This window comes from Pseudarthrobacter xylosi (assembly GCF_055412765.1).
Genome location: NZ_JBVAYT010000005.1, coordinates 110,918 through 337,943, shown reverse-complemented (window position 1 = coordinate 337,943; position 227,026 = coordinate 110,918). Strand labels below are relative to the sequence as shown.

The 227,026-nt window shown below is 65.7% G+C and carries 208 protein-coding genes, 4 tRNA genes, 1 other RNA gene and 2 pseudogenes (2 of these 215 cut by a window edge); 97 read left to right on the top strand and 118 right to left on the bottom strand.

Features of this window, described 5'->3' with window-relative positions:
* Nucleotides 1-161: the 3' end of a DUF4232 domain-containing protein gene (locus tag ACZY1F_RS13635; RefSeq protein WP_463942200.1), read on the top strand. 469 nt of this gene lie to the left of the window's left edge; 161 of the gene's 630 nt are visible here — the last part of the coding sequence; its start codon lies off the left edge, out of view; the stop codon is at nt 159-161.
* 30 nt (nt 162-191) lie between these two features.
* On the opposite strand, the gene ACZY1F_RS13630 is transcribed toward ACZY1F_RS13635, so the two are convergent.
* From ACZY1F_RS13630 to ACZY1F_RS13610, 5 genes are all read right to left on the bottom strand, one after another.
* Nucleotides 192-1,703 carry a glycoside hydrolase family 32 protein gene (locus tag ACZY1F_RS13630; RefSeq protein WP_463942199.1) on the bottom strand — a complete coding sequence of 504 codons (1,512 nt, stop codon included), beginning with the start codon at nt 1,701-1,703 and terminating at the stop codon, nt 192-194.
* Nucleotides 1,704-1,803: 100 nt separating this feature from the next.
* Complete coding sequence (locus tag ACZY1F_RS13625; RefSeq protein ID WP_463942197.1) at nt 1,804-3,411, bottom strand: ABC transporter substrate-binding protein; 1,608 nt, start codon at nt 3,409-3,411, stop codon at nt 1,804-1,806.
* An 87-nt stretch (nt 3,412-3,498) separates the two neighbouring features.
* The gene (locus ACZY1F_RS13620) at nt 3,499-4,458 is read right to left on the bottom strand and encodes a carbohydrate ABC transporter permease (RefSeq protein ID WP_463917731.1); all 960 of its coding nucleotides are present in this window, start codon (nt 4,456-4,458) and stop codon (nt 3,499-3,501) included.
* Between the two features lie 7 nt (nt 4,459-4,465).
* Entirely contained in the window at nt 4,466-5,440 is a 975-nt protein-coding gene (locus ACZY1F_RS13615) for an ABC transporter permease (RefSeq protein WP_463942195.1), read from the bottom strand.
* Nucleotides 5,437-6,480 carry a LacI family DNA-binding transcriptional regulator gene (locus ACZY1F_RS13610; protein WP_463942194.1) on the bottom strand — a complete coding sequence of 348 codons (1,044 nt, stop codon included), beginning with the start codon at nt 6,478-6,480 and terminating at the stop codon, nt 5,437-5,439. The genes ACZY1F_RS13615 and ACZY1F_RS13610 overlap by 4 nt, the downstream gene beginning before the upstream one ends.
* 146 nt (nt 6,481-6,626) lie before the next feature.
* Here ACZY1F_RS13610 and ACZY1F_RS13605 point away from each other — a divergent pair, with 146 nt between their 5' ends.
* From ACZY1F_RS13605 to ACZY1F_RS13595, 3 genes are read left to right on the top strand one after another with little or no spacing between them, the layout of a single operon-like run.
* Nucleotides 6,627-8,195 carry an FAD-dependent oxidoreductase gene (locus tag ACZY1F_RS13605; RefSeq protein ID WP_463942193.1) on the top strand — a complete coding sequence of 523 codons (1,569 nt, stop codon included), beginning with the start codon at nt 6,627-6,629 and terminating at the stop codon, nt 8,193-8,195.
* Between the two features lie 56 nt (nt 8,196-8,251).
* Nucleotides 8,252-13,405, top strand: coding sequence for an Lhr family helicase (locus ACZY1F_RS13600; protein WP_463942191.1), 5,154 nt, complete (start codon nt 8,252-8,254; stop codon nt 13,403-13,405).
* Complete coding sequence (locus ACZY1F_RS13595; protein ID WP_463942190.1) at nt 13,398-14,243, top strand: Fpg/Nei family DNA glycosylase; 846 nt, start codon at nt 13,398-13,400, stop codon at nt 14,241-14,243. Before ACZY1F_RS13600 ends, ACZY1F_RS13595 begins: the two co-directional genes overlap by 8 nt.
* A gap of 20 nt (nt 14,244-14,263) precedes the next feature.
* Here ACZY1F_RS13595 and yczE read toward each other — a convergent pair whose 3' ends face one another.
* Complete coding sequence (gene yczE, locus ACZY1F_RS13590) at nt 14,264-14,980, bottom strand: membrane protein YczE (RefSeq protein WP_463942188.1); 717 nt, start codon at nt 14,978-14,980, stop codon at nt 14,264-14,266.
* Between the two features lie 61 nt (nt 14,981-15,041).
* Between yczE and yczR the strand changes: the two genes are divergently transcribed.
* On the top strand, nt 15,042-16,580 hold the full coding sequence (gene yczR, locus ACZY1F_RS13585; RefSeq protein ID WP_463942187.1) for a MocR-like transcription factor YczR: 1,539 nt from the start codon (nt 15,042-15,044) through the stop codon (nt 16,578-16,580).
* Nucleotides 16,581-16,599: 19 nt separating this feature from the next.
* Here the strand turns inward: yczR and ACZY1F_RS13580 are convergent, their stop codons facing one another.
* The gene (locus ACZY1F_RS13580) at nt 16,600-17,103 is read right to left on the bottom strand and encodes a DUF4188 domain-containing protein (protein ID WP_463942185.1); all 504 of its coding nucleotides are present in this window, start codon (nt 17,101-17,103) and stop codon (nt 16,600-16,602) included.
* Nucleotides 17,104-17,182: 79 nt separating this feature from the next.
* Between ACZY1F_RS13580 and ACZY1F_RS13575 the strand changes: the two genes are divergently transcribed.
* Nucleotides 17,183-17,758, top strand: coding sequence for a TetR-like C-terminal domain-containing protein (locus tag ACZY1F_RS13575; protein WP_463942184.1), 576 nt, complete (start codon nt 17,183-17,185; stop codon nt 17,756-17,758).
* A 555-nt stretch (nt 17,759-18,313) separates the two neighbouring features.
* A complete protein-coding gene (locus tag ACZY1F_RS13570) occupies nt 18,314-19,297 on the top strand; it encodes an IS3 family transposase (protein ID WP_463942182.1) in 984 nt (327 codons plus the stop codon).
* Nucleotides 19,298-19,382: 85 nt separating this feature from the next.
* On the opposite strand, the gene ACZY1F_RS13565 is transcribed toward ACZY1F_RS13570, so the two are convergent.
* Nucleotides 19,383-20,075 carry an SRPBCC family protein gene (locus ACZY1F_RS13565; protein ID WP_463942180.1) on the bottom strand — a complete coding sequence of 231 codons (693 nt, stop codon included), beginning with the start codon at nt 20,073-20,075 and terminating at the stop codon, nt 19,383-19,385.
* Complete coding sequence (locus ACZY1F_RS13560) at nt 20,068-20,715, bottom strand: helix-turn-helix domain-containing protein (RefSeq protein ID WP_463942178.1); 648 nt, start codon at nt 20,713-20,715, stop codon at nt 20,068-20,070. The genes ACZY1F_RS13565 and ACZY1F_RS13560 overlap by 8 nt, the downstream gene beginning before the upstream one ends.
* 231 nt (nt 20,716-20,946) lie before the next feature.
* On the opposite strand from ACZY1F_RS13560, the gene ACZY1F_RS13555 reads away from it, so the two are divergent.
* Nucleotides 20,947-21,957, top strand: a complete 1,011-nt coding sequence (locus tag ACZY1F_RS13555; RefSeq protein ID WP_463942271.1) for an RluA family pseudouridine synthase — start codon at nt 20,947-20,949, stop codon at nt 21,955-21,957.
* Here ACZY1F_RS13555 and ACZY1F_RS13550 read toward each other — a convergent pair.
* Complete coding sequence (locus tag ACZY1F_RS13550) at nt 21,942-22,475, bottom strand: O-acetyl-ADP-ribose deacetylase (protein ID WP_463942176.1); 534 nt, start codon at nt 22,473-22,475, stop codon at nt 21,942-21,944. The genes ACZY1F_RS13555 and ACZY1F_RS13550 overlap by 16 nt on opposite strands.
* An 88-nt stretch (nt 22,476-22,563) precedes the next feature.
* On the opposite strand from ACZY1F_RS13550, the gene ACZY1F_RS13545 reads away from it, so the two are divergent.
* Complete coding sequence (locus tag ACZY1F_RS13545; RefSeq protein WP_463942175.1) at nt 22,564-23,253, top strand: hypothetical protein; 690 nt, start codon at nt 22,564-22,566, stop codon at nt 23,251-23,253.
* 89 nt (nt 23,254-23,342) lie between these two features.
* Nucleotides 23,343-23,960 (top strand): DedA family protein, encoded by a 618-nt coding sequence (locus ACZY1F_RS13540; RefSeq protein WP_463942173.1) that lies wholly within the window; start codon nt 23,343-23,345, stop codon nt 23,958-23,960.
* Nucleotides 23,961-24,018: 58 nt separating this feature from the next.
* Here the strand turns inward: ACZY1F_RS13540 and ACZY1F_RS13535 are convergent, their stop codons facing one another.
* A complete protein-coding gene (locus ACZY1F_RS13535; RefSeq protein WP_463942171.1) occupies nt 24,019-24,324 on the bottom strand; it encodes a hypothetical protein in 306 nt (101 codons plus the stop codon).
* A gap of 92 nt (nt 24,325-24,416) precedes the next feature.
* Nucleotides 24,417-25,643 (bottom strand): HoxN/HupN/NixA family nickel/cobalt transporter, encoded by a 1,227-nt coding sequence (locus ACZY1F_RS13530; RefSeq protein ID WP_463942169.1) that lies wholly within the window; start codon nt 25,641-25,643, stop codon nt 24,417-24,419.
* 139 nt (nt 25,644-25,782) lie between these two features.
* On the opposite strand from ACZY1F_RS13530, the gene ACZY1F_RS13525 reads away from it, so the two are divergent.
* Genes ACZY1F_RS13525 through ACZY1F_RS13470 form a run of 12 tightly spaced genes read left to right on the top strand, consistent with a single transcriptional unit; the run spans nt 25,783 to nt 35,065 of the window.
* A complete protein-coding gene (locus tag ACZY1F_RS13525) occupies nt 25,783-26,112 on the top strand; it encodes a hydrogenase maturation nickel metallochaperone HypA/HybF (protein WP_463942167.1) in 330 nt (109 codons plus the stop codon).
* Between the two features lie 4 nt (nt 26,113-26,116).
* Entirely contained in the window at nt 26,117-27,085 is a 969-nt protein-coding gene (gene hypB / locus ACZY1F_RS13520) for a hydrogenase nickel incorporation protein HypB (RefSeq protein ID WP_463942166.1), read from the top strand.
* Nucleotides 27,086-27,117: 32 nt separating this feature from the next.
* Nucleotides 27,118-28,176, top strand: a complete 1,059-nt coding sequence (locus tag ACZY1F_RS13515) for an NADH-quinone oxidoreductase subunit B family protein (protein ID WP_463942164.1) — start codon at nt 27,118-27,120, stop codon at nt 28,174-28,176.
* Between the two features lie 28 nt (nt 28,177-28,204).
* Nucleotides 28,205-29,998, top strand: coding sequence for a nickel-dependent hydrogenase large subunit (locus tag ACZY1F_RS13510; RefSeq protein WP_463942162.1), 1,794 nt, complete (start codon nt 28,205-28,207; stop codon nt 29,996-29,998).
* A 6-nt stretch (nt 29,999-30,004) separates the two neighbouring features.
* Nucleotides 30,005-30,970 (top strand): NifU family protein, encoded by a 966-nt coding sequence (locus tag ACZY1F_RS13505; protein WP_463942160.1) that lies wholly within the window; start codon nt 30,005-30,007, stop codon nt 30,968-30,970.
* 1 nt (nt 30,971) lies between these two features.
* Entirely contained in the window at nt 30,972-31,643 is a 672-nt protein-coding gene (locus ACZY1F_RS13500) for a DUF5947 family protein (RefSeq protein WP_463942159.1), read from the top strand.
* Nucleotides 31,640-32,338 (top strand): DUF6084 family protein, encoded by a 699-nt coding sequence (locus tag ACZY1F_RS13495; RefSeq protein ID WP_463942157.1) that lies wholly within the window; start codon nt 31,640-31,642, stop codon nt 32,336-32,338. The genes ACZY1F_RS13500 and ACZY1F_RS13495 overlap by 4 nt, the downstream gene beginning before the upstream one ends.
* Entirely contained in the window at nt 32,335-33,777 is a 1,443-nt protein-coding gene (locus ACZY1F_RS13490; protein ID WP_463942155.1) for a hypothetical protein, read from the top strand. Before ACZY1F_RS13495 ends, ACZY1F_RS13490 begins: the two co-directional genes overlap by 4 nt.
* Nucleotides 33,774-33,893, top strand: a complete 120-nt coding sequence (locus ACZY1F_RS13485; protein WP_463942154.1) for a DUF6893 family small protein — start codon at nt 33,774-33,776, stop codon at nt 33,891-33,893. Before ACZY1F_RS13490 ends, ACZY1F_RS13485 begins: the two co-directional genes overlap by 4 nt.
* Before the next feature lie 7 nt (nt 33,894-33,900).
* A complete protein-coding gene (locus tag ACZY1F_RS13480; RefSeq protein ID WP_463942152.1) occupies nt 33,901-34,392 on the top strand; it encodes a hydrogenase maturation protease in 492 nt (163 codons plus the stop codon).
* A 12-nt stretch (nt 34,393-34,404) separates the two neighbouring features.
* Complete coding sequence (locus ACZY1F_RS13475; protein WP_463942151.1) at nt 34,405-34,728, top strand: HypC/HybG/HupF family hydrogenase formation chaperone; 324 nt, start codon at nt 34,405-34,407, stop codon at nt 34,726-34,728.
* Nucleotides 34,697-35,065 carry a hypothetical protein gene (locus ACZY1F_RS13470; protein ID WP_185262507.1) on the top strand — a complete coding sequence of 123 codons (369 nt, stop codon included), beginning with the start codon at nt 34,697-34,699 and terminating at the stop codon, nt 35,063-35,065. Before ACZY1F_RS13475 ends, ACZY1F_RS13470 begins: the two co-directional genes overlap by 32 nt.
* 75 nt (nt 35,066-35,140) lie before the next feature.
* Here the strand turns inward: ACZY1F_RS13470 and ACZY1F_RS13465 are convergent, their stop codons facing one another.
* Nucleotides 35,141-35,914 (bottom strand): DUF6390 family protein, encoded by a 774-nt coding sequence (locus ACZY1F_RS13465; RefSeq protein WP_463942150.1) that lies wholly within the window; start codon nt 35,912-35,914, stop codon nt 35,141-35,143.
* Between the two features lie 150 nt (nt 35,915-36,064).
* Here ACZY1F_RS13465 and ACZY1F_RS13460 point away from each other — a divergent pair, with 150 nt between their 5' ends.
* Genes ACZY1F_RS13460 through ACZY1F_RS13450 form a run of 3 tightly spaced genes read left to right on the top strand, consistent with a single transcriptional unit; the run spans nt 36,065 to nt 39,084 of the window.
* Nucleotides 36,065-37,219: an ABC transporter substrate-binding protein gene (locus ACZY1F_RS13460; RefSeq protein WP_463942149.1), complete on the top strand. Its 1,155-nt coding sequence runs from the start codon at nt 36,065-36,067 to the stop codon at nt 37,217-37,219.
* Nucleotides 37,209-38,348: a FecCD family ABC transporter permease gene (locus ACZY1F_RS13455; RefSeq protein ID WP_463942148.1), complete on the top strand. Its 1,140-nt coding sequence runs from the start codon at nt 37,209-37,211 to the stop codon at nt 38,346-38,348. Before ACZY1F_RS13460 ends, ACZY1F_RS13455 begins: the two co-directional genes overlap by 11 nt.
* A complete protein-coding gene (locus ACZY1F_RS13450; protein ID WP_463942147.1) occupies nt 38,341-39,084 on the top strand; it encodes an ABC transporter ATP-binding protein in 744 nt (247 codons plus the stop codon). Before ACZY1F_RS13455 ends, ACZY1F_RS13450 begins: the two co-directional genes overlap by 8 nt.
* A gap of 137 nt (nt 39,085-39,221) precedes the next feature.
* Here ACZY1F_RS13450 and ppc read toward each other — a convergent pair whose 3' ends face one another.
* On the bottom strand, nt 39,222-42,047 hold the full coding sequence (ppc, locus tag ACZY1F_RS13445) for a phosphoenolpyruvate carboxylase (protein ID WP_463942146.1): 2,826 nt from the start codon (nt 42,045-42,047) through the stop codon (nt 39,222-39,224).
* A 133-nt stretch (nt 42,048-42,180) separates the two neighbouring features.
* Nucleotides 42,181-42,861, bottom strand: a complete 681-nt coding sequence (locus ACZY1F_RS13440; protein WP_463942145.1) for an NADPH-dependent F420 reductase — start codon at nt 42,859-42,861, stop codon at nt 42,181-42,183.
* A gap of 125 nt (nt 42,862-42,986) precedes the next feature.
* Here ACZY1F_RS13440 and ACZY1F_RS13435 point away from each other — a divergent pair, with 125 nt between their 5' ends.
* Nucleotides 42,987-43,823: a DUF1684 domain-containing protein gene (locus ACZY1F_RS13435; RefSeq protein WP_463942144.1), complete on the top strand. Its 837-nt coding sequence runs from the start codon at nt 42,987-42,989 to the stop codon at nt 43,821-43,823.
* A 65-nt stretch (nt 43,824-43,888) separates the two neighbouring features.
* Here the strand turns inward: ACZY1F_RS13435 and ACZY1F_RS13430 are convergent, their stop codons facing one another.
* Complete coding sequence (locus ACZY1F_RS13430; protein WP_463942143.1) at nt 43,889-45,139, bottom strand: acyl-CoA dehydrogenase family protein; 1,251 nt, start codon at nt 45,137-45,139, stop codon at nt 43,889-43,891.
* Complete coding sequence (locus ACZY1F_RS13425; protein WP_463942142.1) at nt 45,136-45,960, bottom strand: SDR family NAD(P)-dependent oxidoreductase; 825 nt, start codon at nt 45,958-45,960, stop codon at nt 45,136-45,138. Before ACZY1F_RS13425 ends, ACZY1F_RS13430 begins: the two co-directional genes overlap by 4 nt.
* A gap of 102 nt (nt 45,961-46,062) precedes the next feature.
* Between ACZY1F_RS13425 and ACZY1F_RS13420 the strand changes: the two genes are divergently transcribed.
* The 4 genes from ACZY1F_RS13420 (at nt 46,063) to ACZY1F_RS13405 (ending at nt 51,234) form a co-directional block, all read left to right on the top strand.
* Nucleotides 46,063-47,265 (top strand): glycoside hydrolase family 76 protein, encoded by a 1,203-nt coding sequence (locus ACZY1F_RS13420; RefSeq protein WP_463942141.1) that lies wholly within the window; start codon nt 46,063-46,065, stop codon nt 47,263-47,265.
* A 162-nt stretch (nt 47,266-47,427) separates the two neighbouring features.
* The gene (locus ACZY1F_RS13415; RefSeq protein WP_463942140.1) at nt 47,428-48,483 is read left to right on the top strand and encodes an iron ABC transporter substrate-binding protein; all 1,056 of its coding nucleotides are present in this window, start codon (nt 47,428-47,430) and stop codon (nt 48,481-48,483) included.
* A gap of 4 nt (nt 48,484-48,487) precedes the next feature.
* Nucleotides 48,488-50,080 (top strand): ABC transporter permease, encoded by a 1,593-nt coding sequence (locus ACZY1F_RS13410; protein ID WP_463942139.1) that lies wholly within the window; start codon nt 48,488-48,490, stop codon nt 50,078-50,080.
* Nucleotides 50,077-51,234 carry an ABC transporter ATP-binding protein gene (locus tag ACZY1F_RS13405; protein WP_463942138.1) on the top strand — a complete coding sequence of 386 codons (1,158 nt, stop codon included), beginning with the start codon at nt 50,077-50,079 and terminating at the stop codon, nt 51,232-51,234. The genes ACZY1F_RS13410 and ACZY1F_RS13405 overlap by 4 nt, the downstream gene beginning before the upstream one ends.
* 54 nt (nt 51,235-51,288) lie before the next feature.
* Here ACZY1F_RS13405 and ACZY1F_RS13400 read toward each other — a convergent pair whose 3' ends face one another.
* On the bottom strand, nt 51,289-51,903 hold the full coding sequence (locus ACZY1F_RS13400; RefSeq protein ID WP_463942137.1) for a YdeI/OmpD-associated family protein: 615 nt from the start codon (nt 51,901-51,903) through the stop codon (nt 51,289-51,291).
* 78 nt (nt 51,904-51,981) lie between these two features.
* Here ACZY1F_RS13400 and ACZY1F_RS13395 point away from each other — a divergent pair, with 78 nt between their 5' ends.
* The 6 genes from ACZY1F_RS13395 (at nt 51,982) to ACZY1F_RS13370 (ending at nt 57,455) form a co-directional block, all read left to right on the top strand.
* The gene (locus ACZY1F_RS13395) at nt 51,982-52,731 is read left to right on the top strand and encodes a VOC family protein (RefSeq protein ID WP_463942136.1); all 750 of its coding nucleotides are present in this window, start codon (nt 51,982-51,984) and stop codon (nt 52,729-52,731) included.
* 99 nt (nt 52,732-52,830) lie between these two features.
* On the top strand, nt 52,831-53,370 hold the full coding sequence (locus ACZY1F_RS13390; protein ID WP_463917773.1) for an NUDIX hydrolase family protein: 540 nt from the start codon (nt 52,831-52,833) through the stop codon (nt 53,368-53,370).
* An 86-nt stretch (nt 53,371-53,456) separates the two neighbouring features.
* Complete coding sequence (locus ACZY1F_RS13385) at nt 53,457-54,494, top strand: DUF6707 family protein (protein ID WP_463942135.1); 1,038 nt, start codon at nt 53,457-53,459, stop codon at nt 54,492-54,494.
* 61 nt (nt 54,495-54,555) lie between these two features.
* Complete coding sequence (locus tag ACZY1F_RS13380) at nt 54,556-55,281, top strand: SRPBCC family protein (RefSeq protein WP_463942134.1); 726 nt, start codon at nt 54,556-54,558, stop codon at nt 55,279-55,281.
* A gap of 33 nt (nt 55,282-55,314) precedes the next feature.
* Complete coding sequence (gene tgt / locus ACZY1F_RS13375; RefSeq protein WP_463942133.1) at nt 55,315-56,625, top strand: tRNA guanosine(34) transglycosylase Tgt; 1,311 nt, start codon at nt 55,315-55,317, stop codon at nt 56,623-56,625.
* An 80-nt stretch (nt 56,626-56,705) separates the two neighbouring features.
* Entirely contained in the window at nt 56,706-57,455 is a 750-nt protein-coding gene (locus ACZY1F_RS13370; RefSeq protein ID WP_463942132.1) for a dienelactone hydrolase family protein, read from the top strand.
* Between the two features lie 2 nt (nt 57,456-57,457).
* Here the strand turns inward: ACZY1F_RS13370 and ACZY1F_RS13365 are convergent, their stop codons facing one another.
* Nucleotides 57,458-58,174, bottom strand: a complete 717-nt coding sequence (locus ACZY1F_RS13365; protein ID WP_463942131.1) for a queuosine precursor transporter — start codon at nt 58,172-58,174, stop codon at nt 57,458-57,460.
* A gap of 182 nt (nt 58,175-58,356) precedes the next feature.
* On the opposite strand from ACZY1F_RS13365, the gene ACZY1F_RS13360 reads away from it, so the two are divergent.
* Genes ACZY1F_RS13360 through ACZY1F_RS13345 form a run of 4 tightly spaced genes read left to right on the top strand, consistent with a single transcriptional unit; the run spans nt 58,357 to nt 61,257 of the window.
* Complete coding sequence (locus ACZY1F_RS13360) at nt 58,357-59,013, top strand: TetR/AcrR family transcriptional regulator (RefSeq protein ID WP_463942130.1); 657 nt, start codon at nt 58,357-58,359, stop codon at nt 59,011-59,013.
* A gap of 29 nt (nt 59,014-59,042) precedes the next feature.
* A complete protein-coding gene (locus ACZY1F_RS13355; RefSeq protein ID WP_463942129.1) occupies nt 59,043-59,957 on the top strand; it encodes a TIGR01777 family oxidoreductase in 915 nt (304 codons plus the stop codon).
* The gene (locus ACZY1F_RS13350; protein WP_463942128.1) at nt 59,954-60,364 is read left to right on the top strand and encodes a hypothetical protein; all 411 of its coding nucleotides are present in this window, start codon (nt 59,954-59,956) and stop codon (nt 60,362-60,364) included. The genes ACZY1F_RS13355 and ACZY1F_RS13350 overlap by 4 nt, the downstream gene beginning before the upstream one ends.
* Complete coding sequence (locus ACZY1F_RS13345; protein WP_463942127.1) at nt 60,361-61,257, top strand: hydroxymethylpyrimidine/phosphomethylpyrimidine kinase; 897 nt, start codon at nt 60,361-60,363, stop codon at nt 61,255-61,257. The genes ACZY1F_RS13350 and ACZY1F_RS13345 overlap by 4 nt, the downstream gene beginning before the upstream one ends.
* A gap of 88 nt (nt 61,258-61,345) precedes the next feature.
* Here the strand turns inward: ACZY1F_RS13345 and ACZY1F_RS13340 are convergent, their stop codons facing one another.
* From ACZY1F_RS13340 to ACZY1F_RS13330, 3 genes are all read right to left on the bottom strand, one after another.
* Nucleotides 61,346-62,590, bottom strand: coding sequence for a serpin family protein (locus ACZY1F_RS13340; protein WP_463942269.1), 1,245 nt, complete (start codon nt 62,588-62,590; stop codon nt 61,346-61,348).
* A 146-nt stretch (nt 62,591-62,736) separates the two neighbouring features.
* A complete protein-coding gene (locus tag ACZY1F_RS13335; protein ID WP_463942126.1) occupies nt 62,737-64,485 on the bottom strand; it encodes a pyruvate dehydrogenase in 1,749 nt (582 codons plus the stop codon).
* A gap of 207 nt (nt 64,486-64,692) precedes the next feature.
* The gene (locus ACZY1F_RS13330; protein ID WP_463942125.1) at nt 64,693-66,087 is read right to left on the bottom strand and encodes an MFS transporter; all 1,395 of its coding nucleotides are present in this window, start codon (nt 66,085-66,087) and stop codon (nt 64,693-64,695) included.
* Nucleotides 66,088-66,337: 250 nt separating this feature from the next.
* Here ACZY1F_RS13330 and ACZY1F_RS13325 point away from each other — a divergent pair, with 250 nt between their 5' ends.
* The 3 genes from ACZY1F_RS13325 to ACZY1F_RS13315 are packed head-to-tail and all read left to right on the top strand — an operon-like array spanning nt 66,338 to nt 69,418.
* Nucleotides 66,338-67,006, top strand: coding sequence for a response regulator transcription factor (locus tag ACZY1F_RS13325; protein WP_463942124.1), 669 nt, complete (start codon nt 66,338-66,340; stop codon nt 67,004-67,006).
* The gene (locus tag ACZY1F_RS13320; RefSeq protein ID WP_463942123.1) at nt 67,003-68,433 is read left to right on the top strand and encodes a sensor histidine kinase; all 1,431 of its coding nucleotides are present in this window, start codon (nt 67,003-67,005) and stop codon (nt 68,431-68,433) included. Before ACZY1F_RS13325 ends, ACZY1F_RS13320 begins: the two co-directional genes overlap by 4 nt.
* Nucleotides 68,426-69,418: a TAXI family TRAP transporter solute-binding subunit gene (locus ACZY1F_RS13315; protein WP_463942122.1), complete on the top strand. Its 993-nt coding sequence runs from the start codon at nt 68,426-68,428 to the stop codon at nt 69,416-69,418. Before ACZY1F_RS13320 ends, ACZY1F_RS13315 begins: the two co-directional genes overlap by 8 nt.
* A gap of 54 nt (nt 69,419-69,472) precedes the next feature.
* Here the strand turns inward: ACZY1F_RS13315 and ACZY1F_RS13310 are convergent, their stop codons facing one another.
* On the bottom strand, nt 69,473-70,987 hold the full coding sequence (locus tag ACZY1F_RS13310) for a helix-turn-helix domain-containing protein (protein ID WP_463942121.1): 1,515 nt from the start codon (nt 70,985-70,987) through the stop codon (nt 69,473-69,475).
* A gap of 152 nt (nt 70,988-71,139) precedes the next feature.
* On the opposite strand from ACZY1F_RS13310, the gene aceA reads away from it, so the two are divergent.
* Both aceA and aceB read left to right on the top strand, forming a co-directional pair.
* Entirely contained in the window at nt 71,140-72,456 is a 1,317-nt protein-coding gene (aceA, locus tag ACZY1F_RS13305) for an isocitrate lyase (protein ID WP_463942120.1), read from the top strand.
* Between the two features lie 251 nt (nt 72,457-72,707).
* Nucleotides 72,708-74,360: a malate synthase A gene (aceB, locus tag ACZY1F_RS13300; RefSeq protein WP_463942119.1), complete on the top strand. Its 1,653-nt coding sequence runs from the start codon at nt 72,708-72,710 to the stop codon at nt 74,358-74,360.
* 226 nt (nt 74,361-74,586) lie between these two features.
* Here aceB and ACZY1F_RS13295 read toward each other — a convergent pair whose 3' ends face one another.
* Complete coding sequence (locus ACZY1F_RS13295; RefSeq protein ID WP_463942118.1) at nt 74,587-75,783, bottom strand: MFS transporter; 1,197 nt, start codon at nt 75,781-75,783, stop codon at nt 74,587-74,589.
* A 188-nt stretch (nt 75,784-75,971) separates the two neighbouring features.
* Between ACZY1F_RS13295 and ACZY1F_RS13290 the strand changes: the two genes are divergently transcribed.
* The gene (locus tag ACZY1F_RS13290; RefSeq protein ID WP_463942117.1) at nt 75,972-76,931 is read left to right on the top strand and encodes a D-2-hydroxyacid dehydrogenase family protein; all 960 of its coding nucleotides are present in this window, start codon (nt 75,972-75,974) and stop codon (nt 76,929-76,931) included.
* Between the two features lie 3 nt (nt 76,932-76,934).
* On the opposite strand, the gene ACZY1F_RS13285 is transcribed toward ACZY1F_RS13290, so the two are convergent.
* Nucleotides 76,935-78,146, bottom strand: coding sequence for an ROK family transcriptional regulator (locus ACZY1F_RS13285; protein WP_463942116.1), 1,212 nt, complete (start codon nt 78,144-78,146; stop codon nt 76,935-76,937).
* 176 nt (nt 78,147-78,322) lie between these two features.
* Between ACZY1F_RS13285 and ACZY1F_RS13280 the strand changes: the two genes are divergently transcribed.
* The 5 genes from ACZY1F_RS13280 to ACZY1F_RS13260 are packed head-to-tail and all read left to right on the top strand — an operon-like array spanning nt 78,323 to nt 82,930.
* The gene (locus ACZY1F_RS13280; RefSeq protein WP_463942115.1) at nt 78,323-79,081 is read left to right on the top strand and encodes a sugar phosphate isomerase/epimerase family protein; all 759 of its coding nucleotides are present in this window, start codon (nt 78,323-78,325) and stop codon (nt 79,079-79,081) included.
* Entirely contained in the window at nt 79,078-80,199 is a 1,122-nt protein-coding gene (locus tag ACZY1F_RS13275) for a Gfo/Idh/MocA family protein (protein ID WP_463942114.1), read from the top strand. Before ACZY1F_RS13280 ends, ACZY1F_RS13275 begins: the two co-directional genes overlap by 4 nt.
* Before the next feature lie 8 nt (nt 80,200-80,207).
* On the top strand, nt 80,208-81,371 hold the full coding sequence (locus ACZY1F_RS13270; RefSeq protein ID WP_463942113.1) for a Gfo/Idh/MocA family protein: 1,164 nt from the start codon (nt 80,208-80,210) through the stop codon (nt 81,369-81,371).
* A 1-nt stretch (nt 81,372) separates the two neighbouring features.
* Entirely contained in the window at nt 81,373-82,374 is a 1,002-nt protein-coding gene (locus ACZY1F_RS13265) for a sugar phosphate isomerase/epimerase family protein (protein ID WP_463942112.1), read from the top strand.
* A gap of 22 nt (nt 82,375-82,396) precedes the next feature.
* Entirely contained in the window at nt 82,397-82,930 is a 534-nt protein-coding gene (locus ACZY1F_RS13260; protein ID WP_463942111.1) for a GNAT family N-acetyltransferase, read from the top strand.
* Here the strand turns inward: ACZY1F_RS13260 and ACZY1F_RS13255 are convergent.
* Together ACZY1F_RS13255 and ACZY1F_RS13250 are read right to left on the bottom strand one after the other, a co-directional pair.
* Nucleotides 82,927-85,074, bottom strand: a complete 2,148-nt coding sequence (locus ACZY1F_RS13255) for an amylo-alpha-1,6-glucosidase (protein WP_463942110.1) — start codon at nt 85,072-85,074, stop codon at nt 82,927-82,929. The two genes, ACZY1F_RS13260 and ACZY1F_RS13255, sit on opposite strands and share 4 nt — an antisense overlap.
* Before the next feature lie 15 nt (nt 85,075-85,089).
* Nucleotides 85,090-86,202 carry a glycosyltransferase family 4 protein gene (locus ACZY1F_RS13250; RefSeq protein ID WP_463942109.1) on the bottom strand — a complete coding sequence of 371 codons (1,113 nt, stop codon included), beginning with the start codon at nt 86,200-86,202 and terminating at the stop codon, nt 85,090-85,092.
* Nucleotides 86,203-86,387: 185 nt separating this feature from the next.
* Between ACZY1F_RS13250 and ACZY1F_RS13245 the strand changes: the two genes are divergently transcribed.
* Nucleotides 86,388-87,095 (top strand): DsbA family oxidoreductase, encoded by a 708-nt coding sequence (locus tag ACZY1F_RS13245; RefSeq protein ID WP_463942108.1) that lies wholly within the window; start codon nt 86,388-86,390, stop codon nt 87,093-87,095.
* 65 nt (nt 87,096-87,160) lie between these two features.
* The gene (locus ACZY1F_RS13240; RefSeq protein ID WP_463942107.1) at nt 87,161-87,790 is read left to right on the top strand and encodes a TetR/AcrR family transcriptional regulator; all 630 of its coding nucleotides are present in this window, start codon (nt 87,161-87,163) and stop codon (nt 87,788-87,790) included.
* 26 nt (nt 87,791-87,816) lie between these two features.
* Here the strand turns inward: ACZY1F_RS13240 and ACZY1F_RS13235 are convergent, their stop codons facing one another.
* Entirely contained in the window at nt 87,817-88,488 is a 672-nt protein-coding gene (locus ACZY1F_RS13235) for a LytR C-terminal domain-containing protein (protein WP_463942106.1), read from the bottom strand.
* Complete coding sequence (locus ACZY1F_RS13230; protein WP_058930154.1) at nt 88,481-88,780, bottom strand: type II toxin-antitoxin system VapB family antitoxin; 300 nt, start codon at nt 88,778-88,780, stop codon at nt 88,481-88,483. Before ACZY1F_RS13230 ends, ACZY1F_RS13235 begins: the two co-directional genes overlap by 8 nt.
* Before the next feature lie 149 nt (nt 88,781-88,929).
* On the opposite strand from ACZY1F_RS13230, the gene ACZY1F_RS13225 reads away from it, so the two are divergent.
* Nucleotides 88,930-89,859, top strand: coding sequence for a Cof-type HAD-IIB family hydrolase (locus tag ACZY1F_RS13225; protein ID WP_463942105.1), 930 nt, complete (start codon nt 88,930-88,932; stop codon nt 89,857-89,859).
* A gap of 283 nt (nt 89,860-90,142) precedes the next feature.
* Nucleotides 90,143-91,558: a stealth family protein gene (locus tag ACZY1F_RS13220; RefSeq protein ID WP_463942267.1), complete on the top strand. Its 1,416-nt coding sequence runs from the start codon at nt 90,143-90,145 to the stop codon at nt 91,556-91,558.
* Nucleotides 91,559-91,611: 53 nt separating this feature from the next.
* On the opposite strand, the gene ACZY1F_RS13215 is transcribed toward ACZY1F_RS13220, so the two are convergent.
* The 3 genes from ACZY1F_RS13215 to ACZY1F_RS13205 all read right to left on the bottom strand — a co-directional run bounded on the left by ACZY1F_RS13215 (nt 91,612) and on the right by ACZY1F_RS13205 (nt 94,688).
* Nucleotides 91,612-92,538, bottom strand: a complete 927-nt coding sequence (locus tag ACZY1F_RS13215; protein WP_463942104.1) for a phosphodiesterase — start codon at nt 92,536-92,538, stop codon at nt 91,612-91,614.
* 122 nt (nt 92,539-92,660) lie between these two features.
* Nucleotides 92,661-93,188, bottom strand: coding sequence for a glutathione peroxidase (locus ACZY1F_RS13210; protein ID WP_463942103.1), 528 nt, complete (start codon nt 93,186-93,188; stop codon nt 92,661-92,663).
* A gap of 81 nt (nt 93,189-93,269) precedes the next feature.
* Complete coding sequence (locus ACZY1F_RS13205; protein ID WP_463942102.1) at nt 93,270-94,688, bottom strand: M23 family metallopeptidase; 1,419 nt, start codon at nt 94,686-94,688, stop codon at nt 93,270-93,272.
* A gap of 164 nt (nt 94,689-94,852) precedes the next feature.
* Here ACZY1F_RS13205 and ACZY1F_RS13200 point away from each other — a divergent pair, with 164 nt between their 5' ends.
* Nucleotides 94,853-95,770: an oxygenase MpaB family protein gene (locus tag ACZY1F_RS13200; RefSeq protein WP_463942101.1), complete on the top strand. Its 918-nt coding sequence runs from the start codon at nt 94,853-94,855 to the stop codon at nt 95,768-95,770.
* 118 nt (nt 95,771-95,888) lie between these two features.
* Here the strand turns inward: ACZY1F_RS13200 and ACZY1F_RS13195 are convergent.
* A tRNA-Ser gene (locus ACZY1F_RS13195) sits at nt 95,889-95,976 on the bottom strand.
* A 312-nt stretch (nt 95,977-96,288) separates the two neighbouring features.
* On the opposite strand from ACZY1F_RS13195, the gene ACZY1F_RS13190 reads away from it, so the two are divergent.
* From ACZY1F_RS13190 to recR, 4 genes are all read left to right on the top strand, one after another.
* Nucleotides 96,289-96,615: a YqfO family protein gene (locus ACZY1F_RS13190; RefSeq protein WP_463942100.1), complete on the top strand. Its 327-nt coding sequence runs from the start codon at nt 96,289-96,291 to the stop codon at nt 96,613-96,615.
* Between the two features lie 118 nt (nt 96,616-96,733).
* Nucleotides 96,734-96,830: signal recognition particle sRNA small type (gene ffs / locus ACZY1F_RS13185), an RNA gene on the top strand.
* A 110-nt stretch (nt 96,831-96,940) separates the two neighbouring features.
* Complete coding sequence (locus ACZY1F_RS13180) at nt 96,941-100,216, top strand: DNA polymerase III subunit gamma and tau (RefSeq protein WP_463942265.1); 3,276 nt, start codon at nt 96,941-96,943, stop codon at nt 100,214-100,216.
* Between the two features lie 63 nt (nt 100,217-100,279).
* The gene (gene recR / locus ACZY1F_RS13175) at nt 100,280-100,879 is read left to right on the top strand and encodes a recombination mediator RecR (protein ID WP_056348564.1); all 600 of its coding nucleotides are present in this window, start codon (nt 100,280-100,282) and stop codon (nt 100,877-100,879) included.
* 34 nt (nt 100,880-100,913) lie between these two features.
* On the opposite strand, the gene ACZY1F_RS13170 is transcribed toward recR, so the two are convergent.
* The 3 genes from ACZY1F_RS13170 to ACZY1F_RS13160 form a co-directional block, all read right to left on the bottom strand.
* Nucleotides 100,914-101,999 (bottom strand): hypothetical protein, encoded by a 1,086-nt coding sequence (locus ACZY1F_RS13170; protein WP_463942099.1) that lies wholly within the window; start codon nt 101,997-101,999, stop codon nt 100,914-100,916.
* A gap of 185 nt (nt 102,000-102,184) precedes the next feature.
* Entirely contained in the window at nt 102,185-103,336 is a 1,152-nt protein-coding gene (locus tag ACZY1F_RS13165; protein WP_463942098.1) for an ABC transporter permease, read from the bottom strand.
* Nucleotides 103,333-104,304, bottom strand: a complete 972-nt coding sequence (locus tag ACZY1F_RS13160) for an ABC transporter ATP-binding protein (RefSeq protein ID WP_463942097.1) — start codon at nt 104,302-104,304, stop codon at nt 103,333-103,335. The genes ACZY1F_RS13165 and ACZY1F_RS13160 overlap by 4 nt, the downstream gene beginning before the upstream one ends.
* 215 nt (nt 104,305-104,519) lie before the next feature.
* Between ACZY1F_RS13160 and ACZY1F_RS13155 the strand changes: the two genes are divergently transcribed.
* Nucleotides 104,520-105,878 (top strand): aspartate kinase, encoded by a 1,359-nt coding sequence (locus tag ACZY1F_RS13155; protein ID WP_463942096.1) that lies wholly within the window; start codon nt 104,520-104,522, stop codon nt 105,876-105,878.
* Between the two features lie 92 nt (nt 105,879-105,970).
* Here the strand turns inward: ACZY1F_RS13155 and ACZY1F_RS13150 are convergent, their stop codons facing one another.
* A complete protein-coding gene (locus tag ACZY1F_RS13150) occupies nt 105,971-106,186 on the bottom strand; it encodes a hypothetical protein (protein ID WP_463942095.1) in 216 nt (71 codons plus the stop codon).
* A gap of 132 nt (nt 106,187-106,318) precedes the next feature.
* Nucleotides 106,319-106,561, bottom strand: coding sequence for a hypothetical protein (locus ACZY1F_RS13145; protein ID WP_463942094.1), 243 nt, complete (start codon nt 106,559-106,561; stop codon nt 106,319-106,321).
* Nucleotides 106,562-106,641: 80 nt separating this feature from the next.
* On the opposite strand from ACZY1F_RS13145, the gene ACZY1F_RS13140 reads away from it, so the two are divergent.
* Genes ACZY1F_RS13140 through ACZY1F_RS13125 form a run of 4 tightly spaced genes read left to right on the top strand, consistent with a single transcriptional unit; the run spans nt 106,642 to nt 109,017 of the window.
* Entirely contained in the window at nt 106,642-107,154 is a 513-nt protein-coding gene (locus ACZY1F_RS13140) for a MarR family winged helix-turn-helix transcriptional regulator (RefSeq protein WP_463942093.1), read from the top strand.
* 24 nt (nt 107,155-107,178) lie between these two features.
* Complete coding sequence (locus tag ACZY1F_RS13135) at nt 107,179-107,754, top strand: SSI family serine proteinase inhibitor (protein ID WP_463942092.1); 576 nt, start codon at nt 107,179-107,181, stop codon at nt 107,752-107,754.
* Entirely contained in the window at nt 107,741-108,667 is a 927-nt protein-coding gene (locus tag ACZY1F_RS13130) for a 3-methyladenine DNA glycosylase (RefSeq protein ID WP_463942091.1), read from the top strand. The genes ACZY1F_RS13135 and ACZY1F_RS13130 overlap by 14 nt, the downstream gene beginning before the upstream one ends.
* Nucleotides 108,664-109,017 carry a serine protease inhibitor gene (locus tag ACZY1F_RS13125; RefSeq protein WP_463942090.1) on the top strand — a complete coding sequence of 118 codons (354 nt, stop codon included), beginning with the start codon at nt 108,664-108,666 and terminating at the stop codon, nt 109,015-109,017. Before ACZY1F_RS13130 ends, ACZY1F_RS13125 begins: the two co-directional genes overlap by 4 nt.
* 83 nt (nt 109,018-109,100) lie before the next feature.
* Here ACZY1F_RS13125 and ACZY1F_RS13120 read toward each other — a convergent pair whose 3' ends face one another.
* The 3 genes from ACZY1F_RS13120 to ACZY1F_RS13110 form a co-directional block, all read right to left on the bottom strand.
* Nucleotides 109,101-112,274: a S8 family peptidase gene (locus ACZY1F_RS13120; RefSeq protein WP_463942263.1), complete on the bottom strand. Its 3,174-nt coding sequence runs from the start codon at nt 112,272-112,274 to the stop codon at nt 109,101-109,103.
* A 307-nt stretch (nt 112,275-112,581) separates the two neighbouring features.
* Nucleotides 112,582-115,548 (bottom strand): exo-alpha-sialidase, encoded by a 2,967-nt coding sequence (locus ACZY1F_RS13115; protein WP_463942261.1) that lies wholly within the window; start codon nt 115,546-115,548, stop codon nt 112,582-112,584.
* Nucleotides 115,549-115,862: 314 nt separating this feature from the next.
* Nucleotides 115,863-116,048 (bottom strand): hypothetical protein, encoded by a 186-nt coding sequence (locus tag ACZY1F_RS13110; protein WP_463942089.1) that lies wholly within the window; start codon nt 116,046-116,048, stop codon nt 115,863-115,865.
* 276 nt (nt 116,049-116,324) lie between these two features.
* Between ACZY1F_RS13110 and purS the strand changes: the two genes are divergently transcribed.
* Genes purS through purL form a run of 3 tightly spaced genes read left to right on the top strand, consistent with a single transcriptional unit; the run spans nt 116,325 to nt 119,708 of the window.
* Nucleotides 116,325-116,576, top strand: coding sequence for a phosphoribosylformylglycinamidine synthase subunit PurS (gene purS / locus ACZY1F_RS13105; RefSeq protein ID WP_056631212.1), 252 nt, complete (start codon nt 116,325-116,327; stop codon nt 116,574-116,576).
* Between the two features lies 1 nt (nt 116,577).
* Complete coding sequence (purQ, locus tag ACZY1F_RS13100) at nt 116,578-117,375, top strand: phosphoribosylformylglycinamidine synthase subunit PurQ (protein WP_463942088.1); 798 nt, start codon at nt 116,578-116,580, stop codon at nt 117,373-117,375.
* Entirely contained in the window at nt 117,372-119,708 is a 2,337-nt protein-coding gene (gene purL, locus ACZY1F_RS13095) for a phosphoribosylformylglycinamidine synthase subunit PurL (protein WP_463942087.1), read from the top strand. Before purQ ends, purL begins: the two co-directional genes overlap by 4 nt.
* A gap of 80 nt (nt 119,709-119,788) precedes the next feature.
* On the opposite strand, the gene ACZY1F_RS13090 is transcribed toward purL, so the two are convergent.
* Genes ACZY1F_RS13090 through ACZY1F_RS13075 form a run of 4 tightly spaced genes read right to left on the bottom strand, consistent with a single transcriptional unit; the run spans nt 119,789 to nt 121,415 of the window.
* Nucleotides 119,789-120,082 (bottom strand): DUF503 domain-containing protein, encoded by a 294-nt coding sequence (locus tag ACZY1F_RS13090; RefSeq protein WP_463942086.1) that lies wholly within the window; start codon nt 120,080-120,082, stop codon nt 119,789-119,791.
* A 31-nt stretch (nt 120,083-120,113) separates the two neighbouring features.
* Nucleotides 120,114-120,431, bottom strand: coding sequence for a putative quinol monooxygenase (locus ACZY1F_RS13085; protein WP_463942085.1), 318 nt, complete (start codon nt 120,429-120,431; stop codon nt 120,114-120,116).
* A 28-nt stretch (nt 120,432-120,459) separates the two neighbouring features.
* Nucleotides 120,460-121,038 carry a DUF1990 domain-containing protein gene (locus ACZY1F_RS13080; protein ID WP_463942084.1) on the bottom strand — a complete coding sequence of 193 codons (579 nt, stop codon included), beginning with the start codon at nt 121,036-121,038 and terminating at the stop codon, nt 120,460-120,462.
* A complete protein-coding gene (locus tag ACZY1F_RS13075; RefSeq protein ID WP_463942083.1) occupies nt 120,999-121,415 on the bottom strand; it encodes an MmcQ/YjbR family DNA-binding protein in 417 nt (138 codons plus the stop codon). The genes ACZY1F_RS13080 and ACZY1F_RS13075 overlap by 40 nt, the downstream gene beginning before the upstream one ends.
* 45 nt (nt 121,416-121,460) lie before the next feature.
* Here ACZY1F_RS13075 and ACZY1F_RS13070 point away from each other — a divergent pair, with 45 nt between their 5' ends.
* On the top strand, nt 121,461-122,489 hold the full coding sequence (locus ACZY1F_RS13070; protein ID WP_463942082.1) for an isopenicillin N synthase family dioxygenase: 1,029 nt from the start codon (nt 121,461-121,463) through the stop codon (nt 122,487-122,489).
* On the opposite strand, the gene ACZY1F_RS13065 is transcribed toward ACZY1F_RS13070, so the two are convergent.
* From ACZY1F_RS13065 to ACZY1F_RS13050, 4 genes and pseudogenes are all read right to left on the bottom strand, one after another.
* Nucleotides 122,490-122,915, bottom strand: a complete 426-nt coding sequence (locus ACZY1F_RS13065) for a CoA-binding protein (RefSeq protein WP_463942081.1) — start codon at nt 122,913-122,915, stop codon at nt 122,490-122,492.
* 148 nt (nt 122,916-123,063) lie between these two features.
* Nucleotides 123,064-123,393 (bottom strand): YegP family protein, encoded by a 330-nt coding sequence (locus ACZY1F_RS13060; protein WP_463942080.1) that lies wholly within the window; start codon nt 123,391-123,393, stop codon nt 123,064-123,066.
* A 155-nt stretch (nt 123,394-123,548) separates the two neighbouring features.
* Nucleotides 123,549-124,001: pseudogene (locus ACZY1F_RS13055) on the bottom strand (hypothetical protein); the annotation flags it as partial.
* 154 nt (nt 124,002-124,155) lie between these two features.
* On the bottom strand, nt 124,156-125,445 hold the full coding sequence (locus tag ACZY1F_RS13050; protein ID WP_058932815.1) for an adenylosuccinate synthase: 1,290 nt from the start codon (nt 125,443-125,445) through the stop codon (nt 124,156-124,158).
* A gap of 440 nt (nt 125,446-125,885) precedes the next feature.
* Here ACZY1F_RS13050 and ACZY1F_RS13045 point away from each other — a divergent pair, with 440 nt between their 5' ends.
* Nucleotides 125,886-126,515, top strand: coding sequence for a uracil-DNA glycosylase family protein (locus ACZY1F_RS13045; RefSeq protein WP_354154780.1), 630 nt, complete (start codon nt 125,886-125,888; stop codon nt 126,513-126,515).
* A gap of 104 nt (nt 126,516-126,619) precedes the next feature.
* Here ACZY1F_RS13045 and ACZY1F_RS13040 read toward each other — a convergent pair whose 3' ends face one another.
* From ACZY1F_RS13040 to ACZY1F_RS13025, 4 genes are all read right to left on the bottom strand, one after another.
* Nucleotides 126,620-127,042: a DUF3151 domain-containing protein gene (locus ACZY1F_RS13040; RefSeq protein WP_463942079.1), complete on the bottom strand. Its 423-nt coding sequence runs from the start codon at nt 127,040-127,042 to the stop codon at nt 126,620-126,622.
* A gap of 2 nt (nt 127,043-127,044) precedes the next feature.
* Nucleotides 127,045-128,064, bottom strand: coding sequence for a class II fructose-bisphosphate aldolase (fbaA, locus tag ACZY1F_RS13035; RefSeq protein WP_463942078.1), 1,020 nt, complete (start codon nt 128,062-128,064; stop codon nt 127,045-127,047).
* A gap of 157 nt (nt 128,065-128,221) precedes the next feature.
* Nucleotides 128,222-128,896: a TrmH family RNA methyltransferase gene (locus ACZY1F_RS13030; protein WP_463942077.1), complete on the bottom strand. Its 675-nt coding sequence runs from the start codon at nt 128,894-128,896 to the stop codon at nt 128,222-128,224.
* Between the two features lie 19 nt (nt 128,897-128,915).
* Nucleotides 128,916-130,055 carry a hypothetical protein gene (locus tag ACZY1F_RS13025; RefSeq protein ID WP_463942076.1) on the bottom strand — a complete coding sequence of 380 codons (1,140 nt, stop codon included), beginning with the start codon at nt 130,053-130,055 and terminating at the stop codon, nt 128,916-128,918.
* A gap of 175 nt (nt 130,056-130,230) precedes the next feature.
* Here ACZY1F_RS13025 and ACZY1F_RS13020 point away from each other — a divergent pair, with 175 nt between their 5' ends.
* On the top strand, nt 130,231-131,061 hold the full coding sequence (locus tag ACZY1F_RS13020; RefSeq protein WP_463942075.1) for an HAD-IIA family hydrolase: 831 nt from the start codon (nt 130,231-130,233) through the stop codon (nt 131,059-131,061).
* An 11-nt stretch (nt 131,062-131,072) separates the two neighbouring features.
* Here ACZY1F_RS13020 and ACZY1F_RS13015 read toward each other — a convergent pair whose 3' ends face one another.
* The 16 genes from ACZY1F_RS13015 to ACZY1F_RS12940 all read right to left on the bottom strand — a co-directional run bounded on the left by ACZY1F_RS13015 (nt 131,073) and on the right by ACZY1F_RS12940 (nt 152,063).
* Nucleotides 131,073-132,113 (bottom strand): alpha/beta fold hydrolase, encoded by a 1,041-nt coding sequence (locus tag ACZY1F_RS13015; protein ID WP_463942074.1) that lies wholly within the window; start codon nt 132,111-132,113, stop codon nt 131,073-131,075.
* Between the two features lie 129 nt (nt 132,114-132,242).
* The gene (pyrE, locus tag ACZY1F_RS13010) at nt 132,243-132,824 is read right to left on the bottom strand and encodes an orotate phosphoribosyltransferase (RefSeq protein WP_463942073.1); all 582 of its coding nucleotides are present in this window, start codon (nt 132,822-132,824) and stop codon (nt 132,243-132,245) included.
* Nucleotides 132,825-132,962: 138 nt separating this feature from the next.
* On the bottom strand, nt 132,963-135,266 hold the full coding sequence (locus ACZY1F_RS13005) for a gluconokinase, GntK/IdnK-type (RefSeq protein WP_463942259.1): 2,304 nt from the start codon (nt 135,264-135,266) through the stop codon (nt 132,963-132,965).
* 56 nt (nt 135,267-135,322) lie between these two features.
* Entirely contained in the window at nt 135,323-136,552 is a 1,230-nt protein-coding gene (gene manD / locus ACZY1F_RS13000; protein WP_463942072.1) for a D-mannonate dehydratase ManD, read from the bottom strand.
* Between the two features lie 45 nt (nt 136,553-136,597).
* A complete protein-coding gene (uidB, locus tag ACZY1F_RS12995; RefSeq protein WP_463942071.1) occupies nt 136,598-138,067 on the bottom strand; it encodes a glucuronide transporter in 1,470 nt (489 codons plus the stop codon).
* Between the two features lie 300 nt (nt 138,068-138,367).
* Nucleotides 138,368-139,807 (bottom strand): mannitol dehydrogenase family protein, encoded by a 1,440-nt coding sequence (locus ACZY1F_RS12990; protein WP_463942070.1) that lies wholly within the window; start codon nt 139,805-139,807, stop codon nt 138,368-138,370.
* Nucleotides 139,804-141,210 (bottom strand): glucuronate isomerase, encoded by a 1,407-nt coding sequence (uxaC, locus tag ACZY1F_RS12985; RefSeq protein ID WP_463942069.1) that lies wholly within the window; start codon nt 141,208-141,210, stop codon nt 139,804-139,806. Before uxaC ends, ACZY1F_RS12990 begins: the two co-directional genes overlap by 4 nt.
* Before the next feature lie 81 nt (nt 141,211-141,291).
* Nucleotides 141,292-142,353 carry a LacI family DNA-binding transcriptional regulator gene (locus ACZY1F_RS12980; protein ID WP_463942068.1) on the bottom strand — a complete coding sequence of 354 codons (1,062 nt, stop codon included), beginning with the start codon at nt 142,351-142,353 and terminating at the stop codon, nt 141,292-141,294.
* 106 nt (nt 142,354-142,459) lie between these two features.
* Nucleotides 142,460-143,626 carry a Gfo/Idh/MocA family protein gene (locus tag ACZY1F_RS12975; protein ID WP_463942067.1) on the bottom strand — a complete coding sequence of 389 codons (1,167 nt, stop codon included), beginning with the start codon at nt 143,624-143,626 and terminating at the stop codon, nt 142,460-142,462.
* Between the two features lie 73 nt (nt 143,627-143,699).
* Nucleotides 143,700-144,560, bottom strand: coding sequence for a sugar phosphate isomerase/epimerase family protein (locus ACZY1F_RS12970; protein ID WP_463942066.1), 861 nt, complete (start codon nt 144,558-144,560; stop codon nt 143,700-143,702).
* Between the two features lie 44 nt (nt 144,561-144,604).
* Complete coding sequence (locus ACZY1F_RS12965) at nt 144,605-145,510, bottom strand: ATP-binding cassette domain-containing protein (protein WP_463942065.1); 906 nt, start codon at nt 145,508-145,510, stop codon at nt 144,605-144,607.
* Nucleotides 145,507-147,414, bottom strand: coding sequence for a dipeptide/oligopeptide/nickel ABC transporter permease/ATP-binding protein (locus tag ACZY1F_RS12960; protein ID WP_463942064.1), 1,908 nt, complete (start codon nt 147,412-147,414; stop codon nt 145,507-145,509). The genes ACZY1F_RS12965 and ACZY1F_RS12960 overlap by 4 nt, the downstream gene beginning before the upstream one ends.
* Nucleotides 147,411-148,352, bottom strand: a complete 942-nt coding sequence (locus ACZY1F_RS12955) for an ABC transporter permease (protein WP_463942063.1) — start codon at nt 148,350-148,352, stop codon at nt 147,411-147,413. Before ACZY1F_RS12955 ends, ACZY1F_RS12960 begins: the two co-directional genes overlap by 4 nt.
* A 119-nt stretch (nt 148,353-148,471) precedes the next feature.
* A complete protein-coding gene (locus tag ACZY1F_RS12950) occupies nt 148,472-150,001 on the bottom strand; it encodes an ABC transporter substrate-binding protein (protein ID WP_463942062.1) in 1,530 nt (509 codons plus the stop codon).
* A gap of 191 nt (nt 150,002-150,192) precedes the next feature.
* On the bottom strand, nt 150,193-151,206 hold the full coding sequence (locus ACZY1F_RS12945) for a Gfo/Idh/MocA family protein (protein ID WP_463942061.1): 1,014 nt from the start codon (nt 151,204-151,206) through the stop codon (nt 150,193-150,195).
* Entirely contained in the window at nt 151,203-152,063 is an 861-nt protein-coding gene (locus tag ACZY1F_RS12940; RefSeq protein WP_463942060.1) for a sugar phosphate isomerase/epimerase family protein, read from the bottom strand. Before ACZY1F_RS12940 ends, ACZY1F_RS12945 begins: the two co-directional genes overlap by 4 nt.
* A 221-nt stretch (nt 152,064-152,284) precedes the next feature.
* Between ACZY1F_RS12940 and ACZY1F_RS12935 the strand changes: the two genes are divergently transcribed.
* Together ACZY1F_RS12935 and nadE are read left to right on the top strand one after the other, a co-directional pair.
* Nucleotides 152,285-153,301: a LacI family DNA-binding transcriptional regulator gene (locus ACZY1F_RS12935; protein WP_463942257.1), complete on the top strand. Its 1,017-nt coding sequence runs from the start codon at nt 152,285-152,287 to the stop codon at nt 153,299-153,301.
* 117 nt (nt 153,302-153,418) lie between these two features.
* Entirely contained in the window at nt 153,419-154,240 is an 822-nt protein-coding gene (gene nadE, locus ACZY1F_RS12930) for an NAD(+) synthase (protein WP_463942059.1), read from the top strand.
* Nucleotides 154,241-154,316: 76 nt separating this feature from the next.
* Here the strand turns inward: nadE and ACZY1F_RS12925 are convergent, their stop codons facing one another.
* Nucleotides 154,317-155,099 (bottom strand): IclR family transcriptional regulator, encoded by a 783-nt coding sequence (locus ACZY1F_RS12925; protein WP_463942058.1) that lies wholly within the window; start codon nt 155,097-155,099, stop codon nt 154,317-154,319.
* 199 nt (nt 155,100-155,298) lie between these two features.
* Between ACZY1F_RS12925 and ACZY1F_RS12920 the strand changes: the two genes are divergently transcribed.
* The 3 genes from ACZY1F_RS12920 (at nt 155,299) to ACZY1F_RS12910 (ending at nt 157,995) form a co-directional block, all read left to right on the top strand.
* On the top strand, nt 155,299-156,018 hold the full coding sequence (locus tag ACZY1F_RS12920; RefSeq protein ID WP_463942057.1) for a CoA transferase subunit A: 720 nt from the start codon (nt 155,299-155,301) through the stop codon (nt 156,016-156,018).
* 97 nt (nt 156,019-156,115) lie between these two features.
* The gene (locus ACZY1F_RS12915; RefSeq protein ID WP_463942056.1) at nt 156,116-156,802 is read left to right on the top strand and encodes a CoA transferase subunit B; all 687 of its coding nucleotides are present in this window, start codon (nt 156,116-156,118) and stop codon (nt 156,800-156,802) included.
* Nucleotides 156,799-157,995, top strand: coding sequence for an acetyl-CoA acetyltransferase (locus ACZY1F_RS12910; RefSeq protein ID WP_463942055.1), 1,197 nt, complete (start codon nt 156,799-156,801; stop codon nt 157,993-157,995). The genes ACZY1F_RS12915 and ACZY1F_RS12910 overlap by 4 nt, the downstream gene beginning before the upstream one ends.
* Before the next feature lie 83 nt (nt 157,996-158,078).
* Here the strand turns inward: ACZY1F_RS12910 and ACZY1F_RS12905 are convergent, their stop codons facing one another.
* Entirely contained in the window at nt 158,079-158,861 is a 783-nt protein-coding gene (locus ACZY1F_RS12905) for an ankyrin repeat domain-containing protein (RefSeq protein WP_463942054.1), read from the bottom strand.
* Between the two features lie 10 nt (nt 158,862-158,871).
* The gene (locus ACZY1F_RS12900) at nt 158,872-159,453 is read right to left on the bottom strand and encodes a GlcG/HbpS family heme-binding protein (protein WP_463942053.1); all 582 of its coding nucleotides are present in this window, start codon (nt 159,451-159,453) and stop codon (nt 158,872-158,874) included.
* A gap of 262 nt (nt 159,454-159,715) precedes the next feature.
* Between ACZY1F_RS12900 and ACZY1F_RS12895 the strand changes: the two genes are divergently transcribed.
* The 3 genes and pseudogenes from ACZY1F_RS12895 to ACZY1F_RS12885 all read left to right on the top strand — a co-directional run bounded on the left by ACZY1F_RS12895 (nt 159,716) and on the right by ACZY1F_RS12885 (nt 162,029).
* Nucleotides 159,716-160,978: a sensor histidine kinase gene (locus ACZY1F_RS12895; RefSeq protein WP_463942052.1), complete on the top strand. Its 1,263-nt coding sequence runs from the start codon at nt 159,716-159,718 to the stop codon at nt 160,976-160,978.
* Nucleotides 160,975-161,600 (top strand): annotated as a pseudogene (locus ACZY1F_RS12890) (response regulator). Before ACZY1F_RS12895 ends, ACZY1F_RS12890 begins: the two are co-directional and overlap by 4 nt.
* 225 nt (nt 161,601-161,825) lie before the next feature.
* Nucleotides 161,826-162,029, top strand: a complete 204-nt coding sequence (locus ACZY1F_RS12885) for a cold-shock protein (protein ID WP_069950491.1) — start codon at nt 161,826-161,828, stop codon at nt 162,027-162,029.
* An 81-nt stretch (nt 162,030-162,110) separates the two neighbouring features.
* On the opposite strand, the gene ACZY1F_RS12880 is transcribed toward ACZY1F_RS12885, so the two are convergent.
* Nucleotides 162,111-163,244 carry an acyl-CoA dehydrogenase family protein gene (locus tag ACZY1F_RS12880; protein WP_463942255.1) on the bottom strand — a complete coding sequence of 378 codons (1,134 nt, stop codon included), beginning with the start codon at nt 163,242-163,244 and terminating at the stop codon, nt 162,111-162,113.
* Between the two features lie 161 nt (nt 163,245-163,405).
* Here ACZY1F_RS12880 and ACZY1F_RS12875 point away from each other — a divergent pair, with 161 nt between their 5' ends.
* Both ACZY1F_RS12875 and ACZY1F_RS12870 read left to right on the top strand, forming a co-directional pair.
* Nucleotides 163,406-165,133 carry an AMP-binding protein gene (locus ACZY1F_RS12875; RefSeq protein WP_463942051.1) on the top strand — a complete coding sequence of 576 codons (1,728 nt, stop codon included), beginning with the start codon at nt 163,406-163,408 and terminating at the stop codon, nt 165,131-165,133.
* Nucleotides 165,134-165,135: 2 nt separating this feature from the next.
* Entirely contained in the window at nt 165,136-165,642 is a 507-nt protein-coding gene (locus ACZY1F_RS12870) for a MarR family winged helix-turn-helix transcriptional regulator (RefSeq protein WP_463942050.1), read from the top strand.
* A gap of 10 nt (nt 165,643-165,652) precedes the next feature.
* Here the strand turns inward: ACZY1F_RS12870 and ACZY1F_RS12865 are convergent, their stop codons facing one another.
* The 5 genes from ACZY1F_RS12865 to ACZY1F_RS12845 form a co-directional block, all read right to left on the bottom strand.
* Entirely contained in the window at nt 165,653-166,309 is a 657-nt protein-coding gene (locus ACZY1F_RS12865; RefSeq protein WP_463942049.1) for a DedA family protein, read from the bottom strand.
* Nucleotides 166,310-166,415: 106 nt separating this feature from the next.
* Complete coding sequence (locus ACZY1F_RS12860; protein WP_463942048.1) at nt 166,416-167,192, bottom strand: enoyl-CoA hydratase; 777 nt, start codon at nt 167,190-167,192, stop codon at nt 166,416-166,418.
* Nucleotides 167,193-167,256: 64 nt separating this feature from the next.
* Complete coding sequence (gene mmsB / locus ACZY1F_RS12855) at nt 167,257-168,171, bottom strand: 3-hydroxyisobutyrate dehydrogenase (protein WP_463942047.1); 915 nt, start codon at nt 168,169-168,171, stop codon at nt 167,257-167,259.
* Nucleotides 168,164-169,246 carry an enoyl-CoA hydratase/isomerase family protein gene (locus tag ACZY1F_RS12850; RefSeq protein WP_463942046.1) on the bottom strand — a complete coding sequence of 361 codons (1,083 nt, stop codon included), beginning with the start codon at nt 169,244-169,246 and terminating at the stop codon, nt 168,164-168,166. Before ACZY1F_RS12850 ends, mmsB begins: the two co-directional genes overlap by 8 nt.
* On the bottom strand, nt 169,246-170,745 hold the full coding sequence (locus tag ACZY1F_RS12845; protein ID WP_463942045.1) for a CoA-acylating methylmalonate-semialdehyde dehydrogenase: 1,500 nt from the start codon (nt 170,743-170,745) through the stop codon (nt 169,246-169,248). The genes ACZY1F_RS12850 and ACZY1F_RS12845 overlap by 1 nt, the downstream gene beginning before the upstream one ends.
* A gap of 304 nt (nt 170,746-171,049) precedes the next feature.
* On the opposite strand from ACZY1F_RS12845, the gene ACZY1F_RS12840 reads away from it, so the two are divergent.
* Together ACZY1F_RS12840 and ACZY1F_RS12835 are read left to right on the top strand one after the other, a co-directional pair.
* Nucleotides 171,050-171,856: an exodeoxyribonuclease III gene (locus ACZY1F_RS12840; RefSeq protein ID WP_463942044.1), complete on the top strand. Its 807-nt coding sequence runs from the start codon at nt 171,050-171,052 to the stop codon at nt 171,854-171,856.
* A gap of 34 nt (nt 171,857-171,890) precedes the next feature.
* The gene (locus tag ACZY1F_RS12835; protein ID WP_463942043.1) at nt 171,891-172,889 is read left to right on the top strand and encodes a DUF8083 family protein; all 999 of its coding nucleotides are present in this window, start codon (nt 171,891-171,893) and stop codon (nt 172,887-172,889) included.
* A 37-nt stretch (nt 172,890-172,926) separates the two neighbouring features.
* On the opposite strand, the gene ACZY1F_RS12830 is transcribed toward ACZY1F_RS12835, so the two are convergent.
* The 21 genes from ACZY1F_RS12830 to ACZY1F_RS12730 form a co-directional block, all read right to left on the bottom strand.
* Nucleotides 172,927-173,979 carry a LacI family DNA-binding transcriptional regulator gene (locus ACZY1F_RS12830; protein ID WP_463942253.1) on the bottom strand — a complete coding sequence of 351 codons (1,053 nt, stop codon included), beginning with the start codon at nt 173,977-173,979 and terminating at the stop codon, nt 172,927-172,929.
* Nucleotides 173,980-174,092: 113 nt separating this feature from the next.
* Nucleotides 174,093-175,070, bottom strand: a complete 978-nt coding sequence (locus ACZY1F_RS12825) for a carbohydrate ABC transporter permease (RefSeq protein ID WP_463917936.1) — start codon at nt 175,068-175,070, stop codon at nt 174,093-174,095.
* Nucleotides 175,067-176,032: a carbohydrate ABC transporter permease gene (locus tag ACZY1F_RS12820; RefSeq protein WP_463942252.1), complete on the bottom strand. Its 966-nt coding sequence runs from the start codon at nt 176,030-176,032 to the stop codon at nt 175,067-175,069. The genes ACZY1F_RS12825 and ACZY1F_RS12820 overlap by 4 nt, the downstream gene beginning before the upstream one ends.
* Nucleotides 176,033-176,124: 92 nt before the next feature.
* Nucleotides 176,125-177,462: an ABC transporter substrate-binding protein gene (locus ACZY1F_RS12815; protein WP_463942042.1), complete on the bottom strand. Its 1,338-nt coding sequence runs from the start codon at nt 177,460-177,462 to the stop codon at nt 176,125-176,127.
* A 308-nt stretch (nt 177,463-177,770) separates the two neighbouring features.
* Nucleotides 177,771-178,148, bottom strand: coding sequence for a hypothetical protein (locus tag ACZY1F_RS12810; RefSeq protein ID WP_463942041.1), 378 nt, complete (start codon nt 178,146-178,148; stop codon nt 177,771-177,773).
* A 144-nt stretch (nt 178,149-178,292) separates the two neighbouring features.
* On the bottom strand, nt 178,293-179,120 hold the full coding sequence (locus ACZY1F_RS12805) for a sulfurtransferase (RefSeq protein ID WP_463942040.1): 828 nt from the start codon (nt 179,118-179,120) through the stop codon (nt 178,293-178,295).
* 91 nt (nt 179,121-179,211) lie between these two features.
* Nucleotides 179,212-179,823 carry a hypothetical protein gene (locus tag ACZY1F_RS12800; protein WP_463942039.1) on the bottom strand — a complete coding sequence of 204 codons (612 nt, stop codon included), beginning with the start codon at nt 179,821-179,823 and terminating at the stop codon, nt 179,212-179,214.
* Nucleotides 179,820-180,389, bottom strand: coding sequence for a hypothetical protein (locus ACZY1F_RS12795; protein ID WP_463942251.1), 570 nt, complete (start codon nt 180,387-180,389; stop codon nt 179,820-179,822). The genes ACZY1F_RS12800 and ACZY1F_RS12795 overlap by 4 nt, the downstream gene beginning before the upstream one ends.
* A gap of 74 nt (nt 180,390-180,463) precedes the next feature.
* Nucleotides 180,464-180,844, bottom strand: a complete 381-nt coding sequence (locus tag ACZY1F_RS12790; RefSeq protein WP_463942038.1) for a hypothetical protein — start codon at nt 180,842-180,844, stop codon at nt 180,464-180,466.
* Nucleotides 180,841-181,032 (bottom strand): hypothetical protein, encoded by a 192-nt coding sequence (locus tag ACZY1F_RS12785; protein WP_111907359.1) that lies wholly within the window; start codon nt 181,030-181,032, stop codon nt 180,841-180,843. Before ACZY1F_RS12785 ends, ACZY1F_RS12790 begins: the two co-directional genes overlap by 4 nt.
* Nucleotides 181,029-181,520 carry an Asp23/Gls24 family envelope stress response protein gene (locus ACZY1F_RS12780; protein WP_463942037.1) on the bottom strand — a complete coding sequence of 164 codons (492 nt, stop codon included), beginning with the start codon at nt 181,518-181,520 and terminating at the stop codon, nt 181,029-181,031. The genes ACZY1F_RS12785 and ACZY1F_RS12780 overlap by 4 nt, the downstream gene beginning before the upstream one ends.
* Before the next feature lie 91 nt (nt 181,521-181,611).
* Nucleotides 181,612-182,304: a glycoside hydrolase family protein gene (locus ACZY1F_RS12775; RefSeq protein WP_463942036.1), complete on the bottom strand. Its 693-nt coding sequence runs from the start codon at nt 182,302-182,304 to the stop codon at nt 181,612-181,614.
* 257 nt (nt 182,305-182,561) lie between these two features.
* Complete coding sequence (locus tag ACZY1F_RS12770; protein ID WP_463942035.1) at nt 182,562-184,157, bottom strand: glycoside hydrolase family 68 protein; 1,596 nt, start codon at nt 184,155-184,157, stop codon at nt 182,562-182,564.
* 402 nt (nt 184,158-184,559) lie between these two features.
* The gene (locus tag ACZY1F_RS12765; protein WP_463942034.1) at nt 184,560-184,685 is read right to left on the bottom strand and encodes a hypothetical protein; all 126 of its coding nucleotides are present in this window, start codon (nt 184,683-184,685) and stop codon (nt 184,560-184,562) included.
* A 69-nt stretch (nt 184,686-184,754) separates the two neighbouring features.
* Entirely contained in the window at nt 184,755-186,335 is a 1,581-nt protein-coding gene (locus tag ACZY1F_RS12760) for a glycoside hydrolase family 32 protein (RefSeq protein ID WP_463942033.1), read from the bottom strand.
* Complete coding sequence (locus tag ACZY1F_RS12755; RefSeq protein ID WP_463942032.1) at nt 186,332-187,384, bottom strand: ATP-binding cassette domain-containing protein; 1,053 nt, start codon at nt 187,382-187,384, stop codon at nt 186,332-186,334. The genes ACZY1F_RS12760 and ACZY1F_RS12755 overlap by 4 nt, the downstream gene beginning before the upstream one ends.
* Nucleotides 187,381-188,343, bottom strand: a complete 963-nt coding sequence (locus tag ACZY1F_RS12750) for an ABC transporter ATP-binding protein (RefSeq protein ID WP_463942031.1) — start codon at nt 188,341-188,343, stop codon at nt 187,381-187,383. Before ACZY1F_RS12750 ends, ACZY1F_RS12755 begins: the two co-directional genes overlap by 4 nt.
* On the bottom strand, nt 188,340-189,350 hold the full coding sequence (locus tag ACZY1F_RS12745; protein ID WP_463942030.1) for an ABC transporter permease: 1,011 nt from the start codon (nt 189,348-189,350) through the stop codon (nt 188,340-188,342). Before ACZY1F_RS12745 ends, ACZY1F_RS12750 begins: the two co-directional genes overlap by 4 nt.
* 8 nt (nt 189,351-189,358) lie before the next feature.
* Nucleotides 189,359-190,336: an ABC transporter permease gene (locus ACZY1F_RS12740; RefSeq protein WP_463942029.1), complete on the bottom strand. Its 978-nt coding sequence runs from the start codon at nt 190,334-190,336 to the stop codon at nt 189,359-189,361.
* A gap of 100 nt (nt 190,337-190,436) precedes the next feature.
* Nucleotides 190,437-192,110: an ABC transporter substrate-binding protein gene (locus ACZY1F_RS12735; RefSeq protein ID WP_463942028.1), complete on the bottom strand. Its 1,674-nt coding sequence runs from the start codon at nt 192,108-192,110 to the stop codon at nt 190,437-190,439.
* A gap of 77 nt (nt 192,111-192,187) precedes the next feature.
* Nucleotides 192,188-193,291 carry a LacI family DNA-binding transcriptional regulator gene (locus ACZY1F_RS12730; protein WP_498049654.1) on the bottom strand — a complete coding sequence of 368 codons (1,104 nt, stop codon included), beginning with the start codon at nt 193,289-193,291 and terminating at the stop codon, nt 192,188-192,190.
* A gap of 366 nt (nt 193,292-193,657) precedes the next feature.
* On the opposite strand from ACZY1F_RS12730, the gene ACZY1F_RS12725 reads away from it, so the two are divergent.
* The gene (locus ACZY1F_RS12725; protein ID WP_463942247.1) at nt 193,658-194,800 is read left to right on the top strand and encodes an IS1249 family transposase; all 1,143 of its coding nucleotides are present in this window, start codon (nt 193,658-193,660) and stop codon (nt 194,798-194,800) included.
* A 124-nt stretch (nt 194,801-194,924) separates the two neighbouring features.
* Here ACZY1F_RS12725 and ACZY1F_RS12720 read toward each other — a convergent pair.
* The 3 genes from ACZY1F_RS12720 to ACZY1F_RS12710 form a co-directional block, all read right to left on the bottom strand.
* Nucleotides 194,925-195,000: transfer RNA gene (locus tag ACZY1F_RS12720), tRNA-Phe, on the bottom strand.
* A gap of 48 nt (nt 195,001-195,048) precedes the next feature.
* A tRNA-Asp gene (locus ACZY1F_RS12715) sits at nt 195,049-195,122 on the bottom strand.
* A 90-nt stretch (nt 195,123-195,212) separates the two neighbouring features.
* Nucleotides 195,213-195,285, bottom strand: a tRNA-Glu gene (locus tag ACZY1F_RS12710).
* Between the two features lie 167 nt (nt 195,286-195,452).
* On the opposite strand from ACZY1F_RS12710, the gene ACZY1F_RS12705 reads away from it, so the two are divergent.
* Together ACZY1F_RS12705 and ACZY1F_RS12700 are read left to right on the top strand one after the other, a co-directional pair.
* On the top strand, nt 195,453-196,544 hold the full coding sequence (locus ACZY1F_RS12705) for a PHP domain-containing protein (RefSeq protein ID WP_463942027.1): 1,092 nt from the start codon (nt 195,453-195,455) through the stop codon (nt 196,542-196,544).
* Nucleotides 196,545-196,597: 53 nt separating this feature from the next.
* Nucleotides 196,598-197,542 carry a DMT family transporter gene (locus ACZY1F_RS12700; protein WP_463942026.1) on the top strand — a complete coding sequence of 315 codons (945 nt, stop codon included), beginning with the start codon at nt 196,598-196,600 and terminating at the stop codon, nt 197,540-197,542.
* 9 nt (nt 197,543-197,551) lie between these two features.
* On the opposite strand, the gene ACZY1F_RS12695 is transcribed toward ACZY1F_RS12700, so the two are convergent.
* Nucleotides 197,552-198,181: a class I SAM-dependent methyltransferase gene (locus tag ACZY1F_RS12695; protein WP_463942025.1), complete on the bottom strand. Its 630-nt coding sequence runs from the start codon at nt 198,179-198,181 to the stop codon at nt 197,552-197,554.
* Nucleotides 198,182-198,254: 73 nt separating this feature from the next.
* Here ACZY1F_RS12695 and ACZY1F_RS12690 point away from each other — a divergent pair, with 73 nt between their 5' ends.
* Together ACZY1F_RS12690 and ACZY1F_RS12685 are read left to right on the top strand one after the other, a co-directional pair.
* Complete coding sequence (locus ACZY1F_RS12690) at nt 198,255-198,683, top strand: metallopeptidase family protein (RefSeq protein ID WP_160677193.1); 429 nt, start codon at nt 198,255-198,257, stop codon at nt 198,681-198,683.
* A gap of 10 nt (nt 198,684-198,693) precedes the next feature.
* Entirely contained in the window at nt 198,694-199,614 is a 921-nt protein-coding gene (locus ACZY1F_RS12685) for a cation diffusion facilitator family transporter (protein WP_463942024.1), read from the top strand.
* A gap of 43 nt (nt 199,615-199,657) precedes the next feature.
* On the opposite strand, the gene ACZY1F_RS12680 is transcribed toward ACZY1F_RS12685, so the two are convergent.
* The 3 genes from ACZY1F_RS12680 to ACZY1F_RS12670 are packed head-to-tail and all read right to left on the bottom strand — an operon-like array spanning nt 199,658 to nt 201,964.
* Nucleotides 199,658-200,149 carry an SCO6045 C-terminal-like domain-containing protein gene (locus ACZY1F_RS12680; RefSeq protein ID WP_463942023.1) on the bottom strand — a complete coding sequence of 164 codons (492 nt, stop codon included), beginning with the start codon at nt 200,147-200,149 and terminating at the stop codon, nt 199,658-199,660.
* A complete protein-coding gene (locus ACZY1F_RS12675; protein WP_463942022.1) occupies nt 200,149-201,066 on the bottom strand; it encodes an MbnB/TglH/ChrH family RiPP precursor modification enzyme in 918 nt (305 codons plus the stop codon). The genes ACZY1F_RS12680 and ACZY1F_RS12675 overlap by 1 nt, the downstream gene beginning before the upstream one ends.
* On the bottom strand, nt 201,041-201,964 hold the full coding sequence (locus ACZY1F_RS12670; RefSeq protein ID WP_463942021.1) for a TIGR04222 domain-containing membrane protein: 924 nt from the start codon (nt 201,962-201,964) through the stop codon (nt 201,041-201,043). The genes ACZY1F_RS12675 and ACZY1F_RS12670 overlap by 26 nt, the downstream gene beginning before the upstream one ends.
* Before the next feature lie 262 nt (nt 201,965-202,226).
* On the opposite strand from ACZY1F_RS12670, the gene ACZY1F_RS12665 reads away from it, so the two are divergent.
* Nucleotides 202,227-203,588: a C40 family peptidase gene (locus ACZY1F_RS12665; RefSeq protein WP_463942020.1), complete on the top strand. Its 1,362-nt coding sequence runs from the start codon at nt 202,227-202,229 to the stop codon at nt 203,586-203,588.
* Between the two features lie 90 nt (nt 203,589-203,678).
* Here ACZY1F_RS12665 and ACZY1F_RS12660 read toward each other — a convergent pair whose 3' ends face one another.
* The 5 genes from ACZY1F_RS12660 to ACZY1F_RS12640 all read right to left on the bottom strand — a co-directional run bounded on the left by ACZY1F_RS12660 (nt 203,679) and on the right by ACZY1F_RS12640 (nt 210,850).
* Entirely contained in the window at nt 203,679-204,485 is an 807-nt protein-coding gene (locus ACZY1F_RS12660; protein ID WP_463918665.1) for an ABC transporter permease, read from the bottom strand.
* A 112-nt stretch (nt 204,486-204,597) separates the two neighbouring features.
* Nucleotides 204,598-205,542 carry an ABC transporter ATP-binding protein gene (locus tag ACZY1F_RS12655; protein WP_463942246.1) on the bottom strand — a complete coding sequence of 315 codons (945 nt, stop codon included), beginning with the start codon at nt 205,540-205,542 and terminating at the stop codon, nt 204,598-204,600.
* Nucleotides 205,543-205,610: 68 nt separating this feature from the next.
* Nucleotides 205,611-206,966, bottom strand: coding sequence for a LolA family protein (locus tag ACZY1F_RS12650; protein WP_463942019.1), 1,356 nt, complete (start codon nt 206,964-206,966; stop codon nt 205,611-205,613).
* 97 nt (nt 206,967-207,063) lie between these two features.
* Nucleotides 207,064-209,775 (bottom strand): PEP/pyruvate-binding domain-containing protein, encoded by a 2,712-nt coding sequence (locus ACZY1F_RS12645; protein ID WP_463942018.1) that lies wholly within the window; start codon nt 209,773-209,775, stop codon nt 207,064-207,066.
* A gap of 37 nt (nt 209,776-209,812) precedes the next feature.
* Nucleotides 209,813-210,850, bottom strand: a complete 1,038-nt coding sequence (locus tag ACZY1F_RS12640; RefSeq protein WP_463942017.1) for a universal stress protein — start codon at nt 210,848-210,850, stop codon at nt 209,813-209,815.
* Nucleotides 210,851-211,269: 419 nt separating this feature from the next.
* On the opposite strand from ACZY1F_RS12640, the gene ACZY1F_RS12635 reads away from it, so the two are divergent.
* Nucleotides 211,270-211,902 carry an FAD-binding protein gene (locus ACZY1F_RS12635; RefSeq protein WP_463942245.1) on the top strand — a complete coding sequence of 211 codons (633 nt, stop codon included), beginning with the start codon at nt 211,270-211,272 and terminating at the stop codon, nt 211,900-211,902.
* Here the strand turns inward: ACZY1F_RS12635 and ACZY1F_RS12630 are convergent.
* Nucleotides 211,899-212,549: a copper resistance CopC family protein gene (locus ACZY1F_RS12630; protein WP_463942016.1), complete on the bottom strand. Its 651-nt coding sequence runs from the start codon at nt 212,547-212,549 to the stop codon at nt 211,899-211,901. The two genes, ACZY1F_RS12635 and ACZY1F_RS12630, sit on opposite strands and share 4 nt — an antisense overlap.
* Nucleotides 212,550-212,687: 138 nt before the next feature.
* Nucleotides 212,688-215,081: an ATP-binding cassette domain-containing protein gene (locus ACZY1F_RS12625; RefSeq protein WP_463942015.1), complete on the bottom strand. Its 2,394-nt coding sequence runs from the start codon at nt 215,079-215,081 to the stop codon at nt 212,688-212,690.
* Nucleotides 215,082-215,188: 107 nt separating this feature from the next.
* Between ACZY1F_RS12625 and ACZY1F_RS12620 the strand changes: the two genes are divergently transcribed.
* Nucleotides 215,189-216,631, top strand: coding sequence for an NCS2 family permease (locus ACZY1F_RS12620; RefSeq protein WP_463942014.1), 1,443 nt, complete (start codon nt 215,189-215,191; stop codon nt 216,629-216,631).
* Nucleotides 216,632-216,708: 77 nt separating this feature from the next.
* Nucleotides 216,709-217,692 carry a formimidoylglutamase gene (gene hutG / locus ACZY1F_RS12615; protein WP_463942013.1) on the top strand — a complete coding sequence of 328 codons (984 nt, stop codon included), beginning with the start codon at nt 216,709-216,711 and terminating at the stop codon, nt 217,690-217,692.
* On the opposite strand, the gene ACZY1F_RS12610 is transcribed toward hutG, so the two are convergent.
* Both ACZY1F_RS12610 and ACZY1F_RS12605 read right to left on the bottom strand, forming a co-directional pair.
* Nucleotides 217,693-218,358, bottom strand: a complete 666-nt coding sequence (locus ACZY1F_RS12610; RefSeq protein WP_463942012.1) for a response regulator — start codon at nt 218,356-218,358, stop codon at nt 217,693-217,695.
* A complete protein-coding gene (locus ACZY1F_RS12605) occupies nt 218,355-219,992 on the bottom strand; it encodes a sensor histidine kinase (RefSeq protein ID WP_463942243.1) in 1,638 nt (545 codons plus the stop codon). The genes ACZY1F_RS12610 and ACZY1F_RS12605 overlap by 4 nt, the downstream gene beginning before the upstream one ends.
* A gap of 252 nt (nt 219,993-220,244) precedes the next feature.
* Here ACZY1F_RS12605 and ACZY1F_RS12600 point away from each other — a divergent pair, with 252 nt between their 5' ends.
* From ACZY1F_RS12600 to ACZY1F_RS12580, 5 genes are all read left to right on the top strand, one after another.
* A complete protein-coding gene (locus ACZY1F_RS12600) occupies nt 220,245-221,255 on the top strand; it encodes a Bug family tripartite tricarboxylate transporter substrate binding protein (protein WP_463942011.1) in 1,011 nt (336 codons plus the stop codon).
* Complete coding sequence (locus ACZY1F_RS12595) at nt 221,252-221,764, top strand: tripartite tricarboxylate transporter TctB family protein (protein ID WP_463942010.1); 513 nt, start codon at nt 221,252-221,254, stop codon at nt 221,762-221,764. The genes ACZY1F_RS12600 and ACZY1F_RS12595 overlap by 4 nt, the downstream gene beginning before the upstream one ends.
* Entirely contained in the window at nt 221,764-223,386 is a 1,623-nt protein-coding gene (locus ACZY1F_RS12590) for a tripartite tricarboxylate transporter permease (RefSeq protein WP_463942009.1), read from the top strand. The genes ACZY1F_RS12595 and ACZY1F_RS12590 overlap by 1 nt, the downstream gene beginning before the upstream one ends.
* 68 nt (nt 223,387-223,454) lie before the next feature.
* On the top strand, nt 223,455-223,856 hold the full coding sequence (locus ACZY1F_RS12585; RefSeq protein ID WP_463942008.1) for a universal stress protein: 402 nt from the start codon (nt 223,455-223,457) through the stop codon (nt 223,854-223,856).
* A 181-nt stretch (nt 223,857-224,037) separates the two neighbouring features.
* On the top strand, nt 224,038-224,295 hold the full coding sequence (locus ACZY1F_RS12580) for a hypothetical protein (RefSeq protein WP_463942007.1): 258 nt from the start codon (nt 224,038-224,040) through the stop codon (nt 224,293-224,295).
* A gap of 119 nt (nt 224,296-224,414) precedes the next feature.
* Here ACZY1F_RS12580 and ACZY1F_RS12575 read toward each other — a convergent pair whose 3' ends face one another.
* The 3 genes from ACZY1F_RS12575 to hutU form a co-directional block, all read right to left on the bottom strand.
* On the bottom strand, nt 224,415-224,651 hold the full coding sequence (locus ACZY1F_RS12575) for a hypothetical protein (protein WP_056348863.1): 237 nt from the start codon (nt 224,649-224,651) through the stop codon (nt 224,415-224,417).
* Between the two features lie 161 nt (nt 224,652-224,812).
* A complete protein-coding gene (gene hutH, locus ACZY1F_RS12570; protein WP_463942006.1) occupies nt 224,813-226,417 on the bottom strand; it encodes a histidine ammonia-lyase in 1,605 nt (534 codons plus the stop codon).
* A gap of 72 nt (nt 226,418-226,489) precedes the next feature.
* A protein-coding gene (hutU, locus tag ACZY1F_RS12565) for a urocanate hydratase (protein ID WP_463942005.1) crosses the window boundary here: on the bottom strand, nt 226,490-227,026 show its final stretch. 1,161 nt of this gene lie beyond the right edge of the window; the window shows 537 of its 1,698 coding nt (coding positions 1,162-1,698); its start codon lies off the right edge, out of view; it ends in the stop codon at nt 226,490-226,492.

The following is a 227,026-nucleotide window of genomic DNA, read 5'->3' as shown; positions in this document are numbered from 1 at the left end:
CCCAAGCCGCGAACTACAGCGACTGCAACCTGACGGACGCGGCCGGTTACCGCATCTACCCGCCGGAAGACACCGCATCCTTGTTCCTGCCGCAGCCCACCAGTGCGTGCAGCAACGCCAACATCACCCTCCTGAGCATCGGAGCCTTCCAGCCCGCCTGAAAATGTGGGATGGATTCGGTCCGCTGCCAGTCAGTCGACGAACTGGGTGACGTTCAGGCTGTGGACAGTGGCTGTGCCACCGATGGCATAGAGCGCGAGGTTGGTACTGGCGGCTGCCGGGAAGATCAATTCGGTCATGGTGACCTGGCCGTCCTGGGCGAAGACCTCAACGGAGCAGCGGTCTACAAAGATGGTGAGCTGGTAGTCGCCGTCGATAGCCCGGATTGGGGCGGCGTCGATGGAGGCGAAAGTTTCGTGGAAACCTGTCTGCCCGGAACCGCGCCGGTCAACAACGAGGGTGCCTTCAACGGGCCTGATGCCGATGCGGGTTCCCTGGTCGCCGTCACCGCGGACCACAAGCCCGAATTCGGTGGCGCTTCCAGGCGTCAACGTGATGTCGATGCGTTGGGCGCTCCCCGCTGCACCGTCCAGGATGTGGGTACCGTCGGCGATTTCCGTTGTGTTGAGGGTGAAGGTTCGGGCCGGGTCGGACATTGAGGCGAAGTCTCCGGCGGCCTCCTGAACCAGTCGCACTTTTCCGTCAACAGTGCGGAGGGATACTTCGCGGGCCAGCGTCATGGGGCTCCGCCAGGGCGACGTGGGGATCTGGTTCGCGTATTCCCAGTTGTTCATCCAGGCGATCATGAGGCGGCGGTTGTCGGGAGCATCGCTGAAGGAGACTGCGGCGTAGTAGTCCCGGCCCCAGTCCAGCCACTGGTACTCGCCCAGCCGGTCCGGGTCCTGGAGGCCTTCGGTCACGATGCTGGCCGAGATGAACGTGGTCCCGTCGAAGTCCCCTACGAAGTACTGTCCGGCAGAGCCGTTGTTGGGCCCACCCGGGTTGAGGTTCACGGTGAGGACCCACTGAAGGTTCTGCGGGTCGCCGTCGACGGGGAGCGGGAAGAGGTCCGGGCATTCCCACACGCCACCGGTGGCGTTGGCCGGACCGAACGTGCTCAGCAGCTCCCAGCTCTTCAGGTCCTCGGACTTGTAGAGCACCACCTGGAAGTCCGTCGCTTCCACGGCGACCATGACCCAGTAGCTGCCGGCGGCGCCGTCGTACCTGATGACCTTCGGGTCGCGGAACTCGGCGGATCCGCGGTTCAGGACAGGGTTGGCCGTGTGCTTGGTCCAGGTGTAGCCGCCGTCGCGGCTGTAGGCGAGGGACTGGGCCTGAAGCCCGGCGTGTGCGGACCCGGATTTGAAGGCGCTGGTGTAGACGGCCACCAGGGGTGGGGCCGAGTCGGTCCCGAATCCGCTGGTGTTGTCCCGGTCGAAGACGATGCTGCCGGAGAAGATGTCTTCTTCCTCATCACAGGAGATGGCCACGGCGTGTTCGGTCCAGGTTGTCAGGTCCGGGGAGGTGGCGTGTCCCCAGGACATGTTGCCCCAGACGTTATCCAGTGGGTTGTTCTGGTAAAAGAGGTGGTAGACGCCTTCGTGAAAAATCAGGCCGTTCGGGTCATTGAGCCAGGTGTTCCGGGCGGCGTAGTGCAGGGCCGGCCGGAAGGTGTCGGCCGTGGTGGCGGTCGCGGCAGTCATGAAAGTGAGGTCTCGTTTCTGTGCAAGCGTGGGGAGCTCCTGAACGGGGCTCCCTGAGGGTGGGGTGGGCCGGTTGCGCCGGCCCACCCCGGTTGTGGAGCTAGGAGTTCTTCTTGTAGCGGTCGTAGGCCTGCTGGTAGACCTCGATCATCTTCTCGACGCCGACGTTCTTGAGCTGGGAGACGTAGCCGTCCCATTCCTGCTCGATGCCGCCGGAGACAATCCATTTGGCCATGTTCTGCTTCACCAGGGAGGTGATGTCCGTCTGGATGGTGCTGATCTGTTGCAGTTCTTCGTTGGAGAGGGCCACCGGGGGGTAGCCGTCGTTGCCGGCGAAGGGCTTGTAGTTCTCGTTGACGGTTTTCTGGCGTGCGGCGGCGCGCGGTTCGGGAGCGACAACGGTGGTGAAGTTCTCGGCGGTATTGGCCTTCGGGCCACCCGGGGCGACCTTCTGGCGTCGTTCGCCCTCGCTGGTCCCGGCCGCGGCCGGGATCTGGGTCAGGAGGCCGCTGGCATCCTTTTGCAGCGTTTCACCGATGGGCCCCCAGTTGGCCTGGGCGGACTGGATGGGGTCGTAGAGGTTGTCGGCCCAGCGCATGGTTGCGGCCGGGTATTTGTTGGTCCGGGTGATGGCGAAGGCGCCGCGGGCGATCTCCTGGTTGTTGGACTGGCTGGCGATCCGCTTGCCGTTCACGCCTTCAAGGACCGGGACCAGGGAGTAGTTGTTGGCGCGGTCAGCGCCGACCATTTCAGGGACTTCCCACCAGACAAAGGAGCCGAGGTTTTCGGTGGCCGCCTTGCCCTTGGCCAGGTAGGCCTTGTCATCCTGGGAGAAGGATTCGGGGTCGATCAGGCCTTCCTGGTACCACTGGTGCAGGGTCTGGATGGCCTTTTTGTAACCGTCCTGGGTGGGGGTGAAGATGACCTTGTCGTCCTGGACGATGCGGTGGTCCATGTTGTCCGGTACTCCGCCGAGGGCGGCGATCAGGTCAACGATGTCCCCGCACCAGGAGCCCGGCATAAAGCTCAGCGGAATGGTCTTTCCGGTCCCGGAGGCGTCCTGGGTCTTGAAGGCCAGGAGTGCGTCGTGGAACTCATCGATGGTTTTCGGCATCGGGATGTTGAGCTTCTTCAGCCAGGAGGTGTTGATGGCAAGTTCGTTGGGGAACTGGACCAGGCCGAGTTCCTCGATCGACGGCAGGGAGTAGATGTGCCCGTCCGAGGAAGTGATGGCTGCCTTGATGTCGGCCCGGTCCGAGAGCAGCTTGGAGAGGTTGGGCGCGTTCTTCTCGATGAGTCCCTCAAGCGGGATGAGCGTGCCGCTGGCGGAGTAGGTGGCGATCTCGGCGTCGGTCAATCCGGTGTTGAAGAAAGCGTCGGGCAGGTCACCACTGGCGAGGATGAGGTTCTTCTTTTCCTGGAAGACCGTTTCGGGCAGGTTCTCCCAGTTGATGTGGACGTTGGTGGCCTTTTCCCATTCCTTCACCACGGTCATGGTGTTGTAGTCCGGAGCAAGTGCTGCCTTGGTGCCGGAGAACGTCAGGTCAAGTTGCTTGCTGACGATCGGGAAGCCTTTTTCCTGGAAGCCGAAGTCCGCGGAGGCGTCTTTGATTTCCGCGGTGCCTGAGCCGCCGCCGGAGCAGGCGGTGAACATCAATGTTCCGGCCAGGACGGCGCCGAGGGCGGCGTATTTACGGCTGAGTGCCATGGGTCGTTCCTATTCTGAGGTGGGTTCTTGCGATGGGTACGCTGCCGTCCGATGGCGGTTGCCCGGGCGGTCTGTGTGCGGGAGGAGCTATTTGACGGCGCCGATCATGGCGCCTTTGGTGAAGTGCTTCTGCATGAATGGCAGGGCAATCATCAGTGGCAGGCTCGAGACGACGATCATGGCGTACTTGGTGAGCTCTGCTATCCGTTGCGCGGCGGCATAGGATTCGATGTCTCCCCCGGTGGTTCCGGTGGATGAGACGTCTGACTGGATGAGGATGTTGCGCAGGACGAGCTGCAGCGGGTATTTGGAGTCGTCGTTGAGGAAGATCAGTGCGTCAAAGAACGAGTTCCACTGAGCCACGACGTGGACCATGATCATGAGCATGATCAGCGGCTTGGACAGTGGGAGCACCATCTTGAAGAAGAATTTGAAGTCGGTTGCCCCGTCCATCTGGGCGGCTTCGCGTAGCTCGTTGGGGATGGTGTGCTCGAAGAAGGACCTGGCGATGATGAGGTTCCATACGCCCACCGCTCCCGGCAGGACCACGGCCCAGACGGTGTCCAGCATGCCCAGGTCGCGGACCACCAGGTACTTGGTGATGAGTCCGCCGTCGAAAAACATGGTGATCACGAACAGGAGCATGAGGATTTTCCGGCCCGGCATGTCCTTGCGTGACAGGGCGTAGGCGCCGCAGAGGATGGTGCTGACGCTGATGGCGGTGCCGAGCACGGTGTAGATGACGGTGTTGCCCAGGCCGTTCCAGATGCGGCTGTCGGCGAAGATCCGTTCGTAGCCCTCGGTAGTCACACCGGACGGGAACAGCCAGACCTTACCTTCGTAGACGGCATTCGGGTCGCTGATGGAGGCGATGACAATGAAGTACAGCGGGTACACCACGGCCAGAATGGAGAGCAGAAGGACAGCGGTGGCGGCGATGTTGAAGGCACGGTCGCCGTATTTGTCGCGCAGGGTCTGCTTGGGCCGGACCTGGCTGAGTGGCCGGATCGGGTTCTCGGTAGTGCGGGGGTTGGTTGTCAGAGACATTTCGGCATCACCACAGGGTCGCTTGGTTGGCCCGGCGCGCGATCGTGTTGAAGACGAGCAGCAGCGCCAGGTTGAGGAGGGAGTTGAACAGGCCGATGGCGGCCGAATAGCTGAACTGCGCCTGCTGCAGGCCCGCGTGGTAGACGTAGGTCTGGATGATCTCCGAGGTCGAGATATTCAGGGGCGTCTGCATCAGCAAGGCCTTCTCGAAGCCGACGTTGAGCAGGTTGCCGATGGCCAGGATGAACAGGATGGTCACCACCGGCATGATGCCGGGCAGGTCAATGTGCCGGATGCGCTGCAGCTTGGAAGCACCGTCCACCTTGGCCGCGTCGTGGAGCGCCGGGTCAATGGCCGCCAGAGCCGCGAGGTACACGATCATGGAGAAGCCGGCGTTCTGCCATACGTCCGAGATCACGTAGATGGGGCGGAACCACTCCGCCGAACCCATAAAGAAGATCGGCTCACCGCCGCCCAGCTGGATGGCGTTGTTCACCAGCCCCGACCGCGGGGAAAGAACCACGAACATGATGCCCACCACCACCACGGTGGAGATGAACGCGGGTGAATACAGCACAGTCTGGGTGAACTTCTTGAACCTCTCGCTCTGGAGCTGGTTGACCAGCAAAGCCAGGATGATCGGAATAGGGAAGGCCAGCAACAGCCCGAGTACGGCGATCCACAAGGTGTTACCAACCACCTGGCCGAACTGGTACGAGTTCACGAACCTGATGAAGTGCGTCAGGCCCACCCAGGGGCTGTCGGTGAAACCGTCCGCCGGGTTGTAGTTCTTGAACGCGATCTGCACTCCATACATGGGCCAGTACTTGAAGACCAGGATGTAGATGATCGCGGGGGCTAGTAATACGTATAACTGCCAAGCACGGGAAATCCTCTTCAGGCGGAGCGAAAGAGAATTTTTTTGTTGCGGCAACGGCGCCGCAACAGGACGCCCGCGTCGGGCCGGGATGGTGCGGCTCATGGCATCTCCTTAGGGTGGGTCACTGAGTTCCGTTCGATCAAAGGGCAGTCCATGAGCTCGACCCGGCCATCGGGTTCCGCGTCCTGGAGGATCAGGTCAACCGCGCGCCGGCCCATGGCGACGAACGGCAATTCAAAAGTGGTCAATCCCGGGCGAAGAAACGGCGCCAGAGTCGCCTGATTATCAAATCCCACGATCGACACGTCCCCGGGGATGGAGAGACGCAGGTCCGAGACTGCCTGATAGGCACCCCAGGCGCCACGATCGTTGGCGCAGAAGATCGCGGTGGGCGGGTTCTTGGAGGTCATAAGCTCCATCGCGTACTTGTAGCCATGCTCCTCACCGCCTTGACCGAAGCGGACCAGCGACGGATCAACGTCCAGCCCCGCCTCTTCAAGTGCAGCGCAATAGCCCTCATAGCGGCCGACGGCGGCAGGAAGACCGCTCTCCAGGGTTTCGATATTGATCATCCCCACCCTGGTGTGGCCTGCCTCGAGCAATCGGCTGGTGGCCGCGTACCCGCCCTTGACCTCGTCCGGGGCGACGCTCGCGACCCGGCCGGCACGGTCCTGCGAATTCAGCACCACGGACCTGACGCCCGCCAGGGCCTCCGGAACGTCCAGCCGCCGGTGATACATGGCGGCGTAGACCACGCCGGCAACCTTGTAGGAGAGCATGGTGTCCAAGGATGCGGCCTCGAGCTGCTTATCACCACCGGTGTTTACCGAGAGCAGGAGGAGTCCGTCCTCCCACGCCCGCTGCTGCGCGCCTTCGATGATGGCGCCCGCAAAAGGAGTGGTGGCCACGGAATCGCCAATGAACCCGATCATGCCGGCTACGCCTTCGCGGAGGACTTTGGCGTGGGCGTTCGTGCGGTAGCCGAGCCGGTTCACGGCGTCCCGAACGCGCTTACGGGTATCCTCGGAGAACCGGGACCCGGAGGCTGAATTCAGCACCAGCGAAACGGTGGCCTGCGAAACGCCGGCAGCAGCAGCGACGTCGTGCATTGTCGGTCCTGACTTGGGCCGTGATCCAGCCATGATGGGCACCTCCTCGGGCCAATTGCTTTGATGGGTTATTCGTATAACTTCGTAAACTGTAGCGTGCATCACATCGGGCGTCAATAGTGTGCTGCGTCTCCCCAGGCTCTGGGCCTCAACACCAACGATAAGTACACTTAGCTTCCATGACGTCGCTCTGGTTGGACCGCGGGCAATCATTCAGCACTGACACGTTCGAGACTGACACGTTCGAAGCCGGCAACAGCTACGACACAGTGGTTGCGGGGGCCGGGCTGACGGGGCTGGTCACCGCGCTGCTGCTGGCCCGGTCCGGGCAGCGGGTCCTGGTTCTGGAGGCCCGGTTTCCCGGGGCTGTGACCACGGGAAACACCACGGCGAAAGTGAGTCTGCTGCAGGGGACCGTCCTGGCTGCCCTGGCCAGGCAGTATGCGCAGAAACAGGTTGGGGCCTATGTGGAGGCCAACCGGGAGGGGCAGTCGTGGCTGCTCCGCTATCTCGACGAACACCAGGTGCCGTATCAGCGCCGGGACGCCTACACCTACGCCACCACCGCCCAGGGGACCGAGCGGCTGCTTGAGGAACTCGGCGCCGCGACAACCGCCGGCCTGGACGTCGAGTATGTCCGCGATGCACGCCTCACCTTTCCCGTCCAAGGCGCCCTGCTGCTGCCCGATCAGGCCCAGGTCAATCCCATGGACGTCCTGGATGCCCTACTCAGGGACGTCCGGGCCCGCGGCGGGAGCGTAGTGGGCGGGACCCGGCTGCGGAATGTCTCAGGGAGCGGGCCGTTAACCGTCCACACGGACCAGGGCACGGTGACCGCAAGCAACGTTGTTCTGGCCACCGGAATCCCCGTCCTGGACCGCGGGCTCTACTTCACCAAACTCAAGCCCCTGCGCTCCTACGCCGCAGCCCTTGAACTGCCGGCAGGAGTCACCGCGCCGCCCGGAATGTACCTCTCCGCCGAGGAACCCACCCACTCGCTGCGGGACTATGAAGCGGGCGGCCGTCAGTTCCTGCTGGTGGGCGGGCACGGGCACCAGGTGGGGCGGACCGAATCGGAAAAGTCCCATCTGTCGGGTCTGCTGGATTGGGCTACCGGGCACTTCCCGGGCGCGGCAGCCACCCACACGTGGTCGGCCCAGGACTACCAGGCCACCAACCTCATGCCCTTCTTTGGCAAACTGCCGCGGGGCCGGGGCCACATCTTCTTCGGCACCGGTTACAACAAGTGGGGCATGACCAACGCGGTGGCCGCCGCCCTGGGCATCTCCGCAGACATCCTCGGCGGCAGCCTTCGCTGGGCAAACACCATCCATCACCGCGTGACGTCGCCTGGCGGGGCGCTGACCGCCGTCGCCGTCAACGCGGGAGTGGCTGCGCGGCTCGCTACTGACTGGGGAAAACTGGCGGTTGGGAATGCTGGTGGTGGCAAGCCGGTAGTTGAACCTGTCGAAACCCCGGTATCGGAAGGCTCAACCAACGGAGGTCCCCTGCCGGCCGACGACGGCGGAAGAGTCTACCGCGACGGCGCCCGGCCGGCCGCGGTTTCCACAGTGGACGGCCGCACGTGCAGGCTCTCCGCCGTCTGCACGCATCTGGGCGGCATTGTCCACTGGAACGACAGTGAACTGTCCTGGGACTGCCCGCTCCACGGATCGCGTTTTAGCGCCGACGGCAAGCTCCTGGAAGGACCCGCCACCAAGGACCTCCCCAGGCTCGAGCAGGGTTGATCCACGCTTCCAGCGGGGCCGGCAACACTGTCGGTGGGTTAGGGCATGATGGAGGAATGCAGGAGCAGCAACCGCCGGGAGCGGAGCCGGACGCCCTTCCCGGCACTCCCATGGGCCGTTTCAGCCGGCCCACACGGGAGTGGTTCTTGGGCGCCTTTGCGGAGCCCACCCCTGCCCAGACCGGCGCGTGGGGCGCCATCTCGTCCGGCTCGCACGCGCTGGTGGTGGCGCCCACCGGGTCAGGTAAGACGCTCGCGGCATTCCTCTGGGCGCTGGACAGGCTGCTCGTCTCGGCGCCGGCCCCCGATCCGGAACTGCCTGGACTCGAGGCTGCTCCGGCCAAGGGGGCTAAGGGAAGACGCCCCCGCCCGCCCAAACGCAAGACCCGGGTCCTGTACATCTCGCCGCTGAAGGCCCTCGGCGTGGACGTGGAACGCAACCTCCGCTCGCCCCTGATCGGGATCACCCAGACGGCCAAGCGGCTTGGACTTCCCGCCCCGCTGATCACAGTGGGGGTCAGGTCCGGTGACACCACGACGGCGGACCGTCGCGCGCTGCTCAGCAACCCACCGGACATCCTCATCACCACCCCGGAATCACTGTTCCTGATGCTCACGTCCAAGGCGCGCGAGACCCTCACCGAGGTGGACACCATCATCGTTGACGAGGTCCATGCCGTCGCTGGAACCAAACGTGGCGCGCATCTGGCGGTCTCCCTGGAACGGCTGGATGCGCTGCTGCCCAAGCCCGCCCAACGGATCGGGCTCTCCGCCACGGTGGAGCCGCGCGAGCTGGTGGCCCAGTTCCTGGCCGGTTCCGCGCCGGTGGAAATCGTGGCCCCGCCGTCGCGGAAAAACTGGGACCTGACCGTCTCCGTGCCTGTGGAGGACATGTCAGATCTCCAGGGTGCCGCGGGCGCCTTCGACTCCGGTCCCGCGTCAGGCCTGCAGCCCCAAGCATCGATCTGGCCCCATGTGGAGGAGAAGATCGTGGACCTGGTGCTGGCCAACCAGTCCACCATCGTTTTCGCCAACTCGCGCCGGCTTGCCGAGCGGCTCACCGCCCGCCTTAACGAGATCTACGCCGAACGGCAGCTGATCGCCGTGGGCGGCGGCTGGGACCCGGCTGACGCAGGTGCCGCAGACTCCGGGTTTCCGCCCGGCGCCCCTGCGTTCACACCTGCCTCGACTCCTGCTTCCACCGCCACGCCGGCCCACATGATGGCGCAGGCCGGCAGCACGGCGGGAGCCGATCCGTTGCTGGCCCGCGCCCACCACGGTTCCGTGTCCAAGGACCAGCGGGCACTCATTGAGGACGACCTCAAGTCCGGCCGCCTGCGCTGCGTCGTGGCCACTTCGTCCCTGGAGCTCGGCATCGACATGGGCGCCGTGGACCTCGTGGTCCAGGTGGAATCACCGCCGTCGGTGGCCAGCGGGCTCCAACGCGTGGGCCGTGCCGGCCACCAGGTGGGCGAAATTTCACAGGGTGTGTTGTTTCCCAAGCACCGCGCAGACCTGGTGCACACGGCCATCACCGTGGAGCGGATGCTCGAAGGAAAGATCGAGCGGCTCTTTGTTCCGGCCAATCCGCTGGACATCCTGGCCCAGCAGACCGTCGCGGCCACCGCCCTGGGCAGCATCGATGTGGAGGAATGGTTCGCCACTGTCCGGCGGTCCGCCCCGTTCGCGTCCCTCCCCCGGTCCGCCTACGAGGCAACCCTTGACCTGCTGGCCGGCCGGTACCCGTCCGATGAATTCGCCGAACTGCGGCCCCGGATCATCTGGGACCGGAACGCCGGCACCATCGAAGGCAGGCCCGGGGCCCAACGGCTGGCCGTGACGTCCGGCGGCACCATCCCGGACCGCGGCCTCTTCGGTGTCTACATCATCGGCACCGAGCTGGAAGGCTCCGGTGCACCGGGCGCTGACGGCAAACCCGCCGCGTCCCCCGCGAAGGGCGGCCGCCGCGTGGGTGAGCTGGATGAGGAGATGGTCTACGAGTCCCGGGTGGGCGACATTTTTGCGCTCGGGGCCACCAGCTGGAAAATCGAAGACATCACCCACGACCGCGTCCTGGTCTCCCCCGCGTTCGGCCAGCCGGGCAAACTCCCCTTCTGGAAAGGGGACTCGCTGGGGCGGCCCGTTGACCTGGGCCGGGCGTTGGGCGCCTTTGTGCGTGAGCTGTCCGCGTCCGACGTCGGCCCTGCCACCGAGCGCTGCAAGGCCAGCGGGCTGGATGAATTCGCCGCGAACAACCTGATCCAGTACCTCAGTGAACAGAAGCTCGCCACCGAGGTGGTCCCCTGCGATACAACACTGGTGGTGGAGCGTTTCCATGACGAGCTGGGCGATTGGCGGGTGATCCTGCACAGCCCGTTCGGGATGCCGGTGCACGCCCCCTGGGCACTCGCCGTCGGGCAGCGCCTGCACCAGCGGTACGGCCTGGACGGGTCGGCCATGGCGGCGGACGACGGCATCGTACTGCGGGTCCCCATGATGGAGGACGAGCCTCCCGGCGCCGAACTCTTCCTGTTTGATCCCGATGAGCTCGAGCAGATTGTCACCGCCGAAGTGGGCGGCAGTGCTCTCTTCGCCTCGCGCTTCCGGGAGTGTGCCGCGCGCGCCCTGCTGCTGCCCCGCCAAACCCCCGGCAAGCGGCAGCCGCTGTGGCAGCAGCGCCAGCGGTCCGCGCAGCTGCTTGATGTCGCGCGGAAGTACCCCACATTTCCCATCGTGCTGGAGACTGTCCGCGAATGCCTCCAGGATGTGTACGACCTTCCGGCTTTGAAGGACATTGCGGCGTCGGTGGAACGCCGCGAACTCAGGATCGTGCAGACCACAACACAGCAGCCATCGCCGTTCGCCAAGTCCCTGCTGTTCGGCTACGTGGCCCAGTTCCTGTACGAAGGGGACTCGCCCCTGGCCGAGCGCCGGGCCGCAGCCCTGGCCCTGGATTCAACGCTCCTGAACGAGCTGCTGGGCCGGGTTGAACTCCGCGAATTGCTCGACGCGAAGGTCATCGACGCCACCGAGCTTGAACTCCAGCGCCTCGCGCCGGACCGCCGGGCCCGCGGCATGGAAGGCGTTGCCGATCTGCTCAGGTTGCTGGGTCCGCTGACCCCGGAAGAAGTCGCCGCACGCCTGGAACCGGTGGTTGAGCCTGTCGAAACCCCGGTGGCGGAGCCCGACCCGCTGGTTGAGGCAGCGCCGGTGATTGAGCCTGCCGAAACCGCGGCGGAGGTCCCGGCGGTTGAACCCGCCGAAACCCCGCATGCCGACACTCCTCTGGCCACGACGCACCTGGCCGCACTGCTGCGGGCCAACCGGGCCATCAAAGTGAACATCGGCGGGGCCGAGCGCTACGCCGCCGTGGAGGATGCCGCCCGGCTCCGTGATGCCATCGGTGTTCCGCTGCCCATGGGCGTTCCCCTGGCCTTCATCGAACCGGTGGCCGATCCCCTGGGTGACCTCGTCTCCCGGTACGCCCGCACGCACGGACCTTTCACCTCGGCGGAAGCCGCGGCCCGCTTGGGGCTTGGCGTCGCCGTGGTCAGCACCGCACTGAAACGGCTCGCCGCGGACGGCCGGGTGGTGGAAGGCGAGTTCCGGCCGCACGCCATCCCACCGGAACAGGTGGCCAGTGACGGGCAACCGGACGAAACAGCGGTTGAGGGAGTCCAAACGGCTCAGCCTCTGCCGGCAGAATCAACGCGGACACACCTTCCCGCCCCCACCACCAGCGAATGGTGCGACGCCGAAGTGCTACGGAAGCTCCGACGTCGTTCGCTCGCAGCATTGCGCGCCGAAGTGGAACCGGTGGACGCCGCCGCGTATGGGCGTTTCCTGCCGGCCTGGCAGCACGTCCGAACGCCCGGGGCCGGGCGCGGGCAGCCGTCCCTGCGGGGGCTGGACGGTATTGTCACCGCTATCGACCAGCTTTCCGGCGTGCCGGTACCTGCTTCGGCGTGGGAGCCGCTGGTCCTGGCCAGCCGGGTTTCCAACTACCAGCCCGCCATGCTCGACGAGCTTATGGCCGCTGGCGAGCTCCTCTGGTCCGGGGTCGGATCACTGCCTGGAAACGACGGCTGGGTCAGCCTCCACTTGGCCGATTCCGCCGAACTGACACTGAACCCCGCCGTCGAATATGAACCCGGGGACGCGCAGCAGCGCCTGCTCGACCACCTGAGGAACAACGGCGGCGGTTATTTCTTCCGCCAGCTGAAGGACGTGGCCGGGGGCATGGACTCAGTGCTCAGCGACCAGGAAGTGGTGTCCGCACTGTGGGATCTGGCCTGGGCGGGCCGCATCACCGGCGACACCTTCGCCCCGGTCCGCGCCCTCATCGCCGGCGGCCATACGGCGCACCGCCAAGTGGCCCGCTCGCCCCGCGCCCGTGCCCCCAGGCTGAGCAGGCTGGGCCGTTCGCACGGCACCGGCCTGCTGGGCTCTCCCGGGGTGGGCTCCCCTGGATTGGGCTCCCCTGCGCTGGGTGCTGGACGGTACGGCTCGTTGTCAGGCACGGCGGCAACGCCCCCGCTGGCCGCAGGGCGTTGGTCGGCCCTGCCCTCGCCCGAACTCGACGCCACCATCCATGCCCGTGCCACGGCTGAACTGTTGCTGGACCGGTATGGCGTAGTGACCCGGGGATCGGTCATGGCGGAGCAGATCCTGGGCGGGTTCGGCCTGATGTACAAGGTCCTGGCCCGGCTGGAAGAGGCCGGACGCTGCCGCCGCGGGTACTTCATCGAGCACCTTGGGGCCGCACAGTTCGCCGTCCCCGCAACAGTGGACCGGCTGCGCTCCTATTCCGAGGACACCCAGCTGGCCAAGCCCGAGCCAATGGCACTGGCCCTTGCAGCCACGGATCCCGCCAACCCCTATGGCGCGGCGCTGCCCTGGCCGGCACTCAACGTGGAGGCCGGGACGGGGCACCGGCCTGGGCGGAAAGCCGGCGCACTGGTGGTTATGGTGGACGGCGCCCTGGTCCTCTACGTGGAACGGGGAGGAAAAACACTGCTGGCCTTCAGCGAGGACGCGGCCGTGCTGTCCGCCGCCGGCGCGGCGTTGGTGGGTGTGGTCACCCGGGGCGCGGTGGACAAGCTGATCATGGAGAAAGTCAACGGCCACGGCATCCTGGACACACCGGTTGCAGCGGCTCTCGCCGCCGCCGGGGCCTACTCCACACCCAAGGGATTGAGGATCCGTGCCTGAGGGTGACTCCGTCTGGCGGGCCGCCCGCCAGCTGCACGAGGCCTTGGCGGGGCAGACGCTCACGGCGTCGGACTTCCGCGTGCCAAGATTCGCCACGCTTAACCTGGCCGGCTGGACCGTGGCGGAGGTGGTCCCGCGCGGCAAGCACCTCCTGATGCGCGTGGTGGGACCGGACGGGAATGGACCGGAGGAGCGGAAACTCACTATCCACTCACACCTGAAAATGGAAGGCACCTGGCAGGTCTATCCGCCCGGCGGACGCTGGCGGAAGCCGGGATTCACCGCCCGGTGCGTCCTGCGCACACCGGTGGCAGACGCCGTCGGATTTTCCCTGGGCATCGTGGAAGTGGTTCGCACCGCGGACGAGGACACCATCGTGGGTCACTTGGGCCCGGACCTGCTGGGTCCGGACTGGGACCTGGCCGAAGCCGAGCAGCGGATCCGCGCGGCGCCTGACGTACCCATCGGCGTCGCCCTGCTGGACCAGCGCAACCTGGCGGGCATCGGCAACATCTACCGCTGCGAGGCCTGCTTCCTGTCCGGTGTGCACCCAGCGAGTCCCGTCTCAGCCGTCCCCGATCTCAGGACCCTGATGACGGATGCCAAGCAGCTGCTCGAAGCCAACCTTGGCCCGGGACGCCGGGTGACCATCCTTAATCCGCGAGGCATGCCCGTCGGGCGGATGGCGGGCCGTCCGGGCTACTGGGTTTACCGGCGGGAACACCAGCCGTGCCTAAAATGCCGGACCCCCATCCGCCGCGGCGTGCTGGGCAAACCCAACGGCGAAGAGGAACGGGACGTCTACTTCTGCCCGCAGTGCCAGCCGGTCCTGCCGTAGGGGTCGTGTCCTGGGAGGTCCTAGGAAGTCCTGGCCCCGGGTTCGACGGCGACCGGCTCTCCAGCGTCCGAGTCCCCACCGTCCAAGTCGGCATCATCCAGCCCTGCACCATCTGAGTCGGCAGTGCCCGGTTCGAGGACGGCAGGTTCGGACGGAAGCGCTGCGGGCACCATGAAGCGCGGGAGCAGCAGCTGCACCAGCGGCCCGATGGCTAGTGCGTAGACCACCGTGCCCACGCCCACGGAACCGCCCAGCAGCCAGCCCACTCCCAACACCACAACTTCGATCAGGGTGCGCGAGACCCGCACGGACCAGCCGGTGCGCCGAGCCAGCCCGGTCATCAGGCCGTCCCTGGCACCCGGACCGAACCGCGCGCCGATGTAGCACGCGGACGCGATGCCGTTCAGCAGCACGGCGCCTGCAAGCATGCCGATCTGGCCGCCCAGATGCGAGAACGCCGGGATTAAAGCCAGCCCGATGTCTGCGAAGACGCCCACCAGTATGGCGTTGCAGAGCGTGCCGAACCCTGGCCACTGCCGGAGCGGGATCCAGAGCAGCAGCACCAGGAAACTCACAATGATGACCACCACGCCGATGCTCAGCCCGGTCCTCCCGGCCACTCCCTGATGGAACACATCCCACGGATCCAGTCCGAGTCCGGCACGGATGAACATGGCCAGGGAGATGCCGTACATGGCGAGGCCGATAAAGAGCTGGAGGAGTCTGCGGGTCAACATAACGACAACCCTGCCAGATAACTGGCATTGAATTACATAGCCAGTCTGAGATACTGGCCTCATGTCCCCTTCGCTGAACCCATCCGCGCTGGCCCGTCTCCTGGGCGAGTGGAACCTCGGTGTCGCGCCCGCGTACCGCGAACTGGCCGACGTCGTCCGCCTCCTGGTCCTGGACGGACGGGTGGCCCTGGACACGGCACTGCCCAGCGAGCGGGCACTTGCTGAGGCACTGGGCGTCAGCCGCACCACCGTGACAGCTGCCTACGGGCACCTTCGCGGGCAGGGTTTCCTCAGCAGCGGGCAAGGCAGCCGGGGCCGGACCCGGATTCCGCGCCTGACGCCGTTGGGTACCACTGCGCCCACGGGCCCGGTCCTTACAACCGCGGGGCAAACGCCCGGAACCACATCTCCCGGGCTCGCGGCACCGGAGGGGCTGATCGACCTCGCCTACGCATCGCTGCCGGCCAGCGGCGAGGTGGTCCATCGTGCGTTCGCGGCCGCCCTCACCGAACTTCCCGCGCTCCTGCCGGGCTTCGGCTACGACGCCATCGGCCTGCTCCCCCTGCGCGAGGCGGTGGCGGCACGCTATACGGCCGCCGGCGTGTCCACCACTGCCGAACAGATCCTGGTGACCTCGGGCGCCCAGCACGCCCTGAACATCATCATCCGAGCCGTCGCGGGGCGCCAGGACAAGGTGCTCGTGGAACACCCCAGCTACCCGAACGCCCTCGATGCCATCCGCGCGGCCGGTTGCCGGCCCATCCCGGTGGCATTCACCACAGCCCGCGACGCCACCACGGACACGGCCGACGGCGGTCTGCCCCCCTTGGCCTGGGACATGCACGCACTGCAGTCCGCCTTGACACAACAGCGTCCCCGGATGGCCTACATGGTGCCGGACTTCCACAACCCCACAGGGCAACTGATGCCCGACGTCCAGCGCCGCCAGCTGGTCCGGGCGGCCGCAGCGGCCGGGACGGTCCTGGTGGTGGATGAGACCCTCCGCGAGCTGAACCTCGACGGCGCCGAAACCAGTCCCGTGGCAGCCTTCAGTCCCGCCGTGGTCACCATCGGCTCGCTCAGCAAATCCCACTGGGCCGGCCTTCGGACGGGCTGGATCCGCGCGTCCGAAGCCATGATCCAGCGGTTCGCGGCGGCCCGGACGTCCCTGGATCTGGGCGGACCACTTATGGAACAGCTGGCGGCAGCCCACCTGGTCCGCGCCCTCGACGAGCCGCTTCCCGCACGGCTCAGCGCCCTCCGGGACAACCGCGCCGCACTTCTGGAGCTCCTTGCCGGACACCTCCCGGAATGGGAAACAGGACATCCGGCCGGCGGCCTGTCCGTCTGGTGCAGGCTGCCCGCACCGGTAAGCACTGCACTGACCGTCATCGCTCCGGATTTTGGCATCCGGCTGGCTGCAGGTCCGCGGTTCGGCATCGGCGGCGCCTTCGAACGCTACCTCCGGGTGCCCTTCACTCTGCCGCCGGACCAACTCGAAACCGCTGTCCTCGCACTGCGGTCGGCCCAGGACAGGCTCGACGCCGCCCCGCAGCTACGCCGGACCCTGAAGGACGCGCCTGCCCTGGCCATCGCGTGAAGCGCGGGCGCTTTCGGGATCAAACGCCGCCGGCTTCCCGGCCGGCGGCCCGGCCCATCCGCTGCTTGGCCGTATTGGTCCCGGCCCCGACCGGAACATGCGCCGTCGCCTTGGCCAGCCCGAACTCCGGCATCCCGTTGTAGACAACCTCGATCCCGTCGGCCGGCACCTGGTACGTCTCGTGCCAGACGCCGACGTCGCCAGTCCCGGAGAGTTCCTTCATAAATCGACGCCACGGCTCCAGGTGAGGGGACTCCCGGTCCGCGGCGAACTTCCGCAGGTGCTCGGGGCTCTCCCAGTAGCTGAGCAGGATAGTGGTGCGCCCGAACCACTGCTCAAATCCGAGCATTCCTGCTTCGGGGTCGGCGGCCAAGTGCTGGAGCATCCGCGGCATGGCGGCAGCCACCTTGCCGACGGTCCCGACCTTCCACCACCGGTTCGCCCGCATGCCGATCAGGAAGACCGTCACTGATTCGCGGCCCGGGTCAGCGGTGTATCGGCCCGGAAATACCTTCTGCGCCATGGGAACTCCTCAGGTTGCCAGCTTCATAACCTTGTTTCATAACACTGTTACGAAACAAGGTTATGAAACAATGGGCTCCATGGCAAGACCCGTAGTGCATAACGATTCCCTCAGGCAGGACCTGCTGGCCGTCACGGCTGACCTGGTGGACCGCGACGGCCCCGCCCGCGTGAACCTGCGCGATGTGGCAGCGGCAGCCCGAACGTCCACCACGGCCGTCTACTCACTGTTCGGCGGAAAATCCCAGCTCCTGACCGCCGTCGTGGACGACGGGTTCCGGTCATTCCGCGACTCACAGATGGCCGCAGCCCCGGGCGGCCTTCGGGAACTCGGCGTGGCCTACCGCACCTGGGCGCTGGAACATCGAGCGCTCTACCGGCTAATGTTCGGTGGCGCGCTGGCTGCCTACATCGATTGCCAGCCCAGCCCGGACGTTGCGGCCGATGCCATGGTGCCCCTGATTGAAACAGTGGCTTCCGCCCAGTCCGCGGGCACTGTTCTGCAGGCGCCCGCCGAAATGGTCGCCGTTGCAATCTGGGGCCAGGTCCACGGCCTGGTGAGCCTGGAACTGGCGCAGGTTGGCCCGCCGGACGCGGACTGGGCCGGGGTTTACGGCTCAGCCCTGGACGCCGTCGCCCGCGGCTGGGCCGCCTGAGGCCGCCACACGTCCCCCTGCGCGCAGACCTTTCGAGGCGCTAATCCGCCCGTGACACGCAAAATACCTGACGCGGGCGAAATTCCCTCTCTGTCAGCCTGTTGTGAGACACATTGTCTTGACGATAGGTGGGTAGGAATGACGAAGTCGACGGGGAAGGTCCCGCTGCGCACACTCGAGGAGAAGCTTGCGATTCTTGAGAGGTATGAGGCTGCCGCGCGTGGCCAAAAAGGTGCGGTGTTGCGTGAGTCTGGGGTTTCGGCGAATGCGATCGGGAACTGGGCATATGCTCGGGATCATGATGAGTTTGCCGCGACTCCCACTGGTAAGAAGTCCTCGCGGTCTGGAGCAATGACGCCGAAGCGCCGAGATCGTGCGGTTGCGCCGGGAGTTGGCCAAGGCCCAAGCGGACCAGGAAATCCTCAAGGCTGCATTGGAGTCTGCGGGAAAAGCGCACGCGCTCTTGGAGAAGCTTGCCGAGAGCGCGGAGCCGGTCCCGTTGCAGACGCTATCCGAGAAAGAGCAGTCGAAGGACTCGTCTCCGACGGATTGACCGTGGTGGCCGCGTGCCGGCTGATGGGAATCTCCAGGGCCACGCGATACCGCCACTGCGCTCCGCCACCGTTGAGGAAAGCGCCGGTCCCGCAGAAGGAACGCCCTCAGCCGGCGACCCTCACGGATCAGGAGCGTACTCGTATCGAGGCGTTCCTGATCGATGAGGAGTACGCCGATCTGAGCGTGTCCCAAGTGTTCTACCGCGCCCTGGACCAGGGCGTCTATATTGCCTCGGAGTCGTCCTGGCACCGTCTGGCAAGGGCAAGGAAACTCAACGGTGACCGCCGGGCCTTGGCCACCCACAAGCCATCGACGATCCCGGAGCTGTGCGCATCCCGTCCGAACCAGGTGTGGTCATGGGACATCACCGTGTTGCGCTCCGTTGACCGCGGCCGCAACTTCCGCCTGTACGTCATCTTGGATGTGTTCAGCCGCTACGTCGTGGGATGGAGACTTGAGCCCAGCGAAGGGACGCTCGAAGCCATCGATATGATCACCGATGCCCTCGCCCGCGAACAAGCCAAACCTGAGGTCCTGCACGCTGATCGGGGTTCGGCCATGACCAGCACGGACATGAACAGGTTCCTGACCAAAGTAGGGATAATCCAGTCACATTCCAGGCCCCGGGTCTCGAACGACAATCCGTTCTCGGAAGCACAGTTCAAGACGATGAAGTACGTCCTTGACTACCCGCGGCAGTTCGCCGACATAGAGCACGCCCGGGACTGGACCGCCGGCTTCATCAACAGCTACAACAACGAACACCGGCACTCCGGGATCGGCTACTACACCCCAGAATCAGTGCACGACGGAACCTGGCCGGTGCTGCAAAAGCGGCGCCAAGCAGCCCTGGACGCGGCTTGGGCCGCACACCCACACCGGCATCACCAACGCCCCCAGGCCCACACAATCCACACCGAAAGCTGGATCAACAACCCGCAGAAACGAGCCAACAGAATCGCGAGACTGTCTCAAGGAGGTTGACAAGTTCCGAATTTCCACCGCGTCAGGTATTTTGCGAGTCGATTAGTGTTTTGCCAGTTGAGAACGCAGCCGGCCCCAGGAACCTCTACGCGTAGACCTTTTCGAGGAAGCCACCCCAGGCCTCGGCGGTCGCTGAAGAGTCCCCCGTGCCGCTGAAATCGTGGACCGTCATACCCACCGGAGCACCAAAGGCATTGCGGCCGAAGAACCGGTACAGCGCATCCGAGGTCCGCAGACCCAGGAAATGCTCGTTGGAGAAGTCCACTTCCCCGGACAGCCGCCCCACGCCGTCGAGCTCCAGCTCAACAGCGGAACCCTGCGCGGCGGAGTCCACGCCCATCGCCTTCTTCAGGCGTTCAAAACCGTCCGGGGTCTGCGAGGCCGCGGGTGACTGGATGTCCGTGAACACCACCGGCTTGCCATCGAAATGCTGCAGGTACTGGCCCAGGGTGTGCAGGTAGAACTCGGTGTGCTTGCTGGCGCCGTCGTACTGCTCGTCCCAGTTGTCGGCGAATATCCCGCTGTGCACGTAGTGCAGCCGGGCGCGGCCGCCGTCGAGGGGTTCCAGGACGTGTTCCAGCTGGTTGAACCAGCCATCGGGGCCGTCCATCCGGGAGACGAGATGGGTTGGGCGCTCCTGCACGGTCTTGACGTCCGGCCACTGGTCCGTGGGGAACATCCACGCCGGCGTTCCACTGGTCACGGCTTCCCAGACGCGCTCGGGCGTGCCGGGCAGTTCGGTGTCGTAGACGATCTCAAATTCACGGTTGTCAGTCATTGTCCTGTTCCTTCGCTGAAAGGGTTTTGATGGGGGTTTTGAAAACGGGATGAAGGGCGACGACGAGCCGGTGCTTCCGCGCGCCACTCGCGGGAGTGCCGCTCGGCCCGGCGACCGTGCCGCCGTCGTGATATTTGTCCACCAGGCGGGTCACGGCAACGCCGAGCTCCTCGGCAAACGCGGCCCTGTCCGCTGCGCTGCGGAAGGTGATTTCGCCGTCGATCGCGAATGTGGCCAGCTTCTGCTTGGCCGCTGCGGCACCGGCGATCAGCTTGCCCACCTCCTGAACCATTCGACCGGCGAGCGCCAGCAGCCAGAAGGCCGAGAAGCGGTCCGAGAACCGGTGCGGATCCGGCGCCACAGACGCGAGGGCCACCGGCGAAATCAGGTATGAGGCCGCCGTTGCCTGGAGGACGCGCTCGGTGACGTTCCCCTTGCGCCGCTCCTCCACGAGTTCCACCAGCCCGTGCCGCTCAAGGGCCTTGAGGTGGTAGTTGACCTTCTGCCGCGGCAGGCCCACCTTTGCGGCAAGCTGCGTGGCCGACCCCGGTTCGGAGAGCTCCTGGAGAATGCGCGTCCGGATCGGGTCCAGCGACGCTTCCGCCGCGGCCGGGTCCTCGATCACTTCGATGTCCAACATGTGTCCATCATGCCAACCGACAACTTTTATTGTCAAGAACTTTTTATCCGTCGGTCGCGGGACCGTTCCGGCGACATGTCCGCCCGGACACTGGCGCTCCGATACGACGGTTCCCTGCAGACCAGGTGGCGCTGAACGTCGAGTGGGCAGGGAACCGTCTAAACGGGCGCACGCGATAGACCCGGGCGCAGGGCGGAGCCGCAGGAGCCGGCAAAGTAGAATGGACCCGTGATGCAATCCCCCCTCCCCGTGCGCGACGGCGTCAATGCCACCCGCCTGCGCCTTCCGGACGAGGGGCCGTGGACCACCGCGATGGACTACATGATGCACCGCTGGGGCCACATCGATCCGCAGGGCATCGAGGACAGGTTCGACGCCGGCGAGATCGTGGGCGAGGGCGGCGTCGCCTTGGACCGGGCCACTCGGCTCGAGGACCACACCTTCATCTGGTACTACCGCTCATTGCCGCCGGAGACCCGCATCCCGGTGGAAATCAGCATCCTGCACCAGGACGACCACCTCCTCGTGGTGGACAAGCCGCACTTCCTGCCCACCACCCCCGGCGGCACCTACATCCAGGAATCGGCCCTGGTCCGGCTCCGGAACCAACTCAACCTCCCGGACCTGATCCCCATGCACCGCCTGGACCGGATGACCGCCGGCGTGCTGCTGCTGTCCACTAACCCGGAAACCCGCGGAAATTACCAGGTGCTCTTCGAGAAGCGGCAGGTGCAGAAGGAATACGAGTGCGTGTCCGCCGCGGAACCCGCCGCCGGCCACTCCGCCGTCAACTTCCCCGTGGTGGTCCGGAACCGGATGACCAAATCCCGCAGCTACCTGCTGGCCGAAGTCATCGAGGGCGAGCCGAACGCTGAGACCCGGATCGAACGGTTGGAAACGTTCGACGGCGGCACTTCCGCGGGTGCCGCCGGCACCGGCGGAGCTGGTACCCGAGCCCGGGGCACCGACCCGGGCCAAGGTAGTACGCCGCGCCTGGCACGGTACCGGCTGGAGCCCCACTCCGGAAAGACGCACCAGCTGAGGGTGCACATGGCCTCGCTGGGGCTGGGCATCGTGAATGACGCATTTTACCCGGATCTCCTGGACAAGGCCCCGGACGACTACTCCAAGCCGCTGCAGCTTCTGGCCCGCGGCATCCGTTTTGTGGACCCCATCAGCAAAAAGCCGGTGGAGTACCGCAGCGGGCTGCACCTCAGCGAGGCCGCTCAAACACCGCGCTGATCAAACACGGTCCTGAAGGCCTGCTCCATCTCGGGGCCGAACAGCACCATTTCCACCAACTCGAGCGCGCTGGCCGGATGCGAGGCACCAAACCCCGTGACGGCGTCGTGCGCGGCGTCCGCCACCTGGCGCCCGTTCCAGCCGTAGACGCCCCCGCCCACCGCGGGGAGGGCGATGGAAGCCGCGCCCAGCGAATCCGCGAGCCGCAGGCTTTCGCTGAAGCAGGAGACCAGCAGTGCCGGGTTGGTCTGTCCGGCGTGCCGGTTGGGACCTACGGTGTGGATGACCCAGCGCGCCGGGAGCCGGAATCCGGGAGTGGCGACGGCGGCCCCCTGCGCCAGTCCGTGCGGCAAGACCGTTTCGCGGAGTTCGCGGCAGGCCGCCAGCAGTTCCGGCCCGGCAGCGCGATGGATGGCCCCGTCCACGCCGCCGCCGCCCAGAAGCGAGGAGTTGGCCGCGTTCACGATCGCGTCAACGGTGCGGGTGGTGATATCGCCTTGGAGGATGGTGATCCGCATGCCGCCAGTTTCCCACCGGGACCTTCTGGATGACAGGCCGGAGCAGGAATATCCTGTGAGAGGGGCTCGCGCAAAGGTGAGGACCATCGTGGACACATTCATCGAAATCCCCGGAGACCGTACAGCGGCCAAGTTTGCCTACGCGGCCGCGGGCATAGGCGCAGTGGGCGTGGCCACACTGGGCGCCATGTTCGCCATCGAGGTGCCAAAGAACGGCCCCTATGTCTTCGGCACCATCAACGATGCCACCGGCGGCGTCTTCCAGCTGGTGATCATCCCGGTGATCGTCCAGGTCCACCGGCGCGTGCGCCGCACACCCGGCTCCGAGGCAGCCAAATGGCTGGTGATCGCGGCCAGCGCCGCAGGTTCGGCAAGCTCGTTCCTCCTCGTTGCGAAGAAGCTCGATTTCAATGTGTCTACCGGCATCTCGGTGGGGGCAATGGTGGTCCAGGCCGGCTGGTTCCTGCTCGCCCACCGGGCGCTGCTCAAGTCGGGCGGCTATCCACAGGATCTCGCGAAGCTGGGACAGTTCATCGGAGGCGCCTTGGTGGTGGCGCTGCCCTTGGCGGCACTAACGGCTCTGGAACCGGCGCCGGCCTGGATCCGCTGGGGCATCGGCGGGGCCGGAATCGCCGTGGGCGCCACCGCGTGGGTCGCGTGGCCGTACTGGTACTTCCTCGCGGCGCGGCACCTCAGCCACGTTTCCAGGAAAGTTACCGGGGAGGATCGCGGAGGAGCCCCGCGGCCGCGCCGCCGGAAGATCGGCGCCGGCTACTGAGGCACTCACTGAAAACCACCGCCTGGTAAGTCTGTGCCGCCGGCCAGCCCTGGCCGTGCTGCCGCGCAAAAGTGCGGTACTTTGTGGCCATGGACTTTGGCGACGCCGACAGCTGGGGGGCGGCGATCTACTTCTGGATCATCCCCGTGGTCCTCGGCGATGCCATCTTCCCGCCCATCCCGTCAGAGATGGTGGTGATCACCGGCGGCGCACTCTCGGCCGACGGCCGGGCCAACGTCTTCCTGGTGGGGGCACTGTCCGCGGTGGCGTCCTGGGTCGGCGACATGGTGGTGTTCCAGCTCTTCAAACGCCGGCTGAGCCACATTCTGGACCGGTGGCGCTGGGGCCGGAAGGTCCATACCGGCATCCATGCGGCCATCGCCAAGGCCGGCCGCTCCTCCACCTACGGGACCATCATCGGCGCCCGCTTCATCCCCGGCGGGCGGCTGGCGACGTCGGCCGCTTCCGGCGTCGCCGACGTCTCCGCCCGGGGTTTCAGCCTGTGCGCCGGCCTCGGCGCGGTCCTCTGGGCCAGCTGGCTGGTGGGCCTGGGCTACTTCACGGGATCGGCAACCAAGCTGCCGTTCTGGGCCAGTTCGCTGATCGGTGTGGTGCTGGGCCTGGTGATCGGCGTCGTCGTCGGCATCATTGTCACCCGCCGGCGTGGCACCCGCTCACCCGTGGACGAGCCCGCCCCCGGCGAGTGAGCGTGTCGCCGGTGGGTGAGCCTGTCGAAATCGGGTCCCGACAAGCTCGACCACCAGCTTAGACAGGCGCCCAACGGCCGCGGTTGCGGCGGAGCACCATCAGTGAGCCGGTGAGCGCAACGCGTTCGACGGCGTCGCGCATCATCGCTGCCGATTCGCGCGCCTGCTGGTTCTCATCGTTGTATTCGGTCGCCTCCACGAGGAAGCGGAGGTTCAGTTGGGGGACGCCGGCAGCTAGTTCGATCTGGTTGGATTCCACATGGTGACGGGTCTCCAAGGCCTCCACGGCGGCGGCCATCACTGCTTCCGGCGGGTTGCCAGGTTTCAGGCCGGTGATTTTCAGGCGGGTCTGGAACGAAGGCATGCCTTCAACCCTATCCCGGCCCCCGGTGGCTTGGTTGGTCCTCCGCTGGTCCCGCCGCCGGTCCTACTGCCGGTCCGGCAACCCAGCTTGCGCTACTCGCGGCCGCTCTCCCGGACGGGCACTGACCAGCGCTCTTCGATATGGCCGAAACGCCACACGCCCAAGGCAAGGAGCCAGGTGAAGATGAACAACGCCGCGGTTGTATAGCCGACGGCGGCCAGGTCGAGTCCGCCGATCACAGCCAGCGGCCCGGACCGGATCCCGGCGCTGTCCACCAGGAGGGAAATCAACTGCACGGAGCCGACACCCAGCGCAACGGCCACGGACAGCCCGGTGACCACCACGTTGTAGTAGATCCTGCGGACGGGCCGGGAAAGCGCCCAGCGGTAGGCGAAAGTCATAAAGCAGCCGTCCAGTGAGTCCAGCAGGCTCATGCCCGCCGCGAAGAGGACCGGCAGCGTAAGGATCGCGTACCACGGCAGCGCCGAGGTGGCAGCCCCGGCAGCCAGGATCAGGAGGCTCACCTCCGTCGCGGTATCAAAGCCCAAGCCGAACAACAGTCCCACGCCATACATCTGCCGGGGCTTGGTGATCAGTCCGGTCAACCGGCCGAAGAGCCGCGTCATCAGGCCACCGGGGGCCGGCTCGTTACCCAGTCCGGCGCCGTTGTCCTGGCTGGACCGCAGCCGCCGCGCCGACCGGAGCACCTCCAGGAGGATCACCAGGTTCAGGACGCCGATGAGGTACAGGAAGACGCCCGAGACTGCCGTTCCGAAGATCTGCAGGCCCGCCTCGGTTTCGCCCGTAACCACCCCGCCCTGGTCCGTCAGGCTACGGATTCCGGCCGCCAGCAAAGCGCACAGGCCAAAAACGACGCTTGAGTGGCCCAGGGAGAACCAGAAGCCCACAGTCACGGGCCTGTGCGCCAGGCGGGCTTGCCCGTTGCCGGCTTCCCCGTTGCCCGGCTGCCTGTCGCCTGGGTGGCCGTCGCCTGTGTGGCCCCTACCAGCGTGGCCGCCGCCTGAGAGTTTCCGGGTGGTGTTGTCGATGGCGGCGATGTGGTCCGCGTCGAATGCGTGGCGCAGCCCCAGCGTGTAGGCGGCAACGCCGAGGCCAATGCCGAAAACGCCGGAGGAGCCCGCCGGGAGGTTTTCTGCTGCCACAACGGCCAGCAGCACGCCCCAGCCCACAGCATGCAGGAGCAACACAACGGCCGCCATGCCACCGATCGATGCCCGTTCCCGGCCGGTCAGTGCGTACCCGGACCGTACGGTCGTGGGCTGCGGCGGCGTGTTGCCGCCCGCTTCCGGTTGCTGCATTGCCGAGCCTCCGGCTTCCGCGTCACTGCAGAATACTGGGATGACTATACGCCTCTACCCGACGAATGCGCAGCTGTCAAATTTTGAGGTTGATTTATAGCCTGGACCAGCCTATCTTGGCAGAGAGGGGGCAGTACCCATGCACGAACTCTCAATCGCACAAAGCCTGATTGACGCGGTTTTGGACAAGACCGGCGGCCGGGCAGTCACGGGTGTCAACCTTCGGATCGGACCGTTATCGGGTGTGCTGCCGGACGCCCTCCGTTTTTGTTTTGATGTGGCTTCAGCGGGTACCACCCTGGCAGGGGCGCGGCTGCTGATCGACGAGCCGCAGGCCCGTGGGCATTGCCGCGAGTGCGGAACTGACTTCGCGATGACGGACATGTTCCTTTTGTGTCCCTGTGGCAGTGCCGACGTCGCAGTAGTCAGCGGGCGGGAACTCAACCTCGTTTCGGTGGAGGTGGCATAGCGAAATGTGCGCGACGTGCGGCTGCGGCGATGAAGCTGCCCCCCGGGTGTACTCCCTGGAAGTGCCGGGCCAGGAAGCGCCGGACCAGGACGTGCCGGGCCAGGAAGCGCCGGGGGCCCAGGCACATGAGCATTCCCACGAACCTGGGCATTCGCACACGCATAACGGGCACACCCACAACGGGCACACGCACAGCCACCCTCACGACCACGGCCACGTGCACCCCCACACCGACGGTCACAGCCACACCCAAGCCAATACCCCGGAACTCATCCCGCTGGAACAGAACCTGCTGGCCAAGAACGACGTCCTCGCGGAACGGAACCGCGGTTGGCTCGCCGGGCGGAAGGTCAGGGCGCTGAACATGATGAGCTCCCCCGGCTCCGGCAAGACCACGCTCCTGGTGCGCACGCTCACGGAACTGGGCGCCCGGCTGCAGGCCGGCGTTATTGAAGGGGACCAGGAAACCTCCCTCGACGCCGAGCGCATCCGCAAAGCCGGCCGGCCCGTGGTGCAGATCAATACAGGAGCGGGCTGCCACCTGGATGCCGATATGCTCCGCCGCGGACTCGACGCGCTCGATCCGGAAATGGGATCAACCGTTTTCATCGAGAACGTGGGAAACCTCGTCTGCCCCGCACTGTTTGACCTGGGCGAAGCAGCGAAAGTAGTAGTCGTCTCAGTGACGGAAGGTGATGACAAACCGCAGAAGTACCCGCATATGTTCATGGCGGCTGACTTGGTGATCATCAACAAGTCGGACCTGCTCCCCTACGTCGAGTTCGACGTCGACGAATGCGTTCGCCGCATCCGTCGCCTGAACGCGCACGCACAATTCCTGGTCCTCTCGGCCACTACCGGCGACGGCATCACCGCCTGGTATGACTGGCTGGACGGCCGCTCCTCCCGGACAGAGACCCGCGCAGGGTCTTTGACAGGGTCTCTGGAAGAGTCCCTGACAGACGCACACTGAGCCCCCCGTACGGGCCGCGGAAAGAGGCACCAATGCCTACCGAAACTTCCCTCAGGGCCGAAGAAACCCTGATTCACGTGCTCTGGATCAACGCAGGGCTGAGCTGCGACGGCGATTCCGTCGCCCTGACAGCGGCTACCCAGCCCAGCGTGGAGGAGATCGCGCTCGGTGCCCTGCCTGGCCTGCCCCGCATCGCCATGCACTGGCCCCTGATCGATTTCGAATGCGGCCCGCAGGAGGGAGCCGACGATTTCCTGGAGTGGTTCCGCAAGGCGGACCGCGGCGAGCTCGAGCCGTTCGTCCTGGTGGTTGAAGGGTCCATCCCGAACGAGAAGCTCCACGACCCAGGCGGCTACTGGTGCGGGTTCGGCAACGACCTTGCCACCGGCCAGCCCATCACCACCAGCGAGTGGCTGGACCGGCTGGCGCCCAAAGCCACGGCCATCATCGCCGCTGGCACCTGTGCCACGTACGGCGGCATCCATGCGATGGCGGGAAACCCCACAGGCGCCATGGGCGTCCCCGACTACCTGGGCTATGACTGGAAGTCCAAGGCCGGCATCCCGATCGTCTGCGTGCCCGGATGCCCCATCCAACCGGACAACCTCTCTGAAACCATGACCTACCTGCTGTACCAGGCCACCGGACAGGCCCCGATGATCCCGCTGGATGATGCGCTGCGGCCCACGTGGCTGTTCGGCAAGACAGTGCACGAAGGCTGTGACCGGGCGGGCTACTACGAGCAGGGCGACTTCGCCACCGAGTACGGCTCCCCCAAGTGCATCGTCAAGCTTGGCTGCTGGGGTCCGGTGGTCAAGTGCAACGTGCCCAAGCGCGGGTGGATGAACGGGATCGGCGGCTGCCCCAACGTTGGCGGCATCTGCATCGGCTGCACCATGCCGGGCTTCCCGGACAAGTTCATGCCGTTTATGGACGAGCCACCCGGCGGCAAGCTCTCAACCAGCACCATCCGCCCTTACGGCGCGGCCATCAGGGCGCTGCGCGGCATCACCACCCACACGCTGAACCAGGAGCCCAAGTGGCGCCGGCCCGGCACTGAACTGCTGACCGGCGCAAAGCGCACCTGGTAAGTCCCCCTTTTCCAGACAGGTGAAGAACATGACCTCAACGATTCCTATGCCGTCCGGGAGCGGAACGGACAACAGCAACCTGGTGGAGATGGCCTGGGATCCCATCACCAGGATTGTGGGCAGCCTGGGCATCTACACCAAGATCGATTTCGCGAACAACCAGGTGGTGGAGTGCAAGAGCACGTCCTCGATTTTCCGCGGCTACTCCATCTTCATGAAGGGCAAGGACCCCAGGGACGCCCACTTCATCACCAGCCGCATCTGCGGGATCTGCGGCGACAACCACGCCACGTGTTCCTGCTATGCGCAGAACATGGCCTACGGCGTGAAGCCACCGAACCTCGGTGAGTGGATCGTCAACCTGGGCGAGGCCGCCGAGTACATGTTTGACCACAACATCTTCCAGGAAAACCTGGTGGGCGTTGACTACTGCGAAAAGATGGTCTCCGAGACCAATCCCGGAGTCCTGGCCAAGGCAGAAAATACCCGCGCTCCACACGAGGGCGACCACGGCTACCGGACCATCGCGGACATCATGCGCTCGCTGAATCCGTTCACCGGGGAGTTCTACCGCGAGGCGCTGCAGGTCAGCCGGTCAACCCGCGAGATGTTCTGCCTGATGGAAGGCCGCCACGTCCACCCGTCCACGCTCTACCCCGGCGGGGTGGGGACCGTGGCCACCATCCAGCTCATGACCGACTACATCACCCGGCTCATGCGGTACGTGGAATTCATGAAAAAGGTCGTGCCGATGCACGACGACCTTTTCGATTTCTTTTACGAGGCCCTCCCCGGCTACGAGCAGGTGGGCCTGCGCCGGACGCTGCTGGGCTGCTGGGGCTCCCTCCAGGATCCGGACCACTGCAACTTCGAATACAAGGACATGACCCAGTGGGGCCGGAAGATGTTCGTCACGCCGGGCGTGGTGGTGGACGGCAAGCTGGTCACCACGGATCTGGTGCGGATCAACCTGGGCATCCGGATCATGCTGGGCTCCTCGTATTACGAGGACTGGGAAGACCAGGAGATGTTCGTGACCCACGATCCACTGGGCAACCCGGTGGACCGCCGCCACCCCTGGAACCAGCACACCAATCCGCGGCCGCAGAAGAGGGACCTGAAGGAGAAGTACAGCTGGGTTATGTCCCCGCGCTGGTTCGACGGCCAGGACAACCTGGCGCTGGACACCGGCGGCGGCCCGCTGGCTCGGCTCTGGGCCACGGCACTCGCCGGGCTGGTGGACATCGGCTACATCAAGGCGACCGGCAGTAGCGTGCAGATCAACCTCCCCAAGACCGCGCTGAAAGGTCCTGTCTCTTTTGAATGGAACATCCCGCAGTGGAGCAACACCCTGGAACGCAACCGCGCCCGCACCTACTTCCAGGCCTACGCGGCCGCGGCGGCGCTGCACTTCGCCGAGAAGGCGCTGGAGGAAATCCGGGCCGGCCGGACCAAGACCTGGGAGACCTTCACCGTTCCTGACGAGGCCATCAGCTGCGGCTTCACCGAAGCGGTCCGCGGCGTCCTCTCACACCACATGGTGATCCGGGACGGCAAGATCGCCAACTACCACCCGTACCCGCCCACTCCGTGGAACGCCAGCCCCACAGACTCGTCCGGGACCCCCGGCCCCTACGAGGATGCGGTGCAGGGCCAGCCGATCTTCGAGGAGAACGACCGCGAGCATTTCAAGGGGATCGACATCATGCGGACCGTCCGGAGCTTCGACCCGTGCCTCCCGTGTGGCGTCCACATGTACCTCGGCAACGGCCAGACCCTGGAAATGCTGCACTCGCCCACCCAGACCCTGACCGGCGAGTAACCTGCCATGCCCGGCGCGGACCGGCAGCTGCAGACCAGCGAACTGAGGCCCGGAGAACGCATAGGTACGCTCCTCGACGCCCTCGGCGCCGGCGGGGCGGTGGCCCGCGGCCGCGCCGAAGACCTGGTCCGCCAGGTCACCGACATGTACGGTTCAGGGCTGGAACGCATACTGGAAATCCTCGATGAGCAGGGAAAGCTCGACGACGGGACGCTGGCAGCGCTCGCCTCGGACGAGCTGGTGTCCGGTCTGCTGATCATCCACGGCCTGCATCCCGAATCGATGGAGACGAGGGTGGCTGGCGCCCTGGACAGCGTCCGGCCGTACCTGGGCTCCCATGGCGGGGACGTGGAGCTGCTGGACATCAGCCCGGAGGGCGTCGTGCGGTTGAAGCTGCTCGGCACCTGCCAGGGGTGCCCGTCGTCGTCCGTCACGTTGAAGTTCGCCGTCGAAGAGGCGATTGAAACGGCAGCCCCGGAGGTCACGGCCATCGAAGTGGTGGAGGCGGAAAAGCACGCCGCCACCCCCGCCTTTATCCCCCTGGACTCCCTGCTGGTCCGGATGAACCACGCGGACTCCAAGACCAGCACAGGCGCAGGCTGGCAGGACCAGCCGGACGGGTCCTGGGAGCCAGTGCCTGGCGTCGCAGACCTGGAACCCGGCGACGTGGCCGGGTTCCAGGTGGGCGGCTATTCGCTCCTGGCCTGCCGCACCGGGCAGGACGTCTACGCCTACCGGGACCACTGCCCGCGCTGCGACGGGTCAATGGCGGGTGCCGCCTTGCAGCGCGCCCTGGCCGCCCCCGCCGGCGGCGGCTTGCTCCGCTGCCCCGTGTGCCGTTCCCACTTCGATGTCCGCCAGGCCGGCTCCTGCCTTGAGGACCGCAGCCTGCACCTGGACCCGCTGCCGCTGCTTGTGCGCAGCGGCGTGATGTCCGTGGCCGTGCCCGTTGCCGCGGGGAAGGGCGGCTGACGTGGAGGGGCCCGGCCTGCCCATTGCGCTGCTACGGCGGATTGCTGCCGCGCCGCCGGCAGCGCCCGCCGGCGAGCGCTGTGAAATGTGCGGGGAGCCCATCGCGGCCGAACACCAGCACGTGGTTGACCTGGACAGCCACGCCATGATGTGCACGTGCCGGCCGTGCTACCTGCTCTTTACGGACAGCAGCGCCCATCTCAGGTATCGGTCGGTGCCGGACCGGTACCTGTCCTTCCCCGATTTCGAGCTTGGCCCCGGCCAGTGGGACGAGCTGGAGATCCCCGTGGGACTGGCATTCTTCTTCCGCAGTTCCAGGATGGAGCGCACGGTGGCGTTCTATCCGGGCCCTGCCGGCGCCACCGAATCCGAGCTGCCCCTGGACGCCTGGGATGCCGTGATGGCGCGGAATTCCGCCTTGTCCATAGCCGCCCCCGACACCGAAGCCCTCCTGATCCGGGGCCCCGGCGTGGACCGTCCCCTGGCCGATTGCCACCTGGTGCCCGTGGACTCCTGCTATGAACTGGTGGGCCACCTGCGGCGGCTTTGGCGGGGGTTCGACGGCGGCCAGGAGGCACGCGACCAGCTCACCGCTTTCTTCGAAAAAGTCAGCAGCCGGAGCAGGCCGGTCCACGAAGCCACCCGGGAATCAGCCCCCGGAGGCCCCCAGTGATTGCCCTGGCATTCGAGGTCCTGGACATCCAGCCGGAGCCCTACGCGGCGGCACCCCAGCTCACGGCGACGCTGCGGGTGACCGAATCCACCGGCGCCGCAGTTCACGCCATCGCCCTGCGCAGCCAGGTCCGGATCCTGCCCCAGCGCCGCGGCTACACCCCTGGGGAAGAAGCCGGCCTGCTGGACCTGTTCGGCGAGCGCAGCCGGTGGCCCACCACGCTGAAGTCCTTCCTCTGGCTGCAGTGCAGCACCATGGTCCAGGGATTCACCGGGGAAACCGAGGTCCGGCTGCCGCTGCCCTGCACCTTTGACTTCGACGTGTCCGCCGCCAAGTACCTGCACTCCCTGCGGGACGGAATCGTCCCACTGGAACTGCTGTTCTCCGGCACGGTCTTTACCCGGGGCGAGGCCGGCTTCGGCGTGGAGCAGGTGCCCTGGGACCTCGAAGCCTCCTACCGCCTTCCCGTGGACGCCTGGCGCCGGCTGATGGACCAGTACTTCCCCAACACCGGCTGGCTCCGCCTGGACCGGGAGGTACTCGCCGCACTGTCGCATTACAAGGCCGCCCGCGGCCTGACCTCGTGGGACGCCACCCTGGAGAGCCTGCTGGCGGACGCCGCAGTATTGTCCCCAGCAGCGGCATCCCCCGCAGCAGCTTCCCCGGCAGCACTGTCAGGAGAGGCACTGCTATGAATATGAGCCTGAGCCTGGCCCGCGCCGTCGCGGATGCCGTCCTCTACGAGGGCTACCTGCTCTACCCATACCGCGCGTCGTCGCAGAAGAACCAGGCCCGGTGGCAGTTCGGCATCCTCGGCCCGCCGGGCGCCGCCGCGGCCGGGACCGGCGAAGAGCCGGACATGTTCGCGGACTGCCTGCTCACCCCCGGCCCGCAGGCCGCCATCGAAATCCATGTGCGCTTCCTGCAGCTCCAGAGCCGGACCGCCGAGAAAACGGACGACGACGGCGGGTTCACGGCGGTTGATGAGCTTACGGTCGGTGCCGCCCGCTGGCTGAGCTGGGACGAGGCAGTGGAGCGGGAAGTCACGCTCGGGCCGTTCGCCGTCGCCGGGCTTGTAGGGCGGGAAACGGTCCTGCCCGTGGCGGTTCCCGGCGGGGAGGACACCGAGGAACTCCGTGACGCCTCGGGGCGGCTGGCTGGACGGCTGGTCCGCCGTCGTCGTTCGCTGCAGGGCGAGGTAAGGCTGGCAGCTTCGCCTGCCGGCGGGCCACTGGTCAGGCTGCGCGCCGGCGTTGCCAATAGGGCCGCGAACACGGCGGCGGCCCCTGCGTCAGGTGTGGCGGATGGCTGGACGGATGCCTGGACACGACAGGATGCCATCGCGGAGTCCTTCATTGGCACGCACCTGCTCCTGAACCTCCAGGACGGCGATTTTGTCTCCCTGCTGGATCCGCCACCGAGCGCCCAGGCCGCTGCGGCCGCCTGTCGGCAGCACCGATGCTGGCCCGTCCTGGCCGGTCCGGAAGGGCAGTGTGACGTGCTGCTGGCATCCCCGATCATCCTCTACGACCACCCCGCCGTCGCGCCGGAAAGCTCGGTGGCGCTGTACGACTCCACAGAAATCGACGAGATCCTCACCCTTCGCGTACTGACCCTCACCGAGGAGGAGAAGGCCGAAGCCCGGGCCACGGATCCACGGGCGGCGGCCATCATCGACCGATGCGAGGCCATGTCCCCGGCGGACCTGCAGCAGCTGCACGGCATCCTGCGCAATCCGCATGCCCTGGACGGTGCTGCCATGGACGTCGCCCTGGACGGCCCGGAACCCTCACCCGGACGCAGCGGCGAGGAAGCCGCGTGGTGGACACCCGAAGCCGAAGCCCTGGTCCAGCCGCATTTGGATGCCGTCCTCATTAACGGGGTTCCCGTGGCCCGGGGCAGCCGGGTCCGGGTGAATCCGAGCAGGCGGGCCGACGCCCAGGACCTGTTCTTCGCCGGTCAAACGGGCCGCGTCACCAACGTCCACTTCGATGTTGACGGCAGCACCCACGTGGGCCTGGTCCTCGACCAGGACCCCGCCGCAGACCTCCACGAGGGCTACGGCCGCTCCTTCTACTACTCACCGGAAGAGCTCGAGCCCCTGGGGCAGGATGGAAAGGAAAGCCCGCCATGAGAATCATAGGAAGGGCCACCGTGGCGTTTCTGGCGGCGTTGGCACTCGGCGCCGTCTACGTGGGGATCCGGTCGGTTCCCGACGTCCAGCGCTACCTGAAGGCTCGGCGGATGTGAGCCCGGCATGACTGTGCTGGTGGCAGGCGTGGGCAACATGTTCCTGCGGGACGACGGCTTCGGCCCGGAAGTCGCCCGCCGGCTGGCCTCGGAGGGGGACCTGCCGCCCGGCGTCGAGGTGGCTGACTACGGTATCCGCGGCATGCACCTGGCCTATGATCTCCTGGCCGGAGTGGACGTGCTGGTGCTTGTGGATGCCGTGCCGCCGGAGCGCGGGACGGAACACAACGAAGCCCCCGGCAGCCTCCGCGTACTCCGGATCCGCAGCGAGGATCTCGACGCCGGCGCCACCTTGGACCCGCACGGCATGGACCCTGCCGCCGTCCTGGGCAAGCTCCGGTCGCTGGGCGGCGAGGCCCCCGTGACCTATGTGGTGGGCTGCGTTCCGGCCGACGTCACCGACGGCATCGGGCTGACACCGCCCGTGTCCGCCGCCATCCCGGCGGCGATGGCCGCCGTCGTCGATCTCCTGAGCCAGTACACCACCAAACAGACTTAAGGCGGACCAACCATGTGCCTCGGAATCCCCGGCCAGGTCATCGGCCCGATCGATGGCTACGGCAACCAGCTCGCCCTGGTGGACGTGGCCGGGGTGCAGCGCAAGATCAACATCGGGCTCCTGGACGACGGCCCGCTGCCCCCGGGCAGTTGGGTTCTGATCCACATGGGCTTCGCGCTTGAGCGGGTGGATCCTGCGGGCGCCGAACAGGCGATGAGCGGCCTGGAACTGATGGGCCGGCCACGGCTACCCGGCGACGACAACATGCCGCCTCCGACTGATAACCAGCAAGAAGGAGAACACCATGACACCGATGAATCCGTCCGAACCACGTGACTCCGAACCACGCGGCTCCGAAGGAACTGGCGAGGAGCAAGGGACCTCGCCCGGGACAGCGCGGGCCTGGGGCAGCGAGCCGCCCTTGAAGGAGCCCGCGCAGCCGGGTTCTGATGAAACCCCCGAGGACGCGGCCATGGCGCCGGAAGGGGTGGGCGAGAGCACCACGAGGCGTGGTGAAGACGTGATCAAGGAAGAAGGCAAAGAGGCTGGCCGCGAAGATACCGGCACGGACGCGGGCCCGGTGGAGCGTCCCACCGGCGAATCCTCACCCCGCGATTCGACCGGCGTCGAACCTCCGGAGGACCCCGACACCGCGGCACCGCAGGCGCCCTAGGCCCGGGTACCAAGGCTGTTGGTCGAGGTCGCAGTGCTTGAGGGCTTAGCGTTCCACCCTTTATCGTTTGAGTCTTTAGCGTTCGAGGGCGATAGCTGCGCCGCGATGCTCCACGCCGCTGTTGGCGATCTTGAGGTGCCTGCCGGTGAAGAGCTTCAGTTGCTGCAGCTGGTGCGGCATCAGCCGGTCACAGACCCAGTCCCAATGGAGCGAGACCACATCTCCGGCCGCGAGCCCGGCAATAAAGCCGGTTCCGTTCACGGCATACTTCGCGGTCTCCACCACGGGTTCGCCGACAGCCAGGGATGTGCCGTCCCACGTCAGGGGACTCGACTTCACCACGGCTTCGTCGCCCGTGATGGCCAGCACCTCGCCCCACCGGATCCGACAGCGGTCCAGGACGTTCAGCGCAGTGGCATACCGGCGGTCATCGCGCAGCAGACCCAACCAGGGATAGATCTCGAAGACGTGGAAGCTGTGGTGCGGGACACCGCCGGCCAGGACGCCTTCCACGAGGTGCGGGAACTGGCGGCCGGTCCGTGCCCGGAACCGGTCTTCCATCGAGTTGCCCATGGTGCTGACGCCCACGGTATCCAGGAGGCTGTTTCCCACCCAGTACGCTTCCACCACACGGGCGTCGAGCGGATCGTGGATGCCATGGGCCCCGGCAATCAGTTCCAGGTATGGAAAAGCACCGGCAAAGCCCTTCGCGAGTTCCCGCAGGCCCTGGTCCGTGACTCCGGACTGGCCGTAATGGAGCAGGGCATCGCTGTCCGGAGGCCCGCAGCTGCCTCGGGAATTGGGCGGGTAGGCATACCGCACAAACATCTGGGCACCGTCGATAACCATCGCGTGGCCACCTTCTCCGAGGGTCTTTCGAACGTAGCACCGCAGCCGGTCCCGGACAAGGGCGCGTTAGCCGCCGGGGCACCATAAAATCGTTGACAGCCTCGGCACGCGAGCGGATGCTGTGAAGACCGAAGCACAGGGGTCACACACATGGCAACCACTGATCTGAACCGCCGCACCGCCCTTCAACTTCTCGTGGCGGGAGGCTCTGCAGCCCTCCTGGCCGGATGCGCCGGCACCCCTGGTTCCCCGCCGTCGTCGGGCCCTGCAACGAACGGTGGCAACAGCGGCAGTGGCGCGATCAGCATCACCGACCAGCGCGGCAAATCCCTCACGTTTACCCGGCCGGTGACCCGGGTGGTGACCATACCCATGCCGGCTGCATCGCTGCTCGTGGCGGTGGACCGCACGGCGGACCACCTCGCCGCCATGCACAACGCCTCCTGGGTGGCGATGCGCGACGGCATCATGGGCACCATCTTTCCCAAGGCACTGGAGTTGCCGCACGAGATCGCCACCCAGGACTTCACGGCCAATGTGGAGAGCGTGCGCGCCCTGGACCCGGACGTGGTGATCCAGTGGTCCGACGCGCAGCTGATCGACCCGCTGGAAAAAGCCGGCCTGAACGTCATCGGGCTGACCAACACCGGCAAACAGGAAGACGTGGACGCGTGGGTAGCCATGTTCGCCACGATGCTGGGGAAGCCCGAACGCGCCGTGGATATCAAGAGCCGCAGCGACCTGGAACTTGCCGCCATCAAGAAACTGGCGGCTGGCCGGAACTCCACCCGGCCCAGCATCCTGTACTTCAACCGGTTCACCGGCGGCCTGAAGGTGGCCGCCGCCAACAGCTACAACGATTTCTACATCAAGCTGGTGGGCGGCACGAATCCCGCTACCGGAAACGATCCGCTGCAGGGCTCGGGCATGGTTGGCCTGGACGTGGAGCAGGTCCTGCGGTGGGATCCGGAGATCATCCTGCTGGGGAATTTTGACGCCGCCATGCCCCGGGATCTCTACTCTGACCCCGTCTGGCAGACCGTGTCCGCGGTCAAGAACCGGCGTGTGTACAAGGTGCCGCTGGGTGGGTACCGGTGGGATCCCCCCGGGCAGGAATCGCCTCTGATGTGGCACTGGCTCAGCGACATTGCCTTCCCGCAGCAGCGCTCCGTCCTCCGGAACAAGGTCACCGAGTACTTCGATTTCCTGTACAACCACAAGCCCACGGCCGCGGAGCTGGACAAAGTCCTGTGGACTGCGGCCAACGCCGACTCCGACCACTACCGGCAGTTCAATGCTGCATGACGCCAGCGACGAACGGCTTGAACTCGACGGCGACGGGCAGCCCGGTGAGCGGGCAGGTGGCGTGGCCCGGGACCGTGGCTCGAAGCCGGACACGGCGGGTGACAGGCGGCCTGAACCATCGGTACTGAAACCCATCGCCATCAGCACCACCTTCCTGATCGCTGTTACCCTGGTGGCTTTGGCCGTGGGCCGCTACAACGTACCGCTCTGGCACGTGGTGCAGATCCTGGTGGGGCAGGCCGTCCCGATCCCCTCCGACGCCACCGCCACGGAGCAGAATGTGGTGCTCCTGGTCAGGCTCCCCCGCGTGCTGCTGGCGCTGCTGGTGGGCGGCGGCCTGGCGATCGGCGGCGCCGCGCTGCAGGCCATCTTCCACAATCCGCTGGTCAGCCCGGACATCATCGGTGTCTCCGCGGGCGCGTCCTTCGGCGGCGCGCTGGCGATACTCCTGGGGCTGGGGACCTTCGCGCTCATCACCAGTTCCTTCGCATTCGGACTGATTGCCCTGGCCATGCTCTTCGTCATCACGTCCGGGCGCGGCGGGACTCCCCTGCTCATGATCGTGCTGGGCGGCGTGGTCACGGGATCGTTCTTCTCGGCCCTGGTAGCCCTGGTCACCTACATCGCCGATCCCAACACCACCCTGCCGGCCATCGTTTTCTGGCTTCTGGGGAGCGTAGCCACCGCCACCTTCGCCAAGGTGGCGGTGGCGCTGGTTCCTGTCGTCGGTGGGGCGTTGGTGCTCCTGGCCCTGCGCTGGCGCATCAACGTGCTCTCGCTGGGCGACGACGAGGCCACCGCGTTGGGGATCCGGCCCCGCCCGCTGCGCTGGGTGGTCCTGGTTTCGGTGGCGTTGATCGTGGCCGGGGCAGTGGCCGTCAGCGGCGCGGTCAGCTGGGTGGGCCTGGTGGTCCCGCACCTGGCACGGATGTGGGTGGGGCCGGACCATCGGGTCCTGTTGCCGGTGTCCTTCCTTCTGGGCGGCGCCTACATCATGTTGGTGGACACAGTGGCACGTACCGCAACGGCGGGCGAAATCCCTCTCGGTGTGCTGACGGCACTGATCGGTGCGCCCGTGTTTTTCGTCCTGCTGCGCCGTAACCGGGACAGGATCTGGGAAAGTGCTTGAGCTCCACGGCTTGGGCTACGGCTACGGCCGGACGGACTGGGTCTTCCGGGACGTCAGCTTCCAAGTTCTGCCAGGAACCGCCACCGCGGTCCTGGGACCGAACGGCAGCGGCAAAACCACGCTGGTGCGCTGCGCCGCCGGGCTGCTGAAACCGGTCGAGGGAAGCGTCACGCGGGCGGCCAGGGCGGGCTATGTACCGCAAGCCCACGGCAGTACTTTCGCTTACCGGGCCCTGGACATGGTGCTGATGGGACGTGCCCGGCAGATCGGCCTCTTCCGTTCGCCAGGTGCGGCGGACCGGGCTGCTTCCCTGGAGGCCATGGACAGGGTAGGCATCGCCGGCCTTCACGGCAGGTTTTTCCCCACCCTCAGCGGCGGCGAGCAGCAGCTGGTCCTGATTGCCCGGGCCATCGCGGCCGGCTGCCCCGTCCTGGTGCTGGACGAGCCCGCCACCGGTCTGGACCTGAAAAACCAGGTCCGCGTCCTGCGGCTACTGCGCGACCTGATGACGGACGGCATGGCGGTACTCCTCAGCACCCACCACCCGGACCACGCCCTCTACCTCGCGGACCGGGCCGTGCTGCTCACTCCCAGCGGACCCCGGACCGGCGATGCCCTGGAGCTCCTGAGCGAAAAGGAACTCACGGCCCTGTACGGCGTGGGCGTCAGCACCATGGCGTACACCGACGGTCGGAGCACCCGCCGGACCGTGGTGGTGCGCTATGGCGGCCGGTGAGAGAGTGTTTGGTTCACGCAAACGCTCTCTCACTTAACGCAGGAAAAACCCAAACGATATCTCACTTTCCCTAAGAAAGTGAGAGATCGTTTGGGAAGCACCCGCATTAAGTGAGAGAGCGTCCGAGGGGTGGGGGGTTAGCCCGTGTTGCGCAGGCCGGCCGCTACGCCGTTGACGGTGATCAGCATGGCCCGCTGGAGCCGTTCGTCGATCTCGGCACCGCTGATGCTTTCGCCTTCGGCGCCCTGGGCAGCCCGCACGCGGCGGAGAAGCTCCACCTGCAGGTAGCTGATGGGGTCCAGGTACTGGTCCCGGATCTCCAGCGAACGCTTCAGCGTGGGCTGGGCATCCAGAAGGACGTTCTCACCGGTCAGGTTCTGGATCTCGGTGACCGTGAGGTCGAACTCTTCACGGATGGCCGCGAAAATGTGGTGCAATTCCTTGGGAACGAGGGTGGCCACGTAATACCCGGCGATGTCCAGGTCCGTTTTGGCCAGCGTCATCTCCACGTTGGAGACGACCGACCGGAAGAAGTGCCAGTTTTGCATCATCTCCACCAGCTGAGCGGAGTTTCCGGCCTCGCGGGCAGCCTTCAGGCCCGAACCAACACCGAACCAGCCCGGCACGATCTGCCGCGACTGCGTCCAGCCGAAGACCCACGGGATGGCGCGTAGGCCGCCAAGGCCCGCCCCGGAATCCGGGCGTTTGGACGGGCGGGAGCCGATGTTCAGCGAGCCCAGCTGCTCCACCGGAGTGGAGGCCAGGAAGTACGCGGGCAGGTCCGGATGGTCAATCAGCTTCCGGTACCGGTCGAAGGCACCATCGGAGACGATTTCCATAACGTGCCCGTACCGTTCGCGCTGGTCGTCCGACGTGCGCGGGTCCCGGTGCAGGGCCGAGCCCTGCAGCACTGCCGCGAGGGACAGCTCCAGGTTTTCCCGTGCCAGTTCGGGCAGCGAGTACTTGTCCGAAATGACTTCGCCCTGTTCGGTGAACTTGATCTCACCTTCGAGCACGCCGTTGGGCTGGGCCATGATGGCGTCGTAGGTGGGTCCGCCGCCGCGGCCCACGGACCCGCCGCGGCCGTGGAACAACCGGACGCGGACACCATGCTTGGCCGCCACGTCGCGCAGGTTGCGCTGGGTCTTGTGGATCTCCCACTGGCTGGTCATCACGCCGGATTCCTTGTTGGAGTCCGAGTAGCCCAGCATGATTTCCTGGACGTCGCCGCGCAGCCGGACCAAGTCACGGTAGGACGGGACGGACAGCAGCTGGTCCACGATCTCCGCCGAGGCACGCAGTTCCTCCACCGTCTCCAGCAGGGGCGCAAACCCGATCTTGGCGTAGGGAGATTCGCCGAACAGGTTGATCAGGCCTGCCTCCCGGGCCAGGACGGCCGCGGCCAGGACATCGTCCGCGCCTCGGGTCATGGAAATGATGTAGGTCTCGATGACGTCCGGCCCATATGTGCGCAGGGCGCGGCGGACCTCACGGAAGACGTCGTACGTGCCGTCAGCGACGCCGTCGAGCTTGATCGGGTGGCCGGACAGCGGCCGGCGTGACGCCAGCTCCGAACCGAGGACCTCAAAGCGTTCCACGCGGCTCAGTTCCGCGTAGCGGATGCCGGGGCCGCCCAGCCGGTCCATCAGCTGGCCAACGGCGTCGTGGTGGTAGTCGGCGTGTTCGCGAATGTCCAGGGTGGCCAGGTGCAGGCCGAAGGACGCGACCGCGCGGCGGACGCGGGCCAGCGCGCCATCGGCAGCGAGTGACGCCGAGTGGTTGCGGAGGGACAGCTCCAGCAGTTCGAGGTCGTTGAGGAGTTCCTCTGTGGAGCTGTAGTCACGGCCGTGCTCATGGGTGGAGTCGGCGACTACCCGCTTGCCCGTGTTGATGAGCTTGGCCTTGATGCACGTGAGCTTGAGGCGGTAGGGCTCCTGGGCGTTGAGCTCCAGGACGCGCCGGTCCAGGCCCGGCAGCTTCTTCAGGTCCGCGTCGATGGAGTCCAGCAGGGTCTGGTCCGCGCCGGACAATGCGGTGGAGTTGGACAGGATGGAGATCAGCTCGTCCATCATGGCGATGCTGATGCGGACGGCGTGCTGGTTCTGGATCTGCAGGATTTCCCTGGTGACCGCTGCCGTGACGTTGGGATTGCCGTCCCTGTCGCCGCCGATCCAGGACCCAAACCGGATGGGTGCGTCCTGGGAGGACAGGCTGACGCCGTGCTCGCCGAGCAGTTCAGAGAAGTCGGAGAGCATCTCGGGCATGGCGTCGGTCAGGATGCCGCCGAGGTAGTAGATCGCGTTGCGGGCCTCGTCCACAGGGGTGGGGCGTACCTGGCGCAGTTCGTCGGTCTGCCACATCTGGTCGATGACTTCCGAGAGCTGGCGGTCCTGCCGGCGGCGCGCGGTGGTGCCTTCCTTGGTGGGCTCGGCCAGGACGTCAGAGAGCTTGCGGATCTTATCCAGCACGGAACGGCGCGAAGCCTCGGTGGGGTGGGCGGTGAAGATGGGGCGGACGTCAAGCCCGTTGACCACTTCCTGCAAAACTTCGGGCCCCGCCTTGGCGGCGATTTCGGTGACAGCCTTGGCCAGCCACCCGTCCTTCTCCGTCCGCGTCCGCAGGCCGCGGACGCGGTGGACCTGCTCCGCGGCGTTGGCCAGGTGGAAGTAGAACGCGAACGCACGCACCAGGTCAGTGGCCTGCTCGATCGGCAGGGAGCCGAGCAGTTCGCGGACCTGTTCGACGACGTCGTGCGCGCTCCAGGGGCCGGTGGCATCGGCACCGCCGCGGGCGGCTTCCTTGGACTCCTTGGTGAGGAGGCGGACCTGCTCCACCAGATCCAGGAGTTCGGGGCCGTGCTGGCGGACCAGGGATTCGCCCAGCAGGGTGGAGACACGCCGGACATCGGCCCTCAGCTCAGAGGCGAGGTCGGTTGATGAATTCATTGCAGCAGTGTTAGCCATGGAAACTGTCTTTCGAGGGTTCGGACTTGGCTCGTACACTGCGCTGGATACTGTGAGCCACGTTACTAGCTATCGATGCTACCCGCACGCGATGGCGAAGGCGGAATCCGTCTCACTTCGTGTCACGCCATCCTCAGCGGGCTACTTTGAAGTTGAACTCGCCGGTGCCCAGCGCACCCCAGACCCGCAGCCAGAGCGGCAACACCATTTCCGCGCCGCGGGCAGTGGTGATGTCGCCGAGGTCAAGCACGTCCGTGTGGCCAAGGGCGGTCAGGATTTCAGTTACTGCCGCCTTGGCCCCGGCATCGTTGCCGGAGACAAACACCGTGTGGTCTCCGCCGGCTACGCGCCCCGGATCAACCATCACACTGTTGGTCATGGTGTTCAGTGTTTTCACTACCCGGGCATCCGGGAAGGCACGCTGGATCTGTTCGCCGAGGCTGTCAGTATTTACGGGATTCAGTGCCGGCGGGAACCCTTGGGTGAAATCGAGCGGATTCGCCACATCCATCACGATCTTTCCAGCCAGGTTCGCTGCGCCTGCCTCGGCGAGCGCTGCGAGAGAGGCCGTGCCATTGGTGGCATTGACCACTAGTTCGCTGGCTGCGGCCGCACCGGCAAGTGTGGCGACGCCTATCTCCTGATGGGATGCGTGCCACTGGGAAAACGGCGGGCCTCCGGTGGCGCCAGGTTCGGTGCGTGCCAGCGTGGCCTGCGGGTCACGGGTTCCCATCACCACATCGTGCCCGAGCCGGGACAAGGCTTCGGCGAGAGCGGGCCCCACGCTTCCGGTTCCAAGTACTGCAATCTTCATGTCACTCCCGTTCGGCTTGCGGTGGTCCATACCAAACGTTACTCGCCCACTGGTATGGACGCCGTGGAATGAACGGTGTCTGCCCGGAGTTGTAGCCGGGGAATCAGACCCGCTTTGGAGGAACCATGAACACCACCGCAGCCGCGCAGCTGGAACGCTGGCAGCGTTTCCGCACCAACCGGAACAAAGCCCTCGCCACCCGGCACGGCTGGCTGACCCTCACCTCCTTCCAGTGGCTGGAATCCCGGCCCGCCGGCGTCGACCTGTCCCCCGGCCTCTGGTCAACGGACGGCACGACGGCGACGCTCACCGCCGCCGCGCAGGACGGGCTGACGCTGGTGGAAACCGGCGAGCCCGTCGACGGGACCATTACGGCTTCCCTCGCCAACGAGGAATCCCTGATGTGGGTGCAGTCCGGCGGCGTGGACGGGCAGCAGGTGGTGGTGGAACTGGCGATGCGCGCGAACAAATATGCCATCCGGACCCGAGACTCCGGCTCTCCCGTCTTTATGGAGTTCGACGGCGTGCCCACCTTCGATTTCAACCCGGACCTGGTGATTGAAGCAGGCTACGAAGCGTATCCAGAACCGGTTGCCATCCCGATCGGAACAGCCAATCCGCTGGTGGACGGCGTGCATTATTCGGTGGGCGAGGTGGTTTTCCGGTTACCGGGCATTGACCATGAGTACCGGCTGCACGCGGAGGAGGAAAAACTGGGGGCACTGACCATCACGTTCCACGACGAGACCAACGGCGACTCGACGGATGACTGGCGGAAAGTCTCCACCCCCAGGCCCCGGGTTGATGCGGCCGGGAACGCCACGGTGGTCCTGGATTTCAACCGGGCAATCAACTACCCCAGCGCCTTTACCCCGTACGGCACCTGCCCCATGCCCGTGAAAGGCAACAGCCTGGATGCGAAGATCGAAGCCGGCGAGAAGGACCCGATGCTCACCGACTGAACGCGAACGTACACTTGGGGCCCACATCGCCGGGCCCCAAGTGTACGTTCGCGCTGGTGCCGGGGTCAGGCGATGGCGGAGACACCCGTGACAGCCCTGCCCACAATGAGCGTGTTGATTTCGAACGAGCCCTCGTAGGTGTAGATGGCCTCGGCGTCGGCGAAGATCTTCGCCATCCGGTAGTCAGTCACGATGCCGTTGCCGCCGAGGATGGACCGGCCCAGCGCCACGGTCTCCCGCATCCGGGCGCTCGTGTACGACTTGGCGAGGGCCACCTGCGGCATCTCCGCGGCGCCGTCGTCCTGCAGCTGGGCGATACGCGCCATCATGGCCATGCTGGCTACGGCGTTGCCCAGCATGGTCACCAGCTGCTGCTGGATGAGCTGGAATTTCGCCAGCGGCCGGCCGAACTGGTGGCGTTCGACGGCGTACTGCCGGGCGACGTCGAACGCCGCCAGCTGCTGCCCCACGGCCTGCCACGCCACCATGATCCGCGAGCCCCGCAGGAGCTGGTTGGTGTCTTCGAAGCTGCTGATGCCGGCGAACCGGTCGGACTCGGCGATTTGGACATCTTTGAACACAATGTCCGCGTTCTGCACGGTCCGGAGCGCAATCTTGTTTTCGATCCGGCTCCGGCCCACGCCCGGCAGGGAAGCGTCAACGATGAACCCGCGCACCGCGCCATGCCCGTCGGCAGCCACGGCCTCGTCCCTGGCCCACACCAGCATGTAGTCGCAGAACGTCCCGTTCCCGATCCAGCGCTTGGCGCCGTTGAGCACCCAGGAGTCGCCGTCGTCGTCGGGCTCTCCCGTTGCGCTGGAGACGCGCCGGACACGGGTCTCCATGCCGCCGGCCACGTCGGAACCGTGGCCGGGCTCCGTCAGCGCGAATGCCCCGGTGACGCGCAGGCTTGAAGCGTCCGCAAGCAGCCGCGCCCGCTGGTCGGGTGAGCCGAATCCGTAGAGCGACTCCACAAAGAGGTCGTGGTGGACCAGGAAAAATGTGGCAATCGAGGTATCAACGCGCGTCATCTCGGCGATGACCAGTCCCGCGAAGAGGTTGCTGTAGCCGCGCTGCGCCGGCGTGCTCAGCTCCAGCGCGGCGAGTTTGGGCAGGATGTGCGCCGGGAACTCCGCTTTGTTCCACCAGTCCGACGCGTACGGGGCGATCTCCGCGGCCAGGAACTCCCGCAGCTCGGCCAGCTTGGCCCGCTCCTTCGAGTTAAGGAAGGACTCGAACGCGAAAAAATCGGCGGTGGGCAGGTCGTCAATCGACGGTTCGGAGATCGCCGGATCCGCGGCGCCCGGCAGGCTCATTTCGGGCCCATTCGGATGGCGCCGTCGAGCCGGATGGTTTCGCCGTTGATCATTGCATTTTCCACAATGTGTGCCACCAGGTTGGCGTATTCGGCGGGCTTGCCCAGGCGGGACGGGTGCGGGACCTGCTGGCCCAGGGAAGCTTGGGCTTCATCAGACAGGCTCGCCATCATAGGTGTTTCGAAGATGCCCGGGGCGATGGTCACCACGCGCACCAGCGAGCGGGCCAGCTCACGGGCCAGCGGCAGTGTCATGGCGGCGACGGCGCCCTTGGAAGCGGCGTAGGCCGGCTGGCCGATCTGCCCGTCGAAGGCCGCCACGGAGGCCGTGTTGATGATGACGCCGCGCTCGGGCCCGCCCAGCTCGGTGCTCACCGGTTCCGTTGAAACCATGGCAGCGGCCGCCAGTCGCAGCACGTTGAAAGTCCCGATCAGGTTGACCTGGATGACGCGGGTGAACGTGTCCAGCGGAAGGACGCCTTCCCGGCCCAGGACCTTGCCCGGTGTGGCGATGCCGGCGCAGTTCACAACAACACGGAGCGGTCCAAGCGCCACCGCGGCGTCGACGGCGGCCTGCACCTCAGCTTCGTTGGTGACGTCAGCGGGGACAAAGACCGCGCGCGCCCCGTAACCGTCCCCCGAACCGCTGCCGGCGACGTTCAGCGTTGCCGCATTGAGCTCGGCGGCGTAGGCCGCACCGGCGGAGGACGGCAGGTCGATCAGCACCACCGAGGCGCCGGCGTCGAACAGGCGCTTCGCCGTGGCAGCCCCAAGCCCGGAGGCCCCACCCGTAACCAGCGCGACAGTACCCAAGACGTCCATACATCCTCCTTGATGCGGCTCCGACACCGGTGACCGGCGCGAAACATAAGTTAGTGAATGTTAACTGAATTTCGGGCGGGCCGCACCCGCTAGGCTAAACGGATGACCATGCCGGAAGCCGAACCCGCCGACTGGCAGGCCGTCGACTGGCAGGACCGGGCCAACGTGGCAGCCCGCTCCGTCACGGATCTCTTCGGCAGGCGCCTGCTGTTCCTGCCGGGAACCCACCTCGCTGCCGTGCAATGGCCGTCGAAACGCCTTAGGAACGTCCTCCACCCGTGGCACTACTGGTGGCAAGCGCACTACGTGGACTGCCTGGTGGATGCCGGGCGCCGCGAACTGGGCAATGGGGGCACCCCCGCGGCAAGGTTCAACGGCCCACACCTCCCCAGCGCCGGCAGGCTCGCGTCCAGGCTTGTCACGGGCATCCGGCTGCGCAACGCTTTCACCTTCGTCAACAACTACTACGACGACATGGCCTGGTTGGCGCTAGCAACGCACCGCCTGCAAAGCCTTGCCGAGAAGACGCGCAAACCCGGCCGCCGCCGCAACGCCAGGGTCCAGAAGACCCTCACGCTGCAGTTCGATTCGGCCTCCACCGACGACCTGGGCGGCGGGACTTTCTGGAGTAAAAAGCGCGACTTCAAGAACACCCCGGCTACCGCCCCCGTGGCGCTCTACTACGCCCGGACAGGCCAGCAAGCCAAGGCGCAGCGGCTGGTGGACTGGCTCAACGCTGTGCTGTTCGACGAGCACCAGAGCCTCTATATCGACGGGGCGCGGCTCAGCGCGGCCGGCGAAGTGCTGGTGGAGGACACCATCTATACCTACAACCAAGGCCCTGTGCTGGGAGCCCTGCTGGAGCTCGGTGGCGACGCCAACCTCGCCCGTGCCTCGGCGGTCATTGACGGCGTGGCTCAACACCTGACGGTGCACCCTGCAGCGCCGGACAGCTCCCCGCGCGTCCTCCGCTGCGATGGAACGGGCGACGGCGGACTCTTCACCGGGATTCTCTGCCGGTACCTGGCACTCGCCGCCGCCGACGCCCGGCTTCCGGAGTCCGCCCGGAACACCGCTACGGAGCTCGTGACTGCTACCGCCGACGCCTTCTGGGCGGGCCGCCGGCCGGCGGGAGCAGGGGCGACAACCGGAAGCTACGGCAGGTGCGTCTTTTCCGTCCACGCGGCCCAGCCGGCGGACACCACCTACCCGCCAGGTGCCGCCGTCGAACTGTCCACCCAGCTGCAGGCCTGGATAGCGCTGGAGGCCGCGGCGGCCATCCGCCGAGAGCCGCAGGCGAATTAGGTCACGCAACAGTTCCGTAATGCATGTGATCCTGCTCACTTAAGGGCCGTGCTGCTTGGTACCTTAGGTTTGGCTAACCTACAGTTTCTCGGGTGAGCCATCCCCTTTCCCCGGCTCACCAGGACAGTAGGTCCGCACACTTTTCCCCAGAAAGTAGCCCCAATGAAGATCCGCAACAGCGCACTGGCCGGCATCGCACTCGCCGCCACCGCAGCCCTGGGACTGACCGCCTGTGGCGGCGGCACCACGCCGGCAGCCACCAACTCCCCGTCCGCCGAAGCTAAAGTCTCCGGCGAAATCACGGTCTACAACGCGCAGCACGAGAGCCTGACGAAGGAATGGATCGAGGCCTTCACCGCCGAGACCGGCGTCAAGGTGACCATGCGCCAGGGTTCGGACACCGAGCTGTCCAACCAGATCGTCCAGGAAGGCGCGGCTTCCCCGGCCGACGTCTTCCTCACCGAAAACTCCCCTGCAATGGCGCAGGTTGAGAACGCCGGCCTCTTTGCCGACGTCGACAAGGCCACCGTTGACCAGGTTCCGGCCGCGTTCCGCCCGAGCACCAACAAGTGGACGGGCATTGCCGCCCGCTCCACCGTCCTGGTGTACGACAAGGCCAAGCTGAGCGAAGACAAGCTGCCCAAGTCCATGCTGGACCTGGCCAACCCGGAGTGGAAGGGCAAGTGGGCCGCCTCACCGTCCGGCGCCGACTTCCAGGCCATCGTCGCCGCGCTGCTGGAGCTCAAGGGCGAGTCAGCCACCGAGGAATGGCTCAAGGGCATGAAGGAAAACTTCAAGGCCTACAAGGGCAACAGCACCGCCATGAAGGCCGTCAACGCCGGCGAAGTCGACGCCGCGCTGATCTACCACTACTACTACTACGGTGACCAGGCCAAGACCGGCGAGAACTCCAAGAACGTCACCCCGTACTTCTTCAAGAACCAGGATCCGGGCGCGTTTGTGTCCGTGTCCGGCGGCGGCGTGCTGAAGTCCGCCAAGAACGCTGCGGCTGCCCAGGCGTTCCTGAAGTTCATCACCGGCAAGAAGGGCCAGGAAGTCCTCAAGAACGGCACCTCGTTCGAGTACGCCATCGCTTCCGAGGTTCCGGCCAACGACAAGCTGGTTCCCCTCACGGAACTCCAGGCGCCCACCGTGGACCCGGCCAAGCTGAACTCCACGAAGGTCACCGAGCTGATGACCAAGGCAGGACTCCTGTAATTCAGTGACCACTGATCTATCGGCTCCCCCGTCCGTGGGGAGCACGACGACGGCGGGCCGGGGCACCAGCCCCCGCCCGCCTTTCGGCGTTTCCGCGGTGTCCATCCTGGCAGTGCTGATCGCCCTGTTTTCCCTGGTACCACTGGGCTACGTCGTGTACATGACGGCGGCAACCGGGTGGGACACCGCCGTCGAACTGATCTTCCGGCCGCGCGTGGGCGAGCTGCTGCTCAACACGGTGCTCCTGGTGGTGTTCACTGTCCCGCTCAGCATCATCCTGGGCGTGGGCGGTGCCTGGCTGGTGGAGCGGACCAAACTCGGCGGCCACAAAATCTGGGCCGTGCTGCTGGCCGCGCCGCTGGCCATTCCCGCGTTTGTGAACAGCTACGCGTGGGTATCGGCGGTCCCGTCCCTGGCCGGGCTGGGCTCCGGGGTCCTGATCGCCACGCTTTCGTATTTCCCGCTGGTGTACATCCCCGCCGCGGCCACCCTCGGCCGCCTGGACCCGGCCATCGAACAGTCCGCCGCCTCACTGGGCCTCGGCAACTGGCGCGTCTTTTTCCGGGTGGTACTCCCCCAGCTCAGGATCGCCATGACCGGCGGCGCCCTGCTGGTGTCCCTGCATCTGCTCGCCGAATACGGGGCGTTCGCGATGATCCGTTTCGATACGTTCACCACCGCGATCATGGTCCAGTACCAGTCCACGTTCAACGGGACCGCCGGCAACATGCTCGCCAGCGTCCTGGTGTTTTTCTGCCTGATCCTGCTGGTGGTGGAAGTCCGCGGCCGGGGCACCGCCCGCTACGCCCGCATAGGGTCCGGCGCGCAGGCCAGAGCAATGCGCCTGCCGCTGCACGCCTACCAGGTTCCGGCGCAGCTGTCCTTGCTGGCGCTGACGGGACTGGCCGTCGGATTGCCGGTGTTCTTCGTCCTGCGCTGGATCGTCGCAGGCGGTTCCGCAATCTGGGCGGCCGATGAGTTCGCGCCGGCCCTCCTGACCACGCTCGGCTACGGCCTGGCCGGCGCGGTGGTGACCACCGCCGTCGCGTTCCCCATGGCGTTCCTTGCCGTGCGGCACCCCAGCTGGTTCAGCAAGTCCCTGGAGCTCTCCAACTACGTCACGAGTTCCCTGCCCGGGATTGTGGTGGGCCTGGCGTTCGTCACCGTCAGCATCCGGCTGGTCCCCGGCGTCTACCAAACGGCCGGAGTCCTGGTGGCCGCCTATGTCCTGCTGTTCCTGCCGCGGGCGCTGGTCACGCTTCGCGCCGGCCTGTCCCAGGCACCCAAGGAACTGGACGAGGCCGCCCAGTCCCTGGGCAAACCGCCGCTGCTGGCCTTCATCCGGGTGACGTTGCGGCTGACTGCTCCGGCGGCCGCTGGCGGCGCGGCCCTGGTGTTCCTGGCCATTGCCAACGAGCTGACCGCCACGCTCCTGCTCTCCCCGAACGGGACCCGCACGCTCGCCACCGAGTTCTGGAGCAAAAGCAGCGAGATCGATTACGCCGGCGCCGCCCCCTACGCCCTGCTGATGATCCTGCTCTCGGCGCCGATGACCTACCTTCTCTTCCAGCAGTCCAAGAAAGTGGCCGGACAGTGACCGAACAATCCCCCTCCAGGCTTCCGGAACCGCGGATCGCGCCGTCCGTGGCACCCTCCACCAACAGCCACCTGCAGATCACGGACGTCACCAAGAATTTTGCGTCCCAGGCCGTCCTCAAAGGCGTCAACCTCTCTGTGGCCAAGGGCGGCACCACCGCCATCGTGGGGCCCTCCGGCTCGGGCAAGACCACCCTGCTGCGGCTGATCGCCGGCTTTGAGCACCCCGCCACCGGCAGCATCTCGCTCAACGGCGCCAAGGTGGCGGGCGACGGCGTGTGGTTGCCTGCGCACAAGCGCCAGGTGGGGTACGTGGCCCAGGACGGGGCGCTTTTCCCGCACCTGACGGTGGGCCAGAACATCGCCTTCGGCCTGGACGCCGGGAAGCTCGACGGCGGGCGGCGCGCCGTGGCAGGCCGGATCACAGAGCTGTTGGACATGGTCTCGCTGGACGCCTCCATGGCCAAGCGGCGCCCACACCAGCTCTCCGGCGGGCAACAGCAGCGGGTGGCCTTGGCCCGCGCGCTGGCCCGCGAACCCGAACTGATGCTGCTGGACGAACCCTTTTCAGCCCTCGACGCCGGCCTGCGCGTCGCGACCCGGCGGGCCGTGGCCAATGTCCTCAACAAAGCCGGCGTCACCACCATCCTGGTCACCCACGACCAGGCCGAGGCCCTGTCCTTCGCGGACCAGGTGGCGGTGATGCGCGGCGGCAAGCTGGCCCAGATCGGCAACCCGTTTGTGGTCTATACCCGCCCCGCAGACCGCGCCACCGCGGAGTTCCTGGGCGACGCCGTCATCCTGGACGCTTGGATGGAAGGCTCGCTGGCCACGTGCTCACTGGGCGGAATTCCCGTGCGCCGCCCGCCTGCCCAGGGCCGGGTGCAGCTGATGCTGCGTCCGGAGCAGATCCGCATCGCAGAGGACGGCCCCATCCGTGGCGTAGTGGTGGACACCGACTACTTCGGCCCGGAAACCACCGTGCGCCTCAAGCTCTCTGTGCCGCCTGAACTGGCTGGCCGCACCGACCACCGCTACCCCGGCGGCGGCGAAGTCATCACCATCCGGCACTGGAACGCCTCCATCGCCCGGCCCGGAATGGAACTCTGCCTGCGGGTGGTGGGCGAAGCCGTCGCTTTCCCCCACGACGACTAATCCCAACTAGGTAGCAGCAGATGTCGTAATGAGCCCTCAAACCGACATGTGCTGCTACCTAGTTGGGCGGGGTGGGGCGGCGGGCTTTTTCTTCTGCGGATACGGCGCCTCGCCCCGTGCCAGCATCTCCACAAAGCCGGCGATTTTCCGTTCCCGCGTGGACGCCTGCTTCACGGAATTCGTCCGGTAGATCAGGGCATACCGGTTCACAGAGGTGAGGACGTCGAACATGGCCTGGGCCGCGGGGACCGCAGCGATCGCTGCGGCCAGGTCCGGCGGGACTTCCGCCGTCGCCTGCCCCACGTAGGCTGCCTCCCAGCGCCCGTCCGCTTTGGCGGCGTCGACGGCCGCGCGGCCCGCCGCAGTCATCCTGCCGGCAGCCTCGAGCTTCCCGATGCGGTCCACATTCCGCGCCGACCAAACGCTCTTCGAGCCGCGGCGGGTCATCCGCTGGAAGGAGCTGTCGTCGTCGCGCCGTTTGCCCTGACCGTCGATCCAGCCAAAGCACAGCGCCTCCTGCAGCGCGGCTTCGTAGTCCAGCTCAGTGGTGTGGCCGCCCTTCTTGTGCAGCACCAGCCACACGCCGGGGCTGTCGTTATGGTTGGCTTCCAGCCACAGCCGCCACTCCGCCGCGTCCGCTACCAGCAGTTCCTCGAGTTCAATGGCCATGACCCTATTCTGCCTGCCTGACGTAGGAAGTGGCATGATGGCCGTAGCCCACCCGTCCCGGTTTCGAGGAGGAACCCAATGCTGCGTGTCCGTCCCGTCCATTTCACCTCCCGGCCGGACAGCTGGGAGCAACTCCTCACGGCCCTGGGCCTGGCCAAGACCGTTGATGACGGCCCCTGGCGGGAGTTTGACGCCGGTTCCGGGCGGCTGGCCCTGCATCTGTCCGACGCCGGCGCGGCGGATGACGGCACCACGGCCCTCGGCGTCGAGGTGGGCGATCTGACCGAATTCGCCCGCCGCACCGTACTGGCCGCGGAGGAATCCGGGAACACAGTTGCCGAGCTCATCGCCGCTGACCATGGCGAGTCCTGCCGCATCACCGGCCGGGACGGCTTCAGCTTCCTGGCGGACAAAGGTGCGCGGGAGCCACACTCGGCTGACGCTGATCCGGCACTGACCGTCGTCGGGGTCTGGTTTACGGCGGATCCCGGCGCCGCCGCGGTGACGCTGCAGGACATCGGCGCCAGGTTCCGCCCCGTCCCGGACGCCGATGAAACCGCCGACTTCACCACCAAAAACGGCGGGGTGCTGATGGTGCGCCCGGCGTCCGGCCCGCCGCGGTCAGGCCTGGGATTTGAGTACGACGGCGATCTGGGCGCCTTGCGGGACCGGCTCACCGCCGCCGGGCTGGACGTCAGCGAGACCGAGGAAGCCTTTGGCCGGACCCTGCACGTGGCCAACCCCGACGCCGTAGGCACTACCGCTGCCACACCGGCCCCGCATGTCCCGCCCACTCTCTGGATCTCACAGCGCCTCGCCGCAGAGTGAACCAGCCGAGGGGTCAGATTTCGGCGCTTTGCACGACGCTTTACGCTGAGAGCTCACCCCTCAGCGGTCCCCGGTCCTCCGATGAGGTAGAACTTAACCATGAACGTTCGCACTCCTGACCCCAATCCCGGCTGGCTCTCCGAAGAAGATCTTTTTGAGGCCCGAGGGAGGCTCCCCATGATCTATGTGGAGGCCGTGCCGGTAAGGCTGGATCCGCTGGGTTTTGTGAACGAGGTTGGCACGCTGCTCCAGGCCGATGAAGACGGAAACATGATCCGGTCGCTGGTTTCGGGGCGCGTGATCTACCGGGAGACCATTCGCGCGGCGCTCCTGCGCCACATGGAAAAGGACCTGGGACCGCTCGCTTTTCCGCAGCTCCCCATCAGCCCGGTCCCCTTCACGGTGGCCGAATATTTCCCCGCCCCGTCCCAGACCGGCTTCACCGACGAACGCCAGCACGCGGTGTCCCTGGCGTACGTCATCCCCGTGACAGGCGAATGCGAGCCCCGCCAGGATGCCCTGGAACTGACGTGGATGACTCCGGCCGAAGTGCTCAGCGCCGGCGTCCAGCTCGAATTCAGCGGCGGCCGCGGCGCCTTGGTCCGCCAGGCCCTGGCCTTTGCCGGAGTGGGTCACTGACGCCCGCGGGTTCCCCGGCGTCCCCGACTTCCGGCGCCCCGCTTTGTAGACTGTAGGGCGGACCGCAAGAGAACTTAAGGACTCCCATGACCGAAACCCCAGCCGCCCGGCACTACAGCGAACAGCAGGCTGGCTCTCTGACCACCGGCGATCAGCTCCTTCTCCCTGACGGTGAACGCACCGCCGAAATTCAGCATGTGGAGTTTGAACAGGATGATTTCGGGACCCCGGCGGTGGTTCTGGCGAACCTCACCGGCGGCGGCACGCTCCGCATCGCCGCCGGATCCACCGTCAGGATCCTGGACACAACAGTCCTGGTCATCACGGTTCCGGACGCCACCTTCCAGGACGCAACGCCCGACGCCGTCACGCAGCTGCCGGTCTCGGCGCAACCCCCTGCCGAACAGCCCCAGCACACCGGCGAAGGGGAGGCAGCCCCAGCGGCTCCCGCCGTCGTCGTACCTCCTCTGCCGGCCATCCCGCCCGCGGCGAGCGGACCCTCCGCGGAAGAACTGGCGCAGATTCCGGCGCCGCAGGGCACCCCGGAAGCGGTGGTGGAGGCTGCCGCGGAAGCCCACCCGGACGCCGTTGGTGTGCTGCTGCTGGCGGACAAGCTGGCCAAGGGCATCAACTTCAAGTCCGGCAGCTGCCTTAAGGACCTCAGCGACCTCGCCCACGAACTGTTCATCACGCTGAAGGATCCGGACGGGGCCCTCACCGTGGCGGACCTGCTCAACGTCCTGCCGTTCGACGGCAACCCGGGCCGGTGGGCGTCCGTGGAGGCGTCGCTGGCCTTGTCCAGCTTCATCTGCCGCCAGGAACGGCAGGAGGAGCGCGCCGAAGTTTATGAAAAGCTGCTGCGTTTGCCCGAAAACCAGGAAACGGACCCGTTCAAGGCGCGGATGAACGCCAAGGTGCGCCAGCGTTCGCTGAACGAACCCAACCTGTACGACAAAGAGATCTTCCGCTCGATCGACAACTCCAACCATGAGGCCGAGCGGGAATGGCGGCTGCTGCGCCTCGAGTCCCTGCTGTTCCTGCGGGCGCACGGCGGGTCTGAGACGATCGGCGTGGGCGAACTCCAGCGCCGGATCAGCAACGAACTCGAGGCCGTCCGGGCCTGAGCTGTCCGGGTGGGGGAATTACCCCCTACCCGGGGCAGCGCCTGCGTTGTAGATTCGGGCTATGACGAACAATCTGAGCGTGGTGATAAATGCTGACGCGCCGCAGGTCTGGACCATGCTGCGTGAACCGGCCAAAGTGGCCCAGTGGCACGGCTGGGAGGCCGATGAACTGGCTGATGAGATTGACGGGATCTACTTCAGCAGCAACGTCGTTGAAGCCCCGGACCACACCAGCCTGACCACCAACGGCGGCGACCTCTTCGACCTCAAGCCGGTCTCCGCCGGGACTCAGGTCAGTGTCACGCGGGCAGCCCTGGACCACAATTCGGAATGGGCGGCCTGGGATGAGGACATCACGCAGGGCTGGCTGACGTTCCTCCAGCAACTCCGCTTCGCGCTGGAGCACCACCCGCACGGCAAACGGCACACGTTGTTCTTCGAATTTCCCGGCACCTCGGATTCCGAAATCGAAAAGCTCGGATTGTCGGACGTGCCTGCGCCGGGTGAGCCGTACGCGCTGACGCTGTCCACGGGCGAGGAGATCACGGGCAAGGTCTGGTTCCGCAGCAACCACCAAGTGGGACTCACCGTCCACGGCTACGCGGAGCACGGGGACGGCCTGCTGATCGTGGCGGACCAGCCCGTCATTGAAGGTGTCAGGCCCCAAGGCGGTGCCATGGTGATCGCCTCGACGTTTGATCTGGGTGCCCACCAACTGGAGTCCATCCATTCGCTCTGGGACAGCTGGCGGGCTGAGAACTACCCCACATCGGAAGCGGCCCACTGAGGGATCGGCGGCGTTTGCTGGCACACTGGAACCGTGCCAGCCAACCCCGCCTCCGCTCCATTTGTCTCCGCCGCTGCAGCTGACCAGTCCGAGTTCTCCTTCACCGTTGGTACCCGCCTTGCCGACAGCTGTGCGCCATCGGCCGCCCAGGTATCTGCCAACGGCGGCGAATTCCTGGGCCGCACGGGGACCATCACCACTCCGCACGGCGAGATCCGCACCCCGGCGTTCATCGCCGTCGGGACCAAAGCCACGGTGAAGTCCGTCCTCCCGGAATCCATGGCGGACCTGGGGGCACAGGCGCTCCTGGCCAACGCCTACCACCTGTACCTCCAGCCGGGGGCGGACATCCTGGACGAGGCCGGCGGGCTGGGTGCGTTTATGAACTGGTCCGGGCCCACGTTCACGGACTCCGGCGGGTTCCAGGTCATGAGCCTGGGCTCCGGGTTCAAGAAGGTCATCGACATGAAGACTGTGTCTTCCGCGGAAGCGGCGGTCCCGGACGACGCCGTGGCTCCGGGCAAAGAACGCCTGGCCCACATCGACGACGACGGTGTCTGGTTCAAATCGCATCTCAACGGCGACCGCCACCGGTTCTCGCCTGAAATTTCCATGCAGGTCCAGCACCAGATCGGCGCGGACATCATGTTCGCCTTCGACGAGCTGACCACGCTGCAGAACTCCCGCGGCTACCAGGAGGAATCGCTGGAGCGCACCCGGCTGTGGGCCCTGCGCTGCCTGGAGGAGCACTTCCGGCTGACCTCCGAGCGCGTGGGGAGGCCGTACCAGGCCCTGTTCGGCGTGATCCAGGGTGCACAGTATGAGGACCTGCGCCGGAAGGCATGCCGGGACCTTGGCGCCATGGACTTCGACGGCTACGGCATCGGCGGTGCGCTGGAGAAGGAGAACCTGGGCACGATTGTGCGCTGGTGCAACGAGGAACTGCCGGAGGACAAGCCGCGGCACCTGCTGGGCATTTCTGAGCCGGACGACATCTTCACCGCCATCGAGAACGGCGCGGACACCTTCGACTGCGTCTCCCCCACGCGGGTAGCCCGCAACTCCGCGTTCTACACGCCGGCCGGCCGCTTCAACCTGTCCGGCGCCAAGTACAAGCGCGACTTCGGTCCGCTGCAGGACGGGTGTGACTGCTACGCGTGCGCCAACTATTCCCGGGCCTACATCCATCACTTGTTCAAGGCCAAGGAGATGGTCTCGGCCACGCTGATCTCCATCCACAACGAGCGTTTTGTGGTGAAGATGGTGGACGATGCGCGGCTGGCCATCGAGGCCGGGACCTTTTTCGAGTTCAAGGCCGAGACCCTGGCGCAGTACTACTCCTGAGCACCGGCCCGGCCCGGATCCCGGGTGTCGCTGCGCGCCCAGAGGCGAGTCCCGCCGTCGTCCTCCGCTATCCTGACCAAATGCTCATCGAAATCGCTGCCGCAGAAGGCACGGCCGAGGCTATCGTCGCCCGCCCCGCTTCCGGCGAAGGTCCCTTCCCCGGCGTCATCCTCTACATGGACGCGTTCGGCCTACGCCCGCGCATCGAGGAGATGGCGCAGCGCATCGCCGACTGGGGCTACGTGGTCCTCGCGCCGAACGCCTTCTACCGCGACGGAACGGCCGCGGACCTCGCCCCGACCACGGACATGACCACTCCGGAGGGGCGGGCCGCTGCCGGCAAGGCCGCCTTTCCGCGCTTAGGGCACCTCACCACGGACAAAGCGCTGCCGGACATTGACGCGTGGGTGGAAGCGCTGGGAACGCTCGACGACGTCGCGCCGGGTCCGATCGGTACGTTCGGGTACTGCATGGGTGCCCGCCTCGCGGTCCGCACGGCCATCGCCCACCCCGACGCGGTGGCAGCCTGTGGCGGTTTCCACGGCGGTGGCCTCGCGAGCGACGCCCCGGACAGCCCGCACCTGGGACTCGACAAAGCCCGGGCGCGGTTCGTGTTCGGCCACGCGGACCACGACAAGAGCATGGATCCCGACGCCGTTGCGCGTCTGGGAGCGGCGCTCGACGCTGCCGGGCTCGAGGCTTCCAACGAGATCTACGCCGGCGCGCCGCACGGCTATTCGATGGCGGACACCTCGATGTTCCATTTTGAGGCCACGGAGCGCCACTACGCCGAGCTCCGCGCCCTCCTCGACGGAACGCTCAAGGGCTGACTTTACGCGCCGTAGCTCGGTTCGCGCTTCTTGATCCAGCCGATCACCAGGGACGTCACCGGGACGAACAGGAACTCAACCAGGGTTTTGTAGACGAAGCCCACCACCACGTAGTTCACGAAGGTGCCGAAGTCCGTGATGCCGATGACGGACGCGGCGATGCTGCAGAAGATCAGGGTGTCCACGAATTCACCTGCGCCGGTGGAGCTCATCAGCCGCGCCCAGAGGGACTTCTCCCCGGAGCGGGCCTTCATCTTCACCAGGATCCACGAGTTGATGGTCTGCCCGGCCAGGAATGCTAGCAGTGAGGCCAGCACAATCTGCGGGACCGGGCCCAGCGCACCCTCCAGGGCTGCCTGCTTGGACGTGCCGAAGTCGTCATCAAAGCCGGGCAGGGCGATGATCACCCAGTAGCAGATCGAGGCGAACACAGACAGGGCAAAAGTGGTGAAGATGGCTTTGCGTGCCACCTTGAAACCGTAAACCTCGCTGATCACATCGCCCAGAATGTAGGCCAGAGGGAAGAGGAAGAAGCCGCCGTCGGTGATGATCGGACCGATCGCGACGCCCTTGGATGCGCCGATGTTCGAAAGGATCAGCACCACGGCCATAAGGGCCAGCATGATGCCGAAGTACGGCGAGCCGATCGATGCGAATTTGGCGGCTGTGCCTGCGGGGTTGGTGACGGGCAAGGCGTCACGGCCTGAGGGGGAGGGCATGGGGGTGTCCGTTCATAGTGGTTCGCTCGGCGTACCGTTCCGCAGCGAAAGGTGTCGCGGGACGCCGGCTGTATTAGCACTGTCACGCCATTCTCCCACCAACCCGGGGCACCACCGTTTTGAACACGTTCAGTTCCATGCCATACTCATTTCTGAACACGTTCAAAAAAGAGGGGAATCCGGTGACAGCCAAAAGCGAGCAGACCCGCCAGCTCCTGGCGGATGTGGCACTGCGCATGTTCCGCGAGATCGGCTTCGAGAAAACCACCATGCGGGCCATCGCAGCAGAGGCCGGCGTCTCCGTGGGTAACGCCTACTACTACTTCGAGTCCAAAGATGACCTGGTCCAGGAACTCTACGTCCAGGTCCAGGCAGAACATGCCGCCAAGGCTGACGAGGCCCTCAAAGGCCTCAAGGACCTGGGCAGCCGCCTGAAAGCCACGCTGCACGCAGGCCTGGACGTCATGGCGCCGTACCACCGCTTCGGTGCGGATTTTGTGGCCACGGCCATCCGGCCGACGTCGCCCGTCAACCCCTTCGCGGGAGAGTCGACGGCGGCCCGCGAAGCCTCGCTGGACATCTTCCGGGCTGCGGTGGAAGGCGCCAGTCCGCAGGCGCCGAAGAAGCTGCGCGCGGAGCTGCCGGAGCTGCTGTGGCTGGGCTACATGGGGATCGCACTGTTCTGGGTGTACGACACCTCGGAAGGCCAGCGCCGCACCCGGAAACTCGTGGACAGAGCCGTCCCGCTGATCGCCCGGGGACTCTCGCTCGCAAAGATTCCCGGCGTCAACAAAGTGCTGGACGATGTCCTCAGCCTGAGCCGCAGCGTTCGCGACTGAACGCACCACCGAACACAATGGGGAAAGTCATGAACAAAGCAAAGACCGTGGTGCTGGCCGGAGCCTCGGGCTTCATTGGCACCTACCTCCGGGAGCGTTTCGAGCGGGACGGCTGGAAGGTCCGCACCATCGGCCGCCGGGCAGCCAAGGGCTCGGCTGAGTCCGCAAACTGGGACGACGGCGCCATCACCCGGGTGCTGGACGGCGCCGACCTCCTGGTGAACCTCGCCGGACGGTCGGTCAACTGCCGCTACAATGCGCGGAACAAGGCGATCATCCTCGATTCCCGAGTCACCACCACCGCGGCACTCGGCCGCGCCCTGGCACACTGCCAGGCACCGCCGTCGACCTGGCTCAACGCCAGCACCGGCACCATCTACCGGCACGCGGACGACCGGCCGCAAACAGAGTCCGACGGCGACCTCGGCAACGGTTTTTCCGTGGATGTGGCGCGCGCCTGGGAAGCCGCCCTGGCCGCGGCGAACACACCCGGCACCAGGAAAATCCCGCTGCGGATCGCCATCGTGCTGGGGCCAGGCGGCGGCGCGCTGCGGCCCTTCGCCACCCTCGCGCGGCTCGGCCTGGGCGGGCATATGGGCCACGGGAAGCAGAAGTTCAGCTGGATCCACGTGGAGGACCTTTACCGCACCGTCCGCTTCCTGCACAAACGGACCGACATCTCCGGCCCGGTGAATGTGGCCTCCCCGGACGTCGTGGACAACCGCGAACTCATGCACCTCGTCAGGCGGGCCTATGGCTCCCGGCTTGGCATTCCCACCCCGGCCCCGCTGCTTAGACTGGGCGCCGTGGTGATCCGCACCGACACCGAACTGGTACTGAAGAGCAGGTGGGTCCAGCCGCAGAAACTGCTCGATGCCGGGTTCATCTTCCGGCAGCCGGAGCTGGGGCGGGCCCTTCTCACAATCGCCAAGGGCAGGGCATGAACCGGCCGCTCCGCGTGACGTTCGGCCCCGCGGCGTTCCTGCTTGGCGCTGCTATCACCGTGCTCTTGTTTGGTTTTCCGCACGGCGCCACAGGCTACGTTTTCGGCATTGCCGCGGCCATCCTGCTGGGAATGCCGCTGGCTTTGGCCACCGGCATCCTGATGCGGCCTGTCCGCGACCAGTTGCTCCACGTTGCAGCCATCGCGGTCGTCGGATTGGTGACCGGCGCGCTCACTCTCATCTTTATGACGGGCGGCCGCTGGTACACCATGTGGGGCCTCGTTTTGTGGACGGGAGTCTGCGCCGCAATCGGCCGGTTGGCGGTAGTTCGCCTCGTGGCCACACATGACAGCGGAGAACATGCCAGGCTTGTTGCCCCGGCGCCGGATGGCAGGATAGTGCCATGACTTTTGCTTCAGCTGCCCTCCGGTCCCCCGCATCCGCTCCCGCCGTCGTCCTGACGATTGCGGGTTCCGAGTCCACGGGCGGTGCTGGCGCCCAGGCTGACCTGAGGACCTTTCAGGAACTGGGTGTGTTCGGCATTGCCAACCTCACCTGCATCGTGTCCTTCGATCCGAAGGACAGCTGGAACCACCGGTTTACACCCGTGGACCAGCAGGTCATTGCGGACCAGTTGGAAGCCACGACGGCGGCGTACGGTCCGGCGTCGGGCGTCACCGCTGGCGGTGCGTCGGGCGAGTTGCTGGCGCCGGGCCGGCCGGTCCTGGACACCGTAAAGATCGGCATGCTGGGCAGCCCCGCCACCATCAGCACGGTGGCGGCAGCACTGGAAACGGGCCGGTTCCGGAACGTGGTGCTGGATCCGGTACTGATCTGCAAGGGCCAGGAACCGGGCCACGCACTGGACACGGACCAGGCGCTGAAGGCTCAGATCCTGCCACTGGCCACGTTCGTCACACCCAACCACTTCGAGGCCGAATCATTGTCCGGCCTGGCGATCACCGACGTCGAGTCCTTAAAGGCCGCCGCCATCCGCATCCATGAGATCAGCGGCGCTGCGGTTCTCGCCAAGGGTGGCGTGCGGCTGGCAGGCCCCGACGCCGTCGACGTTTACTACGACGGCGAGACGCTGGAGGTCCTCAGCGCTCCTAAGGTGGGCGACGTGGCCGTTTCCGGCGCCGGCTGTTCCCTGGCCGCGGCCGTGACGGCGGAACTGGCCAAGGGCGCCACGCCGCTGCAGGCGGCCCGGACAGCGAAGTCATTTGTCACCGCGGGCATCCGCGACCGGGTGGCGTCCGGCGCGCCGTTCGACGCCCTCTGGCAGGGCGGGGCGCGCTAGCCCCGCGCCACCCCCACCGCCGAACCCTCTCTCACTTAATGCGGGTTTTTGGACAACGCTCTCTCAATTTCTCAGGGACAGTGAGCGTCTACCGCGGGTCCGCGACCTTCCCCATAAACAGCGGCAGGCCCGTTTCCACATGCACGATTTGATAGTGGAACGGCCGGTCGAAACTGAGGGACCGCGCCGGCTCGGGCTGGATGCTCGTCGCCATGCCGTTGATCTGGGTCACGGCGGCGGCCACGGTCCCCTTCTCCGCCACGGTGATATTGGCGTCCTGTGCAGCCTGGGTGATCATCAGCCCCGGCTGGATTGCGTCAAAGTCGCTGGTGGTTGTCAGGGTCTTCCGCAGCCCCAGCTGTTGAAGGATTGCGCGTACGTCAAAGCTGCTCTTGTGGTCCCAGGTGGGCAGTGCCAGATCGACGTCTTCAGGGTTTGCGGCGTCGAGGGCACGTGCCACCTCCGACAACCGGTCCGCCGTCAGGGCGCCGGCACCGCCGTCGGAATTCTTGCTGGGAAGGACGAGCCGCATCACGAAGCCCTCACCATAGGGCAGGTCAACGGCCTGCCACCCTGGGCCCTCAGCGTAGGGCATTTCCTGCAGGCCGTGCATCGTGGGGACGTTGACCGTTCCACCCACCGCGGTGGCGAACGGTCCGTCCGAGGTGGCGTTGGCACTGAAGGGAACGTCCCAGGCGGCAGCGAAATAGACGGTGTTGAGCAGGCTGAAGGTGTTGCTGGGGTCATAGGGGGCAGGCGCTTTCTCGATCCGGCCGCCGGTGTTCCTGCTGACCCACGCATCGATCGCGGGCTTGGTGACTGCCGCATCCCGGAAATCCACGGGATGCACGCCGGTGCCGTAGTGCTCTGCGAGGCTGTCCAGGTATCCCCGGCCGGTGGGAATGTTCTTGTCCACAAACAATCCGTTGGCTGTATGCACCAGTGGTTTGGCAGGCGGTTTGTCTTCGTCCACTGAGCCTGGATCGTCGTCGTATGTTTCCAGGGACGCGAGCAGCGCGTTCATGGCCGCGTCGCGGTCCGCAGACGGCAGCCCCAGCACAGCATCCATTTCAGCTGCGGCTTCACCGGACGCACCGGCCCGCAACATGGCCAGGGCAATAAGGAGGCTGCCCGGCGACGCGATGATGTTCCCCTCTCCGCTGGCCAGGAGTGCGTCTCCCAGCCTCAAGGCGGAGTCCCGGAACGCGGCCAGTTCGTTCCCGTACGCCGCACGGTCCACCGAGACCCGTTCGACGCCGTCGGCCGTGAGGAGTTCCGGCGGCGCCGGGGCTGCACACCCTGCGACTGCCAGCACCGCTCCGAGCGCCATCATCCGTTGTAAACGAAACACTTTGAGTTGCCTCCCCCGGCACCAAGGGCGGGAATCCGCCTTCTCCCAGTCAAACAGCGACGGCGGTGCCAGACGATGCCGGCAGGGTCACGCTTTGCACTCATTTTGGTCACGCGAGACGCGCGGAACTAGCGCCGCGGAAGGTTCCGCAGGTTGCTCCGGGCCATGCTGACCGCCTCACCGGCACCGCGGTTGAGCACCACTTTGGACATAGCAGTCGCGAACCCCAGCACCTGCGATCCCGAAATCTTCGGCGGAAGCGAGAGCGCCTGCGGATCCGTGATCAGTTCCACCAACGACGGCCCTGGATGGGCGAAGGCTGCGAGGTAGGCAGCCTCGATCTGCGCGGGATCCGTAACCCGCACGGCGTGGAAACCCAGCGCCCGCGCGACGGCGGCGTAATCGGCGTCGGGCACGTCCACGCCGAAGTCGGGAAGCCCGTCCACCAGCATTTCCAGCTTGACCATGCCCAGCGTGGAATTGTTGAAGACCACCACGTTGACCGGCAGTTTGTGGGCGGCCACGGTAATGAGTTCGCCGAGCAGCATCGAGAGGCCACCGTCGCCGGATACTGACACCACCTGGCGGCCGGGAAAAGCGAGCTGGGCGCCGATGGCGTGCGGCAGGGCGTTGGCCATGGAGCCATGCAGGTACGAACCAATCAGCCGGCGGGTGCCGAGCGGGTTGATGTACCGGGCCGTCCAGACGTTGCACATGCCGGTGTCCGCGGTGAAGATGGCGTCCTCGGCGGCCACCTGGTCCAGTAGCGACGCCGCGTATTCAGGGTGGATGGGCTGCTTCTTCTCCACCTTGCGCGTGTAGGCGCGTACAGATTTGTTCATCAGCCTGTGGTGCTTCTTGAGCATCTGGTCAAGGAACCGGCGGCTCTTTTTCGGCGTCAGCAGGGGCATCAAAGCGGCAAGGGTGGGTAGCACGTCGCCGTGGACTGCGATGTCGACGTCGGTCCGCCGGCCCAGCCGGTGGGCTGCCCGGTCCACCTGGGCCGTACGGGTTTCGGGCAGGAACTGGTCGTAGGGAAAGTCGGTGCCCAACAGGATCAGCAGGTCCGCGTCCTCGATCCCCTCGGCGGCGGCGCCGTAGCCCAGCAGGCCGGTCATACCGATGTCGTAGGGGTTGTTGTACTGGACGAAGTCCTTGCCGCGGAGTGAATGGCCGATGGGCGCGTTGATCAGTTCAGCAAGCGAGATCAGTTCTTCATGGGCGCCCTCCACGCCGGCCCCGGCGAAGATCGCCACCTTCCCGGCCTCGTTGATCGCCTCGGCCAACTCCCGGACGCTCGCCGGGTCAGGGACCAAGCTGGCCGGCCGGAAGGTGGCAGGCAGCGGCGTTTCGGCTGTCGCTTCCAGCCCCGCGATATCGCCTGGGAGCGTGACGACGGCGACTCCCCCGAGCCCGAGGGCGTGCTGGATGGCGCTGTGCATCACGCGCGGCGCCTGCTCTGCGGTGCTGACCAGCTCCGAATAGACAGAGCATTCGTTGAAGATACGGTCCGGATGCGTTTCCTGGAAGAAGCTGCTGCCGATCTGTTTGCTGGGGATATGCGAGGCGATGGCCAGCACGGGAGCGCCGGACCTGTTCGCGTCGTACAGGCCGTTGATCAGGTGGAGGTTTCCCGGGCCGCAGGAACCCGCACAAACGGCCAGCTTTCCAGTCAGCTGGGCTTCGGCTGCAGCTGCGAAGGCGGCGGCCTCTTCATGCCGGACGTGGATCCAGTCGATCCCGCCCTCCTTGGAGCCGCCGGTTTGCCGGACCGCATCGACGATCGGATTGAGGCTGTCGCCCACAATCCCGTAGATCCGCTGCACGCCCGCAGCCTGGAGCTGTTCGATGAGCTGGGTGGCGAGTTCCTTGGCCATGAGTGATCACTCCCGTGAGCAGGTTGATGGGCTGGCAGGTTGATGGGCTGACAGGTTGAAGAGCCGACAGGGCCAATATAGTCCCGCCGCCTGACCGCGCGTCAGGAATAAACCCGCAATAAGTGAGAGAGGGTCCGAGGTGGTGGGCGGACGACGGCGGGCGGGCACCCGCCGTCGTACGTCACCTGCCACCTGCACCCCAAGTCCCTAGGCGTTGATGGAGTCCTTGTCCTTGTCGTCGTCCTTTACAGGCCGGTTCCAGGCATCGCCCTGTTCGCGGTCCAGGTGGGTGGCCTTCTTGTTCTTCAGGGCGAAGATGTAGACCAACAGTGAGATAGCGATGGCAACGGTGACGTAGGTGAAGAACAGGTCCACGCGCTCGGCCTTCTGGAATGCGGCGCCGAGCAGCGGCACCGTTCCGCCGAAGAGTGAGTTCGCAATCGCGTAGCCCAGGCCGACGCCGAGGGCGCGGATGGAGGCCGGGAACAGCTCGGCCTTCACCAGGGCGTTGATCGAGGTGTAGCCGCCGACAATCAGCAGGCCGCCCAGCATCAGCAGGAATGCCGTCAACGGGTCCTTGGTGTTGGACAGGGTGGAAAGCAGCGGCCAGGTGAACAACACACCCGTGATGCCGAACCAGAGCAGCAGCGGCCGGCGGCCCACCTTGTCCGAGATGATCCCGTAGACCGGCTGGAGCAGCATGAAGATGAACAGCGCCCAGAAGTTGATCACGGAGGTGTCGGTCTTGGCGATCCCGGAGGTATCGTTCATGAACTTCAGAATGAAGTTGGTGTAGGTGTAGAAAGCCACGGTGCCGCCAAGGGTGACGCCGATGCAGATCAGCAGCGGCTTCCAGTGCTGGGTGAACAGCAGCTTCATGGTGCCGGGCTGGGCAACGCCGGCCACGGCTGGAACCTTGGCGGCCTCGACCTGCTCAGCGGACACGGTTTCTTCCATCGAGCGCCGCAGCCACAGGACCACGAGTGCGGCGACGCCACCGATCGCGAAGGGGATGCGCCAGCCCCACTCAGTCAGGGCGCCCTTGTCCATGGTGTTCTGCAGGATGACGAGTACCAGCAGGGCCAGCATCTGGCCGCCGATCAGCGTGACGTACTGGAAGCTTGAGAAGAAGCCACGGCGTTTGGACGTGGCGGCCTCGGACATGTAGGTGGCACTGGTGCCGTATTCGCCGCCCACGGAGAAGCCCTGGACCAGCCGCACAAGGATCAGCAGGATCAGCGCCCAGACGCCTATTTGCTGGGTCGTCGGCAGGATGGCGATGGCGAAGGAACCGGCGGACATGATGGTCACACTGAGCGTCAGGGCCGCCTTGCGGCCCTTGCGGTCGGCGTAGCGGCCGAAGAACCAGGCGCCCACCGGGCGCATCAGGAACGACGTCGAGAAGACGGCCATCGCCTCGAGCCCGGCCTGCAGGTCGTCTTGGGAATTGAAGAAGTGCGACTGGAAGTACGCCGCGAAGACTGTGTAAACGTAGAGGTCGTACCACTCCACAAGGTTGCCCGCTGAACCCTTGAGGATGTTGCTCACGGCCCGGCGGGTCTGGGCTGCCTCGCTCTGTACTTCGGCCTGCTGGGTGCTCATCGCTGAACCTTCCTTTGCTGCGGCGCTTTTCTTACCTTCGTGCTGTCCATGGCTACGTTGCCCATGGTTCCTCCTCGACGTTGACGGTCCCCCTCAAACGCCGAGGGCCTCATTCAAGTTATGCGTGATCCAAGGCACATCCAACGTGGGAGGGCATTTCCTAACACTTCCTTAGGTTTCGCCGGCAGAAAGGGTAATCTCCAAAGCGGGCAGTTTGCGTTGCCCGCTCAGCGAATAAGGGAACCAGGCCATGGAGTTGCTCATCGTCGAGGACGACGACGCCATGGCGTCCGCCCTCGCCGCGGCCGTCGCCACCGCGGGGCACAACCCCACCCGGGTTGCCCGCGGAGCCGACGCCCTGCTGGTCCACCGGAAGTTCGAAGTGATCCTGCTGGACCTGGGCCTTCCCGATATGGATGGCCTGGACGTGCTGCGGAAACTGCGCCAGGTCACGCCGGCGCCTATCCTGATTCTCACCGCGCGCGACGACGAACGCAGCGTGGTGCTCGGCCTGCGGTCCGGAGCGGACGACTACCTCGTCAAACCTGTGAAGCTTGTGGAACTTCTTGCCCGCATCGAAGCCGTCACCCGACGTGCGGGCCGCCATGGCGCCTCGCGGCAGCAGAGCGTGGTGCTGGGTGATCTTGAGATCGACCTCGAGCGGCGCGTGGCCGCCCGCCGTTCCGAGGTGCTGCCGTTGACGGCCACCGAGTTCGACCTGCTGGCACTGTTGGCCAGCCATGCCGGCTCCGTGGTCACCCGCGAACAGATCCTGGATGCGCTGTGGGGCGACGCCTTTGTGGCCTCTTCCCGATCCCTAGACGTGCACCTGACGGGGCTGCGGGCCAAGCTCCAGTTGCCGGGCTTCATCATCAACGTCCGCGGCGTCGGCTACCGGGTCGAGGCGGACCCGGCGTGAAACTGCGCGTCCTGGGCATCCTGAGTGTCCTGGCGGTACTCATCGTCATTATCGCCTCCAACGTGATCCTGACGTCCGCCGGCCGGGAGCTGACCCAGGAACTCCAGATCAACCGTGCCGCGTCGCTCAACCGCTTGGCACAGGTGGCGTTCGACGCAGCTTCCGCCGGCGAGACCGCACAATTGCAGACGGAAATGGACAGGTACTCCGAGCTCTACGGCGAGGGAGTCCTGATCCGCCTCCAGCAGGGCACCGTGCGCTCCGGTGGCCTGAGCGAGGACCGGGCGGACGTCCGGGACGCGGTGGCCAGGGCCAACCTGAACCTCAACGACACCACGCTCACCCCGCTGCAGCCGTTCGGGCCATCCTCCGAGGTGATCTCCCGATCCTTCGGCAGTGCGAGCCAGGTTTTGGGCGAAGCCGTCCTGGAGGTCAACCTGGACGCGGCCCGGCAGAAACTGCGGGAGCGGTGGCTCATCGTGGCATTGGCGGCGGCGGTCCTGGCCGCGGTGCTCCTGCTGGGTGCGGCCCGCGTGACCGGGTGGGTCCTCCGGCCCGTGCACCGCCTGAATGCCGCAGTCACGGAGCTCGAGGCAACAGGCCGGACAGGTCAGCTCCCCGAGGCCGGGCCGCCGGAACTGCGGCAACTGAGCCGTTCATTCAGCACCATGGCGCAGACCGTCAGCCACAGCCTCGATTCCCAACGGCAACTAATAGCGGACACGTCGCACGAGCTGCGCAATCCCGTGGGGGCCCTGCGGCTCAGGATCGATCTGCTGCTGCTGGAACTGAAGACCGCCAGGGAGCACGACGCCGCTGCGGGGGTGCTGGCCGAGCTAGAACGCGTGGAGGAGATCCTGGACGGAGTACTGAAGCTGGCGGCCGCCGAGCACAGGGCCTCTGAGGACTCCGTCCGGGGCCCGCTGGGAACGCCGTCCGGTGGGGTGCAGGCACCGATTAATCCGTACCCGGTCCTGCAGGATGAAACCGAACGGGCCGGGCTGGCCGCCCAGCGCAGCGGAGCATCGATCCTGCTGGCAGATCCGCCTTCCCCCGCTGTGCCCATCGCGTGCAGCGCCGCGGAGCTGGCCCAGATGGTGGGCGAACTTCTGAACAACGCCATCAAATACGCTCCCGGCGCCCACATCTCGGTTGCTGCCCGCGAGCGCCAAGGCACCGTGGCCATCGAAGTGTCCGACGACGGCCCCGGGCTCTCCACCGAAGAACGAACGGCGGCCACCCGCCGTTTCTGGCGGTCCCCCGAGCACCGGGCGATCCGCGGCACCGGGCTGGGCATGACCATTGTGGACAAGCTGGCAGCGGCGAACGGCGGCCGGCTGGTACTTGCGGACGCCTCGCCGCATGGACTGATCGCGCGCCTCGAGTTTCCGCGGGCCGCGGACGTGCCGGGAGCCCGCCATGACTGACCTCATCGGACCCGGAAGGCCCCCGCGGCGGACCTTCCTCACAGCCGGGCTAGCCGGGTTGTCCTGCCTGCTGCTGCCGGCCCTGAGTGGATGCACGCCCACGGACCGTCCGGGCACTGTCACCGTGGCCGGCGGCGAGCCTGGCGGCTTCTACCTGGAGTTCGCCGAACTGCTGGCGGCGTCCCTCCAGCGTCATGGGGTGGCCGGCCAAGCGACGGCACTGACTACCGGCGGCAGCCTGGACAACCTCGAACATCTGCTGACCGGCAAAGCCACGTTCGCCGTCGCGCTTGCGGACTCAGCGGCCCAACGCACAGCGGTGGGTGGGACGCCCGCCGTCGGACTTTCCGCCGTTGGAAAGGTATACGAGAACTATGTCCACTGCGTCATCCGGCAAAACAGCGGAATCCGGGACATTGGCGGGCTTGCCGGCCGGACGGTGGCTGTTGGCGAGCCCGGCTCGGGGACGTCACTGACCACTCCCCGGCTGCTCGAAGCAGCCGGCCTGGGCCCCGCCGGCACCGCTGGCGGGGTGACGGTGCTGAGCCTTGGCCTCAACGAGGGTCTCGCGGCGCTGCGGGACGGAACAGTGGACGCGTTGTTCTGGTCGGGCGGTGTGCCTACCGCGGCCATTGCTGCCGCGAACGACGACGTCGGGCTGGGTTTCCTCGATCTGTCACCGCTGCTGCCGGCACTGCGGGCCGAACACGGCGTCTACTACGATCGGGTGCTGATCCCAGCAGGTGCGTACGAAGGCATTCCGGCCGTGTGGACCGTGGGCGTGGCGAATCTGCTGCTGTGCCGGAGCGACCTTGATGACCAAACCGTCAAGCGGACCGTCGAACTGCTGGTGGGCCATGCCGAGGAACTCATCCCGCGCTCCAGCCTGGGCGTTCAGTTCCTGAGCCCGGAATCCCTGATCAACACCGCGGGTTTGCCCCTACATCCGGGCGCCGTTGCCGCGTACCGGGAACTCCACGGCTGAGCCGGACGCTCATTACCTGATGCACTAAATGCAGGAACGCTCTCTCACCTGCGGTCAGCTCCCCGAGTGCGCCGCCAAAAAGCTGTAGACCTCGGTCTCGTCCACGCCGGGGAACGCGCCGGGCGGCATCGCAGCGAGCAGGTGCGAGTGGGCCCGGGCAGAAGGCCACGCATTGCCCGCCCACTCGGAGGCCAGCGCGGCCGGTGGACGCTTGCAGCAGTTCGGGTCCGGGCACGTGGACTTTTCGCGGGCCGTGGTTTCCCGGCCGCGGAACCACTTCACATGCTGGTACGGCACCCCGATCGACAGTGAGAACTCGCCGTTGGCCGAGCGTTCGGTCCGGGCCGTGCACCAATACGTCCCGGACGGTGTGTCGGTGTACTGGCTGTACGCGCTGAACTTGTCCGGCACATCAAACACTGCCCGCGACGTCCATGCCTTGCACGACGGCTGGCCCTCGATGGCGCCGGTATGGTCCATCGGGAACGTCACGCCGTCGTTCTCGTAGGCCTTGAAGATGATGCCGCTCTGGTGGGTTTTCTGGAAGTGCGTGGTGATGCCCAGGTGCTTCGTGGCGAGGTTGGTGAAGCGGTGGGCAGCGGTCTCGTAGGACACGGCAAAGGCGTCACGGATGTCCTCAACCGCGATTTCCTTGGCAGCCTTGGCCTTCTGCAGGAAGTCCACGGCGGCCTGCTCCGGCAACAGCAAGGCGGCCGCGAAGTAGTTGGTGGCGACCCGCTGGGCGAGGAAATCGCCGTAGTTCTTCGGGGTCTCGTGCCCCAAAACGTAGTGACCCAGCGCCTGCAGCAGCACGGACCGGGGGTCGTGATCCTGCCGCTGGCTCTGCGTCAGGTAAATTCTGTGGTTCTTCAAATCCGTCACTGAACGGGTGGAATGCGGCAGGTCGCTCACATGGTGGAGGGTGAAGCCGAGCTTCTCGGCGATGTCGGCAATGACGTGCTGACTCAACGGCCCGCCCGTGTAACCCACCAGCCCGAGTACTTTCTGCGCCTCGGCCTCATACTCCGGGAAGTAGTTGCCGCGCTCGCGCATCATGGCACGCAGCTCACCGTTCGCGCGGCGGGCCTCTTCCGGCGTCGCCACCTGCTCGTTGAGCTTGCGTTCGAGCTCGTGCAGCAGCCCCACCTGCGCCTCCAGCACATCCAGCGGAAGCCGCGCGCTGATGCGGATTTTGGGCAGGTTCAGGGACTCGTACAGTGGTCCGCGCTGGTAGCGTTCCAGCTCAATTTCCAGAGCCGCCCGGCGGCTCGGCGGTTCGGCGCCCAGCAGCTGGTCGATACTCACGTTGAGCGCGGCGGCCAGCCCCTGCAGCAGCGAAAGTTTGGGCTCCCGTTTGCCATTTTCGATCAGGCTCAACTGGCTGGGGGCGGTCCCGACGGCGGCGCTCAGGTCATCGAGCGTGTACCCGGCCTGCTTGCGCAGATGCCGCACGCGGCGGCCCAGGCTAATGACGTCCAGTTCCAGGGAGGCGGCGGACGACGGTGGCAGTACAACTTCGCGGTTCCAGCTTCCAGGCGTCATTTCTTGAGCATACGCGAAGAAATGCATTTCTTTCCATGGTTATCCCCTAGAGAAGTGTTGTGAAGTGCTGAAAAGTAGTAATCACGGAAAGAAACACCGCACCGGGTAACCGGCCGGAACTGCAACGAAGCAGCTCCGGCCGGCAGCTAACCACCCGGAGCTCAATCAAGGAGACAACGATGACTGCAGCATTTGAGCCCACCCAGCAGACGCCCCAAGAGCAGGCCGCCGCCCTGGAGCTCGAGTGGGCCGCCAACCCCCGCTGGGAAGGTGTGACCCGTGACTACAAGGCAACGGACGTCGTCAAGCTCCGCGGCCGTGTCTCCGAAGAGCACACCCTGGCCCGCCGCGGTTCCGAGAAGCTGTGGAAGCAGCTCACCGAAGAGCACAAGACCGGCGGCTACACCAACGCACTGGGTGCCCTGACCGGCAACCAGGCCGTCCAGCAGGTCAAGGCGGGCCTGCGCGCCATCTACCTCTCCGGCTGGCAGGTCGCAGCCGACGCCAACAACTCCGGCCACACCTACCCGGACCAGTCCCTGTACCCGGCCAACTCGGTTCCGACCGTTGTCCGCCGCATCAACAACGCCCTCCTGCGTGCGGACCAGATCGAATTCTCCGAAGGCATCCAGACCGTTGAAGACTGGATGGTGCCGATCATTGCCGACGCCGAGGCCGGCTTCGGTGGCCCGCTGAACGCCTACGAGCTCATGAAATCCATGATCCAGGCCGGCGCGTCAGGCGTGCATTGGGAAGACCAGCTCGCCTCGGAGAAGAAGTGTGGGCACCTCGGCGGCAAGGTGCTGATCCCCACCCAGCAGCACGTCCGCACGCTGAACGCGGCCCGCCTGGCGGCCGACGTTGCCGGCACCCCCTCGGTGGTCATTGCCCGTACCGACGCCGAGGCCGCCACGCTGATCACCTCCGACGTTGATCCCCGCGACAAGGAATTCGTCACCGGCGAACGCACCCCGGAAGGCTTCTACAAGGTCCGTAACGGCATCGAACCCTGCATTGCCCGCGCCAAGGCCTATGCCCCGTACTCCGACCTCATCTGGATGGAGACTGGCACCCCGGACCTGGAGCTGGCCCGCAAGTTCGCCGAAGCGGTCAAGGCCGACTTCCCGGACCAGATGCTCTCGTACAACTGCTCGCCGTCGTTCAACTGGCGCAAGCACCTGGACGACGCCACCATCGCTAAGTTCCAGCGTGAACTCGGCGCCATGGGCTTCACGTTCCAGTTCATCACCCTGGCCGGCTTCCACGCCCTGAACTACTCGATGTTCGATCTCGCCCACGGTTACGCCCGTGAAGGCATGAGCGCCTACGTCGAGCTGCAGGAGAAGGAATTCGCCTCCGAGTCCCGCGGCTACACCGCGACAAAGCACCAGCGCGAAGTCGGCACCGGCTACTTCGACGACATCGCAACTGCGCTCAACCCGAACGCATCCACGCTGGCCCTGGTGGGATCCACCGAAGAAGGCCAGTTCCACTAACCATTCACCGCCCAAGGTGAGCTGATGATGTCGCTCACCCGAAGGCACGACGGCGGCCGGCACCTAAGGTGCCCATGCCATCGGGGCCGGGAAAGGTGATCCGGAAGCGTGCGTAAAAGGGGCCCTGTCCCCGCCCGGCCGAGCTCTGCGAGGCCCAGGTGGGGACGGGGAATAGCACGCGGAGGATTACCTTTCCCGGCCCCAAACCGTACACCGCCGTCGAACATTTGCTTCTCTGAGGAGAGATTGAAATGAACACCTTCACTGACAGCTTCACCATCAACGGGATCACTTTGACCGCGCAGCCCATCTGCCGGCAGGACGAGGTTCTTACTCCGGATGCACTGGAGTTTGTCGCTAAGCTGCACCGGGCCACGGCTGAGCGCCGGCAGGAACTGCTGCAGGCACGCCGGACCCGCCGGGCCGAGATCGCCGCCGGCCAGGACCCCAGCTTCCTCCGCGAAACCGAGGACATCCGCAACGACCCGTCATGGCGCGTCGCTCCCCCGGCCCCGGGCCTGGAGGACCGCCGGGTGGAGATCACCGGACCGGTGGATAAGAAAATGACCATCAACGCGCTGAACTCCGGTGCGAAGGTGTGGCTCGCTGACATGGAGGACTCCTCCACCCCCACCTGGCGGAACGTCATCAAGGGCCAGCTGAACCTCACCGACGCCCTCGAACGGCGCATCGACTACACAAGCCCCGAAGGCAAGGAATACAAGCTCCGCCCCGCCGGCGAGCTGCCCACCATCGTGGTGCGCCCCCGCGGCTGGCACCTGCCCGAGAAGCACATGATCATCGACGGCGCCCCGGTGGCCGGCGGCATCGTGGACTTCGGCCTGTTCTTCTTCCACAATGCCCGCCGCCTCCTGGCCCAGGGCAAAGGCCCGTACTTCTACCTGCCCAAGATCGAGAACCACCTCGAAGCACGCCTCTGGAATGACATCTTCATCCTCGCCCAGGACCTCCTCGGCATCCCGCAGGGCACCATCCGCGCCACCGTGCTGATCGAAACCATCACCGCAGCCTTCGAAATGGAGGAGATCCTCTACGAACTGCGCGATCACGCCTCCGGCCTGAACGCCGGCCGCTGGGACTACATCTTCTCCCTGATCAAGAACTTCCGGACCCGCGGCCCCCGCTTCGTCCTGCCCGACCGCGCCCAGGTGACCATGACCCAACCCTTCATGCGCGCCTACACCGAACAGCTGGTCCGTGCCTGCCACAAGCGCGGCGCCATGGCCATCGGCGGCATGGCCGCAGCCGTCCCCAACCGCAAGGACGAGGCCGCCAACACCAACGCGTTCGAAAAGGTCCGTGCCGACAAGACCCGCGAGGCCAACGACGGCTTCGACGGCTCCTGGGTGGCCCACCCGGACCTCGTTCCGGTCTGCCGCGAAGTGTTCGACGCCACCCTCGGCGAGCGTCCCAACCAGCTGGACCGCACCCGTGAGGACGTCATCCCGGACGACCGCGCCCTCATCAACGTGGCCGCCACCGAAGGCACCATCACCGAACAGGGCATCCGGAACAACATCGAGGTAGGCATCCGCTACATCGAGTCCTGGCTCCGCGGGAACGGCGCCGTCGCCATCCACAACCTCATGGAAGACGCCGCCACCGCGGAAATCTCCCGCTCCCAGATCTGGCAGTGGATGTTCGCCTCCGCCATCACCGACCGCGGCGAAATCATCACGCACCAGTGGATCGAGGAGCTGCTCGACGAAGAGTTCGCGCGCCTGGAACGCTTCGACGGCGACCGCTTCGAAGACTCCCGCGACATCTTCGAGGAAGTCACGCTCAGCCAGGACTTCCCGTCCTTCCTGACCCTCCCCGCCTACGCCCGCTACCTCACCGAAGCCCGCGAAAAGGCAACCAAAGAGGAGCTCGCAGCGGCTTAGGGCTGCAGGCTACTGAATAGATTTCCGTCCGCCGGGCAGGCACGACCTTCGCAACAGGCACCCCCGAGATCCGGGGCGCCGGCCCGGCGACGGAACACCACGTATGACCCGCGGACGCTCTCTCACTATCCTCAAGATAGTGAGAGAGCGTCGGTCGTTAAGCTGCGTTAAGTGAGAGAGCGTTGGTAAATCTTGGGGAAGGAAAGACGTACGACGGCGGGACGCGTCAGCGTCCTTTCGGCACCAGCCGCACGGCCAGGGTTGTGCAGACGAAGAACATCAACACCGACCCCAGGATCACCAGTAGCGCCGGGGTCCAGGAACCCGAGGTGTCGTGCACGAACCCCACCAGCGGCGGGGCCACCGCACCGAAGCAGTAACCGAGCCCCTGGACCGTCGCAGACATCCGGCCCGCGGACGCCTGGTCCCGGGCCAGTTTGATGATGGCGATGAAGATCAGCGTGATCCCGCCGCCCTGCGCGATGCCGCCGAAGGTGGACCACAGCCACCACAGCTCCGGCGCCAGCAGCAGCCCGGCCGGCACGGCCGTCCAGAGCACGCCAATGGTGACTGCCGTCGTCGTCGTACTGAAATACTTGGCTGCGAACGGCACTCCCAGGCCGCCAACTATGGCGAAGATCTGGAACAGCGATGAACCTGCCCCGGCCTCCGAAGCGGACATGCCGAGCTCGTCGTTGAGGTAGCTCGGCAACCACGCCGTCACCGCATAGTAGGAAAAAGCCTGCCCGGCGAAGCCTGCGGTGAGCCCGGCGGTAATCCAGCCGGAGCCCTTGACGGCCGGGTGCTCCTGCCCGCCGGCCACTATGGTGCGGGAGGGCACAAACGCGGTGCGGGCGCCCACTGCGAGGGTCCAGAAGACGATGGCAATCACGGCCAGGATGCCCACGGCGGCCAGGGCCACCCGCCAACCGGCCAGCTCGGCGAGGGGCGCCGTGACCATCGACGTCAGGAATGACCCGATATTCAACGCCGCGGTGTAGACACCCATGGCGGTCCCTTGGCGCAGCGGGGAGAAGTCGCGGCGGATAATCAACGGCACCGCGATGTTGCCTACCGTGATGGCCAGACCGATCATCACCGTGCCCACCACCACGGGTCCCGGGCCGCCCGCCGAGCGCACAATCACGCCTGCCAGGACGCCAAGGATGGTGAGGGAGACGGCGAACTCCGCGCCGAGTTTCCTTGTGGCCAGTGACGCCAGCGATGCTGCGAGCGCGAAGCACAGCACCGGGATGCTGGTCAGCAGGCCCAGCATCACGGGAGTGAATCCCAGGTCGGCCTGCATCAGGTCAACCACCGGGGCAACGGCAACGAAGGGCCCGCGCAGGTTCAGCGCCAGCAGTCCGATGCAGGCGAGCAGGATCCAGCCCTTGGGGACTTTGGCCAGGAACTGTCCGCTCATGAGGATTCCGCGGTGGCTACATAGGATTTCATCACTTCCATTGCTATCACGCCGGGTTGCGCCGGACGCCACAGGCAGCGTCATGGCGCCCTGGCATACGATGAAGCTCACACGAGCCGGCCCTCTAGCGTGCGGGATGCCAAGCCGCACCGTCGGACGGCCACGCCCCTCGGACGAAGGAACTTCACATGCAGCAACGGCTTGCCATCCTCGACGACTACCAGGACGTTTCGCACGCCTTCGCCGATTGGTCCTCCCTGGAGCAGAGCGGCGTTTCAACGTCCGTCTTCCGCGAGCCCTTCCAGTCCGAGGACGCCCTGGCAGCGGCGCTCGCCAACTACCAGATCGTCATTGCGATGCGGGAGCGGACCCCATTCCCCCGCACCCTGCTGGAACGGCTCCCGGGGCTCAAGCTGCTGGTGACCACTGGCATGGCCAACGCCGCCATCGATGTGGCCGCAGCAACGGAACTCGGCATCACCGTGTGCGGCACGCCCGGGTCCCCCAGCGCCGCTCCAGAACTGACCTGGGCCTTACTGCTCGCGATCGCCCGCAACCTCCCGGCCGAGGAGAACTCGCTGCGGGCCGGCACGTGGCAGACCTCGGTGGGCATGGAGCTGTCCGGAAAAACCCTGGGCATCGTGGGCCTGGGCAAGATCGGCCGGCGGATCGCAGCTTACGGGCAGGCGTTCGGCATGGAAGTGCTCGCCTGGAGCCAGAATCTCACCGACGAGGCCGCGACCGCGGCCGGGGTCCAGAAGGTCAGCAAAGAGGACCTCTTCAGGAATTCCGACGTCGTCTCCCTCCACCTGCGGCTGTCTCCCCGTTCCGAGGACATCGTGGGTGAGCAGGAACTGCGGCTCCTTGGCCCGGAAGGCATCCTGGTGAACACTTCGCGGGGTCCGCTGGTGAACCAGGATGCCCTGGTGCGGGCTTTGAACGAGGGCTGGATCCGGGGCGCGGCCCTGGACGTTTTTGACCAGGAACCACTTCCGGCGGGACACCCGCTGCTCAGCGCCCCCAACACTGTGCTGTCCCCGCACCTCGGCTACGTGACGGCGGAGAGCTACCGGCAGTTCTACGGCGGCGCGTTCGAGGACGTCAGGGCCTGGCTGGCGGGAACACCGATCCGCGCGCTCACGGACTAGAGGCTAGCCGGCCGCCTGGAGCGTCGCCTCAATGGCGGCAGGCGACAACACGTATTGCGTGACCATCTGGCTCGCACCAAGAATCGCCGCCTGGTCCCCGGCCACGGACAGGGCGATCCGCAGGTGGCTGGTTGCCAGCGGCAAGGACCTCCGATAGACCACTTCACGGACGCCTGCCATCAGGTGTTCGCCGGCCTGGCCCAGGCTCCCGCCGATGACAATCACCGACGGGTTGAGCAGGTTGACCACGGTGGCCAGCACATCGCCCACATCCCGGCCGGCCTGGCGCAGGGCATGGATGGCCAGCGGATTTCCCTCGCCGACCAGCCGCAGCACGTCACTGCCCTTGCGCGCCGGCACACCCTGCCGCTCCAATTCAGCGGCCAGGGCCGGCCCGGAAGCGAGCGCCTCCAGGCAGCCGTAGTTTCCGCACCGGCACAACACATCGTCGCCGCGGGGCACGCGTACGTGGCCCAGATCGCCCGCCGTTCCATTGGCGCCGCGCTGCAGTTCGCCGTTGCTGATGATCCCGGATCCGATGCCGGTGGCAACTTTGATGAACAGGAAATTCCCGTGGTCCGGCCAGTGCGCCGACCGCTCCCCCAACGCCATGATGTTCACGTCGTTGTCCACCAGCACCGGCACTGGCAGGGAGCGCTGGACGTACGGGACGACGTCGAACCCGTCCCACCCCGGCATGATGGGCGGCTTGACGGGCTTTCCGGTGGCGTGCTCCACGGGCCCCGGCAGGCCGATCCCCACGCCGGCGAGGTCGCGCGGGTCCCGCCCCGCCTGCTTCAGCAGCGCCAGGCCCTCCTTGATCACCCGGCCGAGCACCGCATCGGGGCCGGCAGCCACATCCTGGGCCAGCCGCCGCTCCGCCAGGACCCGGCCGCTGAGATCGGTGACGGCAACAATCACGTGGGTGGCGCCGACGTCGACGGCCAGGACGGCGCGCGCCGCCGGGTTGAAGGCAAAACGCGACGGCGGCCTGCCACCGCTGGAGTTCGCCTCACCCGCCGCGCCCACCAGTCCGGAGGCGATTAGGGCGTCGATGCGCGCGGCAACGGTGGAACGTGCCAATCCGGTGGTCAGGGCCAGCTCTGCCCGGGTCCGGGCCTTGCCGTCCCGCAGGAGCTGGAAGAGGTCGCCGGCGCGCGCCAGGCTGACGCCGTGGTCTGGGGCGGCGTGCTCGGTTCCGGGGCTGAGGCTCATGGATCATGAATAACACATGAAACTTCTGCCTGTCACGCGGAATAAAGAATATCGGCATCCAGGCAACTTTTGCTTGACGATCGGCAAAAGTCATTCTAGCTTTAGTGGAAGTGGCATCGCCCTCAGCACGGCAGCACCCAATCAACGTGGATTCCCGTCTGCAATCAGGAGAACCAATGAACTACTCGATCCAGCTCTACACACTCCGGGACCAGATCCAGGCAGACCTTTCCGGCACCATCCGCAAGGTCGCGGAGATCGGCTTTACGAAGGTTGAGCCGTACAACTTTGTCGCCACGGCCAAGGAACTCGGGGCTGCACTGAGGGAGAACGGCCTGACGGCTCCGTCCGGGCACGCGCCGCTGCTGAGCCAGGACCAGGACGAAATTTTCGCCGCGGCCAGGGAACTGGGGATCACCACGGTGATCGACCCGTTCATCGCGGCTGACCGCTGGCAGTCCGCGGCGGACATCCAGGCCACCGCTGCCAGCCTTAACGACGCAGCCAGGAAGGGCGCCGGATACGGCATCCGCGTGGGTTATCACAACCACCAGTGGGAGCTGGAGTCCAGCATCGAAGGACGGACCGCGCTGGAGTACTTCGCGGACCTCCTCGATCCCGACGTTGTCCTTGAGGTGGACACCTACTGGGTTGCCGTGGGCGGCCAGGATCCCGTGGCGGTGCTGGAGCGCCTGGGCGACCGGGTGAAGTTCATCCATATCAAGGACGGACCCCTGAACACCGACACCAAGGCGCAGCAGCCGGCGGGCCAGGGCAAGGTCGCCGTGCTGGACGTCATCGCCGCCGCCAGGTCCCTCGAGGTGGGCGTGGTGGAGTTCGATGACTACGCCGGAGACATCTTCGAAGGCATCGCCGAGAGCCTCGCCTACCTCAATGCCGCACAGGGCACCGGCACGGCCGGAGCACGCGCATGAGCCACGCAGCATCGACCCGCCGCGGCCCGGTAGGAGTTGCCGTCATTGGCGCCGGGAACATCAGCAAGCAATACCTGGACAACCTGACCGTCTTCCCGGACCTGAAAGTCCTCGTCATCGCGGACCTCTTTGAAGAGGCAGCCGAGGCCCGTGCCAAGGAATACGGCATCGCGGAGTGGGGCGGCGTGGACGCGGCACTGAACCACCCCGACGTCGAAATCATCGTGAACCTGACCATCCCCGCGGCGCACGTGGAAGTGGCCACCGCCGCCGTCAATGCCGGCAAGCACGTCTGGACCGAGAAACCCTTCTCGCTGGACCGCATGTCCGGGCTCGGCCTGCTCAAAACCGCCGATGCCGCCGGGATCCGCCTCGGCTGCGCCCCGGACACCTTCCTCGGCGCCGGCCTGCAGACCGCGCGCCGGCTGATCGAACGCGGCGACATCGGCACCCCCCTGACGGCCATGACCACCTTCCAGACCCCCGGTCCGGAATCCTGGCACCCCAACCCGGCCTTCCTCTTCCAGACCGGCGCCGGGCCACTCTTCGACATGGGCCCGTACTACCTCACCACGCTGGTCCAGACGTTCGGCTCCATCCGCAAGGTGGCCGCCGTCGGATCCTCCGCTAAGGCAACCCGCGTCATCGGCTCCGGGCCCAAGGCCGGCGAGGAGTTCACCGTCGAGGTGCCCACCCACGTGTCCGCCATGGCCCAGTTCGAAAGCGGCGCGTCATCGCACAGCGTCTTCTCCTTCGAGTCCCCCCGCGTGCACATGGGCTTCGTGGAGATCACCGGCACCGAAGCAACCCTGTCCCTGCCGGACCCCAACAATTTCGACGGCGACATCAGGCTCTGGCGCGCCGGGGACGAGGACTGGACCACCGTTCCCGCGACCGGCCCCGCCAACGGCCGCGGCATGGGCGTCCTGGACATGGCCAGGTCCATCCGTGCAGGTGTCCCCCACCGCGCCACCGGAAACCTGGCCTACCACGTCCTGGACACCATGGTCTCGATCACCGAATCCATGGAAACCGGCACGTTCGTTGACGTTGAAAGCTCCGCTCCCGCGTCCCCGGCCCTCCCCGAGGACTGGGCCCCGGAAACCGCAACGCTCTAGGAACGATGATGACTCCTGTGAAGCGCCCGCTCGGCGTCGCAATGATCGGCTATGCGTTTATGGGCAAGGCCCATTCCAACGCCTGGCGCAACGTGTCCAGCTTCTTTGACGTCCCGGCCTTCGAGCAGAAACTGCTCGTGGGCCGGGACCCCGCGGGAGTGGCCGAAGCAGCTGCCAAATACGGCTGGGCCGAGACTGCGACGGACTGGCGCTCCGTTCTCGAACGCGATGACATCGACATCGTGGACATCTGCGCGCCGGGCTGGATGCACGCCGAGATCGCGATCGCCGCGCTCGAGGCAGGCAAGCATGTCCTGGTGGAAAAGCCCCTCGCCAACACTCTCGCCGAGGCCGAGGCCATGGCGGCGGCCGCAGCGGCAGCCCGGGCCCAGGGGGTGCAGTCGATGATCGGCTTCAATTACCGGCGCGTGCCGGCGTTGGCCCTGGCGAAGGAACTCATCGCGGAAGGCCGGGTGGGCACTGTCCGGCACGTCCGGGCCGCCTACCTCCAGGACTGGCTGGCGGACGAAACGGCGCCCATGACCTGGCGGCTGAACAAGGAAACCGCAGGCTCCGGGGCTCTCGGGGACATTGCCTCCCACGCCATCGACCAGGTCCTGTTCCTGCTCGGGGACCGGGTGACTGAGGTTTCCGGCCGGCTGCACACCTTCACCACCCGCCGCCCCGGGACGGCGGGCATGGAGGATGTGACGGTCGACGACGCCGCCTGGGCCACACTGTCCCTCACTTCCGGGGCCATCGCCTCAGTGGAGGTCTCCCGGGTGGCCACCGGCCAGAAGAACTCCCTGAAGCTGGAGGTCTACGGGGACAAGGGTGCCATCATCTTCGACCTGGAGAACCTCAACGAGCTCCGGTTCCTCGACGCCACCGCACCCGCCCGCGAGCAGGGCTTCCGCCGGATCCTGGTCAGCGAGCCCGAGCACCCGTACCTTGGAGCGTGGTGGCCGCAGGGCCACATCATCGGCTGGGAGCACACCTTCACCCACGAAATCCGCGACTTCCTGACCGCCATCAGCACCGGAACCCCGCCGTCGCCGTCGTTCGAGGATGGCCTCGACGTGCAGCGGATCCTAAACGCCATCGAAGAGTCCGCCGCCGCGAAAAGCTCCACCATCCCGCTGGCCCGCACCGCAGTTCCTGAAGGAGCCTGACATGTCCCGCCCCTACACCCTGTTCACCGGCCAGTGGGCCGACCTCCCGTTCGAGGAAGTCGCACGCCTGGCCTCCGGCTGGGGCTATGACGGCCTCGAAATCGCCGTGTCCGGGGACCACCTGGACGCCTGGCGCTGGGACGAACCCGGCTATGTCGAGTCCAAGCTCGCCATCCTGGCCAAGTACAACCTCAAGGTCTGGGCCATCTCCAACCATCTCAAGGGCCAGGCCGTGTGCGATGACCCCATCGACTTCCGCCACGAAGCGATCGTCGGGGCCAAGGTCTGGGGCGACGGCGACCCCGAGGGCGTCCGCCAACGCGCCGCCGAGGAAATGAAGCACACCGCCCGGCTCGCGAAGGCACTCGGCGTGGACACCGTCGTCGGCTTCACCGGCTCCTCGATCTGGCAGTACGTGGCCATGTTCCCGCCGGTCCCCGCCGCCGTGATCGAGGCCGGCTACCAGGACTTCGCCGACCGCTGGAACCCCATCCTGGACGTCTTTGACGAATGCGGCGTCCGCTTCGCCCACGAAGTCCACCCCTCCGAAATCGCCTACGACTACTGGACCACCGTCCGGACCCTCGAAGCGATCGGCCACCGTGAAGCGTTCGGCCTGAACTGGGACCCCTCACACTTCATGTGGCAGGGCATCGACCCCGTCTCCTTCATCTGGGACTTCAAGGACCGGATTTACCACGTCGACTGCAAGGACACGAAGCTCCGCCCCACCGGCCGGAACACCGTCATGGGCTCGCACCTGCCCTGGGGCGACCCCCGCCGCGGCTGGGACTTCGTCTCCGCCGGCCGCGGCGACGTCCCCTGGGAATCCTCTTTCCGCGCCCTCACCGCCATCGGCTACAACGGACCCATCTCCGTCGAATGGGAAGACGCCGGCATGGACCGGCTCCACGGCGCCCCCGAAGCCCTCGCCGCCCTGAAGAAATTCGACTTCCCGGCCTCCAACACCTCCTTCGACGCCGCGTTCAGCTCCAAGCCGTAGGAAGCGCACGTAGAATCCCTGCATGACCCACACCATCCGAAAGGCCACAACGGACGACGCCGGCCCGCTCGCCGAACTGGCGGCCGTCACCTTTCCGCTGGCCTGCCCGCCGTCGTCGTCACCGGAGGACATTGCCGCGCACGTGGCCAACACGCTCAGCGAAAGGCACTTCCGGGGGTACCTGGCGGATCCTGACGTCATCATGCTGGTCATCGATGCCGACGGCGCACTCCGCGGCTACAGCCTGCTCGTCAACCGTCCGGCCCAAGACCCGGATGTGGCGTCGGCGCTGCAAGTCCTGCCGTCCGTCGAGCTCAGCAAATGCTACGTCCACCCCGACCATCACGGCCTGGGCGCCGCCGCGGAGCTGATGCACGCCAGCCTGCAGGCCGCCGCCGGAGCGGGCGCGGCCGGGGTATGGCTGGGTGTCAACAGCCAGAACGCGCGGGCCCTCCGGTTCTACGAGAAGTCCGGTTTCCGCACGGTGGGCAGCAAGTCCTTCCGGCTGGGCAGCACCGTGGAGCACGACTTCGTCCTGGAGCGAGCCGTACCCTAGTTCCCTGCACGTCCACCCAGGTTTTCGTCCAAGGGAGGGCGCGGCTCCTTCAGCAGTTTCAGGCCCGGCGGAAGGCCTTCGATGCGCCCTTCGGTTCCCCGCGCGATGATCGTGATTCTGGCGTGGCCCAGCCGGACGTTGTCGGCCCTGAAGTCGCCCTTGTCCTCGGCGAGGAAGGGGGCCAGATGGACAGCACCCCGCGTAAAGTCCGGATCAAAGCGCAGCAGGATACGGGCTAGCTGGATGGGCGCCGCAGCGGCCCAGGCCTGTGGGGAACACGCCGTCGGGTACGGCACTGGCCCGTGATATTCACTGCGGTCGAAGCCGCAGAACAGCTCGGGCAACTGTCCGTCGAAATGTGCAGCTGCGTCGAAGATCCCCCGGGCCAGCTGTTTGGCCTCAGCCACATAGCCGTAGCGCATGAGGCCGGTAGCCACGATGGCCGAGTCATGCGGCCACACTGATCCGTTGTGGTAGCTCACTGGGTTGTACGCCCCCATGTCCGAGGCCAGCGTCCGGATCCCCCAGCCGGTGAACATTTGCGGCGACATCAGCCGCTCCACCACCGACGGCGCTTTTTCCTCGTCGACGATCCCCACCCAGAGGCAGTGGCCCATGTTGGACGTACACGCGTCCACAGGAGTTTTGTCCTTGTCCAGCGCGATGGCGAAGTAGCCCTTGTCCGGCAGCCAGAACTTCTCGTTGAAGGCTTCTTTCAGGGAGGCGGCGCGGCCAGCCCAATGCTGCTCCGTTGCTGCGTCGCCAGCCGAACGTGCCAGCAGTGAGCGGGCCACATAGGCGGCGTAAACGTAACCCTGGACTTCGCAAAGGGCGATGGGAGGCTGAGCTATCCGCCCGTCCGCGAAGTTGATCCCATCCCAGGAATCCTTCCAACCCTGGTTCACCAGCCCATGCGTGTTTGGCCGAAGGTACTCGACAAAACCGTCACCGTCACGGTCCCCGTACTTTTCAATCCACTCCAGGGCCCGGTCCGCGTGCGGCAGAAGAGAATCGATAACCTCATCCGACAGTCCCCACCGGCTGAGCTCGCCGAGGACACTGACAAACAGGGGGGTGGCATCTGCGGTGCCGTAATATGCGGTCCCGCCCAAAGACAGGCCGGCCGTCACGCCCAGCCGCACCTCGTGCGGGATACGGCCCGGCTGTTCCTCGGAATCGTTATCCACTTTCGCGCCTTGGAGTGCCGCCAGTGTCTGCAGGGTTCCCACCGCCAGCGTCGAGTCCACCAGCAGTGACATGTAGGAGGACAGGAGCGAATCGCGGCCGAACAGCGCCATAAACCAAGGCGCACCGGCCGCCACGGCAGCACGGTCAGGATGCTCGGCATCGAAAATCCGCAAGGACCCCAGATCGGACTGGCTGCGCTGCAGGGTTTCCTCAATATTGCGGTCCCCGACAGAGATGCGCGGGACGTTTTCCTCCCACGCCAGGTGCCGCTGCACGCCCGCCCGGTGACGGGGCAGGCCCCCTTCAGTGAAGGGTTCATTCGGAGCCGCACCATTAATCAGAGGGACCACAATGACGCTGGTGGACCACTTGCCTCTTGCTGGGATATGCGCGTGGAACCTCAGCGCGTCAACGGTGACTTCGGCGCCTGCGGCCCTGATCGCTGAGCCGCGGCGCTGCCCGTTCCGGACGGTCTCGACCAGGAGTTCTGCGCCTTTGAGGGTCCGGGTCAGGCTGTCCTCATTGATCGGGCGGCCGCCTTTGACATCGAAAAGGTCGGCCTGGTCTGCATCCACCTGTAGTTCGATCTCGCAGTCGACGGCCTCCGCAGAATAGTTTTGCAAAGTGATGTCGTCCTGCAGACCCGGTCCGATGTGGCGTTGCTGACGGACTACGAGCGGGCTGTCGAACCGGCCGTCCGGCCACTTAGCGCGGCCCACGAAGGCGGCCTCGAACGCGTCCGGCCGCTGGGCCACCAGAGGCTCGCGGAGGGCGCCGTTGATGCGCAGGACCCACCGGGACACAATCCGGGTATCGCGATAAAACGCGCCGTTGGTTCCGCCCTCGGGGCTTATGTCTCCGCTGTGGGAGGAGATGCAGAAGGAAGACCCCTCCACCAGGGTCACAGCGCCGGCGCCGCCGACGTCGGCTTCCGTGTCGGCATTCCAAGCAGTCATGGATGCGCTCCTTCCTCAGGGCCGCCGGATAGAGATGGGGTCCGGTTCCGGCGCCCGGATACCCCGTAGTTGATTCTGATCCACGTGCGATTCATCCGGAACCCCTGCCGCCTGGCTCTTTTCCACGAGCCTTGCGTAGAGGTCCAAGTGGTTGCCAACCATCCTCTCCGTGCTGAACAGCTTGGCTGCCCGGTCCCTGCAGTGTGCCCTGTCCAGCGCTGCGGCGAGGGGAAGGAGGGTGTGCAGCTGATCCGTCGGCGCCAAGTATCCGGTCTTCCCGTGGTCCACAATCTCAGGGGCGGATCCGATTGGAGTTCCCACTACCGGGGTGCCTGTTGAGAGGGCTTCGATCATGACCAGTCCAAACGGTTCGGACCATTGGATGGGATTCAGGAACGCCATCGCTTCGCCCATGAGCCGGTACTTGTCAGTGTCCCCGAGCTCGCCGAGGAAAACCTCGTTGGAGCCCAGGAGCGGTTCAATGACGGAGCGGAAGTACTCCAGCTCTTGCGGTTCACGCATCTTTGCTGCAATACGCAGCGGGATTCCTGCCTGGCGCGCGATGCGGATGGCTTCCAGCACGCCCTTGTCCGGGCACATCCTGCCGACAAAGCAGACGTAGCCGCCTGTGCCGGAGCCGATCGGCACGGCAAGGACGTCCATTCCATGATGGATCACGCGGGTGATGGGGACATCCGGCACACGGGAAGCCTGGTCACGTGAGATTCCGATGATGGCTGTGTCGGCAGCCATCGCGCGGTACAAATCGGCCGACGCCGGGATGAGGGGACCGTGAATGGTGGTCACCACGGGTGCGGGCGACCTCCTCCGGGCCACCAGCGGCCCGGCCAGGGTGTGGTCATGGATGATGTCCACGTCCCCCAGCCCTTCATAAGCCCTTATGACATGGCTGAGCTCTGAGAGCGAAAAACCCATTTCAGCTGGTTCGGAGGGTCTCATCCCCGGCACCAGGGGCACCGGACAGCTACTGTCTGACGCCGCCGCCAGCAACACTTCATGCCCGGCCGCGATGAATCCCCGGGCCAGGGAGTCAACAACCCTCTCGATGCCTCCGTATCCAGCCGGGGGAATCGGGATCCATGGTGCCGCAACAAGTCCTATCCGCATGCTGGCCTCCGGGAGGATCACATGCCACGCCCCCAGACCTGGCGATGAAGTGTGTTCAGAACGGTTTCTGCTTAATCCGCTGCTCCGACTATCGCCCCGAGCGGGGAGCCATTTCAAGCCCCAATGTGACAAATCCGACACTGCCGACGGGGAATGGGTGTCTGACCTGCAGAGTTGTGGCAAGCATGAAGATTGAGATCTGGTCAGACGTCGCGTGTCCCTGGTGCTACATCGGCAAACGCCGGTTCGAGGCCGCCCTGGCCGAGTTCCCGCACCGCGAGGCTGTGGAGGTGAAGTGGCGCAGCTACCAGCTGGACCCCACCCTCCCCGAGCACTACGACGGCACCGAACTGGAGTACCTGAGCACCCGCAAGGGCATGGCCCCGGCACAGGTCTCGCAAATGTTTGACCACGTCGCCGAGCAGGCCAAGGGCGAGGGCCTGGACTACCGGTTCGACCAGGTGGTGGTGGCCAACAGCTTCACAGCCCACCGCCTGATCCATCTCGCGGCCGAGCATGGCCAGCAGGATGCCGCCAAGGAACGCCTGCTGAGCGACCACTTCGAGCATGGCAAGGACATCGGCAGCGCCGAATACCTCACGGATCTGGGCCGGGAGCTGGGCCTCAACCCCGATGCGGTTGCTGAACTCTTCACCTCGGACAAATACGCCGACGCCGTCCGCTTCGATTTCGAGGAGGCCCGCGCCCTGGGCATCACGGGCGTCCCGTTCTTCGTGATCGACCGCAAGTTCGGCCTCTCGGGTGCCCAGCCTGCCGAAACGTTCACGGCGGCGCTCCACCAGGCCTGGCAGGAGACCAACCCGCTGGTTCTGGTTAACGCCGCGGCCGGCAACGACGGCGAGGCCTGCGGCCCGGACGGCTGCGCGGTCTGACCCGGCCCGACGAGTTCATGCTGACCCGACGAGTTCTTACTGACACATCGCGGTAAAGTGTCTGCATGCCCAGGATTTCGGCGGCCAACAACGCCGCGCAACGCGCCGAGACGCAACGCCGGGTCCTGACAGCATTCGGGGAACTCCTGTTCACCCACGGCCTGCCCGGACTGACCATGACAGACGTCGCCCGGCATGCCGGGGTGGGGCGCACCGCGGTCTATAACTACTACGCGGACATCGAAGAGCTGCTGATCTCCTACGCCCTGGACGAGACCGAGCGGTTCCTCGCCGAGCTGAGGGAGTCACTGAGCACTCTCGAGAACCCCGTCGAACGGCTGGCCCTGTACGTGCGCACCCAGGTGGAGGACCTCAGCCGCCGCCACCTCCCGCCCGGACCGGCGATGGCGGCGGTCCTGTCGCCGTCGTCCTTTGCCAAACTGGCCGACCACGTGGGTGAACTCAGCGTCCTGCTGCAGGGCATCCTCAGGGACGGCATGGCGCAGGGGTACCTGCCGCAAGCGGACATTGGCCAGCAGGCGCAGCTCATCCACGGCACACTCTCCTCCAGCGCGGCGCGCGGCAGCAACGAGCCCGCCGAACTTGAGGCGCGGGTCGCCCGCACCGTGCGGTTCATCCAGCTGGGCGCCGGGGCAAGGTTCGGCGACGACGGCGCACCCCTGCGCGTTAGCTAGCGTGCAGGGACCAAAAGTGCGGGGGCTTAGGGCGTGGCGCCGGCCGTCGGAATAACCGGCCACTTGGCATCGTCAGCGATACGCCGGCTTTCACGCGGACAGCTGAGCTTCCCCGGCGTCTGGTCCACGCGGTCCACGGCGGCGAGCTCCCGGTAATCACTGGAAATAATGACGTCAACGCTGGCGTCCGTCCGGTCATCCTGGAAGTAGTCGGAGCCCGGCAGGTTCCGCTGGACGCTGAAGGCGGCAGACTGCCCGGCAGCCCCGGAGACCACCGCAGCCACGCCGCGGAAACCGGCCTCCGTGTTGGCCACGGCTCCCACCACAAATTTCCTGACCAGCAACTCGTCCGCCACAGAGCGGGCCAGCCCGGGCCGACTGGTGGAGTTGTAGACGTTGAGGTTGATCATGTCGTTGGGGGTGTAGTCAAAGGTGGCCCCGGGACAGGTGGTCCGGGGCTCATCGCTGCCTGCCGGCGTCGGGAGCTTAAGCTGTCCGTTCATGATGGCCAGCGCAACGATGATGGCGCCGGCAATGAGGCCCAGCAGCAAAACCAGGACCACGCCATGCACCACGCGGCGGCGCAACCGCACCGGATTGTCGGGGTCGCCGGCAGCCTCAAAGGTGGCCCGCAGTTCGGGGCCGGAAACAACGTGGTGGCCGTGCAGGACGCTGGCGTCCTTGGGTTTCCTAGCCATCTATGACCAGCACACGGGCGTGGATGGCGGTCCGCTGGTGCAACGCTGTCCGGACGGCGCGGTGCAGTCCGTCCTCCAGGTACAGGGTTCCCTGGTACTGCACCACGTGGGGGAAGAGGTCACCGAAAAAGGTGGAGTCTTCGGCCAGGAGCGCTTCGAGGTCCAGCGTCCGTTTGGTGGTCACCAGTTCGTCCAGGCGGACAGGCCGCGGCGGCAGCGATGCCCACTGTTTGGGCGTGTTGAAACCATGGTCGGGATACGGGCGTCCCTCGCCCACAGCTTTGAATATCACCATGCCACCCTAGGCAGCTTGGCGCCCTATGAGAAGTGTCCGGCCCGCACCATCCCAAGGTTGTAGCCAAACAGTGACCATCTGTCACATGCCGCGGACCTAGCACCGCCAGCGCAGGATCGGGGGCCTCCGGCTGACACAATGGAGCCATGACTGCACCCGAATTCCCTGCCGGCACCGCGCCCGGCGTCCGCCTGCCGTCCACCCCGCCCCTCGCCCTCCTGCTCGACGTCGACGGACCCGTGGCCAGCCCCGTGACCCGCGATGTGAAACCAGGCATCATTGCCGATCTGGTGGCGCTGGCCACCGCCGGGATTCCGGTCGTTTTCAACACCGGCCGCTCCGATGCCTTCATCCGGGAGCAGGTCATGGCGCCCATGATCGCTGCGGGAATGCCCGCCGGGACGGTCATCCACGCCATTTGTGAGAAGGGCGCCGTGTGGTTCAGCTACACCGCTGCCGGGCCCGGCCCCATCCACGTTGACCACGCTCTTGCCGTGCCCAAGGCCTACGGCGATGACGTCCGCAGGCTCGTGGCCGAGGACTACTCCAGGCACATGTTTTTTGACGAGACCAAGCGCGCCATGGTGTCTGTTGAACAGCACATCGAGGTGCCCTCCGCCGATTACCTGGCCGAACAGAAGCTTTTCGACTCCGACGCCATGGACCTGATGACCCGCCACGGCCTGGGCGTGGTCCGGCTGGAGCACCACGCGCCGAATTCCGACGACGATGTGGACTACCGTGTCGATCCCACCATCATTTCCACCGATATTGAGTCGGTGCGGCTGGGCAAGGACCTCGGCGCCAGCCGCGCGGTGGAGTTGCTGGCGGCGCAGGGCATCACGCCGCAGGCCTGGCGGACCGTGGGTGATTCCCGCACGGACTATGCGATGGCGGACTGGCTGCACCACAATGACCATCCCGTGAAGCACGTTGATGTCCGCCCGGCGGACGGCGTTCCGGTCAAACCCTACGACGTGTTGACGGCCAGCGATCTGGGGCTTGGGGAAGATGTCATTCACGACGACGCCGGCGGAGCTTTCCTGCGCAGCTGGCGGGAGGCAATGGTCAACTGAGCCCGTCCCCGGCCGGCAACGCCCGTTTGGGGCCTGCCATTTTGGGGGGTCGCGCTATTATTCAGGTAAGAACGCTTACCATTTACCCGCGACGGAGACAACCATTACAGAAGCACCTGTCCAGGACGAGATCTACTACGGCGGCCAGGCGTCCGTAGAACCGCGCACCCACGCCGAGGTGACATCTCCGGCGGCTGAGGCGCGGCTCAAACACCGGCCTGATGTGGTCCGGCACAAGGGCAGGTATGCCCTGATCAACCACAACCGGACGCCGTACCAGGCCATGGTCGAGGACCTGTTGTTCCTGCGCGGTGTCCTGGCGGGCGAAGGCCTTGACTACCTGCTGGTCCGGGGCAACAACGACCGTCCGGTCATCGCCCTGGACTGGAAGGACCGCAAGAAGCTGCGGGCAGCCCTGGTGGAGGCCTGCCGCAACGAGCCGGTCTACTCCATGACCGTGGACGCGAAAAAGAAGTCCTCCGTGCTGGTGGCCGACGGCGATCTCTCCCCCAACCGCCAGGCCCGCATCTTCCGCCTCTACCGTCCACGGGTTGAGCCCGACGGCGGTTTCGAGTTCGGTTCCTCCGCTGGCGTCCAGATTGAGCTCTGGAGCTTTGAGGGCGATCAGCTGATCCTCCCGATCGAAAACTCCCTGACCCGCCGCACCATGCAGTCCCAGGACGCTGTCCGTGGGACGGTTGAACGGTACGGACACACCTGGCCCACCATCGAGAACATGTTCGCCGATCACGCCAGCGACATCAGCTTCGACATCGATCTGGTCTTCTCGTGGGTGGACGGCAGCTCACCCGATTACATCGCGGCCCGCCGCGCCCAGCAAAAGGGTGTGGTTCTCGGCGAAGGCGACGACAACGAAGCCCGCTTCCGGCAGATCAACGAACTCAAGTACGCCCTGCGCTCGGTGTACATGTTCGCGCCCTGGATCCGCCGCATCTTTATCGCCACGGACTCCCCCGCCCCGGAGTGGCTCGCCGATCACCCGTCGGTGACCATTGTCCGCAGCGAGGAATTTTTCGCCGATCCCACAGTGCTGCCCACGCACAACTCGCAGGCCGTGGAATGCCAGCTCCACAACATCGAGGGCCTCTCCGAGCACTTCCTTTACTCGAATGACGACATGTTCTTCGGCCGGCCTGTGGGCCCGGACATGTTCTTCACTCCGGGTGGCGTCACCAAGTTCATCGAGGCAGAGACCCGGATCGGGCTGGGCGACAACGATGCCGAACGCAGTGGCTTCGAGAACGCGGCCCGCGTCAACCGGAAGCTGCTCTGGAACCGCTTCGGGCGGATCACCACACGGCACCTCGAGCACACCGCCGCCCCGCTGCGGCGCAGCGTTGTGGCCAGGATGGAGCGTGAGTTCCCGGAGGAGTTCCAGAAGACGGCCGGCAGCAGGTTCCGCGCCGCGGACAACATCTCGGTCACCAATTCCTTCTACCACTACTACGCCCTGCTCACAGGCCGTGCGGTCACCCAGACCGCAGCCAGGGTGCGGTACGTGGACACCACCGCCCGCGCCGGGCTGAACTACCTGCCCAAGCTGCTGGCCAAGCGGAACATGGACTTCTTCTGCCTCAACGACGGCAGCTTCCCCGAGGTCCCCGCGGACGAGCGCGCCGAGATCGTGACCGATTTCCTGGAGAAGTACTATCCCATCAAGGCGCCCTGGGAACTGTAGCCGGTAGCTGTGCGGGACTGAGGTTGCTCAGTCCCGCACTCCGGGTGATGCCGCTAGATTGCGTACGGCAGGACAACCTTGGCGGCCCCGACTTTTGCCTTGTCCGGGATAGTAATACCGGCGGCGGCCAGGCGCTCTGCAGTCATTTCCGGTGTGACATGTTCGCCAACGGTGGGTGTACTGCCCAGCGGAACCACGGAGTGGACGATGGTGTGTTCGTACACGTGCACCAAATTGAAGGCCTGCCCGCCGTCCCTCCCGCGGGTGCCGCCGACTGCCACGTTAAGGTCCTGCGTGTAGCACGTGGCCGACGCGACGGAGACAGGAATCCCGGCAAAGCTCGCGGTGGTTGAGTAGTGCAGGTGCCCGGCAAGAATGGTCCGGACGTCCGAGTTGCGGACCACGGCAGCCAGGCTGGCCTGGTCACGCAGCTCTACCAGAACGGAAAGGTCCAGGACGGATGGGACCGGGGGATGGTGGAGCGCCAGGATGGTGCCATCAGGAGCGGGAGTTTCCAACTCGCGCGTCAGCCACTCCAGCTGAGCGGTGCTCAGCTCGCCGTGGTGGTAGCCCGGAACCGAGGTGTCCATGGTGATGACCCGCAGGCCGTTGATGAAGTAGCTGCGGTCCACGGGTGCGTCGTTCGCCGGCTCATCCAGGAGCCCTGTCCGGAAGTTCGCGCGGTTGTCGTGGTTGCCCATTGCCCAGATGACCTTGGCGCCCAACTCCTCGCAGGCGGGGTCAACGATGGCCCGCAGCTTTGCGTAAGCCTCCGGGTCGCCCCGGTCGGCCAGGTCACCGGTGAAGATCACGGCCTCGGGCCGCGCCCCGGAGGCCCGGACCTCGTCGAAAAGCTGGATAAGCTTGGATTCGCTGTCAACAGCGCCGTAAAGGGGATCTGGACCTCCCATCAAGTGGGGATCGCTCAGGTGGAGTAGGAAGTGGCGTGGCCGGGGGTGTTCGGCCTCGATGTGCTCCATTGCTGCCTCTGTGGTCGGTGGGAAACGGCGTTTCCCTTCTACCCTTCAGTAACTATTATCAAACCAGATTTTGGGGAAATTTTGAGTAAATTACCGCGGGCAAGTTGGAAAAAAGAAAAAATTTACGCTTCTGAATGACGAGACGTGGCTGACGGTTCAGCAAATTCGGCCAGTGCCATTTCTACGGCATCGATAACCTCGGCGGCGTCCGGTTCGACGGTGGGCGCGAAGCGTGCCACCACTACACCTTTGCGGTTGACCAGGAACTTCTCAAAGTTCCATTTGACCAGGCCGGGCAGCACACCGGTCTTGAACTTGGTCAGCTCGGCATAGAGCGGATGCTGGTCCTTGCCACGCACGTTGGCCTTGGCCGTCAGCGGGAAGGTGACACCAAAATTCCGCTCGCAGAACTCGGCGATCTCGCTGTCGTTGCCCGGCTCCTGGCCGGCGAATTGATTACACGGGACTCCGAGCACGTCGAAGCCGCGGTCGCGGAACTTCTCGTAGAGCGTCTCCAGGCCCGCGTACTGAGGCGTGAACCCGCACTTTGATGCCACGTTCACCACCATCACCACGTCGCCTTTGAACCGGCCAAAATCGGTTTCGGTGCCGTCGTTGAGGGTGAGGGGAATGGTGTATAGGTCTGTCACAGCGCCGTCCTTGAAAGGTTGGTCATGCAGGTGATTCGTTGCCAACCATCAAGGGTACGGGTGCAGTCTGGGAGTTTGCCGTCAGCGGTTCGCCGTCGCGGTGTCTGTAGGCGTGGCGACGGCTGTTGCTGTAGCTGTTGCGGTGACTGTCGCTGTTGGCTCCACCGTCGGCTCCGGTGTCGGGGGTGTGCTGGGGCTGGACCTGGACGGCCGCGACCGTGAGGCAGTGGCCGTCGGAGACGCAGACGCGCTCGTTGTTGCGGGCGAGGTGCCCGTGGGGGTGGGTGTCGGCGCCGTCGGCGTGGCGCTCGAGGTGCCCGTGGGGAAAGGAGAGGCTGTCGCCGTCGGCGTGGCGCTCGAGGTGCCCGTGGGGAAAGGAGAGGCTGTCGCCGTCGGCGTGGCGCTCGAGGTGCCCGTGGGGGAAGGAGAGGCTGTCGCCGTCGGCGTGGCGCTTGGAGTTCCCGTCGGGGAAGGAGAGGCTGTCGCCGTCGGGTCCGGTGTGGCTGTTCCGGTTCCCGTTTCAGGCGGCGTAGCGTCCGACGACGGTGCTTGCGTGGGTGTCTCGTGCACCGGTTCTGTCGTTGCCGGCGTTTCTGTCGTTGCCGGCGTTTCTGTCGTTGCCGGCGTTTCGACCGGTACGGGCGCCTTGGCCAGCTCCTCTGCGCCGCCCAGGACCGTATGGCTGTTGTCCTGGGCGACCGGAATGGCCCAGCGTTGCGCGCCGCCGTCCGCGGTCTTGGCCTCATAGCTGACCATCGCTATGTCCTCGAGATTGTCCAACTGACGAATCCTGAGGAGTGTCCAGTTCAGCGGGCTGGTGTGCTTGCCGTTGAGGATGGTTTCGAAATGCAGGTGGCAGCCTGTGGACCACCCCGTGGTGCCAACCCTGGCAATGACTTGGCCCACTTGCACAGAGTCCCCGGTGCGGACGGCGACCGCCTCCAAGTGGTTGTACGTGGTGATCAGCCCGTTGCCGTGGTCGATTTCCACGCGGTTCCCGCCGCCCCAGGGGTGCCAGCCAGCGGCCCTGACCACGCCGGCGTCTGCCGAATAAACCCTGGTGCCGCAGCCTGCAGCGAAGTCCTGGCCCAGGTGGAAATCGCCGCCCGCACCGGTGATCGGGCTGACCCGGAACCCGAAGGGAGAGCTTGGGGTGAGGAGTTCAAGGGGCGCCATGAGGGACCCCTCCAGCGGGCGCGTGAGCCCGGCCGAAGCCACATTGAGCGGGGCGCTCCCACCCACGGCGATGGTCCTGACCAGCGTGCGGTTGAACGGAACCAAGGCCCGACTGTCCGTCAGGAAAGCACCGGCCGGCCCAGGCAGGCCAACGTGTCCGGCGCCGACCGGCGCTGCCGGGCTGTATTCAACGGAGGGCGTTCCAGGGAATCCCACGGCGAAGAGTGATGCGGCAACAACGGCACTGCCGGCCAGCACGCGCACAGCCATGACGCAGCCGCCCGCAGGCTCCTTCGCCCCGCCGGATCCCCAATGATTGCCCACTCGCTACTCCCGGATTGGCCCGCCAGACCCCGGATCCAGACGGACTTTCCATTTCATGGGACCACAAAGCTCCGGGCATGTGAACCCCCGCGCCGGTAAGGCTGCGGATATTATGTGGATCCGCGTCGAAGCATGACCACCGGGCTCTGGGCGAGAATGGTGGCATGCGAAATTTCCTCAGGGAATGGCAGGGCGAAATCAAACGGGTCTTCACCGGCAGCACGGACGGCCCGCCCGCTTGGGTTCCGCGGCTGGCGGAGGGGGACGACGCCGGCTATCACTTGCCCGGCTCGGCAGTCTGGGCGGTGCACGGCTCTATGCCCACCATTGTGGCCGGGGTCCGCGCGCTCCTGATGCAAGCCTTGCATCCGGGAGCGCTGGCGGGAGTCCACGAGCACTCCGACTTCCGTGCAGATCCACTGAGCCGGCTGGCCCGGACCATCCGCTGGATCTTCACTGTCACCTATGGCCCGCAGGCCGCCGCAGATGAGGCTTCTGCCAGGGTCCGGCGCCTGCACGAGCCTGTGCACGGGAGCTACGCTGACGGGCACGGCGGCGAGCGAAGATACGCGGCCAACGATCCGGAACTCGCCCGCTGGGTCCACATCGCCTTCGTGGACGCCTTCCTTGCCGCCCACAAAATCTGGGGTGCGGAGATCCCCGGTGGCCCGGACGCCTATGTCCGTGAGTGGGCCCAGGCCGGGCGGCTGATGGGCATAGGGGACCCACCCCTCAGCGAGTCCGAAATGCGGGAGCAACTGGACCGCTGGTATAACAACGGTGAACTGGTGGCGGACAGCAGGGTTGCCGAGACCGTCGAGTTCATCCGCAACCCGCCGCTGCATCCGTTGCTGCGTCCTGGCTACCGGATCATCTTCGCCGGCGCTGTCTACAGCCTGGAGCCGAAGTACCGCCGGATGCTGGGGCTCCAGGTCCCCCGGCTGGGGCCGTTCCCGCTCCCCGTGAGGCTGGCGACGAAGGCGACTCTCGGCGTCGTACATCTTGCCCTTGGTCGCGGGCCAGGACCCAGCGAACAGGCGGCCCGGGAGCGCCTCCGCCGCCTCGGCTACGCGGACAGCTGACACGGACAGCCCGCCTGGGCACGTGGGATCAGCCGCGGGACACGGTTCCGCTTGAAGAGAGGCCTGCTTGAAGAAAGCAAAAACCCGGCCCTGACGAGGTCAGAACCGGGTTTTTTGCTGGCGGAGAATGGGGGATTTGAACCCCCGAGGGCGTTAACCCAACACGCGTTCCAGGCGTGCGCCATAGGCCGCTAGGCGAATTCTCCAGCTGCTTTCGAATCAAAAGCAGATACTAGACTACCTGAACTTTCCGGCATCGCCCAATTGGCCCGGCGGACTATTACCGCGGCCACGCACCCCTAACTCCATTTGGCTGCTTAACGTGAAAATGGACGCCCCCAATGCGCCCATTCCTCCGATACGCCGTTGAGCTGCCGGGTCCGGCCCTCCAGCCAGGCCCCGCAGCTCACAACCTTGAGATTGCCCCAATCGGTGTACATATCCATGATCGGCCCTACCCGCCGGATAAGCAATGAAAATTGCTGCCGATAGCCCTGCCTTCTTGGCAGGATGAGGCCATGACACAGCTGCACGCCCTGGTGGTTTACGTTCCTGACACCTACACGGAGGCGCTGCTGGCGGCAATCGGCGATGCCGGCGCGGGCAGGATCGGGAACTATTCACACTGCGCCTTCACCTCCCCCGGCACCGGGCACTTCACTCCGTTATCTGGTGCCAAGCCATTCATCGGAGCGGTGGACGCGGGCGAGCGTGTGCCGGAAACCCGGGTGGAGTGCGTTGTGGAGGAACAGATGCTCGACGCCGTTGTGCTGGCACTCCGCGCTGCTCACCCCTACGAGGAGCCGGCATTTATGACCTGGCCGGTGGCCAGCTGGCGACGCTAGCTAGTTTGCCTGCAGGCTTTGAACCGCTTTCGTGGCCGCGGGACGGCACCCCAAAGAGGCTACGGCCGGCCACCACACTGGCCGTCCGGACCTTCCCGAATCTTCGGGTAAACTTGTCTGCGGCCCCTCATGTGGCGTCATCCTGTTGAACTCCCCCAGGACCGGAAGGTAGCAAGGGTAAACGGGCTCTGGCGGGTGCATGGGGGGTCTTTACTATTCCCCCACAGGGCGGCAGAATGTCAGCCCGGATTGGTAGGGTTTCCTCGTGACTGTTACTACCACCGCCCTTTACCGCAGGTACCGCCCGGACTCTTTCGCTGACGTTATCGGGCAGGAACACGTCACGGAGCCGCTGATGACGGCGCTGCGGAAAAACCGCGTCAATCACGCCTACCTCTTCTCCGGCCCCCGCGGTTGCGGAAAGACCACCTCCGCCCGCATCCTGGCCCGCTGCCTCAACTGCGCCCAAGGCCCCACGGATACGCCCTGCGGTCTGTGCCCCAGCTGCATCGAACTGGCCCGCGGCGGCTCAGGCTCCCTGGACGTCATCGAGATTGACGCCGCCAGCCATGGTGGCGTGGACGACGCCCGCGACCTCCGCGAACGCGCAACGTACGCTCCGGTCCGTGACCGCTACAAGATTTTCATCATCGACGAGGCCCACATGGTCACCTCGGCCGGGTTTAACGCCCTGCTGAAAATCGTTGAAGAGCCGCCGGAGCACATCAAGTTCATCTTCGCCACCACGGAGCCGGACAAGGTCATCGGCACCATCCGCTCCCGCACGCACCACTACCCTTTCCGGCTTGTCCCGCCGGAGCCCCTGATGGCGTACCTGGAGCTGCTCTGCAACCAGGAAAACGTTCCCGTGGCACCGGGTGTTCTGTCCCTGGTGGTCCGGGCCGGTGGCGGCTCGGTCCGCGATTCCCTGTCTGTGCTGGACCAGCTGATGGCCGGCGCCGGACCCACCGGGCTCGATTACGAGCTGGCCGTTGCCCTCCTCGGCTATACGCACGCATCGCTGCTGGATGACGTGGTGGAAGCTGTGGCTGCCTCAGATGCCGCCACCGTTTTCCGGGCTGTGGACCGTGTGGTGCAGACCGGCCACGATCCCCGCCGCTTCGTCGAGGACCTGTTGGAACGCTTCCGCGACCTCATCATCGTTCAGGCGATGCCCGAAAGCGCACAGGTCATCCTCCGCGGCATGCCTGCGGATCAGATCGCCCGGCTCCAGAACCAGGCGCACAACCTCGGGGCCTCCGAGCTCTCGCGCGCCGCTGATGTCACCAATACGGCGCTGACCGAGATGACCGGTGCCACGTCCCCCCGGCTGCACCTCGAGCTGCTCTGCGCCCGCATCCTGCTCCCCAGTTCGGAACAGACCGAACGCGGCATCGCTGCCCGGATCGACCGTGTGGAGCGGCGCCTGAATTACGCAGGGAACGACGTCGGTGCTCCCGCTCCGGCAGGCGCTGCAGTTTCGGCTGCACCCACTGCGGTTGCTCCAGTGCCAGCAGCGGCAGCACATGTTGCTGCTGCGCCGGCAGCGGCACCAGTGGCCGCCGCACCAGTTACAGCACCACCAGCGTCAGCGCCACCCGTTTCTGCCCCACCCGCTTCCGTGGCGCCAACTGTGACGCTTCCGGTTGGTTCGGTTCCGGCCGCGGCACCGCAAGGTGCGGCGGCGCCGGTTTCTGCGCAGCCTTCAGTGCCGGCCGCTGCCGGTCCCGGGTCTGCCCGGCCACAGGCTGTCGGAGCGGAAGAGGCAAGGCCGTCGCTGACGCCCCCCAGGGTCAGCACCAACGACTGGCCCGTTGACGAGTCCACAGGCCGGCGGCCCGTTTCCGCGCCGCAGGCAACCGGTCAGCCCACCCGGGAGGCCGGGCCAGACGCCACACGCGACGTTCCTCCGGCCACCCCGCCGGCAAGCACGGACGCTGTCACGGCTCCTGCCGCCGCTGCGTCTGCCGTAGCAAGCACAGGTGCGGCAGGCACCGGGGATGTCGAAGTCCTGCGCCGTGCCTGGCCTGAAGTTCTGCAGACGCTCGCCAAGATCAAACGCAGCACATGGGCCCTGGTTGAGCCGAACTCCCAGGTAGGTGCCTTCGACGGCCAGGTCCTGACGCTTTCATTCAGCACCACCGGGTTGGCCGGCGCCTTTGGCCGGGCTGACCACGCTGAGAACCTACGGCAGGCGATCCACAAGACGGTAGGCATTGACTGCCAGATCACGGCAGTCGCCGGTGGCGCCGCCAACAGTGCAGCGAGCGCTGAGCCAAACCCAAAAGCACCCGCTAGCCCGGAAGCTCCGGCCAGTTCAGCCGATGTCGCGTGGGGCCTGGCCCCTGCCATCGCCGTTTCCCCTCCTGTCGCCCATGCCACCGCGCCCGCACCTTCCTCTGCCCCCTCCCCCGCGACGCGTGCTCCTGAACCGGCTGTGCTTCCTGCCACTGCTGTACCGTTTGGGACCACTTCCGCTGCTGCGCCCCCTGCCGCTGCGTCGCCTTCCACAGTCCCAGCGGATCCTGTCCAGTACACCGGCGCCGTCAGCGCACCGGCGGCCACCGAGTCCGCCCAGGTTCCAGCCGCCGAGGGTCAGTACGAGCCAGCTGAGCCTGATTCCACTGCCGGCTCGTACGCCTACTCCGATGACGACTGGGGCCCGCCGCGCGACGAAGATGCTCCGCCGCTGGACGAAGAACCCCCCATGGACTGGGATCCGTCGGCTCCTATTGCGCCACGGCTGTCACCATCACAGCCTGGGCCTTCGGCGGCCGCACCCGCCAAGCGGCCTGCTCGAGGTACCTCAAAGGCTGCAGCAGCAAAGACGTCCCCAGCCAGGACCTCACCGGCTCCATCTGCCGCTGCTCCGTCACAGCCTGATGCGGCACTGGATCCGTGGGGCCGGGCCGTCGAGCAGGCTCCGGGCGTATGGGTTGTTGGTACCGAACCCAATGTTGGCAAAAGCCTGAACACGCCCGTCCCTGAAGAGGCCGCTAGCGACGCTCCCGCCCCCAGCTACGAGCCGGCCACCGCCCAGATCCCTCAGAAGTCACCTGTCGTTAGCCAGTCCGAGGCCGACGCCAGTTGGGGCTTGCCGCCCGTGGCTAGTGCCGCAACGTCCGGCGTTGCTGCGCAGCAACCAGCCACACCACAAGAAGACGCCGCACCACCCCGACCCGCACCAGAAACCGCGGCGCCCCGTAGTACGGCGCCAGCCGGCCAAGTCCCGGCAGCTCGGGCAGTCCACGCGGAGGAAGCGGTGGTTCCCGAACCGGCCGAGGTCCGTGAGTACGCCATGGCATCGACGGCTCCGGCAGCCGCGCCGCTGCAGCCGGCACCGGCAACCTCCGAGTCCGCCGCAGCCGCCCGGCAGAGTCTTTACCAGCGCCTATCCAACAGCCCCGAGGCCGAAGCCGGGCGCGCCAAGGCTCCGGCAAGGGCTGCCGCCGCCACCTACGTCCAGGACATTCCGAGCGCGGACGATGAAACCATCGAGGAATCCGGCGTCTTCGGACGCGCCGCCGTCGAGCGTATTCTGGGCGGCAAGCTGATCGAGGAGCGATCCCCGGACGGAAGCCCCATCGTTTCGAGGTTCTAGGCACCTGCAGCACGTGCTCCCGCAACTCCCATCACCATCCAAGCCAAACCAAAAGAGGAAAATGTGTACGAAGGTGCAGTCCAGGAGCTGATTGACGAGCTCGGACGGCTTCCCGGTGTCGGTCCCAAGTCCGCCCAGCGGCTTGCCTTCCACATCCTCGAAGCGGACCCCCAGGACATGAAGCGACTCGTGGAAGCCATCACCATGGTGAAGGAACGCGTGAAGTTCTGCACGGTATGCGGCAACGTCACCGAGCAGGAATTGTGCAACATCTGCCGCGATCCCCGGCGGGACCCGTCAGTCATTTGTGTGGTGGAGGAGTCCAAGGACGTCCTCGCCGTGGAGCGCACCCGATCCTTCCGTGGCCGCTACCACGTGCTGGGCGGGGCCATCAACCCCATTGCCGGCGTAGGGCCCGAGCAACTGCGGATCCGGGAACTCCTGACCCGGCTCAACGACGGCGCCATCCAGGAAGTCATTATCGCCACCGACCCCAACCTCGAAGGCGAAGCAACGGCCACGTACTTGGCCCGGATGCTGAAGACCATCGGCATCGTGGTAACCAGGCTGGCATCCGGCCTGCCCGTGGGTGGCGATCTTGAGTACGCCGACGAGGTCACGCTGGGCCGCGCCTTCGAAGGCCGCCGCAACGCCCTGACCTGACCTGGCCTGGCCTGGCCTGATCTGCAGGACGGGTTCAGGCGGCAGGGTTGAGCCGTCGTCGGGCAGCCCGGTGGCCGCCTGCCAACAGAATGCCGGCAGCCCCGGACTGCGTGCCAAGGCCGATCAGAGCCAGCGGCATTTCAGCGCCTGTCTTCTCCTGGTCCTGGCCCTCCACACAAGGCACCTGGGTGCCTTCCGCCGCGTTCTGCAGCTCCCCGGGGAGCCAATCAAAGGCGTTCTCCTTAGACTCGGCTTCACCGGCAATCAGCGCCAGGACCACCATCGGGTTGCTCGTTGCCATCCAGAAGATCCGCTCGGTGTGGTAGACCTCGACGATGCCACGGACCTCCGGCGAACACCTATAGGAGACAACCGTGCCGAACTCGTCCCGTTGAATGTTGATGGCCACCAGGACCGGCTCGTACGCCCTCACGCTGGGCAGCAGCGCGATCACCGCTACGACATTTCCAATCAGAAGCAATGCTGCGACTCCCCACGCCAGACCCCTTCCCCACTGACCTTCAAACCACAGCGCACCGCCCGCGGCAATGCCGGCGAAAACCAAGGCTTCAAGCATCATCAGGACATAGGTCACCCCGGCAACTGCGGGCGAGGACTCAGACCAGAACGCGAGCAGTAGCAGGAAAACGAAAGACACGCTGGCGAACACCAATCCTTTGGCACTGCAGCACGCCCAATCCAGCAAAGGGCCGTCCACCGCACCCTCGACGGGATCCTGCCCAGCGCCGCGCCGCACGTTCCCCCACCGGACAGCGAGTACACAACTCGCCAGCACCAGCATTGCGGCGGTGAGCATGTACACCCAGGTATGCGACTCCGGCGGCAGGTCACCACCGGTTACCAGGGCGATCACCAGCAACGTGCCGGCTCCCCAGCAGAGACCGAGAATGGCGGTGCTCCCCCACCAGAAGCGGCCAGAGCGGACAGTCAGCAGCGCCGTGGCCAACGCACTGGCAACGAGCAGCCGATACTGGGCGCCCCCCGGGGACGAGGTGTCCCCGGCGTCGTCTTCGTCGTCGTACTGGTTTTTTCCGGCGCCAATGGGTTCGTACAGAGGTTCGTCGTCGGCCGAATCCTTCCCGTCAGCCACGGACCTCATCCGCCACTTTCCTAGCAGCCACGTGCCGCCTCCATCCCTATGGACAGGCCCAGCCCCGACAGTCAGCTGCGCGCTTCGGCCAGCTAACCCAATCGTGATCCGCTGAAGCAGGCCTGTCCAGTACCCCTGCGGTCCAGTGACCCTGCCGTCAAGGTAGGGACTGTCACGGCAGGGGCACGCCGGCTTTAGGCGATGCGGGTTCCGCGCGCCAGCCTGTGCGCCGGGGTGCGCAGCGAGCGCCAACCCAGCCACATCAGCAGCCCGGCAAGCAGCAGCTGCAGGCCAAGCCCCAGCGGCCATAAGGGAGTGGACTGCGCCAGGTACTGCGGCTTGGCCTCGCCGTTGGCGCAGGGGTATGTGCCCTCCGGACCGGCCATGGCGTAGCGTGCACCCTGGCTGATGGATTCGATGGCCCCCACCGGTGACGACATGCCGACGCCACTGTTAACGCGGACCGTGTAGGGGATGGCGTCGGCCACCACCACGTAGGGGTTCATGGCAAGCATCCACGCCACCCTTTCGGTGCGCACGGCCGGCTGGGCGCGCAGCGGTCCGGAGCAGGTGTACGCCGGTTCCTCCGCCACCGTGTCGTCGGGCACCGGCCGCAACTGTTCGTAGTTGCGGTACTGCGCCTGGTTGGCCATGATGGTTCCCTGCGAAAGCCCGGTGCCCAGGCCAAAGGCAATCAGGGAACCGAAAACCAGCCCGGCCACTGCAAGGTACGTGACCACAATCGAGAACAGCGGGCGCCCTGCCAACGCGGAGATTCCGACGCCGATGGCACACACCACGCCTACTTCGACAGCCAGCATGAGCAGGGCCACGAGGACATGGCCGGGCGTCATGCCGCCGAGGGCGACTCCAATGATCAGGAACGGCGTGCTGGCCACCAGGAATGCCAGGGCGGCGGCCCACGCAGCGACGAACTTGCCCCACAGGATCTGGCCCGGCCGCAGCAGGGTCACCTGAAGGATGGCCAGGGTGCCGCCGGAGCGGTCGCCGTTGACGGCATTGGCGGAAAGCGCGGGCGCCACCAGCAACGCGAAAAGGAGGACAAAGGCCAAGACCACTTCGAAGATCATGGACCCCGGCCCGGTGTCGGGCGGCAGGTAGTTGGAGTAGGCGCGCTGGGCTTCGCGCTGGGCATTCCAGCTGGCCCACGTCAGCCAGGTCACCAGGCCCGTCAGGATGAACCAGATCGCCAGCATGATGTACCAGCCGCGGGACCGGAGCCGCTGCTTAAGTTCCAGGACCACCACATCACGGATACCGGCAAGGTAGCCGGCACCAAAGCCGGACGCCGGCGGGCGCTGAGTTGTATCTATCAGCTGGCTCATCGCCGCTCCCCCTCAAGGTTCATGTAAGTCTCTTCCAGGGCACCAGAGGCTGGGGCAAAGGAACTGACCCCGACGCCGGCCAGGACCAGGTCGCGCAGGAGGCGGGTGGCGTCGTCGTCGTTCAGCAACACCAGGCTGACGGCCGGCCGGCGGCCGTCCTCAACCCGGAATGCCAGGCCCAGTTCCGTGAGTTTGGCGGCGAGCGCGGCTCCGTCGGTTGCCGAGATGGCGTAGCGCCTGCCCGCGGCGGAGGCCTCATCCGTGGTCTGGTGCCGGACGGTCTTCCCCTGGTTGACGAACACCGCGGCGTCGGCAATCTCGTCCAGCTCGCTGAGTACGTGGGAGGAGACCACTATGGATTTGCCCTCCGACGCGAGCTGCCGCAGCATCACGCGCAGCTCCACCCGCGATCCCGGGTCCAGGCCGGACGCCGGCTCATCGAGCAGCAGCACGGACGGATCGTGGATCAGGGCCCGGGCCAGGCTGAGTCGCTGCTGCTGCCCTCTGGACAGGACGCGGGCCGGCTGGTCCGCAAGGTCGCTCAGGCGGACCCGGTCCAGCATCGCGGCGACACGCTGCGCGATGCCGGCCTTGGGCAGCTGGTAGAAACGGGCAATCTGCGTAAGAATTTCACGGGCGGTCAGGGACTCCCACACGCCCAGGGTGTCCGGCATCCAGCCGATCCTTTTCCGCACTTCCGCGCGGTGGTGCTGCGGGTCCAGCCCATCCACGGTGATAGTCCCGGAATCCGGCGCCAACAGCGAAGCCAGCATCAGCAACAGGGTGGTCTTGCCGGCCCCGTTAGGGCCGATCAGGGCAGTGACTTTACCCGCCGGAGCATGGAAATCCATGTGCTCGACGGCGTGCACCTGGCCAAAGCTGCGGCTCACCGCGGTGGCGCTGATGCCGTCCTGGCGAGGGCTTTCCGGCTGAGCCGGAATGCCTATTCTCTCCCAATTTTCTGTCATTTTCCGAGCACCTGTCCCCCAAGCCGTTCATGCATACTGACTATTTGAGCCTACGCCTGGGCCGCCGGGCGCAGTATCCGCCGGGAGGCTGAGATTTGGACACAATTCCGCGTCCGGCCATAGGCGGCGATAAACTGGGCTGACACGTCACGCCGTCCAGCCGCAAGGCCGTGCCTGACCTCCAGAACTCCGATTGATCCAGTGAAGGTACGCGCATGAGTACGCCCACTTCCGAAGTGCACGCAGCAACGCAGCCACAGGAGCTGCCCGAAGGCACTGCCGTGACCAAACAGCTGATCGTGCAGAAGTTCGGCGGCTCCTCGGTGTCGGATGCTGAGGGCGTCAAGCGCGTCGCAAAGCGCGTGGTCGACGCACATCGCGCCGGCAACGAAGTGGTGGTGGTCGTTTCGGCCATGGGCGACACTACCGACGAACTCCTGGACCTCGCCGCGCAGGTGACCGATTCCGCCCCTGCCCGCGAGATGGACATGCTTCTCTCCGCCGGTGAGCGCATCTCCATGGCCCTGCTGGCCATGGCCATCAACAAGTTCGGCGCCTCGGCGCAGTCCTTCACCGGCTCCCAGGCCGGCATGATCACCGACGGCATCCACGGCAAGGCTCGAATCATCGACGTCGATCCGCATCGCATCCGGACGGCCCTGGACAAGGGGCACATCGCGATCGTGGCCGGTTTCCAGGGCATGAGCCGCAGCACCAACGAGATCACCACCCTGGGCCGCGGCGGCTCGGACACCACCGCCGTCGCCCTGGCTGCCGCGCTCGACGCCGATGTCTGCGAGATCTACACGGACGTTGACGGCATCTACACCGCAGACCCCCGCGTGGTGCCGTCCGCCCAGAAAATCGACACCATCTCCAGCGAGGAAATGCTGGAACTCGCGGCGTCCGGTGCAAAGATCCTGCACCTGCGCTGCGTTGAATACGCGCGCCGGTTCGGCGTGCCGTTGCATGTCCGGTCCTCATTCAGCCAGAACGAAGGCACCTGGGTCATCCCCAGCGCCGAAGACAAGATCACCACTCAAGAGGGAGTTGCCTTGGAGCAGCCAATCATCTCCGGCGTTGCACACGACCGTTCAGAAGCCAAGGTCACCGTGGTGGGTGTACCGGACATCCCCGGCAAGGCCGCGGCGATCTTCCAGGTCATTGCCGACGCCCACTCGAACATCGACATGATCGTGCAGAACGTTTCCACACACGGCACGGGCCGGACGGACATTTCCTTCACGCTCCCCATCGTCGAAGGTGCGGAGGCCCTGGCAGCGCTCAAGGCCGCACAGCCGGATATCGGCTTCGAGAACATCGAATACAACGAACAGATCGGCAAACTGTCCCTGATCGGCGCCGGCATGCGGTCACACCCGGGCGTCTCCGCAACGTTCTTCAAGGCCCTGTCCGACGCCGGGATCAACATCAACATGATCTCCACCTCGGAAATCCGGATCTCCGTTGTGACACACGCCGATCTCCTCGATGACGCCGTCCGCGCCATCCACAAGGCCTTCGACCTGGACAGCGAGGACGAGGCAACCGTCTACGGCGGCACCGGGCGCTAGGCGGAACGCTCCTTCCAAGGACAACGCGGGGTCACTTTTGGCCCGATAACCTTCGTTTATCGGGCCAAACGTGACCCCGCGTTGCTTTTGTTTCAGCCCTGCTTTTCCAATTCTTCGCGGCGCACTGCATAGTGATGACCTTCGGAATCGGTTTCCACTACGAAGTGGGAAAGGTCCTCATCAGAGGCCTGCTCGTAGTCATCATGCTTGTGGACGACGGGCGAATCCGCGTCCAGACGCGTTGCCGGCCCGAAGACAAAACGGAGCCTGTCAGTCACGTGCATAAAACCGGTGAGCGCATGTCCCATTGTTTCCACCCCCTTCCCGCGTTGCGGGTGAAAGAGCCGCTACCTCCTGTTGGAGTCAGTGCCCCTATTTTACGCCCGCGGCCACAAAAAGAGCCTAGTGAGGTCCGGCCTGATGGGACGGCCGGGAGAGGCTCAGCGAAGGGACTGGTCGTCCGGGTTCCTGGGCACAACATAGGTGCTGCCGTCCGGCCGGGTGAGCGTTTCCCACTGCTGGGTTTCCTGCTCGCGCCGAGCAAGGAGTGCCCGGTTATCTTCGGTCATGTCATGCACCAGGGAACTGCGGTTGGCCGGGCCGAAAATTGCCCGGAGCTTCCCGGTTGCCCGCATGAACCGCTGGGATGCGTTGCCCTTGTCCGCCGACTTGCCTGTGCCCATGAAAGTGACCCCTTCGATAGAACCATCTACTCGCTCCAGTGTACGCTAATAATTAGTGCACTAAATATTGGAGGAATGTGATGACGGTACGGGCGGGCGCCGCGCGGCAGCAGGACAATGACCTCCTCTTGGAGCAACAGCTCTGTTTTGCCCTCACCGTGGCATCCAGAAGCGTAGTGGGCGCCTACAAGCCCGTCCTCGAAAAGCTCGGACTCACGCACCCGCAATATCTCGTGATGCTGTGCCTCTGGGAATCAGCACCCCGGACCCTGCGCAGCATCAGTGAAGCCCTGGCGCAGGCGCCGGCCACCATCTCACCGCTTCTTCGGCGGCTGGAGGAGGCAGGCTTTATAACCCGCCAGCGGGTGGACGGAAATGAACGCAGCCTTGCCGTGGGCCTTACCCCCTCCGGCGCCGCACTGCGGCAGCAGGCCATTGCCGTCCCGGGCACCATGATGGAACGCCTGGGACTGACCCGGGAGCAGGTGGGCGAGCTGCACAAATCCATGATGGGGCTCATCGCCGCCACCACCGCAACCGACGGGCAACCCGTCGGGAGTAGACCCGTCGTCGAGTATCCAGGCAAGGCGTAAAATGGCAGCAACCTAGGAGGGTCCATGCGTTTGCGAACACTACGGCCACTGCTGGCGGTCCTCGCCATTGCCGGGCTCGCAGCGTGTACCGGCACGCCCGATGGGACCGGGACTTCGTCCGCCACCCAGACAGCCAGTCCCACTGCCAGCCCCTCCGCCAGCCAGGGCACTTCGGCCGCCCCCGCTCCGGACACCGAGACCACCGTCCCGGCACCGTCCCCTTCCGCACCGCCGGCCCCGACGGCAGGCCCCGGCGCCGGAAACGCCGAGCTTGCCATCATGGTCAAGCCCTCTCCAGCTGAGCCGGCGGTAAACTACACACTGGTCTGCCGTGATGGCCTTCCCACAGCCGAGAGCAAGCACCCGACTCCGGAGGCTGCGTGCACTGCCCTCAAGAACAACGCTGCGCTCCTCAGCCCGGCTCCCAGGAGCAAAGACGTGGCCTGCACCGAACAGTACGGCGGCCCGCAGACCGCCACAGTCACCGGGATTGTGGACGATACTCCCGTGAACGCCGTATTCGCGCGCACCAACGGCTGCGAAATCGGTGCCTGGACCGCAGCCCAGGCCGTCCTGGGTACCAGCGGTGGAGCAACTTAGCCTACTGGCGGCCGATGCCTGGCGTGCCCGCGAAGCAGCGCACGCCCAACGCGTCCGCCGTTATTCCGATCCCTACCTTGCCCGCCGCTCGGCAGGCCGGAAGCACCCGGTGGAGGACTTTCTTTTCACCTACTACACCCAGAAGCCTGGCCAGCTGCTGCGCTGGCACCCGGGAGCCGGCGTCGTACTGGCCGGTGAAGCGGCGTCTGCCCGCATGGGTTGGAAGCACTACAAGACGCTCGACGACGGCGAACTCGCCTCCCTGGGGCTGCCGCCAGGAACCCCTGCCGTGACTTTTAATCGCGACAAATTCTTGGCCGACCGGCACGAGGCCGTGGCCTTCGCGGACATCATTCTCCGCGGCACCGCTGCCCGGCCCGCGCAGTTCGGCTGCTTCGGGCTGCACGAATGGGCCATGGTCTACCGGCAGGACAAGTTCGACCTGCGCCATGAATACCTGCAGCTGAGGCTGGGTTCCGCCGGCACGGACAAAGTGGTGGAGGACAACCGGATCCGGTGCTCACACTTTGATGCCTTCCGCTTCTACACACCCGACGCCATTGCCCTGAACGAGCTGGCGCCCAGCCGCGAAAACCAGCGGCACATGGAACAGCCCGGCTGCCTGCACGCCAACATGGACCTCTACAAGTGGGCGTACAAACTGCTGCCCGCACTTCCCAGCGAACTGGTCATGGATTGCTTCGAACTGTCCTGGCGGATCCGGGCCATGGACATGCAGGCTTCCCCCTATGACCTCGCGGAGTGGGGCTACCCGCCCATCCGGATCGAAACCGCTGAAGGCAAAGCGGCCTACGTTGAGCATCAGCGGGCCTTCGGGGCCGAGGCTGCCGCGCTCCGCGGGCGCCTGGCGCAGGCCTTGGCACCGCTTCGGCCTGCGGGGAGGACGGTATGAAGGATGTTGAGCTGACCATCAGGGTCAGGGAAGACCCCGACGCCCCCGAGTACGAATTCCGGCTGATAGTCCAGGATGGCCGCCCCGCTGAAGTTTGCACGTTGCCGGATCCCGCAGGAGCGTTGTCAGCCATGGAACGCTTCGGCGAGGACATCTTCTTTCCCAAACCGGGCCCCCCGAAGCTCTGCACGCAGCAATACGGCGGGCCGCAGGTGGCCGTTGTGACCGGCTCCATCAACGGCCGTCCCGTGAGTGTGACTTTCCGGCAAACTGATGGTTGCGAAATCTCCCGGTGGCGCGCCATGGCTCTCCTGTTGGGCGGGACAATGGGTTCCCGCGGCGAAACCTGACCCTCGGGGACAGGCTCCCGCACCGACGGAAACGCCGCCGGACCCAAGCGGTCCGGCGGCGTTTCAACGCTCTTTCTGAAGAGTCAGAGATCCATGTTGCGGTTTCCGGAGAACTCCGGGACCTCCTGCTTCTTCTTTTCCTTTTTGACCTTGTCCTTCTTGTCTTTCGAGCCCGTGGCAGGGTTATCGGCCGTTTCGTCATCAGGGACCACCACAGCACTGCCTGGTGTGACAACCACGGAGACGAAGGTGGGCACGCTCGAACCGGCGAACGTCACCCGGCCGATGTATGAACCCTCCGCGAGATCCTTCCACTGGAGCTTCACAATTCCCGTTTGGCCATTACCGAGCCGCAGCGGGTTGGGGGTCACCGTTGCATTTCCCACGTTGGCTCCCAGCACCGCTGCGTCCACGGACGCCTTGGTGGGCTGCCCATTGGGGCTTGCATAGAGGTTCACAAAAACCGTGTAAACGCCCGGCGCCGGGTTCGGAACCGAAAGCGATTCACTGGCAGAGGCAGTCTGGGCCAGCAGCGCCTGTCCCGCCGGGTTGAAGACCACCATGTCGAAGTCGGCGGCCTCGTCCGAGGAAAAGACGGAGAACTTTGCCAACGGCGATCCTTCCGGAACCGTGACCTCCTTGGCGAAGTTGGATGCATTCGTTTCAAGGGCCAGCGGTCCGGGGACCAGTTCGATGGCCGAGGAGTCAGCCTTGGACAGACCGTCCAAGGTGATCTTCACGGGCGCGTTGGTGCCGGAAACCACCGGAATGTCGCCCTGCCCCTGGCCGCCTTCCGAGGCGAAGGCCAGGTTCGCCGGCGCCACCACCGACTGCGGACGGACAGCCACCGGCGATGCCACGTTTTTGCCGGCACCCTGCCAGACGAGGTTGCCCATGGCAAACTGCCCCAAAGCAGCGCTTGTATTCTCGAACTTGACCTTGAAGGTGCGCTTCTCGCCGGCAGCATTGAAGCTAAGGATCGACGGCGTGACAGTCACCTTGATCCCGGGAACGCTGGCCTTGGCCCGGTAGACGCCGGGGGTCAGCGCGGTGACAGTCCGGGTGACCTCCGTCGTCCCGGTGAGTGCCCCCAGTGCGAACGAGGCAACATTCATATCCCGCGGCGCGGTTGATCCTAGATCCGGGATGCCCAGGTCCAGGCCTGTTCCCTGAATGAACTTCAGGTAGTCGTCCGCTGAATTGTCGTAGACCAAGCCGGGATCAAGGACCCGCGCAATGTCCACCTGGCCGGCGCCGGTGGCGAAAACGTCGCCGTTCCGGCTGCCATCTTCATTCTTGATATCAGCTGCCGTGGTCATCATGGCCGACTTAACGGTGGCCGGAGACCACGTGGGGTTCTTTGCCAGAATCAAGGCGCCGAATCCGGCCACATGCGGCGCCGCCATTGACGTGCCGGACATCATGCCGAACTGGTCGCCGCCGGAACCGATGGGCGAAACGCCTGCCAGCACCGCTACACCGGGCGCCGCCACATCAGGCTTGAGCAGGTCTGAGCCGGTGGCAAGCAGCGGGCCCCGGGAAGAGAAGCCGGCGATCTGCGGCTGCGGCGCGGCCGGAAGCCCCGTGGTGTCCGTGTTCACCAGGGCCACCTTGATCCCGGGGTTGGCAATGATCTTGTCCTTGATCTGCTGTGTGGCCGGCGGGTTCACGTGCACGGTGGGGACGGCGTGGCGGTCAAGGTCCTCGGAGGAGGTGGTCACGTTGACCAGGATCATGCCGATGCCGCCGGCACGCAGCACCTCGGTGCTCTTGGCTACGCGGTCCACCACCCCGCGGTCGCAGACAACAATCTTCCCTGTTACCTTGGCGGGATCCAAGGCATTGGGTGCGCACAGTTCCGGGTTTGCTGCGCCGGAGGCTGCAGCACTTGCCGCCAGCACCACGTTGCTGGCAGGAACGGGAGCGGCCATAAGACTGGCGCCGCGGTACTTGCTGCCGTCCTCAAATTCGACGGTGCCCTGCAATTCCGTGGAGAAGGAGCTCGCGGCAACTGTGGTCAGCCACGGCGCGCCATGGTTCACGGTGCTTGCCGTCGGCCCCGAGTTTCCGGCTGACGCGGCAACAAAGATTCCGGCTGAGGCGGCGGAGAGGAAGGCCAGCGAAACCGGGTCTGTAGTGGTTGAGGTGCTGCCGGAGATGGAGTAGTTCAGCACATCCACGCCGTCCAGGATGGCCTGATTGATCGCGGCCACAGCGGCGGAGCTGTAACAGCCGCCGGTTGCGGGGTTGTCATCCTCCCAACAGACCTTGTAGACGGAAAGCTTTGCCGCCGGTGCCACGCCGCTGGTGATGCCCATATCAGTTGCGCCAAGGTTGGCCCGGACGTTCGCGTTGCCCGCAGCGGTGCTGGCAGTGTGCGTCCCGTGGCTTCCCACATCCACAGGCGAAATCAGTTCTTCGGGCGCGCGGTTCTCCGGTGCCACGTACGCCATGTAGTCGTCAGCGAAGTAGCGGGCACTCAGGACTTTGGAGTTGCAGGCGCTGCCGTCAAAAGCAGCCCCGGTCCCCTGGCCCTTTTGGCACTCACCGACGAAGGTGTCGCCGTCGGATTTGAGCATGGCGATGTGGCCGTCCGCGGTGCGGTACGGAGCACCCACCTGGGCCTGGCCGGCGAGGGGTTGCACGGCTTCCCCGGCGAAGAACGGGTTGGAGGGGGTGTAGCCGGAGTCAATAACGCCCACTACGACGCCTTTGCCGGCATTTTCCTGCCCGCCGAAGGCAGTCTTCCAGAGGCCGTTTTCTCCACTGAGCCCAAGGAAGTCCGTGGTGGAGTAATCCGGCGCGTTCTCCGTGTCCGGTGCCACTACCAGGACGGACGGGTCCTTGGCGAGCTTAACGGCCTGGTCGGCGGTCAAGTCGGCCGAAAACCCGTTGATGGCAGCCGTGTACTGGCGCTTGATCCGGACGCTTTCGGACCCGGCCACAGCGTTCTGCCTGCCCTCAAGGTGCGCCTGGTACTGCTGGACTTCGGGCCGGTCGGCGTCAAGCTTGCGGCCGTTCTGGGGTTTCGTCGCTGCGAGTCCGGGAGACCCGCCGTCGTAGGTGGCAGCCGGCTTCTCGGCCAGCACCACAATGTAACGGCCAGCGGGGTAGTCGCCGGGGTTGACCTTTTTTGAGGCAACTGCCGTGTTTTCTTCAGCGGGCGCCGCGGTAGCGGGGCTCATCGCCATCGAAGAAAGGAGCAGCGGCAAGCCCACGGCCAATGCCGCCGCCTGCCGGAGTCCTCTACCCCTAATGGGGCTTTTTCCAGTTGATTTCACGAGCGACTACACCTTTCACGAGGAACGGCCGGCCACGTTGCCGGTCTGGAGCAGCTGGGAACGGCACACAGCATTACAGATCTTGTAATGCTGTGACCAGCCGTTACAAACAGTACAGACTGAGAGCTGAATATGACATAGGACACATCAGGTGCATACGTCAATCATGCAGCGTTGAGGGGAGTGCCGGGAAGGCACAAAAGAAGACCCCCACGTGGGCCCGACTGTGGGTAAGTCCAGCTCCACGCGGAGGTCTTCTCTAGTTCTAGGAAACCACCGTGGCTCAGCCCTTCGGCGTCACCTGCAACCGGTCAAAGGAAACCTGATTGCCGTCCTTGTCCAAAACCACAACGTCGTCGCGGCCGTTGTTCACATCGGAGGGCAGGATGAACTCAACCGTGTTATCCGTGGTGGGGAAAATCCAGCCGATCCGGTAGCTCTTCTTATTCAGGTACAGGTAGTACCACTGGCCGTAATCGAGACCCTTCAGGGTCACCTTCTGGCCGTTGCGGTACTTGTCCTGCGTGCCGAGATCGAAGGGAGCCGTCTGCCCCTCGAGGTCCTGGACGGCGAGGACGGGGACCGTCTCGGGCTGTGCCGGCTGGAGGTCCAGCAGCAGTGCGCCACCGGTCACCGTGGCCGTGACGTCCTTGGCGCCATTGGTGGCCATAACTTCGAACGAGACGGCGTCGAGGCGGCCTGCCACGATGTCGGCTGCGGTCAGGACGTGCTCGCGCGTGGCCGTCACAGACCCGCCCACGGCCAGGTTCGGCTCGTTGATCGAGGCGTCCGCGGCGCTGAGCCCGGTGAGGGCAACATTGCCGGCGTTGCCAACGGTGTAGGTGTACAAGACGGCATCGCCTTCGCTGGCGAAACGATCGCCGTCGGCGTCGGCCCACTCAGCGGAAACCGTGCCTTCCAGCTTGGCGTCGCGGACCTTCAGGTCCACTTCGCCGCCGTCGATCGTGTAGACCTTGCTGCTCTGGCCTGCGGAACTGACTTCCCAGGTGGTCTTCGGAACGAAGTAGCCCTGCGCGGCCTCTCCCGCGGTCACCGTGTGGCGCGGTGTGGCGCAGGTGTAGCCTTGGCCAGCCGGCAGCACGCCGTAGCGGCAGTTGCCCGGACCTTCGGGTACGAACGGGCTGAAGTTACCGGCGGTGGGAACCACTTTCTCCACAAGCGGGCTCGTGTTGCTCACGCTGAACGTATACGGAACAGCGTCGCCGGCGGCGTACGGTGCGGAGGCAAGGTCGCGGCCGGAGTCGGCACGGGCGCCGGTGATGCTGGCGGAAACCAGACCATCACGAAGGGCCACAGCGGCCCCGGTGAACGGAACCGTCTTGGTGAGCGACGGCGTCGCGCTGGCTGTGATCGCGAAGCTCGCCTGTGGAACGAAGTAGCCGCGCTCGATGTCCTCTGCAGTCACCGTGTGCTTGGCCGTGGTGCAGTTATACGTGGCACCGGCGGCCAGGTTGTTGAACCGGCAGTTGGGGGCACTGGGTGCGCCGGGCGCGGGAGGCAGGAAACCGGACTCGAAGTTGCCGGAGACTGGGACCGAATTCGCCGTGACGTTCGCCGTGCTCTTGCCGGCGAACGTGTAGCTCAGCACGTCGCCTGCCTGGTAGGGGCTGGCGATGACGTCACGGGCCGGCGCGGTTCCGGTGATGGTGAGCCCCACCTGCGGAGCCGACGGGACAGTGGCGGCAAAGGTGAACTGCGAAACCCGGCCATCCGCCGTCGTAAATGCTGCGTTGAGGTTCTGCGGGCCGCTGGCGTTCGCCGGCGCGGTCAGGTCCACGTTGACAGTCATCGAGGCGCCGGGGGCGACGGCAGGGACGGGCACCGTGGTGGCGGTCCAGCCGGTGGGCGTGTATACGGTGGCGTTGGCGCCGGAAAGCGTAGCGGCTTCCTGGTTGGTGACCGTGACCGCTACCTGTTTGGTGGCACCGGGGGTGGTGGTGAGGGCCGGCACTGACAGCGGGGCGCAGGCGTAGTTCAGCCACGCGTCGTCGAACTTCGCGAGCTGGATGTTGTCCGTGTAGTTGCCCTCATAAAGGACGCCGAATTTGCCGTCCTCGAGCCGGGACACGGTGGAGTAGGCGGAGAACCCGGCACGGATGGTCCGCACGCCGGGCCAGGTGGCGCCGTCGTCGCAGGAGATGCGGGCGGAGACGTTCTCGCGGCCGGTCTTGGAATTGGAGTTTGTGAAGATGAGCTTCTTGGCGTCCGCCGAGCCCTGCGCCGCTGCCGGGAACATCCGGGCGATCGAACCGTTGTTGGCCGGATCCGGCAGCTCCGTGTCCTGGGTGACCGGACCGTAGGTGGCGCCGCCGTCAGTGGAGATGGCCACCTTGCGGTATCCCTGGTTGGCGTTGTCGCGGGAGTTCAGCATGACTCGGCCGTCGGAAAGCTCCACCGTCTTGTTCTCGTCCATGCGGTCGCCCACGTTGGCGCCCTTGTGCCAGGTGGCGCCATGATCGTCCGAGTACACGCTGTAAGCCTGGATCCTATTGGTGCCATCGGCCTGGCGCACATCGCCGGCGTACTGCTGGATCAGGCGCCCCTTGTACTGGCCGTACTTGAGCTGGATGCCCTCGCCGGAGGAGGCGAAGTTGGAGCGGACGTCGCCGGCCACCGGGCTGGTTTTGCTGGTGCCTGGCTTGGTGACGTTGGTGATGAGGCGCGGCTGGCTCCAGGTGACGCCACCGTCGGAAGACTCGATCACGGCGGAGGAGATCACGTTGGGGTCGGCGTCGTTGTTGCCGAACTGGCTGCCGAAGAAGCCCTGGTCCTTGGAATACACGAACAACGCGAAGACCTTGCCGGCCTCGGCGTCGTATATGTAGGACGGGTCACTGTATCCGTACTTCGGGCCCGTGGCATCGGCCACGTGGCCTGCGGCGATGACCTGCACGGGGCCCCAGGTTTGGCCGCCGTCGGTGCTGCGGCGCTGCACGATCGAGTTGGGATTGGGGGCGTCCGCTGCGCTGCCGGGACGGCCGTCCCATGAGGCGAGCACCACGTTGTTGCCCACATATGCAAGGGCGGGAATCCGGTAAAAGAAGTTCGCGTCTGTACGGTCGGCGCCGATGTTGGCCTCCGCAAATGAACCGGGAGGTGCGGTGGGGCTGTTTGAGGGGATCGGTGCCGCCTGCGCGGCGATCCCGGATCCGGCCAGCAGCGCCAGCGCTACCAGCCCAGTTCCTGCGGTCCGGACAATGTTTCGGTACCGGCTCCGCTGAGTGAAAATTCGCAAATCCATATCCTTTCAAGGCGCCGCGGGGCGGCGGATCGGGAGAATTCGGCCGTGCGGGCGGTCTTGGCACCAAAGGGGATACCACCTGCCACATACGACGTCCTACGACCATAATGTGTAGAACGTCACATGGCTAGGAGATTTTGAAAGAAGCTTGTGGACTGCCCGGGTCAGCGCCTCGGGAGGGCATTTGCAGCCGAGGATCTGGCGTCGGACCTTGGCGCTGGGCAAAAAAATGGGCGCCCCAAATCAGGGGCGCCCATTGGGGCTTGCGTAAAAGTTCTAAGGCCCGGTCCTGTAGTTGGCCCCTACTGCCTGGGCGTCCGGACCACGTCGCTGATCCACTGGCGGGTCTTTTCGTCCACGGGGCCGGTCACGTGCGTTTCCCGGGCGGCCCGGTCTGCCTTGATCTTCTGCAGAACCATCCGGCCCAGCCCGGCAAAAACGGCCAGGGCCATCACCGGCAACAGCAAGGATTTCGATTTTTCAGCCATGCCGCAATCCTAGTGACGCTGCCTCCGCGAGGCTATAGCCGCCGTCGTCCTCACGTCTCGGAAGGCCGCCCCGCCGCGATGACTGTGGCCGATCCCACCGAATACAGGGTGCGGCGCTCCGCCCGGTAGAATGGGCTAGCAAGCTCGCGGAGCGCCCGTCCACGCTGTTCTAAGAACACTGCCCTAAAGTCACTGTTCAACAAACATCCCGGAACGGCGTAAGACGGCGTGACTCCGCTGCGCCCTTACCCAATGCTCACGCACAGGAGTTGCCGGATGCCCCGGATCGTTGTTGACGTCATGCCCAAGCCCGAGATTCTGGACCCGCAGGGGAAGGCCATCGTGGGTGCACTCCCCCGTCTGGGCTTCACCAGCTTTAGCTCTGTCCGCCAGGGCAAGCGCTTTGAACTGACGGTTGACGGCGAGGTGACCGACGCAATCCTGGCCCAGGCCCGCGAAGCCGCCGAGACCCTGCTGTCCAACCCCGTGATCGAAGACGTCGTCAACGTCGAGGTCGTCGAGGCCTGAGATGACTGACCTTCCCTTGATCGGCGAGGCAATCGCCGTCGCCGCCGACGCTCCTGGTGCTCGCAGGCTCGCCGGGGCCCGGATCGGCGTTGTCACCTTCCCAGGCACCCTTGATGACCGCGACGCCGCCCGCGCAGTCCGGCTCGCCGGCGGCACCGCAGTGCCGCTCTGGCACGCGGACACCACCCTCGGTGACGTGGACGCCGTCGTAATCCCCGGCGGTTTCTCCTACGGCGACTACCTCCGTGCCGGCGCCATTGCCCGCTTCGCGCCGCTGATGTCCAAAATCATCGATGCTGCGAACTCCGACGCCAAGCTGCCCGTGCTGGGCATCTGCAACGGCTTCCAGATCCTGACCGAGTCGCACCTGCTGCCCGGGTCCATGATCAAGAACGATCACCTGAAGTTCATGTGCCGCGACCAGGTCCTTCGGGTGGAAAACAGCAACACCGCCTGGACCCTGGACTACGAGGCCGGCCAGGAAATCACCGTGCCGCTGAAGAACCAGGACGGCCAGTACATCGCGGACGAAAAGGTCCTTGACGCGCTCGAGGCCGAGGGCCGCGTGGTGTTCCGCTACGTAGGCTTCAACCCCAACGGCTCGCGCCGCGATATCGCCGGCATCTCCAACGCCGCCGGCAACGTGGTGGGCCTGATGCCGCACCCCGAGCACGCGGTGGAAGTTGGCTTCGGGCCCGAGACTGTTGGATCCGGCTCCGCCGGAGTCGGCGGGTCCGATACCGACGGTCTGGGGTTCTTCACCTCCGTACTGAACAAGATTGTGGGAGGCAACAAATGACCGACATCAATTCGGTGGTCGAGCCTGTCGAGACCTCATCCAAGAAGTTCAACATCGACACCGTCGAGAACGCTGCCAAGACGCCGGACACCGACCTGCCGTGGGCCGAACTGGGCCTGAAGCAGAACGAGTTCGATGAGGTAGTCAAGGTCCTTGGCCGCCGGCCCACCGGCGCCGAGCTGGCCATGTATTCCGTGATGTGGAGCGAGCACTGCTCCTACAAATCCTCGAAGAACCATCTGCGCCAGTTCGGCGACAAGGTGACCGAGGAGATGAAGAAGGACATGCTGGTGGGCATCGGCGAAAACGCCGGCGTCACCAACCTGGGCGACGGCTGGGCCGTGACGTTCAAGATCGAGTCCCACAACTCGCCGTCGTTCGTGGAGCCCTACCAGGGTGCTGCCACTGGTATCGGCGGCATTGTCCGCGACATCATCTCCATGGGCGCCCGCCCGGTGGCAGTCATGGATCCGCTGCGCTTCGGCGCCATCGACCACCCGGACACTGCCCGAGTGATGCACGGCGCCGTTGCCGGCATCGGCGGCTACGGCAACTCGCTGGGCCTGCCGAACATCGGCGGCGAAATGGTGTTCGACTCGGTTTACCAGGGCAACCCGCTGGTCAATGCGCTGGCCGTTGGCGTCATGCGCCACGAGGACATTCGCCTCGCCAACGCGTCCGGCAAGGGCAACAAAGTGGTCCTGTTCGGTGCGCGCACCGGCGGCGACGGCATCGGCGGTGCCTCGGTGCTGGCCTCGGAGTCCTTCGACGACACCAAGCCGTCCAAGCGCCCCGCCGTCCAGGTGGGCGACCCCTTCGCAGAGAAGGTCCTGATCGAGTGCTGCCTGGAGCTCTTCAAGGGCTCGCTGGTTGAGGGTATCCAGGACCTCGGCGCCGCTGGCATCTCCTGCGCCACGTCCGAACTGGCCTCCAACGGCGACGGCGGCATGGAAGTTGAACTGACCTCCGTCCTGCTGCGCGACCCCACCCTGACCCCGGGCGAGATCCTGATGTCCGAGTCGCAGGAACGCATGATGGCTGTGGTCACCCCGGAGAACATCGCCGCCTTCGAAGCTGTGATGGACAAGTGGGCCGTGGAGTATTCCTGGCTCGGCGAGGTCACCGACACCGGCCGCTTGATCATCACCTGGGACGGCGTGGTTATCGTGGACGTCGACCCTCGCACCGTGGCCCACGACGGCCCGGTTTACGACCGCCCGTACGCGCGCCCCTCCTGGCAGGATTCCCTGCAGGCCGATTCCTTTACCGGCTCTGTGCAGGACACCGGCCGCCCCTCCGCTCCCGCGGAACTGGCTGCCGCCGTCACCGAGCTCGTGGCCTCGCCGAACATGTGCAGCAAGGCCTGGATCACCAACCAGTACGACCGGTACGTGGGCGGCAACACCGCCCTGGCGTTCCCGGACGACGCCGGTGTGGTCCGGGTGGACGAGGAAACCGGCTTGGGAGTTGCGCTGGCCACCGACGCCAACGGCCGCTACACCTACCTTGACCCTTACCACGGCGCACAGCTGGCTCTGGCCGAGGCCTACCGCAACGTGGCCACCTCCGGCGCGGTGCCGATGGCGGTCAGCGACTGCCTGAACTTCGGTTCCCCCGAGGACCCGGACGTGATGTGGCAGCTCGCGGAGGCCATCCGCGGCCTGTCCGACGCGTGCATGGTGCTGGGCATCCCGGTCACGGGCGGCAACGTCTCGCTGTACAACCAGACCGGCACCACCCCCATCCACCCCTCCCCCGTGGTGGCGGTGCTGGGCAAGCTCGACGACGTCGCCCGCCGCACGCCGTCGGGCTGGAAGGAAGATGGCCAGGCCATCTACCTGCTGGGTACGACGGCGGCAGAACTGGACGGTTCCGAATGGGCCAACATGCGCGGCCACCTTGGCGGACTGCCGCCCAAGGTTGACCTCGCCGCCGAACGCGAACTGGGCGAAATCCTGATCAACGCGTCCCGCGACGGCATGGTGGACTCGGCGCACGACCTCTCCGAAGGCGGCCTCGCGGCAGCCCTGGTGGAGTCCGCACTGCGCTACGGAGTGGGTGCCCGGATCGCCCTGCAGGACGTTCTGGACCGTGACGGCGTGGACCTGTTCACGGCGCTGTTCTCCGAAACCCAGGGCCGCGCTGTTGTTGGCGTGCCCCGCTCGGAAGAGGTCCGGTTCAAGGACATGTGCACGGCCCGCGGCTTTGCCCACACCCGCATCGGCGTGGTGGACGCAGCCAGCGGCAATTTGGAGATCAACGGCGTGGACACCATGCCGCTGGACGCCCTCCGCGAAGCCCACGAGGCGACCCTGCCGAAGTACTTCGGCTAGTCCCCACCCTTAGAGCAACGCGGGGTCACGTTCCGCCCAACAATCCCCTTGGGATGGGCGGCAAGTGACCCCGCGTTGCTTTAATCGTCGCTGCGGAGCTCCCGCTGCCTCGAGCTGAGCAGCTCAATTTCGGGGCGGGCGGCCACAAGGCGTTCGACGGCGGCGAGCACCTCAACGAGGTGCGCCCGGTCTGCTGCCACCAGGCCTGCCCCCACCTGCGAGCGCCGGTACTGTTCGTGGTCCCCCACCTCCGCGACGGACACGTCGAAGCGGCGCTTGAGCTCGGCCAGCAGCGGCCTGATGACGGAGCGTTTCTCCTTCAGGCTCTGGACGTCGCCGAGGAGGATATCGAATTCAATCCAGCCGATCCACATGCAGTAATCGTATCGATGGCTCCGACGGGGGTCAGATGGTGAGTTCGCCCATCTGGTCCCAGCCGTCGCCGTCAAACTGGCGGCTGATGATGCGCGGAGTCTCGGCCAGCGCCTGCGGCATGTCCGCCATGGCGTGCTTGAAGTGGGTGCTGTTGACGTGGTCCCCGGCGGCGTCGTCCTTGAAGGCCTCCACCAGGACAAACTCGTTGGGGTCGTCCACGCTGCGGGACCAGTCGAACCACAGGTTGCCGGGTTCCGCCCGGGTGGCCTGGGTAAAGCCGTCAACGAGGCCGAGCCAGCGCTCGGACCAGTCGGGTTTGACCTTGAATTTAACGACGATAAAGATCATGGGTTTTCCTTCCGTTGCGGGACATGGACTATCCCGCGGCGAGCTGACGTGCCCCTTCAACGTATCGCGAAGTCACGTGCCTTTGCGCGGCCCGGGCCAGCAGGCCACCGGCCCGGTAGAACCAGTTGGCGTGCCTGCTGAAGGCTGTGATCTTCAAAAACACCCGCCCGTCAGCGCCCATCTCAACTTCGAACGCTTCCTCGCCGCGCTCCGGGTGGCCGGGCAGCGTCCCATAGCCGAAGCCAGCCGACTGAGGGTCATCTCCCGGTACCGGATGCCGGACCCAGACCACCTCGCACGGTGCATCTATGCGGAAGGGCCCGACGCCGAACCCGCTCACCACGCGTGTACCGGGGACCACGACGTCGGACTCCGTCCAGACGCGCAGCCCGGACCGCCGCTGCAGTTCCCAGGTGAGCACTCCATTCGCCACGCGGCGGTAGACCGCCGGTCCAACGCCAAGGTACTCCCGCGATACGAAACACGGGTAGCCTTCCGGAGACTCGCCGTGTTCGGTGGAGCCGATGCCCGGGTAGTTGAGGTTACCGGTAGCCAGGCGCTTCCCGGTCAAGGTGTATCGCCCGACGAAGCGGAGAGCCGCGCCCATCCCAGCTGCTCCTGCTGCTTGCGGCTCAGGGAGGCCACCACCAGGTCGTAGGAATCCTCCACCATGTCCCGGACCATGGCATCGGGCAGGTTTCCGTCCAGCCGCACCCCGTTCCAATGGGTTTTGTTCATGTGCCAGGCGCCCGTAATTTCCGGGTGGGCGGCGCGCAGCTGCTCAGCCAGGGCGGGCTCGCATTTCAGGCTCACGGACCACTCTGGGGACTCCATGGCGGACATCGCGAACATCTTCGCTTCGTGCCGCGCGCCGCCCGCCACCGCAGCCCGGACCTTGAAAACGGAGGTCTCGGGACCGAAGGGGAAATCCTCAAAGGAACCGGGAAATGACAGGCAGATTGCCTTGAGTTGTGCTGGGTCCATGGACCGAGCCTACAAAGCCCTTCCCTGCGGTGCTAGTCTGCGAAGATGTCACCCGACCAGGCCACCATCCCCGTTCTGGACATGAGCTCTGCACGCCAGCCGTACGGCTCCTTCAGCCCAGAATTTATTGATCAGCTGCGGGAGGCCGCCCACATCGTGGGCTTCTTCCAAATCACTGGTTACGGCGCCGCCCCCGGCCAGGCCGAGGAGCTGCTTGCACTCATCAAGCGCTTCTTTGATCTGCCCCTCGAGGAGCGGATGAAGCTGGACAACAGGATTTCACCGCACTTCCGTGGCTACACCCGGATGGGCACTGAAGTCACGCAGGGACGGGCCGACGCGCGCGAGCAGATCGACTACTCTCCGGAGCGTGAACCCGTCCACGACTACCCTGCCGATCAGCCGTACTGGCTCCTCCAGGGGCACAACATGTGGCCCGATGAGGCACTACCGGAGCTGAAACCCGCCGCCATGGCCTGGGCCGACCTGATGTCCAGCGTGGGTATGGAACTGCTGCGCGCCATCTCGGTTTCGCTGGGACTCCCGGAGGACCACTTCGACGAACCCTTCGGCAACGAACCGGCCTGGATGGGCAAGCTGGTGCACTACGTCGGCGGTGTGGTGGAGGCAGCCGGCAACCAGGGCGTAGGCTCCCACGCCGACTACGGTTTTGTCACTCTGCTCCTCCAGGACGAGGTGGGCGGACTCGAAGTCCTGCCGCCCGGGACGACTGAATGGGCGCCGGTTGAGCCCATTCCCGGGGCACTCGTGGTGAACTTGGGCGAAATGCTGGAGGTGGCCACGGAAGGTTTCCTTGCCGCCACGATCCACCGGGTCAAGGCGCCGCCACCCGGCGTGGACCGTTACTCAGTCCCGTTCTTCTGGTCGCCGCGGCTGGATGCGGTCATTGATCCGGTGCCCCTGCCGCCCGAGCTCAAAGCCCAGGCCCGTGGCATCTCCGACGACCCGTCAAACCCGATGCTCGCGTCGTTTGGCCTGAACATGCTCAAGGGCCGCATGCGCGCGCACCCGGACGTGACCGAACGCCACTACCCGGAACTTATGCAGCGCTGATCAGAGGTTGTACTTCCACGCCTGCTGCGCGGGGCACACGTTCATCACCACGTCCAGGCCAGCGGCCTTGGCACGGTCCGCTGCCCCTTGGTCGATAACGCCGAGCTGCAACCACACGGCCTTGGCGCCCACCGCAATTGCCTGGTCCACCACCGCTCCGACCTTGTGCGAATTCACAAAGCAGTCAACGACGTCGAGGGGTTGCCTTTCGGGCGGAATCTCATCCAGCGCGCGGTACCCGGTTTCGCCGTGGACGGGGTCGCCGGGAAGGTTGACAGGGATGATCTCCATCCCGAGCCGGTCGCGGATGAACAGCGAGGTGTCGTAGGCTGCGCGCCACTCATTGGTGGTCAGGCCCACGATGGCCCACCGCCCTTTGTTTCGCATCAGGCGCTCAATAACGGCAGGATCGTTGACGTGGCCCATGATGCAAGCGTACAGCGTCCCCGGACTGGCCTCTGATCGAATATTTGAATGACTGACGGGGAACAATGCCGGCGTCCACGGCGTCCTGGACGAAGCCATACGCGTTCGCACAAAAACTATCCGGGGCCCTGACGCCGGGCTGGTTTGCCTACGTCCAGCGCGGCGCGGTCACCCTCCGGCGCGGTGCCTTTGCCATGACAAAGGTGTGCACCCTGGCGGCGGGAATGCGCTGCTCAACACACTCCGGCTGTGGTTGGACGGCGGCCATCACCGGGGCCGGCGGCGCCACATTGACGGCCGGGCAGAGATCGGTGACCAGACCGGTTCCGGCGCACTCGCGGACAGCCGCGATTCCGGCAGCCACAGCCACCTTGTCCTCGAAAGCTCCGGACACGGCCATCACTGTGCCGTCCGGTGCTTTGAGGCGAAACCTGAACCGCGAATCCGAGTCAAGGAAAACTTCAAACTTCCCGGCCATGATGAAATCCTTCCGGTCTGCAGGCCGCATGCAGGCGACGGCTACGTCACCGGCCGGCCCGGAAGCATCGCTGCGTCCGGCACCTGAGGGTCTGGTTCTATGATCAGCTGAGCAGTTCAGCTGTGCTTAAAAGTCTGTCGGGCTCGCCTGCAGCCTCACAAGACCGGTCGCGTTAAGCCTGCGTAAATTGCGTACAACCACCGCTGGAACCAGGCGGCCTTTCCCAGGTGGCCCGCCGCCGTCGAAATTTCTGAGCGATGTGCGGGGGGCAGTTCGCCTGCAATGAGGCCCAACGTGGCGCCTGAGTGCGTGAATGCTACGAAGCAGCCGGGCACCTCGCCGAGTTCGCCAAGGACCGGTTCGCCGTCGCCCGGAATGGGTTTGTAACCGATCTTCCATGAGGCGGGCTTAAGTTCGAGGTTGCCTGCGATCAGCTTGGATGATTCGTCGGCGAGTTCCTGGACCACCTCATCCGGGATGCTGAAGGAGCCGTCGGCATGCTCGGTGATGCGCTCTTCGTACCAGTCGTGGTCCAAGGCCAAGGTGTTGCCCGGGTTCGGGCGAACGGCGGCTCGTGGCGTGTACATCACCGCAGAAACCCGCCGCTGCGAGCCCCGGCTCTCGCGGCCAGCCTGATCCGGCGCGGCTCCGTCGGGGCACCCAAAGACACAAAGGTCCATAGTCCGGCCGGTAGCTGACTCCTGCCAAACAAGCGGCGGGCCACCCGCCTGGGTGACCCGCCGTCGTTGTGCTTTAAGACTGTTAGTCGTTGATCAGATCGTGGACCACGATGGTCTGGTCGCGGTCCGGGCCGACGCCGATCGCGGAGAACCGCGTGCCGGAGAGCTTCTCGAGGGCCAGCACGTAGTTGCGGGCGTTCTCGGGGAGGTCCTCCAGCGTGCGGGCACCGGTGATGTCTTCGGTCCAGCCCTCGAAGTACTCGAAGATGGGCACTGCGTGGTGGAACTCGGTCTGCGTCATGGGCATTTCGTCGTGCCGCACACCGTCAACGTCGTAGGCAACGCAGACCGGGATCTGCTCGATGCCGGTGAGGACGTCCAGCTTGGTGACGAAGTAGTCCGTGAAGCCGTTCACGCGGGACGCGTGGCGGGCCAGGACGGCGTCGTACCAGCCGCAGCGGCGCGGACGGCCGGTGTTCACGCCGAACTCGCCACCGGTCTTCTGCAGGTACATGCCCATCTCGTCGAACAGTTCGGTGGGGAACGGTCCGGCGCCAACACGGGTGGTGTAAGCCTTGATGATGCCAATGGAGCGGGAAATCCGGGTGGGGCCGATACCCGAGCCAACAGACGCGCCGCCAGCTGTGGGGTTGGAGGAGGTCACGAACGGGTAGGTGCCGTGGTCCACATCCAGGAACGTGGCCTGGCCGCCTTCCATCAGCACAACCTTGCCTTCGTCCAGGGCGTTGTTGAGGACCAGCGTGCTGTCGATGACCAGCGGGCGCAGGCGCTCAGCGAACGCCAGGAAGTAGTCCACGATCTCGTCCACCACAATGTCGCGGCGGTTGTAGACCTTGACCAGGAGTTCGTTCTTCTGGCGCAGGGATCCTTCCACCTTCTGGCGGAGAATGGACTCGTCAAAGACGTCCTGGACTCGGATGCCCAGGCGGGCCACCTTGTCCATGTAGGCCGGGCCGATGCCGCGGCCGGTGGTGCCGATGGCGCGGCTGCCCAGGAAACGCTCGGTCACCTTGTCCAGGACCTGGTGGTAGGGCGCCACGAGGTGCGCGTTGGCGGAGATGCGCAGCTTGGACGTGTCCGCGCCACGGGCCTGCAGGCCCTCGATCTCCTGGAACAGGGCCTCAAGGTTCACCACGCAGCCGTTGCCGATGATCGGAATCGCGTTGGGGCTCAAAATGCCGGCCGGAAGGAGCTTGAGCTCATACTTCTCACCGCCTACGACGACGGTGTGCCCGGCATTGTTGCCGCCGTTTGGCTTTACGACGTAGTCAACGCGGCCGCCCAGAAGATCGGTGGCCTTGCCTTTTCCTTCGTCGCCCCACTGGGCTCCTACGATCACGATTGCTGGCATGGGATCCTCCCCCATTCGTTCGGGCCGCACAGGTCCGTCCACCGAGATGGCAGGCCTGCGTAGCGCCGTTCATGAGAATGCCCCGAAGGCCATAGCCTGACCGGACCGCTACGGCGGCCAGCCACGCAAGAGTCCGGGGCTCTTACCACCCAAGTTTAGCCGATGCGGGGGTTTCCTCCACCCGTTGGACCTGCGGAGCCTGCCGCGCCATCACGGACGGTCCGCGGGTTTTCCCCTCCGGCAGCGTGGCCCGGCTTATGCCTTTCATCACGAAATCTCACCGGACGGGGTCCGCATTTCGCAGGGCTTGCTAAACTGATAGAGATCGACCAGGAATCGGTCCACACCACATTTCGAACCACGCCGGACGGGCGCGCCCATCACGCGCCCATTTTCCGGATTGGCAGCATCGCCGAGCCCCGCAGGAGACATTGCACTATATGACAGCCCTGGCCCCAGAATCCCTCCGTGAACAGCTCCTGAGCCGCCGCTACGAGCCCAACGTTGCAGCCGTCAACGAGCTGTGCGATTCCCTGCAGAGCGTCAAGCCCCACACCGAAGTCCCCTACGTTGACCCCATGCACGACGTCGACGAATGCCGGATCATCAGCCTCTACTCCAACATCGGCGAAGCTGACCCGTCCGGCTTCATCACCGCCGGCGACGAAGACGCCGCCACCCGCATGCTCGGCATCCAGTGGACGCTGGGCCTGCGCCCCGAGTTCGTGATGCCCTGGAACGTGCACCCGTGGCACACCCCCGGGGAGGTCAACGGCAAGTTCACGCCGGACCAGATTTCTGCCGGCCTCAAGCCGCTCTTGAAGTTCCTCGCCGTGGTCCCCCGTGCCTCGGTGATCGTGGCCCACGGCACCGAAGCCAACCGCCTGGCCAACCTGCTGCTGAAGACCGAAGTTCCGCTGCTCTGGCGCCGCGGGCTGAAGACCTACAAGGTCCGGTCCCTCAGCGGCCGCGCGTTCGCCGGGACGCCCGCGCGGCAGGAACAGTACCTCGAGGAAATGCGCGTCGTCTACACCGACGCCATGGCCCGCACCGGGCTCGCGAAGGTCTAACCACCGGCTGCGGCAACCACCGTCGTTTTAAACCGCAACGCGGGGTCACTTCCAGCCCATAAACGGTAGTTTATTGGGCCGGAAGTGACCCCGCGTTGTTCGTACTACTTGCCCTCTATGGCTGCCTTGGCTGCCGGGTCCGAGTCGTTGAGGAACTTCTCGATGCGTTCCGGCTCGTCGGCTTCGCCGATGGCCGCGGACGCGCGGCCCAGCGAATAAAGCGCACGCAGGAAGCCGCGGTTGGGTTCGTGCTCCCACGGGATGGGACCCACGCCGCGCCAGCCGTTGCGGCGCAGCGAATCCAGCCCGCGGTGGTAGCCCACGCGTGAGTAGGCGTAGGAATCAATGGTGCGGCCCTCGGACCACGCCTCCTCCGCCAGGACAGCCCACAACAGCGACGAGGTGGGGTGCTTTTCCACCAGGTCCAGTGCTTCGGCACCGGCGTCCAGCTGCTCGTAGACGTCGGTCTCGGCAGGCAGGAGCGTCGGCTCCGGACCCATCAGGTTCTTGCGGAACTCGTCCGACATAACTAGAAGGTCTTGCCGAGGGAGCCGAGCTGGCGGGCGGCCTCGACGATGCGGGCAGCCATGCCGGCCTCGGCCGAGGCGCCCCAGACGCGGGGATCGTAGGTCTTCTTGTTGCCCATTTCGCCGTCGATCTTCAGGACACCGTCGTAGTTGGCGAGCATGTGCCCGGCCACCGGACGGGTGAACGCGTACTGCGTGTCCGTGTCGACGTTCATCTTGATCACACCATAGGAAACGGCGTCAGCGATTTCCTGATCGGAAGAGCCCGAGCCGCCGTGGAACACCAGGTCAAACGGGTTCTCCTTGCCGATCTTCGCGCCCACCTCGGCCTGGATCTGCTTGAGCAGCTCCGGGCGCAGCTTCACGCCGCCGGGCTTGTACACGCCGTGCACGTTGCCGAACGTCAGTGCGGTCAGGTAGCGGCCGTTCTCGCCGGTGCCCAGGGCCTCGATGGTGGCCAGGGCGTCTTCGGTGGTGGTGTAAAGCTTCTCGTTGATTTCGTTCTCAACGCCGTCTTCCTCGCCACCAACAGTGCCGATTTCAACCTCAAGGATCATCTTGGCCGCTGCGGAACGCTCCAACAGCTCACGGGCGATCCGCAGGTTATCTTCGAGGGTCTCGTGCGAACCGTCCCACATGTGGGAGTTGAAGATCGGGTTGCGGCCAGCCTTGACCTCGGCCTCGGAAGCGGCGAGCAGCGGCAGGACAAAACCGTCCAGCTTGTCCTTGGGGCAGTGGTCAGTGTGCAGGGCGATGTTGACGTTGTAGTTCTTGGCCACTTCGCGGGCAAAAGCGGCGAAGCCGAGCGAACCGGCAACCATGTCCTTGACCGAGGCGCCGGACCAGTACGCTGCGCCACCGGTGGAAACCTGGATGATGCCATCCGACTCAGCCTCGGCGAACCCGCGGATGGCTGCATTCAGGGTCTGTGACGAGGTCACGTTGACCGCCGGGAACGCAAAGCCTCCGGCCTTGGCACGATCGATCATTTCGGAGTAGATCTCTGGGGTTGCAATGGGCATGGTGACTCCTATGCTGAGTTTTCGTCTATGGGTTGTGACCCTGGAGAGTAGACCTCTTACGGCTAGCCACCATCCTAGCCATTTCTGTGCAGGGGCCGTGTTTCGGGTCACGCGGGCCGGTAACAGTTACGCTCACACACCGCGAAGTGTCGCGGGGTCAGACGGGCTGGCTGAAGACGTGCCGGCGGATCCAGGCATGCATGGCGATCGCGGCCGCGGAGGCAGCATTGATGGAGCGGGTGGAGCCGAACTGCTCGATGGACAGGGTTGCCAGGGCCGCCTCGTGGACCTCCGGCGTCAGCCCAGGCCCTTCCTGGCCGAAGACCAGCACACAGTCCTTGGGCAGCTCATACGTCTCCAGGGGCACGGAGTCCGGGAAGATGTCGATCCCGATAATTGCGAGTCCCTCTTCCTGCGCCCAGGCCACAAAGTCCTCCACGGTGGGGTGGTGGCGGACGTGCTGGTAGCGGTCGGTGACCATGGCACCGCGCCTGTTCCACCGGCGTCGTCCGATGATGTGGACTTCCTTGGCGAGAAACGCGTTGGCGGTGCGCACCACGGTGCCGATGTTCATATCGTGCTGCCAGTTTTCGATGGCGATGTGGAAGTTGTGCCGCTTGGAATCGAGGTCCGCCACGATCGCGTCGTGCTTCCAGTAGCGGTACTGGTCAACCACGTTGCGGCGGTCGCCGTCCGCCAGCAGTTCCGGATCCCAGTGGTCACCTTCGGGCAGTTCGCCGTCCCAGGGCCCGACGCCGACCTCCGGCTTTGGCGCGTATTCCTCCTCAGGCGGTGGAACGGGCAGCGGCGGAGTTTGAGGGTGGTCAGTCACCCTTCAACTCTAGCCCGCGTCAGCCCCCGAGCTTCCAGCGGTTGGCGCGGTACGAGTTGGCGAGCTGCTCCAGCAGTTCCGGGTTTTCGTCCCAGTACGTCGAGTGGCCGCTGACGCCCACCATCTGCGGCGTGCCCCACGGCGTAACGCCGAAAAGGTTCACGGCCTGGATGGTCTCGCCGCGGGCGTTGAGGCATTTAAAGCCGATCACTACGGCCACCGTCCGGCGGAACTCGCGGGTTTCGGGCGTTGTTGTTTCAAAATTGCTGGTGCATTTGTGGCCTACCAGGTGCTGCGGCAGTTCGGCCGCGGGCATAGCGGTGAACATGGCCTCGATCTCCTTGATGGCGGCCTGTACCTTCGCGGGCTCCTTGCCGTACTTGCCCTCTTCCGCCTCAGCGAAGAAGGCGTAGGCCAGGGCGATGCCGTCCCCGTCCCGTTCCTCGGTGCCCTGTGCTTTTTGCTGCATGGGTGCACCGGTGGTCGGGTCGGTGGTGATCCCGAAGGTGTCGTCGCCGGTCCAGGATGCGAGGTACTGGAAGGACGACTCCCCCGTGACAAACCGGCTGAAGAGCGGGTCACCTTCGGCCGGAATATTCGCCGGCCCCTGAAGATCGGCCCAGCCCGGCGGCAGCGGGAAGGCTCCGGCCGGCACATCGTCTGCGGCGGCACCGTCCGACGGCCCGGCCGATTCTTCCGGTGCCGCGCTCTCCTCCGCCGCCCCGGACGTTGCCACGGGAGTCGGGGCGTCCCCTGCCAGCGGCTTGGCAAAGGTGGGGATCACCCAGGCGAACACTGCCACGAGGGCGACAATCACAACGGCGGCAATGACACCGAGAACGATGAAAAGGTTCTTATTGCCGTGCGGGGTCTGCGGCGCTTGCGGCTGCGCAAACTGGCCGGGGTACTGCTGTTGGCCTGGGTAGGCCTGGCCGTACTGCTGGCCCTGCTGCGGCGCCTGGGTATGTTGCTGACCCGGGTGCTGTTGGGGAGGCAGCGGGTTGCCCTCTGAATCCCTGGGCGGTGGCGGTGGCGTGCCGTAATTGTTGCTCATGGCGGTCCCTTTCAGGTGCTGGCAGGCATCCTGCGGTTCGCGCTCGGTGCCCGGTGATTTTCCGACGTCGGGGACCAGCCGGCGCGTGCCGACATCAACAACCACCGCGGCTATCCCCCGATCCGCAGCCGATGGGCACTCTCGTGCCGGTTACGAGCCTAGCCGACCTGCAGGCCCGCCAAAGCGCCCGGTCCGGCCGTCATTTCTCAGGCTTCGAGTGTTGCCGGGCAAGAAGAATGAAAGACTGGACCAGGAATAGGCACATCTCACGGAGGTAAACGTGGCAGAAGCAGACCAGGTAGAGGGTTCACCTGCGGTTTACCGCAACGGCCAGGAGATCGAATGCTGGCTGACAGACATGGACGGCGTGCTGGTCCACGAAAATCATGCCGTCCCGGGGGCCGCGGAACTGATACAGCGTTGGGTGGACACGTCCAAGCGGTTCCTGGTGCTGACGAACAACTCGATCTTCACGCCCCGCGACCTTGCCGCCCGGCTGCGTGCCTCCGGGCTGGAGATCCCCGAAGAAAACATCTGGACGTCGGCACTGGCCACCGCCCACTTCCTGAAGGACCAGGTGCGGGGTTCCGGCTCCGGGAACCGCGCCTACACCATCGGCGAGGCAGGGCTGACGACGGCGCTGCACGAGGCAGGCTTCATCCTCACCGATCAGGACCCGGACTACGTGGTGCTCGGCGAAACCCGGACGTACTCCTTTGAGGCCATCACCATGGCCATCCGCCTGATCCTGGCCGGCGCCCGCTTCATAGCCACCAACCCGGACGCTACCGGCCCGTCCAAGGACGGACCCATGCCCGCGACGGGCGCCATCGCGGCCCTGATCACGAAGGCCACCGGCCGGGAACCGTACATTGTGGGCAAGCCGAATCCCATGATGTTCCGGTCCGCCATGAACCAGATCGATGCGCACTCCGAGACCACCGCCATGATCGGGGACCGGATGGACACCGACATCATTGCCGGCATGGAGGCAGGCCTGCACACGGTCCTGGTCCTCACCGGCATCACACAGCGCGAAGACATTGCCGCCTATCCGTTCCGGCCCAACCAGGTGCTGAACTCCGTGGCCGACCTGAAAAACCAGATCTAGAGGAACCCTTTCTAGAAGACCGTCACCTTCGAGCCGCCACGGGGCAGCGGGAAAAAGTCGTCCATCAGCCGCTCCACGATGGGCCGGTAGATGAGCGGGTTCCAGCCCGGGCTCGCGTGCGCCGGCAGGGCACCGTCCGTTTGCAGGTCCGTCGAGACCATGTGCGGGTGGAACGCTGCCGACCACGCGTCCTTTGCCGTCTGGTACCGGACGGTGCGGTCTTTCGGGTTGCCGATGTACGCCATCCGCGTGTCGCCGAGCTTGTCCACAAACCGGTTTCCGTCGAAGTGGTAGATGTAGGCCGACTCGGACTGGATGAGCACACTGGACGGGGCGATCGGGGACAGCTGCTCCATGGTCTGGTCCAGGATCTGCCGCCAGGTCCGCTCGTCCTTGTGGATGACGCGTTCCCCCAGTTCGTAGCTGCCGCGGACCACGGAAGGGACCCGGAAGCCGTTCTCGTATAGGAAGACGACGCCGTCGAACCAACTGTCGTCCAGCACGTCGCTCCGGCTGTAGGGGCTGGAGTCCAGCAGGATGAATTCGACCTCCACACCGTGGATTTCCCGGAGCCGCGCGGCCACCTGGGTGGCCACCATGCCGCCGAAGCTGTGGCCGTAAAAGAAGAGCTTGGTGAGCTTGTTCGCACGGACGTGTTCGATGACTGCGATCACCACCTCGTCGATGTCCAGCCCCTGGTTGGAATAGCCAACGGCGGCGAGCTGGCCGCGCTTGTTCAGCGCACCGCGCATCGCGTTCAGGATCCAGAGGGCCTCTTCCCAGCTGGTCTTGTAGCCGGGGAAAAGGAACCAGCTGGCGTTCGGGTAATAGGAGTCGGCGAAGTCGTCCGCGACCTGCAGGATCCTGTTGACCCTCCGCTCCGCCTGGACGCGGCGCGTGACCAGCATGTCCGCTGCCAGCAGGGCCGAGACTCCCGTGCCAGCCAGGAACCCGCGGCGCGAAAACCGCTTGAGTGCGGCGGCGTTGGCAAGCAGCCGGGCATGATGAGCACCAGGCTGTTCCTGCGGTTCTGCTTCCTCCCTGTACGGCACACCTCTACCGTAGCCACAGCGGAAGGCACCGCAGCAACTCAGGCGCCTTGCAACCGCGGGCGGGAGTGGCCGCTGTACCCGCTGGAGGGACCGACCCCGCCAGGAGGGGCAGGGCTACGAGACGCCGGGCTAGGAGAGGCCCAGCTCGTCCTTGCCGAAGGCGAACAGGTAGGGCACGCCTGTCTCGGCTTCGATTCTTTCCTTGGAGCCGGTGTCCCGGTCCACGATGACGGCCACGGCAACCACGTTGCCGCCGGCCTTCCGGACACCCTCAACAGCGGTGAGGGCGGAGCCTCCTGTGGTGGACGTATCCTCCAGCACCAGGACGTTGCGGCCCTCAACCGACGGACCTTCAACCTGGCGGCCCATGCCGTAGGACTTCTGGGCCTTGCGGACCACAAACGCGTCCACGGTGCGGCCGGCATCCACGGCGGCGTGCATAACAGCGGTGCCCACGGGGTCAGCACCCATCGTTAGGCCACCGGCGCACTCAAAGTCGATCCCGGCGTCGTCCGTCAGTGCCAGCATGACCTGGCCCACCAGCTTGGAGGCTTCATGGTGCAGCGTGATGCGGCGCAGGTCGATGTAGTAGTCGGCCTCGGCACCGCTGGAGAGGATCACCTTGCCGTGGACCACGGCAAGTTCCTTGATCAGTTCAAGCAAGCGGGCACGGGCAGCAGTGTTGGAAGCAGCGGCGGGGGTGGCAGTCATGGTCTCCAGTTTACTGGGTGCTGGCGGGAGATCCGCGCTGCGGAAATGGCCCTGTGACGCAGAAACGGAATGGCGCTACGCGTATCCGCGTAGCGCCATTCCATCTCCGAGTCGTCAGTGTGAAACCGCGGCAAAACCCTAGAGCCGGGTGTCGAAGGAATCGCAGAAGACATTCTCGTTGAACGTCCCCTGGAACTCGGACTCGCCCATGATCTTCCCGATGGTGGCCCGGATGGCCTCCACAGTTCCCGCATGGGCGTGGATGGCGGTCTTGACCATCGGCACGTCGATGAGGTGGTTGGGCTGGTTCAACGACACAAACACCGTGGGAACCTCGGTGACGTACCACGGGATTTCCGCGGCCATCGGTGTGGACCACTTGATCCGGATGGCCGCTTCCTGGGCGAAGCCCTTGACGTTGGCGAAGACAAACGCGGCGTCATACCTGTCCGCGTAGTCTCCGGTGGCTTCCTCGGAGATGACGGACATGAAGTTGATGCCCATCTCCCCCGCGGCTTCGCGCTGATCGGCGGTTTTGAACAGATGCACCTCGAAACCGGCGTTTTCCAGCTCGTCCTTGACCGTGTCCAGGTACGCCAGCGGGTCCGCCCGGGTGAAGTCCGAGCCCCCGGAGATGCCGTACAGGCGGATCCGCTTGTGCGTTTCCGGCCGGATGGGCAGGTTGTTCGCGGTGTCCTTGACCAGGGTGACGGTCTTGTCCGCGATCTCCGCGGCGATGGCGCGGTGCGCCTCGCTGCCGATCACGGCCAGTGCCTCCAAGGGAGGAACCAGTTCGTTGCGTGCCTTGAGGTGCAGCCCCAGCGAAGCCTTGAGGGCCAGGATGCGGCGCAGGGCGTCATGCAGGCGCTGCTCGGTGATAACGCCGGACTTGTAGCCGCCCAGCATGTACTGGAAGTCTTCGTCGGCGTTGCGGAAGAACAGGAACATGTCGCAACCGGCGGCAATGGTCGCAGGGACCAGGTCCTTGCGCTTCATGGCCTGGGTGAGCCCGATCATCTGCGAGGCGTCCGTGAGGATGAGCCCGTTGAAGCCGAGCTCGCCGCGCAGCAGGTCCTGGAGCAGTTCCGGGGCCAGGGTGGCGGGACGGATGTCCTTGTCCGCGAGGCCCGGGCGGAAGTGCCGGGAAAGCTCCGGCGCGCCGATGTGCCCGATCATGATGGACTGCACGCCGTGCCCGATCATTTCGCGGTACACGTGGCCGTAGGTCTTGTTCCACTCGTCGTAGCCGAGGGTGTTGTAGGACGTGACGACGTGCTGGTCGCGCTCGTCCATGCCGTCGCCGGGGAAGTGCTTCATGGCGCAGGCAGTGGGTGATTCACTGATGCCGTCGAAGTACTCCTTGCCGCGCTCCACCACGATCTCCGGCGTGTTGCCGAAGGCCCGGGTGGAGATGACCGTGTTCCGCCAGTTGTAGTGGATGTCCACGATCGGCGCGAACGCCCAGTTGCAGCCCAGCGCCGCGGTTTCCACCCCGGCCACCTGGCCCATCTGGCGGGCGATGGCCTTATCCGGGTGCGAGCCGGCCTGCAGGTGCGTTGACACAAATGTTCCGTCGTCGCAGCTTCCGGCTCCCCCCATTTCCGGATTGGAGGCCACCAGGAGTGGAACCTTGGACTTCGACTGCGCGTGCCGGATGTGTTCCTGCACGGCAGCCGACGGTCCTGGCCGGTACCGCATGCCACCCACATGGAAGTTCTCCAGCACACCGTCGAGGTACTCCGGGGAGTAGTCGTTGTTGTGGTTGATGAACAGCTGCCCGATCTTTTCCTCAAGCGTCATCGATTCCAGGGTGCTGTTCACCCAGGTGATCGCTGCGTCATCGAGGTTGAACGGCGCGGCCTGGAGGTCGACGTCGAACTGGCGCCTTGCGGTGCCAGTGGCACCGGCTACGGCGGTTCCGGTCGCGGCAGTTCCGTCCCCGGGGGTGGAGCTTCCGACGGCGGCAGTCACCGCAGCTGCGATGCCCGCTAGCGCGTCGGCCACAACCTGGTCCACAGGGGCGGCGATGTCCACCACAATGCCTGCCTCGTCGGCTTCCAGCGCTTCGAGCGTGGCCAGCTGGGACTCCAGCAGCGCGGGCGGCATGAAGTGCCCGGATCGCCCTTCAGTCCGCGCCCTAAGAACCTCTCTGCTGCCGTGCAGGTGAAGGAACACCGTGTCCGGCGCCTGGGCGCGGATGGCGTCCCGGTAACTGCGGCGAAGAGCCGAGCAGGCCAGAACCAGTCCGCCCTTGGCAGCTGCCAGTTCAGAGCCCACGGTGGCGAGCCACGGCCAGCGGTCCTCGTCGGTCAGCGGAGTGCCCGCTGCCATCTTGGCGACGTTCTCCACCGGGTGGAGGGAATCGCCGTCGAGGAACTGGATGCCCAGCTCGCGGGCCACCAGGTCACCGATGGTGGTCTTCCCGCAGCCGGAGACGCCCATCACGATAACGCGGGGACCGGTAGTTCCTTCTGCTGGTGAGGGAGATGTCGTGGCGGTCACCAGTCGTGCACCGTTCCGTCCACTAGGCGGTTGTACGGCAGGTAGGCCTGCTGGTAGGGGTAGGCTGCTGCGGCTTCCTCGTTGAATTCGACGCCGATGCCGGGCTTGTCGCCCGGGTGCAGGTAGCCGTCCTTGAAGGTCATGGACTGCTCGAAGACCTCGTTGGTCTTGTCGGAGTGCTGCATGTATTCCTGGATGCCGTAGTTGTGGATGGCCAGGCCCACGTGCAGCTGGGCGGCGAAGCCCACCGGGGAAATGTCCGTGGGGCCGTGGAAGCCGGACTTGATCTGGTACTGGGCGGCGAAGTCCATGACCTTCTTCAGCGGGGAGATGCCGCCGAAGTGGGTGGAGGCTGCCCGCACGTAGTCGATCAGCTGTTCCTTGATCAGGGTCTGGTAATCCCATACGGTGTTGAAGATTTCACCGATGGCCAGCGGGGTGGTGGTGTGCTGGCGGACCAGGCGCAGGCCCTCCTGGTTTTCGGCCGGGGTGCAGTCCTCGAGCCAGAAGAGATCGTACGGTTCCAGGGCCTTGCCGAGCTTGGCGGCCTGGATGGGCGTCATGCGGTGGTGGCCGTCGTGCAGCAGCGGGATTTCCGGGCCGAACTCGTTGCGCACGGCCTCAAAGACGGTGGGCAGGTGGCGCAGGTAGGCCCGGGTGTCCCAGTCCTCTTCCTGCGGGGACGCGCCACGGCCGGCGGGTTCGTAGTCGTAGCGTTCGCCCGAGGCCTGGGCCTGCGCGGCCACACCGTAGACGGCCTTGATGCCGGGGACTGCGGTCTGGATGCGGATGGACTTGTAACCCAGTTCCAGGTGCTCACGGACCGAGTCGAACAGCGACTCGAGGTCAGCGCCGGAAGCGTGGCCGTAAGCGCGCAGGCCATTGCGTGACGCGCCGCCCAGGAGTTGGTAGACCGGCATGTTCGCCATCTTGCCCTTGATGTCCCACAGGGCCATGTCCACGGCGGCGATTGCCGCCATGGTGACCGGGCCGCGGCGCCAGTAGGAGCTGCGGTACAGGAACTGCCAGGTGTCCTCGATCCTGTGCGGATCCTTGCCGATCAGCAGCTGGGCCACGTGCTCTTTGAGGTATGCGGCAACAGCCAGTTCGCGGCCATTCAGGGTGGCGTCACCGATGCCGGTGACCCCGTCGTCCGTAGTGATGCGCAGGGTCACGAAGTTACGTGACGGGCTTGTCACGAAGACTTCAGCGGCAATGATTTTCACGGCAGATCCTTTCGGGGACTTCTGGTCAGATGGTGGTGCTGGAAGTTAGTGGCCGGCAGTCTTGCCGGCGCCAACCGGCGTGCCGGCATCGGCGGTAGTGCCGGCGACAGCGGCGGTGCCGGCGACAGCGGTGGTGCCGGCGGCAGCGGCGGTGGCGTCAGCGGCTTCGCCGGCGCCGCCCACAGTTTTGGTCCGGCGTTCCTGGATCTCCCTGAGGATTTCCGCGTGCTTGGCGTCGGTCAGCGTGTACTTGGACATTACTAATACGGCAAGGATAGTCAGCACGGCAGGGATCGCGCCCGCGGCAATCTGAATGCCGAACAGGGCATCCGCGGTCTGGGCCGCGCCGGACTTGTACCCGCCCAGTGCCAGGGCGTACGCCGCCAGGGCGCCGCCCACAGCCTGTCCCGACTTCCGGGTGAAGGAGAACAGCGCGTACGTGATTCCCTCGGTGCGGACACCGGTCCGCCATTCGCCGTACTCCACCGTGTCAGCTTCCAGGGCCCACACCACGATGTTGACGGCAAGGACACCCACGAGGCTGACCACGAGGCCGGTAAAGCCGAGCCAGACCTGACCGGTCGGAGTATAGAAGATCATCGCACCGCCGAGGACAGTGACCATCGAAGAGTAGATGTAGACGCTCTTCTTGCCGACGTTGCGGACCAGTTTGGGCATAAAGGCGGCCAGGAAGAACGTGAGTACGAGCTGGATGATGGACAGCACGGGGTACAGGTCCAGGCGGCCCAGGACGTCGCGCAGGTAGTACAGCTGCACGGAGGTCAGGGCGAGGTAGCCGGAGAGGAAGAAGAAGGAGCTCAGGCACAGCATCATGAGGGGCTTGTTGCCCTTAAGTGTGTCCACGCTCTGCTTGAACGTGACCTTGGGGACTGCGCGGTGCACGCGTTCCTTGGCTGTCAAGGCCGTGAAGAAGTACAGCGCCGTTCCGATGACCACAAAGACAAGGGTGATGGTGGTGAACGTCGACTGGAGGTCAGCGCCCGGCTTGATCAGCGGTGCAACGAAGATGCCCAGGGCAGAGCCCACCAGCAGTGCACCTACCATGCGGGCGGAGCCCAGCTTTGCGCGTTCTCCCGGATCCTGCGTCATGGCGCCGGCCAGCGAGCCGTACGGAATGTTCACGAGGCTGTAGGCAAGGCCAAGGGCTGCGTAGGTGACGTAGGCGTAGAGCAGTGTGCCAGATTCACCCAGCTGCGGGATGGAGAACGTTGCCACGCTCAGCAGGAGCAGCGGGATGGAGCCGAACATGATGAACGGACGGAACTTACCGAAGCGCTTGCTGTAAGTCCGGTCTACGAGCCGGCCGGCAAAAACATCGGCGAAGGCGTCAAAAAGCCTGACTACCAGCAGCAGGGTTCCGGCAGCCGCTGCTGAGATACCGGCAACGTCTGTGTAATACACCAGCAGGAACATAGTGGCCGTGGTGAAGGCGAGGTTGTTGGCTGCATCGCCGGCGCCATAGCCGATGATGCTGAGCTTGTTTAGCTTTTTCATGAATTGGGCTCCTTTACCCTTGCCGCCGTGTTGGCCAGCGAAAATTATTGAAATGCTATGAAGCGGTGAATCTTTGGCGATGCTGGAGTATGCAGAGTCTGCGTCCGACGGGCGTACCGCCGCGTGTTTCTCGTTGCCTGTAATCCTAGTCACTTGGCAATAAAATGGCAAGCGGTTGCCATGTATTTCTGTTGAACCTTCACTAAATTGCATGTCGTCGAAACAGCATTGCCCGGTCCAGGAGCCTGGACCGGGCAGTGCTGTTCTTGATGAAGCAGAAGCGCTGTTAGGGCGTGATACTTAGGCGCCTGCCGAGAATGTGCCCAGCAGGCCGGAAACGAGTTCCACCACGGCGTCGTCCGCTCCGACGGCAGGATCCACCAGGGCCAGGACCGCCCGGACGCGCTCCGCGCCTTCCAGCCGGTTGGCCGCAGCCACCTCGGTTGCCAGCGGATCGTGGAATGTCTCGGCCGCTGCGCTGAAATCAATCCAGGCCGCGATCATCAGTGCTGCGGCGGCACCGGACCTGCCTCGGGCCCGTTCGGCCTGGAGGACCGGCACGGCCCGCATGCGCAGTTTGGTGCTGCCGTCCATGGCGATCTGGGCCAGATGGTGGGCAATGCGTGCGTTGCTGAAGCGGGCCAGCAGCGCGGCGCGGTACGCCGGGATCTGCAGATCAGCACCGCCGGAGGCCTCAGCGGCCGCGGCACCGGACAGGTTCGCCTCGGCCTCGTCCCAGAAGCTTTCGACGGCGGTCAGGCACTGCGGGTCCGCGAGGGCCTGCGCCACCGTGGTGTGTCCGCGGAGCTGGCCGGCGTAGGCCAGCAGGGAATGAGCACCGTTCAGGAGCCACAGCTTGCGGTTCTCGTAAGGCTCGATGTGGTCAACGAAGACTGCACCGGCAGCTTCCCAGCGCGGACGGCCGGCGGGGAAGTCGCCGCTGAGCACCCAGTTGGTGAAGGGCTCAGCCACTACGGGCGAGTTGTCGCGGTAGCCGCAGGCGGCCTCGACGGCGGCGATGTCCGCTTCCGTGGTCCGCGGCGTGATGCGGTCCACGGACGTGCTGACAAAGCTGACGTTTTCCTCCACCCAGGCAGCGAGCTCCGAATCCCAGGCCTGCGCCAGTCCCGTCACGGCGTTGCGGGCCACCGTGCCGTTGTTGGCGAGGTTGTCGCAGCAGACCACGGCGAGCGGCCCGGTTCCGGCAGCCCGGCGCGCGGCGAGGGCGAAGACGAGCCGGCCCAGCGGCGTCGACGGGTTTCCGCTTCCTGAAGCCAACAGCGCAAGGTCGCTGGCGACGTCGGACGCTGTAGTGTCCAGCTGCCCGTCGGCATCGATCCGGTACGCCGCTTCGGTGACCGTCAGGGTAACCATGGCGGTGGCAGGCGACGAGACGAGCTCTGCGAGCCGCTGCACGTCCGCACCGTCTGCCGCTTCAACGATGCTGCCGACGACGGAGAACGAGTCGCCGCTGTCAGCGCGCTCCACGAGCGTGAAGAGGCCGTCCTGCTCGGCAAGAGCCAGGGCAGCGGCCGGGCGGCGGCCGGTGAAAGCGGCAATGCCCCAGTCAGCGGCGTCGCTGGCCTGGCTGGTGTACCAGGCCTGGTGCGAGCGGTGGAAGGCACCGAGTCCGAGGTGGACGATCCGCACCGGCGGCCGGGCGGACGCATGGACCGTCCGGTTCAACTGCGGAAGGGACTCCGCAGCCTTGCCGGCGGCGTCGGCCTGCTCGATACTCACAGTTTGAAAACCCTTCGCGGGGAGGAATCGACGGTGTCCACGATAATTTCGTGGGCACGGTCTTCACTGACACGGTGCTCGGCCACGAGGCGGGCCAGGAAGGATGCCTCGATCCGGCGGGACGCATCGTGGCGGGCCGGGATGGAGCAGAAGGCCCTGGTGTCGTCGATGAAACCCGAGGATCGGGAGAACCCGGCCGTTTCGGTCACGGCGGAGCGGAACCGAAGCATGGCATCCGGGGCATCCAGGAACCACCAGGGTGCGCCGAGGTAGACGGACGGGTAGAAGCCGGCCAGCGGCGCGAGCTCGCGGGAAAAAACGGTCTCGTCGAGGGTGAACAGCACCAGGTGGAAGTCCTTGGCCGTGCCGAAGTCCTGCAGCAGCGGCCGAATGGCCTCGGTGTAGTTGGTGGCGACCGGGATGTCATGGCCCGTGTCCGCGCCGAAGGCCTCGAACGTGGGCGTGTGGTGGTTGCGGTACGAGCCCGGGTGAATGGTCATGACCAGGCCGTCCTCCACCGACATCCGGCCCATCTGGTACATCATGTGCGCTTCGAAGGTGTTGCGGTCCTCTGCCGTGGCCTTGCCGGCTCGGGCGAGTTCGAAGATGCGCTCGGCTTCGGCGCGGTCCAGCTTGAGCGTTGCCGGGGTGGCCACACCGTGGTCTGCCGAGACTGCGCCGTGCTCCACGAAGTAGCGGCGGCGGTTTTCCAGGGCGGTGATGTAGCCCGCGTAGCCGGTGGCGCCGTCAGCTGCGGAATCGACAAGGCGGTCAACGTTGGCGCTCCAGGTGGGGTGCGCAATGTTCAGGTAGGCATCCGGGCGGAAGGTCGGCAGGACGCGGCCGTTGAAGGTTGGGTCCTCAGTGATGGCCTTGTGGCTGGCGAGGTTGTCCAGCGGATCGTCCGTGGTCGCCAGGACCTCGATGTTGAAGTCCTTGAACAGCTGCCGCGGACGGAAGCCCGGCTCCACAAGCTTGGCGGCGATGGCGTCATAGCTGGCATCGGCGGACATCTCGCCCAGGTCTGCGCCCAGGTTGAAGACGCTGTCGAACTGATTGCGCAGCCAGTAGCCGGAGGCCGTGCCCTCAAAGAGGGGCCAGGCATCCACGAAGGTGCGCCAGATTTCGCGTGATTCGGGCGCGGTGGGACCGCCGGCCCGCAGCTTGTCCAGGGAGGCGCCGTTGGCATGGATCAGGCGTGTGACGTAGTGATCCGGGCTGACGAGCAGCGCTGCCGGGTCAGGGAACGGCGTGTTGTGCTCGATGACGGCGGCGTCAACGTGGCCATGCGGGGAGATGATGGGAAGGTCCTGTACGCGCGCCAGGAGGTCCCGCGCAATGCTCCGCGTTCCTGGGTCGGCGGGCAGGAGCCTGTCTGGGTTGGCAGCAATCGACTGTGACATAGGTCAATAATCTGCCCGGCACCGGATTTTGTCAACCGGTTGCCATAATTTGCCAAATGCTGGAATGGGCCCTTCCAGGACTCACTTCGCGGGCAGGATCCTACCGCTGGACCCGCGCAACACCAGTTCAGTCTCCACACTCAAGGTGCCGGCCTTTTCCCCGCTTCCGTGAAGAAAGTCCAGCAGGCGCTTGGCGGCTGCCTCGCCGCACTCCCCCAGCGGCGAACGCACGGTGGTGAGCGGCGGCGTCGTGAAATCCGCACCGAAGATGTCGTCAAAGCCTATGATGCTGATGTCGTCGGGCACCACCATGCCGGCGGCCTGGAGTTCCTGCATGAGCCCGATGGCCAGCAGGTCGTTGTACGTCATGACCGCGGTGGCGCCGCTGGCGCGGACATCGCGAGCTGTCTGCCGGCCGCCGTCGACCGTTGGTTTGCTGGACTCAAGCCGCACGGCCTCAAGCCGGGACCAATCGCAGGCAGCCTGCACGCCCTCCCAGCGGCGTTCGGACATCCAGGACTGCGGCGGCCCCGCGACGTAGGCGATCCGCTGGTGTCCGTTGGCGGCCATGCTCCGGATCGCCTCGCTGATCCCCTTGTTGACGTCCGGCACTACGCACGGCACGCCCTCTACTTCGCGGTTGATGACCACCACAGGCTTGTCCTGGGCCAGGGCGCGGATGTTGTCATCGTCCATGCGCGGGCTAGCGAGAATAAGACCGTCGACGGTGGCCATGAGCCGCCGTGCGGCAGTCAGTTCAGTAGCCGCGGACTCCGCCGACTCGGCGAGCACCAGGGTGTAATCCCTGCTGGTTGCGGTGGTCTCGGCGCCGCGGATGATGTCAAAGAATGTTGGGTTGGTGATGTCCGCGACGATGAGGCCGAACGTGTTGGTCTTGCCCGTGGGAAGTGCGCGCGCGAACGGATTGACCTGGTAGTTCAGCTGGGCTGCCGCATCCTCGATGAGCTTTTGTGTTTTGGAGCTGACCCTGCCCGGCTTGCTGAGTGCCCGGGAAACGGTGGACGCGTTGACGCCGGCCATCTTGGCGATGTCGTAGATGGTGGCATTGGATTTGCCGTCTCGGCCATGCTTTTTGACCGAACCCGTCGATGGGGCGGTGTCCGGCGTTTGGGGTTCAGTCACCGCCCCATCCTAACGATGAAACCACTTCAGCAGGTCGCAGCTGCGGCCGTTTTGATGGTCCAAAACGGCCACAGCGCCTGCTCAGTTCCACTGCTCCCTCAGCAGGTTACGTGCGCTGGGGGAACTTGCCCTCTTCGGCGATGCGCTTGTTGAGCTCGGCGAGGAACTCGTTCTCATCGAAGTCCAGTCCAACTTCCTTGCCGGTCCATGCGGAGAGGTGGATGGCGTTGGCCAGGCGGACACCGTTGATGCCGTCCGAGCCCGGAGCCAGCAGCGGCGTGCCGTCCAGGATATTGGCGGCGAAGTTCTCCAGGACGCCGGAGTGCTGTGCACCCCAGGCCGATTCGAACTCGATGACCTCGGTGGTGTAGTACTCCTCCGGGTTCAGCTGGCCCATAAACAGCTTGCGGACATCGTCCATGCCCATGCCGTCGCTGAGTTCGCGCTCGGGCTTGTGCAGGCGCGTCACGGTGGCGGTCTTGCTGCCCTCGACGACGATCTTGCCCTGGTCGCCCAGGATTTCGAAGCGGTCGGTCCCGGTCAGGTCGTGCGTGGCGGTAACAAAGACACCGGTCACGCCGTCTCCGTAGTCAACCACCGCAGTCACTTCATCTTCTACGGCGATGTCTCGGCGGAAGCCGAACGAAACCTTGGAGTAGACGGACTTCGGCACGCCGCAGATCCACTGCCACAGGTCAAGCTGGTGCGGTGCCTGGTTGACCAGGACGCCGCCGCCTTCGCCGCCCCACGTCGCGCGCCATTCACTGGAGTTGTAGTAGCCCTGGGGACGCCACCAGTTGGTGATGATCCAGTTGCTGCGGCGGATCTTGCCGATCTCGCCGTTTTCCACAATCTCTTTGAGCTTCTTGTACAGCGGGTTGTTGCGCTGGTTGAACATGATGCCGAAGGAAAGCTCGGGCTTGGAGGCCGCGAATTCGTTCAGTTCCTTGACCTGCTTGGTGTAGACGCCGGCCGGCTTCTCCACGAGGGCGTGGATGTTGCGCTTCAGGGTCTCGATGCCCATTTCGGGGTGCAGGAAGTGCGGCACGCAGGTCACGACGGCGTCAACGTCGCCGCTTTCCAACATGGCGATGTAGTCGTCGTAGAAGGGGGCGTCCGGGTACGTGGCGGAGGCAAGTTCCTTCTTGGCCGGATCGGTGTCGCAGATGGCGCCGATCACCATGTTGGGGACCAAACCGTCCGTGATGAACTTGGCGTAGGCGCCGCCCTGCTGGCCCAGGCCGATGATGCCGAGGCGTACTTTCTTGCTCACAGTTGTTTGTCCTTTTTCGTTGGTTGAGCTTGTCGTGCGGTGGTTGAGCTTGTCGAAACCAGAATCGGTCCGGTTAGAAGAGCTCGGACTGTCCCAGTGCAACCAGGTTGTCGTAGGAGGTCTGCAGCGCTTCCCAAACCGTGCGGCCGTAGAGTTCGTCCTGCTCCACCAGCAGGTATTGGGCACCGGCGGCCTGCGCGGCCGGGATGATGGAGGCGAAGTCCAGGTTGCCTTCGCCCACTTCGGCGAACTGGACAACGTTTTTGAACTCGGCCATGAAACCGGCGAAGTCCCCGGCTTCCAGGAGCCCCATTGCCGACTCCGGCATTTGGCCTATCCGGTAGTCCTTCAGGTGGACCATGGCCGTGCGGCCGGTGTACTTTTCCAGGGTGCGGACCGGGTCCAGGCCGCCGCGCTGGACCCAGTGCACGTCGATTTCCATGCCCATGGCCGGGGAGTTCTCCGCAATGATGTCCAGCATGTATTTGCCGTCGAACTTCGCGAACTCGATGTGGTGGTTGTGGTAGTACAGCCCCAGGCCCTGCCCCTGCAGCCGCTCGGCATACTCGTTGGCCTGCTTGGCGAAGTCAATCACCGCGCCGATTGACGTCATTGCCTCGAACGGCAGCATACCGATCCGCAGCAGTTTCGAGTCCAGGCTCTTGGCGTCATCCACGATCTTGTCAAAGTGCTCCGCCAGGGAGTCGCCGGGCCGGCCTTTGGGGGTCTCCATGGCCACGGAAAGGGCTGCGATGTCCATACCCAGCTCGCGGCGGGACCGGTCCAGCTCAGAGACGTTTTCCGGCGTCATCGGGATCTGGGAGATCTCGACGGCGTTGTAGCCGATGTCGCTGACCTTGCGGAGCGTTTCGAACGCCCCGATTTCGGTGAAGCTGTCCTTCAGCATCATTGCCTGTACGCCAATTTTGGCCACTTTTTCCTCCATGGTTTTCGCTGTTATGTAAATTTGGTTCGGCCTTAGGCGGGGACGCCAGCCTGTTCGGCCTGCAAGCGCTGCTCTTCAAGCAGCCGGTGACGGTCGGCGCGGCGCTTCTCCTGGCGGTCCGGGTCCGGCACCGGGGAAGCGAGCAGCAGCCGCTGCGTGTAGGGGTGTTCGGGGTCGCGGGTGACCACGTCTGCCGGCCCCTGCTCCACTATTTCTCCGCGGTACATCACGGCTACACGGTGGCTGATGTGGCGGACCACGTCAAGGTCGTGGGAGACAAAAAGGTAGGACACGCCTGTGTCTTTCTGGATCTGCAGGAACAGATCCAGAACACGCGCCTGGGTGGAGAGGTCCAGGGCACTGACCGGCTCATCACAGACGATGAGCTTCGGCGACAGTGCCAGGGCACGGGCGATGGCCACGCGTTGGCGCTGGCCGCCGCTGAACTCCCGCGGCAGCCGGTGGATGGCGTCTGACGGAAGGCCAACCTGGTCCAGGAGCTCCTTCACGCGCTTCTTCGCTGCGGCCTGCTCCATGCCCTGCACACCCAGCGGTTCGGCAAGAATGGCGCCGATCTCCAGGGCAGGGTTGAGCGACGTGTAGGGATCCTGGAAGACCACCTGCATGTCCCGGCTCAGGACACGGCGCTGCTTGCGGCTGGCGTGGCTGATGTCCTTGCCTTCGAACGTGACTTTGCCACCGCTCACGGGCGCGAGTCCCAGCACGGCCCGGCCCAGGGTGGTCTTGCCGGAGCCCGACTCCCCCACCAGGCCCAGGGTCTCGCCCTGGCCGATGCTGATGTTGATGTCCGTCAGGGCGCGGAATTTCCGTGCACGGAACCCTTTGCCGGCGTACTCCACCACGAGGTTGTCCACCCGAAGGAGTTCTTGGTGTGGCGGCGCTGATTCCGCGTCGCGCAAGGCTGCAGTTGCTGTCACAGTACGTTCTCCTTGGCAGTTGATGACGCAGTTGATGACGCAGTTGATGACGCAGTTGCGGACGAAGCAGCGGACACAAGCATGGTCATGGGTTCCTTGCCTTCCAGCATCGAAGCCAGCAGGGTCTGGGTGTAGCGTTCCTTCGGTTCGCGCAGGATTTCCCGCACGGGGCCTTCCTCCACCAGCCGGCCGTTCTGCATGACCACAACACGGTCGCAGAGGTCAGCCACAACGCCGAAGTTGTGGGTGACCAGGATGACGCCGACGCCGAGCCGGCGCTGGAGGTCGCGGATGAGGTCCAGGACATCGGCCTGGACCGTGACGTCCAGTGCCGTGGTGGGTTCATCGGCAATGATGAGGTCCGGTTCGCAGCTGATGGCACCGGCGATGAGCACGCGCTGGGCCATGCCGCCGGAGACCTCGTGGGGGTACGCCCTGAAGGTCCGGTCCGGGCTGACGATACCGACGTCGGAGAGCAGTTTCATGGCCCGCGTGGTGGCTTCGGCCTTGGAGATTCCCAGGACACGCATCATGGGTGTGACCAGCTGGTAGCCGATGGTGAAGGCGGGGTCCAGGTTGCTCATGGGTTCCTGCGGGATGTAGGAAATCCGCTTGCCGCGTAGCTTGGACAGGCGTTCCTGGCTGACCTTTTCGTCGCCTGGAGCGACGGTGTAGTTGCCATCGAACTGGATGGCCCCGCCGACGATGCGTGCGGTGTCCGGCAGCAGGCCCAGGATGGAGAAGGCGGTCTGGGATTTACCCGAACCGGATTCGCCCACGATGCCGAGGATTTCGCCGCGGTCAACGTAGAAGGAGACGTCGTCCACCACCTTCTTGATGGTGCCGTCTGCCTGGGGGTAGCCGACGCCGAGATTGGTCACCTTGACGAGGTGGTGTTCGGTTCCGGCCTGGACGGCAGCGGCAGTCTTTCGTGCTGCCCGCGTGACTGCGGCACCAGCGGCGGGTGCCGCCGTCGTGCTTTTCGCCTGGACCTTCCTGCGGTGCTTGATCTTTTCGCCGTCTTCCAGGGCGTCGCGGATAGCGTTGCCCAAGAGGACCAGGGCGCCGATGGTCAGCGCCATGGCCAGCGCGGGCCAGAAGAGCAGAGTCGGGGTGAGGTAGACGTTCTTGAAGCCTTCGCTGAGCATCACTCCCCAGGTGGCCTTGGCCGGATCGCCCAGGCCCAGGAACTCGAGTCCGGACTGGATGGCGATGGCGACGCCGGCGATCGCGGCCGTCTGGATGATGATGGGCGCGCGGACCACGGAGAAGATGTGGCGGGTGATGATGCTGAGGTCTGACAGGCCGGAGACGCGGGCGGCATCAACGTAGAGCTCGTTGCGGACCGACTGCACCGCTGACCGTGTCAGGCGGAAGTAGGAAGGGCTGATCAGGACGCCGAACGCGATCATGGCAATCCAGACCGACGGACCGAACGCGGCCCGGATGGTGAGGAGGACGATCAGGCCAGGGAGGCTCATGAGGATACTGACAATCCAGTTGGAGACAGCTTCAAACTTGCCGGCGTAGTAGCCGGCCACGAGGCCGGCGGGCAGGCCGATCGCAATGGCAACTGCGGCGCAAAGGAGCGCGGAGCTGAGGGTCAGCTGCGCCCCGAAGAGCAGGCGGCTCCAGACGTCACGGCCGGAGCTGTCCGTGCCCAGGATGTTGACTGCGTCCGGCGCGGCGAGAGTCTTGGAGATGTTGGCGAAGTTCTCCTCGAACGGGGCCAGGACATCGGCGAAGACGGCCATCACTGCCATAGCCAGCAGAATGAAGATGGCGATGATGCCGAGAGGATTCTTGGACAGGCGCTTAAGGACTGTTGAGCGGACGACGGTCCCGGTCTGGCCCGACGTCCCAGGTGCGGGCGTCAGTGCTGAGGTTTCGACGGACTCGGTCACGAGGCACGCACCTTCGGGTTGAGCCAGCCGTTGAGCAGGTCAACGATGAGGTTGACCACAATGACGACGGCGACGGTGTACATAACAACGCCCATGACCACAGGCTGGTCACTCTGGCTGGTGGCGGCTACGGCCAGCGGCCCCATGCCGGGAAGGGCAAAGATCTGCTCGATGATGACCACACCGCCGAGCATTCCGATCAGCTGCAGGCTGAGCACGGTCAGCCCGGCCGGAGCTGCGCTGCGCAGGACGTGCTTGAACAGGACCTCCCGCTCACCGATGCCGCGGCTGCGCAGAGTTCGGACGTAATCGCGTTCGAGCTGCTTGATGACGGCGCTGCGGATCTGCTGGGCACCGCCGGTCACTCCGTTGATCAGCAAGGCGATCACCGGAAGGGTCAGGGAAAGCACCCAGGCGTCCGCGCCGACACCGGGCGAAATGGTGCTGGTGGCGGGGAAAATGCCCATCTGGATAGCCAGGATAGTCACCAGGATGATGCCGATGACAAAGCCGGGGACAGAATCGCCGATGATGGCACCGATCTGGACCACGCGGTCCACCCAGCCGCGCTTTACTGCTGCGGCGACGCCGATGAGGGTGGCGATGATGGAGATCAGGAGCATGGCTGCAATCACCATGGTCATGGTCACTGGAATGCGCGTGACGAGGGCGTTGGAGACGGGTTCAGAGGTGAACCAGGATGTGCCCAGGTCCCCCTGCAGGGCGCCCGTGAGCCAGCTGAAGTAGCGCGTGATGATGGACTGATCGAGCCCCAACTCCGCTTCCTTCACGGCCAGCTGATCCGGAGTGGCCTGGTCACCCAGGATGTTCCGCGCAATGCTGCCGCTCGATACGTAGAGCAGGGAAAAAACGAGGATCGAGACGGCGAACAGGACTACGAGTCCGCTGCCGAGGCGTTTAAGGATGAAAGTGATCATTGCTGGCTCCATTGAACTGGCATGGATTGGTTGCCCGGTCCGGCAGCCCACCGTTGTGATTGGCTGCCGGACCTGCGCAGGTTTTTTGTGTGGCTACGTGCCCGATAGTTCTTGGCGGGTTACTTGGCGGGCGAGTAGTTGTAGATCGACGGAACGGCCTGCTGGACCTGCGGTTCCACGGTGATCTTGGAGTTGTGGTAGTACATCTGGTTCACGCGGAACATCGGGGCGAACCAGGCCTGCTCCACAACGTACTTGTTGACTTCCTGAGCCAGCTTGCCAGCGTCCTTGCCGCCCTTCTCGACTGCACCGATCTTGGCCTGCAGCTCGGGAGTGGTGTTCTTGAACGGGTTGTAGAGGGCCTTCGTGGAGATGATCTGGTTGGTGGCAACCCACGGCTCACCCTGGAAGAGGGAGAAGAACATGGTGGTGAACTTCTGCGCTGCGACATCGCTGGTGAACGTGTTGGTGATGGCGGCACCAATGTTCACGGTGATTCCAACGTCCGCCAGTTGCTGTTTGATCACTGCGAGCTGGGTTTCGAAGCCCGGAACCGCCGGGATGTCGAGGACGACGCCGGTCTCGTAGCCGGCTTCCTTCAGGAGGGCCTTGGCCTTGGCCGGATCGTAGCTGTAGTAGTTCTCCAGCTCTTCGGTCCATGCACCGCTGGCCTTGCCGAACGGCTGCGACGTGGGGGTGCCCTGGCCCATCAGGACCTGGTCCACAATGGTCTTGCGGTCAAAGGCGTAGTTGATGGCCTGGCGGACCTTGACGTTGCCCAGTGCGGGGTTCTTGGTACCGTCGCGGTCCATCAGCAGGAGACCCTGCCAGTCCACCTCGCTGGAGACCAGCTTCATCTTGGCGCCTTCGGCCTGCTTGCCGGTCTTGGGGTCCAGCAGCGTGGCGTCAACCTGTCCCGAAACCAGGGCATTGGTGCGGGCGGTCAGGTCAATCAGGATCTTGAAGGTGACCTTCTCGAACTTCTGGAGGTCTTTGTTCCAGTAGTCCTTGCGTGCCGTGAACACGGACTGTGAGTCCTTGACCGTGGCGGCTTTATCCATAACGTACGGGCCGCTGCCTACGGGCTCGGTCTTGATAGCGTCGGTGCCCAGCGCCTTGGGGCTGCCCATCAGGCCGGCGGCCTGGCTGAGGTAGAACTCCAGGGACGGATCCGGGGCGGTCAGGTTCAGTTCGATGGTGTCGGCGTCAACAACCTTGACGTCGGAGACGGCGGTCAGCTGGGCCATCTGCGGGCCGTTGGCCTTCTTGAAGTGGTCAATGTTGGCCTTGGCGGCCTCAGCGTCGAACTTTGCGCCGTCACTGAAGGTCACGTCCGTGCGGAGGTCAACGGTGAGCTTGGTGTTCGTGTCGTTGTACTTCCACTCCGTGGCCAGCATGGGGCTGAGCTTGCCGTCCGGCTGTCGCAGGATCAGGGAGTCGTATGCCGCCTGGTAGGGCTGAAGGGCGTGACCCACATGCGCCTGCGCCGGGTCCCAGGAACGGATTTCCGCAAGGGCACCCAGGGTCAGCGTGGTTGTTTTGGCTGCTGCCGGGCCGGTGCCACCCGCGGCACCGCCGCCGCACGCGGTCAGCGTCAGTGCTGCGCTGACGAGAATGGCGGCAGCTGCCGCCTTGGGACCTAACTTCATTGTTGGCTCCTGAATCTGTGGAACGTGAGAGTTGCAAGTCGGCCGGTGTGGCGTGGGCCACACCGGCCTTCAAGATTCAGAGTACGCATAATTGCCAATTTTGGCAACCGATTGTCAGTATTGTTGCAATCTTAGCGATAATGGCCGTAAATGAAACGTTCCGAGGTGGTCAACCGGTTGCCGTGAGTGGGTCAGGAAACCTTCGCCGCCGCGTCCGGGTAGCTCTGGCGGTAGATCTCCTTGACGATCTTCAGGGACTTCTCCGCTTCTTCAGGGTCAATCCAGAAGGGGCCCTCGTCCCCCAGCCGGGCATAGAAGTCACGGATGAGCAGCTCATGCGAGACCCCCCAATAGGCGCGGCCGCCGGACTCCACCACACGCTCGGGGACCACATCCACGCGCCCGTCGGCATGGGTGACCGTCAGGTCCCCACGAAGACTGAGAGTCGCTTTTTCGGTGACAACGTCCAGCGTGACCGGCGCGTTGACGGCATTGGCCAGCGTTGCGTAGAAGGCGCTGCGCGCACCGGTGACGTGTTCGGCCACAAATTCCGCTGTGTCCTCCACCTCGATGGCTTCGCCGAGGAACCTCGTGGCGGCATTGCCGGACAACGATACGACGTCGCCCACCAGCCACTGCAGCAGGTCAACGGTGTGGATGGCCTGGTTCATCATGAGCCCGCCACCGCCACCCGCCCAGGTGCCGCGCCACGGCCGGCTGCGGTAATAGCCGGCGTCGCGGTGCCACAGCACCGTAGCTGAAGCCCCAACCACGGCGCCCAGTTCGCCCGAGGAAAGCAGTGCGTGCATGGCCTGCGCGGTAGCGTTGTAGCGGTTCTGGAAGCAGACGGCGATCTTGGCAGCGGACGCCTTGGCAGCCGACACGAGCCGCCGGCCCTCCTCGAGCGTATGCGCGAGCGGCTTTTCTACGATGACATTCACGCCGCGCTGAAGGCAGTCCGCCGCGATGGAGGCATGCATGTTGTGCGGCGTCGTAATGTGCACAACATCCGGTCCGATGGCCTCGATCAGGCTGAGGTGATCGGGGAAACCCGGGACGCCGTGGGCGGCCACAGCGGCCGCAAGGCGGCCGGGATCTGAGTCACAGACACCGGCCAGCCGCGCGTCGTCGAGCTTTGCGATGGCTTCAAAGTGCACCGCCGACACGTCACCGCAGCCAATGACTGCGGCCTTGAGGCCGGTCACGATAGTTCGACTCCGTTCTTGGCAGCAAGGACCGCGAAGGCGCGGGCGGCCACACCGAAGGCAACCGGCCCCGAGAAGCCACCCAGTTCGTGGTGGCTGGCGAGGTGTGGTTCGAGTGAGGCAAAGCCTGCGTAACCGTCCGCCTTCAGGGCAGCAATGGTGGCGTCCAGTTCGCCGTCGCCGTGGCCGGAAGGCACAACCTCACCCGTGGCCATGATGGCGTCCTTGACCTGGAGGTACTCGAGGTAGGGGCGGAGCATGGCGTAGCCATCGGTGTAGGGCCGGACGCCAACCTGGACGAAGTTGGCGTTGTCCCAGGCGACGCGCAGTGCGGGAGAGTCCACGGACTCCATGATCTCCAGGACGCGCTGTGGCGTATCGCCGTAGATGTCCTTTTCGTTCTCGTGCAGGAGTACGACGCCGGCGGCTGCGGCTTCAGCGGCCAGTGCCCGCATGCGCGTCAGGACGTCGTCGCGGATTTCTTCCGGCGTCTGGTTTTCGCTCCGGAAGAAAGAGAAGATCCGGATGTATTTGGTATCCAGGCCCTTCGCCACGGAGATGATCTGGCGGAGGCGCTCCACCTCGTGCTCCACGGGCAGGCTGATGTCCACCTTGCCGATGGGGCTTGCGACGGCTGAGACCTTCAGGCCCTTGGCGTCCAGGAGTTGCTTGAGCTCGGATACCTGTTCAGCCGTCAGTTCGGAGACATTGACGCCCCAGGCGCTGCGTACTTCGATGTAGCTCGCGCCGAGTGCCAGGAGGACAGCAGCCTGGATGGCGGGGTCCGTATCCACTTCATCGCCGAATCCTGAGAGCGTCCAGGCGGTGCTTGTTTTTTCGGTTGATGTTTCGGTCACGGAAATCTCCTTAGGTGTGCCCGCGACGGGACAGCCTAGATGCCGCTCCGGCGCGCGGGTGACTCAGTTCACAAAAAGTGCTGCCCTAAGTCTAGACACGTCACCCGCCAATGACAACCGATTGCCAAATGATTGCATGCTGTGGCAATCTAGGAGTACGGGGCTGTGGCAACCGTCACAAGCCCCCTGTCGTCCCGTTCAGTGAGGAGCGCGCCATGGCGATGCAAGCAGCCGGAACAGACCGTCCTGCCACCATCCACGACATCGCCGCGATTTGTGGCGTGGCCGCATCCACCGTGTCCCGCGCACTTTCCACTCCGGACCGGGTCAACATCCGTACCCGTACGCGGATCGAAGCGGCGGCGGCCGAGTTGAACTACACGCCGAACAGCCAGGCGAAAGCCCTAAGCTCCGGCCGCACCGGTGCCGTCGGCGTCCTGGTGCCTGATATCACCAACCCCTTCTACTTTGACCTCATCCGGGGCACACAGCTGCAGCTCAAGGCAGCCGGCTATACCCAACTGCTCGTGGACACCGAAGAGTCCGACGAGGTGGAGGCCTCCACCATGGAGCAGCTCCGCAAAAGCGCTGACGGCATCATCGTGGCCGCGTCCAGGCTCAGCGATGAGGCGCTGTTGGCCGCCGCCGCCAAGATCCCCATGGTGACCATTAACCGCGACGTAGCCGGCGTTCCCGCCGTCGTGATTGACACGCCGTCCGCCACCAGCCAGGCACTGGACCACCTGATTTCCCTCGGCCACACGCGCATCGCCTACATGGCCGGCCCCCTCACGTCCCAATCCAGCACTCTTCGCTGGACAGCCCTGGCGGCCGCCGCCGAGGACCGCGGAGTGGACGTGCACAGGCTGGGCCCGTTCGCCCCCAAGACACAATCAGGCGCCGCCGCGGCAGACGCGGCCGTGCACTCCGGCGTCACTGCCTGCATTGCCTTCAACGATCTCATCGCCATCGGCATGCTCCAGCGGCTGCGTGCCCGCGGCATCCGGGTCCCGGAGGACATGAGCGTGGTGGGCTGCGACGACATCTTCGGCGCGGACTTCTGCAATCCCCCGCTGACCACCATGACATCGCCGATCGAACAGGCCGGCCGGGTGGCGGTGTCCATGCTCCTGGCCCAGCTCAACCCGCTGGCAGGCGGTGGCAGCCGCAGCCGGTCGCTGATGCCCACACACCTGACCGTCCGCGGTTCAACCGGAGCGGCACCGGGAACGCGGTAGCCCCGGTGCCCAAGGATTCTTTCGCGCAGGGGCCCACCTGTCCTTTCGCGCTGAAACGTTCGTGGTTCGGGTGGACATAGTTGAGCGTTGTTGACAGCCCTGACTAGGCTGGATCACATGCGCGAACTCCAGGCCACAATCATCGAAGAAATGGGCGTGCAGCCCCGGATCGACCCCGTCGGGGAGGTGCGTAAGCGGGTGGATTTCCTCAAGGATTACCTCCGGGCAACCCATACGAAGGGCTTTGTCCTGGGCATCTCGGGCGGGCTGGATTCCTCGCTCGCAGGCAGGCTGGCCCAGCTGGCTGTGGAGGAGCTTGAAGCCGAGGGTGTGGAGGCCAACTTCGTCGCGGTCCGCCTTCCGTACGGCGTCCAGCACGACGAGGAAGATGCTCAGGCTGCCCTGGACTTCATCCAGGCCAAGACGGAGTGGACCTTCAACATTTCCGCCGCTGTGGATGGCTTCGAGGACGAATTCGAGAAGACCGTTGGAAACGAAATCTCCGATTTCCACAAGGGAAACACCAAGGCCCGCACCCGGATGATCGCCCAGTACGCGCTGGCCGGGGAACACAACTACCTGGTGATCGGCACCGACCACGGCGCAGAGTCCGTCACCGGGTTCTTCACCAAATTCGGCGACGGCGGCGCGGACATCCTGCCGCTGTTCGGCCTGAACAAGCGCCAGAACCGCGAACTGCTCGGCGAATTGGGCGCCCCTGCCCGGGTCTGGGAAAAGGTTCCCACCGCCGATCTCCTGGACGGCAAGCCCGGACGCACCGACGAGGACGAACTGGGCCTGACCTATGACCAGATCGACGATTACCTGGAAGGCCGGGAAATCCCCGAGGCGGCCGCCGAGCAGATCGAGCAGAAGTACCTCCGCACCCGCCACAAGCGCACTGTGCCGGTCACCATCTTCGATACGTGGTGGAAATAGGCTGAGCCCAGGTACGCCGGGTCAGGCTGTCTGCAGAACGGGGTCAGCCACACGACGCCGAGCAGTGCCGAGCAGTTCAGGAGGCGCCCGGCGAACGGGTCAGCAGCGACGTGATCCGGTGTGCTTCCTCCATGAGCAGTTTGCCGAGGAACTCCTGCCGTTCCGGCCGGAACCGGGGTTCGATGCCGGTCAGTGACAGAGCGCCGACCGGCCTGCCCAGCTGGTCGAACACGGCGGCCCCCATTCCCCAGCTGCCCTCAAGTACCAGGCCGGGATTCACCGCGAAGCCATGCAGCCGGGTCCGTTCCAGATTCCGGCAGACCACGTCCAAGCCGTGGCCTGCTGCGAAACCGCCGGCGTGCTGGGCCCAGCCGGACAGGATGGCGTCCTGTTCCTCGTCCGGGAGGAACGCCATGATGGCGGTCCCGGCCGAGGCCACGCCCAGCGGAAAACGGACTCCCTCGTGCAGCACAAAGGAGCGCACCGGGAAGCTTCCCTCTTCCCGCAGTACACAGACTGTCTCCTGGCCCCTGCGGAGGGAATAGAAGGCGCTCTCGCCGGTCTCCTCCGCCAGTCGGCGAAGGCTTGGCCGCGCCTGGTCCTCAAGCGGGAAGCGGGCCGCCGCCACTGATCCCAGCAGGAAGATCTCCGGGCCCAGGATCCAGTTTCCGCTGCGGGCATCGTGGTCCAGGAGGCCCTCCGCGGCAAGGGAGGCCAGGAGCCGGTGGACAGTGGGACGGGTCAGCCCCGACTCCCGGACCAGGCCGGAAATCGAGCTCCCCTCGGGCTTCCGGCCGACGAGCCGGAGCAGTGAGGCCACGCGGCCCACAACCTGGGCCCCTTGGACTGGATTTGCCATTCAGGCCTCCAACTCTCAAAAAATCCTCCACAATGTGGATACCGTAAAGCCTACCGTCCACGCTGTGAACTATCTGCGCTGCTGGCAAGATTCCGCCGTTGACCAGGTTTCGCGAGCGCCCTAGGCTCCCTAATCAGGCCCGATGTCCACAAAGTGGATACCCCGAACGGCTCTGCACGCTCGATGACGAGGAGACGGAATGTCCAAACTGAAATCCAACGCCGCCGCTACCCTGGCGGAAGTGCTCCGGGACGGCATGACGCTCGCCGTCGGCGGATTTGGCCTGAGCGGCATCCCGGCGGACCTCATCGAGGCTGTGCGCGATGCCGGCGTGCGTGATCTGACCGTGGTGTCCAACAACATGGGAGTGGACGGGAAGGGCCTGGGTGTGCTGATCGAAGCCGGCCAGGTCCGCAAGGTGATCGCATCCTATGTGGGCGAGAACAAACTCTTCGCCGAGCAGTACCTCGCGGGCCTGCTCGAGGTGGAGTTCACCCCGCAGGGCACCCTGGCCGAGCGCCTCCGCGCCGGCGGCGCCGGCATCCCCGCCTTCTACACCAAGACCGGCGTAGGGACCCTGGTTGCCGAAGGCAAACCGCTGGCAGAGTTCGACGGCGAAACGTACGTCCAGGAGCGCGCCATCCGCGCCGACGTCGCACTGGTTCACGCGCACACCGCGGACACGGACGGGAACCTGATCTACCGCTACACCGCGCGGAACTTCAACCCCGTGGTGGCCACCGCAGGCCTGGTGACCATCGCCGAAGCTGAAGTCGTCGTGGAGCCGGGCGCACTGGATCCGAACCACATCGTCACGCCGGGCGTGTACGTCCAGCACCTGGTCCAGGCGAGCGGCCGGGTGAAGGACATCGAACAGCGCACCGTCCGCACCCGGGAAGCGGCATCAGTCCCCGCCTGAACGCCTACCCCGGCCTGACCCCGCCTGCCACACCCCGCACTCCGCAGCGCGAACGAACACTTAAGCCCCACAAACTTTGAACCCCAAGGAGAACCCCATGGCCTGGACCAGGGATGAAATGGCTGCCATCGCGGCCGAGGAACTGAACGACGGCGACTACGTAAACCTGGGCATCGGCATCCCCACGCTGGTGGCCAACAACCTGCCCGACGGCGTCCGTGTGGTCCTGCAGAGCGAAAACGGCCTGCTCGGCATGGGCCCGTTCCCCTACGAAGGCGAGGAGGACGCTGACCTCATCAACGCCGGCAAGCAGACCGTCACGGTCCTGCCCGGCGGCAGCATCTTCGACTCCGCCACATCGTTCGGCATGATCCGCGGCGGGCATGTGAAGGTCGCCATCCTGGGCGCCATGCAGGTTTCCGGCAACGGCGACCTCGCCAACTGGACCATCCCCGGCAAAATGGTCAAGGGCATGGGCGGCGCCATGGACCTCGTCGCGGGCACCCCGCGCGTCGTGGTTCTGACCGAGCACAACGCCAAGGACGGCACAGCGAAGATCGTCACCGAATGCACCCTGCCGCTCACGGGCCTGCGTTGCGTGGACCGTATCATCAGCGACCTCGCGGTTTTTGACATCGTCATGACCGAACAAGAAGCGGACGACGACGGCGGGCGGCAGCTCACGCTGACCCGCCTTGCGCCGGGGGTCACCGTTGAGGAAATCCGCGAAAAGACCGAGGCCGCGTTCGACGTGCAGCTCGAAAAAGAGGGAGTGGCGGCATGAGCCTGAAGGAACAGTTTGGCAAGGATGTCCTGCTCACTGGATGGGGCCACAGCCGGTTCGGCAAACTCTCCGACGAGACCCTCGAGTCCCTGATCGTCCAGGTGGCCACCGAGGCCATCAGCAACGCTGGGATCGAGCCCGGCCAGATCGACGAGATCTATCTGGGCCAGTTCAACTCCGGCATGATGCCGCTGGCCTTCCCTTCCTCCCTGGCGCTACAGGTCTCGGACCAGCTGGCCAACGTCGCGGCCACCCGTGTCGAGAACGCCTGCGCCTCAGGCTCGGCCGCGTTCCAGCAGGGCACCAAGTCGCTGCTGGCCGGGACGGCGAAAACCGTCCTGGTGATCGGCGCGGAGAAGATGACGCACGCCCGTGCCGACGTTGTGGGAGCCGCCCTGCTGGGCGCCGACTACGACATGGCCGGCCAGGCCTCCACCACAGGCTTTACGGGCCTGTTCGCGGACGTCGCCAAGCACTACGAGAAGCGCTACGGACGCGGCGACGGAAAGCTGGGCGACGTCCTGGGCTCCATCGCGGCCAAGAACCACCGCAACGGCGTGGACAACCCCTACGCCCAGCTCCGCAAGGACCTCGGCGAAGAGTTCTGCCGCACCATCTCGGACAAGAACCCCATGGTGGCCGACCCCCTGCGCCGCACCGACTGCTCCCCCGTGTCCGACGGCGCCGCCGCCGTTGTACTCTCCACCTCACCAACCGGCGGAGCTGCTGCCCCGGTCAGGCTCGCCGGTTTTGGCCACGCGAACGACTTCTTTCCGGCCGAACGGCGGGACCCCACCGCGTTCGCTGCCACCCGGGTGTCGTGGCAGCGCGCGCTGGGGATGGCCGGCGTCGGCCTTGAAGACCTGGACTTCGCTGAGGTCCACGACTGCTTTACCATCGCCGAACTTCTGATGTACGAAGCAATGGGGCTGACCGAACCCGGCCAAGGCGCCCGCGCTATCGAGGAAGGCTGGGTCTTCAAGGACGGGAAGCTTCCCGTCAACGTCTCCGGCGGACTCAAGGCCAAGGGCCACCCCGTCGGTGCCACCGGCGTGTCCCAGCACGTCATCGCCGCCATTCAGCTCACCGGGACCGCCGGCGGCATGCAGCTCGCCAGCCCGCGCCGGGCCGCCGTCCAGAACATGGGCGGCGTAGGCATCGCCAACTACGTCAGCGTGCTCGAAGCCGTGTAGTAAAACCAACGCGGGGTCAGATATTGCCGTTCCGGACAGGATTATTGGGCCGTATCTGACCCCGCGTTGGATTTTCCGGGCAGTTACCGGCCGCGGATCAGCTTGGCGATCTCCACAAAGCCCAGCCGTTCGGCGTTTTCCAGGGCGGTCCGGCCCTGGGGATCCCGGAGATTGGCGTCCCCGCCGGCCTCCAACAGCAGCCGGACCACTTCCTGCTGCCTGGGCCCGCCGTTGTTGAGCAGGATGGCCTCCTGCATGGCGGTCCAGCCCAGGTTGTTCACATGGTTCACGGGTACGCCTGCGGCCAGCAGGAGGCGGACCGTCTCCACGTGGCCGTGCTCGCTGGCGGGAATCAGTGCCGTCCCGCCGTACCGGTTGGTGCTGGCAACGTCCGCACCGGCCGCGAGCGTCAGCCGGAGAACGTCGTTGAATCCCTCGGCCCCGGCATAGAGGAACGCGGAATCCTGGATGGCGTCCTTGGCGTTCACGTCGCCGCCGCGGCCGATGAGCTCGCCCACCAGAGCCACGTTGTTCGCCTTCGCGGCGGCGATCAGCTCCTGGTCGAGCTGGGCCTGGGCTTCGGCTGACACGGCTGGCGGCTCGGTGGCTGCCGCCGCGGGAGCAGCCGGGGTTGCGGCCGGTGTGGAGGTGGCCGGAAGCGGGAGCTCCGGACTTTCAAGAGCGGACGACGACGGCGACTCCTGCCGCTGCGGCTCACCGGGACCCGCCTGGCAGGCTGCCAGGGAACCTGCCACTGCAATCGCCACGATGACCATGGCTGCCGCCCCGCGCGACCGGTGCCGGGCCCTCAACGGCCAGGTCCTGACCCGCGAAGTCTTGGACCGCCAAGTCCTGAACCGCCTCATGGAGCCGAGCCTACTTGGCCGGGCTGGCTGCCAGCGCTGCGATGGCCTCGGCCCCGGCGGTGGCGCAGGCCTCGTCGAGATTGCCGTCGGGGGCGCCGCCCACGCCGATGCCTGCCACGGAGACACCGTTGACCCTGAGCGGGACGCCACCGGCAAGAAACAGGGTGCCGGGGAGGTCCGCAATGCTGGGCCCGTTGCCGTTGATGCGCTTGGCCAGCTCACTGGTGGGTGCACCGAACGCGGCTGCGGTGTAGGCCTTCTGCTTGGCTGCCTCGATGGTGTGCTCGGCGGCATTGTCACCGCGCAGGAGCGCCTGGACGGTGCCGAACCTGTCCACCAGGGCCACCGTGACGAACGGCAGCTTGTCCGCCTGGCATTTGGCGAGGGCCGCCCGGACGGCGTCGGACGAGGCGCCCACGGTGATGCGGTTCTGCGCCACGACGGTCTCCGCCGCCTGGGGGATATCGACGGCGGATACCGCAGCGGGGGCGGCAACCTGGCTGGTCCCGGCATTGGCTGCAACGGTCAGCCCTCCGGTCAGCAGCAATGCCCCGGCGGCAGCGGCGGCGGCAATCTTGTTGGACTTCTTCACGGTGTTCTCCTTGGGTTGATGGACGCGCGTTGATGGACCAACGTTGATGGACCCACGTTGGCGGAATGGGCTCACGTTGGCGGAATGCCCTAATGGGCATCGGCTCCATCCATCCTGTCCAGGCCAGCCGAAACAAACATCGGGCCTTTGGCTGCGTCCCACTCCTCCGGAAGGCCAGCAGCATCAGCCAAAAGGCTGAGAGACCAGCAACGGCGCGGGCAATAACATGGGAGAGGAACTCCCCTGACCTGAACCGGACCCCATGCCCTCCCCAGCCACTCCCCGTGAATCCCTGACAGCCGGATCCCCACTGACAGCCGGGACCGCCCTGCCTGCCGACCCTGCCTCGGCAGCTGGCCGGTTCGGCCGGATCGACACCGCCGTCCATCTGGGCTTCGCTGTCCTGCTCGTTGCGTCAGCCGTCCGCTATGCCATGCGGCACAGCCTGCCGGACAACCTCCTGGTCCTCGGCCTGGCAGCAGCGGTGTGCGCCCTGTACGCCGTGATCGCTGTACTGGCCCGGCAAAGACGCCCGTGGGCAGTCTGGATGCTCGTGTTTGTAGCCGTCTGGGCTGTGCTGGTCATTGCCGCACCCAGCTTTGCGTGGTGTTCCTTTGCGATCTTCTTCCTCTGCCGGACGGCTTTCAGCGGCGCCGTGGGCTACGTGGCAGCCGGCGCCACGGCGGCCGCCACCGCCGTCGGGCTGTTCCGGCTCAGCGACGGGACGGACCTCGCGATGCTGCTGGGGCCACTCGCCGTGGGCGTGATGCTGACGCTGATCCACGACCGGATAGAGCACAACGCCGCGGAACAGCGCCGTCTCCATGCCGAGGTATCGCAGGCACAGGGTCAGCTTGCGGCCAGCGAGCGCCGGGCCGGCACCATCGCCGAACGCGAACGGGTATCGCGCGAGATCCACGACACCGTGACGCAAGGCCTGGCCAGCAGCCTGCTGCTCCTGGAGGCCGCTGACCGTTCGTGGCCAGGCCAGGCATCGCGCCAGGAGCTCAGCCAGGCTACGGAGCTGCTTCGCCGGAACCTCTCCGAGACCCGTAGCCTGGTCCACGAACTCGCTGCCCCGGGCCTGGACGCGTCGCCGCTACCCGAGGCCCTGCACCAGGCAGCCGCGCAGTACGTCCCGCATGCCCGGCTCTTGGTCACCGGCGAACCGGGGGACGTCCCGGCGGAAATCCGGCATACCCTGCTGCGGGTGGTCCAGAGCGCGGCCGCGAACATCCAGCAGCACGCACACGCCACCACCACAACCGTGACGCTGGGGTTCCTTCCTGGTTCGGTCACGCTTGACATCTATGACGACGGAACGGGCTTTGACCCGATGGCGGCAGCACCGCCGTCGGACGCCGGAGGATACGGGCTGCGGGCCATGCGCCAGCGTGTGGAGCAGCTGGGCGGCGTATTCTCGGTGGAAAGCACCCCCGGCGAAGGGACCATCGTGGCTGCACAAGTGCCGGTTCGCGTGCAGTCAGCGCCCGCTGCGCAGCAGAGCACCCAGGATGACGCATGACCGGCATTACCGTCCTCCTCGTGGACGACCACCTGGTGGTTCGGAGCGGACTCAAGGCACTGCTGGGCACGCAGCTGACTTTGACGTGGTGGCCGAGGCCGCCTCCGGCGAGGAGGCCCTGGAGCTGGTGGAACAGCACTCCCCGGCAGTGGTGGTGATGGACCTGGCCATGGGCGCCGGAATGGACGGAATCGAAGCCATCAGGCAGCTGCGGCAGCGCAACAGCCGGCAGGCAATCCTGGTGTTCACCACGTACGATTCGGACGCCGACATTGTCCGCGCGGTGGACGCCGGCGCCATGGGCTACCTCCTCAAGGACGCCGCCCCGGACGAAATCTTCGCCGCCATCCGCGGTGCCGTACAGGGGAAGAGCGTCATGAGCGCCCCCGTGGCCTCCCGGCTCTTCCAGCAGCTGCGCAACCCGGACGAGGTCCTGACGCCCCGGGAAGCGGAGCTGCTCAGCCTGCTGACCGAGGGGCTGAGCAACCGCGAGCTGGGCCAGCGGCTCTTCATCTCCGAGGCCACGGTCAAGACCCATCTGGCGCACATCTACGCCAAACTCGGGGTGGAGACCCGCGCCTCGGCCATCGCCACAGCCATCCGCCGGGAAGGTATGCGGTAGCCCTGGGCAGCCGGGAAACACGGCCACGGAGCCGGTGGCAGCCGACTTCGGCGGCCCGAATAAGACCAATTCCCGTGTACCACTTCTGTAACAGGGGTGACACTTGATGACTGTAGCTATTGCACGCCCACCGCGCAGCCCCTAGGTTTGAGACAGCGGACTACAGACTCCGCGTCTGCCTGCCGTCCGAGCAGGACCAGAAAAGGGTTACAAAGGAAGTTAGCAATGGCAACAGGCACAGTTAAATGGTTCAACGCTGAAAAGGGCTTTGGCTTCATCGCTCCGGACGACGGATCCGCCGATGTTTTCGCGCACTACTCCGCAATCTCCAGCAGCGGCTACCGCTCACTGGACGAGAACCAGAAAGTCGAATTCGATGTGACCCAAGGTCCCAAGGGCCCGCAGGCAGAGAACATTCGCCCGCTCTAAGGTTCTGATCAACTGCCCTGGCCGTGCTGCAAAGCATGGCCAGGGCAGTTTTTTGTTAAGTTCCCCAGCACCCGTGAATGCCTAGACGAAGGCCGATTTTCCGGTGACGGCCCGGCCCACAATCAGCGAATTTATTTCGTAGCTGCCCTCATAGGTATAGAGGATTTCGGCATCACCAAACAGCTTGCCCATCTCATAGTCCGAGCTGATCCCGTTGCCGCCCAGCAGCGACCGTCCCATCGCCACCGACGCGCGGGCCAGCCGGGTGCACGTGGACTTTGCCATGGCCGCCTGCGCCATCTCCAGCTTGCCGTCCGTCTGGATCCGGGCGAGCTGGGCCATCAGCGCCAGTGACGCGGAGGCGTTACCCAGGATTTCCGCGAGTTGCTGCTGGACCAGCTGGAAGCATGCCAGTTCCTTGCCGAATTGCCTGCGTTCCAGTGAGTAGGAACGGGCGACGTCGAACGCGGCCAGCTGGATCCCGGCACCTTGCCAGCCAACCCAGGCACGCGAATCCCGCAGGAGGTGGTTGGCTTTGGAGAAGTCGGTGGCGCCCGGCAGCATGTTGGACGCCGGAATCCTGACGTTGTCCAGCACGATGTCCGCGTTCTGCATGATCCGCAGGCCGATCTTGTTGGCAATCTTGGTGGCCCGGTAGCCCGCGCGGTCCGTCTCCACAATGAAGCCCTTGATGTGCCCGTCTGCTTCGTCGCGCGCCCACACCAGGGCAAAGTCCGCGATGGTCCCGGAGCCGATCCAGCGTTTAGCGCCGTTGATCACCCACTCACCGTCCTCGAGCCGCGCGGATGTTTCCAGCCCGCCGGCGATGTCCGAGCCGTGCTCAGGTTCGGTCAGGGCGAAGGCGCCAAGCTGAGTAAAGTTCTTCAGGCCGGGCAGCCACCGCTGCTTCTGCTCCTCGGAACCGAGGGCGTCGATCATCCCCACGATCAGTTCGTTGTGGATCCCTACCAGGGCCGACAGCGAAACGTCCGCCCTGGCAACTTCGACGTACATCAGGCCCCTGAAGAGCTTGGACGTGCCGTCTGTCTGCAAGGCGCCAAGCCCGTGCTTGGCCATCTCCGCCAGCAGCCCGAACGGGAATTCCTCGCGGTTCCAGTAGTCAATGGATGCCTGCCGCACCGTGGACTGCAGGAATGCCCGGATCTCCAGATAGCGCACGCGTTCCGCCGCGGGCAGGAGATCCACGATGTGCATCAGGTCCGCCTCGGGATAGGGCGGGGCTTCGGTCACAACACGCTCACGTCCTTGTGGCTGCACGCTTCATATCCCTTCGGTCTTCCAAACCCTTGGATGTCCTAGTATATTGCACAGGATGGATCTTTAGTGATGCGCATCACTGGACGAAAGGTGTCCCCTTGTCAGTCACCGATGACTTCCGCGCGGCACGCGACCGCCTGCTGGCCCTCCACTCCGACTACCACCAGGCCAGGCGCGAGTTCGTGTGGCCGCAGTTCACGGAATTCAACTTTGCCCTCGACTGGTTCGATCAGATCGCGGCTGATCCTGAGAAGGCCAACAACCCGGCCCTGGTCATCGTGGAGCAGGACGGCTCGGCCACCCGCCGGAGCTTCGCGGACCTGGCCGCCCGTTCCGACCAGGTGGCCAACTGGCTGCGAAGCCAGGGCATGCGCCGCGGCGACCGCATGATCGTCATGCTGGGCAACCAGGTGGAGCTCTGGGAGCTGATGCTGGCCGGCATCAAGCTCGGCATTGTCCTGATCCCCACCACCACCCTGATGGGTCCCGAGGACCTGGCCGAACGCGTGGAGCGCGGCGGGGCGGGCTGGGCCGCCGTCGGGCGTTCCAACATCGGTAAGTTTGCGGGCGTCCCCGGCGTTTACCGCCTGATCGAAATCGCTGCCGGTGGCAGTTCGGCCGGCACCCCCGGCGCCCTCCAGTACACGGATTCGACGACGGCGGCAGCCACCTTCACGGCCGACGCCCCCACCCAGGCGAACGAGACGCTGCTGCTGTATTTCACCTCCGGAACCACCTCGAAGGCCAAGCTGGTGGAGCACACGCACACGTCGTACCCGGTGGGGCACCTCTCCACGATGTACTGGATTGGCCTGGAACCCGGTGATGTGCACCTGAATGTGGCGTCGCCGGGCTGGGGCAAACACGCGTGGTCCAATTTCTTCGCCCCGTGGATCGCGGAGGCCTGCGTTTTTGTCTATAACTATGACCGGTTCAACGCCCGTGCCCTGATGGAGCAGATGGACCGCGAGCACGTCACCAGCTTCTGCGCCCCGCCCACTGTCTGGCGGATGCTGATCCAGGCGGACCTCAAAGTCCTGAAGACCCCGCCCACCAAAGTGGTCTCCGCGGGCGAGCCGCTGAACGCCGAAGTGATCGAACAGGTCCAGCGCGCGTGGGGCCAGACCATCCGGGACGGCTTCGGCCAGACCGAAACCACCGTCCAGGTGGCCAACACGCCCAGCCAGCCGGTCACCATCGGCGCCATGGGGCGGCCGCTCCCCGGCTACGACGTGGTGCTGGTGGACCCGAACACCGGGGAAGAAGCCGACGACGGCGAGCTGTGCCTCCGCCTGGACCCCCGGCCGGTGGGGCTGATGAAGGGCTACTACGGTGACGCCGAACGGACCGCCGAGGCGTTCCGCGGCGGCTACTACCATACGGGCGACATGGCGAGCCGGGACAAGCACGGCGTCATCACCTACGTGGGCCGCGACGACGACGTCTTCAAATCCTCCGACTACCGGCTCTCGCCGTTCGAACTGGAGAGCGTGCTGTTGGAACACCCGGCCGTGGCTGAAGCCGCTGTGGTTCCGTCGCCGGATGCGCTCAAGCTCTCCGTCCCCAAGGCCTACGTTGTCCTGGTGTCCGGGCTGGAGCCGGGGCCTGAGCTGGCGGAGGACATCCTGCGGTATTGCCGCGAGCATCTGGCGCCGTTCAAGCGGATCCGGCGGCTGGAATTCGCGGCGTTGCCCAAGACCATCTCGGGCAAAATACGCCGTGTGGAGCTCCGGCACAACGAGGAGCTCCGGCATCTCCAGGGCACCCATCCCGACGGCTTCGGGATGGAATACTCTGAGGCGGACTTTCCGGGACTGAAGGGCTGAGGATGGCCGCGCCATTGCCCCGGGACCCCATCGCCGACGCCCAACGGAACTGGGAGGAGCACGGCTGGGCCGACGTCGCCGCTCCGATGGCTGCGATCACGGCGATCATGCGCACCCAGCAGATCCTGTTGGCCCGGATCGAGGGCGCCCTGAAGCCGTTCGGGCTGACCTTTGCCCGCTACGAGCTGCTCGCACTCCTCAGCTTCGCCCGCAGCGGCGCGCTCCCGATGAACAAGGCGAGCGCCCTGCTCCAGGTCCATCCCACCTCGGTGACCAACGCCGTCGACCGTTTGGAAGGCTCGGGACTGGTGACCCGTTCGCCGCATCCTACGGACGGCCGCACCACCCTGATCGAGCTCACCGCGGAGGGGCGCACAGTGGCCAAACGCGCGACGGCGGTACTCAACACCGAGGTGTTTGGCCAGTCAGGTTTCGACGCGGCCGGCGTGGACCAGCTGATCGGCATCCTGGGCACCTTCCGCCGGAACGCCGGGGACTTTACGGACTAGGAGGCGTCCCTTAGCGTTTGGCGGCCTTGCTGCGCCGGACACTCCTGGCAACGAGCCACCCCGCGGTCAGCACCAGCGTGGCGTACACGGCGTAATTGAGGAAACGTGAATACTGTTCGATCACCTGGTACTGCGAGCCCACCGCGTAGCCCAGGCCAATGAGGGCGCCGTTCCACAGTCCGCTCCCGGCGAGGGTGTAGAGGCTGAAGGTGGCCAGGTGCATGTTGGACGCACCGGCGGGCAGTGAGATGAGGCTCCGCACACCGGGGAGCAGCCGGCCAAAGAAGATCGATGACCGGCCGTGGTGGCGGAACCAGTCCGCGGCATTCTCAAAATCCTCCCGCTCCACCAGCGGAAGCTTCGCCAAGCCCCGGATGGACCGTTCGAGCCCCAGCTTGGCTCCGAGCCAATACAGCAGGAGCGCACCGAGGTAGGCGCCCAGCGTGCTTGTGGCGAATACGAGGACCAGGTTCAAGGATCCCTGCTTGGCCAGGTACCCGGCCAGTGGGAGGATCACTTCGCTGGGAATGGGCGGAAGGAGCGTCTCGGCGAGGGTGAACAGTCCCACGCCCCATTCGCCGAGATTTTCAATCCCCCGCGCCGCGACGCCCACCAGGCCACCCAGGTTGTCAGTTGAGCCTGCTGCCGCAACGGCCGTTTCCCACATCTGCCTGTCCCCGTTCCACTACGTAGCCACTTCCGTGCCGATTCCCATGCTGCCGTCCTACGAGTCTAGGAGGAGCGCGGCCTGGCTCTCCCTGGCCGCACTCGGGTCAGCGGTGGTTGAACTCGGGCTGGCGCTTCTCCGTAAAGGCGGCCATGCCTTCCTTCTGGTCCTCGCTGGCGAAGAGCGAGTGGAAGATCCGGCGCTCGAAGAGGACCCCCTGGGCGAGCCCCGTTTCAAAGGCTGCGTTGACGGCTTCCTTCGCGAGCATGGCCACCGGCTTGGACTTGGACGCGATGACCTCCGCGGCCTTCAGCGCCTCCTCCACCACATCCTCGGCGGGCACCACGCGGGAGACGAGGCCGGAACGTTCAGCCTCCTCGGCGCCGATGAAGCGTCCGGTGAGGATCATGTCCATGGCCTTGGCCTTGCCCACGGCGCGGGTGAGCCGCTGTGAACCGCCCATGCCCGGCAGCACACCGAGGTTGATCTCCGGCTGGCCGAACTTGGCGTTGTCCCCGGCGATGATGAAATCGCACATCATGGCCAACTCGCAGCCGCCGCCCAGTGCGAAGCCGGATACCGCCGCGATGACAGGGATCCGCAGCCGCGTGAAGTCCTCCCAGCCCCGGAACCAGTCCGCGGCATACATGTCCATGTAGCCCTGCGACGCCATTTCCTTGATATCGGCACCTGCGGCAAACGCCTTGCCCGAGCCAGTGACCACCACCGCGCCCACGCCGGGGTCGGCGTCCATGGCGGTGACGGCTGCCACGAGCTGGTCCATGGTGGCCTTGTCCAGGGCGTTGAGCGCCTCAGGCCGGTTGAGCGTGACCAGCCCTACCCGGCCGCGCTGTTCCACCAGGATGTTCGTGTACTCCGTCATGCCCGACCTTTCAGCTGTTCGTGGATGGTGCGTCCTGCGAGTGGTGCCAGTGCTGCAGATGGTGCTAGTGCTTCGATTTGTCGCGGATGTCGGTGATGATTCCGGAGAAGTCCCGGCCGGCTCCGCCTTCAGCGGCAAACGTATCGTAGATTTCCGAGGCGAGCGGTCCCAGCCGGGCCGCCACCCCCGTGCTTTCCAGCGCATTCAGCGCGAGCCGCAGGTCCTTCGCCATCAGCGCCCCGGCGAAGCCCGGCTGGTAGTCACGGTTGGCGGGGCTGGTGGGGATCGGCCCCGGGACAGGGCAGTTGGTGGTCAAGGCCCAGCATTGCCCGGAGGCGTTGGAGGCGACGTCGAAGAGCGCCTGGTGCGTCAGGCCCAGCTTCTCGCCCAGCACAAAGGCCTCGCTGACCGCAATCATGGAGACCCCCAGGATGAGGTTGTTGCAGATCTTCGCGGCCTGGCCACCACCGTGCGCGCCGCAGTGGACCACGCGTTTGCCCATCACCTCGAGCAGCGGCCGCACGGCCTCGAAGTCCTCCGTCTCGCCGCCCACCATAAAGGTCAGCGTGCCGGCCTCCGCACCCACCACGCCGCCGGAGACCGGGGCATCCACGGCACGGTGGCCTGCCGCAATGGCGAGCGCGGAGGCTTCCCGTGCCTCGTCAACGTTGATGGTGGAGCAGTCCAGGAACATGGTGCCCGGTTTGGCTTCGGCGAGCAGGCCCGGCTGTCCCTCCGCGCCGCGGTAGGCGTCCAGCACGTGCTGGCCGCTGGGGAACATGGTCAGCACGACGTCGGCACCGGCGATGGCGTCCAGCGGACTTGCCGCCGTGGGCACGCCGTGTGTTTGGGCGGCGTCCAAGGCGGCGGGGACCACGTCGAAGCCCGCCACGGCGTAGCCGGCACGGACCAGGTTCACTGCCATGGGCCCGCCCATGTGGCCCAGGCCCAGGAAAGCGATGGTGGTTTGTTCAGGCATTGTCCGGCTCCTTTGTGTGCAGGTTGAGCTCCCGGTCCCCCAGCGGCGCGAAGAACCGTTCCACGTCCGCCGCGTGCACCTCGTGCAGCGTGGCCGGCTTCCATTGCGGCGTCCGGTCCTTGTCCACCACCTGCGCACGGATCCCTTCGCGGAAGTCCGGCGCAACCAGGAACCGAAGCCCTACCCGGTATTCCTGCGCCAGCGCTTCGTCCAGCGTCAGTTCCTTGGCGCGGCGGAGGGACCCCAGGGTCACCTTCACGGCCGTCGGCGACTTCGCCTCGATGGTCGTGGCAGCCTCAGCCGCCTCGGCCGCAGGCTCCGCGCCCGGGGCGCCGCCCGGTTCCCCATCCGCAGTCCGCAGCCGCCGGACAATGTCCTCCACGTCATCGCTGGCGTAGGCGGCATCGATCCAGTCGCGCTGCGCCTCCAGCCCGGAGGGCGGCGGGTCCTGGGCAAAGCGTACGACGGCGGCTTCCGCAGTTTCGTGTTCGAGCGCCGCCGCCAGTTCCGGCAGGTTCCCCGACGGGACAAAGTGGTCCGCGAGGCCCAGGAACAGTGCATCCGCCCCGGTCAGGTGGGCTCCGGTCAGCGCGGCATGGGTGCCTGTCTCCCCAGGTGACTTCGCCAGCAGCCAGGTCCCGCCGACGTCGGGCACAAATCCGATGGTGGTCTCCGGCATCCCGGTCCGGGTGCGTTCGGTGACCACCCGCACCGAGCCGTGCGCGGAGATTCCCACGCCGCCGCCCAGTACCAGGCCGTCCATAAAGGCCACATAAGGCTTGGGATAGGCGGCGATCAGGGAGTTCAGCCGGTATTCGGTCTGCCAGAAGTCAGCCGTCTCAGCCCCGCCACCAAGGATGTCCCGGTAGATCGACACAATGTCGCCCCCGGCGCAGAGGCCACGCTCACCGGCGCCGTGCACCAGTACGGTGGCCACGCCGTCGTCGTCCGCCCAGGCGGTGAGCTGCGCCAGCATGGCGGCCACCATGCCGGCGTTCAGGGCGTTGACGGCTTTGGGCCGGTTGAGCGTGATCATGCCCAGGTGGCCGCGCTTCTCGAACAGAACCTCCGTCATCAGCTGCCTTCCGGCATGACGAAGCTGGCGCCCTGGCGGATCCCGGACGGCCAGCGTGTGGTGACCGTCTTGGTCTTGGTGTAGAACCGGAACGCGTCGGCGCCGTGCTGGTTCAGATCGCCGAAACCGGACGCTTTCCAGCCGCCAAACGTGTAATAGGCGATGGGCACCGGAATGGGCACGTTGATGCCCACCATGCCCACCTCCACCCGGCTGGCGAAGTCCCGGGCGGCGTCGCCGTCGCGGGTGAAGATGGCCACGCCGTTGCCGAATTCGTGCTCCGAACACAGCCGGAGAGCTTCGTCGTAATCGGCGGCGCGGAGCACGCTGAGGACGGGCCCGAAGATTTCCTCCTGGTAGATCTTCATGTCCTTGGTGACGTGGTCAAAGAGCGTGGGTCCCACCCAGAAGCCGTCATCGTAGCCTTCCACGGCGAGGCCGCGGCCATCGGCCAGCAGGGTGGCACCCTGGTCCACGCCGGACTGGATGTAGCCCTCAATCCGCTCCTTGGCACTCGCCGCCACCACGGGCCCGAAGTCCGAGTCTTTGTCCAGGCTGTGCCCCACCCTGAGGTGCTTGACGCGCTCGGTCAGCTTGGCTACCAGCGCGTCCGCGGTCTTCTCCCCCACCGGGACGGCCACGGAAATGGCCATGCAGCGCTCGCCGGCGGAGCCGAAGCCGGCGCCGATCAGGGCGTCGGCGGCCATGTCCAGGTCCGCGTCCGGCATGATCACCATATGGTTCTTGGCCCCGCCGAAGCACTGGGCGCGCTTTCCGTGGGCGGCAGCGGTGGCGTAGATGTACTGGGCGATGGGCGTTGAGCCCACAAAGCCGATGGCCTTCACGCGCGGGTCCTCCAGCAGCGCGTCAACGGCTTCCTTGTCCCCGTTGACCACGTTGAATACCCCGTCCGGCAGCCCGGCCTCGGTGAAGAGTTCGGCCAGGCGCAGCGGAACCGAGGGGTCCCGCTCGGAGGGCTTGAGGATGAACGCGTTGCCGGCGGCGAGGGCCGGGCCGGACTTCCACAGGGGGATCATGGCCGGGAAGTTGAACGGGGTGATGCCCGCGACCACGCCGAGTGGCTGGCGCAGCGAGTGAACGTCGATGCCTGCCCCGGCGTCGTCGGAGAACTCGCCTTTGAGCAGGTGCGGGGCGCCCGCCGCGAACTCCACCACTTCAATGCCGCGCTGGATATCGCCCTTGGAATCGGCGAACGTCTTCCCGTGCTCCGAGGACAGGAGCGTGGCGAGTTCATCCATGTTCTCGTTGACGAGGTCAACGAATTTCAGCAGGATCCGGCCGCGGCGCTGCGGGTTCATGGCGCCCCACTGGACCTGCGCCTTCTCCGCGGCGGCCACCACGTTCCGGACTTCCTCCCCGCTGGCCAGGGGCAGGCGCGCCTGGACCTGGCCGGTGCAGGGGTCAAAAACGTCGCTGAAGCGGCCGGAGGTCCCCGTCACCCGTTGGCCGTCTACGTAATGGCATAGTTCGCGCACCATGATGCAATGCTCCTTCGCATGTGATCCAGGTCATCTCTGCAAGCGAATATACTCGGACTTCCTACTAAATTCCATACTGCCCGGAACCCTCGTGGGGAACGCTGTCGCCGACGCCGTCATTTTGTTGCGGCACCCCGTCCTGGGGCACTTTGATCCGTATCCGGGGCGCAGCAACACGATTCAGCGGCGTGTCCGCGCCATAGTGCCCCGTTTCTGCGGGCACCGGCCGCAGAGTCTGACCGGAACCGGCCCCGCCGACGCCGCGGCAACACCTCCGGGCAACAAGTTCGGTAAGTTAGGGACTGTGAAGATTGCTACCTGGAATGTGAACTCCCTCCGTGCCCGCGCCGACCGTGTGGAGGCCTGGCTGCAGCGCAGCGACTGCGACGTCCTGGCGATCCAGGAGACCAAATGCAAGGACGAAAACTTCCCTTGGGAGCTGTTCGAACGCATGGGCTACGAGGTGGCCCACTTCGGCGTCAACCAGTGGAACGGCGTGGCCATCGCGTCCCGGGTTGGCCTGGAAGATGTGGAGCGCACCTTCCTGGACCAGCCCCCGTTCGGCAAGGAAGGCAAGGACCCTGTGCAGGAGGCCCGCGCCATGGCTGCCACGTGCGGCGGCGTCCGGGTCTGGAGCCTCTACGTACCCAACGGCCGATCCCTGGACGACGAACACATGCCGTACAAGATCAAATGGCTCGAATCCCTCAAGGACCACGCCCAGAGCCTGGTTGCCGCGAACCCGGACGCACAGGTTGCCCTGATGGGCGACTGGAACATCGCGCCCCTGGATGAGGACGTCTGGGACATCGACCTCTTCCTGTCCCAAGGCCATACCCACGTCAGCCCGCCGGAGCGCGCGGCTTTCCACGCTTTCGAAGAAGCCGGCTTCACCGACGTGGCACGCCAGTACACACCCGGTCCCGGCGTGTACACCTATTGGGATTACACCCAGCTGCGCTTCCCCAAAAAGGAGGGGATGCGCATTGACTTTGTCCTTGGCTCCCCCGCCTTGGCTGCCCGTGTCACCGGCGCCTCGATCGACCGCGAGGAACGCAAGGGCAAGGGCGCCTCGGACCACGCCCCCGTCCTGGTGGATCTGGCGGACTGATGGCTGCAGCCGGGGCCCAGGAAGGGAGACTTTAATGACGGGAAACCTCTACCGGGGCCAGGCTGGCCTGCCGTTCTCCTCCACCCTGCGCGTCTACGAACCGCTGGACGCCTTCCCGGAAGGACAACGGGACGCCATCCGGACCGCGGGTGCCCGCACGGCCTCCCGGGCCGCCGTCGAAAACGCCGAACTGCTGGCCTCACTGGGCCGGATCACCCGCTCCGGCGGGGATCCGTTCCCCACCGGGCGGACGGACCTGGTCCGGGTCACCAGCATTCCCGGCGTACCCCCGGGCCGGACCCCGCAGGCAAGAACGCCCGACGCCGGTGCTGCCGCCCGCCCGGGTGCCGAGTCCGGCCTGGGTACCGAGATAGGCGACGGTACCGGCCTGGGGCCGGACACTGGTGACGACGGCGCGCGTGACGCTGGAGCCGGGCGCACCCTGCTGTACTGCCCCAGCCAGCTGGTCCTGCGAGCCGGCCTCGCCGCCAATGCCCTTATGGAAGGCATCCACGGCCCGCTGGCCGAGATGCTGATTCCGGAGGAGCAGCGGGACAAACACCAGGAACGCATTGACCAGGTCAAGGCCCGTGACGGCGCCATCCGCGTGCATACGCGCGCCTCCACCTGGGGTATCCCCTTCAGCTGGTTCTCATTGTTTATGGAAGGCGACCATAAGGACGTGGTGGAATCAGGCGGGCGCATCCTCACCGTGAGGGTGTGGGCTCCCATCACCGAAGCCATGGAGCGCGCACGGTACGCTGTGGCCCACCTTGCGCTGGCCGCCCCGGACCTGGACATGCTGGACGACCTCGCGCAGCTGACCGAATGGCTGGAGCTGTTCAACGTCAATTCCATGGTGGAACTCGACTACGGTGCTGTGGCGGACAAGGTCTACCCGGACGAGTCACCCATGGACATCCGGCTGGGCATCGAATGCCTGGCAGAGGGCGACATGACGGGCGCCGCGGCGGCCTACCGCAGGCTGGCCTCCCGCTGGATTCCCATCCGGCAACTCGCCCGCGCGTCCTGACCCAGGCTTCCTGGACCAGATGCGACGCCGCGCCTCCTCAGGAAGGAGGCGGCGCCGTCGTACGCCTGACAATGAGCTGATGGGGCGCGACAGCAGACTGGACCGCCCCGACTGTGCCGTCCAGTTCATCAATGAGCATCTTGGTGGCCAGCTCGGCCTGCTCGTCGGGCCGTTGTCCCACCGTGGTCAGGCCCATCGCGTCGGCGAAATCGTGGTCATCGATCCCCACCACCGAGAGGTCCTCAGGGACCCGCACGCCTACGCGTGTGGCTTCGAAGACGACGCCCATGGCCATTTCGTCGGATGCGCAGAAGATGGCGGTTGGCTTAGGGCCTGACAGGGCCCAGAGGCGCCGGAAGGCTTCTTGTCCGCTGCGGACCGTGAAGTCTCCCCATTCGTCCCACTCGGGGCGGGTGGGCAGCCCTGCTCCTGCCATAACGTCCTTGAAAGCCAGGATCCGCACGCGGGGAACGTCGAAATTAAGGTCCGTTTCGTCGTCGCCGTGCAGGAGGGCAATGTCGCGGTGACCGAGGTCGATCAGGTGCCGGACGGCGGCGGATGCGGCGGCGTAGTCGTCGATGCCGATGTACGCGCACTCCTCCACATGACCGCCCACCACGATCAGCGGGATATCAATCTTCTGGAGATGGTCCAGTTCCTCGTGACTGAGCGCCATACAAAGGACAAGCAGGGCGTCAATCTGTTTGTACACCATGGTTTTGCTGAACAGGCGCTCCCGGTTGCTGCCGTGACCTCCCAGGTTGAAGAGGGAAAGGTTGTAGTGGCGGGCGTGAAGTTCGCGGTCCGCTCCCTCGATGGCCTTGGAGAAGAACCAGCGGCTCACGAACGGCGCCAGGACGCCGATGGTCTTGGTGCGGCCGGTGGCCAGTCCTGACGCCGACGACGACGCCACGTAGCCCAGGGCACCCGCCACCTCAAGGATCTTCTCCCGGGTGGCGGGCGAAACCCTGGGCAGCCCGCGCACGGCCCGGGAAACGGTGGCGGTGGATACGCCGGCGGCCGCTGCCACGTCCTCAATGCTGACGCCGCTGTGGCCACCCCGTTGAGACCTCTCAGCCATGCGCGCCACCGTTCCCCTCATGGGCTCAAACTTTAATATCCGCTATGCATTTGCCCCCAAGCCATGCTAGGTGGCGGGCCGCCCGGCGTCACAGTGTTACCTGTCTGCCCCCGTGCGTCCGGTCAGCCCTTGAGGCCGCCGGCCAGGAGACCACGGACGAAGTAGCGCTGCAGGCCGAAGAACACAGCGAGCGGCACAATGATCGACACGAACGCAGCCGCAGGGTTCAGGTAGTCCCTGTTTCCACGGGTACCTGAGATCTCAGCGAGCCGCTGGGTGATGGGCGCTACGTCTGCTGTTCCACCGGAGAACACCAGCGCCACGAGCAGGTCATTCCAGACCCACAGGAACTGGAAGATGGCCAACGACGCCAAGGCCGGCACGGACAACGGCAGGATGATCCGCCAGAAAATGGTGGTGTGGCCTGCCCCGTCCACCTTCGCGGCCTCGATAACTTCCCCCGGGATCTCCGAGATGAAGTTATGCAGCAGGAAGATACCCAACGGGAGCCCGAACATGGTGTGGGCGATCCAGAGCTGGGTATAGGATCCGGGCGGAATCTGAAGCACCTGGGTGAACAGTGTCAGCAGCGGAATAAGGGCCATCTGCAGCGGGATGATCTGCAACGCGAAAACGATGATGAACGCCCATTCGCGGCCCTTGAAGTTGCCCCATGCGAACATGTAGGCCGCCATGGACGCGAGCACCAGGACAAAGACGGTGACGGGGATGACGATTGCCAGGGAGTTGACGAAGTACTGCGAAAGGTTTGCAGACTGCGATCCTGCCGCAGCCGTGACATCGACGTAGTTCTTGAAGGTGAAATCCCAGTCCGCGAAAAAGTTCCACCAGCCATCCGAACGCGGGCCCACCTGTTTGGCCGCCGGACGGATGGAGGACACCAGGAGACCGAACGTGGGCACGGTCCAGATCGTCGCAATGATCACGGCGGCCGCGGTGGCCCACCGTGAGGTCAGCTTGGTCTTGACCCGCCGCATGATCGGCGCGGAATCCTCCGGCGTCGCGGGACGGGCCTTGTCCTTGCGTGTCTGGGTCCGGGAAGCGTTGGCCGCCTCGTCCGGCGCTGGCATGACGGTCATCGGATTTCCCTTTGCTGACGGAGTACGCGGGCGTTGTAGACCACGATTGGCAGGACGAGGAGGAACAGGATGAGGGCCAGTGCTGCGCCCCTGCCCGGTTCGCCGGCACGGAAGGCCTGCGTGTACATCTCGTTGGCGACCACTGAGGTGTCGTAGTTGCCCGCCGTCATGGTGCGGACAATGTCGAAGACCTTCAGCGTGGCTATGGTGATGGTTGTCAGCACCACAACCAGAGAGCCCCGAATGCCGGGAACGGTCACGTTGCGGAACTGCTCCCAGGCATTGGCGCCGTCGAGGCGCGCTGCCTCAACCAGTTCCATGGGAACACCCTTGATGGCAGCAGAAAGGATCACCATGGCAAAGCCTGTTTGGATCCAAACCATCACGATGATCAGGAAGATGGTGTTTTCCGGGGCATCCAGGAGGAACTGCTTGGGATCCATTCCCAGCATGACGCGCAAGGCGTTAATAACGCCTGTCTGTTCGATACCCGGGCCACGGTAGTCGTAGACGAGCTTCCAGATAATGCCGGCGCCAACGAATGAGATGGCCATCGGCATAAAGACCAGGGCCTTAAGCACCTTTTCGCCACGGGCTTTGTCGATGAACACCGCGTAAGCGAGGCCGAAACCGGTGGAAAGCAACGGCACCAGCACCGTCCATATGACGGTGTTGCGCAGCGTCACCAGCGCCTCAGGCTGGGTAAACATCCAGACGAAGTTATCGGCTCCGTTTGGTTGTCCGGAGGCATTCGTGAATGCCAGGATCGACGTCTGCACGGCTGGATAAACCAAGCCGACGAGCATCAGGATTACCGCCGGCGCCAAAAAGCCAACGATCGTCAGTTTGTCTTTGACTGATTTGGGAGCCCTGTCCACAATCAGCATAATCAGCCCAATTAGTGCGGCAAAAACCGCTAAGGCGATAAAAACTTGAAGAAACTTTCCTCCAAGAAACTCCATTGCCCAACCTCCGTGGTGTGCGTGGATCAATTCGTTCAGGGTCAACATTGCGCCCTTGGGACTCGGAGTCCCAAGGGCGCAATGTGTGGAGGTTAGCTCTTAGGCCAGCTGCCTTCGATGCTGTCAGCAACCTGCTGGGCCGGAGTGCCGTTGATCCAGGCCACAATGCCCTTCCAGAAGGAGTTGGAACCTACAGCACCGGGCATCAGGTCAGAGCCGTCAAAGCGGAAGACCGTCTTCGGATCCTGCAACAGGGCGATCGACTGCTTGTCGAGTTCCGTCTGGGCGCTGGCCGGGTCCAGTCCCTTGTTGGCGCTGATCGCCCCACCGAGCTTGACACGGTTGTTGGCGAAGTCGGCACTGGCCATGTACGTCAGGAACGCCTGGACCTCGGGGGTGTCCTTGTAAGCGCCCACCATCTCGCCGCCGCCGGTGATGGCTTGACCCTTGCTGGCGTCGATGGGCGGCGCCATGAAGGCCCACACATCGCCGTCAGGGGCAACAGCGGTGCCTTCCGGCCAGTTGGCGGCCTGGAAGTTGGCCTGGTGGTGCATGGCGCACTGGCCGTCAAGGACTGGCTGTCCTGCCTGCGCGAAGCCGGTTGTCAGGATGGAGCGCACATCGCCAAAGCCGCCGTTGACGTACTTGGAGTCAAGAAGGATCTCGCCGGTCTTGTTGAAGGCATCCACGATCTTGGGATCGTTGAAGGGGATCTGATGGGTCACCCACTGGTCGTAGACTTCGGGGCCTTGGGCCCGGAGCACAACATCCTCCACCCAGTCGGTGCCCGGCCAGCCGGTTGCTTCGCCGGACTCAAAGCCTGCACACCACGGCTTCATGGCGCCGTCATCGGCAATCTTGTTGGATAGCGTCAGCATCTCGTCCCAGGTCTTGGGAACCTGCCAGCCCTTGTCCTTGAACGTCTTCGGGGCGTACCAGATGTAGCCCTTGACATTTGCCAGCATCGGCGCGGTGTAGAAAACGCCATCCACCGTGCCGTACTTCTTCCAGTCAGCGGACCAGTTCTTGTCCACCAGGTCCGAGACCGCTTTAGGAGCCGGCTTCAGGTTCCCGGCCTTGGCCTGATCGGCCATAAGCCCGGGCTGCGGGAAGATGGCGACGTCCGGGGCGTTTCCGGCCTTCGCCCGGACCCCGATCTGGGTCTCGAATTCCTTGCTGCCCTCGTACTTGATGGTGGCTCCGGTGCAGTCCTCAAAGGGCTTGAACGCGGTTTCCAGGTTCGTGGCTTCCGTGTCCACGATGGTGGAGTAGACGGAGACGGTCTTCCCGTCGAGCTTGCCGTAGCTCGAGTAGGCGGAGCAATCGCTAGTGGTGGTGGTGCCGCCCCCGCCGCCGGAACTGCATGCAGCCAGTGACAGGGCCAGAATTCCGGTGGCAGCAACCGGAAGCAGGTAATTGCGGTTTTTCATACTGAGGACTCCTCGGTGAGTACAGAACTTCAACAGGTGAGACAAAGGTGACCGACATCTTCACGTGGTATGCACCACACACTAATCAGGCCCCGGCAAGAAATGCAAGCGTTTACACACGGTTGTGTCCGAAAGGATATCTAGGCCCCGGCCCGGAGGGTTTGGGCCCCGCGGCGATGTTGTCCCAGGCGGCGGGGCGCCTTGGACGTGCGGCTATGCTGCCACAGGCCGCACGACGGAAGGGCGCCGCGCTCCCGAGGGAACGCGGCGCCCTTGTAGGCATCGTGGGGCATGCCCCAGGGATGGTCCTATTTGCCGCCCTTGAATAGACCGGCGATCTTGGCGCCAAAGCCCTTCACGTTCTCGGTCACGTTGCCGGCCAGTTCCTTCGCGTTCCCAGCAACATCACCGGCGAGCTCCTTGGCGTTCTCGGCCACGTCAGCGGCCAGCTCCTTGGCGTTCTCGGCCACGTCACCGTCGAAGAACTCCTTCACGTTCTCCGCAGCTTCGCCCGCGAATTCCTTCACGTTTTCCGTAGCCTCGCCGGCGAATTCCTTCACGTTCTCCGCTGCCTCGCCCGCAAATTCCTTCACGTTTCCCGCAGCCTCGCCGGCGAGCTCCTTGGCCTTTTCTGCCGCGCCGACGCCTTCGTTTGCTGCTCCGCTGCCAGTTACTTGCTCGCTCATGGTGTTCTCCTAGATTCCCCGGTATTCCATCCGGACAGTGGTAGTGGCCTTTTACCAGGCGATGTCCGCCGGCATCGGCACGATCAGATGTCTCCCGCATCACACTAACGGACGCGTCCGGCCCGCTGAACCGCTTCCGGGAACTCAGCAAGTCTCGATGGGCCTATCAGAAGCGTGCCCGTATTGGGACCAGCCACCGACAAACAGCCTGCCCTTGCCCAGCCCCAACTGCTCCATAACAAGGAGGTTGTGGCAGGCGGTGACACCCGATCCGCAATACGCAATTGTGCTCTCCGCCGCGACAATGCCGGCACGTTCAAAATTCGCGCGAAGGCGCTCGGCCGGCAATAGTCTTCCTGATGGGTCGAGGTTCTCCCGGCAGGGGACATTCACCGCGCCGGGTATGTGGCCGGGGCGAGGGTCGATAGGGTCTTGGCGTCCCTCAAAGCGGTCACGGTTGCGTGCATCCACGACCTTGTATTTACCCGAAGAAGCTTCTGAAATATCCGCGCGCAGGACCTCAGGCCATCCCTGAACCGAAAAGTCGCTGGTCGATCTTTGCGGTTCCTCTATTTGGAGCTCCCCTGGGTAACTTCCAATACCACCGTCGAGGACTGCGGCCCTCCTGCCCATCGACCGAAGCATCCATACGATTCGCGCTGCTATGACGCCGCCAGCGTCATCGTAGGCAACAACGACATCGGAGTCGGCTATGCCGCTTTCCCGCATCCCGCCTGCAAACACTTCAGGATCGGGCAGCGGGTTCCGGCCTGCCGCTTTGGAAGCCGGGCCGGAAAGCCACTTGTCCATGTCGACGAACACGGCACCGGGGATATGGCCCTCACCGTATGCGTCCTTACCCGAGGAACCATCCAGGTACCAGCGCGCATCAACCAGGACGAAGTCACCAGGATTGTCTGCGCACCAGTTCCAGTCGACAAAGGGCTGCGGGCTGAGATGGCTGTTGCTCATCCTTCGGATCCTAAAAGCCGCCACCACATATTGAGATACCCATCTCAATATGTGAACAGCCGAGTATGAGGACTTGCCTACAGGAACCGCACTAACGGACGCGTTCGGCCCGGCTGAACCGTGTCCTGGCACCGGCACCGATGTGGATCAGGACGGGCGTCCGTTTTCCCACCACCTGGTCCAGGGCGTCCACAAGGGCAGAGACCTCGGCCGCCAGGAGATGCGGCGCCACGCCCTGGCGCGGCTGGAGCCGGATTTTCAAGGCGGGGCTACCCTGGACGTCGTAGGTTGTCACCGTGGCACCCGCCAGATCGGGCCGTTCAGCAAGGGCGTGCTTCAACGCCTGCTCGGCTACTCCCCCGCTGATCCGCACGTCTCCGGCAACTGTCCCGGGATCGTACTCGGCCACCAGCAGGTTGCTCCGGCCTTTGCCCTGCTGGGCGATCCAGGCAACCATCAGGCCGATCAGAACCACCAGGGCAAGCGCCATCACGAGCCAGAGCCAGCTTTCCGGACGTCCCGGAAAGCGGGTGTTATCGAAGGACTGGTTGACGCTGCGCCAGGCCGATCCGGACCAGGCATGCCACCAGGTGCCCACGGGCGGAACGGTGGCCAGCAGGACGAGCAGGATGCCCACCGCGAGCAGCTTGAGTCCGAGGATACCCAGCAGGATCCTGTTGAGGAGCGAGGGTGTGGCCGTCATGCGCCAATCACTCCTACGGAGGAAATGTTGACGCGGACGTCAGGCAACGGGACAAGCGACATCCCGCCGAGCTCTTCCTGGACCGCGGACAGCACCGCTGCTTCGGCCACTGGAACACCTGACGTGGGGCGCACGTTCACGATGACCTGCCGCCGGGACACCATCACCATGACCTGTTCCGGGGTTACATTGGCGGCGAGCCGGGCGCTGCGCGCCAGGGCGGAGGCGATGACCTCGTCATCGACCACCACGGCGGACGAACTTCCGGTGCCGTTCAGCACGTGCCGGGCACGACTTCCCGGCAGGACGGCGTTGAGCAGGAAAAACAGCCCCACCATGGCTAGTACGGCGCCGCTGGCCCCGAGCAGCAACGGCGGGATACCCGCCGGCAGGGCAACGATGCGCTCCGCCGCCAGCTGTGGTTCGATCAGCCAGGCCGGCTGCCCAATGGCGTGCACGGCCGCCTCGAGAAGACCGTAGCCGGCCAGCCCCATCACCAGGACGGCCGCCACCGTTGCCACCGCAGCCCGCGAGGAATGTGTTTCCCGGTAGACGACCCGGCGCATGTCGGGTTCCGGCCGCGCCCGGGTGCGGCTTGTTGGCCTCGAATCCGCCAAGTCTCCGTCCACTGTTCCGCCGCTCACTGAACCCTGCCTCCCTCAATCGGCTTGACGCCGCTGATACGGATATCCACCCTGCTCAGACGGGCGCCGCTGAGGGCCGTGACCGTCGAAAGGATCCTGGCTTTGGCATCGACCGTCCGGTCCCAAATGGATCCACCGAACGCGGTGACCCGGCCTGCGTCCCTGAGCACGGTGGCGAGCGGGGGGATCCGGATAGGTGACACCAGTGACAAAGCCAGCAGGCCGTCGTCGTCCGCCCAGTCCGCCCGGACATCGTGGGGATCCACACCGAGGGCTTCCGCGGCGGCTGTCCTGGCAAGGCTGGTCAGGGCCTGCGTGCTGATGCGGTTGTGTCCGCTCAGCACCCGCCCTTGGATGGATGGTGCCGCTGATGTCATGACGAGGAGCGCCGGCCGATGATGGCATCCAGGACGCCGCGCAGGTCCAGTTTCCCTTCCGCAGCGCGGCCCAGGAGGGCGCCTATGGCCATAAAGAGGAGCGAGACCAGGAAGCCCCACAGCCCGAACTGGAACGACATAAACGCCACGAACGCGCCCATGGCGATGCCCACAACGGTCAGATTCACAGCAGTGCCTCCCTCTCGGCGACGGCAGGGGCTCCGGCCTTCGCCGGCGTCGCCACGTAGACATCGGTTATTTCGACGTTCACTTCAATGACCTGCAGGCCGACGAGTTCCTCGACCGCGCGGTAAACGGCTGATCTGACCTGATCGGCCAGGGAATGCAGGGGCGTGCCGTAGGAGGCCACCAGGCTAATGTCCACCGCCACCTGCGTCTCGCCGACCTCGGCGCGGACACCGGCCGCATGGTCCGAACTGCCGACGGCGTCCCGGATGGCTCCCAGCGCCCGTGACGGCGCCGAGCCCAACGAGTAGACGCCGGGCACGGCACGGGCAGCGATGCCGGCAACTTTTGCTACCGCGGTCTCAGCGATCACGGTGCGGCCGTGTCCGGGCACGGGCGCCGGGCTGGCGGCATGGTGGCTGGTAGCAACCTGGCCGGTAGCGAGCTGGCGGTCGACGCCCGCATCGGGTTGTGGGTTCTGGTATTCCATCAGACACTTCCCCTTCTGTTGATCCCAACCCTATCCCCTGCGTGCGGGAACGCACGGGAACCTGCAGTAAGTCAGGACAGCTTCCGGCTGGTCAGCGAAAATCCGGCTTTCCCGCCTTCGCTGAACACCGAAGCGTCCGTGTTGGTCCAGTCCGGCAGGAAGAGGTCTGTGATGACTGTGCCGCTTTCGGGGGCGAAGATTTCCTCTGATGAGGTGTCCAGCAGTTGGGACCTTGAGGCGAAGTCCTCCCCCAGCGGCTGGCTGCCGTCGGAAACGCTGACTTTCCGCTCGGAGGCAGATAAGCCGGACAGGACTCCAGCAGGGACAGCGGCGACGGACGAGCGCAAGGCGGGCTTGCCGCCGTCGTCGTTCCTGTTGCTGCCGCCGCCGGCCGATCATGACCCAATATTGTCCCGGCGACGGGATTGTCCTGGTACTTCGTCCAGGTGCGGCCGTGGTCAAGGCTGTACGCGGCGGACTGGGCCGGGGAGCCTTCGGGCAACGGGGCATTGTCCTTGTAGGCGCTCGTATATAGGGCCACCATGGCCGGCTGGTCTTTGCTGCCCAGCCCCGAGGTGTTGCCGGTGTCCACCACGATGGAGCCAGAGAGGATCTCCTCGGTCTCCGTGGCCTCCATGGCGACCGGCTCTTCCACCCAATGCACCAGATCAGTGCTGGTGGAATGGCCCCAGGACATGTTGCCCCAGTCGTTGCCCTTCGGGTTGTACTGGTAGAACGCGTGGTAGGTGCCGTCTTCGTACACCAGGCCGTTGGGATCAGTCATCCAGTTCCTTGACGGCGTCAGGTGCCCGGCCGGTCGCCACGAGTCGCTGGCAGGGCGACGGCGGCGAGCGCCGGCCTGCCGGACCGGCGTCTGTCCGGGCTGCTCTGGTGCGGCCGGGAAGCGGCGAAGAAGAACACGGGGATCCTAAAAATTGAGGCGGGGACGCCCGTGAATGTCACGGACGTCCCCGTTTACTGATTTCGCCCCGGTCAGGGGCGGTGTGGGCTAGCGATGGTGCCGACTAGCGATGGCGCCGGTCACTTGTAGTGGCCGGCACCGCCAACGTTGAGGTTGGTGGGCAGGTAGCCGAACGGGCCAAGGCCGTTCTGGCCGAACGTGCGGTCAACCTGTGAAATTCCGTCGCGGAAGTTGATCTTCACGGTGGGTGACAGGGATCCGCCGCGGACACCGTTCACGTTGTCGATGAAGGACTGCACCAGGCCGCCCGGCTGCACGTAGTGCGAATAGGCCTGGAACTGGCGCCCATTCTGGCTGGGGGTTGGCCGCTCCGGGGATTCGGACGGAAGGTTCAGGTCCGTCGGCGAGGCTAGGGCCAGGCCGCTGTTGTTCATCGGCTGGTAGTCCGAGCGCACGCCGTCGCCAACGAAGCCGTAGACGCCGTCGGGGCCGCGCATTCCGGCCGCGTAGGTGAACTGGTGGCTGATGGTGAACAGGTAGTACTTGTTCTTGCCGCCTTCGTTCTGGATGAAGATCTGCGGGCGTTCCGTCTGGTCGTTGACGCAGTTGGCCGAAAGGAGGGGAGGCAGGAAGGACCACTTGGTGAGGTCCTTGTTGTCCGCCACTGCCAGGCCAACGTTGGCGGTCTGGTAGTAGGCCCCGATGCTGTTGACCTCGTTGAGGTTTTCGGCGTTGGGATCTCCCGGCTGGTAGCCGAGGTCCTCGGCCTTGCACTCGTATTCTCCTCGGGTACCGCCGGTGTTGCCTTCGAAGACCATGTAGGTCTTACCGGGGTGTGCCGGGTCCTCGAACGTGTACGGATCGCGGAACGCGAAGCCGGGGTTCTGCGCCTTGTTCTGGTACATCTCGCCGTCCGGCTCAAGGAGCTTGGTGTGCGTGAAGCCATCGAAGCTGACGCCGTTTTTGTCGGCGTGGATGTTGCCAAGGGCCTTGGCGATGGCAGCGTCGGGGGCGATGCCGCCGCCGCCCGCGTTCCGCTCGGCCACGTCGTGGAACGTGGTGGCCGTGTAGAACATGTTGACCTTGTTGCCCTGCATCAGGCGGGTGGAACCGGACCACTCGGTGTTGCCGATCGAGGCGCCCTCAGCGAAGACGTGGCCGCCGTAGTTCCACTTGTCCTTGGCCGGGTCAGCGTTGGTCTTCCGGAAGAAGTAGCCGATCCGGGCGTTCCAGTGGCGCTGGTCAAAGCCGTAGCCCGCCTTGCGGTCGGCGACCAGGGAGAAGATGACGTCCCAACCCTTGTAGCTGATCTGGTTCGCGTTTTCGTCAGTGAGCGACCAGGTGTCCCAGACCCACACGTCGTCATTCATGGTGGGGAAGTCTTCGGGGATCTCCGGCATGGTGACGTCCGGGCTCATGGAGTTCACGCCGGGAGCAACCGTGGAATCGCTTTGCGCCATGATCTGCTTGGCGTCCGCACGGGTCCACTTCGAGGTGAAGTCCGACGCCGGGTCATATGCCTGCTGGCTGTGCGGGGTGGGCAGGGGGAACCCGGGTGTTGGGGCCGGCATCTGCTGCACGGCCGGCGGATCCGACGGCTCGTTGGCCTGTGCTGAGGGAACGGCCAGGAAGGCCGAGGCTGTCACGGCTGCCGCCAGTGCTGCGGCGACAGAGCGCCACCGCAGCATCCGGGGTGATTGGGGGTGCTTGTGCATTTTTGCTCTTCTCGCGGAGTTGTAACTATTCGTGGAAGACGGGCTAGTGCCCTGTTCCCCGAAACTCCGGCGACCCGAAGACACAACAGGCGTCATCGAGGACGCCGTTGTATCGAGGGGATACGGGGCTTGGGTAGGGCCCCGTGAGTGGCCAGGAACGCTATCTGTTTCCAGGCCCTCCTCTACGGTAGGCAGCCGGCGGAGGCCTTTCAAACCGTGTTTCAGTGGTCAAAAACCGCTGTGGACTGAACATTGTGCAAGCGCTTACATTCCTGATTGCGCGCGCGTGACACATCGGTTTGCCAGCGTCAAATGTTGCGGCTCGACTCTGGTTTAGTGAGAAGATTCACCTGCCGTTTGCCTGCAGCTCGCCCTGCACCGGCCGCAGCGCCGGTGCAGGGATCACGGGAGCGCGGTGACTGTGACGTCCTGGTAGGCGGCACGACCGTCGAAAACGTTCAGCCCCACTTTTCCCGAAGCGATCGCAGTGTCAACCACGCTGATCAGCTGGGCGCCGTCGAGGCTCACGGTAAGCCGTCCGCCCTCTGCCCGCGCTTCCAGCCGGTAGCTCACCCCGTGCGTGAGGAGCAGCAGTATCTAGGGGAACAGCTGTCGCGGCCCCCGGAAGACGTCCTCCATCCGCCAGGCATCGAGCTGTCGCAGGCGCACGTTCCCGTCGGCGGACAGCCGCACGGCAGTCCCGCCCAGGGTGGGATAGACCCGGGCGGTCAAGGGCTTGCCGTTGGCGAAGATCTCCAACGCCGATCGGTCCACGAGTACTCGAAGGTGGAGCTTGCCGCCGGGAAGCCTTACCGGCCCTGACCGCTCCTCCACGTCCACAGAGTGGTCCAGGCTGCTGCCCGAACGGTCCAGCCGCAGCCAGGACTCCCCGCTGCTTCCGGCGGCGCGGCCCACCTCGATGACTGTCTCCTCGGCCGGGCAGGGTCGGGTTCCGGCCGGAGGGAGGCCAGAACCCAGAATCCCGAGCCGGAAGACACTCCCCGGCTCCAGTTCAACGTCCAGTTCCAGGTCCAACTGGTTGCCGGACACGCCGGCAAGAACGCTGCTGCCGGCGACTTCCCGGGGCCCGATCCTGACGTGGTCCCGGCGGAGCGACTCGATCTCCGGCACAGGGGTGAAGGCCAGTTCCCCGTCTGCATCCAGCGTCGTCACGCGCGGCAGGCTCATCACGCCGGACCAGCCGGCCTCCACCATGGACTCGTCCGTCCGGCCCTCCTGCAGCCAGCCGAACATCACGCGGCGGCCGGCGTCGTCGGCGAACGACTGGGGCGCGTAGAAATACCGCCCACCGTAGTCGAGGCGGTGCAGCGCGGCAGGCTCAAAGGAGTCTCCGGAATACCGCCCGGTCCAGTACAGCGGGTGCCGGGTGTCGCCGTCGTCCCAGGCGGAAAAGACGAGCACGTCCTCGGCCGGGCCACCGTCGCCCAGCGGCTCCGCAGCATCCCCCAGCGACCCGGGGCCGGCCCGGAACAGGTCCACACACTCCCACATGGTGCCCTCCCAGTCCGTCGCCGCGGGATCACCGGCGGACGCGTCGCCGATCAACAGCGGCCCGATGTAGTCCCAGGTCCGGAGGTCAACCGACTCGTAGAGGAACGCCGTGCCGCCGCGGCCGCGGATGCCTGAGCCCACCAGCTGGCGCCAGCGGGAGCCCTCACGCCACACGCAGTGGTCCCGGTAGGCGGTGACGTCCACCCCGGCCGGCGGGGCGGCGATCACCGGGTTTTCCGGCGCTTTGGTCCAGGTGAGCAGGTCATGCGAGCCGACCGCCACACAGGGCAGTTCTTGTTCGCCGTGCCGGCCCGAATACACCAGGGTGGGCGTGCCGCGGTCGTTCACCAGCACGCCGGACCAGCAGCCGTCAGCATCCGGAGAGTCCGGCCCATCCGTAGGTTCCAGCGCGACTGGCTGATCCGTCCAGTTGACCAGGTCCGTGCTGGTGGCGTGGCCCCACTGGATGCGGTGGTGAAAGGCGCCCTCCGGGTTGTACTGGTAGAAGAGGTGGTAGGTGCCGTTCCACTGGCTGACGCCGTTGGGATCGTTGAGCCAGCCCGCGGGCGAGACGAAGTGAAAGCGCGGGCGGTGCGGGTCCGCCTCGGCGCGGATCACGAGTTCGTCCTGCGGCACGGTGGCCAGCGGGTGGGTCAGGCCGGTCATGCGGAAACCACTTCTTCCAGGGGGTCGGTCGCCAACGCGTGGCTGGACGCAGCGGCCGGCGGCCGGTACAGATGGCAGCGGACCCAATGCCGGTGGGCAGGATCGCCCACCTGGTGCCGCACGGGTTCGGCGGCGGAGCACCGCTGTTGGGGGTCGCCGTCGTAAGCGCACGACGTCGGTTCCATCACCGCAGCCCGCAGCTCGGCCCGTTCGGACGGATCGTAGGATCCGGTGCGGGCAGGGTCCGGAACAGCCGATACCAGCAGCCGGGTGTAGGGGTGGGCCGGGTTCGCCAGGAGTTCCAGCGATTCGCCTTCCTCCACGAGTTCGCCGGCAAACATCACGGCGATGCGGTCGGCGAGGTAGCGCGCCGAGGCTAGGTCGTGGGTGATGTAGAGCATGGAGATGCCCTTCTCGTCCCGGAGCCCGCGCAGCAGGTTGAGGATGCCGATCCGGACCGAGACATCCAGCATGGAGGTGGGCTCATCGGCCAAAATCACCTCGGGTTCCACGGCCAGCGCCCGGGCGATGGCCACGCGCTGGCGCTGGCCGCCGGAGAGCTCATGCGGGTAGGAATTGAGCATGTCCGGGGTGAGTCCCACGGTGGTCATCAGTTCGTCCAGCCTGGTCCGCAGCTGGTCCGGGGTCCCGGCTTTTCCGTGCAGCGTGAGGGAACGCGTCAGGAAGTGTTCGATCCGGTGGACCGGGTTCAGGGAGCCGAAGGGGTCCTGGAACACCATTTGCACCTGTGCCCGGTATTCCTTGGATGCCTGGAACCGGTCCCGTTTCAGGACGTCGGTGCCGTCCAGCAGGATCTTGCCCGCAGTGGGCCGTTCCAGCCGCGCAATGCAGCGGGCGAGGGTGCTCTTGCCGGAACCCGACTCGCCGACGAGGGCAACGATTTCACCCCTGCCGATGCTCAGGTCCACCCCGCCAAGGGCTCGCACGGCCGCGCGGGAGAACAGGCCGCCGCTGTGGAAATCCTTCACCAGGCCCCGTACCTCAAGGGCTGGGGCTTCAAGGGCCGGTGTTTCGCTGTGCTTGCTCATGAGTGAGCTCCTTCCAGGGCGGGCTCGTCCTGCGCCGACTGAGCCTGGGAAACCGGTGCCACGAAATGCCCGGGAGCCGCTTCCCGGAGGTCCGCAATGTTGCTGAACTTCACGCCGTCGGCCAGGCCGGTGAGCGGCACACGAGGTCCCGTCAGGGGTGGGAACGCTCCCATCAGCGCCTGCGTGTACGGGTGGCGCGGAGCGGTATGGATGTCCCTGGACTTGGCCGTTTCCACGATCCTGCCGCCGTACATGACCGCCATCCGGTGCGAGAGTTCCACCATGAGGGACATGTCGTGCGTGATGAAGAGGACGGAGAAGCCCAGCTGGTGCTGCAGGTCCTTGATCTGGGCCATGATTTCCTGCTGCACCACCACGTCCAGGGCGGTGGTGGGCTCGTCGAGGATCAGGAGCGAGGGCTTCAGCGCCACGGCCATGGCAATGACGGCCCGCTGGCGCATGCCGCCGGACAGCTGGTGCGGGTAGGACTTCAGCCGGGCGGGATCGATCCGGACCAGTTCCAGCAGTTCGGCGGCCCTGCGCAGGGACTCCTTACGGGAGTAGCCGGCATGCGTGGTGAAGATATCGACGATCTGGTCGCCGATGGTCATCACCGGGTTGAGCGAGTTCATGGCCGACTGGAAAACCATGGCCACGTCCTGCCAGCGGAACCGGCGGAGCTCCTCCTTGTCCAGCGCCAGGACGTCTTTGCCGCCGAAGCGGATGCTGCCGCCGGAGATCTCGGCGGGGTCGCGCAGCAGCCGCATAATCGCGTTCGCGATGGTGGATTTGCCGCAGCCGGATTCGCCGGCCAGGCCGAAGATCTCGCCGGCGCCGATGCTGAAGGAGACGCGGTCGACGGCGGTGATGGACCGGGTGTCGCTGCGGTACTTCACGGTGAGGTCCTTGATCTCCAGGACGGGCTGGTGCGAGCCGAGGGAGGTCTGGGAGACGGTCATGCCGCTGCTCGCTTTCCGGTGGTGACGGGTTTGGGTTTCTTGATTTTGCGGATTTTCCGCAGCCGCGGATTCGTAACTTCGTCCACGGCGTAGTTGATCAACGCCAGCGAGAAGGCCACCAGCGCGATACAAAGTCCGGAGGGGACAAATACCCACCAGCTGCCGGTCAGCAGTGCACCTTCGTTGCCGGCCCAGTAAAGGTTGTTTCCCCAAGAGACCGTGCTGACATCGCCAAGGCCCAGGAACTCCAGGCCGGCCTGGGCGCCGATGCCGTAGATAATGCAGGCCAACAGTGTGCCCATCACAATGGAGGCCATGTTGGGCAGGATTTCACCGAACATGATCCTGAGCGGCCGTTCGCCGGTGACCACGGCAGCGGCCACGAAGTCCTTGGACCGGATGGACAGCGCCTGCGAGCGCAGCACCCGGGCAGAGCCGGCCCAGCCGGTGACCACCAGCACCAGGATGACGGTGCCAAGGCCGGGCGGCAGGAACGCGGCAAGGATCACCAGGAGTGGCAGGCCCGGCAGCAGGAGGAACACATTCGTGGTGAGGGATAGGGCCTCGTCTATGAACTTGCCGAAGTAGGCCGAGGCCAGGCCCACCAGGATGCCGATGAAGGTGGAGGCAAACCCCACGGTCAGGCCCACAAACAACGAACTGCGGGAACCGTGGATGGTCAGGGCCAGGACGTCCTGGCCCTTGGCCGTGGTGCCCAGCCAGTATTCGGCGTCCGGCTCCTGTGACGCCATGCCGGTGATTTTGGACGGGTTGTCCGGGTACAGTACCGGCGCGAGGAGGGCCAGTGCGATGAAGATCAAAAGGATGGCGGCGCCTGTCATGGCCTTTTTGTTGGTCAGCAGCCCGTGAAGGAGGCTCCGGTTGGACCTGCGGACGGAAACTGCCGGCGGAAGCCCGGTACCGCCGTCGGGCGTTTTGCCGGTGAGCGGATCTGCGAGGGTCTCGCCGGGCAGGCTGGAAGCGGTGTTTGCGATGGAAGTGGTCATGATCAGTCCTAGTTGCTGCGCACGCGCGGGTCGAGGCGGACGTAGAGGATGTCCACCAGGAAGTTGGCCAGCAGCACGGCGGCTGTGATGGTCAGGAACAGGCCCTGCATAAGCGGGTAATCGAGGCCTTGCACGGCGGCCAGCAGCTGGTAGCCCACGCCCGGGTAGGCGAACACCACCTCGGTCAGGAGGGCACCGCCCACCACAAACCCCAGGCTCATGCCGAAGGCGGTCACGGATGGCAGCATGGCATTGCGGGCGGCGTAGCGGAACATGATCCGCCCCGGGCGCAGGCCCTTCGCCTCGGCCATGGTGATGTAGTCCTCGGCGTTGGTGGCGATCATCGTGTTGCGCATTCCCAGCATCCAGCCGCCGATCGAGACCAGCACGATGGTGAGGGCCGGCAGCACCAGGTGCATGCCGACGTCGGACACGAACTCCCAGCTGAAGCCGGGCACGATGGTGTCGCTGAAGGCGTGCCGGATGGGGAACCAGCCCAGCGTGACGCCGAACAGGTAGAGGGCGCCCATCGCGAGCCAGAAGTAGGGAAAGGAGCCGATGAAGATCAGCAGCGGCGGGAGCGCCGAGTCGACGGCGCCGCCGCGGCGCCACGCCGCCAGGATTCCCAAGAGGTTGCCCACGACGGCGGCGATCACCAGTGCGGTCCCGCCCAGCAGGAGCGTCCACCCCACCTGCGAACCGATCACTTCCGTGACGGGAGCGGGGAAGCGGGACATGGAAACCCCCATCTGGCCGGTCAGCATGTTGTGGAGGTAGCCGAAGTACTGCTCCCAGAGTGGCCGGTCGTCCACGCCGAGCAGTTTGCGCAGCTGCTCGATCTGCTCGGGCTGCATCCGGTCCTGGTTCCTGGCGAACATCCGGGAGACGGGGTCGCCGGGCATAAAGCGCGGGAGCAGGAAATTCAGGGTGATGGACACCCAGAAGGCAATCAGGTAGAAACCCAGGCGGCGCAGGATAAAGCGCACGGTTTCCCTCCATTCGGGAATTGCGGAAAGTTTTTTGGGTGGCGGGCCCGCGCCCCATTGGAAGAGGCGCGGGCCCGCCAGTAGAAAGGGTGGCGACGCGCTACTTGCGCGGTTCCAGCGTCGTAAGGACCAGGACGGTGGTGGGCGACTTCACCGAGAGAGTCGCGTAGGGATTGTCCTCCGTGGGCCAGCCGGTAAACCGGGTGTCGTTGAAGGCGCCCCATTCCGGGCCGGAGAACAGCGGCACCACGGGCGCGGCGTCGTTATATTCTTCCTGGAGTTTGTCGGCGATGTCCTTCTGTTTGGACTCGTCGGATTCCGCGGCGAACTCGGCGAGCAGCGCGTCTGCTTTGGCGTCCCCGAAGCGGTGGTAGTTGTCAAACGTCTTGGTCCCCACCGGCTTGACCGATGCGGTGCCCATTGAGTTGTTGAAGTACTTGTACGGGCTGGGGTCGTTGGCGCTCCAGACGATGCCGGAATCAAAGTCGCCCGTCTCGTAGCCGGCTACAACTGCCGCCCAGTCCGGGGAATCAACCTTGGCCGTCACGCCGACCTCGGCGAGGTTCTGGGAAATCACGTTGGCCACGGAAAGCCAGTCGGATGATGAAGCGCCCACGGAGATCTTGAACTCAAAAGGCTTGCCGTCCTTCAGGGTGCGCTTGCCGTCGGCTCCCTTGGCAAAGCCGGCCTTGTCCAGCAGCTGGTTCGCAGCGTCCACGTCCAGTTTGGTCCACGTGCAGTTGTCCTTGACAGTGGCGTTCTTCCACTTTTCATAGTTGCCGGACAGGCCCGTGCAGTCGGCCGACTTTGCGTAGCCGCTCATGCCGATCTTGGTCACCTGGTCACGGTCCACAGCCATGCTGAGTGCCTTGCGGACATCAACGTCGTTGAAGGGTGCCTTGGTGGTGTTGAGTTGCCAGTTGATGGTCGCGCCCGTCGCCGGGAACCAGTACTGGCGGTGTTCCTTGTCCTTGGAGACGAAGGTCTTTTCAATGTTCGGAATGTACTGCGGCGCCCAGTCGACGTCACCGTTCGCGGCGGCGAGGTTGGCGCCGTCGTTCCCGGCGAAGGCAAGCATCTTGATGCCGGCGATCTTCTGCTTTTCCGGCTGCCAGTAGTTGGGGTTCTTCTTCAGCACGAAGGACTGGGCCTGGAAGCTGTCCACCTCGGTGTACGGGCCGGTGCCCACCGGCTTGGCGTTGGTATCCTTGCCCGGGTCAGCAAGCGCGGACCAGATGTGTTTGGGCAGGATGGTGAGCTGGCCGAGGTCGTACAGGGCCGGCGACCACGGCTTGTTGAAGTTGAAGGTAACCTTGCTGGCGCCGTCGGCCGTCACCGTTTCGAGGTATTCAAAGCCGCCCTTGATCTTCTTCTGCAGTTCGAACGTGTACGCCACGTCTTCTGCGACGAACGGCTTTCCATCCGACCACTTCACGCCATCGCGGAGGGTGAAGGTGATGGACTTGCCGTCGGCTGCCGCCTGCCACTCAGTGGCGAGCCATGGCGTTGTGTCCCCCTTTGCCGGGTTGAAGATCAGAAGGGACTCGTAGATCGACTGCTGCACCATGGGGTTCACCGTGGGAGCGAAGGGGTTGAAGTTCTGGACGAACGTGCCCATGTCCTCGCGGGGAATGGTCAGGAATGCGCTCTCGGCTGAGGCGCCGGTGGCACCTGTTGTGCCCTGGTTGGCTGAGCAGCCGGTGAGCAGGAGGGCACCTATTGCCAGGCTGGCCGCCGTGATTCGGGCAGCCCTGAAGAATCGCTGTTGTGTCATGATGGGTATCTCTTTCCTCTCTTCATCTCTGAAGGTGAAGGTGTGGTTGGGGTTGCTTTCCAGTTGTTGATTTGCCGTCAGACTGAAAAGCGTTCTAGCAGCGGACAGTCGACCATTTGCTGATGGGCGGTGATCGGCTGTCCTGCTGTAAGGCTTGCGAGTGTCTGGACACCCAGCGCACCCATCTCCTCGAAGGGCAACGCAACCGTGGTCAGCTTTGGCCTGAGGTAGGCCGCAATGAGTTCCTGGTTGTCGAAGCCGATCACGGCGATGTCTTGGGGGATGGCGAGCCCGCGCTCCTTGATGGCGTCATAGGCGCCCATAGCCATCCGGTCGTTGAGGCAGAACAGTGCAGTTGGCCTGCCTGCCCCAGCCGGGTATTTATCGAGAATCTCGCAGGCGGCCTCGTAGCCGCCATCCGCCGTCGCGTATCCCGAGACTACAAGATCGGGGTCCAGTTCCAGCCCTGCTTCGGCGAGTGCTTCACGGCACCCCTCCAGTCGTCCGACCGCGGCGGGGATGTTCGGATCCAGGTTGATGACACCGATTCTGGAGTGGCCTGCCTGGAGCAAACGCTCGACGGCGACGCGCCCACCTGCGCGTTCGTCCGGGACGATCGAGGGCAGCTTGCCGTCCGCGTCGAAGCAGTTGATCAGCACAGTGGGCACCTCATTGGCGCTTTCCGGAACGTGCACGGCCCGGTGGAAGGTGGCCGCGTACAGAAGTCCTTCCACCCTCTGCTCCAGCAGCTTTTCAAAGGCTGCATCCTCCATGCCCTGGTTGGGTCCTACGGCATCGGCCTGGTCGGAAGGGGCGATGAGCAGGAACCGGCGGGACAACCATGCCTGGTCCTGCGCACCCTTGATGATGTCGACAGCGAACGGTGCCGTGACAATCTCCGTGACGATGCCGTACCAGTCGCTGCGCTGCGAGGCCAGGGCGCGGGCACCGGCGTTGGGCCTGTAGCCGAGTGTTTGAACGGCTTCGAGGATGCGGTGCTTCGTGTCCTCGGAGACGTTGGCGTGCTCCCGGTTGCTGAGGACGAAGGACACTGCGGTGCGGGACACTCCGGCGTGCTTAGCCACATCCGCCATGGTGACGCCACGGTGCGAGGGGGCCGCCGTCGTCGTACCTGCTGCGCGTGTCTTCGCTGCAAGTGCGGGTGGGTTGCTGTTCGCCATTGAATGCTCCGGGACTTCTGCGTGGGGCCCGTCTGGTAACCGGCCGGATTCGTTTAGTAACGCGCGTTACATGCTGCGTGTGATTTACGTTACGCGCGTTACATGGATCCTGTCAACGGCTGGCGTAAAGAACTTTGGCGTGGGCCAGCTTCGTCGCGTGGACCGCCCCTATGACGCGCAGTTTCCTCAGCGACACGGAAAATCCCCGACGACACCCGAATTTCGGTGTCACCAGGGAATGTGCGCGTCGACCAGGAATAGGGTTATAGGACAAAACGTGTGTATAGATGGGGCTGCATCCCAGTAAGCGCATGGGAAATCAGGGATAGCTAAGCTCTGGGAGCTTAGGGTGGCTGGGGTGCTTGCATATCTCTGGAATGTCTGGTCTGCGGTCAGGTACTGGTGCGGAATGGGAAAACGGCTGCGGGTAAGCAGCGATACCGGTGCCTCGAATGCGGGGCGAGCCGTTCGGGTGAACGCCCGGATGTGAGCCGGCGGGCGGAACTGAAGGCGTTCCTTGGTTGGGTGATGGGCACGTCGAGTCAGTCCGGGGTTGCTGCGTTCGGCACGGCCAGGTCCTTCCGGCGGCGCACGGCATGGTGCTGGAACATCACCCCGCAGATCCCGGTCACGGGAGAGGTCCATGACCAGATCCAGGTCGATGGTATCTATGTGGGTTCGTGGTGCTGCCTGATCGCTGTCGCCGGTGATTACGTGCTGGGCTGGCAGTGGTGTGACACCGAGAAGAAGGCCGCGTGGGCTGCGCTGCTGGAACGCTTTCCGGCCCCGCGGGTCGTGGTCACCGACGGTGGTTCCGGGATCGCCGCGGCCCTGTCCGAGTGCTGGTCCGAGACTGCGGTGCAGCGCTGCCTGGTTCATGTCCAGCGCAACGTCCGCACCTACCTGACTAGCCGGCCCAGGACCGAGGCCGGCAAGGCGTTGCTGCGTCTGGGGCGCGCCCTGACGAGAATCAAGGCTCCGGCGGAGGCGGCGGCCTGGCTGGCAGGACTCAATGACTGGCATCAGCAGCACGGGCACCTGATTAAAGCCCGGACATACCGCACCACCAGTGCCGTGGTCCCGGGGTGGGTCCGGACGAACCAGTCCTGGTGGTTTACCCATGACAGGCTCCGTAAGGCTTACCGGCTCCTGGAACGCCTCGGCCAAGCCGGGACGCTCTTCACCTATCTGGGAAGCGAATACGCCGGGCTAGATATCGCCTCCACGACCAACAGGATCGAAGGCGGAACGAACGCCCAGCTCCGGCTCCTGCTGCGCGCCCACCGAGGCATGAGCGAGGACCACCAGAAACGCGCCATCGAGTGGTACCTCTACCTGCACAGCGAGCAGTTCCGGCCACCAGCCACGCTCATCGAAGCCCGCCACTACAACCCGCCCAAGACCAAATCAATCCGGACAGAGCAGGAACCCGGGCCCGAGCTATACAGCACAGGACTCACTGCCGACGAAGGACTCTGGCACCGCAAAGGCTGGGCAGGACGCTCATGACGCGCCCGAGCTATACACACGTTTTGTCCTATAACCCCAGGAATATGCGCGGCATGGAGCGGCCGGGAAGCAGATGGTTGTTAAAGAAGAAAAGCACCAGTTCCGAAGAACTGATGCTTCCCAGTGGTGGCTCCGACCGGCGTCGATCCGGTGACCTTTCGATTTTCAGTCGAACGCTCTACCAACTGAGCTACAGAGCCTAGGTGACATGTCACCTTGACCGCCGGAATTTCTTCCAGCAATCAGAGCGACCCTGACGGGACTTGAACCCGCGACCTCCGCCGTGACAGGGCGGCGCGCTAACCAACTGCGCTACAGGGCCTTGATTTTCTTGCTTCGCGGCATCGCTACCGCTTTTTTCAAGGCTTCCAGCTTACCAGACGTTTTCAGCCTGCCAGACCAGTTCCTTGCGTACCCCCAACGGGATTCGAACCCGTGCCGCCGCCGTGAAAGGGCGGTGTCCTAGGCCGCTAGACGATGGGGGCCAGAACCCGTTCGGCACAAAATAAAAGGCTTCAAGCCGAGGCTCTCAGTCTTCTCGTTTGCAGTTGCTCCGAACTGGACTCTAAAACTATAGGGCCTCGGTGGGAATAACTCAAAATCGGCTCAGAGACACCTGACTGAAGCGGCCGGAACAGGCGAAGATGGACAGATGGATGCCGTCGACGCGCTCAATGAAATTGCTTTCTGGCTGGAACGGGAACGCGCTGCCACGTTCAAGGTCCAGGCCTTCCGGAAGGCGTCCGGAATCATCGCCGCGCTTGACCCATCCGAGGTGGCAGCCCGGGCCCGGGACGGCAGGCTCAAGAGCATGAAGGGCATCGGCGACAGGACCTATCAGGTGGTCCGGCAGGCCGTGGACGGCGAGGTGCCCGAGTACCTTGAGGATCTTCGCCAGCGCAGCGCGGCGCCTCTCGCGGACGGCGGGGCCGAGCTCCTCGGAGCACTCCGGGGCGACCTCCACAGCCATAGCGACTGGTCCGACGGCGGCTCTCCCATCCAGCTCATGGCCGATGCCGCCCGACTGCTGGGCCGCGAGTACCTGGCACTGACAGACCACTCCCCCAACCTGACCATCGCCAACGGGCTCAGCGCGGAGCGCCTGACAGAACAGCTCGACGTTGTGGCCGCCATCAACGCCGCCTCGGCAGGTGAGAGCTCGGCAGGTGCCGGCTCCGCAGGTGAGAGCTCGGCAGGTGGCGAAAAGGACGGATTTCGGCTCCTGACCGGCATCGAGGTGGACATCCTGGAATCCGGCGAACTGGACCAGTCGCCGGACATGCTGGACCCGCTGGATATTGTGGTGGCCAGTGTCCATTCGAAGCTCCGGGCGGACGGCGCCACCATGACCAAGCGGATGCTCCAAGGCATCCAGAACCCCCGCACCAACGTGCTGGGCCACTGCACCGGACGCCTGGTGGAGGGTTCCCGTGGCACGCGCCCGCAATCGGATTTCGACGCCAGGAAGGTGTTTGCCGCCTGCGCCGAAAACAATGTGGCGGTCGAGATCAACTCGCGCCCCGAGCGGCAGGACCCGCCGGACGACCTGATTCAGCTGGCCCTCGACGCCGGCTGCCTGTTTTCGATCGACAGCGACGCCCACGCTCCGGGCCAGCTCGACTTCCTCCAGTACGGGGCTGCCCGTGCCGCGCACAACAATGTGCCCGCGGAGCGCATCGTTACCACCTGGCCTCTCAAGCGGCTACTGGAGTGGTCGGCCCGGGATTGGCAGAAACTCGACTAGACGTGACCGATTCCCGCCAGCTGCCAGCGTTGCCGCGGAGATAGATTGGCAGCATGGCTTCAAGCACCCCTCCCCGCGCAGCAACATCAACCGCGCTTCGCCCGCCACCCGGCCGTTCCAACGCGCTCGGCGTCGCTGCCGTTGCGGTCACTGTGGTGCTCTGGGCGTCGGCGTTTGTGGGCATCCGGGCGATCGGGCCTACCTTTTCCCCTGGCTCCCTGACCCTGGGCAGGCTGGCGGTTGCCGCCGTCGTGCTCGGCGCACTGGTGCTGCCGCAACTGGCCAAAAGCAAGCTGCTGCCGCGGGGCCGCGAATGGTGGCCCATCCTGGGGTACGGCGTGATGTGGTTCGGCGGCTACAACGTGGCCCTGAACGCGGCGGAACACCTGCTGGACGCCGGGACCGCCGCCTTGCTGATCAACGTCAACCCCATCCTGGTGGCCATCATGGCCGGATTCTTCCTGAAGGAGGGCTTCCCGCGCTGGCTGATTATCGGGAGCCTGGTGGCGTTCGGCGGGGTTGCGCTGATCGCGCTCGGCTCCGGCACGGGTTCCTCTGAGCGTTCGACGGCGGATGTGGCGGGCGTGCTGCTTTGCCTCCTTGCCGCCGTGCTCGCCGCCGTCAGCGTCATCATCCAGAAGCCGGTGTTGCGGAAGTTCCCGGCGGCCCAGGCCACCTGGTTCGGCATCATGGTGGGGGCTGTCTGCTGCCTGCCGTTCGGCGGCCAGCTGGTGTCCGAGCTGCAATCGGCACCGCTGCCGGCAACCCTGGGCCTGGTGTATCTGGGCATCTTCCCCACCGCCATCGCCTTCACCACCTGGGCCTACGCGCTGTCCCTGATTGATGCCGGAAAACTGGCGGCCACCACCTATCTTGTGCCGGGCACCACCATCCTGATCTCCTGGCTACTCCTCAGCGAAGTCCCGGCCGTCCTGGGCCTGGTGGGCGGGGTGGTGTGCCTGGTGGGCGTGGGCCTGACGCGCCGCAGGTCCCGGTAAGGGCCCCGCTCAGCGAAACGTTGGACTCGGCTTTGCGGTACCCGCGATGATCGGCGTGACCAGGGCAACCGCCGGGGCCTCCAACCTGCTGATCTCCGTGAATTCGAACCCGGCATCGCCGATGGAGGCCACCGTGTTCCGGTTGAGGTGGCACCCGGGCGCCACGCAGCGGCCCCACACACCGTCCAACCTGTCCTGCCAGCGGGCGGCACGGCCCTGTCCGCGGACATGTTCCAGCACTGCGAGAGTCCCGCCGGGTTTGAGTACCCTGCGGGCCTCCAACAGGGCAAGCCGCTGATCCGGCACCGAACACAGAACCAGGGTGAACACAACAACGTCCGCCGCGCCGTCCGGCAGCGGCAGGTGCTCCGCATCGGCGTCGGAAACCTCCACCGGAACCGATGACTCTCCGAGCCGGGAGCTCAATCTGGCCCGCATGTAACGGTCCGGCTCTACGAGGATTACCCGCTCAGCGTGGCGGAAGTGCCGCAGGTTCGCCCCGGTGCCTGCGCCGACGTCCACCACGGTTCCCGTCAGCCCGGAAAGCAGCAACGCCCGGCGAGGGGCCAGCTCCCGGCGCTCCACAGAGGCCGATAACGCATCGTAAGTGGCGGCGAATAGGCGATGGCGGACGGACATCCGGCTCCTCACAAGGCGGTCAGTGACGGGTTTCAGTATGCGCGCCCGCCCGGCTGCGGACTAGAGTCTGCTTATGCCCGCCAACCTGCCGCCCGGCCTGCCCATCATCCCGGATGGCCCGCAAGAGTCTGGTCCGTTTGAGATGTCCGCTGACGATTTCGAAGCCGCCGTCACGGATGCCCTGGGACTGATTCCCGCCAAGCTGGCGGCGGCCATGGACAACGTCGCAGTGTTTGTCGAGGACGACTACGTGCCCGGCCCCGGCGAGGATCCGGACACCGTCCTGCTGGGCCTTTACGAGGGCGTTCCCTTGACGGAACGGGATTCATGGTGGGACGCCGGTTCGCTGCCGGACCGGATCACCATCTTCCGCCAACCCATCCTGGACATCTGCGGGTCCCGCGACGAGGTGATCCAGGAAGTGGCTGTGACGGTGGTCCACGAGATCGCCCACCACTTCGGCATCGATGACCGGCGGCTGCATGAGCTCGGCTGGGACTAGCCTTGTAGGCATGGGACACGACCACAGCCACACACACGGGATCACGGCGACAGGCCGGCACCGCAAACGCCTCATCGCCGTCCTCGCCATCACCCTGGCGGTGGTGGTGGTCCAGGTGATCGGCGCGGCACTGTCCGGGTCCTTGGCCCTGCTGGCGGACGCTGGCCACATGCTCTCCGACGCGGCCGGCGTGACCATCGCGCTCCTGGCTGCCTGGATCGCCGGACGCCCCCCGAGCGACCAGCGGACCTACGGCTACCAGCGTGCCGAGGTCCTGGCCGCCCTGGCCAACGCGCTGATCCTGATTGTCATCTCGGTGGTCATCTTCACCGAGGCCATCCGCCGGATCGGCTCCGCGCCAGAGGTCCACACCGACATCATGCTCTTCGCCGCCATCCTGGGCGCGGTGGCCAACCTGGTCTCGCTGCTGATTTTGCGCGGCGCACACCAGGACAGCCTGAATGTCCGGGGCGCCTACCTTGAAGTCCTGGGCGACCTGCTGGGCTCGGTCGCCGTCATTGTTGCTGCCCTGGTCATCATGTTCACCGGCTACCAGGCCGCCGATACAATCGCGTCCGTTCTCATCGCCCTGATGATCCTGCCGCGGGCCTGGAGCCTGCTGCGCGATGTGGTGGACGTCCTGCTGGAGGCGACCCCCAAAGGCGTGGAGGTGCAGATGATCCGCGAGCACATCCTCAGCGTTGACGGCGTGGTGGATGTCCACGACATCCACATCTGGACGATCACCTCCGGCGTGCCGGTGTTTTCGGCCCACGTGGTGGTGGAGGACGGCGTGCTCAATGCCCGCGGCGCCGATCAGCTCCTGGACAAGCTGACCACGTGCCTGGGCTCCCACTTTGACACCGAGCACTGCACTTTCCAGCTGGAGCCCGCCAGCCACTCGGAGCACGAATCGCGCCAGCACGCATAGCAGGACTCCCAGCAGGACGACGACGGCGGGGCATTCGGTGGGGTCAGCGGGGACCGCTCAGCCAGACCCAGCGGCGGTGAGTTCCGGCAGCCCACCAACGGGCACCCCCAACGCGCACGCGGCGGAGCCCAACCCACGTGGCGGGGATCCGTTCCCCTTCCGGTCCCGGCTCGGTGTCCATCCGCAGCATCAGAGCCTCCCTGGTGGCAGCTGCGGGGAGGTTCCCCGCCACATCCAGAAAGTCGATCAGTGCGGCACCATCAGCGAAATAGCCAGGCCCCGGCTGGTGCGTAACGTGCCAGCCGAAATACAGGTCCCAGAGCTCAGGATCGGAGCGTATGGCGGCCACCAGGGCCGGAAAATGCTGCCCCAGGCCACCCAGCCGTTTCCGGGCCAGCCCCAACCGGATGGCCGCCACGCGTCCGGGATCAAATCCCTCGGGAACAGGACCGTCGGCCACCAGGGCGGTCACCAGATCCTGCTGCCGTGCCGCCAACACCGAACGTGCCGCCGCCAGCGCGGACTCGGCCCCCATCAGGCGGTGCCCCTGGCCTCAGCCACCGGCGTCACGCGCGGAATACCGGCGGCGTCGGCAATAGCGTCCAGCTCAGCAAAGAAGGCCTGTTCCGGCGGGAAATTGTCGTCCCGCTCCAGCATCAGCGGCAGGGGCCCGGTGACCCTGACGAGTTCGGCGGCAAGTTCCAGGACTTCCCGGAGCACTGGTTCCTGGTGTGTGTCCTGGTAGAGGCCATCCAGCACGGCTCCCCCGGCTATGTGGCAGTACGCGATCCGTTCAAGCGGAAATTCAAGGAGGGCCTTCAGCGGATCACGGCTGTTGTTTACGGCGTTGGCGTAGACGTTGGCCACATCGAGCACCAGCAGCGCACCTGTCCGCTCCAGCAGCTCGGTCAGGAACTGTCCCTCGGTCAGGGTGTTGTCCGGCCATTCGGCCAGGGCCGCGATGGGCTCCAGGGCGAGCGGCACGTCAAGGCCGGCCTGCGCCTGCCGCACATTGGCCGTAAGGACCAGCAACGAGTCGTTGTTCCGCGGCACGGGCAACAGGTGGCCGGCTTCAAGGAGATCGGCGTGCGGCGCCCCTGCCGGGACCTGGCCGCCGGAGCGGACGAAGGCGATGTGCTCGCTGACGATCGGAGCGCGGACAGCCTGTCCGGCTTTCCGCAGGTGCGACAGGCGGGCTTGGTCCACCTCGCCGGCCGACCCCAGGGACAGCGAGATGCCATGCGCGACGACGGTCGTTCCGCCGTCGATCAGCTCTTGCAACGGTGCGGGGACCTCGATGCCCCTGCCGTGATCGTGCAGGTTTTCGGCCACCGTCTCAACAAAGGACAGGCCTGACAGCCGCGCGATGGGTCCGGCCAGGCCCGGCCGCCAGCCGATCCCAAGTCCGGGCGATAGAAGCCCGCCGTCAGCCACCGCAGCCGCCGCCACCACAGCTGCCGCCGCCGCTGCAGGACGAGCTGCCGCCGCTGCCGGAGGATGAGTCCGAGGATGACACCGGGTCCCCGTAATAGGTCCCCGCGCCGGCCCCCGCACCCGCCACCGGAATACCCATCGTGGCGGCATAGCCGGGGGCGGCCACCCACAGGCCGGCCGTGCCAAAAAGCGCCGCACCCAGCGCAACCCGGGCCGGGACGGCTCCGGAGTAGCCGGCTGGCCTGTCGGGCCTGAGCTCCTGGTTCTGCCGCCTGAGTTCACGAAGCACCCGGATACCGGGCTGCGTGATGGTGGGGATTTTTACGGCCAGGACAAACAGGGCGAAGAGGCCTGCGATGATTGCGCCCACCAGGTCGGTGGTTGCACGGCCGTTCAGGATGCCCGCTGCCACGCGCACCACACCGAGGATCAGAAGCAGAATGATGGCCCATTTTAGGGCCCGGAGGGCAACCATGACGCCGCGGCTGCGCAGCAGCCCTAGACGGGCCAGGCGGGCATGGCGGTCATTGAGGCGCCCTTGGACGAAGGCATCCGCGAGGCACCTCTTCGGCGTAACCGCGGCGTTCCGTACGCTGGCGCCAACAGCCTGGAACAGGGGATCCTGCCAGTTGGCGTCCAGGAATCTCTGTTCTTCCGGGGAGTACTGTTCGCTGCTTGGGTTGGTGGCGAGCCAATGGCTGACGGCCACCGCGTGGAACGGCCCGCCGCTCAGGTAGGCCAGATCGAGCGGAGCGAGGGAATGCGGGTCAATCTTTCGCCGGAGCGGGAGCAATCCGCCGGTGAACAGGCGGAGCAGAAAAATACACACGCCCAGCAAGAACCCCGACGCCACGTACCACGCCAGAAAGTCTGGACCTTCAATGCCCCATGTCGGCTCCACGCTTAGCTCCCCCATCGCTGTAATACTCCCCCAATGCTACGGTTCCCGCGTCAGTTCCGGCATGGAGAGATCTCCCCTGCGGATGGGATCGATTCGCGACACGCCGGATCCATATGTGCCGGAATCGTTCGCTTGTTGTTTATGTTATTGATGTGACCAGTGTTGCCAAAGTGCACACGCTCACGTAGCCTCGGACTGCTGGGAGATCAGCAGAGGGGCTCCTTGTGCCGTCACCAGACCTCGCTCCCCCAGCCTTACTGCGTGCGAGGTTCTGCGAATGGGTTTAACCGGATCCGGCCTGAAGGCCGCCGTGCTGTGCACCGCCGTCGTACTTTTCGGCACCATGACCCTCCCGGCCCAGGCAGCGCCGCCGCAGGCTCCGAGTCTCCAGCGCCCGGCGTCGCCGGAGCTTCCCACCCCGGAGGACATCGCCACAGCCAAGGCGAGTGAACGCGCGACGGCGGATCAGGTCACCATCATCGAACGCCTCCTGGCGGACGCAAAGAGCGCCCAGCAAGCCACGTTTGCCTTGTCGCTGCAGGCCAATAACGCCTACGGCGAAGCCCTGGTTGAACTGCAGGAACGCCGGACGGCGGCGCAAGTGGCAACGGCCAAAGCCACCGTCGCGACGCAGGAGCAGGACAGGACCCGGAAGCAGGTGGGCCAGCTCGCCGGCGACCTATACCGCAACGGCGGGCTGAACCCTACGTTGGGCACGTTCGTCAGCGGCAACGCCGAAGCCTTGCATCAGGCCGCGACGCTGGAAGCCATCTCGGCCAGCCGGAGCCGCGCCTTCGAATCAGCAGCCTCGGCCGCGTCCGCAGCGCAGTCTCTGACGGCCGCCGCCGACGACGCCAACCGGGCCGCCGACGACGCCGCCCAGAAGGCCGAAGCCCGCAAGGAAGAGGCCGAACAGGCCAACGCCACCCAGACGAAAGCCGTTGCCGAAGCCGCGGCGCAGCGGACAATCCTCGTGGATCAACTGGCCCAGCTCCGGAACACCACAGTGGCCCTCGAGTCAGCTCGCATTGACGCTTTGGACAGGCAGCGCGAGGAAGCCAGGCTCGCCGAGCTGACTGCGGCTGCTGATCGGGCCGCGGCGCAGGCAGCAGACCGGCCTGCCGCCGGACCGGCCGCCGGCGGGAACCTGCCGGCCGCACCGGCCCCTGCTCCAGCACCCGCGCCAGCTCCGGCACCAGCCCCTGCACCGGCTCCCGCGCCTGCTCCTGCGCCTGCGCCCGCTCCAACACCGGCTCCATCGCCGGGTGGCTCCAACGAGACGGCTGTCTCCGTGGCGATGTCCAAGGTGGGGTCGCCGTATTTCTACCAATACGGCGGCACCGGCCCCAACGGTTTCGACTGCTCCGGCCTCGTGCAAACGGCCTTCGCCGCCGCGGGCAAGTACCTGCCTCGCACCGCCGCCCAGCAGTATGCGGCTGCCCCCGTTCATGTGCCGATCTCGCAGGCCCGGCGCGGCGATCTGCTGGTCTGGGGATCAGCGCCGGGCTTCTACCACGTGGCCATCTACCTGGGGAACGGCCAGGTGGTGCAGGCGCTGAATCCGGACGAGGGCATCGGCGTGACCCAGTTGAGCTGGATGGCCGGGATGCAGCTCCACCCCTACGCAGCCCGCTACTGACGCTGACAGGGCTCCGGCCCGGGATTCCAGGCACCGCGATCTGGCTTCAACAAGGAAAGCGCAGGGTATCCAGGCGGAGGACCCTCAACCTCAGGACAGAACGTCCTTGGTGACGAACCGGCCGTAGGCGAGCGCCCCGAACACGGCCACATAGCCCGCCTGCAGCAGCGCATTGCTGGCAAAGGAGTCCCACAGCACCGGCTGGCGCAGGACGTCAGCGAAGCCGAACCAATAGTGCGTAAACAGCCATGGGTGCAGCCATTCCAACTGGGGCAACTGGTCCAACACTTGGGAGACCACCGAGAGCACCACAGTGGCGGCCATCGCGCCCACCGGGACTACCGTCAGGGTAGACAGGAACAACCCGATCGCCGAGAGCCCGGCCAGGGACACCGCAAGGTACGCAGCGATGAGGACCAGCCGCAGCGCGGCCTCAGGCGGCTGGACCACGTCGCCGGACAGGAGCGTTACCGGCCCGACGGGGAACAGCGAAGCCCCGATCGCCGCACCGGCAAGGGCCACCGTGACGGGCGCGGCAATGCAGAACGCCAGCGCTCCGGCGTACTTCACCAGCAGCAGGCGCACCCTCCCGGCGGGCGCCAACAGCAGGTAGCGCAGGGTGCCCAGGCTGGCCTCGCCGGCGATGGTATCGCCCGCCACCACACCAATGGTCAGGGGTAGGAACAGCGGCACGGAAACCAGCATCGCCGTGACCGCCACAAAGAGCCCGTTCTGGCTGATCCGGTCCAGGAACGCCGGTCCCCTCCCGGCCGGAACGGATGACGAGAGCCGGACAGCGACGGCGATCAGCACCGGTATCGCGGCCAAGGCCACCAGCATGGCCGCGGTCCGGCGGCGCCGGAATAACGTCTTCAGCTCAGACGCAAGCAGGGACAGGCTCGACGGCGTACTTGGAGTGCTGCCGACCTCAGACCCACTGCCGGCGCGCGAAGCCCTGGTGGCGTCGGAATCGCTACGGGCTGCCGGAACACTGCCGGCTGTAGAAGCACTATTGGGCAATGTCGAACCCCTCCCCCGTGAGCGCAACAAATCGCTCCTCGAGGCTCTCCCGCTCCACGGTAAAGCCACGGATCCGCACCCCGGCTGCCACCAGCTCCGCCACAATGTCCTCCGGGGCCTCAAGGCGGGACGCGGCCGCGACCGCGGTCAGCACGTCGCCGTCCGGTTCAGATGTTTCCGTTCCCGGGGACATGCCCAACCGCAGCAGGACCTCGCTGGCCGGCCCGGCGTCGGGCGTTAACAGGCGGATCCGCGTCTCGCCAGCCCGGCGGAGCTCCGCCAGCGGCCCCTGCGCCACCAGCCGTCCGGCGCTCATGATGGCAGCGTGCGTGCAGATCTGTTCCACCTCGGCGAGGAGGTGGCTGGACACAAAGACGGTGGCGCCGTCGGCGGCCAGCGACCGGACCAGGCTCCGCACTTCCCGGGTTCCCTGCGGGTCCAGCCCGTTGGTGGGCTCATCAAGCACCAGCAGCTCCCGCGGCGACAGCAGGGCATTGGCGATCCCCAGCCGCTGCTTCATGCCCAGGGAGTAGGCGTGGACCCGCTTGCCGGCGGCGTGTGAAAGACCCACCCGCTCAAGCGCGGCAGCAACGCGGGCGGTTCGGGTAGCGGGTGCCGCATGCCGGCTGGCGGCGTCCAGGCGGTGCAGGTTGGCGGTGCCGGAAAGGAACGGATAAAACGCCGGCCCCTCCACCAGGGCACCGACGCGCGGCAGGACCTCGTGCAGGCGCTGCGGCATCGGCAGTCCCAGGACACTCACGGTTCCGGCCGACGCCGCGGCAAGGCCCAGCAGCATCCGGATGGTGGTGGTTTTGCCGGAACCGTTGGGGCCCAGGAAACCGAACACGGCACCGTGCGGCACAGCGAGGTCCACGTTGTTGACCGCCACCTGGTGGCCGAAGCGCTTGGTCAGGCCTTGGGTTTCGATGGTCAGCCCGGCCGTCCCGCTCCCTTCGCTGGTCCGGGCGGCGGCCAGCCCGGCAGCCGTCCCCCCAGCCGCGGTCACGCCGTGCCGGCGGCGGCCTGCAGCCGCTCCGCCGGGACCATCCCCACAAAGATCCTGCCGTCGTCGGTCAGCAGGACGTTGACCAGCGACGTGGACAGGAGCCGTCCGCCGGCCACGACGACGGCGGCCTGGGACAGGAGCGGATCCTTCAGCAAGGATTCAGTCCAGGCAGCCCCTTGTGCGTCGGGTGCCGCGGGGAAGCCGATCACGGTTTCCCAGCCCTTGCCGGTCACCGTTGGTCGGGGCGTATCGCGGTGCCGCAGGCTGGCGTCGCTGCCGGGAATCTTATCCGTGTCGGGTTGGTCCGCGGCGGGCGGCCCTGACGGGGGTGTGTCCTGAGCCGGCGCGGTGGGCTGAGCCGGCGCGGTGGGCTGGTCCGGCGGGGTGGGCTGGTCCGGGCCCCCGTCAGGGACAACGCCCGGAGTAATCCCGCCAGGAACGGGCGGGAGGGCCGGCATTCCGGGCTGGAGCCGGAGCGGCGGTGCCTGCAGCTCCTTGACCGTGGCGCCTGGCGGGGCAACGAACGTAAACACCGAGCTGTCAGGGGCCGCCAGGGACAGGCTGGTGAAGCCAGCCTCGAAGGCCGGTTCTGCCTGGCCGCGCGCTATCACCGATACCCGCAGCGGCATTCCTGTCTCGCCGTCAACGGCGATGGCAATTTTCTCAACCAGCGTCCCCTGCGTCCTCGGCGCCAGTGTCAGGCTGTAGGCGGCCCGGCCGGCGACTTCCACGTCCGGTCCCACCGTCACCTCGGTGGAACTGTCCACAACGGCGAGGAACTTCCGGGCCAGGTCCTCGGGTGTCGGCATTACCGGTGGGCCGGGCAGGTCGCCAGGCAGTGCGGGAGCGCCGGGCAGTGCGGGAGCGCCGGGCAGCGTGGGAAATTCAGGGACCGGCAGTGGCAGGTCGCTGGCGAACGCGGGCAAGGCCAGGTGGGCGGCGCTGTTGTCCTTGGAGTTGTAGAACCACACATCGCTATCGCGCCGGATGACGTCCCGTTCAGCCAGCCGGTCCATCACTTGGACCCGCATTCTTGTTGGACCATCCATAAAGATCCGGGCGGTGTGCTCGCCGGTCAGGAACTCCAGAATGGAGGCGGCTCCACCAGCCGACACCGGTCCGGAGGTGGGACCGGCAGCCGGAAGTTCGGGGAGGCCGAGCTCGGCGGATTGCTCGATTGTTCCGGAGAATGACCTGGTGTTGTGCTGGCCAAGGAGGGTCATGACCTCAGCCGGAGACTTCTGTGGCAACGGATCGCCGGCACTCGCCGGAATAGATCCCACCAGCACGCCGGCGGCGATCACTGCAGGTACAGCTGCGGCCGGCACCCAGCGCAGCCATGCGCGGTTCATGCCAGCCCCCCGTCATCCTTGGAGCCCATACTTCAGGTTACGCCTGGGGACGCCTGCGCACACGTCTCTTCTGGAAGTCATGCCCGGTGCTCGCCGGCTACGAAGGCACCACGGTTCCGGCGCCACCGTCGACCGTTATTTCCTGGCCGGTAGAGAGCCGGAGCGTGGCGTCCGGGACGCCCACCACCGCCGGGATGCCGTACTCCCGGGCCACCACGGCCCCGTGGGAATTTGGCCCGCCCATCTCCATCACCAGTCCGCCCGCGGTGAGGAACAACGGCGTCCAGCCGGGGTCCGTGGACGGTGCCACCAGGATTTCTCCAGGTTCCAGGTGCGCGCCCACGGGGTCGAGGATCACGCGGGCGGTCGCCGTGACAACACCGGCCGACGCCGGACTCCCGCTCAGTGCCCCCGGCACCGTGGATGCCGCGGCAGCGTCGCCGGACGGTATGGCTTCGGGCTCCGTGCCGTCCGACAGCAGCACCCTGGGTATGTGGCGCCGTTCGAGTTCCGCGGCATAGTCCGCGCGCCGCTGCGCCACCAGATCGCGGAAGTCAGCTGTTCCAGAACTAAGGCCGGCGCTGGCTTCGTCCAGGTCCAGGAAAAAGATGTCATCCGCCTCGGCTACTACCCCGGCCTCGGCCAGTGCCGCACCGGCCAGGGCCAGTTGTTTCCGCACCTCGGCGAGGCCTACAACCAGCTGGTACTTGGGAAGCTCGCGCAACCCGGCAAAAAGCCTAGCCCGCCGAAGCGCTGCCCGGACCACCGCCCCGCGCAGCCGGCCGCGGCTCCGCGCCTCCGCGACGAGACGGCTAACGCAGGCTTCGGCTTCCTCGGCGGCGTTGCTGAACTGGACATCCGGCGGAAGTGCGGAAGCCTCGAGCCGGAGATAGTTGGCCAGGATGCCGAGGATGTGGGTGGGGTCGTCCGACCAGCGCGGCATGCCGACGTCGATCTCGGCCACGGCGCGGTGCCCGTACTGGCCCATGAACCGGGCCACCCCGGACTGCAGCAGCGTGGGCAGGTGGCCAGCGCGGAAATCCTTGGCCAGCTCGGCGGGTTTCCGGTGCGTCAGGGCGGTGCGGGAACCGCCGTCGTTCTTAATCACCTGGGCGAGGCGCCATAGCTCCAGGTCCATTTCGGTGGTGACGTTGTTAGGCAGCCCGCGGAGCACAACCTGCAGGTCATCCCACCGGCCGCCGCCCAGCAGTTTTCCCGCGAGCGCCAGGGCAGCGAACCCGACCGCCGGGAGCGGCATGATGGACGGCACCACCGAGAAGATGCGCGTGCCGAGCAGGTGTTCGGCGTGGTCCAGGCGCTGCAGCGGGGTGAGGCCGGCGGGCGGCTCGACGGAGTCAGCGAACTCGCGCGCCAGCCGGTTGGTCCGGCGGAGGGCCGCGTCCGGGCGGAGGACGGCCCGGAGCAGCGTCTCCGGCACCCCGGCATGCACCGCCGCCGGAACCACGTGCCGCAGCAAGCCCAGCGGCGTCCTGCGCGTCACGGAAAACCGCGGGTCCTCGAACACCTTGCGCAGCACCGTGGCAGAGCGTGCTTCCATCACGTCAAAGACCTTGGGAACAATCCGCCGGCCGGTGGTGCTGCGGGCCACGGCGGTCAGGTCGAAGTAGATGCGCTGGCCCGCCACTGCGTACGGCGACGGACCCTTGCGCGGCTCGGGCACGTCGAATTTCGCCGCGCGGGCCACCGATGAGGCGATAAGGCGGAAGGCTGCCAGGCCCATGGGAGTGATGGGCCGCGTCAGGCCCTGCGCCAGGCTGAAGCAAAGGTAAACGCGCGTGCCCTCCCCGCCGGGACTGCTCCCGACGGTGGCACGCTGCGGGACGGGGAACAGCGTGGTGATGGGCCTCGACTGGGTCAGCCAAAGGCGGCCGTCGCCGGCGATGGCCCATTCGATGTCCTGCGGCGAGCGAAAATGGCCCTCCACCCGGTGGCCCAGGGCTGCCAGTTCGGCGGCCTGCTTGTCCGTCAGGCAGGCCGCAGCCGCGCCATTGCTGATGGCCAGCGTCTGGGTGCCGCCGCCGGGGATCGGCCGGACCGCGATGCGTTTGTCCCCGAGCCGGCGTTCCAGCACCCGCCCGGTGAGCGGGTCAACGACGAAATGGTCCGGGTTCACTGCCCCGGACACCACAGCCTCCCCCAGCCCCGGGCTGGCATCGATCACGGCCTGCTTCCGGCGCCCCGTCAGCGGGTTGGCGGTAAAGAGCACGCCAGCGGCGGTGGCGTCCACCATCCGCTGGACCACCACGGCCAGCGCCACCGTTGCCGGATCGATCCCCCGGCTTGCCCGGTAACTGACGGCCCGGTCCGTCCAGAGTGAGGCCCAGCAATTACGTACCGCTTCCACAACGGCGGCAGCCCCCACCACATTGAGGTAGGTATCCTGCTGGCCGGCGAAGCTCGCCGACGGAAGGTCTTCTGCCGTGGCGGATGACCGGACGGCCACCGGAACGTTGTCGCCCAGGGCTGCGTAGGCCGTGTCGACGGCGGCGGCCACCTCGGTGGGGACAGGGGCGTTTTGGATTATGTCCCGTGCCTGGGATGCCAGCGCAGCCAGGGCGGGGAGGTCGCCGTCGGGCGTTGCTTTCAGCGCCGCGTGGACCTCGGCGAGTGCGCCGTCCGCGGTGGCCTGGCGGTAAGCCTCCGTGGTGAGGCAGAAGCCGCCCGGCACGGGCAGCCCAGCGGCGAGCAGCTCCCCCAGGTTGGCGGCTTTGCCACCCACCAGGGGAACCATTGCTGCGGTGACCGCCTCCAATCCAAGGATGGGAGGCGGGCTGCCGGTGTCAGGCATTTCATGCCTCCTGCCGCGAAGGTGGTGCGAGGTTGGGTCAGGCAGCGCCCGGAAGTGTTCCGAACTGCGCCCGGTCCGCGAGCCGGGGATCGTCGCGGTCCGGAACCACCAGGACCGGACTCTTGGCATGGTGCAGCACGCCCCCGGATGTGGAGCCCAGGAGCATGCCGGTGAACCCGCCGCGGCCCCGGGTGCCCACCACCACGAGCTCCACGCGCCGGCTGGCCTCCACCAGGACGTCCACTGCCGAGCCGTCCAGCAGCTCCGACTCCACGGACAGGTTCGGGTAGTGGCTCTTGAGCCAGGCCATCCCGGCATCCAGTTGGATCCGGATGTCTTCGAAGAGGGCTTTGCGGTCCATGGGGGCCGGAACCCAGGCCAACGAGCCGCTGAACTGCGGCACCGCGCAGATCACGCGCAGGGTTGCCCCGAGCCGTTCGGCCTGGTCGGCAGCCTCCAGCACGGCGATCCGTGCCTGTTCTGACCCGTCCACGCCCACCACTACAACGTTCTCGACCTGTTTGTGCCCTGGCTTGGCCTGCTCGGCCCTGATTCGTTTGTCCTCCGTGGTTTCGCCCAGCCGGTCCGAACACACCAGCGGCACCGTGACGGTGGGGCATTTGGCGTGTGCCGGCAGGGCGCTGCTCACCGAGCCCAGCAGGCGTCCCACAAAGCCGCCACGGCCGCGGGTGCCGAAGACCAGCAGATCAGCCGTCTCGGACATTTCCAGGAGCACACCTGAGGCGTCCCCGTTCTCCACGGAGCCGTCAACCTCGATGTTGTAGCCGGAAACCTTGTCCAGCGCCTGCTTGACGATCGCTTCGGCGCCCTCGCGGATCACGGAATCGTCCACGGTGGCGTAGCCGCCGTCCAGCCCGGACGCCGCAAAGATCGGCACGGAATAGGCGGTGACAATATGCAACGGCCGACGGCGGCGCTCGGCTTCCCGGGCTGCCCACACCAACGCGCACTGGCCGTGGTCGGACCCGTCTACGCCGACAACAATCCCCACCGGAGCCGCCGAATTTCCGGCCCTGTCCTCTTCCGGATCCGGATGCAACTCATGTGCGCCCATGGGGCCGCCTCCTCGCGATACTGCCTTATGTTGCGGCTATTCTGCCAGACGCGGCGCCCTCCGCCCGCACCGGCCGCGAAGTGTGCCCCGACGGGCTGGAGGACCCTGCTTCCGCTTCTCACTATTCTCGGTCCGCGTACACTTAGCAAGCGGCCGCGGGCCGCTGCGTGGCCGGTTATCCACAACCCACGGCAAATGGAGCGGAAAGCGTATTCATCGCGGAGAAGAATGTTTGTGTTTGGGCTATCCATGGCCCTTAATGTTCTGTAGTCTTCGAGGCACTGCCGGTCCGCCGACGCCCGATTCACGGTGCGTCCCGGGCCGGTGCTGCGGCCGGACTTTGGGGGTAACGGAACGCATGCGGGGCGACGCTGCCTGCATCCGGAAGCCTTTGAAGGAGGAAAACTGTAGTGTCAAGCATGCCTGTGAATGGCGGGACCGAACGGACCACCACGGTGATCATCGGCACGGGGCTCTCAGGCCTGGCTGTTGGCGCGGAACTGCGCCGCCGCGGCGTGCACGCCATCGTGGTGGACGGGCTCGACATCCTCGGCGCCGGACAACCGGCCAACACTGCTTCACTGCAGCGCTGCGACGCAGCAGACTCCGATTCCCTCCGGGAACGCAACGAGATCCTCCGCCACCTGCGCAACTACGCCGCCAGCCACCACATGGACGTCCGCAACACCACGCGGGCAGTTCAGCTGACCATGGTGGGCGGCGCGCCGGGCGGAACCAGCACGGGAACGGCCGCAGGAACGGCTGCGGGGTCCCCATCCGGCCAGTGGGAAGTTCATACGCCCAACGGAATACTGCTGGCAGACAACATTGTGCTGACCCGATGCGCGCACAGCCAACTGCGGCGCATGCTCAGCGACTTCGGCATCACGGTTGGCCGCAACCTGGTGGCCGCGATGCGCCAGATCGGCATCTACCTCGTGGGAGTGGGCGAGCTCATCACGCCCTCACCCAAGGAAGTATTGCGTCAGGCGAAGACCGTGGGCCAGGCCATTTCGGCCTCGGTCAACCCGGAAAGCGCCGCCGCGGTCTAGGCCTGCTCGGTTTCGTCGTCGTCGCTGCCTGTGGTGAGGCGGCGCTTCGCGAGGATACCGATTGCCACCAGCAGCCCCACGGCCACTGCCGCGAAGACCACCAGGCTCCAGGGGAACGGCTGGGACGCGTTTTCGGCCGGCGCCGGAGCCGCCACGGTTCCCGGCTGCGCGGTTCCCATTGTGGGAACAGCGGCCGACGGCGATGCTCCGGCCGACGGCGATGCTCCCGCCGCCGATGTTCCCGAGGGCGCCGCTCCCGCCGCAGCGGCGGTCGCCGTGAAGCCGAACGTCCCCTCGATCGGGTGGGAATCCGAGCTGACGACGCGCCAGGCAACCGTGTATACACCTGCCGGTGCCCCGGCCTTGAGCTTCTGCGTGGCCGTGCTGTCCACGATCTCAACCGCGCCGTCGGCCCACTCGGCACCGGCGGAATCCTTGACGGAGAACTGTGCACCGATGCCCAACGGGTTCTTATTGAACGTGACGGACACCTGCTCCGGCGCCGTGGGCACCGTGGCGCCCTGCGCGGGACTGCTGGACTCTGCGGCATCGTGTGCCGAGGCCGGAGCCGCGAATCCCAGGACCGCGGCTACGAAAACGAAGGTCCCGAGCACAACGCTCAGCAACTGGCGGCGGATGGATCGCATAGGTGTACTGCTCCCTTGGGTTGACTGGTGCCTTCCATTCAGCCTAGGCGAACTTCCCTGGGCGGGCTTCCGTAAGGCGAGCTTCCCGGGCTGCGGCAGCGCACCCTGCCCGGGCACCGGCGTTCAGCCGGCGGGCGTTCAGCCGGCGACGTAAGCCGCGAGGTGCTTGCCGGTGAGTGTGGACTTGGCGGCCACGAGCTCCGCGGGAGTCCCCTCGAAAACGACCTTGCCGCCGTCGTGCCCTGCTCCCGGGCCGAGGTCGATGATCCAGTCGGCGTGCGCCATGACCGCCTGGTGGTGCTCGATGACGATGACCGATTTGCCAGACTCGACGAGGCGGTCAAGGAGGCCGAGGAGGTTTTCGACGTCGGCGAGGTGGAGGCCGGTGGTCGGTTCGTCCAGGACGTAGACATCGCCCTTCTCCGCCATCTGCGTGGCCAGCTTGACGCGCTGCCGCTCGCCCCCGGACAACGTGGTGAGCGGCTGGCCGAGGGTCAGGTACCCGAGCCCGACGTCGACGAGCCGGTCCAGGATGGTGTGGGCCGCAGGCGTGCGGGCTTCCCCTTCGCTAAAGAAGACCTCGGCCTCTGTCATGGACATGGCCAGCACCTCCGAGATGTTGCGGCCACCCAGCTTGTATTCCAACACTGACGCCTGGAACCGCCGGCCCTCGCAGTCCTCGCACGTTGACTCGACGGTGGCCATGACGCCCAGCTCCGTGAAGATGACGCCCGCGCCATTGCAGGTGGGGCAGGCACCTTCGGAGTTGGAGCTGAACAGCGCCGGCTTCACGCCGTTGGCTTTAGCGAACGCTTTCCGGATCGGCTCGAGCAGGCCCGTATAAGTGGCAGGGTTGCTGCGGCGTGAGCCCTTAATGGCGGCCTGGTCGACTACCACCACACCGTCACGCCCTGCCACCGAACCATGGATCAGCGAACTCTTGCCCGAACCAGCCACACCTGTCACCACGCAGAGCACGCCGAGCGGGACGTCGACGTCGACGTCCTGGAGGTTGTGGGTGGAGGCGCCACGCACTTCGAGGACGCCGGCCGAGGAACGTACGGATCCCCTGACCTTTGCACGGTCATCGAGGTGGCGGCCCGTGATGGTGTCGCTCCCCCGCAGACCCTCGACGCTGCCCTCGAAGCAGACACTGCCGCCCGCGGTGCCGGCGCCGGGACCGAGGTCAACCACGTGGTCGGCGATGGCGATGGTCTCTGGCTTGTGCTCAACCACCAGCACGGTGTTGCCCTTGTCGCGCAGCTGCAGCAGCAGCTGGTTCATCCGTTCAATGTCGTGAGGGTGCAGGCCGATGGTGGGTTCGTCGAAGACATAGGTGACGTCGGTGAGGGACGAGCCAAGGTGCCGGATCATCTTGGTGCGCTGTGCCTCGCCGCCGGAGAGGGTGCCTGCCGGGCGGTCCAGCGAGAGGTAGCCCAGCCCGATTTCGGCGAAGGAATCCAGCAGGTGCCTCAGGCCCTTGAGGAGCGGCGCAACAGACGGCTCGTCGAACTTGCGCACCCACTCGGCCAGGTCGCTGATCTGCATCTCGCAGAGATCGGCGATGTTCTTGCCATGGATCTTCGAGGACCTGGCCTCGGGGCTGAGCCGGGTGCCCTCGCACTCGGGGCAGGCCTGGAAAGTGATGGCGCGCTCCACGAAGCGCCGCACGTGCGGCTGCATCGCCTCGACGTCCTTGGACAGCATGGACTTCTGGATCTTGGGGATGACGCCCTCGAAGGTGAGGTTGATGCCCTCGACCTTGATTTTGGTGGGCTCGGAGTACAGCATCGTCTCGAGCTGCTTCTTCGTGAACGTGGCAATCGGCTTGTCCATCGGGAGGCCCATGCCCTCGAACAGCCGGCCGTACCAGCCGTCCATGCTGTAGCCGGGGACGGTCAGTGCACCGTCGCCGAGCGACTTGGTGTCGTCGTACAAAGCGGTGAGGTCGAAGTCGGAGACCGAGCCCATCCCCTCGCAACGCGCACACATGCCGCCCAGGTACACAGCGTTCTGCACAACGGCCTTCTCGACCCGGCCGCCGGCCTTCTCGGTGCTCATCACACCGCTGGCCTTACGCGTGGGGACGTTGAAGGAAAACGCAGTGGGCGGCCCGACGTACGGGCTTCCCAGCCGGCTGAAGAGGATCCGGAGCATGGCGTTGGCATCCGTGGCAGTGCCTACCGTGGAGCGGGGGTTCGCGCCCATCCGCTCCTGGTCAACGATGATCGCCGTGGTCAGCCCTTCGAGGTGGTCCACGTCCGGCCGGGAAAGGTTCGGCATAAACCCCTGCACAAAGGAACTGTAGGTCTCGTTGATCATCCGCTGGGACTCGGCGGCGATCGTCGCGAACACCAGTGAGCTCTTGCCCGAGCCGGACACCCCGGTGAACACTGTCAGGCGCCGCTTGGGGATCTCGATGCTGATGTCTTTGAGGTTGTTCTCCCGGGCACCCTGCACACTGATCAGATCGTGGCTGTCGGCGACGTGCGCCGCGGGGAGCTGCTGGTCTGTCGATGTGTCAGTAGTCATGGTGTCTCCAACATTGCTCGGCATTGTGAGGTTCCTGACAGACATTCTAGGCGTGCGCCCCCGCCCTCTAGGATCGAGTAACCCCCAACAACACATCCGGAGGACTAATGCTTAAGCAGGGCTCTGCCTTGGACCGGTACTTCAAGATCTCCGAGCGGGGGTCCAACCTCTCCCGCGAGATCCGCGGCGGCTTTGCCACGTTCTTCGCCATGAGCTACATCGTGGTGCTTAACCCCCTCATCCTGTCCGGCCCGGATTCCAGCGGCAACACCCTTGGTTTTGCCGCGGTGGCCGCTGTGACGGCTTTTGTGGCCGGCATCCTCACCATCCTGATGGGCGCCTGGGGCAGGCACCCCTTCGCGCTGGCCGCGGGCCTGGGCGTAAACGCGTTTGTGGCCGTTACGGTGGCCACGAACCCGGGCCTGACCTGGCCGGACATGATGGGCCTGGTGGTCCTGTCCGGCGTGACCATGCTGATCCTGGTCCTCACCGGCTTCCGGACCGCCGTCTTCAAGGCCGTCCCGGACGGGCTCAAGACCGCCATCGTGGTGGGCATCGGCCTGTTCATCGCACTGATCGGGCTGGTCAACGCCGGCTTTGTCCGCCGGATCCCGGACGCCGCCGGTACCACTGTTCCCGTGGGCCTGGGCTTCGACGGCAAGCTGCTGGGCTGGCCCACGGCTGTCTTTGTTTTCGGCCTGATCCTGACCATCGGCCTGGTGGTCCGCAAGGTCAAAGGCGCCATCCTGATCGGCATCATCGCCTCCACCATCATTTCCGTGATCCTGGAAATGACCCTCCACATCGGCCCCAGCTTTGACGGCACCACCGCAAACCCGCAGGGCTGGTCCCTGGTGGCGCCGTCCTTTACGGAGTGGAGCGCCCCGGACCTGTCGCTGATCGGCAAGGCCAACCCGTTCGGCGCTTTTGAACACCTGGGCTTCGTAGCCGCCACCCTGCTGGCATTCGTGATCCTGCTCAGCATCTTCTTCGACGCCATGGGCACCATGGTGGGCCTTGCCAACGAGGCCGGCACGGTGGACAAGGACGGCAACATCCCGGACGTGGACCGTGTGCTCCAGGTGGACGCGCTCGGCGCGATCGTGGGTGGCGGCGCCTCCGTCTCCTCGAACCAGATCTACGTTGAGGCCGGCGCCGGGATCGGCGAGGGTGCGCGGACCGGCGTTGCGTCCATCGTCACCGGCCTGCTGTTCCTGGTGGCCATGTTCTTCACCCCGCTGATCAACCTCGTGCCGTTTGAGGCGGTGGCCCCTGCCCTGGTGGTGGTGGGCTTCATGATGGTCTCCCAGGTGGGCAAAATCGACTGGCAGGACTGGGGAATCGCCATCCCGGCCTTCCTGACCTTCACCCTGATGCCGTTCACGTACTCCATCGCCAACGGTCTCGGCGCGGGCTTCATCGCGTTTGTCCTGATCCGGACGTTCCAGGGCAGGGCTAAGGACGTCCATCCGCTGATGTGGGCGGTGGCCGGCGCGTTCCTGCTGTTCTTCGCCGTCGGTCCAATCGAGGCCGCGCTGGGCATGCCTTAGCGGCAGTGTCCGGGATTCCGGACAGTCCGACGGCGGCGCTGCTGGTTTTTGGGCCCGCGCTGCGGTGAGCTAGGGGGATGGTTTCTCCTGAGCTCACCGTTGACCTTTCCCCGCAGCCGTGGACGGGGCGGTTCGATGGCGACGGCGCCGAGCACCGCCGTTGGTGGCAGGCGGTTTCGCCCTACGCACCCGGCGCTGAATCGGCTGACCGTTCAGGACACGATTCTGCGGCACCCCTCGCCGCACGGCCCGCCGTGATCCTGGGCTTCGCCAGCGACGAGGGTGTGCGCCGCAACAAGGGACGGACCGGAGCCGCGCTGGCGCCGGCAGCCATCCGTTCAGCGCTCGGCCCGCTCGCTTTCCACCTGGACCGCACCGTGTCCGATGCTGGGGACATCGTGGTCTCGGACGGCGCTTTGGAGGCCGGCCAGGCCCGCGCCGGTCACGCGATCGCCGCCATGCTCGACGCCGGCCGCCTCACCGTAGTGCTGGGCGGCGGGCACGAGACCGCGTTCGCAAGCTATCTGGGGGTGGCCGGATCCCAGGCGGTGCGCGACGGAAAGCGGCTTGGCGTCCTGAACCTGGACGCACACTTTGATCTCCGCGATGAACCCCTCCCCAGTTCCGGGACGCCGTTCCTCCAGATGGCCACGGCGGAAGCCGCCGCGGGGCGCGAATTCCGCTACGCCGTCGTCGGGATTTCCGAGCCGAACAACACCCGGTCACTCTTCAACACAGCGGACGAACTGGGCGTGCGGTACCTGCTGGATGAGGACTGCACGGCAGAGCGCGTACGGGCGTTTGTGGCGGAGTTCCTGGCAGGCGTGGACGCGCTGTACCTGACGATCGACCTGGATGTCCTGCCGGCGTCGGTGGCTCCCGGCGTGAGCGCCCCCGCCGCCTACGGCGTTCCGCTGCCCGTCATCAGCGCCGTCTGCCGGCAGGTGGCGGAAAGCGGCAAACTCCTGCACCTGGACGTGGCAGAACTGAACCCGGAGTTCGACGTGGACGGCCGGACCGCCAAGGTTGCCGCGCGGCTGGTGAACACGCTGCTGCGCTAGCTAAGCCTTAAGCACGTAGCGCCGCTCCGGCCTGCCCACCCCGTACTTGAGCCGGACCTCCAGCACACCTTCGTCGTGGAGGTACTCCAGATACCGGCGCGCACTGACCCGGGACGTGCCCAGCTGGACGGCCACTTCGTTGGCGGAGAGGTCGCCGTCGGCCTTTTTCAGGGCTGCTTCCACGAGCTTCAGCGTTTCGATGCTGCAGCCCTTCGGCAGCGGCCGATCGATCCGGTCCAGCCCGAACACGCGGTTCACGTCCGACTGCTCCGCCACATCGTTGACCGAGTCGAGGCCCTGGTAGGCGCTGCGGTAGTGCTCCAGCCGTTCCTGCAGGTCAGTCTGCGAGAAGGGCTTGATGAGGTAGTGCACAATCCCGCCACGGAGGGCCTTGCGCACCGTGTCCACCTCACGGGCGGCGCTGATCACCAGGACATCCAGTTCAGGGGCCACCTCACGCAGTTTGTGCATGAGGTCCAGGCCGTTGATGTCCGGCAGGTGGATATCGAGCAGCACCAGGTCAGGTTGCAACCGCCCGGTTTCGATGACCGCCTGGGCGCCGGTGTGGGCCACCCCGACGACGGCGAAACCCGGCGTGCGCTGGATGAACCCTGCGTGGACCTTGGCCACCATAAAGTCGTCATCGACGATCAGGACTTTGATCATTGCTGCAGTCTCCGTGTTCGTTCCAGGCTGGTTCGATCCGGTCTGGTTGGTTCCCGCCGTTTTCGTTCCAGCCCTTTTCGTTCCAGCCGGGCGGTGAAGACCGCCCCAGCGTTGTTGTTTACCGTGAGGTCGCCGCCGCTGCGCCGGCAGACCACCCGGGAGAGCGCCAGTCCGAAGCCGCGGCTCCCGCCGGGGCCGGGGTCCTTGGTGGTGAAACCCTGCCGGAAGATCTCCCCCGGATCACCGGTGACGCCGGGGCCGGAATCGCGGACGGTGACCGTGACGCCGTCGCCGGTGTCCTCAACGAGAACCCTGACCACTGCCTCCGGAAGCCCGGTGACGGCGTCGAACGCGTTGTCCACCAGGTTCCCGACGACGGTGGTGAGGTCCCGGGACAGCTCATCATCAACGCGCTCCAGCCCGGATTCCGGATCAAGCTGCAAAGTGACCCCGCGTTCGGTGGCCAGGCTCGACTTGGCGATCAGCAGGGCGGCGAGCGCCGGGTCCTCGATGCGGCTGGTGACCTCGTCGTTGAGCCGGGTCCTGTCCAGGGTGGCACCGTTGACGAACTGGACCACGGAATCGTATTCGCCGATCTGGATGAGGCCGGAGATCACGTGCAGCTGGTTGGCGAATTCGTGGGCCTGGGCACGGAGCGTGTCGGTGGCCGTCCGGGTGGCTCCGAGTTCCCGCTCAAGTGCGGACAGTTCCGTACGGTCGCGAAGCGTGGTGACGGATCCGATGTCGCGGCCGCGCGAAAGGATGGGAACCCGGTTCAGTACCACCAGCCGGTCGCCAACGAGCACCAGCTGGTCCGGCTCCGGCTGCTCACGGGTGAGGACGTCCTTGAGTGCGGGCTCCACGGCCAGGCTGGCGAGCCGCTTGCCCACGCAGTCCGCGGGGAGGCCCAGGAGGGCACGGGCGCTGTCGTTGGCCACGGTGATCCGCTCGTGCGGGTCCAGCGCCACGACCCCTTCCTTCAGGCCATGCAGCATGGCCTCGCGGTTTTCCACCAGGCCGGTGATTTCGCTCGGTTCCATGCCCAGGGTCTGCCGCTTCACCCGGCGGGACAGCAACAGCGAGCCGGCGACACCCAGCACGCTTGCCACCCCGAGATAGGTGAGGAGGTTGGGCACGGCATCCCCCAACCGCTCCAAGGGGGACGGGTAGTTCCGGCTGATGGACGCGATGCCGATAAGTTTCCCGGCGTCGTCCAGGACCGGAACGTGCGCGGACAGTTCCTCCGCGCCGGATCCGTCCACTACGCCGGTCCACGCGCGGCCTTCCAACACGCGGCTGGCGCCAAGTTCCAACGGCTCGCCCAGCAGGCTGGGATCGGACGATGCAACCACCGTGCGGTCCAGCTTTGCGAGCGCCACGTTCGAGGATCCGGACACCGTCCGCACCGACTCGGCGACGGCGGGAAGGGCTGACCCGCCGCGTGGTTCGGCGTTGGGAAGCAGCTCACGCACCGTGGGATTGGCGGCGAGCGCTTCGGCGGCGGACAGCGCCCGGCGGCCCTCAATCCGCTCAAACGCGGCAGCGGACTGCGCGAGCGAAATGGCCACCACGGCGACGAGGACCGCGAGGACAATCAGCAACTGCAGAACCAGGTACTGGCCCGCGAGGGACATTCCTCTTCGTCGAGACACTGCGGTTCTTCCCTCTGATTGAGCGGTCCCTGATTGTAGGACCTCTGGTGGTCAGGCTACCTGAACTATGCCTGCAGCAGGGCCACGGTGGCCCCCGGAGGGACAACGGAAACGTGAACGCAATGAACTTAACTTTCTCTGCGTACACAAGAGTGATGCCCGTCACTTAGCGGCCTAGCATCGGAACTACAAGTCAGCCCTGCTGATCAGTTTTGATCGAAAAGAGGAAACACCATGCGCCAAATCCGCGCATTGCGAATCGCCGCCGTCGCCGCCGGCATCGCCCTGATGGCCACCGGCTGCGGTGCCACCGGGAAGAGCTCCACCGACGGCGCCAGCTCCGGTGCCGCAGCGGGCCCCGTGACCGGTCTCCAGATCATGGTCCCCAACACTCCCGGCGGCGGTTACGACACCACTGCCCGCGTGGCGGCAAAAGTTCTCGACGACGAGAAGGTGGCCACCAACACCGAGGTCTTCAACCTGGCCGGCGCCGGCGGAACCGTGGGCCTGGCCCGGATTGTCAATGAAAAGGGCAACGGTGACCTCACCATGCTCATGGGCCTTGGCGTGGTGGGCGCCAGCTACACCAACAAGTCCGAGTCCAAGCTGACGGCCACCACTCCGCTGGCCAAGCTCATCGAAGAGCCCGGCGCCATCATGGTCAACAAGGATTCGCCCTACAAGACCATCAATGACCTGATCACCGCCTGGAAAGCCGACCCCGGTTCCATCAGCGTGGGCGGCGGATCCTCCCCCGGCGGTCCGGACCACCTGCTGCCAATGCAGCTCGCCGGAGCGGTGGGCATCGATGCCACCAAGGTGAACTTCGTGTCCTACGACGGCGGCGGGGACCTCCTCCCGGCCATCCTCGGCAACAAGGTGGGCTTCGCAGCCTCCGGCGCCGGCGAGTACCTCCAGCAGATTCAGTCCGGCGAGGTCCGCGTCCTGGCAACCAGCGGCGATAAGCGGCTCGACGGCGTGGACGCACCCACGCTGAAGGAATCGAACATCGACCTGGTATTCACCAACTGGCGCGGCATCGTGGCCCCTCCGGGCATCACCGACGCGGACAAGGCCAAGCTGATCGCCGCCCTCGAAAAGATGCACGGCACGGCCGCCTGGAAAGAAGCCCTCAAGACCCACAGCTGGACCGACGCCTTCATCACCGGCGACGAATTCAAGACCTTCCTGGCCGAGCAGGACAAGCGGGTGGCGGACGTCCTCACGAAGCTTGGCCTGACGTGAGCTCCTCACCAACTTTGGCCTCACGGCTCAAAGGCCGCTCCGAGCTGGGGGTAGCCCTCCTGCTCGGAGCGGCGGGCGTCCTGGTCCTCGTCGACGCCATTGCCCTGGTGACCCCGTACTCGAAGTCGGACCCGGTGGGACCAAAAACCCTGCCCTACCTCGTGGCAGGACTGCTGATCGTCTGCGCCATCCTCCTGGCCGTCAATGTACTCCGCGGCGGCAAAGGCGAAGCGGAAGGCGGCGAGGACGTGGACCTCACACACCCCGCCGACTGGAAGACCGTCCTGCCGCTGGTCGGAGCGTTCGTCGCCAACATCCTGCTTATCGACTGGGCAGGCTGGGTGATTTCGGGAACCGTCCTGTTCTGGGGCAGCGCGTGGGCCTTGGGAAGCCGGCACTACATCCGTGACGGCATCATCGCCCTGGCCCTCTCCGTGCTCACCTTCTACGGCTTCTACCTGGGCCTCGGAATTCCGCTACCCGCAGGCCTCCTGGAAGGGGTTCTCTGATGGACGTCTTCTCCTCCCTGATGGACGGCTTCGCCACCGCCCTGACCCCCATAAATTTCCTCTACGCCGTCATCGGCGTACTCCTGGGCACCGCCGTCGGCGTCCTCCCGGGCCTGGGCCCGGCCATGACCGTTGCCCTGCTGCTGCCCGTCACTTACGTCCTGGAACCCACCAGTGCCTTCATCATGTTCGCCGGCATCTACTACGGCGGTATGTACGGCGGCTCCACCACCTCCATCCTGCTTAATACGCCAGGTGAATCCTCCTCGGTGGTCACGGCCATCGAAGGCCACAAGATGGCGAAAGCCGGCAGGGCCGCGCAAGCCCTGGCGACGGCAGCCATCGGCTCCTTCGTGGCCGGTACGATCGGCACCGCCCTGCTCGCAGTCTTTGCGCCGATCGTGGTGAAGTTTGCGGTCAGCCTGGGCTCGCCCAGCTACTTTGCGATCATGGTGCTTGCCCTTCTGGCAGTCACCGCCGTCCTTGGATCATCCCGGCTGAGGGGATTTGCCTCGCTGGGCCTCGGACTCGCAATTGGCCTGGTGGGCATCGACTCCGTGACGGGTCAGCGCCGACTCACTTTCGGCCAGCCATTGCTGGCTGACGGCTTGGACATCGTGGTGGTCGCAGTGGCCATCTTCGCCGTCGGCGAGGCACTGTGGGTCGCCGCCCACCTGCGCCGCAATCCACTGCAGGTCATTCCCGTGGGCCGTCCGTGGATGGGCAAAGATGACTGGAAACGCTCCTGGAAGCCCTGGCTCCGTGGAACGGCGTTCGGCTTCCCCTTCGGCGCGCTTCCGGCCGGCGGAGCCGAGATCCCCACGTTCCTCTCCTATGTGACCGAGAAACGCCTCAGCAAGCACCCCGAGGAGTTTGGCCATGGCGCAATTGAGGGCGTGGCCGGGCCGGAAGCAGCCAACAACGCTGCCGCTGCCGGCACCATGACTCCCCTCCTTGCCCTGGGCCTGCCCACCAACGCCACGGCCGCCGTGATGCTGGCAGCCTTCACCTCGTACGGCATCCAGCCGGGGCCCCAGCTTTTCGCAAGCCAGGGACCACTGGTGTGGGCGCTGATCGCGAGCCTCTTCATCGGCAACTTCCTGCTCCTGATCATCAACCTGCCGCTGGCGCCGCTGTGGGCCAAACTCCTGCAACTCCCGAGGCCCTACCTCTACGCGGGCATCCTCTTCTTCGCCACGCTGGGCGCCTACTCGGTGAACCTGCAGGCCTTCGACCTGGTGCTCCTGCTGGCGCTCGGCGCCCTGGGCTTCATGATGCGGCGGTTCGGACTTCCCGTCCTGCCGCTCATCCTCGGTGTCATTCTGGGGCCGAGGATCGAAGGTCAGCTTCGCAAGACGCTGCAGCTCAGCGCCGGCGACCCCGCCGGCCTGTGGAGCGAACCGATTGCCATTGGCGTCTATGTCATCATCGCGATCATCCTCATATGGCCGCTGCTGTTCAAGCTGATCCGCCGGAACCGCCCGACGGCAGTGCCGGCAGGGGTGCCCGCTACCCGCTCCGGCGCTACTGCGCCGAGGGACGCTGGCGGCAGCGGCAGCCATGGCAGCCACCGCGCCGATGCCACCTCAGGCGGCGACGCGGACGGCGACGGCGACGGCTAACCGGACCTGAGCTTCAGCCCCGCATCCGCCCAGCAGCAAAATCAACTGACAGAAAAAGAGGTACAGCCATGACGATCGTGGTGGGATACGTCCCGACCCCCGAGGGCGAGGCGGCCCTGACACAGGCCATCGCCGAGGCCAAGAAGAACAACACCACCCTGTTGGTCATCAACTCCTCCAAGGGCGATGCCCTGGTGGACAACCGCTACGCCCAGGAAGACGAGATGCAAAGCATCGACCAACGCCTGGCATCCCACGGGATCGACCACGTGATCAAGCAGCCTGTCCGTGGACATGATGCGGCAGCGGAGGTTCTTGACGCCGCGGAGGAGCACAACGCCGAACTCATCGTGATCGGCCTGCGCCGACGCACCCCTGTGGGCAAACTGATCATGGGCAGCGTTTCCCAACGGATCCTGCTCGAGGCCGATTGTCCCGTACTGGCCGTCAAAGCGGGTATAGCGGGCTGATCAGGGCACCACCTTCGATCCGAAGTTTGTTCGCGGGACCCCGCCTTGACGGTGATGTCCTGCGAACAAACTTCGGATTTTGGCGTCAAGGCGGGCGATAGAGCAGTCATCTGACATTTGGAACGCCGTAGCGGGTACAGTTGATCGAGCCCTTTGGCACGAGACACAGAAAGATTGGCACATGACTACAGCTACATTGGAACGCCCCCTGGCCGCCGTCGCGACCGTCGAAGCCCCGGCTGTTCTGTCCATCGACCTGCAGTTTTCCACTGCGAACGAGATGCACGAGGGCCTGGACAACGCTGTTGCCACGCTGATCGAGCCGGCAAAAGACGCCGCCTGCGGCATCCTTGTGACGCGGCTGCGCCCGGGACGCTTCACCGTGGCCCTGGACGAGTCGGTCCCCTTCGGTGAAACGTACGAAAGCATTGCGGCCTGAGCTGATTCAGACGTAGATTCGGGCTTCGATCCCTGCTTGGAGCCAGCCCGCGCCACGAAAGAGTCCCTTCCTTCCGATGGCGGAAGGAAGGGACTCTTTTGTGTATTGGTCTTGCGTTCCTAGCTCCTGCGGACTTCTACACCATCGGACTTAAGGAAAAGTTCCTTTTCTGACGGAGTGGCCGGTACGAGCCACAGCACGTTCCCGCTCTGCGATACCTCTTCCACTTCGCCCGCCGCAATGACGTGCGCGTGTTTGATGATCTCCACCCGGTCCCCCGCTTTGAGCGTTCCCCACTCCGAGATGGTGGCCGAATGGACATTACGCCTCGAGAGGACAGCCCCACGTGCTTTCATTTGAACTACTACCCCTTTGTATACGTCCTGCGCCACAGCCTCTTTGATGTGACTTTCACTACACCTTCAGTTCTACTACAATTCCCGGCGCCGAAATGTACGTGTCGTACCATATTTCGACATTGGTTAAATTTCGCAGCAGGACCGAAGAATATTCCCGATCAGGAAAGAATTCCGACCGCTGATTCGGCGGCTGCCCGGACCTTTCCCGAGGCAACCAGACGGTCAGCCGCCTCCAGCTCCGGTGACAGGAACCGGTCGGTTCCAGGGCCTTCGACGACGGACCGCAGCACCCCGATCACGGCAGTGCCGGCCGGGCCCGGAGTCAGCTCGCCGTCGGACAGCTGCGTCCGCATGTCGATGGCGCGGGCGCTCGTCACCAGTTCGATGGCCAGGACACGGCGGAGGTTCTCCACGGCCTTGCGCAGCTTCCGGGCCGCGTGCCAGCCCATGGACACGTGGTCCTCCTGCATGGCGGAGCTGGGGATGGAATCCACCGACGCCGGGACGGCCAGGCGTTTGTTGTCCGACACCAGTCCAGCCTGTGTGTACTGGGCGATCATCAGGCCCGAGTCCACGCCCGGATCCGCGGCCAGAAACGCCGGCAGCCCGTGTGAACGCGCCGGGTCCAGCATCCGGTCCGTCCGGCGTTCGGCGATGGAGCTGAGATCCGCGACGGCGATGGCCAGGAAGTCCAGGACGTACGCCACGGGTGCGCCGTGGAAGTTGCCGTTGGAACTGACCCGGCCGTCCGGCAGGACCACCGGGTTGTCGATGGCCGCGGCAAGCTCACGTGATGCCACCAGGGCGGCATAATCCACCGTGTCCCGCGCGGCGCCGGCCACCTGGGGTGCGCAGCGCAGCGAGTAGGCGTCCTGGACCTTGGAATCCCCCACCCGGTGCGAGGCCACGATCGGCGAGTTGGACAGCACGCGCAGCATGTTGTCTGCACTGGCGGCCTGGCCGGGGTGCGGACGCAGCGCGGCATGCAGCTCCGGCACAAAGACCTGGTCTGTACCGAGCAGCGCCTCGACACTGAGCGCGGCGGTGATGTCCGCCGTCGTCAGCAGTTGGCGAAGGTCCGCGATGGCCATCAGTAGCATGCCCAGCATGCCCTCGGTGCCGTTGACCAGCGCGAGGCCTTCCTTCTCGGCGAGGGTGACCGGTTCGATGCCGTGGCGGGCGAGCAGCTCAGCGACAGGCGCCTCACCGCGCCCGCCGTATGTCACGCCGTCGGGCCCTTCCGCTTCCCCCTCGCCCATCAGTACCAGGGCGCAGTGGGACAGCGGGGCGAGGTCGCCGGAGCAGCCGAGCGAGCCGAACTCGCGGACCACCGGCGTGATGCCGGCGTTGAGCACGTCCACCATGGTCTGCAGGACGACCGGTCGGACGCCGGTGCGGCCCGAGGCGAGGGTCTTGGCGCGCAGGAACATGATGCCGCGGACCACCTCGCGTTCCACGGCCGGGCCCATGCCGGCGGCGTGGCTGCGGATCAGCGATTTCTGCAGCTGGGTGCGCAGCTCGCTGGGGATGTGCCGGTTGGCCAGCGCACCGAAACCGGTGGAGATGCCGTAGGCGGGGGTTTCGCTGTGCGCCAGTTCGTCGATGTGCGCGCGAACCTTGGCCACCGTATCCAGCGCTTCCTGGGCGATGGTCACCTTGGCGTTGTGGCGGGCGACGGCGACAACGTCCTCGGGTGTGACGCCGCTGGAGCCGAGGGTGACGGTGAGCGGTGCTTGGGTTGGGGCATTGGCTGTGATGGTCATGATTCCTACTTCTGGTGATTGAGCCTTGGCCGGTGGTTGAGCCTGTCGAAACCTAGATCTCGACAGGCTCGATCACCGGGTCTCCTGCATGGGGATGCGGACGCCGCGTTCTTTGGCGACGTCGAGGGCGCGGTCGTAGCCGGCGTCGGCGTGGCGGATGACGCCCATGCCGGGGTCATTCGTGAGGAGCCGTTCGAGTTTCTGCGCGGCGAGGTCGGTGCCGTCGGCGACGGAGACCTGGCCGGCGTGGATGGAGCGGCCGATCCCGACGCCGCCGCCGTGGTGGATCGAGACCCAGGTGGCGCCCGAGGCGGTGTTGAGCAGGGCGTTCAGCAGCGGCCAGTCCGCGATCGCGTCGGAGCCGTCAGCCATGGCTTCGGTCTCCCGGTACGGGGAGGCGACGGAGCCGGAGTCGAGGTGGTCGCGGCCGATCACGATGGGCGCCTTGACTTTGCCTTCCTTGACGAGCTGGTTGAACAGCAGGCCGGCCTTGGCGCGGTCGCCGTAGCCGAGCCAGCAGATCCGGGCCGGCAGGCCTTCGAACTCCACACGTTCCTGTGCCGCGTCGATCCAGCGGTGCAGGTGCTTGTTCTCGGGGAAGAGTTCCTT

Bases quoted from the DNA above. Each gene is read 5' to 3' on its own strand.
- ACZY1F_RS13630 (WP_463942199.1), bottom strand. From the start codon at position 1,703: ATGACTGCCGCGACCGCCACCACGGCCGACACCTTCCGGCCGGCCCTG.
- ACZY1F_RS13625 (WP_463942197.1), bottom strand. From the start codon at position 3,411: ATGGCACTCAGCCGTAAATACGCCGCCCTCGGCGCCGTCCTGGCCGGA.
- ACZY1F_RS13620 (WP_463917731.1), bottom strand. From the start codon at position 4,458: ATGTCTCTGACAACCAACCCCCGCACTACCGAGAACCCGATCCGGCCA.
- ACZY1F_RS13615 (WP_463942195.1), bottom strand. From the start codon at position 5,440: ATGAGCCGCACCATCCCGGCCCGACGCGGGCGTCCTGTTGCGGCGCCG.
- ACZY1F_RS13610 (WP_463942194.1), bottom strand. From the start codon at position 6,480: ATGGCTGGATCACGGCCCAAGTCAGGACCGACAATGCACGACGTCGCT.
- ACZY1F_RS13605 (WP_463942193.1), top strand. From the start codon at position 6,627: ATGACGTCGCTCTGGTTGGACCGCGGGCAATCATTCAGCACTGACACG.
- ACZY1F_RS13600 (WP_463942191.1), top strand. From the start codon at position 8,252: ATGCAGGAGCAGCAACCGCCGGGAGCGGAGCCGGACGCCCTTCCCGGC.
- yczE (WP_463942188.1), bottom strand. From the start codon at position 14,980: ATGTTGACCCGCAGACTCCTCCAGCTCTTTATCGGCCTCGCCATGTAC.
- yczR (WP_463942187.1), top strand. From the start codon at position 15,042: ATGTCCCCTTCGCTGAACCCATCCGCGCTGGCCCGTCTCCTGGGCGAG.
- ACZY1F_RS13580 (WP_463942185.1), bottom strand. From the start codon at position 17,103: ATGGCGCAGAAGGTATTTCCGGGCCGATACACCGCTGACCCGGGCCGC.
- ACZY1F_RS13575 (WP_463942184.1), top strand. From the start codon at position 17,183: ATGGCAAGACCCGTAGTGCATAACGATTCCCTCAGGCAGGACCTGCTG.
- ACZY1F_RS13565 (WP_463942180.1), bottom strand. From the start codon at position 20,075: ATGACTGACAACCGTGAATTTGAGATCGTCTACGACACCGAACTGCCC.
- ACZY1F_RS13560 (WP_463942178.1), bottom strand. From the start codon at position 20,715: ATGTTGGACATCGAAGTGATCGAGGACCCGGCCGCGGCGGAAGCGTCG.
- ACZY1F_RS13555 (WP_463942271.1), top strand. From the start codon at position 20,947: ATGCAATCCCCCCTCCCCGTGCGCGACGGCGTCAATGCCACCCGCCTG.
- ACZY1F_RS13550 (WP_463942176.1), bottom strand. From the start codon at position 22,475: ATGCGGATCACCATCCTCCAAGGCGATATCACCACCCGCACCGTTGAC.
- ACZY1F_RS13540 (WP_463942173.1), top strand. From the start codon at position 23,343: ATGGACTTTGGCGACGCCGACAGCTGGGGGGCGGCGATCTACTTCTGG.
- ACZY1F_RS13535 (WP_463942171.1), bottom strand. From the start codon at position 24,324: ATGCCTTCGTTCCAGACCCGCCTGAAAATCACCGGCCTGAAACCTGGC.
- ACZY1F_RS13530 (WP_463942169.1), bottom strand. From the start codon at position 25,643: ATGCAGCAACCGGAAGCGGGCGGCAACACGCCGCCGCAGCCCACGACC.
- ACZY1F_RS13525 (WP_463942167.1), top strand. From the start codon at position 25,783: ATGCACGAACTCTCAATCGCACAAAGCCTGATTGACGCGGTTTTGGAC.
- hypB (WP_463942166.1), top strand. From the start codon at position 26,117: ATGTGCGCGACGTGCGGCTGCGGCGATGAAGCTGCCCCCCGGGTGTAC.
- ACZY1F_RS13515 (WP_463942164.1), top strand. From the start codon at position 27,118: ATGCCTACCGAAACTTCCCTCAGGGCCGAAGAAACCCTGATTCACGTG.
- ACZY1F_RS13510 (WP_463942162.1), top strand. From the start codon at position 28,205: ATGACCTCAACGATTCCTATGCCGTCCGGGAGCGGAACGGACAACAGC.
- ACZY1F_RS13505 (WP_463942160.1), top strand. From the start codon at position 30,005: ATGCCCGGCGCGGACCGGCAGCTGCAGACCAGCGAACTGAGGCCCGGA.
- ACZY1F_RS13490 (WP_463942155.1), top strand. From the start codon at position 32,335: ATGAATATGAGCCTGAGCCTGGCCCGCGCCGTCGCGGATGCCGTCCTC.
- ACZY1F_RS13485 (WP_463942154.1), top strand. From the start codon at position 33,774: ATGAGAATCATAGGAAGGGCCACCGTGGCGTTTCTGGCGGCGTTGGCA.
- ACZY1F_RS13480 (WP_463942152.1), top strand. From the start codon at position 33,901: ATGACTGTGCTGGTGGCAGGCGTGGGCAACATGTTCCTGCGGGACGAC.
- ACZY1F_RS13475 (WP_463942151.1), top strand. From the start codon at position 34,405: ATGTGCCTCGGAATCCCCGGCCAGGTCATCGGCCCGATCGATGGCTAC.
- ACZY1F_RS13470 (WP_185262507.1), top strand. From the start codon at position 34,697: ATGACACCGATGAATCCGTCCGAACCACGTGACTCCGAACCACGCGGC.
- ACZY1F_RS13465 (WP_463942150.1), bottom strand. From the start codon at position 35,914: ATGGTTATCGACGGTGCCCAGATGTTTGTGCGGTATGCCTACCCGCCC.
- ACZY1F_RS13460 (WP_463942149.1), top strand. From the start codon at position 36,065: ATGGCAACCACTGATCTGAACCGCCGCACCGCCCTTCAACTTCTCGTG.
- ACZY1F_RS13455 (WP_463942148.1), top strand. From the start codon at position 37,209: ATGCTGCATGACGCCAGCGACGAACGGCTTGAACTCGACGGCGACGGG.
- ppc (WP_463942146.1), bottom strand. From the start codon at position 42,047: ATGGCTAACACTGCTGCAATGAATTCATCAACCGACCTCGCCTCTGAG.
- ACZY1F_RS13440 (WP_463942145.1), bottom strand. From the start codon at position 42,861: ATGAAGATTGCAGTACTTGGAACCGGAAGCGTGGGGCCCGCTCTCGCC.
- ACZY1F_RS13435 (WP_463942144.1), top strand. From the start codon at position 42,987: ATGAACACCACCGCAGCCGCGCAGCTGGAACGCTGGCAGCGTTTCCGC.
- ACZY1F_RS13430 (WP_463942143.1), bottom strand. From the start codon at position 45,139: ATGAGCCTGCCGGGCGCCGCGGATCCGGCGATCTCCGAACCGTCGATT.
- ACZY1F_RS13425 (WP_463942142.1), bottom strand. From the start codon at position 45,960: ATGGACGTCTTGGGTACTGTCGCGCTGGTTACGGGTGGGGCCTCCGGG.
- ACZY1F_RS13420 (WP_463942141.1), top strand. From the start codon at position 46,063: ATGACCATGCCGGAAGCCGAACCCGCCGACTGGCAGGCCGTCGACTGG.
- ACZY1F_RS13415 (WP_463942140.1), top strand. From the start codon at position 47,428: ATGAAGATCCGCAACAGCGCACTGGCCGGCATCGCACTCGCCGCCACC.
- ACZY1F_RS13400 (WP_463942137.1), bottom strand. From the start codon at position 51,903: ATGGCCATTGAACTCGAGGAACTGCTGGTAGCGGACGCGGCGGAGTGG.
- ACZY1F_RS13395 (WP_463942136.1), top strand. From the start codon at position 51,982: ATGCTGCGTGTCCGTCCCGTCCATTTCACCTCCCGGCCGGACAGCTGG.
- ACZY1F_RS13390 (WP_463917773.1), top strand. From the start codon at position 52,831: ATGAACGTTCGCACTCCTGACCCCAATCCCGGCTGGCTCTCCGAAGAA.
- ACZY1F_RS13385 (WP_463942135.1), top strand. From the start codon at position 53,457: ATGACCGAAACCCCAGCCGCCCGGCACTACAGCGAACAGCAGGCTGGC.
- ACZY1F_RS13380 (WP_463942134.1), top strand. From the start codon at position 54,556: ATGACGAACAATCTGAGCGTGGTGATAAATGCTGACGCGCCGCAGGTC.
- ACZY1F_RS13370 (WP_463942132.1), top strand. From the start codon at position 56,706: ATGCTCATCGAAATCGCTGCCGCAGAAGGCACGGCCGAGGCTATCGTC.
- ACZY1F_RS13365 (WP_463942131.1), bottom strand. From the start codon at position 58,174: ATGCCCTCCCCCTCAGGCCGTGACGCCTTGCCCGTCACCAACCCCGCA.
- ACZY1F_RS13355 (WP_463942129.1), top strand. From the start codon at position 59,043: ATGAACAAAGCAAAGACCGTGGTGCTGGCCGGAGCCTCGGGCTTCATT.
- ACZY1F_RS13350 (WP_463942128.1), top strand. From the start codon at position 59,954: ATGAACCGGCCGCTCCGCGTGACGTTCGGCCCCGCGGCGTTCCTGCTT.
- ACZY1F_RS13345 (WP_463942127.1), top strand. From the start codon at position 60,361: ATGACTTTTGCTTCAGCTGCCCTCCGGTCCCCCGCATCCGCTCCCGCC.
- ACZY1F_RS13340 (WP_463942269.1), bottom strand. From the start codon at position 62,590: ATGATGGCGCTCGGAGCGGTGCTGGCAGTCGCAGGGTGTGCAGCCCCG.
- ACZY1F_RS13335 (WP_463942126.1), bottom strand. From the start codon at position 64,485: ATGGCCAAGGAACTCGCCACCCAGCTCATCGAACAGCTCCAGGCTGCG.
- ACZY1F_RS13330 (WP_463942125.1), bottom strand. From the start codon at position 66,087: ATGAGCACCCAGCAGGCCGAAGTACAGAGCGAGGCAGCCCAGACCCGC.
- ACZY1F_RS13325 (WP_463942124.1), top strand. From the start codon at position 66,338: ATGGAGTTGCTCATCGTCGAGGACGACGACGCCATGGCGTCCGCCCTC.
- ACZY1F_RS13315 (WP_463942122.1), top strand. From the start codon at position 68,426: ATGACTGACCTCATCGGACCCGGAAGGCCCCCGCGGCGGACCTTCCTC.
- ACZY1F_RS13310 (WP_463942121.1), bottom strand. From the start codon at position 70,987: ATGCATTTCTTCGCGTATGCTCAAGAAATGACGCCTGGAAGCTGGAAC.
- aceA (WP_463942120.1), top strand. From the start codon at position 71,140: ATGACTGCAGCATTTGAGCCCACCCAGCAGACGCCCCAAGAGCAGGCC.
- aceB (WP_463942119.1), top strand. From the start codon at position 72,708: ATGAACACCTTCACTGACAGCTTCACCATCAACGGGATCACTTTGACC.
- ACZY1F_RS13295 (WP_463942118.1), bottom strand. From the start codon at position 75,783: ATGAGCGGACAGTTCCTGGCCAAAGTCCCCAAGGGCTGGATCCTGCTC.
- ACZY1F_RS13290 (WP_463942117.1), top strand. From the start codon at position 75,972: ATGCAGCAACGGCTTGCCATCCTCGACGACTACCAGGACGTTTCGCAC.
- ACZY1F_RS13285 (WP_463942116.1), bottom strand. From the start codon at position 78,146: ATGAGCCTCAGCCCCGGAACCGAGCACGCCGCCCCAGACCACGGCGTC.
- ACZY1F_RS13280 (WP_463942115.1), top strand. From the start codon at position 78,323: ATGAACTACTCGATCCAGCTCTACACACTCCGGGACCAGATCCAGGCA.
- ACZY1F_RS13275 (WP_463942114.1), top strand. From the start codon at position 79,078: ATGAGCCACGCAGCATCGACCCGCCGCGGCCCGGTAGGAGTTGCCGTC.
- ACZY1F_RS13270 (WP_463942113.1), top strand. From the start codon at position 80,208: ATGACTCCTGTGAAGCGCCCGCTCGGCGTCGCAATGATCGGCTATGCG.
- ACZY1F_RS13265 (WP_463942112.1), top strand. From the start codon at position 81,373: ATGTCCCGCCCCTACACCCTGTTCACCGGCCAGTGGGCCGACCTCCCG.
- ACZY1F_RS13260 (WP_463942111.1), top strand. From the start codon at position 82,397: ATGACCCACACCATCCGAAAGGCCACAACGGACGACGCCGGCCCGCTC.
- ACZY1F_RS13255 (WP_463942110.1), bottom strand. From the start codon at position 85,074: ATGACTGCTTGGAATGCCGACACGGAAGCCGACGTCGGCGGCGCCGGC.
- ACZY1F_RS13250 (WP_463942109.1), bottom strand. From the start codon at position 86,202: ATGCGGATAGGACTTGTTGCGGCACCATGGATCCCGATTCCCCCGGCT.
- ACZY1F_RS13245 (WP_463942108.1), top strand. From the start codon at position 86,388: ATGAAGATTGAGATCTGGTCAGACGTCGCGTGTCCCTGGTGCTACATC.
- ACZY1F_RS13240 (WP_463942107.1), top strand. From the start codon at position 87,161: ATGCCCAGGATTTCGGCGGCCAACAACGCCGCGCAACGCGCCGAGACG.
- ACZY1F_RS13235 (WP_463942106.1), bottom strand. From the start codon at position 88,488: ATGGCTAGGAAACCCAAGGACGCCAGCGTCCTGCACGGCCACCACGTT.
- ACZY1F_RS13225 (WP_463942105.1), top strand. From the start codon at position 88,930: ATGACTGCACCCGAATTCCCTGCCGGCACCGCGCCCGGCGTCCGCCTG.
- ACZY1F_RS13220 (WP_463942267.1), top strand. From the start codon at position 90,143: ATGGTCGAGGACCTGTTGTTCCTGCGCGGTGTCCTGGCGGGCGAAGGC.
- ACZY1F_RS13215 (WP_463942104.1), bottom strand. From the start codon at position 92,538: ATGGAGCACATCGAGGCCGAACACCCCCGGCCACGCCACTTCCTACTC.
- ACZY1F_RS13200 (WP_463942101.1), top strand. From the start codon at position 94,853: ATGCGAAATTTCCTCAGGGAATGGCAGGGCGAAATCAAACGGGTCTTC.
- ACZY1F_RS13190 (WP_463942100.1), top strand. From the start codon at position 96,289: ATGACACAGCTGCACGCCCTGGTGGTTTACGTTCCTGACACCTACACG.
- ACZY1F_RS13170 (WP_463942099.1), bottom strand. From the start codon at position 101,999: ATGAGGTCCGTGGCTGACGGGAAGGATTCGGCCGACGACGAACCTCTG.
- ACZY1F_RS13165 (WP_463942098.1), bottom strand. From the start codon at position 103,336: ATGAGCCAGCTGATAGATACAACTCAGCGCCCGCCGGCGTCCGGCTTT.
- ACZY1F_RS13160 (WP_463942097.1), bottom strand. From the start codon at position 104,304: ATGACAGAAAATTGGGAGAGAATAGGCATTCCGGCTCAGCCGGAAAGC.
- ACZY1F_RS13155 (WP_463942096.1), top strand. From the start codon at position 104,520: ATGAGTACGCCCACTTCCGAAGTGCACGCAGCAACGCAGCCACAGGAG.
- ACZY1F_RS13150 (WP_463942095.1), bottom strand. From the start codon at position 106,186: ATGGGACATGCGCTCACCGGTTTTATGCACGTGACTGACAGGCTCCGT.
- ACZY1F_RS13145 (WP_463942094.1), bottom strand. From the start codon at position 106,561: ATGGGCACAGGCAAGTCGGCGGACAAGGGCAACGCATCCCAGCGGTTC.
- ACZY1F_RS13140 (WP_463942093.1), top strand. From the start codon at position 106,642: ATGACGGTACGGGCGGGCGCCGCGCGGCAGCAGGACAATGACCTCCTC.
- ACZY1F_RS13135 (WP_463942092.1), top strand. From the start codon at position 107,179: ATGCGTTTGCGAACACTACGGCCACTGCTGGCGGTCCTCGCCATTGCC.
- ACZY1F_RS13125 (WP_463942090.1), top strand. From the start codon at position 108,664: ATGAAGGATGTTGAGCTGACCATCAGGGTCAGGGAAGACCCCGACGCC.
- ACZY1F_RS13110 (WP_463942089.1), bottom strand. From the start codon at position 116,048: ATGGCTGAAAAATCGAAATCCTTGCTGTTGCCGGTGATGGCCCTGGCC.
- purS (WP_056631212.1), top strand. From the start codon at position 116,325: ATGCCCCGGATCGTTGTTGACGTCATGCCCAAGCCCGAGATTCTGGAC.
- purQ (WP_463942088.1), top strand. From the start codon at position 116,578: ATGACTGACCTTCCCTTGATCGGCGAGGCAATCGCCGTCGCCGCCGAC.
- purL (WP_463942087.1), top strand. From the start codon at position 117,372: ATGACCGACATCAATTCGGTGGTCGAGCCTGTCGAGACCTCATCCAAG.
- ACZY1F_RS13090 (WP_463942086.1), bottom strand. From the start codon at position 120,082: ATGTGGATCGGCTGGATTGAATTCGATATCCTCCTCGGCGACGTCCAG.
- ACZY1F_RS13085 (WP_463942085.1), bottom strand. From the start codon at position 120,431: ATGATCTTTATCGTCGTTAAATTCAAGGTCAAACCCGACTGGTCCGAG.
- ACZY1F_RS13080 (WP_463942084.1), bottom strand. From the start codon at position 121,038: ATGGGCGCGGCTCTCCGCTTCGTCGGGCGATACACCTTGACCGGGAAG.
- ACZY1F_RS13075 (WP_463942083.1), bottom strand. From the start codon at position 121,415: ATGGACCCAGCACAACTCAAGGCAATCTGCCTGTCATTTCCCGGTTCC.
- ACZY1F_RS13070 (WP_463942082.1), top strand. From the start codon at position 121,461: ATGTCACCCGACCAGGCCACCATCCCCGTTCTGGACATGAGCTCTGCA.
- ACZY1F_RS13065 (WP_463942081.1), bottom strand. From the start codon at position 122,915: ATGGGCCACGTCAACGATCCTGCCGTTATTGAGCGCCTGATGCGAAAC.
- ACZY1F_RS13060 (WP_463942080.1), bottom strand. From the start codon at position 123,393: ATGGCCGGGAAGTTTGAAGTTTTCCTTGACTCGGATTCGCGGTTCAGG.
- ACZY1F_RS13050 (WP_058932815.1), bottom strand. From the start codon at position 125,445: ATGCCAGCAATCGTGATCGTAGGAGCCCAGTGGGGCGACGAAGGAAAA.
- ACZY1F_RS13045 (WP_354154780.1), top strand. From the start codon at position 125,886: ATGACAGCCCTGGCCCCAGAATCCCTCCGTGAACAGCTCCTGAGCCGC.
- ACZY1F_RS13040 (WP_463942079.1), bottom strand. From the start codon at position 127,042: ATGTCGGACGAGTTCCGCAAGAACCTGATGGGTCCGGAGCCGACGCTC.
- fbaA (WP_463942078.1), bottom strand. From the start codon at position 128,064: ATGCCCATTGCAACCCCAGAGATCTACTCCGAAATGATCGATCGTGCC.
- pyrE (WP_463942073.1), bottom strand. From the start codon at position 132,824: ATGACTGCCACCCCCGCCGCTGCTTCCAACACTGCTGCCCGTGCCCGC.
- ACZY1F_RS13005 (WP_463942259.1), bottom strand. From the start codon at position 135,266: ATGGGCGTCTCCGGCTGCGGGAAGACCACCATCGGTGACCTGGTGGCC.
- uidB (WP_463942071.1), bottom strand. From the start codon at position 138,067: ATGAAAAAGCTAAACAAGCTCAGCATCATCGGCTATGGCGCCGGCGAT.
- uxaC (WP_463942069.1), bottom strand. From the start codon at position 141,210: ATGTCACAGTCGATTGCTGCCAACCCAGACAGGCTCCTGCCCGCCGAC.
- ACZY1F_RS12955 (WP_463942063.1), bottom strand. From the start codon at position 148,352: ATGATCACTTTCATCCTTAAACGCCTCGGCAGCGGACTCGTAGTCCTG.
- ACZY1F_RS12950 (WP_463942062.1), bottom strand. From the start codon at position 150,001: ATGAAGTTAGGTCCCAAGGCGGCAGCTGCCGCCATTCTCGTCAGCGCA.
- ACZY1F_RS12935 (WP_463942257.1), top strand. From the start codon at position 152,285: ATGCAAGCAGCCGGAACAGACCGTCCTGCCACCATCCACGACATCGCC.
- nadE (WP_463942059.1), top strand. From the start codon at position 153,419: ATGCGCGAACTCCAGGCCACAATCATCGAAGAAATGGGCGTGCAGCCC.
- ACZY1F_RS12925 (WP_463942058.1), bottom strand. From the start codon at position 155,099: ATGGCAAATCCAGTCCAAGGGGCCCAGGTTGTGGGCCGCGTGGCCTCA.
- ACZY1F_RS12920 (WP_463942057.1), top strand. From the start codon at position 155,299: ATGTCCAAACTGAAATCCAACGCCGCCGCTACCCTGGCGGAAGTGCTC.
- ACZY1F_RS12915 (WP_463942056.1), top strand. From the start codon at position 156,116: ATGGCCTGGACCAGGGATGAAATGGCTGCCATCGCGGCCGAGGAACTG.
- ACZY1F_RS12910 (WP_463942055.1), top strand. From the start codon at position 156,799: ATGAGCCTGAAGGAACAGTTTGGCAAGGATGTCCTGCTCACTGGATGG.
- ACZY1F_RS12905 (WP_463942054.1), bottom strand. From the start codon at position 158,861: ATGAGGCGGTTCAGGACTTGGCGGTCCAAGACTTCGCGGGTCAGGACC.
- ACZY1F_RS12895 (WP_463942052.1), top strand. From the start codon at position 159,716: ATGCCCTCCCCAGCCACTCCCCGTGAATCCCTGACAGCCGGATCCCCA.
- ACZY1F_RS12885 (WP_069950491.1), top strand. From the start codon at position 161,826: ATGGCAACAGGCACAGTTAAATGGTTCAACGCTGAAAAGGGCTTTGGC.
- ACZY1F_RS12880 (WP_463942255.1), bottom strand. From the start codon at position 163,244: ATGCACATCGTGGATCTCCTGCCCGCGGCGGAACGCGTGCGCTATCTG.
- ACZY1F_RS12870 (WP_463942050.1), top strand. From the start codon at position 165,136: ATGGCCGCGCCATTGCCCCGGGACCCCATCGCCGACGCCCAACGGAAC.
- ACZY1F_RS12865 (WP_463942049.1), bottom strand. From the start codon at position 166,309: ATGTGGGAAACGGCCGTTGCGGCAGCAGGCTCAACTGACAACCTGGGT.
- ACZY1F_RS12860 (WP_463942048.1), bottom strand. From the start codon at position 167,192: ATGACGGAGTACACGAACATCCTGGTGGAACAGCGCGGCCGGGTAGGG.
- mmsB (WP_463942047.1), bottom strand. From the start codon at position 168,171: ATGCCTGAACAAACCACCATCGCTTTCCTGGGCCTGGGCCACATGGGC.
- ACZY1F_RS12850 (WP_463942046.1), bottom strand. From the start codon at position 169,246: ATGACGGAGGTTCTGTTCGAGAAGCGCGGCCACCTGGGCATGATCACG.
- ACZY1F_RS12845 (WP_463942045.1), bottom strand. From the start codon at position 170,745: ATGGTGCGCGAACTATGCCATTACGTAGACGGCCAACGGGTGACGGGG.
- ACZY1F_RS12835 (WP_463942043.1), top strand. From the start codon at position 171,891: ATGACGGGAAACCTCTACCGGGGCCAGGCTGGCCTGCCGTTCTCCTCC.
- ACZY1F_RS12825 (WP_463917936.1), bottom strand. From the start codon at position 175,070: ATGACCGTCATGCCAGCGCCGGACGAGGCGGCCAACGCTTCCCGGACC.
- ACZY1F_RS12820 (WP_463942252.1), bottom strand. From the start codon at position 176,032: ATGGAGTTTCTTGGAGGAAAGTTTCTTCAAGTTTTTATCGCCTTAGCG.
- ACZY1F_RS12815 (WP_463942042.1), bottom strand. From the start codon at position 177,462: ATGAAAAACCGCAATTACCTGCTTCCGGTTGCTGCCACCGGAATTCTG.
- ACZY1F_RS12810 (WP_463942041.1), bottom strand. From the start codon at position 178,148: ATGAGCGAGCAAGTAACTGGCAGCGGAGCAGCAAACGAAGGCGTCGGC.
- ACZY1F_RS12805 (WP_463942040.1), bottom strand. From the start codon at position 179,120: ATGAGCAACAGCCATCTCAGCCCGCAGCCCTTTGTCGACTGGAACTGG.
- ACZY1F_RS12800 (WP_463942039.1), bottom strand. From the start codon at position 179,823: ATGACGGCCACACCCTCGCTCCTCAACAGGATCCTGCTGGGTATCCTC.
- ACZY1F_RS12795 (WP_463942251.1), bottom strand. From the start codon at position 180,389: ATGCGCCGGGTCGTCTACCGGGAAACACATTCCTCGCGGGCTGCGGTG.
- ACZY1F_RS12790 (WP_463942038.1), bottom strand. From the start codon at position 180,844: ATGACATCAGCGGCACCATCCATCCAAGGGCGGGTGCTGAGCGGACAC.
- ACZY1F_RS12780 (WP_463942037.1), bottom strand. From the start codon at position 181,520: ATGGAATACCAGAACCCACAACCCGATGCGGGCGTCGACCGCCAGCTC.
- ACZY1F_RS12775 (WP_463942036.1), bottom strand. From the start codon at position 182,304: ATGACTGATCCCAACGGCCTGGTGTACGAAGACGGCACCTACCACGCG.
- ACZY1F_RS12770 (WP_463942035.1), bottom strand. From the start codon at position 184,157: ATGCACAAGCACCCCCAATCACCCCGGATGCTGCGGTGGCGCTCTGTC.
- ACZY1F_RS12760 (WP_463942033.1), bottom strand. From the start codon at position 186,335: ATGACCGGCCTGACCCACCCGCTGGCCACCGTGCCGCAGGACGAACTC.
- ACZY1F_RS12755 (WP_463942032.1), bottom strand. From the start codon at position 187,384: ATGAGCAAGCACAGCGAAACACCGGCCCTTGAAGCCCCAGCCCTTGAG.
- ACZY1F_RS12750 (WP_463942031.1), bottom strand. From the start codon at position 188,343: ATGACCGTCTCCCAGACCTCCCTCGGCTCGCACCAGCCCGTCCTGGAG.
- ACZY1F_RS12745 (WP_463942030.1), bottom strand. From the start codon at position 189,350: ATGACCACTTCCATCGCAAACACCGCTTCCAGCCTGCCCGGCGAGACC.
- ACZY1F_RS12735 (WP_463942028.1), bottom strand. From the start codon at position 192,110: ATGACACAACAGCGATTCTTCAGGGCTGCCCGAATCACGGCGGCCAGC.
- ACZY1F_RS12730 (WP_498049654.1), bottom strand. From the start codon at position 193,291: ATGGCGAACAGCAACCCACCCGCACTTGCAGCGAAGACACGCGCAGCA.
- ACZY1F_RS12705 (WP_463942027.1), top strand. From the start codon at position 195,453: ATGGATGCCGTCGACGCGCTCAATGAAATTGCTTTCTGGCTGGAACGG.
- ACZY1F_RS12700 (WP_463942026.1), top strand. From the start codon at position 196,598: ATGGCTTCAAGCACCCCTCCCCGCGCAGCAACATCAACCGCGCTTCGC.
- ACZY1F_RS12695 (WP_463942025.1), bottom strand. From the start codon at position 198,181: ATGTCCGTCCGCCATCGCCTATTCGCCGCCACTTACGATGCGTTATCG.
- ACZY1F_RS12690 (WP_160677193.1), top strand. From the start codon at position 198,255: ATGCCCGCCAACCTGCCGCCCGGCCTGCCCATCATCCCGGATGGCCCG.
- ACZY1F_RS12685 (WP_463942024.1), top strand. From the start codon at position 198,694: ATGGGACACGACCACAGCCACACACACGGGATCACGGCGACAGGCCGG.
- ACZY1F_RS12680 (WP_463942023.1), bottom strand. From the start codon at position 200,149: ATGGGGGCCGAGTCCGCGCTGGCGGCGGCACGTTCGGTGTTGGCGGCA.
- ACZY1F_RS12670 (WP_463942021.1), bottom strand. From the start codon at position 201,964: ATGGGGGAGCTAAGCGTGGAGCCGACATGGGGCATTGAAGGTCCAGAC.
- ACZY1F_RS12665 (WP_463942020.1), top strand. From the start codon at position 202,227: ATGGGTTTAACCGGATCCGGCCTGAAGGCCGCCGTGCTGTGCACCGCC.
- ACZY1F_RS12650 (WP_463942019.1), bottom strand. From the start codon at position 206,966: ATGAACCGCGCATGGCTGCGCTGGGTGCCGGCCGCAGCTGTACCTGCA.
- ACZY1F_RS12645 (WP_463942018.1), bottom strand. From the start codon at position 209,775: ATGCCTGACACCGGCAGCCCGCCTCCCATCCTTGGATTGGAGGCGGTC.
- ACZY1F_RS12640 (WP_463942017.1), bottom strand. From the start codon at position 210,850: ATGGGCGCACATGAGTTGCATCCGGATCCGGAAGAGGACAGGGCCGGA.
- ACZY1F_RS12635 (WP_463942245.1), top strand. From the start codon at position 211,270: ATGCCTGTGAATGGCGGGACCGAACGGACCACCACGGTGATCATCGGC.
- ACZY1F_RS12630 (WP_463942016.1), bottom strand. From the start codon at position 212,549: ATGCGATCCATCCGCCGCCAGTTGCTGAGCGTTGTGCTCGGGACCTTC.
- ACZY1F_RS12625 (WP_463942015.1), bottom strand. From the start codon at position 215,081: ATGACTACTGACACATCGACAGACCAGCAGCTCCCCGCGGCGCACGTC.
- ACZY1F_RS12620 (WP_463942014.1), top strand. From the start codon at position 215,189: ATGCTTAAGCAGGGCTCTGCCTTGGACCGGTACTTCAAGATCTCCGAG.
- hutG (WP_463942013.1), top strand. From the start codon at position 216,709: ATGGTTTCTCCTGAGCTCACCGTTGACCTTTCCCCGCAGCCGTGGACG.
- ACZY1F_RS12610 (WP_463942012.1), bottom strand. From the start codon at position 218,358: ATGATCAAAGTCCTGATCGTCGATGACGACTTTATGGTGGCCAAGGTC.
- ACZY1F_RS12605 (WP_463942243.1), bottom strand. From the start codon at position 219,992: ATGTCCCTCGCGGGCCAGTACCTGGTTCTGCAGTTGCTGATTGTCCTC.
- ACZY1F_RS12600 (WP_463942011.1), top strand. From the start codon at position 220,245: ATGCGCCAAATCCGCGCATTGCGAATCGCCGCCGTCGCCGCCGGCATC.
- ACZY1F_RS12590 (WP_463942009.1), top strand. From the start codon at position 221,764: ATGGACGTCTTCTCCTCCCTGATGGACGGCTTCGCCACCGCCCTGACC.
- ACZY1F_RS12585 (WP_463942008.1), top strand. From the start codon at position 223,455: ATGACGATCGTGGTGGGATACGTCCCGACCCCCGAGGGCGAGGCGGCC.
- ACZY1F_RS12580 (WP_463942007.1), top strand. From the start codon at position 224,038: ATGACTACAGCTACATTGGAACGCCCCCTGGCCGCCGTCGCGACCGTC.
- ACZY1F_RS12575 (WP_056348863.1), bottom strand. From the start codon at position 224,651: ATGAAAGCACGTGGGGCTGTCCTCTCGAGGCGTAATGTCCATTCGGCC.
- hutH (WP_463942006.1), bottom strand. From the start codon at position 226,417: ATGACCATCACAGCCAATGCCCCAACCCAAGCACCGCTCACCGTCACC.